Here is a 213022-nt window from a genome sequence, read left to right as displayed (position 1 = left end):
GACGTTTTGCTGAAAAACAGAGTGGTGGCGCCAAAAGAAAAGGATACTCCGCAAAATCTCTGCCTTGATGCAGCATATGTGGGCAAGGAGGATACTGTACTCTCCAATGGCTTCATCCCCCACATCCGCCCACGAGGCGAAGAGAAAAAATTGATCGAAAGGGATCCTTCGTTCAAGGCACGGCGCTGGGTCGTTGAGTTAGCACATTCATGGTTCAACCGGTTTCGCAAATTGATACCACGATACGAGAAGACAGATCTCTCGTACATTGCACTCAACACATTGGCAGCCGCCATGATTGTCCTGAACAAGGTCATGATTATTTATAGATAATCACTAAGCTTGGGGACGTCGAAGCGGGGAATGGGGCTGGGGTCCAGCACGTAATGGCCGTTGATCCGCGTCGGATAGCGGCGCGAGATGGTGATTTCGTCGAAACGGACGATGTCTTCGTAGAGCTTGGTCAGCAGCAGCGAATAATCCCCCTCGCCGTGCATGATTTTGCGCCGGGCCTCCGAAGGCTCGACGACCACCAGCGGATCGGGATACGGGACTTGCAAGACCAGAACCTGGTCGTTGCTCAGGGGGTGTTCGGGGATGCGGTGGCGCGACTGGATGAGGGTCGCGTCCTGGGTACGTTCCGTGATGTCCACGCCGGGCCTCCGTCAACTCGATGAAATGGCGCAGATTGACCGCGTTCACCGAATCGTCGGCACCCTGATCGATGACTTTCAGGTTGTCGCCGCGGCCGACCAGGCTCAGGGTCAGTTGCAGGCCACCGGTGCCGAAGCCGCGTCCCATCGGCATTTCGCGGGAGGCGCGATGGCGGTCGCCGGATCGGCCGGAATCGAGCCGCTTCCCGGACTGCATCGAAATAAATGCTTGCGGCACAAAATTGCTGGGCAGGCAAACCTGTTGCGGCTTCCTGCTCTCGAATCGAACCGGATGGAGGGAGAAACAGGACCAGCGCTTGCCGATCGGCCGCTGGACCGATCAGCGAGCCCGGCAGGAGGCTTTCGGCGTCAGCCGAGGATGGGAAAGAGCTGCTTGAGGCCGTGGGCGATGAATTCGACGCCCATGGCGGCCATGATGAGCCCCATGAGACGGGTGACGATGTTGATGCCCGTCCTGCCGAGCAGCCGGGTGATGGCCGGAGCCAACCGGAACAGCAGGGCGGTCAGGCAGGCCAGGGCGACGATTCCCGTCGCCAGATACGCCGCATGCAGGGCGGACGGCGAGTGCTGCGAGTACAGGATGACGGTGCTGATCGCCCCTGGACCGGCCAGAAGCGGCGTGCCGAGCGGCACCACCGCCACGCTCTCGCGTTCGGAGGAATCGAGTTCCTCCTCCTTCGTCTGCTTCACATTGCTCATCTTGGCATTCAGCATGGAGATGGCCATGAGGAGGATCAAGATGCCGCCGCCGACCTGGAACGAGTCGACGGATATCCCGAAAAAACGAAGAATCGCCTCGCCCGAAAACAGGACGACCAGCAGGATGACGCCCATGGAAACGGCGGCGATGGAACCGTTTTTGTTGCGGCCCGCCCGCTCCTGATTCGCTGTCATGTTGATGAAAATCGGCAGCATGCCCACGGGGTTGACGATGGCGAGCAGGGCGACAAAAAATTTCAGGTATTCGCTCATAGTTCCTGCTTCCATGTGTACACCTGTTGGTTGTATTCCGGATGCTCCGCCGTGGTGCCGGCCTCAGCCGAACACGGACATCCTTGCTTCGGGATACGGCCCCAAGGGAAAGCGCGCATCCTCGTTCGTCAACAGGCCCAAGGCGGGAAACGACCGCGCGCCTGCCATCGACCATGTATCGACAAGGTCGGTATATCCGCCGCGGCTCTCTTTCGTCAAGGAAGAGAATACCGGCATGGTTTCCACACCCCATGCCTGGCGCCGGCAGCGCCCGGACCGGACCGGTGCCCGCACGACTTTCCCCCTCCATACCTCTGAGATCGAACGCAATGCCGCCCTTCCTCGGTGTTTTATCGGCACATTCAATGAGAATGGTTATCGTTAAGATACGGGAACAGGCCGGCGCGAAATCAGCCGTGAACCGGTCATCGCCGAAGGATGCTGGACGATGGGAAGGTGCACAATGTCAACACTTGAAATACAAGGAAAAAAGATACGGGTCGAGGCGAACGGCTATCTCGTCGATCAAAACGATTGGAACGAAGAGGTGGCCATGGCCCTGGCCGAGCAGGAAGGCATGGGTGTGCTGTCGGTCGAGCAGATGGACATCCTCCGTTTCATGAGGGTATATTTCGTGAAATACCGGGTGTTTCCCCTGCTGAACAATGTCTGCCGCATTACGCATCAACCGAAACAATGTGTCACCAGGCAATTTATCAACCCGGAAAAGGCATGGAAAATAGCCGGACTCCCCAAACAGGACGGCGTCCGCTTCGTCAGCATGGATGGCGAGCATTTCTTCATGGAACCCTACTGTTGAGGCGAAACACCACCAGAACCGCGGCGAGGAGGTATGGTCATGTATACGGAAAAGGAATTGTGCGGGAAGATCACTTCGATCTATCCGGATATCGGCACCTGCGGTATCGATATCAAGGTGGATTTCAACGCAACCGAAAAGACATGGATGGTCCATTTGAAGAAGGGGTCGCACTCCTTGGACCACTTTCTCGAAGTGATGGATGCCGACAGCTGCATGGAGGGCAGGCAATGCGTGGCCCTCGGGCTTGAAATCGCTCAAATGAGGAAAAATATCGAGGGCGATCAGTTTTAACGCGCTGTCGCCACAGGGGACGGAGACCGGGGCGCCGCGCGTGCGCCCTGCCCGCCGTCCACGGCCGCCGGACTGCTTACTGCTTGTGCATCCCGGCGGTTTTGCTGTAGTCTGGAAAAATCGGATGCCATGCCGTCGGCCGATACGGCGGTGGATGTCGTCGCGGAATGCGTGCCGACGACATCCACGAATGCCCGGAGAGGAAACGGTGCGGCCGGAGCGTGATGGCGGGCCGGACCGCAGGGGCGGGCGCCGATTGGACGGCTGCCCCAAAATGGCCCCAAACCGTGTGCCGAAGCGCCCACCGACCGGCTGGGGGCGGGTCCACAAAAAACGCGACAGGGCGTGTCGTGCACAGGTGATGATGCAACATATCCAACCAACGGACAGGAACTGCACGAACGCATTGATGACACCCGGAACGCATCCGCCCGTCCCGGCTCCGGGCTGCCGGCGCGGCCACGGAACGAGCAATAGTCTCCCCGGCGCATGAGCGGCATCCCCTTGTTTCTTGCGGGGCTCGTGCTCCTCGGCATCGGCGCGGAAATGGTGGTGCGCGGAGCGTCGCGCCTGGCCGCGTCGCTGGGCGTTTCCCCGCTGGTGCTCGGCCTGACCGTGGTCGCCATCGGCACCAGCATGCCCGAGCTGGTGGTGGGCATCACCGCGAGCTGGCAGGGCAGCGGCGTGCTGGCCGTGGGCAACATCGCCGGCACCAACCTGTTCAACATCCTGTTCATTCTCGGCCTGAGCGCGCTGCTGCAACCCCTGCCGCTCCATCTGCGGGTGCTCAAGCTCGATCTCCCGATCATGATCGTGGCCGCCACCCTGATGACCGTCATGGCCTGGGACGGCGTCCTCACCCGCCTCGAAGGGGGGCTGCTGCTCAGCATCGCCATTCCCTATACCGTGGCGGTCATCCTCATGAGCCGCGCCGAGATGCAGAGCGTGCAGGCCGAATTCAGCGACCTCTACGGTGCCACCCCCGAGCTGAGGCGGGCAGTCGTGCAGACCAGGGTCAAATACGCGGGCATCCTCGCAGCCGGCATGGGGCTCACCGTTCTCGGGGCCGACTGGCTGGTGGACGGCGCGATCGACATCGCCCGGTCACTCGGCATCTCGGAGGCCCTGATCGGGCTGACGATCGTGGCCATCGGCACCTCGGCCCCGGAGCTGGCCACCACCGTGGTCGCCACCCTCAAGGGCGACCGGGACGTCGCCGTCGGCAACCTTCTGGGCAGCAGCATCTATAACATTCTCGTGATCCTGGGCCTCACCTGCCTGGTCTCGCCGGACGGCCTGCCGGTGGAGCGGCAATTGCTGCTGGTCGACATCCCGCTGATGGCCGGCGTCGCCTTTCTCTGCCTGCCCGTGTTCGCCACCGGCAAGCGCGTCTCCCGCGGAGAAGGCGGCGCCTTTGTCGCCGTCTACGCGGCCTACATGTCCTGGCTCCTCTTCTTCCGCCTCTGAACAAAAACCGCGGCTCTTCGCCTCTTCGCCCGGCCGGACCGGCCTCCTTCCCTGCTGAAAATGGATGACGCCGCAGGGGGATGGCGGGTATGATCGGTGGGCGATCCGGCACACTTCCGAGGAAAGGCAATGCACGATCAGGCAATCAAAATACTGGAAAAACAACGGCAGGATCTGGTTGTCCGCGTCCTGAAGAAGCACGAGGAGATGGAGGCCAGCCGGTCGTTCACCGAGCGCATCCTGGCCGGCATCTCCGAACTGTTTCTCCTCATGGACCAGGACTTCAAGGTGATCCAGACCAACCGCGAGTTTCTCCAGCGCACCGGTTTCTCCCTGGATGCCGACCGCCGCCTGACCCTGGACGACCTGGTCTTGCCGGACAAGGCCGAGGCCATCCGGCAGGCCTTTGCCAGGGGTGAATTCACCGAGTTCGAGGCCCAGCTCGCCACCGCCAGGGGGCCGGGCCTGCCCGTGAAGATGCGCGGCTCCACCCACGTCAACCCCAACGGCCTGGTGCTGCACATGCTGATCTGCTCCGATTGCAGCGAGTTCTACGACCTGATGGCGCAGATGCAGGAGGGGCAGAAACAGCTGATCCACTCCAGCCGGCTGGCCAGTCTGGGCGAGATGGCCGCCGGCGTGGGCCATGAACTGACCCAGCCGCTCAACGCCATCCTGCTCTTTGCCCGCAACGGCCTCAAGGCGCTGGAGACGCCCGGCGACCATACCGACATGCTGCGGGAAAACCTGCACATCATCATCGACCGGGTGAACAAGGCTTCGTCGATCATCGCCACCATGCGGAGTTTCGGCCGCAAGGTCGAGGGAGAGCAGGCCGCGGTGGAACTGAATGCGATCATCCGCAAGATTCTGAGCTTTCTCGAATCGCAGTTGCGTTTAAGCGAGATCGCGCTCGATCTGCGCCTCGCCGACCAGCCCTGCGAGGTCCTGGGCGTGGAGGTCCGGCTGGAGCAGGTCTTTCTCAACCTGGTGCAGAACGCCATCCAGGCCATGGGCCGGGTGGACACGCCCAGGCTGACCGTCACCAGCCGTATTCGCCACTGCCTCAACCTGACGACCATGGCCAAGGAGCCCTACGTGCTGGTCACCGTGGCGGACAACGGCGAGGGCATCCCCGAAGAACTGCAGAAGAAAATCTTCGATCCCTTCTTCACCACCCGGGAGGTGGGCACCGGCATGGGCCTGGGCCTGTCGATCGTCGACCGGATCGTCCGCGGTTTCTCCGGCTATATCGAGGTGGAGAGCGCGCCCGGCCACGGTTCCTGCTTTTCGGTCTACATTCCCCAGTACCAAAGGGAGGTTTCGCCGGCCCTGCAACGCAAGGGGGCGGCATGAAACATCGGAGAACCGGCGCGCCCGCCCCGGACATCCTGGTTGTCGACGATGACCTCTACCTGCTGGCGGCGATCAAGCAGACCCTGACGCTCAACGGCTATGCGGTGCACACCTTCGGCAACCCGCTCGACGCCCTGGCCCGCATCGAGAGCCGCGCCTTTGCCGCGGTCCTGGCCGACATCCGCATGCCGGAGATGGACGGCATGGTCCTTTTGGAGCGGATGCTGGCCAAGGACCCCGATCTGCCGGTAATCCTCATCACCGGCCACGGCGACATCAGCCTGGCGGTGGAGGCGGTCAAGAAAGGGGCTTACCATTTTCTGCAGAAACCGGTGGACGAGGACATCATCCTCGCCACCCTGGCGCGGGCCATCGAGCGGCGGCGGCTGGTGCTGGAAAACCGCCGCCTGGAGCAGCAACTCACCGCCACCCGCGAAGGGCGCTCCCGCTTTTACGGCCTGATCGGCAGCCATCCGAGCATGCTCGGCCTCTATACCCTCATCGAGACCATTGCCCACGAAACCGACCCGGTGCTGATCGTCGGCGAGACCGGCACCGGCAAGGAGCTGGCGGCCCGGGCCCTGCACGCCATCGGCCGGCCGGAAACCGCGCCCTACGTGGCGGTCAACATGGGCGCCCTGCCGGCGGAGATGATCGAATCCGAACTCTTCGGCCATGAAAAGGGGGCCTTCACCGGGGCGGTCCAGCGCAAGCTGGGCAAGTTCGAATACGCCGGCGAGGGCACCCTGTTTCTCGACGAGATCTGCTCGATGCCGACGCCGTTGCAGGCCAGGCTGCTGCGGGTCCTGGAAGACCGCTCCTTCACCCGGCTGGGCGGCAATGCGGCCATCCCCCTCAAGGCGCGGATCATCGCCGCAACCAACCGCGACCTGCGGGCCGAGATCGAGCGGGGAACCTTCCGCCAGGACCTGTACTTCCGGCTCAACGTCCTGCCGGTGCACCTGCCGCCGCTGCGGGAGCGCAGGGAGGACATTCCGCTCCTGGTCAATGCCTTCCGGACCGAATACTGCGACGGCCAGCACGGCGAGGTCCGGCCCTGTTCCCCGGAATTGATCCGGGAGCTGATGCAGCAGGACTGGCCGGGCAACGTCCGCGAACTGCGCAACTTCGTCCGCCGCTACTGTGTGCTCGGCGGCCGCGAGCCGGAGGCGGCCGGTCCCGTGGCGGCAACGGCCGGGTCGGCGGATATGCCGGAGCTGCCCTGGAAGGAATACATGGAGCAGCAGGAGCAACTCTACCTGGAGCAGGTGCTGAGGCGGGTCGGCGGTCAGGTGAGCGCGGCGCACCGGATGATGGGCATCTCCCGCAAGAGCCTGTACGACAAGATCAACAAATACGGCATCGTCCTCCACCGGTTCCGGGCGGAAGAATCCGGAAATTGAGCGCGCGGCCATCCGGCCGCGTCTTGCCGCGCCGGCGGCCCGTGCATACAGTCCCTTACAGGTCTGGACCGCGCTCTGTTACGACCATCGGGGAGGAACCCATGAAACGCATCGAACTGGCCACGACCAGGGAATTCAATCCTCTGGGCATGAAGGCGATCGTCCTGCACGACTCCGAGCACTTCAAGATCCTCAACTTCAACCTCAAGGCCGGGGCCCTGTTTCCCATCCATTCCCATGATCTCGACGGCCAGCTGTCCATTCTGGTCATCGAGGGCGAGGGGCTCTTTCTCGCCGACAACGAGGCCACCATGCCGGCCAGAACCGGCGACATGCTCATCGCCGACATCCGTGAACCGCACGGGGTCAGGGCGACCACCGACATGCGCATCGTGGTGACTATCGCCCCGCCGATCTGAGCGATCTCAACCGGTTACGGCTGCGGCTGCCGATCGGTCGGCTCCAGCAGTTCCAGCAGGGCGGCACACCGCCCGGCAACAGGCTGCTCCCTGCCGAGTTCGGCGACGATGCGTTCGATCCGCTGCCGGTCCCGACCGGATAGCGCCGCCGGCTCCCGCAGCAGTTGACGGCCCTGGGCGGCGAGGGCGGCGAACAGGTCGGCGCCCGGCTCGCCCTGGCACCCCCGGCGGATATTATCGTACCAGGCCGCCGCATCGGCGGGCGCCTGTTTCCCTATTGGTGGCGGCGCGGACGCACCCTCCCGCGCTGGCGCCGGCGGAGCCGCGGACGACGCGGCCGCATCCTGCTGTCCCCCTCTTTTCTCCGTCGTGTCCTGTACTTCGCTGGCCGCCCGCCTCGTTTTCTCCATCTCGGCCTGCGCAGCACGTCCCGCCCTTCCCTCCACCTGCCGTTCCCTGGCGGCCATGGAGGCCGGCGATGCCGGTTCCCTTTCCTCCCGCGCCCCGGCTGCGATCCGGCCGGGTTCGGTCATGGTTTTCCGCTTTCCGGCACCGTTCGCTGGCCCGGCCGAGCGGCTGGGCTGTGCCGCCGAGCCGGTCAGGCGATCCTGCCCCGACGGTGGGGCCGCTTTTTCCTGCTGTCCGGCAAGGGGTGGCATGGCTTCTTCGACCGGGGCCGGAGCAGCCTGTTCCAATATCACGTTTCCCCCCGGATGGGGCAGCCGGGCGCGGTCGATCCGGGTGGTCAGGGTGAGCAGGACCGCGATGCTGGCCGCAGCCGCCAGCAGCGAGCCGACGGTGGTCAGCACCTTCGGCCGCCCGACCAGGCGCAACAGGCCGGTCTTTTGTTTCGCTTCCCGGCGCTCGTGCCGCCATTCCTCATCCAGCCGCAGCCAGAGGGCATAACAGGCCTCGCAAGCCGCGATGTGCGCCAGGCAGGCGTCGGCCTCCTCTGTTGCCAGCCGGCCCTCGACCAGGGCGGCCAGTTCTTCCGCCTCCGGACAGAGACCGGGGGACTCGGGTTGCCCGCCGGCCAGGGCCAGCAAAGCCAACCGTCTGTCCGCCTCTTTTTTATCCGCATGCTCGGTCATATTCATGGTGCCTGATGGATTGGACGGTTCGCAAAGCCCATTGTGTCGCCGGTCATGACAGCAAGAGCCGCAGTTCTTCCTCCAGCCCGGCCGCGGCGAACTCCTGGCGCAGGCGTGTCAGCAGCAGCCGCAGCCGGCCGTGCACCTGGTGCCGATTCCAGCCGAGCAGCCGCCCGGCTTCCGCCACCGCCACCCCGTCCCGGTAGCAGAGTTTGAGCAGGAGCCGTTCCCTGGGCTCCAGCTGCACCGTGATTGCCGCCATCCGTTCGAGGAAGTGGGGCTCGATTTCGCCGACGTCATCGCCGTCAAAGAGCAGCCGGCCCAGCACGGTGAACAGGCGATCCCGCTCCCCCTGTTCCAGACGGGATTCCTGGGCCGAACAATCGCCCTCCGCCTCGGCCGGGGCGGTGGTCTCGTCGAATTCGACCGATTCGTCCGCATGGGCGCCGCAATCGGGGATTTCCCCGAGGATGCGGTAAGCGGCGTTTTCCGCAGCCCGCGCCTGGCCGGGCAGGCCAGTATCGACCACGGCCACGGCCTCGCCGGGAGAGAGGCGTTCCAAACAGAGCAGGCGGAACAGGGTCAGCCAGATGCCGCCCAGGCGGCGAATCCAGGCCGGCGGCCTGGTGCGGCCGAAGCGGCTGCGGGCGAAATCCTCCAGCAGGCGCAGGCTGAGGGCGACAATGTAGGTGGTCAGTTGGGCGCGGCCGCCGAAGGCGCGGAGCCGGCGCCAGTCGTCGCGGGCCAGGCCGTTCATGACGAACAGCGCCGCCTCTTCCGCCAGGGTCCCGTGCGGAAAGCGGCGCGCGGCCAGCCGGTTGATGAGCTGCCAGTGCGCCAGGGCCCGTTGCTGCCAGGGATTCATCGCGGCCATCGTGTTCTGCGGGGCGGTGGCAAAACGCCCCGGATATTTTTTTCAGGAGGCCGCGACACATCTCCGGCGCGGTGCCGTCCAACCGGATAACAGCGGCGGCCATGCCCGGCCGACCGTAATCTCATAACCTGCACTGTACAAAGGAGCCCGTGATGCAACCACGCATACTGATTACCCTGTTGTCTTTCCTGTTCCTGGCCGGCTGTTCCACGCCTGCCTCGGAGCCGAACAAAGCAAAAATCGACGACCGCGGCACCGAACCGGCCATCTTGGCCGAGGCCGCGCCATCGGTCGAGGCAGAGCGCAACCGGAAGCCCCGGCAACCGGCCACTGCCACCGGAAAAGTGGCAACCGCCGCCGTTCCCCTGAAAGCGACCGCAGAATTCAGCCGGCAGTTCGTGCCGGCCGGCCCGCCGCAGCCGGCCTGGAACCGCGAATCCTACAACGCGGTCCGGGAAAACGGCTTTGTCAACGCCGGTCTTGATCCGCTCTCCACCTTCAGCATCGATGTCGATACCGCCAGTTACGCCAATGTCCGCCGTTTCGTCAACAGCGGCGTCCTGCCGCCCGTGGGCGCGGTCCGGATCGAGGAGATGGTCAACGCCTTTGCCTACGACGATCCCGAACCCGAGGGCCGCGATCCCCTCTCCCTCAGCGCCGAGGTCGGCTCCAGTCCCTTCCACCGCGACTACCAACTGGTGCGCATCGGGCTCAAGGCCAGGAATATAGCCAGGGAGCAGTTGCCGCCCTCGAACCTGGTCCTGCTGATCGATGTCTCCGGCTCGATGCAGGACGCGAACAAGCTGCCCCTGCTCAAGCAGGCTCTGCCGCTGCTGGTCCGGCAGCTGGGCGCGCGCGACCGGGTGGCCGTGGTCGTCTATGCCGGCGCCGACCGCGTGGTGCTGCCGCCCACCCCCGGCGACCGGCAGCAAGAAATCCTGGCCGCCATCGAGGGACTGCACGCCGGCGGCTCCACCCATGCCTCCGGCGGCATCCGCGCCGCCTATCAACTGGCCCGGCAATCCTTCCTGCGCGACGGCAACAACCGCGTCGTCCTGGCCTCGGACGGCGATTTCAACGTCGGCGTCACCAGCCGCGACGAATTGCAGCGGCTGATCGAGACCGAACGCAAGTCGGGTATCCACCTCACCGTGCTCGGCTTCGGCATGGGCAACTATCGCGATGATACCATGGAAATCCTCGCCGACAAGGGCAACGGCAACTATGCCTACATCGACAGCCTGCTCGAGGCCGAGAAGGTGCTGGTCAGGGAGCTGAGCGGCACCCTGTTCACCCTGGCGGGCGACGTCAAGATCCAGGTGGAGTTCAATCCGGCGAAGGTGGGGGCCTACCGGCTGATCGGCTACGAAAACCGGGCCCTGGCGGACGAGGATTTCCGTGACGACCGTGCGGATGCCGGCGAGATCGGCGTCGGCCACCGGGTGACCGCCCTCTACGAGCTGATTCCGGCCGGGCACGCTGCCGTTCCCCAACTCGATCCCCTCAAGTACCGGCCCGCGCCACCGGTGCCGGCGAACGAAGGCCGGGAGTTGCTGACCGTCAAGCTGCGCTACAAACCGCGGGACAGCGAGGCGGCCCGGCAGATGAGCCTGCCGGTGCGCGAAACCGCCGGCCCCCATACCAGCGCCGACTTCCGCTTTGCCGCCGCCGTGGCGGGCTACGGCATGCTGCTCACCCGTTCCGAACACCTCGGCACCTTCACCTGGGAACAGTGTCTGGATCTGGCCCGCTCGGGCCGGGGATTCGACGCCGAGGGGCAGCGGGCCGAACTGTACCGGCTGGTGGCGGCCAGCCGCCTGTTGGCGCGGCAGCAGGACGAGCCAAATGGACCGGGGATCGAATCCAGGCCCGAGCCGGTGCTCAGGTGAGCAGGCGGGCCCAGTCGAGGCGCGGAAAGGTGCGGTGGAGCATGTGGTCGTCGTCCTCGATCCGCACCTCCAGGTTGGCGAAGGCGGCCCGCGCCAGCGGTACGACCAGGTCCGGCGGACAGACCGTATCGCCCGTGCCGACGACCACCAGGGCCGGCACCGTCAAGGGCGCGGGCGGCGGGCGGTAGCCGCCGAAATTGAGAGCCGGGGCCAGCAGCACCAGCCGCCGGCAGCGGTCGGGATGGCGGGCGGCGAAGCAGGCGGCCATCAGCCCGCCGAAGCTCGAGCCCACCAGGATCAGCGTCCCGGTTCCGGCCGTCTGCTCCTCCAGTTGCGCAAGCCGCCGGTCGAGATCGCCGTCGTAGTTTCGCATGCCGACCTGGGGAAAATGGGCGCGGAACCACCGGGCCTTGGTGCCCTGGATGGAGGAATCGAGACCGTGGAGAAAGAGGGGCATAACTGACTGCGGCGAGGGGGTGGCTGACATGCGGATTCCTGGCGGCGTGATCGGGGGAAAGCCTCCGGCCGGCGCGAACGGGGCGGGGCGGGAGGCCGGACTGTCTGCCGGTTATACCGCATCCCCGGCCGGTGGCAACCTGTTTCTGCCGCGAGGAGCGGGAGCCATAGACGGGAAAAATCACTCTCTGATGGCGAGATGCGGAAAAGACTTGCCCTTCCGCTGCGGAACCGTTTTCCTGTGCCAGGGGATGCAGGCGGGAGTCAAATGCGAGCGAAGGAGGGCGCGAGGATGGAGTACCGCATCGAACACGACACCATGGGCGAGATCGAAGTCCCGGCCGACCGGCTCTGGGGGGCGCAGACCGAGCGCAGCCGCCGCAACTTCCATATCGGCGAGGAGCGGATGCCGCTCGCCCTGATCCACGGGCTGGTGCGGTTGAAACGGGCCTGCGCCGTGGTCAACCACCGGCTGGGCAAGCTGCCCGAACCGATTCGCGACCTGATCGTCCGGGCCTGCGACGAGATCCTGGACGGCCGCCACGACGGCGAGTTTCCCTTGTCCGTCTGGCAGACCGGCAGCGGCACCCAGACCAACATGAACGTCAACGAGGTGATCGCCAACCGGGCGGCCGTCCTGGCGCACGGCGGCCTGGACCGGGGGCGGCCGGTGCATCCCAACGACCACGTCAACATGTCCCAGAGTTCCAACGACATCTTCCCCTCGGCCATGCACGTGGCCGCAGTATTCGCCCTGGAAGAGCGGCTCTTGCCGACGCTGTCGGCCCTGCAGCGCACCCTCGCCGCCAAGGCCGATGCCTTCGCCGGCATCGTCAAGATCGGCCGCACCCACCTCCAGGACGCCACGCCCCTGACGCTCGGCCAGGAGATCAGCGGCTGGGCCGCCATGCTGGCGAGCAACCTGTGCCAGCTCGGCGAGGCCCTGGAGCACCTGCGCTTTCTCGCCGTCGGCGGCACGGCCGTGGGCACCGGCCTCAACGCCCCGGCCGGCTTCGGCGAGGCGGTGGCCGCAGAGCTCGGCAAAGCCACCGGCAAGCGTTTCGCCGCGATGGCCAACAAATTCCACGGCCTGACCGGCCACGATCAACTGGTCTTTGCCCACGGCGCCCTCAAGGGGCTCGCCGCCAACCTGATGAAGATCGCCAACGATGTCCGCTGGCTGGCCAGCGGGCCGCGCTGCGGCCTGGGCGAGATCACCATCCCGGCCAACGAGCCGGGCAGTTCGATCATGCCGGGCAAGGTCAATCCGACCCAGGCGGAGGCGGTGACCATGGCCGCCTGCCAGGTGTTCGGCAACGACGCCGCCATCGGCTTTGCCGCCAGCCAGGGCAATTTCGAGCTCAACGTGTTCAAGCCGGTGCTCATCCACGCCTTTCTCCAGTCGGTGACCCTGCTGACCGACGTCATCCGCTCCTTCGACCGCCATTGCGCCGCCGGCATCGAACCGGTGCCGGAGCGGATCGACCATCATCTCCGCCGCTCCCTGATGCTGGTCACCGCCCTCAATCCGCACATCGGCTACGAAAAGGCGGCGGCCATCGCCAAGAAGGCCCACGCCGAGAACCTGTCGCTGCGCGAGGCGGCCATCGCGCTCGGGGCGCTCACCGGCGAGGAATTCGACCGGATGGTCCGGCCGGAGGCCATGCTCGGCCCAGCCGCCTTCCTTGCAAAAGAGTGAAACCCCGAACGCCCATCCGCACAAAAAAGTGAACCGCATGGTTTCACGTATGGACAGAACCCCTCTGTCTTGAGTACAATCGTCCGGATTTGTTGTCATTCACGGTTTTTCCCCCTTCCCGGACGGGCTACGCGGTCATGAAGGAACGCACGAGCGAACAGTACAGCGCCATCATTCGCCTGTTGTTGCAGGTGGACAAGCTCACGGTGGAGCAGATCAAGCATGCCGCCAGAATTCAGGGCAAGCTGACCACCTTCAGCCCGCTGCTGAAGATTCTCAAGGACCTCAAGTTCGTCTCCGACCAGGACGTGCGGGACTGCCTGCGCGCCACCTCGTCGCCGGTGCGCATCGGCGGTTTGCTGGTCGAACTGGGCTACATTTCCCCCGAGGACCTGGAGGCGGCCGTCCGCATCCAGGGGGAGAGCGGCGCCCGGGAAAAGCTGGGCCGCATCCTGGTCAAGCACAACTTCATCGACGAGCAGGTCTTCATCGAGATCCTCTCCATCCAGATGGGCTACCCCTTCATCGAGCCCGGCCTGAGCAACGTCGACCGGACCCTGGCCGGCAAGATCCCCAAGACGGTGATGCTGACCCACAGCTTCATTCCGATCAAAAGCGACGACGGGACGCTGCGGGTCGCGTTCGCCGACCCCCTCGATCACGAGACGGTTGCGTTCGCCAAGCGGTTTCTCGGCAGCGACATCGTCCCGGTCATCGCCCAGAGCCGCTCGATCAGAAAGACTGTGGAACTGCTGGCCGACAAGAAAGGGACCGGGGCCCTGGCAGTGGACACCTCCACCGTGGTCGGCATCGTCAACGCCCTCATTCTCGGGGCGATCAGGCAGCGCGCCAGCGACATCCACGTCGAGCCCATGGAGGACCGGCTGCAGGTGCGTTTCCGCGAGGATGGCGTCCTCAACCAGTACAAGGACTTCCCCAGGGAGATCGTCCCGGCGCTCACCAGCCGCCTCAAGATCATGTGCCAGGCCGACATCACCGAAAGGCGGCGGCATCAGGAGGGGCGCATCCTGTTCGATTACGACGAGGGCCAACTGGACCTGCGCGCCTCCTTTTTCGTCACCATCCACGGCGAAAAAATCGTGCTCAGGCTGCTCAACCGCAGGCAGGACGTCTACGACCTGCACTCCATCGGCCTGTCGCCCCGCATGCTCGCCCGGTTCCTGGAAGACGCGGTCCATCAATCCAGCGGGGTCGTGCTGGTCACCGGGCCGACCGGCTCGGGCAAGACCTCGACCATCTACAGTTGCATCCACGCCCTCAAGAGCCCGCAGGTGAGCATCATCACCGCCGAGGAGCCGGTGGAATACGTGATCGAGGGAGTCGCCCAATGCTCGATCGACCCCCGGATCGACCTGACCTTCGAGGAAACCCTGCGCCATATCGTGCGCCAGGACCCGGACGTGATCGTCATCGGCGAGATCCGCGACCCCTATTCGGCCGAGGTGGCGGTGCAGGCGGCCCTGACCGGACACAAGGTGCTGTCGAGTTTCCACACCGAGGACAGCATCGGCGGCCTGATCCGCCTGCTGAACATGGATATCGCCCCCTTTCTGGTCTCCTCCACCGTGGTCAGCGTGCTGGCGCAGCGGCTGGTGCGCCGCGTCTGCCCGTACTGCGCCGTCGACGCCAAACCGACCCCGGTGCAGCTCCAGCGGCTGCGGTGCTCGTTGGCCGATCTCCAGGGGGCCCGCTTCAGGAAAGGCCGGGGTTGCACGAAGTGCAGGCAAACCGGCTACCACGGCCGCATCGGGGTGTTCGAGCTGCTGGTGCTCGACGAATCCGTCCGGACCGCCATTCTCGACCGGAAGACCAGCTATGAAATCCGCGCCATCAGCATCGGTCAGTCCGGCCTGATCACCCTGCTGGAGGACGGCCTGGTCAAGGCGGCCGCCGGGATCACCACGGTCGACGAACTCCTCCGCTGCCTGCCCATTTTCAGTCCGCCCCGGCCCCTTGCCGAACTGCGCCGGCTCGCAGGTGAATAAATGAACGCCCCCGTTTCCCTCATCGACGTCATCAACCGCTTCATCGAATCCGACGCGGTCAGGCTGCCGGTGTTCAATACCGCCGCAGCCCGCATCCAGCGGGAACTGGCGAAAAAAGAACCGAATATCCGGATGGTGGAGAAGATCATCACCGCGGATCAGGCGCTGGCCAGCCAGGTGCTCAAAATCGCCAATTCGCCGTTTTACCGGGGCCTGGCCGAGGTCGGCACGGTACGGGCGGCGGTCATGCGGCTGGGCATGCAGGAGATCGAGAAAATCGTGCTGCTCGCCACCTCGCGGCCGCATTTCAGCAGCACGGACGCGTCGATCAACCTGCTGATGAAACAACTGTGGCAGCATGCCGTGGGCTGCGCCTACGCGACGGCGTGGCTTTCCCGGCGCTACACCTACGGCGTCGAGCAGAGCCAGGCCTTTTTCGGCGGCCTGTTCCACGATGTCGGCAAGCTGCTCATCCTGGTGATCATCCAGCAGATCAAGCGGAACAACAAAAAACTGAAGATCACCGAGGCCCTGCTGCTCGAGGCCATGGCCAGGCTGCACTCCCGGGAAGGCGCCAAGCTGCTCGGCCAGTGGAACATGCCCGACTGTTTTTGCGAGGTGGCCCGCGACCACCACCGCCAGGAGGTCGACGGGAAGAATGTCCTGCTCCTGCTGGTGCGCATGGCCAATCTGGCCTGCCGCAAGCTCGGCATCGGCCTGGAACAAGACCCCGGCCTCGTTCTTCCCGCCACCCCGGAGGCCAGCCTGCTCGCTCTGACCGAGATTGATCTGGCCGAGCTGGAAATCCTCCTCGAAGACACCGCCGTCCTGCGCAACTAACCCTCGCTGTCCGCCTCCGTGGCCAGCCGCGTTTTGTCGATCGGCTGCTTCCGGCCCTCGGCGTCGATGGCCACGTAGGTGAAGGCCGCCTCCGTCACCTTGAAGGTGGTGAACTGGTCCTTGCCCGCGTGGAGAATCGGCCGCACCCAGACCTCGAGCATGATGGTGATCGAGGTGGTGCCCACCCGCTTGACCCGGCCGTAGCAGCAGACCACGTCGCCCACCCGGACCGGCTTGATGAACTGCATGCTCTCCACGGCCACGGTGGCGGTGCGGGTACGGGTCACCTCCTTGGCCATCATGCTGCCGGCCAGATCCATCTGCGACATGATCCAGCCGCCGAAGATATCGCCGTTGAAGCTGGTGTCGGCGGGCATGGGCATGGTGCGCAAGAGCAGTTCGCCCTGCGGTCCGGAAACAGCCGTCGGCGTGGTCATGGTGGTCCTCCGGGCACGAGTGGATGGATGCGTCTTGTGTCTATAGTGGATTTCGCTCGTTTGGGGAATGGGCAATCGCACCGAAAATACAGTGGTGGCGCGCCCCATCCGCGACTATAATAGGCGGCCGTCGCCAAGAGTGGCAAACGGTTCGGGAAAAATCGGGGAGGAAGCGATGGAGATCGATTGGGCCTATCTGAGAAAGGGCTGAGCCTCGTGCAACAAGGCACAGGATGTGCTGCACGAGAACGCGATGACGCCGGCGCGGGTCGCCGACGCCAGGAAGGAGCCGCTGGCCGGCGAGGCGGCCTGGCAGGTGCTGGCCGGTGCCGGGGAGATCCTGGTGGCCAAGGGGAAAAACTATCAGGTGTTCGATCCGCGCACCGACGACAAGGAAACCATCCTGGCCGCGGCCCTGGGCCGGACCGGCAACCTGCGGGCGCCGGTGCTGCGGATGGGCGACCGGATTCTGGTGGGCTTCAGCGAAAGCCTCTACGCCCGGATCGCAGGAGAGGGTGCATGACCGATTTCAAACGACAGCTCGCCGAACAGCTCGCCGAGATCGACCGGCAGGGCCAGCGGCGCGAGTTGGTGCCGGTGACCCATCTCGACCGCGGCCGGATCGAGATCGACGGCCGCCGGTATCTCAATCTGGCCGGCAACGACTACCTGGGGCTGGCCGCCAACCGCGAGCTGCTCGCGCATTTTTACGGGCAACAGAACGAGGACAACCTGCTGGCCGGCTACGGCCTGGGCAGCACCGCCTCGCGGCTGATGACCGGCAACACCCGGCCCTATGCCGAGCTGGAACAAGAGTTGAGCGCCCTGTACGACACCGAGGCAGCCCTGGTGTTCAACTCGGGCTACCACCTCAACGTCGGCATCCTGCCGGCCCTGGCCGGCAAGCAGGACCTGATCCTCGCCGACAAGCTCTGCCACGCCAGCCTGATCGACGGCATGCGCCTGTCGCTGGCCAAGGTGGTGCGCCATCCCCATCTCGACTACCAGGCCATCGAGCGCATCCTGAGCAAGGACCGGGACCGCTTCCGCCAGGTGTTCCTCGTCACCGAATCGATTTTCAGCATGGACGGCGATGCCGCCGATCTGGCCGAACTGGTGCGGCTCAAGGACCGGTTTTCGGCCGTGCTCTACGTCGACGAGGCGCACGGGGTCGGCATCCGGGGCGACAGCGGTTGCGGGCTCGCCGAGGAGCAGGGCGTGCGGCCGGCCATCGAGATCCTGACCGGCACCTTCGGCAAGGCCTACGGCGGCCAGGGCGCCTTCGTGGTCGGCTCGCGGCTGTTGATCGGCACCCTGCTCAACACCGCTCGGCCGCAGATTTTCTCCACCGGTCTACCGCCGGTGTCGGTCCATTGGCTGACGGCGGTCCTGCGCCGGATTCCGCAGATGGGCCCGGAGCGGGCCAAGGTGGCCGAGCTGGCCCGGCGGTTGCGCCAGGGACTGCGCGAGGTCGGCCTTGAGACCCTGGGCAGCTCCAATATCGTGCCGGTGATGATCGGCGACGCCGCCAGGGCGGTGGCCGCGGCCGAGCGCGTCTGCGCGGCGGGCTACTGGGTCAAGGCGGTGCGGCCGCCCACGGTGCCGGCCGGGACCTCGCGGCTGCGCCTGTCCCTGAACGCGGCCATGGACTGGGAGCAACTGGCGCCCCTGCCGGCCCTCATCCGGGCCGCGCTGGACTGAGCCCATGCAGACCGCGTGGCTGCACCGCCATCAGCATCGGGAATGCCTCCTCTTTTTCAGCGGCTGGGGCATGGACCCCACGCCGTTTCGCGATCTGGCCGCCGCGGATCTCGATTGCTGCATGGTCTTCGATTACCGCGAGCTCCAGCCGGTCGATTTCGATGTTCTTGCCGGCTATGAGCGGCTGCACCTCGTTGCCTGGTCCATGGGGGTGTGGATGGCCGGCCATCTCCTGGCAGACCAGGCTGGCGCCTTCGCCTCGGCCACCGCCCTCGGCGGCACCCTGCTGCCGGTGGACAGGCAGCGCGGCATTCCGCCGGACAGCTATGCCGCCATGCTCGACCGCTTCGGCCCGGCGGTGCTCGCTGCCTTCCACCGCGACATGTTCGACGATCAGGACCACCTAACCCGGTTCCTGGCCCAGCGGCCGCAACGAACCCTCGCCGATCTCCGCGACGAGATGGCGGCCAACCGCGACGCCTTTCTCCGCTCCGGACCGGGCCGCGACATCTATTCCCGCGTGCTCATCACCAGCCGCGACCGCATCTTCTCCGGCCGCAACCAAGGACGGGCCTGGGGTAAGGGCCGCGGCACCCTCACCACCTGGCCCCACTTCCCCTTTTACCACCTCGCCGACTGGCGGGAGTTGCTGACCATGCCCTGATCCACCCGGCTGTCGCCGGATGGCAACGATGCCCGCCGAACCGGACCCCTCGGTCAACCTCGCATTCTTTTGACACAAATGCAAGGCAACTGCACAATTTCTTACAATTTGGACGAGGTTGATATAGCGGACCGTGACCGGATATGGTACAAAGTTGTCAGATTGTAGGAAGGGAGGCAGGGTCTGCAAAGGCTGGTTCCGGAAGAGCGGACGCCCGACCCGGAAAACAACAAAAGGCTGGTTGGCGCCCCAACCAGCCTTTTGATATATGGCGGAGAGAGAGGGATTCGAACCCTCGGTGGAGTATAACCCCCACACTCGCTTAGCAGGCGAGCACCATCGGCCTACTCGGTCATCTCTCCAATGTCGGTTTCCGGTTTGCTGGCGGAGGGAGTAGGATTCGAACCCACGGTGCTTGCGCACAACGGTTTTCAAGACCGCCGCCTTAAACCCCTCGGCCATCCCTCCATAGCGGCAAGTACATACCATTTCGAAGGAACACTGTCAATATACTCTCCTCTGGCCTCTGCATGAAAGCAATGAACAACCCGCCCGGCTCCAAGCAGGATCAGGAATTCATCGATCTGACCTGTCTCTACGAAATAACCCGGCACCTCGCCTCGGCCACCAGCCTGCAGGAATGCCTGGAAAAGATCGTCACCAGCCTGGCCGAACGCAAGGACATGGACAACGGCACGGTCACCATCGTCAATCCGGCCACCGGCGAACTGGAGATCGAGGTGGCCCACGGCATCACCGCCGAGGCCAAGCGACGCGGGCGCTACAAACTGGGCGAGGGCATCACCGGCAAGGTGGTGGCCACCGGCGAACCGATCATCGTGCCGCAGATCGGGGACGAACCGCTGTTCCTCAACCGCACCCGTACCCGGGGCGACGAGCGTAAAAAGAAAAGCTCGTTTCTGTGCGTGCCGATCCTGGCATCGCAACAGACCATCGGCGCCCTGTCCATCGACCGGATGTACAAGGAGGGCTTCGGTGTCCAGTCCGAAAACGATCTCCGCTTCCTCACCGTGGTCAGCGGCCTGATCTCCGAGGCCGTGCAGCGCATTCGGCGGGTCAACCAGGAAAAGGAGGCCCTGCGCCTGGAGAACTCCAAGCTGCGGCGGGAATTGTCCGCCAAGAACCGGATCGAGGAGATCATCGGCAACTCATCGCGGATGCAGGAGGTGTTCGACATGGTGCACCGGGTGGCCGACTCCAACGCCACCGTGCTGCTGCGCGGCGAATCGGGCACGGGCAAGACCCTGGTGGCCAAGGCCCTGCACCACAATTCCGGCCGCGCGGGCGGCCCCTTCGTGGTGGTCAACTGTTCGGCCCTGCCGGAAACCCTGTTGGAAAGCGAACTGTTCGGCCACGAGAAGGGCGCCTTCACCGGCGCCACCGAAACCAAGCGCGGCCGCTTCGAGCTGGCCGAGGGCGGCACCCTGTTCCTCGACGAAATCGGCGAAATCAGCCCGGCGGTCCAGGTGAAGCTGCTCAACGTCATCCAGGAGCGCACCTTCCAGCGGCTGGGTTCGACCAAGCCGATCAAGGCGGACATCCGCCTGGTGGCCGCCACCAACCGCGACCTGGAAAGCGCGGTCAAGGAGATGCACTTCCGCGAGGATCTGTACTACCGGCTCAACGTCTTTCCCGTCTACCTGCCGCCCCTGCGGGAACGGCGGACCGACATCCTGCTTCTGGCCGAACATTTCCTGGAAAAGTACGCCAAGGAGAACAACAAGGAGATCAGCCGGATCTCGACGCCGGCGATCGACCTGCTGGTGCAGTACCACTGGCCGGGCAACGTGCGCGAGCTGCAGAACTGCATGGAGCGGGCGGTGCTGATCTGCGACGGCCCGGCGATCAAATCGATCCATCTGCCGCCCTCCCTCCAGAGCACGGACAGCGTGCACGCCGACAAGCCCCTGTCGCTGGCGGCGGCGGTCGAACATTTCGAGCGCGAACTGATCATCGAGGCGCTGAAGAAGAACAACGGCAACCAGACCAAGGCGGCCAAAAGCCTGGACACCAGCCTGCGGATCATCAACTACAAAATCCACTGCTACGGCATCGAGCCCAAGCATTTCAAGGTCAAGTGATGCGCATCCTGCTCCATGTCTGCTGCGGCCCCTGCGCCGTGTACCCCGTGCGCAGGCTCCGGGAACAGGGGCATGAGGTCACCGGTTTTTTCTTCAACCCCAACATCCATCCCTACCGGGAATTCCGCCGCCGCCTCGACGCGGTCCGTCAGTTCGCCGAGGCGACCGGCTGCCCGATGAAGATCGACGACCGCTACGGCCTCACCGAATATCTGCGCCAGGTGGTCTTTCATGAGGAAGAACGCTGCCGGCGGTGTTATGATCTGCGCCTGACGGCGGCTGCGGAACAGGCTGCGGCCGGCGGCTTCGACGCCTTTGCCAGCACCCTGCTCTATTCGAAATACCAGAACCACCGGCTGCTCGACGTCCGGGGCGGGCAGCTGGCGGCCGCGCACGGCATCGGCTGGTATTACGAGGACTTCCGGGTCGGCTGGCAGGAGGGGATCGACGAATCCATCCGTCTGGGCCTGTACCGGCAGCCCTACTGCGGCTGCATCTACAGCGAACAGGAACGGTACGACAAGCGGTTGCGCCAGAAAAAAGGATGACGCACCCGGCTCCGGTCGCCCGGCCCGCGCCGGCGTGCCGCATTTCATTTCGGGGAAAGCGCCCATGCCGCACAAACATGGCGCGCAGGGAGGAACATCATGGACAACATCATCGTGCTGGCCACCAGCAATGTCAACAAGCTGAAGGAAATCAAGGAACTGCTCAAGGATTTTCCGGTGACGGTCAAATCGCTCGGCGATTTCGGCCCCATGCCCGAGGCGGTGGAGGATGGCGCCACCTTTGACGACAACGCCTATAAAAAAGCCCTGCACTATGCCAAGGTGCTGGGAGTGCCCTGCCTGGCCGACGATTCCGGCCTGGCGGTCGATGCCCTCGACGGCCGGCCCGGCGTCTATTCGGCCCGCTACGCCGGCCCCAAGGCGACCGACCGGGACAACCGCGAGAAATTGCTCCGGGAAATGACGGGCAAGACCAACCGGGCCGCCCATTTCGTCTGCGTCCTGTCGCTGGCTACCCCGGCCGGCCCGGCCCTGACCTGGGAAGGCCGCTGCGACGGGGAAATCACTGCCGAACCGCGGGGCGAATCGGGCTTCGGCTACGATCCGGTCTTTTTCTTTCCCGAATTCGGCAAGACCTTTGCAGAGGTGACCATGGCCGAGAAAAGCCGGGTAAGCCACCGCGGCAAGGCCCTGGCCGAGTTCGCCGCCGAATTTGCCAAGGTGCAGGTCTGGCTGCGCCAGCGCATGGCCGAGAGCAAGCCGTCCAAGCCCGACCACAGCCAGTTCGAGCACAACGACTGGTCCCGGGAACGGATGTGCTGACCAAGGGGGGACGGCTGGACCGATCCACTGGACATACCGGCGAAAAACACACCTGCTTGAGTGCGACGGTCCGTCTTGTTTTTGCAGACGATGTGCACTATAGTAGCGGCCATGTCAGCCGGCCGGCACCCGCGCGCAACGCGGCGGAACACACTGTCCGGCCGTCACTCCCTGCCTGATGCCTTCCCTTCTCAAGGAGAGATGATCATGAAGAAAAGGCTCCTTCTCGGCTTTGTTCTGCTCGCCGCCACGTTGACGGGCTGCGGCGCCCCCACCATCAATCCCAACTACAGCTCCGCCAATCCGGAACTGATGTTCATCGGCAGCGAGGCTCCCGCCGACAAGCCCACGGAAACGCTCAATCTCGGTTCCTACTGCCTCAGCGTGTCCGAGAAGTGGAAAAAGGACGGCAAGACGCCGGATGGCCAGACCATCTGGACCAAGGACAGTTTCCGCAGGGTCGTTCCGTGCCGGTGAAACCGGCACGGATGGCATCCCCACCGCACGGGTCGGCAACAATGAAGACATTCCATCTCATCATCGGCAGCCTGCTGGTCGCCCTGCTGGCCGGCCACGGCGTAGCGCTGGCGCAGCAGAAACGGAAGATTGTCCTGAGCGAGAACCAATTCAGGGAATCGTTTCTCGAAAAAGTCACGGTTTCGGGGGGCATTCGTGCCGGATTCATGTACGGGAGCCCTCTGGAACGGGTCGACGTGCACCAGCTCTACATCTACCTTCACCGCGACCTCGACGATCCGCAGGCCATGCTCTGCGTGAACATGGTCAGCCGCGACGGCCGCTATACGGCTTCCTGGCAGTATGCTCTCGGCAGCCAGCCGGCGGGGATCATCAATGTCGACCTACCCTCGAAATATCGGGAGCAGGTTTCGAGCTACACCCCCGACGCCCTGGCGGTCCTCGCCGCGATCGCCACGCAGGACTGCACCGCGCCGGACCTGAAGTATATTCCGGCCAGTTGGGGCGAGGCCCATCAGGCCGACTCCATCCTCTACGTCAACTCGGGCAACACCGACACGGTCATCGGCATCCCCGGACACACCGGACGGATCCCCTGCGCGAAAATCACCGCCGACAGCACCATTGCCTACGACACCCAGTGCGTCATCGGCAAGGAGGTGCTCGACGAACCCAAAAGCATCTTTCTCGTCCGTACCAGTTTCGGGAACAAACTGCCGAATGTGGAATTTCCCGTGAGATAGGGCGTGGGCCTCCGCAACCCCTGCACAGCGGCCTTCTCGATCGTCCGCAACATTGTCCTCGCCGCTGTCCTCTACGAGCCGGAAAACAGAAAATTTTCCGTTATCGCCGAGCGCTATCCGAAGACGTTCAACTGCATCGCCGTCGTCTTCTGCCTCTATCTGGCCTTCCTGGTCTTTCTGATCGCGAAAATCGTCATCAATACCACGACCACCGGGTCGTTCATCCTGACCGCCCGCACGGAACGGATCGAATATCAGCCCGAAAGCATCGCCCCGCCACGCATCCCCCTGTACAATGCCACCGTTCACTGGGAGGAGGCGAGCACGGAGCAATTCGACCCCCTGGCCTCGGAGGCGACCGCATCGAAATCCCTGGCCGTTCCGGGCAGCGGTTCCGTCCAGATTCAGGGCGCGTCCACGCTCGTCTTTTCCCGGATAGGCGGCGGCGACCTGCATATCCAGATCAAGAGCGCCAATCCCGTGGTGGTGTACAACGACAGGGACGAAGCCGCGGCCACCCTGCCCCCGGCCGTCGAATTGGTGCTGAAGGACCCGGCCGCTCTGTTGGGCCGGGACATCTCGTGGAAATACAATCTCGACGGCCCGCTCATCGTGGGGCGGGTGCCGACCTATGGCGTCCAACAGTTGAGCGGCCTGCTGATCGACGGGGAGATCCAGATGATCGCCCGGCAACTGCTCTCCGAGAATCATTACAAGGTCGACCCCTACAAGCTGCAACTGGGCGACGAGATTCAGTTTCAGCCCGAAAACCCCAAGACGAGCGGACTGGTCACCTTCGATACCGCCCGCGGCTTGCAGGTGGTGGCCATCGTCGAGGCACAATCGGCAACGGTGAAAAAATTCAGAGCGACACATATTCAGATCCGCAACAATCTGTGGTCGAAACTGGGCAAGGATGAAGAACTGGTGATCACCTGGGCGGTGCTGCTCACCGTTCCCGGCATGCTGGTCTTTCTTTCGCGCCTCCTTGCCTTTCATGCCCTGATGCATGTAAAAAAATGAACACGTTTCTCTCTCCCCTGTTCGTCTTCCTCATCGCGTTTCTCCCCTGTGCCGGCACCTTGCTCGCCGCGCATCCCGGCCTGGCCTCCGATGTCTACATCAGGACGGACGACAACCAGACCGGCCAGGGCGTCTTCCGGCAGCGCGGCGGCGAATGCCTGGTCATCACCCCGCTGCACGTGGTCGACAACGCCTTGCAGATCGATGTCACTTTAGCCGACAAACGACGCTATCCGGCGGAGCTGATCGAATCGTTCCCCGGCGACATCGCCGTACTCCGGATCATGGCCGCCGATCCGATCCCGTGCAAAGCCGGCGCCTACTTCGCCAAGATCCCCATCGACACCCTCCTGGAGGCAGAGAAGAGCGGCGAGATGCGCACCATGCTCGCCGACGGCAGCATTCGCATCATTGCCGTCAATATCGTCGGCTACGACCAATTCCGCACCATCCACGTGGTGCCGCAGGAGGCCGGGACCGCCTTCGTCAAGGGTGAAAGCGGCAGCCCGCTCTACATCGCCGGCCGTTTTGCCGGCATGCTCCTTTCCGTCACCGACAATGTCGGCAACGTCGTCCGCAGCGACGCCCTGGCCCAGACGGTCGCGCTCTTCTTCGAGGACAGAACCCGTGCCGCCGTCGCGGTGCCGGCCGTTGCCCTGAAAAAAACCGACATGCCCGCCGCGGAGCAAGCGGTGCGCAAGGAGATGGCCGGCAAGGAGCAGGAGTTCGGCGGCGTCATCGCCAAGAGCGCGGTGGCCGAGCACAGCATCAAGCTGGAGGGCAACAGCCCGGTCCGGTTGAGTTTTCTCCCCACAGGCGACGGCGCGCAGTTCAACATCGAGATCCTGGACTCGGCGAGACGCATTGTTTTCCAGAACGGCACCCATCCGCTCTGCGGAACGGAGGCCGCGACCATTCCGTTCACCCCGCCCACGAGCGACACCTATTCCATCTTCATCGTCGGCACCAAGGGGGAGGGGAAATACGCCTTCACGGTGACGCCTATCACTACCAACGCCCGCCTCAGGGGCGAGGCCAATGCCGTCCATATCGGCGGCGACGCGGTCCATGGCCTCATCGCCCGGGGGGCGGTGGCCGAGTATTTCGTCTCCCTGGAAGCCAACAGCCCGGTCCGCCTGTCCCTGCCCGCGACCGAAGCCCGCCTGCGCTACCGCCTGGACATCGTCGATGCCGCCGGCAGGTCCGTGTACCGGGATGCGGGCAGACTGTACAGCGCGGGCGATACCGTCGCCATCGCGTTCACCCCGCCCACAACGGGGCGATACACGATCCGCATCAAAGGCATTGAAGGGGAAGGGGCCTATGCGCTGCACGTTCTGCCGATCGCCAGCAACGCCCAATTGCGGGGCGAGGCCAATGTGCTCGCCGTCGGCGGCGCCCAGGCGGAAGGCAGCATCGCCCAGGGGGCGCTGGCGGAGTACCGCCTGCAGCTCGAGGCGCTCAGGCCGGTCCGTTTTCAATTCGCCGGCACCGGCGATGCGGGGACCTACACGGTGGAGATTGTCGACTCGACCGGCATCCCCGTCTACCTGAATCCCACCAGGCGCTATGACGGCACGGAAAGCTTCGCCATCCCGTTCACGGCGCCGAAAACGGACATCTATACGCTGCGCCTGGTGGGAACGGCCGGCGAATGCAGGTATGCCATCAGCGTTCGCCAGGGAGTCCGCACGGATTGAGCCCGCCTCGACCGTTGAGGCGCCCGAACAGACGAGACCACGGCGCGCAGGCGCCCGCCTCCGGATGCCGGTGCGGCGCGGTGCGCGTCTTGCCCACGATCGGACCTGCCTTTCAGGAGCACCCAATGGCCCCCCTTCTCCATGACGTCCTCCATGCGGCCCACCTCCTCTCCCTGCCCGATATCTATATCCGGTTGCGCCGGGTCCTCGACAATCCGGGGTACACTGTGGCCGAAGTCGCCACGGTGATCGACAAGGACCCGGCCTTGACCCTGCGGCTGTTGCGCATCGTCAACAGCTCCCTCTATTCCTTCGCGGCCAGGGTCGACACCGTCAGCCGTGCCGTCGCCCTGCTCGGCACGCAACAGATTCACGACCTGGTGCTGGCCACCTCCATCGCCCTGACCTTCAAGGGCATGGCCGTCCATCTCATGGACATGCAACGATTCTGGCGGCGGAGCGTCTACTGTGCCGCCGCCTGCCGGCTCCTGGCGGGCAGGGCCAAGACGGGAGAACCGGAACGTCTTTTCGTCGCCGGCCTGCTGCACGACATCGGCCATCTGCTCATGTACCAGGCCATTCCCGATCTCGCCCAGCAGGCTCTTGTGCGGGCACGGGCCGAAAGCCTGCCGGTGCACGTGGTCGAACGTGCCCTGCTGGGGTTTGATTACGCGACCGTCGGCGGCGAACTCATGCGCCTGTGGGAGGTGCCGGAGAGCCTGGTGGAGTCGGTCCGGTGCCATCTCGAACCGGAACACGCGCGACACTTTCCGGTGGAAACCGCTCTGGTGCATCTCGGGGCGCTGCTGGCACGGGCGGAGCACGAAGAAGGTCCGCCCGATCAGGAACCGCTGCCGGTCGCGTCCCGGGTCTGGCTGGCGACCGGACTCGCTCCGGAAGACTGCACCGCCCTGCACGAGGCGATCGGCCGCGATTTCGAGGCGATCATGGATTTCTTTTCCTGACGCCCTCCGAATCGGTGGCGGCCTCAGCCCGCCCGGCGGGGTTCCAACGACATCCGCCAGGAAATCCTCGCAGGGAAGAAACATTCCCCTTGACGGCAGAACCCCGCTTCAGGTATCAAGAAGACAATCGTTCGCTCACGAACGCACTCTTGCATGAACAGCAACCGTATATGAAGACTCTTTCCCGTCCCGCCGCCCCTGCCGCCTTCTTTGCCCTGCTCGTCGTAGGCGTAGTGGTCGTCGTACGCGTACCCATCGGGGCGCCGTAGCGGGAAGGAACTGCTGATTGAGATGACTCCCCCTGCCGGCGCCAGCCGGCAGGGGTTTTTTTTTGCCCGATCGACATCACCACAGGAGGACCACGACATGCCCAGACTCAGCGGCGCCCAGATCATCATCCACCAACTGGAACGGCATGGCATCCGGACCGTCACCGGCATTCCCGGCGGGGCCAACCTGCCCCTCTACGACGCCCTGGCCGACACCACCGCCATCCGCCACGTTCTCGCCCGCCACGAGCAGGGCGCGGGCTTCATCGCCCAGGGCATGGCCCGATCCACCGGCCGGCCGGCGGTCTGTTTCGCCACCTCCGGCCCCGGCGCCACCAACGTCCTCACCGCCCTGGCCGACGCCTATCTCGACTCGATTCCGCTGGTCTGCATCACTGGCCAAGTCCCACGGTCGCTGCTCGGCACCGACGCCTTCCAGGAGGTCGACACCTACGGCATGTCCATGCCGATCACCAAGCACAACTACCTGGCGCGCTCGGCCGCCGAACTGCTGACCATGGTGCCAAAAGCCCTGCGCCTGGCCGGTTCCGGCCGGCCCGGCCCGGTGCTGATCGACGTGCCCAAGGATGTGCAGACCGAGGTGGTGGAGTTCGCCGCCTGGCCCGAACCCTGCCCGACCGCCGATCACCGGCCCGGAGACGAGCAGGCGATCGCCCAGGCGGCGGCGATGATCAACGGGGCGACCCGGCCGATCCTCTATCTGGGCGGCGGCGTCATCCATGCCGGGGCCGCGGCCGCAGCCAGGCAACTGGCGGAACAGGCCGCCATCCCCGCGGTCATGACCCTGATGGGACTCGGCATCCTGCCCTCGGACCATCCGCTGTCGCTGGGCATGCTCGGCATGCACGCCTGCCGCGCCACCAACCTGGCGATGGAGGAGTGCGATGTCCTCATCGCTGCCGGGGTCCGGTTCGACGACCGCGCCACCGGCCGGATCAGCGCCTTCTGCCCCAACGCCAAGGTCATCCATGTCGATATCGATGCCAGCGAAATCGGCAAGCTGCGACCGGCCGACGCCGGCATCACCAGTGACGCCGGCCGGGCCTTCGCCGGTCTGCTGCCGTTGATCCGGCCGAGGCGGCGGGGCCAATGGAACGAGCGCATCCGCCAGTTGCGGCGGGACTTCCCCTGTTTTCCGGCGCAGAATTTCGCGCCGGGTAAGCCTTTTCAGCTCATCCGGCGCATCGCCGAGCTGGCCGGTCCCGAGGCCCTGATCAGCACCGATGTCGGCAAGCACCAGATGTGGGTGGCGCAAGCCTACCCCTTCACCGCGCCGCGCCAATTGCTCACCTCCGGCGGCCTGGGCACCATGGGCTTCGGTCTGCCGGCGGCCATCGGCGCCTCACTCGCCTTTCCCGGCCGGCCGGTGGTCTGCTTCAGCGGCGACGGCAGCCTGCAGATGAACATACAGGAGTTGGCCACCGCCGTCGAACAGCAGACCCCGGTCAGGATCGTGGTGCTCAACAACAGGAGCCTGGGCCTGGTGCGTCAGCAGCAGCGCCTCTTCTACGATCAGCGCTATTTCGCCTCCTCCTACGGTATCGCCGTCGACTTCGCCACCATCGCCCGCGGCTTCGGCATGCGGGCCTTCGATCTGGACGGCGCCGCCGAACCGGACCGACTCCTGCGCCAGGCCATGGCCGAACCCGGCCCCTGCCTGATCAACGTACCGATCGACATCGAGGAGGAGGTCACCCCCATGGTGCCGCCGGGCGCCGCCAACACCACCATGATAGGAGACGATTATGCCCGCAACTGATACCGACCGCGCGGCGGCAACACCGTCCGGGTCCACCACCATCCTCCGCCTGACCGTCAACAACCATCCAGGGGTCATGCTCCAGATCTGCGGCCTTTTCGCCCGCCGGGCCTTCAACCTCGAGGGAATCTTCTGCACCGCCATCGGCCGGGGCGACACCAGCCGCATCTGGCTCACCGTCGACGCCGCCGACAGGCTCGACCAGGTGGTGAAGCAACTGGCCAAGCTGGAAGACGTGCTCGCGGTCGAGGACCGGGCCGATGCCCGCGACCGGGTGGAAGCCATGGCGGCGATGATGGGCCGTATCGGTTAAAGGAACGTGTGCTCCCGACCCGACAATCATTGACAAAATGGTCGATCCGGGCTAGAAACAGTCAGAGAAAAGACTGCAACCGCAACGCGTATTCAGCAGGATAGCCCCATGAGACAACGACAGGGCGCGGCAGCGGCGGCGATGAACCCGGTTCATTGGCGACCGCCTGCTGCGTAATTCACAGCAGACTCAAAACCGCTCGCCATGGACCACGACTCCGGTCCATGGCGTTTTTTGTGCAGCCTGGACCGGACGGTTCGGGCTTTTTGCTTTTCGGGACGGCAGTATTCCTCAACCCGAGTCCCTGGCGCCGGGCTACTTTTACAGGAGATGAACATGAGCAACGACGTGACCATCCGCTTTGCCGAACGCATGCAGCAACTGCCGCCCTACCTGTTCGGCATGATCAACAAAATCAAGATGGAAAAACGGTGGGAAGGCATCGATGTCATCGATCTCGGCATGGGCAACCCCATGGACCCGACGCCGAGCCGGGTGACCGAGAAACTCTGCGAGGTGGCGGTCGATCCCAAGACCCACCGCTATCCGGTCGCCGGCGGCATGAAAAACCTCAAACGGGAGATCGCCCTCTACTACAAACGCAAGTACGGGGTGGAGCTCACCGGCGAGGACGACGTCATCTGCACCATCGGTTCCAAGGAGGGCATCTCCCACCTCTGCCTGGCCCTGCTCGGGCCGGGCGACACCGTCCTGGTGCCCTCGCCGTTCTTCCCGATCCACGTCTACGCCGCGGTCATCGCCGGGGCCAGCGTCCTCCGCTTTCCCCTGGGCTCGGAAGAGGCCTTTCTCCGCCAGATGAGCACCATGTGCCAGTCGCTCTATCCCCACCCCAAGCTGGTAATGCTCAACTATCCCCACAATCCCACCGGCACCCTGGCCTCCAGGGAATTCTTCGCCGAGATGGTCAAGCTGGCCAGGCGGCACAACTTCATGGTGATCAACGACTTCGCCTACGGCCAGATCATCTACGACGGCCAGACCGCGCCCTCGCTGCTCGAAATTCCGGGGGCGCTGGAGGTGGGGGTCGAGTTCGGCTCCTTCTCCAAGTCGTACAACATGGCCGGCTGGCGGCTGGGCTACTGCGTGGGCAACAGGGAGATGGTCGGCGGTCTGGCCAAGATCAAGGGCTACTACGACTACGGCATCTTCTCGGCCATCCAGGTGGCGGGCATCGTGGCCATGCGCGACTGCGACGACACCATCGTCGAGCAGGTGGCGATCTACCAAAAGCGGCGGGACGTGCTCTGCGAGGGGCTGGTCCGGATGGGCTGGGAGGTGGAGAAGCCCAGGGCCGGCATGTTCGTCTGGGTGCGCATCCCCGAGCCCTTCGCCCAAATGGGCTCGGTCCGTTTTTCCATCGAAATGATGAACCGGGCCAACGTGGCCGTGGCCCCCGGCGCCGGTTTCGGCGAGGAGGGCGACGGCTATCTGCGCCTGGCCCTGGTGGAAAACGAAAACCGCATCCGCCAGGCCCTCAAGCAGATGAAGCGCGCCCTGGTGGAAATCGAGCAGGAGGTCAAAGCCGGCACCTTCCTCCTCGCCCCGGAAGGGGCAGCGGCCTGAACATCCGGTTGCACAAGGGCCGCGTTTTTTTCGGCAGACGCGGCCTTCCCACCTTTTTCTAGGCCATCTCCCCGAGGAGCGCCCGCCAGCGGCGGATATGCTCCTCGTTCACTGCCCGTTCCTCCTTGCTGTCGAGCACCCGTCCCGCGGGTTGCATGCCGGCGCTGTCGCCAATGGTGCCGAACACCATGTTGGCGCCGGTGTGCATCCAGGCCTCGCGGAAGGGAAAAATGCGGAAGGCCGAGAGCAACCCCACGGCATCCTGCTGCGGCAATGACCGGTCGAGGATGAAAAAATGCCCTCCTCGGATGACGTCCAGGGCGACGAAGCCGCCGGCCGGGTGCACCTCCCTGATCCAGAAGAGCGAAAACCGGGCCTGCACCATGCCCGCCAGCAGGGTGTGCTCGTCGCTGCCCGGCGGATATGGCCTGCGGTTGCACAGTTGCCGGACCGGGGAGATCCCATGGGGGCGGTGCATGTAGATCAGGTAATCCTGAAAGATTTCCGCCTCCAGTTCATGCGCGAAAACGATCCCCGACCGGCCGCCCTGACGGCTGAGCATGCCCAGCCGCCGGGCGCAGGACCTGATCGCCTCCTTGCCGGCCAGCCTGGCGATGCGCGCATGCAAAACGGGCATCAGCGGCCACAGCCGCGCATATTCGGCGGCCAACTCTTCGATACGGGCGGGCACCACAGCGGCATCTTCCACGAAACGACCTCCGATAACAAAGACAAGGTGCGGGAATGGCGCGGACTACAATCCGGTCCGCGGCGGCGGCCACCATACCATATCCGCCGGCTTTGTGCAGGCCCGGTTCGACGCGCCGCTGCCCACCAGGACCGTGGCCATGCAAGGAATGCGATGGACAAGCCGGAGGAAGCGCGCTAAAATTGCGGACATCGGACAGTCACACATTCCTTGTTTTGCAACACATTCTGCGGTTCATGGCGCACGCATCCTCTTCTTCCCGGTACAGTAAGGGCGAGGAAATCGCCAACAGCCTCACCCATGGCCTGGGCGTGCTCCTGGCGATCGGCGGTCTGGTGGTGCTCATCTGTTTCGCCGCCCTGTACGGCAATGCCTGGCATGTGGTCAGTTGCTCGATTTTCGGCGCCGCCCTGATCCTGCTCTACCTGGCCTCGACCCTGTATCACGCCATTCCCCATCCGGGCGCCAAGGCCATTCTGCGCATCCTCGACCACTCGGCCATCCTGGTGCTGATCGCCGGCACCTACACCCCCTTCACCCTGGTCAGCCTGCGCGGCCCCTGGGGCTGGAGCCTGTTCGGCACGATCTGGGGATTGGCGGTGGCGGGCATTCTGATCGAGACCACCCGCCTCAGACGGTTTCGGGGCTGGCTGATCGCCCTCTACGTGATCATGGGGTGGGCCGTGGTGACCGCCATCCAGCCGATGCTCGCCCGTGTGGCCAGCGGCGGTCTCTGGCTGCTGCTCGCCGGCGGTCTCGCCTATACCGGCGGCATCGTCTTCTACCTGTGGCGCCGCCTGCCGTACAACCATGCCATCTGGCATCTTTTTGTCCTGGCGGGCAGTATCCTGCATTATTTCGCGGTGCTGCTCTATGTCATCCCGGCAGCGGACGGCGCGTGATGACAGCGCCGCGTCGAAGACAGGTGGAGAAAACATCACGGCAAGGGGACGCGTCCGCTGCCCGTGAACCGACGCCCGAGCGTACATCGCGGCGCCATCCGGACAAGGAAGCACCCATGACCGACGACAGCAAGTTCCTGCAGGTTCTCAAACGGCACATCGAGTCGGCACGGTTTTCCCTGCCGATCTTCGACCCCGTCTCCCTGCGCCTGCAGCAGGAGCTGCTGAAAAAAGAGCCCAGCCTGCACACCATCGAAAAGCTGGTCAGCGCCGACCAATCGCTCTCCAGCCAGATGCTCAAGGTCGCCAACTCGTCCATCTACCGGGGCCTGGTCGCCACCACCACCGTCAGGGCCGCCCTGATCAGGCTGGGCATGTCGGAAGTCTTCCGGATCGTCCTGACCAGCGTCAGCCAGAAATCGTTCAGCGCCCATGATCGCGAGATTGACGCCATCATGAAAAGGCTGTGGCAGCACGCCATGGGCTGCGCCTTTGCCGCCGGCATGCTCTCCAACAGCCTCGACTTCGGCGTCCTCCAGCACGAGGCCTTTTCCGCGGGCCTGCTCCACGACATCGGCAAGCTGCTCATCCTCAAGGTGATCGCCGACAAGAAACGGACCAACAAGGCGCTGGTCGTCTCCGAATCCCTGCTGCTCGGCGCCATGGACCTGCTGCATGCCGAGCAGGGGCACCTGCTGCTGCGGCAGATCCAGATGCCGGAGACCTTCGCCATCGTCGCCCGCGATCACCATCTCGAAGAGTTCGACTCCAGCAACTACATCCTCCTGCTGGTACGCATCGCCAACCAGATCTGCCACCGGATGGGCATCGGTTTGAAACATGACCGGACCGTCGATCTGCTGATGATGCCGGAGGCGATCCAACTCGGTCTCTCGTCCGCCGAACTGGACAAGGTGCAGGATTTTCTGATCACGACATCCGGCCTCTTTTCCTGAAGCCGACCCCCCGCCACCCGGCTCCGCCGTGCCCTGCCCCGCCCCATCAGGGGCAGACGTTCACGTCACATCCTCGTGGAACGAGTTTTCATCCTCGATGGGCTCGAGGTGGGTCATCACAAAGGCCCCACCCAGCGCCGCGCCCAGCGCCTGCTCGAAATCCTCGGCCATGTGATGGGCATCGTGCACGGTCCAGTCGCCGGGCACGAGCATGTGCACGGAAATGAAGCGCTGGGCCGCGGCCTGGCGGGTCCGCAGGGCATGAAATGCCACCTGCTTCTCCCGAAAAACCGCCATCACCCGCTCGATGGCCTCCTGATCCCTCTTCGGCAGCACCACATCCATCAGCCCGTCCACCGAGCGCCGAACCAGGGACACGCCCGTCCACACGATATTGGCGCTGACCAGCAAGGCGACGACCGGATCGAGCACGGTCCAGCCGGTCACCGCCACCAGCCCGACGCCGACGATGACACCGGCCGAGGTCAGCACATCGGTGAACAGATGGCGGCCGTCGGCTTCGAGGGTGATCGAGTTGTGCCGCCGGCCCGCGGCGAGCAGAATGCGCGCCACCACGAAATTCGCCACCGACGCGGCCGCGGAAACCGCCAGGCCGGGGCCGACCTGCTCCAACGGGCGGGGATGGAGGATGCGTTCGATGGCGGTGGCGGCAATGCCCAGGGCCGCCAGGATGATGAGCGCCCCCTCCATGCCGCTGGAAAAGTATTCCGCCTTGCCGTGGCCGTAGGGGTGTTTGGCATCGGCGGCCTGCGCGGCCCATGACAGCATCCACAAGGCCATCACCGCGCCGAAGAGGTTGACCACCGATTCAACGGCATCGGAGAGCAGGCCCATCGACCCGGTCAGCAGATAGGCCACCAGCTTCAGCAGGATGGTGGCGACGGCCGCCGCGATGGAAAGCCAGGCGTAACGGGTCAGTGCTGTTCGATGGGATGTCATTGCCCTCCTCCTCGGAAGCGGCGGGATCGCACACAGCCGCAAACGCGCCGGCTCACCCGGCCAAGCGTCGTCTCGGCGACCGCCATCAGCCTACCACACGGACTGGGTCGCCGTCAAAAGAAGGGATGCAGGAAATGCCCGCATACGGGCGAAAATGGGAGAGGGTGGCGCTGCCGCGAGGCAAAGGGACACCGGTGCGGAGGGGGTGAATGGATTGGTCGTGGAGGCGGAGGAACGGCCATGCGGGGACCGGCCAGTCCGGAAGGGTTGCAGGCGTTCCGGGGGGGCTGGCGCGGCCGGAGGCAAGGCTCCGCCCTCCCTCCGCCCGGCCGTCGCTTCCACCTCCGCGGCCGGGTTCAGCCGCGCAGTACCTGCGCCACCTCGCGGGCGATGGCCAGCTCCTCGTTGGTGGGGATGACGAACACCCGCACGGTGCTGTCCGGGGCGCTGATGCAGCGCGCTTTCTTCGACCGCAGCCCGTTCCGTTCCGGATCGAGCCGCACCCCGAACGCCTCCAGGCCCTCGAGGGATTCGGCCCGGACAATGGGATCGTTCTCGCCGATGCCGGCGGTGAAGACGATGCCATCCACCCGGCCGAGCACCGCCATGTAGGCGCCGATGTACTTGCGGTTGCGGTAGGTCTGCACCTCCACCGCCTGTTGGGCCCGGACATCCCCCTCGGCCGCGGCCTCATGGATGTCGCGCATGTCGTTCATGCCGCACAGCCCCTTGAGGCCCGACTCCTTGTTGAGCAGGGCGTCGATGGCCTCCAGTTCCATCCCCTTGTTCTGCTTGAGAAAGAGATGGAGCGCCGGATCGACGTCGCCGGAGCGGGTACCCATCACCAGCCCTTCCAGGGGCGTCATGCCCAGCGAGGTGTCGATGCTGCACCCGTTTTCGATGGCGGTCATGGAGCAGCCGTTGCCGAGATGGATGGTGATCAGGTTGCACTCGGCCAGCGGCTTGCCCAGCAGGCGGGCGCATTCCCCGGCCACGAACCGGTGCGAGGTGCCGTGGAAGCCGTAGCGCCGCACCCGGTCCTGTTCGTAGAGTTCGTAGGGAATGGCGTAGAGATAGGCGCGGGGCGGCATGGTCTGGTGGAAGGCGGTATCGAAGACCGCCACCTGGGGCACCTGGGGAAAAATCTCCATGGCCACCCGGATGCCGTCCAGGTTGGCCGGATTGTGCAGGGGCGCCAGGGGAATGTTGCGTTGCAGGGCCTCGATCACCGTGGGGGTGATGCGCATCGATCCTCGGAAATCCTCGCCGCCGTGCACCACCCGGTGGCCGATGGCGCAGATTTCCGAGGCATTGCAGATCACGCCGTTGTCCTTGTCGGTCAGGGTGGCGATCACCAGCTGCATGCCGCCGCGGTGGTCCGGGATCGGCTGTTCGATCACCGACTCCTGTTCGTCCCTGGTCCCCGGGAAGGCGGTGTTCTTCAGGCGGCCGTACACCTCGCCGATCCGCTCGACCAGGCCGGCGGCCAGCACGGTTTCGGTGGTCATGTCGATCACCTGGTATTTAATCGATGAGCTGCCGGAATTGATGATAAAAAATTTCATGAGGCCGTTCCTTGCGCGAATCGTTCAGTGGTGTTTGGCCACCTGGGCCTGGATGGCGGTCAGGGCGACGGTATCGACGATGTCCTGGACCGTGCAGCCCCGCGACAGATCGTTGACCGGTTTGTTCAGGCCCTGGAGAACCGGACCCATGGCCACGGCGTTGGCGGCCCGCTGCACCGCCTTGTAGGTGTTGTTGCCGGTGTTGAGGTCCGGAAAGATGAAGACCGTGGCCCGGCCGGCCACCTGGGAATCGGGCCATTTCAGCGCCGCCACCTCGGCATCGAAGGCGGCGTCGTACTGCAGGGGGCCTTCCAGCGGGTAGTCGAGGCCGCGTTCGGCCATCAGTTCCTTGGCGATGGCGGTGGCCGCCACCACCTTGTCCACGTCCTCGCCCGACCCGGACATGCCGGTGGAATAGCTGAGCAGGGCCACCCGCGGCTCGATGCCGTAAATCCTGGCGGTCTCAGCCGAACTGAGCGCGATTTCCGCCAACTGGCGGGCATCGGGGTTGGGCACCACGGCGCAGTCGCCGAAGGCCAGGATCTTGCTTTGCAGGCACATGATGAAGATCGACGACACCACCGAGACGCCGGGTTTGGTCTTGATGAACTCGAAGGCCGGCCGAATGGTCTGGGCAGTGGTGGTGACCGAACCGCTGACCATGCCGTCGGCCAGTTCCTTGTACACCATCATGGTGCCGAAATAGGTGGGATCGGACATGCGGTCGCGGGCCACGTCCATGACGATGCCGCGGTGCTTGCGGATGTCGAAATAGGTCTGGACGAAATCCTCGTAGTGCTCCGAGCCGGTCGGGTCGATGATCGCCGCGCCCTCGATGTTGAGATTGAGCGTGGAGGCCTTGGCGCGGATCTCGTCCTCCTTGCCCAGCAGGGTGATCTCGGCGATCCCCCGGCGCAGGATGATGTCGGTGGCGTTGAGGATGCGCTCGCCGGTGCCCTCGGGCAGGACGATATGCTGCTTGTCGCGCGAGGCCTTCTCCACCAGGGAGTATTCGAACATGCGCGGCGTGATCTTGGTGGAGCGCCGCGCCACGACCCGCTTGGTCAGTTCGGGGACATTGACATACTTGGCGAACCAGCCGAGCGCGGTGGCGATCCGCTTGGTGTCGGTATGCTCGATCCGGCCGTAGAGTTCGTTGACGCTCTGCACCGTGTCGTAGGTATGCGATTCGACGAACAGAACCGGAACGGGGATGCCGGTCCAGCCCTGGATCAGCCGCTGCACGCTGGGACTGAGTTCGATGCCGCCGGTGATGAGGATGCCGGAGATATTGGGATAGGCCGAGGAGATCCGGCTGGCGAGACTGGCGATGACGATGTCGGACCGGTCGCCGGGGGTGATGATCAGGCTGCCCTCCTTGAGGTATTCGAGGAAGTTGCTGATCTGCATCGCCGCCACCAGGTAATTGTTCACCAGGTTGAGCATGCTCGGTTTGCCGTACAGCACCTCGGCGCCGAGCCAGCGCTTGACGTCGTCGATGGTCGGGTTGCCCAGGGCACGGTTTTCCGGAATCACATAGACGGGGTACGGCCGGCCGAACTGCTCGCGACACTTGGCGCTGCTGGCGGTGTCGCGGAGAAAGGTGTCCGGGGCGCGGTTGATGATGCACGCGGCGATATCCACGCCCTTTTCCTCCAGGGAATCGATGGTGATCGCCGTATGGGTGCAGATCTCCTCGGTGGATTTGTCGCGGCCCGAGGCGATGAGCAGCACCGAGGCGCCGAGGTTGGCGGCGATGTTGGCGTTGAGGTCGAGCTCGAAGCCCGGGTCCTTGCCCTGGAAATCGGTGCCTTCGCAGACGACGAAATCGTATTTCGCTTCGAGCTGCTTGTATTTCTTGAGGATGTTCTCGTAGAGCAGCTCCTCCTGGCCCGAGGTGATCAACTGCCGCGCCTGGCTCAGGGTATAGGCGTGGGTGTCGGTGTATTCGATGTCGAGCTTGAAGTATTTGAGCACCAGGTTGAGATCGTGGTCGACCCGGCCGAACACGTGATCGTTGATGATCGGACGAAATATGGCGATCTTGCTGATTTCCTTCAGAATCATCTGCATGACGCCGAGAATGATCGCCGATTTGCCGCTCCGTTCCTCGGCCGCGGTCACATAGAGATTGTCTGCCATGGCAATGCGCCTCGCTTTCCCGCCGTCCGGCGGGGATGGGTGGTGAGTCGGAAAAAAAGAATCGGCCCCGGCAACAGCGGAATTGCGCTGCCGCCGGGGGCCGGTCGGAACGATCTGGTATCAGTGTAGAACGATTTCACCTTTCTCTCAAATCAAATTGCGGTTTGCTTGCCGCCATTTGAACCGGGATCAGTGCTGCCGGGAGGATGCCTCCACCTGTTCGGCCAGGATTTCCACCGTATGCCGCACCCGGACCGGGGCGCCGTCCTGGTCCATGCCGCCCCGGATCTGCATGACGCAGCCGGGACAGTCCATGGCCACCAGCGGGGCGCCGGTCGCCTTGATGTTGTGCAGCTTGCGTTGCAGGATCGGCGCCGAGATCTCCGGCAACTTGAGCGAATAGGACCCACCCATGCCGCAGCAGATGTCGCACTCGAACATCTCGGCGAGTTCATAGCCCGCCCGTTGCAGCAGCTGCCGCGGCGGCTGGTCCGCCTTCAGGGTCCGCTTGAGGTGGCAGGAATCGTGGTAGGTGATGGCGCCGAGCTGCTGCCCTTCCTTGAAGGTCAGACGCCCCTCGTCCACCAGTTTTTTCACCAGGGTGGAGAAATCGATGGTCTTGGCCGCCAGTTCGCGGGCCTGCGGCAGCCAGCGGGACTGGCCCAGGCTTTCGAAGGTGGCTATGAACTCGTGGTCCAGGGCCACGGTGCAGGTCGGACAGGCCGAGACCACGTAGTCGGCCGGTTCCGCCAGAAGGGCCTGGATGTTGTCGGCCGCGTTCTTGGCCGCCACCTCGTAAGCGCCGTTGTACCGGGCCGGCGCCCCGCAGCAGGTCTGGCCGTCGGGGAACACGACCTCGATGCCGGCGCGGTTGAGGATCGTGACCAGGGCTTCGCCCATCTCGGGATAGGCGAAGTCGATCAGACAGCCGGCGTAGAACACCGCCTTTTCCTTGAGGCCCTTGGGCTGGTCGATGGCGGTGACCACGTCGCGGAAGGGTTTGGCGGCAATGGCCGGCAGGCTGCGGCCGTCGGTGAGATCGGCCAGGAACATCGGCAGGTGGCGGATGAACTTGGTCCCCCTGGCAAAGGGCTTGGCCGCCACCGAGGCGGCCCGGAGCATGGCGTGGAACATCCTCCGATTGTTGACCACCGAGAAGATCGACTTCTGCGCCAGGCCCATGCCCTGTTCCTTGACCAGCCGCCGCCGGATCTCCATGATCAGGCCGGGGATGTCGATCCGGCCGGGACAGACGTCCTTGCAGGCCCCGCACTGGATGCACAGCCCCTGGATCTCCTCGGAACTCTTCAGTTCGTCGTACCAGGCGGTGAGAATGGTGCCGATACCGCCGGTGTAGACCTTGCCGAAGACGTGGCCCCCCACCAGGCGGAAGATCGGGCAGACGTTGAGGCAGGAGGCGCAGCGGATGCACTGCATGGCCTCCTTGAACATCGGGTCGGCCGCCATCTCGCTGCGGCGGTTGTCCATGAGGATGATGTGCAGTTCCTTCATCGAGCCGTCGCTGTTGGGGGTCGGCCCGGAGATGATCGACACGTAGCTGGTGAGCAGCTGGGCGGTGGCGCTGCGGGGCAGGGCCTTGAGGATCGGGGCGATGTCACTGAAGCTGGCCACCAGCTTCTCGATGCCGACCACGGCGATATGGATTTTGGGCAGCGATGTGACCAGGCGGGCGTTGCCCTCGTTGGTCACCAGGGTGATTGAGCCGGTCTCGGCCACGGCGATGTTGGCGCCGGAGATGCCCAGGTCGGCCCGGAGAAACTTGGGCCGCATCTCGCCCCGCGCCACCTTGACCAGACGGGGGATGTCCGAGGAAAGGCGCTCGTCGACCTCCTTGGAAAAGAGGTCGGCCACCTCCTCCTTGGTCATGTGGATGGCGGGCATGACCATGTGCGACGGGGTCTGCCCGGCCAACTGGATGATCCACTCGCCGAGATCGGTCTCGTTGACCTCAATGCCGGCCTTTTCCAGAAAGGCGTTCAAGTGGATCTCCTCGGTGGCCATGGACTTGGATTTGACGATTGACTTGACGCCATTGTCCCGCGCCACCTTGAGGATGTAGTCCCGCACCTCGGCCGGATTGCTGGTACGGAACACCTTGGTTCCCCTGGCCTCGGCATTTTTCCGGAACAGTTCGGCCAACTCGTCGAGGCGGGAGGCGGCCGAACTCTTCAGCTCGGCGATCCGGCCCCGCAACGCCTCGAAGTCGATCCCCTCGTAGGCCTTGGCCCGGTTGATCTTGTAGGCTTCGGAAAACTTGCCCAGCGCACCGGTGAGATTGGCGTCGTGCAGGGCGCGGTCGATGGATGCCTTGAATTCCCGCTGCATCAGTTCTCTCCTTCCATCCGGTCGATGAACACGATGACCAGCCGTTCCGGCCCGTGGACGCCGATGGTCAGCACCCGTTCGATATCGGCGGTCCGGCTCGGCCCGGTGATCATGGCGATGTAGTTGGTTTGTTCCGGCCGGACATCGGCCAGCCAGGACGGCATATCCGGCCGCAGGGCGCCGGTTTCGATCAGGGCGACATGGATGGCCGGCAGGGTGGAAACCAGCCGCTTGTCGATGGCGGTGGCATCCTGCACCAAAGTGCCGGTATCGGCCAGGGCCCAATCGACCTGACTGATACCCACCTTCGCCGCCGCAGCCCGCTCCCGCGTCACCTCGAAGGCAAGTCCCGGGATGGCCGCCAGCCGCGACCGGTCCACGTGCTCCAGAAAAGGACAGGCGGCGAACACGCCGGACCGCCCGGCTTGGTCGGCCACGCCTTCGTTTTCAAGAAAGCCGACGAGAAAGGCCAGCGCCTCGGCCGCAGTGGCGAAACGGTGCACCTCGGCGCTCACGCCCTCGGCCCTTGCTTTGAACTGTTCGTACATGTTCCCTCCCTCCGGGAATGCGTCACAGGCAAGCGCTGTCCGGGCCGGTCACGACCCACCTGGACAGCGCTTGCCGTTCAAATTTGTAAAACCAAATTTTTCTTTACCATATTTCATCACATAACCCTTTGTCAACACGCTTTTTGCGAGCAAATCAAAAAAAATATTGACAAGTTTTTGTTTAAAAGATAACTGGTATTACCAATTGAAAAAGCAAGGATGCGCGCCCTTGTCCTGCAACCCGTCACCGCCCCGCCCCCGGGGTTATCCTGTTCACACCTGCTGAAGGAGTATCTGCCATGCCCTGGATACAAAATTACACCCCCGTGGGGGAAAGCATCGGGATGTCGGCACTGGTCGCCGCAATCCCCCTGGTCGTCATCTTCGTTTGCCTTGCCGTGCTCAAGATGAAGGCCCACAAGGCAGCCCTGCTGGCGGTGGCGTCCGCGTTCGCCATCGCCGTCGCCGTCTGGGACATGCCCGCCAAGCTCGCAGGACTGGCCTTCGGCCAGGGCGCGGCTTTCGGTCTTTTTCCCGTGTTCTACATCGTGCTCACCACCCTGTTCCTCTACAACATCACCGTGAAGGGCGGTCAGTTCGAGATCATCCGCGCCTCCCTGGCCGGACTCACCGCCGACCGCCGCATCCAGGCGCTCCTGATCGCCTTCTGCTTCGGGGCCTTCATCGAGGGCGCCGCCGGATTCGGCACGCCGGTGGCCATTGCCGGCGCCACCCTGGTGGGACTCGGGTTTCGGCCGCTGTACGCCGCCGGCGTCTGCCTGGTGGCCAACACGGCGCCCGTGGCCTTCGGCGCCATCGGCATCCCGGTGGTCGCCCTGTCGGCGGTCATGGGCTATGACGATGCCGGCATGATGAAGCTCTCCGCCATGGTCGGCCACCAGCTCCCCTTCCTTTCCGTCATGATCCCCTTCTATGTCATCGTCATGATGGCGGGCTTCAAGAGGGCCATGGAAGTCTTTCCGGCGATCGCGGTGTGCGGCGTCACCTTTGCCCTGGCCCAATACGTCACCGCCAGCTTCATCGGCCCCTATCTGCCGGACATCACCGCCTCGCTGGCCGCCATGGCCGCCCTGGTGCTGCTGCTCCGCGTCTGGCAGCCCAAGGAAAACTTCGTCTTCGCCCATGAACAGCAGGCGACCAAGGAGGAGCACGACTACACCGGCGGCCAGATCTTCCGCGCCTGGACGCCGTATCTGTTCCTCACCCTGATGGTGCTTTTGTGGGGCATTCCCTCGATAAAAACCTTCCTCGACCAGAGCAAGGTCGTCATCCCGGTCGCCGGCCTGGACAACATGATCGTCAAGAAGGTCACCACCCCGGATGAGGGGTTGAAGAACATCGCCGTGGTCACCGCCGAGATCGACCGGCTGACCGCGACCCTGCCGACCACCGACGAGAAGGGCGCGCAGGCCGTTGCCGCACTGGCCGAGCTCAAGACGCTGGAGGCCAACATGGCCGCGGTGGAGCAGCGACTGGTCGGCAAGGGCGCCATGCTGCCCGAGGAACGGGCCACCGCCTTCGAGCCGATTTTCAAGAAGGCTGCCGAGCTGAAGAAACTGGGCGAGGGACTGGCGCAGAACAAACTGGTGGAAAAGGACCAGTTCAAGGCGATCAACAAGGCGCTCACCGACCAATTGCCCACCAAGATCGCCGCCAAGTACACCTTTAATTTCATGTCCGCCGCCGGCACGGCCATCCTGATCGCGGCCCTGCTCTCCGCCCTGATCTGTGGTGTGGGCTTCGGCGACGTGGTCAGGATCGCCGGCAAGACCGTCTACGACATGCGCTATCCGGCCCTGACCGTGGCCTCGGTCCTCGGCCTGGCCTACATCATGAATAGCTCCGGCATGACCAACTGCCTCGGCCTGGCCTTCACCAAAACCGGCCACTGGTTCCCGCTCATCGCCCCGTTGCTCGGCTGGCTGGGCGTGTTCCTCACCGGCTCCGACACCTCGAGCAACGTGCTGTTCGGCGGTCTGCAGAAGGCCACGGCGGAACAACTGGGGATCAGCCCGATCCTGACCGGCGCGGCCAACACCAGCGGCGGCGTCATGGGCAAGATGATTTCGCCCCAGTCCCTGGCCGTCGCCACCGCCGCCTGCGGCATGGTGGGCGAGGAGGGCAGTCTGTTCCGGTTCACCCTGAAACATTCGCTCTTCCTGACCTTTCTCGTCTGCGTGATCGTCTATCTTCAGGCCTATCACCTGCAGTGGATGATCCCGTGATCACGCCATTTGTCTCTCTTCTCCAGGAGTCATCCCATTCGCCGTTCCCCCTGGCCGGGTGACGCGCCCCCCTGGAGAAGGGGACGAATACCTCCTTGCGTGGCCTGGCAACGGGCCACCGGGGAACCTCCTTGTCGTCGGGGGGACGCGCATGCGTCCCCCCTTTTTGCTGTCGGCGCACCCATTGCGGCACGTCGCCGGACCGCACCCAGCCCCCTCTCGGGTCTCCAACCGGCGAGACGACCTGTTGCAATGCCGGGCATTCTAAGGTAGAACAGGTACGCTTTGCGCTTCACTTCTTTTCCGATGTCGAGAACGCCATGAGATTTACGCCGATCAAACCGAAAAAGGTCTCCAGTCAGATTGCCGATCAGATCCGCGACTCCATTCTTGCCGGCGACTTCACCCCAGGCGAAAAACTGCCGCCCGAGCGCGAATTGGCGGAGATGTTCGGCGTTTCCCGGCCGTCGGTCCGCGAGGCGTTGAACATGCTGGCCTCCTCGGGCCTGGTCATGTCCTACCAGGGCGGCGGCACGGTGGTCCTTTCCCTGGTGGACGCCGGCCAGGGCAACACCTTAAGCGATCTGATCCGCAGCCAGCAGGACCGCGCCCTCGAAGTGATCGAGGTCCGCAAGTGCATGGAATCGTGGACCGCCTATTACGCGGCCCAACGGGCCCTGCCGGAGGACCTGCGCCGCATGGAGGAGATCCTGGCGGGCATGGAAAAAAACCTGGTCGGTCATCTGCCCTCGGAGGATCTCGACGCCAACCTCCATATCGTCATCGCCCGCGCCACCCACAACATCGTCTGGCTGCACCTGATGCAGTCCATCTTCGACGCCATGAAGGAGTTCCAGCGCGGGGTCTGGCGGGCGGTCTACCTCACCAACGAGGATCACAATCTCCTGTTCAAGCATCACGCGGCCATTGTCGGCGCCATCCGCTCCCGAGCCGCCGATGCCGCCCGCGAGGCCATGATGCACCATCTCACCTTCGCCGAAAAACGAAGCATCGCCTACGTGGCCCGCGGGACCAACTGATCCTTCCCCGCAATCCCGCACCATCTCCGTCCGATCTCCGCCCGCTTTTTTCCCGCCGGGCGCCGTTTTGCCCATCTCCCTGCCCTGCCCTGCGAAGCCGGAAAACTATTTGACAGATCAATTTGTATATGCTAATTGGTATGACAACAATACAACTGTCGTATCCGAGGCCAATTTCAAGGAGTTGCGACAGAAAGGTCACCCCGGTTCGGGCAATCGCAGCAGAAGAGGAGAGCCGACATGCTTGAGGCAACCGTCATTGAACAACTCGAAAACCTGGCAGGAAAGGAAAACGTACTCACCGGCAAGGTCGATCTGGTGGCCTACAGCTACGACGCCACCGCCGACATGCCCAGACAGACTCCGGACGTGGTCGTCCTGCCGACCAGCGCCGAGATGGTCCAGGAAATCGTGCACCTGGCCCGGCGCAACAAGATCGCCATCTATCCCCGCGGCGCCGGCACCAACCTGAGCGGCGGCGCCATCCCGCTGAAAAAGGGCATCGTCCTCTCCTTCCAGAAGATGAACCGGATTGTCGACATCGACCCGGCCAACCTCACCGCCGTGGTCCAGCCCGGCGTGGTCATCGCCGCCCTCAATGCCGCCGTCGCCCCCTACGGCCTGATCTATCCGCCCGATCCCGGCACCGTGGCCACCGCCACCATGGGCGGTTCCGCCGCCGAGAACTCCGGTGGCCTGCGCGGCCTCAAATACGGGGTCACCAAGAACTACATCATGGGCATGGAGGTGGTCCTGGCCAGCGGCGAGAAGGTGCGTTTCGGCGGCAAGACGGTGAAGAATGTCACGGCCTACGACTTTTCGAACCTGTTCGTCGGCTCCGAGGGCACGCTGGGCATCATCACCGAACTGACCGCCAAGCTCATTCCGGCGCCGAAATACCGGCGCACCATGATGGGCGTGTTCAAGACGCTCGCCGACGCCGGCAATGCCGTGGCCGGCATCATCGCCGCCCAGGTCATTCCCGCCACCCTGGAGATCATGGACCGGATGACCATCCGCACCGTGGAGGATTTCGCCCACATCGGCCTGCCGGTGGATGCCGAGGCCCTGTTGCTGATCGAGGTCGACGGCATGGCCGAGGAGGTGGTGCGGGCCGAGGCCGAGGCGGTGATGCAGGTGGTGCGCGACATGGGCGGCGACCTCAAGACGGCCGAGACCGACCAGGAGCGCGATCAGCTCTGGACCGCCCGCCGCAACGCCCTGCCGGCCCTGGCCTCGCTCAACAATACCGTGGTCCTGGAGGACGCCACCGTGCCCCGCTCGCGGATCACCGACATGCTCATCGCCTGCGAAAATATCGCCCAAAAATACAACCTGGTGCTGGGCACCTTCGGCCACGCCGGCGACGGCAACCTGCATCCCACCATCCTCTGCGACAAGCGCGACCAGGACGAGATCAGCCGGGTGCACAAGGCGGTGGACGAGATCTTCGAAACCGCCCTGCGGTTCGGCGGCACCCTGTCGGGCGAGCACGGCATCGGCATGGCCAAGATGAAATACCTGGGCGACGAACTCGGCCGCCCCGGCCTCGACCTGATGCGGACCATCAAGCAAGCGCTCGACCCCGACTCTATCCTCAATCCGGGCAAGATGGTGCCCCTGCGGGAGAACTGACCATGACCGCGCAAGCAAAAAGCCCGAAGCGGCAGACCGGCACGACCTACCACGACGAGCTGGCCGCCATCCGCGAGGAACTCGACAAGTGCATGAAGTGCGGCAACTGCATGGCCGTCTGCCCGGTCTACGGGGCCGAGAAGGTCGAGCCGGCGGTGACCCGCTCGAAGATCGCCGTGGCCGAGGCGGTGCTCGCCGGCGAGCTTGAGTTGGACGACCCGCAGGTCTACGAGATGATGTTCAACTGCCTGGTGTGCAAGTCCTGCATGACCAACTGCCCGACCAAGGTCAATTTCGACCGGATCATGCTGGCCCTGCGCGCCGCCCTGGTCCGCAAGAACGGCCTGCCCTGGCTGAAGAAGATGATCTTCTCCACCCTGAAGCACCCGACCCTGTTCGACACCGGCATGCGCCTCGGCGCAGCCCTGCAGGGGCTGGCCTTCAAGAGCGAGGCCGACGGTCGGGCGATCTCGCCGCGAGCGCCCTTTGCCAGGGTGGGCGGGGCCATCGGTTTCGATGGCGAGCGGCAGATGCCGGCCCTGAACGCCACGCCGCTGCGCGACCGGGTGGACGAGGTGGTCCGGGTGGAGGGGGCGGTGATGAAGGTGGCCTTCTTCACCGGCGATTCGCTCAACTATTTCTATCCGGAAACCGGCCGGGACCTGATCGAGGTGCTCACCGCCAACAAGATCGAGGTCCACATTCCCAAGGCGCAGAGCTGCTGCGGGGTGCCGGTTTTGGTGCATGGCGACGTCGACACGGCCCGCGCCCTGGCGCGGAAAAACATCGACACCATCGAGGCCACCGGCTGCGCCTATCTGATCACCGGCTGCGGTTCCTGCGGCGGCGCCTGGCAGCACGACTATCCCGAGTTGCTGGCCGCCGATCCGGTCTACGGCCCCAAGGCGGCAAACTGGGCCAGGCGTACCTGCGACGTCTCCACCTTCCTCACCCGGATCATCGCTTTACGCCCCCCCACGGGGCGCATCGAGCGCACCGTGACCTACCACGATTCCTGCCATCTGAAAAAATCGATGAAGGTGGCGGCCGAGCCGCGCGAGATCCTGCAATCGATTCCGGGGCTCACCTTCAGGGAAATGGCCGCGCCGGACGCCTGCTGCGGCAGCGGCGGCTCCTACGTGCTGACCCACTTCGAGACCGCCAGCACCATCGGCCGGAAAAAGGCCGAGGACATCGAGCGCACCCAGGCCGACACCGTGTCCACCGGCTGCCCGGCCTGCATGATGCAGCTGCTCGACAACGTCCACCGCGTCGGCGGCCGCCAGCAAGTCACCCACTTCATCTCGCTTTTGGCGGAATCGTATCGCCGCGAAAAAAAGGACCCGGACTCCGGCCGCTGAACCGATCCGCTGCTCTTCTCACCAACAAAAAACGGGGCGGGAGACGATTGTCTCCCGCCCCGTTTTTTGTTGGTTTTCCGCCCCTTCCCCGGAGGTGGCGATCAGTCGCGCAACTGTTCGCGGAGGTGGTGGAACTGCGCCTCGACTGCCTCGAACGCGGTCACCAGCATGGGATCGAGATGGCTGCCCGCCGAGTTGACGATGACCGTCCTGGCTTCCTCGCGGGTGAAGGCGCGTTTGTAGACGCGTTCACTGGTGAGGGCGTCGTACACATCGGCCAGCGCCATGATCCGGGCCGCGATGGGAATGTCCGTGCCGACCAGGCCGATCGGATAGCCGGAACCGTCCCAGCGTTCGTGGTGGTACATGGTGAGTTCAAAGGCCAGCCGCAGACTTCGGGAAGCGGTTTTCCGCAGGATGGTGCTGATCAGTTCGCCGCCGATACGGGCGTGATCCTTCATGAGGGCGAATTCCTCGGGGGTCAGCTTTCCCCGCTTGTTGAGGATGTGATCGGGAATGGCCACCTTGCCGATATCGTGCAGCGGGCTGAACCGCGCGATATCGGCGGCAATGCTCTCCGTCATCCCCGATTCCGGGGCACTCCTGATCAACTGACGGCCGAGCAGACGGGTGAATCTCTGCACCCGATCCAGGTGTCTTCCGGTCTCAGGGCTGCGGTGATCGGCCAATTGCGCCATTGAAAAGATGAGCTCATCCTGGCTGGCCAATCTGATGAAATGCGACCCGTTGCGGAGGCGCAGCAGCAGTTCACGGAGCCGGATCGGCTTGGTCATGAAATCGTTGGCACCCAGGCTCAGCGATTTGATCGGGGCCTCGGTGTCGGTCAGGGCCGAAATGACAATGAGGTAGATCGAGAGATGCGTCCTGTCGCGAATGGCATCGATGAGATCGTAGCCGCTCATGCCCGGCATGCTGATGTCGGTGATCACCAGATGCAGGTCCGGCGTTTTTTCGATGAGGGTCAGGGCCGCCGAGCCGCCGGCCGCCTCGAGCACGGCAAACCCTTCCATTTCCAGATACTTCTTGATCATCTCCCGCTGGAACGACGAATCGTCGACTACCAGGACCTTTTCCTTGTGGGTGAGAATGCGCAGCCGCGCCTCGAAATCCTCCTGGGTTTCCCTGGGCCGGTAGCCGAGTTCGCTGAAGAACAGGATGTCCATCTTCAGGATGTGGTTCCGCAGCCATTTGATCAGATCGCGCAAAAGCCGGGAGGCGGCCTCTTCCTTGTTACCGGCCAGATGGAGGGAAATATCGCGGACATGCCCTGCAAACTGCCGGTGGACGGCGCAGTGGGCGGCGTAGCGGGGATGGATGGAGAAAAGCTCCTCCTCGGTCTTGAAATGGACATGCGTATACGCCAGCACCGACTGGAGGATTCCGTCGAGAACCTTGCCCTCCTGGTGGTCGTTGACCGCCTGGATCAGTTCGTTCACCAGCAGGAACAACTGCTGATGCTGATCGTCGATGATGCGGATGCCGACGCTGAACGAGTCGTGCCAATGAAGTAGTTCCACGTTCTCCTCCTCTTCGCCCGAGTCCCCTCCGAACCGATGCAACCCGCCCGGTTCACACCGGGCTTTTGCGCTGATCGCCCTCGAACCGGCGACACTCTTCCATGTACTCGCCGATGATCGCTCCCACCGCCTCCGGGCTGTCGACCAGATGAAAAAGTTCCAGGTCCTCCGGGGCGATCGACTTGTGGGGCAGCATTTCCGCCCGGATCCAGTCGATCAGCCCCTGCCAGTAGCCGGTGTCGAAGAGGACGATGGGAAAGCGCCGGATTTTTTTGGTCTGGACCAGGGTGAGCGATTCGAAAAATTCGTCCATGGTACCGAAACCGCCGGGAAAAATGACATAGGCCATGGCAAAACGGACAAACATCAGCTTGCGGATGAAAAAGTAGCGAAAGGTGATGCTCCGGTTCTGGTAGTGGTTGGGGTGCTGCTCTCTGGGGAGGACGATGTTCAGCCCCACCGAGGTGCCGCCGGCCTCGAAGCAGCCCCGGCTGGCCGCCTCCATGATGCCGGGGCCGCCGCCGGTGATGATGGCCAGGTTCATCCTGGTGAGCAGTCCGGCCGTGGCGCGCGCGGCGGCATAGGAGGGTGTGCCCTCGCCGAAACGGGCACCGCCGAAGATCGACACCGCCGGGCCCAGGTCGTTTAAGGTTTCGATGCCGTCGATCAGTTCGGCCTGGATGCGGAAGACGCGCCAGGCTTCCGAGGTTCTGAGATCGTCCATAACAGGGTCACAAGAGCAAAACAGGCGGAGAGGCATTCGCCTCCCCGCCTGGCCGGTTGGTCGTCAGCCCTCGGCCGCGCGGGCGGCGCAGGGGCGGGGTTTTACATGAGGTTCTTGAAGAAGTCGTTGCCCTTGTCGTCCACCAGGATGAAGGCCGGGAAGTCGACCACCTCGATCTTCCAGACAGCTTCCATGCCCAGTTCCGGATAGTCGATGCACTCGACCTTCTTGATATTCTCCTCGGCCAGCAGCGCGGCCGGGCCGCCGATGGAACCGAGGTAGAAGCCGCCGTGCTTCTTGCAGGCGTCGGTGACCTGCTGCGAACGGTTGCCCTTGGCGATCATCACCATGGAGCCGCCGTTGGCCTGGAACAGGTCGACATAGCTGTCCATGCGGCCGGCCGTGGTCGGACCGAAGGAGCCGGAGGGCTTGCCGGGCGGGGTCTTGGCCGGGCCGGCGTAGTAGACCGGATGATTCTTCAGGTAGTCGGGCAGCGGCTTGCCGGCGTCGAGCAGCTCTTTCCACTTGGCGTGGGCGATGTCGCGGCCGACGATGATGGTGCCGGTGAGCGACAGCACGGTGGAAACCGGATGCTTGGTCAGCTCGGACAGCACGTTCTTGATCGGCTGGTTGAGATCGATCTTCACCTGATGGCCGCCTTTGCGGTCGCGGTACTCGGCCGGGATCAAACGGCCGGGGTTGTCGTCCATCTGCTCGATCCACAGGCCGTCCTTGTTGATCTTGGCCTTGATGTTGCGGTCGGCCGAACAGGAAACGCCCATGCCCACCGGGCAGGAGGCGCCGTGGCGGGACATGCGGATGACGCGGATGTCGTGGGCGAAATACTTGCCGCCGAACTGGGCGCCGAGGCCGAGTTTCTGGGCTTCGACGAGCAGTTCCTGCTCCAGTTCCACATCGCGGAAGGAGCGGCCCAACTCGTTGCCGCTGGTGGGCAGGTTGTCCAGATACTTGGCCGAGGCCAGCTTGACGGTCTTGAGACAGGTCTCGGCCGAGGTGCCGCCGATGACGAAGGCAATGTGGTAGGGTGGGCAGGCGGCCGTGCCCAGGGTCTTCATCTTCTCCACCAGGAATTTCTTCAGGGTGCCGGGATTGAGCAGGGCCTTGGTCTCCTGATAGAGGTAGGTCTTGTTGGCGCTGCCGCCGCCCTTGGCCAGGAAGAGGAACTTGTACTCGCCGCCCTGGGTGGCGTAGATGTCGATCTGCGCCGGCAGGTTGGTCTTGGTGTTGACCTCCTCGTACATGGTCAGCGGCGCGTTCTGGGAGTAGCGCAGGTTTTCCTCGGTGTAGGTGGTGTAGACGCCGGCGGAGAGCATCTCGGCGTCGTCGCAGCCGGTCCAGACGTTCTGGCCCTTCTTGCCCACGATGCAGGCCGTGCCGGTATCCTGGCAGACCGGCAGCACATAGCTGGCCGCCACCTCGGCGTTGCGCAGCATGGCATAGGCCACTTCCTTGTCGTTGCGCGAGGATTCGGGATCGGCGAAGATTTTCGCGACCTGCTCGTTGTGGGCCGGGCGCAGGCGGAAGGAGACCTCACGCATGGCCTGATTGGCCAGGACCTTCAGTCCTTCGGGATCGACCTTGAGGACTTCCTGTCCGTTGAAGGTCTCGGTGGCGACATACTTCTGGGAGCCTTCCAGCAGTCGGAACTTGGTTGCATCTTTACCGAGCGGGAAGGGATCCTGATACACAAAACCTGCCATAATCATGCTCCTTGTTTGAAGAAAAGACGACGATGCGGGACCGGCCGAACCGGACCGCCAGACAGACAAACGACCTATCGGCTGCGCAGCCCCGGTGCGGCAGCGGCCGGTGGCCGGGCACATGCTCAACCGTATCTTTTACCCTGCGCGGGCGACAAAGGCAAGACCGGAACGGCGGGTAATTGCCGCATTTAGTGATTGTTTTGCGCTGAAGGGCGATTCAGTGCTTTGGAGTGGGGGGCCACGGAGACGAGACCGGAATTAGACCAACTCGGCCATCACCCGGTTGGCCAGGGGCAAGCCCGTGTTGCTGAGGAACAGCCGGCCGTCGCGCAGCATGAGCAGGTGCTGATCGAGGAGACGAGCGAGCGTTGGCCTGTAATAGGCCAGAAGATCGATGCCGAACCGCTGCCGGAGGTCGTCGATCGACACCCCGGCCGTCATCCGCAGCCCCATGACCACCGTTTCGCGGAAAGCCGCCTCTTGGTCGAGCCGTTCGCTCTCGTGCCACACCGGCTGGCCCGCCGCCACCAGCCGGCAGAAGGCGTCCAGATCGGCCACCGCGCTCCGCCGCTCGCCGCCCAGGGCCGAGACTGCGCCGGGCCCCAGGCCCAGATAGAAGCCGTTGCGCCAGTAGTTGCAATTGTGGCGGCATTCGCGGCCGGCCACGGCGTAGTTGGAAATCTCGTAGCGCATCAGATGGGTCCGGCCGATGGCCGCTTCGCTGGCTGCCATCATCGCCAGGATCTCGTCTTCGCCGGGCAGACGCCACTCGCCCCGGCCGGCAGCCCGGGCAAAGGGAGTACCGTCCTCGACGGTCAGCTCGTACAGCGACAGGTGGACCGGGGCGAGCGCCAGGGCCCGGTCCAGGGTGGCCTGCCAGGAGCCGGGCGTCTGGTTGGGCAGGCCGTACATCAAATCGAAACTGACTGTGTCGAACCCGGCTTCGCGGGCCGCGGCAATGACCGCCCTGGCCTCGGCGCCGCTGTGGATGCGGCCGAGCAGGCGCAGTTCCGCATCGTCCAGGGATTGCACGCCGATGGAGAGCCGGTTGCAGCCGGCCCGACGCAACTGCGCCAGGCCGGCCGCGTCGATGGTGCCGGGGTTGACCTCGACGGTGATCTCCGGTTCTCCGCCGGCAAAGGAAAACAGACGGCGCGCCTCGGTCAGCAATCCGGCCAGTTCCTCTGCCGGCAGCAGCGACGGCGTGCCGCCGCCGAAAAAGACAGTGGCAAAAGAGAGTGCCTGTACCTCGGGCAGAACGGCCGCCTGGCGCATCTGGCTGTGGACGGCCGCAAGAAACCGGGTCAGGTCGCCAGGTTGCGGCGGAGCGGAGCAAAAACTGCAATACGGGCACTTGCGCCGACAGAAGGGCACATGCACATAGAGCCCGGCCTGGGCGGCGAGATCCATCAGCCGGTCCGCTCCAGGATGGGGCGGCAGTCGTCGCGAATTTTGGCCATGATGCCCTGGTCGGCGAAGCTGTAGACCTGATCGCCGCTGCCGATGATCAGGTGATCGAGCAGCCGGATGTGCATGAACGAGCAGACCAGGTGGAGGGTGCGGGTGAGTTCTTCGTCCTGGCGGGAGGGGCTCAGGGCGCCGGAGGGATGGTTGTGGGCGAGGATCAGGGCGCTGGCGTTGCGGGCCAGGGCCGCCTTGACCAGTTCGCGGGGATAGACGGTGTTGGTCGTCACCGTGCCCTCGGCCACCACCGCCGAATCGATGATCGCATGGGCGGCGTCGAGGAAAAGTACAGTGAGCACCTCGTGCTGCAGCCCGCGCATGGCATGGATCAGATAGTCGGCCACCTCGCGGGAGGAGCGGACATAGTGCTTGCCGACGATGCGCTGGCGGAGGTAGCGCCGGGCCACGCCCTGGATGAAGCGCAGGGCGAAGATGTTCTTGGAGCCGATGCCCTTGATCTGCTGCAACTCGGCCGGCGCGGCGTCGAGCACCGCGGGCAGGGTTTTGAATTGGGCGAGCGCCGCGCGGGCAGCCTCCTTGCAGTCGGAGCGCGGCGTGCCGAAGGTAAGCAGCAGCTCGACGATCTCGGCGTCGGTGAAGGCCTCGATCCCCTGGGCGAGGAATTTGTCGCGCAGCCGCTGCCGATGCCCCTCGCCCTTTTCCTGCCAGTCGCTCCTGTCCACGGCCCTTTTTATCCGTTCAACTCCTGGGCAAACAGCTTGTTGGCCAATTGCGGGTTGGCCTGGCCCTTGGTCTTCTGCATCAGTTGGCCGACGAAAAAGCCCATCACCTTGGTCTTGCCCTCGCGGAACTGCTGCACCTGGTCCGGGTTGGCGGCGAGGATCTCCCGCACCAGGGCCACCAACTGGCCCTCGTCGCTCATCTGCACCAGGCCCTTCTCCTTGACGATGGCTTCCGGATCCTTGCCGTCGGCGAGCATCTCGGCGAAGACCGTCTTGGCGATCTTGCCGGAGATGGCGCCTTCTTCGATCATCCTGAGCAACCGGGCCAACTGGGACGGCGTGACCGGGCATGCGTTGATCCGCTCCGGGCCGTAGTCGCGCAGCAGCTCGGTGCCGATGAAGTTGGCCAGCTTCTTGGCGTTGCCGAATTCACGGAAGGCGGCCTCGAAAAAGTCGGCCAGTTCGCGGGAACCGGTGAGGATGGCGGCGTCGTAGTCGGTCAGCTCGAACTGGCTGACAAAACGCTGCCGCCGTTTGTCCGGCAGCTCGGGCAGTTCGGCCCGCACCCGCTCGATCCAGCCATCGTCCACCACCACCGGGATCAGGTCGGGGTCCGGGAAGTAGCGGTAGTCGTGGGCCTCCTCCTTGCCACGCATCGGTTCGGTCCGGCCGCGGTCCGCGTCCCACAGCAGGGTCTGCTGCACCACCTGGCCGCCTTCGAGGAGGAGGTCGCGCTGCCGCCGCTCCTCGTATTCCAGGGCCAGTTGCACGTTGCGGAAGGAGTTCATGTTCTTCAGCTCGGTGCGGGTGCCGAATTCCTGCTGTCCCCTGGGCCGCAGCGAGATGTTGGCGTCGCAGCGGAAACTGCCCTCCTGCATGTTGCCGTCGCAGATGTCGAGGTAGCGGACGATGGCGTGCAGTTTTTTGAGATAGGCGGCCGCCTCCTCGGGCGAGCGCAGGTCCGGCTCGGAGACGATCTCCAACAGCGGCGTGCCGGTGCGGTTGAGGTCGACATAGCTGAGCGGCTCGCGGTCGTCGTGCACCAGCTTGCCGGCATCCTCTTCCATGTGGATGCGGGTGATGCCGATGGTTCTGGTTGGCTGGCCTTCCACCTCGATCTCCAGGCGACCGTGCTCGCAGATGGGCAGTTCGAACTGGGAAATCTGGTAGCCCTTGGGCAGGTCGGGATAGAAGTAGTTCTTGCGGGCGAACCGGTTTTCCCGGTTGAGGGCCGAGTCGGTGGCCAAGCCCAGCTTGATGGCCGATTCCACCACCTTGCGGTTGAGCACCGGCAGCGAGCCGGGCATGCCCAGGCAGACCGGGCAGGTCTGGGTGTTGGGCGGCGCGCCGAACTCGGTGGAGCAGCCGCAGAAAATCTTGCTTCTGGTCTTCATCTGGGCATGGATTTCCAGCCCGATCACGGTTTCAAATTCCATGGAACTGCTGCTCGTTGCAAAGGTTATGCTGATTGGACGCCGGCGCTGATCCAGGCGCGGATCTTCACCAACTCGTCGTTCCAACGCTGCGAGGCCCTGATGTTGATGAACATGCGGAACAGGTCGTCGACCAGCCGGGTCAACTGCTCGAACAGGGCGATCCGCTCCAGGATGCGGCCTTCCAGGCTTTCGGCCCGGCCGTCGTCCTCGTCGGCGCCCGCGGTCTTGGGCAGGCGGATGTTGCGGAATTCGAACACCGCTGCCGTCAGGGTGACACTGAATTCATATTCGGCCCAGGCCAGGCGGATGCGGGCCTGTTCCGGCTTCTTGGCCAGTCCGAGCCCGGCTCGCGCCTCCTTCAGTTCGGTCTGGAGACCGCGGCAGATCACCTTTTCGCTGGCCTCGCCCTCGCCGTATTCAAGCAGCATGTGCTTTTCGAACACCACCTGGACATCGCCCCGGCCGGGCACCTCGACACTGCCGCCGCGCTCCTCCGACTTATACCACAGCCAAGCGAGGAACTCCTGGCCTAAAAACCTTTTTTCTTGAATAAGATCGACAAGATCCATATAAAATTCCGTTCGTTCCGATAGGTTGTACGATTACAGTTCCAGGGTCAAGGCTTCCTTGCCGCCCTTCTGTTCCGAGGCCTCGACGCTCCGTTGGAAAATGGCCGCGGCCCGGTCCTGGTACTGCCGGGCCACCTCGGGCTTGCGCAGGTTGGTATTCAGCTTGGCCAGTTCCTGGAGCACGGCGGCCACGCCGGGGTGATCCGGCCCGTGCATCGCCTCGTTGATCGCCAGGATTTTCAGGTAGCAGGCTTCGGCCTCGCCGTATCGTCCCCGCAGGCGGTAGGATTCGGCGAGGCTGTTGAGGCTGATGGCCAGTTGCGGATGGTTGGGCCGCAAGGCCTTTTCCCGGATGCGCACCAGCCGCTCGTACAGGGGCACCGCCTCGGCCTCCATTTCCAGCTCCATGCACAGGGCCGCCAGTTTGGCCAGGATGGCGGCCAGGGCGGGATGTTCCGGCCCTTTCTTTCTTTCCAGGATATCCAGCGCCTTCTTATAAAGGGAAACCGCCTTGTCGTACTCGCCCAGCGTCTCCTGCAACTCGCCGATCTGGAACCAGCAGGTAGCCATCTCCGCATGATCCGGCCCCAGCTTCCTGGCCATGGCTGTCATCGACTCCTTGTACAGAGGGCCCGCCTTCTGGTACTGGCCGGCCAGGACGTGGGTGTAGGCCAGCTCGCGTTGAGCCAGGGCCAGAGCCAGGGGATCGCGGTCGCCCTGCTGCCGGCTCAGGTGCACGAACGATTCCAGCCAGGGCACGGCCTCCTTATACTTATAGAGCGTGCGCGCCGTCCGGCCGGCGGCATGGAGAAAGCGCGGCTCGTCCGGCGCCAGGGTCACCGCCTGCCGGTACTGGGCCAGGGCCTGCTGCAGATCGACCCGGCATTCGGCCAGTTGGCCTCGGGCGAAGGCCATCCTACCGGCCAGGGGATGGGGATGATCGCTCAATTCGGCAAGGCAGGCTTCCGCCGGACCGGCGTCGCCGTCGCGCAGGCAATCGATGGCCGTGGCAAGGTCCGGCAGCTCGCCCAGCTCTTCGCGCACCAGGACGAGGGTTTCCAGGACCTGCTGCAAACAGGCGACTTCCTCGACATAACTGTCGGCAATCAGCGCCAGCTTGTCGTTCATGATCACCAACTCGCGCTGCAACCGGTCGCGCAAACCATCGTCCTGGTCGGCGATGGCCCGGGCCAGCAGGGCGCGCTGCCGGTCCTCCAGATTGTTCATCCGGGCCGAGTAGGCCTCCAGGGTGAGACGGACCACCGGCGCGGCGGATGCCGCGGAGATCGGATCGGCCTGGGAATCATCGACGCCGCTCGCCTCAACGGCCGGCTCCGCTGCAACCGGCTCGGGCGGTTCACGTTCGACCGGCTCTTGTTCCGCTGTCTCGACTATCGCCGGTTCCGCTTCGGCAGCCTTATCCGTTGCCGGGGTGGCGATCTCCAGAGCCTCGTCCCGTTCGGCCAGGACCGGTGCCGAAGCAAGATCTATTGATTCCGGCTCGTCGACTCCGGTCGCCTGAGGCTGGGCAAGAGCTTCGGCATCCGGCTCGACTGCATCAGCGGCAACCTGAACCGGTTCTTCTTCCAGGACCGCCGCAGGCTCGACCGTCTCCTCCCCGGCTTCGGCAACAGGGACGGCATCGGCCTCGGGTCGGGTTTCGGATTGCTTGGGCGCAGCCCACTTCTTCCACAGGAGGTACGCCACAATCAAGGCAGCCGCAACAAGCGCCCCAAGCACAGAGCCGTTCATTTCTCCTCCGTTTATCGTACGGGATGCCGCCTTGTTCAGAGCAAGATGGCGGGCCGCATGGTCTCGTAATGCTCCAGGGCTTCTCCTTCGGCCATGCGCTGGCCGGTCAGCCATGGAATTTGCAGAATCAGCGACAGATTGAAGGTTTCCTTGAACAAATCCTCAAGCAAGGCCATCGCTTTCTTGCTGGTGGAAAAAAAGAGCAGGGTGTTGTCGGCGAGGTTCCAGCACAGGTCATACGTTGCCGGGACAGGCGGCGAGTTGCGGATCAGCTCGGCGCGGATGCGCTCCTTGATCTCCACTCTGGCCGCCCGGCCGAGGCGCGGGATCTGCTTTTCCCGCTTGATCCGCTCCTCTTCCTTCATGACAAATTTTTTCAGCACCGCCGGCGCCACCTTGCGCTCGTCCACCCGCATGGTCAGGGCGATGTAATCGCCGGCGGCGTAGGAACTGTAGGCAAAACCGGCATCGAACATGTCGGCCACCGACACCCAGCCAATGGAATATTCGTCCATGGTGTCGTCGATATCCCGAAAACTCATGGCCGCGATCCGCTGGCTGGCAAAATCCCAGAAAGAGGCGGGCAACTCGCCCACCACCGAAAACCGCGTCAACGACGCCGATCCTGTCAACAACCCCATATCCCTTCACACTCCAATATGTTCACGGGCGGCCACGCCCTGCTCGCTCCAAACAGCTGTGCCGGGATTGTACTCGCAAACCAGCCAGGAAACCAGAAGGAAATGTGGCGAAAAAACCTGCCACCACCCCACTGGCAAGGCATGGCGGAAGCGGCAAATTATGGGTGGACGCCGCCATTTTTCATTGACACCCGAAAAAGAAGTTAGTAGAGAGAGGCTCTCGAAGCGAAGGGGTCGTTAACTCAGTCGGTAGAGTATCTGCCTTTTAAGCAGAGAGTCGCGCGTTCGAGTCGCGCACGACCCACCACCAATTGCGATCACATCTTGTCCCCATCGTCTAGCCAGGTCCAGGACACCGGCCTTTCACGTCGGCAACACCGGTTCAAATCCGGTTGGGGACGCCAAATAAAAATACAGGGGGTTAGCTCAGCAGAGCTAACCCCCTGTTTCTGTCTTGGGGGATTTTTGTTCTGAACGTTTTCCCCGCAGCAGACGATACCCACCACAGATTCAAGGATTCAACGGTTCGGGAAAAAGCAAAGAATGGAAGACAACTCTGCATCAGTTTTGCATCATGTTCGAAAAACGGATGCTGAACTGCAAAAAAGCCACTGATGCAATTGCCTTTCCGGGCCCACGCAATCCATTCGTTTCAAATAAGGGAGGACCTCGCGTGATGAATAGCGATCTACTTATCGTTCTCGGCCTTCTCTGTGCCACCATCGTCATGTTTACAGTCAACCGGCCGCCTATGGATGCAGTGGCGCTGTTGATGATGATTCTCCTGCCCATGACCGGCATCATCACCGTGCCTGAAGCACTGGCAGGGCTGGCCGATGCCAACATCGTGCTCATCGCCGCCCTCTTTGTCATCGGCGAGGGACTGGTGCGCACAGGAGTGGCGCAGCAGCTCGGCAATGTGCTGGTTCGCCGAGCGGGCAAAAGCGAAACTCGCCTCATCCTTCTGCTCATGGGCATTGTGGCCGGCGTCGGCGCCTTCATGAGTTCCACCGGCGTGGTTGCCATTTTCATTCCGGTCGTTGTGCGCATTGCCTTCAATCTGAGTATTGCGCCCGGCCGTCTCATGATGCCGCTCAGCATTGCGGCCCTGATCAGCGGGATGATGACCCTGGTGGCCACTGCCCCCAATCTGGTGGTCAACGCCGAACTGACGCGCCACGGATTCGAAGGTTTCGGTTTTTTCGCCTTCACACCTTTTGGCGTGCCCATTCTTCTAATCGCCATTCTCTATATGTTTGTTGCCCGGCATTGGCTCTGCTCCAAAGAAACACTGGCGAACCCAGCCGCCTCCAGGCCCCGTTTTTCCACCTGGATCAAGGAATATCAGCTCAAACAGCGAGGTTTCCGCTTGGCTCTCCAAAGTGGCTCGCCTTGGATCGGACGGACCATCGCGGAACTCAACCTGCGCTCCCGTTGCAGCCTGCACATCGTTTCCATCGAGCGGCGACGACATTTCAGCACCAGCATACTCAGTCCTCAAGCCGATACCGTGCTGGAAGCCCAGGATGTCCTCTTTGTCAGCACCAACAATCCGAAGATTGACATCAATGCCCTCTGCCGGGAAAACCATCTCCTGGAGTTACCGTTTCCCGATGCCTATCTCTCGGATATTTCCCACTCGATAGGGATGGCGGAGCTCATCATCCCGCCGAACTCCAAGCTTATCGGCAAAACCGTACTCGAATCGGGCTTCAGGACCGAATACGATCTGGCGGTCATCGGCCTCAAGCGCAATCAGCAGGCATGGGCGGACCTCATCCGGGAAGCGAAATTTGCAGTGGGGGATGTCGTGCTGGTGGGCGGCTCCTGGCATGCCATCCGCAAGGTCCACCAAAGCGATCATCGGGATCTGATCGTCATGAACATGCCGCTGGAGTTGGAAAACGCGGTGCCGGTCCATGCGAAGGCACCATTTGCCTTAGGCATTCTGGCGCTCGTGGTGGGCCTCATGGTTTGGGGTGTCATTCCCAATGTGCAGGCCGCGCTGATTGGCTGCCTGATGCTCGGTCTCTGCAAGTGCATAGACATGAGCAGCGCCTATCGTTCCATCCACTGGCAGAGCTTGATCCTCATCGTCGGTATGCTCCCCTTTTCGCTCGCCCTGGAGCGTACTGGCGGCATCGAGCTGGCAGCGGGTATTTTGGGCAGGCTGGGCGGCCTGGATCCGCGCATCATGCTCGCCGCGCTCTTTTCCGTTACCGCCCTCCTCGGTCTGTTCATCTCCAATACGGCGACAGCCGTTCTGATGACCCCACTCGCCCTGGCCGTGGCCGGAGAGATGAACGTCTCGCCCTATCCTTTCTGCATGACCGTGGCCCTGGCAGCCTCAGCGGCCTTCATGACTCCGGTTTCCTCGCCGGTGAACACCTTGGTCGTCGGGCCAGGCCGGTATTCCTTTTTCGACTTCGTCCGTATCGGTGTGCCCCTGGCCCTGCTGGTCATGCTCGTGACCGTGGCGTTGGTTCCCCTGATGCTCCCTTTCACACCAGTGAACATGGAATGATTCCGGGAAAACAGCACCATGTTCTTCGGTGCAGGTATTGGCGGAAGAAGAAGGTGTTCATTTTCTGCGCCGCATTTTTCTCATTTCTCCCCTGAGGGCTCGGTTCCCTTTACCCCGCCGGGAAATCGGTTCCAGCCGGTCTCAAGCTGAAAATCGACTTCTGCAGGGATGATTCCCTCCCTTCCTCAACGGAACCGGGACCGGTTCGCTCACCACCGTTTTCCATGAACGGTACGGCAGTTCTGCAAAAAAACGATCAACCGCTATTTTTTACATTCAATGCTTGCTTCACTTATTCGGTTGACCTAATATAGAAACGGGGTTGTTACAGCCCCTCTCCCGTTCTCCTTTGCCGTGTTTCCCCCCTTTTTTCTTTTCTCCTTCACGGCAAAGGAGATTTCTTTTTCTCGCTTTTCTTGCCAGCCACTCTTTGTTGCCTCTGTGTCGCAGGCTAAACGCCCGCCTTTCGAGGAAAGGATTTTCGGACCTCCTCTTCGACGCGTCAAGGCCGTCCTCTTTGATAAAAAAAAATGATTATAAAAATAAAAAATATTTATTTTCATCTTGCCTTTTAAAAAAAGTGCTTTTATTATGAAAGCATCTCCCCACATCAGGTGGCTGTCTCCTGGCCCCTTTGCCGTGCTTTCCCCTCTTTTCCGCGGCAAAGGGGTTTTGTTTTTGTGCCGTCCTTCTGCCTTCCATGGGTGCAATCCAATAAAAAACTCGCCGGTCGTCCGGACGATGCGCCTGGATAGGGATCCTACAGTCCGGGCGGGCACCGCCAGGACAGAAGAGCCCTCATTGCCTGGATCAAGGTTTTGGAGTATTGTTGGGCAATGAAAATATCCTGCCGATACGACAGCACCATACAATACAAAAAACAGCCAAGAGCACTCCGAGTGCGTGATCGGCATCAAAGGGAAAGCCGCTTCCCGCAACAGACATCATGAACGGTGCGGGCCAGGAAGGCGACGGAAAGGCTTCCGTCGCGAGCCTGTCCTGGCGACCGGGACAGCGCATCCATATCGGCAAGATCTCAAAATCTCCTCGATAGCAGCATGTTGATCCATGTGGCATGGGGCGCGGTCTACGGTTTTGCCGCCGCACTCCAACCCGGTCCTTTTCAAACCTATCTGATCACCCGAACCTTGCGCAATGGATGGCGGCACACCCTGCCCGCCGTCTTCGCGCCATTGTTGAGCGATGGTCCGATCATTGCCTTGGTGGTGTCGACATTGCATCAAATGCCGGCGTGGTGGCTCCAGATCCTGCGTTTTGTCGGAGGCCTCTTCGTCTTGTATCTGGCCTTCGGCGTGCTGCACGCATATCGGCATGCCGATGACGGATCATGGGCGCCGGAACCGCCGGCACGACAGGGCGTCTTGCGCGCCGCGCTGGTCAATGTGTTGAATCCGGGACCGTACGTGTATTGGAGCCTGGTCATGGGGCCGCTCTTGCTCGCGGGCTGGCGGGACGCACCGGTAAAGGGAGTGGGGCTCCTGGCCGGTTTTTATGTGACCATGGTCATCAGCTTGGCGGGTATACTTTTGCTCTGTGCCGGCGTGGAACAATTCGGGACGAAAGTGACGCGGCGTCTGTTCGGACTCTCCGGGATCGCGCTGGCCCTTCTTGGCGGATACCAAATCTGGTCCGGGGTGATGGCATGGTGGCACGGCATGTAACTGAACGCCTTGCCGCCGGCACCCGACGTGGCGGAACAACAGGGAACTTCTTTCTGCCGATGGGTTGCCCCGCCCGTTCCTCTTGAACCGGAATGCGGAACCCCGGCAGCGGGGAAGAGCCGGCAAAGGACGATTTAACGCTGGCAATCCCTCTCAAAAAGCAGCACAGTACACAAAATGATGCTTCCGAACCGTTGCAGTAAGGCCACCTGACGTCACCATCACAATACACAAGGAGGAAGTTATGAAAAAGTATGCCGCGGAATTCTTTGGCACGTTTTGGCTGGTACTTGGTGGATGCGGCAGCGCGGTGTTATCCGCGGCTTTTCCGAATGTCGGCATCGGGTTGTTGGGCGTCTCGCTGGCATTCGGCCTGACCGTGCTGACCATGGCCTTCGCCATCGGCCACATCTCCGGCTGCCATCTCAATCCGGCCGTTTCGATTGGCCTCTGGGCCGGAGGCCGGTTTCCGGCAAAAGAAATAATCCCCTATAGTATCGCTCAGGTCGTGGGAGGCATCGCGGCCGGCGGCATTCTGTACCTCATTGCCAGTGGCAAGCCGGGTTTTGACGTGGCAGCCGGTTTTGCTTCAAACGGTTATGGCGCTCATTCGCCGGGTGGGTATGGCCTGGTGGCCGCATTGACATCCGAAGTGGTCATGACCGCGATGTTTTTGCTTGTCATTCTCGGTGCCACCGACACACGGGCGCCGCAAGGTTTGGCCCCGATCGCCATCGGACTGTGCCTGACGCTCATCCACCTGATCAGCATCCCGGTCACGAACACTTCCGTGAATCCCGCGCGCAGCACCGGCGTGGCGGTGTTCGTGGGCGATTGGGCGATTGGGCAACTCTGGCTTTTCTGGATAGCGCCGATCGTCGGCGCCCTGCTTGGTGCGGCAATATATCGTTTTATTGGCAACGAGCAAAAATGATGTCGACGGCCCGGGCAGACCATTCGCGCCGACCGAAGAGTGTCTTTACAAATAAATTTATTTCGACACGCATACAATCGCACAAACACCCGTAGGACTTTTTCCCGTCCCCCGGCAACGGCGATCAATGCTTCACCGAAGACATTGATTGCCGTTTTTGTGTGCATCCCGGCTTGATCCGTCCCGGTTGCCCATCGCGACGTTTCGGCATTCCGGTGCCGCTGTCTCGCCAACAATAGCGCGGGGCACCGGCATCCGCACAAAACCGCCACCCGGTCGCCTTGGCGGCCGGGCCGCTTGCTGAACAGGATCGGCATGGAAACAGCTCCAAACAAATCGCCCGTTCGGAATACAGGGAACGGACCGGATGGATCGGCCCCGGCTTGGTGGAAGAACTGGAAGGTCATGCTGCCGATCTGGGGCATCATCGCCGCCTTCATCTGGCTTGGCATCCGTTTCAACATCGACAACCACGTCATAGCCGGCGGCGTCTTCCTGATCGGCCTGCTGTCCAACGCCTTTGCCTGGCTGCTCGGCATTATCGCCGTGGTGCCCTTCGTCGGGCCACTCATCGTCAAGATCCTTTCCTTCGGCTTTATCTGGCTGCTGAACGCGGTCGGGTATCTGGTCGCCTATGTCGCCATTCGGCGGGGTTATTCAAAAGACGTGCTCACCTATCGGGGCGTGACCATCGCGCTCATCATCGGCATCGTCATCGGCTATATCGTTGGAAAACTGATATGATTCGGAATAGATCCAGCGAAAGCTGGCTACCGTGGCCTGTACGGTCCGCGCAAACCTGTCCTGTCCTCGTGTTCCGCCAACCGGCCCGACCGACGCCCCCCTAATTCCGGTTTTTCTTGCGGGATTTCTTCTCGGCTTTGTGGTTGGCTTTGCTTGTTTTTTTCTTCGCCTTGTCCGTAGGGGTCTGTATCGGCGCCTCCAACTCTTCCTGGTGGAATTCGGCGAACCAGGAGATGTAGGCATGGACATCGACGGGCATCCGTGAAACAACCCAGGAGCGCAGGCGTTCCATGGCTGCCTCTGGACTTTTGGCGTTGGCCGTCTCGATATCGTCCATGGAAATGAAGCCCTTGTGGATGAGGCCCGCCTCGTTGGCCCGGCGCAGAATGGCCATCGACTCGCCGGGATGCAGGTCGCAGAGGGTCGCCGCCAGATTGCCCCAGTAATAGGATTCGCGGTCCGCCTCCTCGCCGGTGAAAAGCCCCTGGAAAAAGCCGACCACCTCGTCCCGGCGGGAAGGGTCGAAGGCGACCACATAGGACAGGGCCTCCATGGCGGCGCAGCGCACGTACTGGTCGACGGCGCGGTTGGTGACCAGCTCCCTCATCGCCGTCATCGAGCCGCCGCAGGTGCGGTACAGGATGGTGGGCAGGGTCTCGGTGGTCATGTCGCCCCAGAGGTCGATCAACTGCTCTTCCGGGACGGAAAAGGCGCGGATGAGCGGCCGATGGGCGGCCGGTTCCTCGAAGTGCGCGAGCAGGGCGGCAGCGTACACATGGGCGTTCCGTTGCTCCAGGGAACAGAGCAGCGGATTGTCGGCCACGGTCTCGACGATCTTGATCAGGTGCGGCACCAGCTCCTGCCGATGGTTCAGGGCCTCCTCGACCTCGCCGCGCAGGTAGGTGTCGCTCAATTGGTCGAAGGCAAACAGCATTCCTCTGATGTCGAAATCACTCATGACGGCGGGCCTCGGCGGATGAAAGGGGAAAGGGAAGAGTGCGGCACTCTAAATGCTTTTGTTCAGGGCGTCAATGAAAGATGCCCGTCGGCCGCGCGGCGGATTACCGGGCGGCGAGCGAGAGGCGGATGCCCGCAGGGCTGGCGCCGACCCGGATGCCCAGGCCGGGGAGAAGCTGAAACAGCGGCCGGCCGAAGGCGAACAGTTCCCGGCCCAGGGAGAGTCCAAAGCGGGAGGCGGCCTGCTCCCGGAAGAGGAGATCGCCAGCCACGGCGGCTTCCAGTTCGGCCAGCAGGGCCCGGACCGTGTCGGGCTGCTGCAGGTCGCGGCGAACCGTTGCCAGATCGGGGCAGGGGCAGGCCTGCTCGTGCTCCCGCATGAGCGGCAGCAGGGGATCGTCCGGTTCCAGGCAGTCGAACCGGGTCAGCAGGTCCTGGCCGGCGATGGCCAAGAGCGGCCCGGTATCCGTGCAGTCGAGCAGCCCGCAGGCCATGGGTCGATGGTCGTAGCGGCGGCATCCCCTGATGGTCTCGTCGTAAAACAGGCAGCACCAGGTGCCGCCCTGTCCCGCCAGTTTGAGGAATTCACGGGCAACCGGTTCCGGCCCCTCGGCCAGGGGCTGAACGGCCAACTCGCCCCGCCGGACCGTGACCAGATCGTCCGGACGCAGCCAGCCGGAACGGATCAGGTGCAGATCCGGACCGTGCAGGGCCGGGCCGCCCTGGCGGCAGCAGGTGCCGCAGCGCCGACAGCCGGCGGCAGCGCTCACGGCATGACGTCCAGGCTGTCGCCCCGGCGGAGGGTGCCGGGCACGATCACCTTGGTGAAGATGCCCTCGCGCGGCATGATGCAGTCGCCCACCTGCTTGAAGATGGCACAGCCCTGATGGCATTTCTTGCCGATCTGGGTCACCTCCAGCACCACCTGGCCGTTGCTCAACCGGGTGCCGATCGGCAGGCTGACCAGATCGAGTCCCTCGGTGGTGATGTTCTCGGCAAAGGCGCCGGGATCGAGTTCCAGCCCCTTGTTGCGCATGAAGTCGATCGACTCCTCGGCCAGCAGGCTGATCTGACGGTGCCAGTTGCCGGCGTGGGCATCGCCGACCATGCCGTGGTCGACCCTGACTTCGATGGAGTCCACCGGCTCCTTGTTGACGCCCTTTGCCCGGCTGATATTCAGCGAAATAATTGTTCCCATATTTTTAACCCGTTACATTGTTGGTTCATTTGTCTGCTGGTTGTTTGGAGCCCTGTCCCTGGTTCGACAAGGAATCTGCCGCCCTCTTCCCCGCCGATCTAGGGCTCCATCAGCTCCGTGCTCAGATAGCGCTCGCCGGTGTCGGGCAAAATGACCACGATCCGCTTGCCCTGGAATTCCGTTCGCACCGCCAGCCGCAGAGCGCAGGCCAGGGCTGCGCCGCCGGAGATGCCGCAGAGGATGCCCTCGGTCCGCGCCAGGTTGCGCGCCTGCAGGATGGCCTCCTCGTTGTCCACGGTCATGATTTCGTCGAGCAGCGCGCGGTCGAGGTTGTCCGGGACGAAACCGGCGCCGATGCCCTGGATCTTGTGCGGGCCGGGCGCGCCGCCGGAAAGGACCGGCGAGGCCGATGGTTCCACGGCCACCACGTGCAGGGCCGGATTGCGCTCCTTGAGGAAACCGCCCGCGCCGCTGACGGTGCCGCCGGTGCCGACCCCGGCGACGAACGCATCGACCCGGCCGTCGCACTGCCCCCAGATCTCCGGCCCGGTGGTGCGCCGGTGCATGGCCGGGTTGGCCGGATTGGCGAACTGATCCGGCATCCAGGAGCCGGACGTCTGCCCGCAAATCTCCCTGGCCCTGGCCACCGCGCCCTTCATTCCCTCGGCCGCCGGGGTCAGCACCAGCTCGGCGCCCAGATGGGCGAGCAGCTTGCGCCGCTCGATGCTCATGCTCTCCGGCATGGTGAGGATCAGCTTGTACCCCCGGCTGGCGCTGACAAAGGCCAGGCCAATGCCGGTGTTGCCGCTGGTCGGCTCGACGATGGTTCCGCCCGGCGCAAGCACGCCGCGCTCTTCGGCATCGTCCACCATGGCCACGGCCACCCGGTCCTTGACGCTGCCCAGCGGGTTCATGGATTCGATCTTGGCCAGCAACTCGACACTGCTGGCCATCCGTTGCAGATGAACCAGCGGCGTGTTGCCGATGGCCCTGGAAAAATCGTCACAGATGGCAGACATCACTTTCCTCCCTCATCCCGGCCGAAATAGACCAGCCGGGGCTGTTCCAGCATGACTCGCGTATCCGGGCCGATCGACTCGGTCAGCCAGACGTTGCCGCCAATGATCGACCGCGCCCCGACCACGGTCTCGCCGCCGAGAATGGTGGCGTTGGCGTAGATGATGACGTCGTCCTCGATGGTGGGATGGCGCTTGACGTTGCGCAGGCGGACGCCGGCATCCCGCGGCAGGCTGAGCGCCCCCAGGGTGACGCCCTGGTAGAGCCGCACCCGGTCGCCGATGGTGGTGGTGGCGCCGACCACCACGCCCGAGCCGTGATCGATGAAGAAGTGCGAGCCGATGGTGGCCTCGGGATTGATGTCGATGGCGGTGCGATGGTAGGCGTGCTCGCTCATGATGCGGGGGATGAGCGGCACCTCCAGTTCGTGCAGCCGGTGGGCCAGGCGGTAGACCATGGTGGCGAACAGGCCGGGATAGCTGAAGATGACCTCGTCCGAATTGGCCGCGGCCGGATCGCCGGTCAGGGTGGCCTCGATGTCGGTCTCGAGCAGGTTGCGGATCGCGGGCAGGCCCTCGATCAGGGCGGCGGCCATCTCGTAGCTCCGTTCATTGCACAGGGTGCAGGCCTGGTTGTGGCGGAAGCAGTCGTGGCGGATGGCCGAGCTGATCTGGTTGGCCAGATGCTCGTAGAACAGGCTGAGCTGCTGCCCCAGATGGTATTCCAGGTTTTCCGGCCGAAGGATGTCCGGCGAGAAAAAACCGGGGAAGAGGATGCGCTGCGCCTGCTCGACCAGGCCGATCACCTCTTCCTTGGAGGGGATCGGCACCGGCTCGATGTGGCTGGCCCAGCGGCCGCCCTTGAAACCGGCGGCCAGGGCGGTCACCGCCTCGGGGATCGGATTGCGCACCCGCTCGGCGGTGACGGTTTCGGTCTTGCAACTGCCGGACAGCACGTCTTGTTTACCCATGATGAACTCCTGAACCCACCGGGTCATGTCACCCGCTCCAGCATCATGATGCCGTAGGTGGCCCGCAGGTTTTTCAATGTTCGCACGATATTGCCCTTGTAGTCGTGGTGGTGGGTGTTGATCGCCACCTCGCGCACGGTGCGCACCCCGAACAGCCGCAAGAACCGTTTGAAATCCTTGATGGAAATGACCCGGATATTCGGCGTGCTGTACCACTCGTAGGGCAGTTGGTCGGTGATCGGCGCCATGCCGGTGAGCAGAAGATGCAGCCGGGCCGACCAGTGGGCGAAATTGGGAAAGCTGACGATCACCCGCTTGCCGACCCACAACAGATCGATGAGCAGTTCCTTGGGGTCGTGGATCTGCTGGAGGGTCTGGCTGAGCACCACCACGTCGAAACGTCCCTCGGGATAATCGCGCACCTCCTGGCGGAAATCGCCCTGGAGCACGGTGAGGCCGCGCTCGATGCAGCGCGCCGCCTTTTCCTCGGCAAGCTCGATGCCGGTGCCGGCCACCTGTTTGTGGCGCTTGAGGTAGTCGAGCAGATCGCCGTTGCCGCAGCCCAGGTCGAGCACCCGCGAGCCCGATTCGATCCAGGAGGCGATCACCTGGAGGTCGAAGCGCATGGAGCCCAGTTCCGGATTAAAGACAGCGCTCATGGTACACCCGGTCGAGAAAACCGCTGATCAGGCCGTCCAGCCGCCTGTTCGGCAGGAGAAAGGCGTCGTGGCCCCACTGGGCCTCGATCTCGCAGAAGCTGACATCGCTGCCGTTTTTCTTGAGCGCCGAGACGATGTCCCGCGACTGGTAGGTGGGGTAGAGCCAGTCGGATGTGAAGGAGACCACCAGGAAGGGCACGTTGGCCAGGGTCTCGTTGACCAGCAGGTTGACGCCGCCGCGTTCCAGGTCGAAATAGTCGGCCGCCTTGGTGATGTAGAGAAGCGAGTTGGCGTCGAAACGGTTGACGAACTTCTTGCCCTGGTGATGCAGGTAGCTTTCCACCTGGAAATCGCCGGTGAAATCGAAGGACAGCGCGCTGCGGTGCAGGCGGCGGCCGAATTTCTCCCGCATGGCCGAATCGGAAAGATAGGTGACATGGCCGATCATCCGCGCCACGGCCAGGCCGTGCGCGGGGCCGGGGCCGTCGTAATAGTCGCCGTTGTTCCACTCCGGGTCGGCCATGATCGCCTGGCGGGCCACCTCGTTGAAGGCGATGGCCTGGGCCGAATGGCGGGTGGTGGTGGCGAGCGGAATGGCGGAGCCCACCATCTCCGGGTAGTCGGCGCACCAGCGCAGCACCTGCATGCCCCCCACCGAGCCGCCGACGAGCGACATCAGCTTGGCAATGCCGAGATGGTCGATCAGGTGCTTCTGGGCGCGCACCATGTCCTTGATGGTGACCATGGGAAAGGCCAGGCCATAGGGTTTGCCGGTGGCGGGATTGATCGACGAGGGCCCGGTGGAGCCGGCACAGCCGCCGAGGATGTTCGAGCAGATGACGAAATAGCGGTTGGTGTCCACCGGCTTGCCCGGCCCGACCATGTTGTCCCACCAGCCGGGCCGCCCGTCGCCCTCGCTGAGATGGCCCGCCACATGGGAATCCCCGGAAAAGGCGTGCAGGATGAGGATGGCGTTGGTGCGCTCGGCGTTCAGTTCGCCGAGCGTCTCGTAGGCGAGCGTGATCGGCCCCAGCCGGACGCCGCAGTCCAGCGTCATTTCGTCCGGCGGACCGGCGAAGGTGTAGAACCTGCGCTCAACCAGCAAAGGCGTGGCCGGCCGGCTCTCCGTGCTGTTCATGGTCGCTGCATCCCTTCAGGGTCGAACCGACCCGCCATTTCCCCACATTGTAGGATTTTCTTCTGTTCGTTATCCGCAGGAATCATGGCTGGATATATAAGCACATCCGAGGAGTTCCGCCACGAGAAAGTACGATGGCCGGCACGCCGGTCCATCCTGCCCGCGCCTTGCCGCGGACGGATCAGTCCCTGGTCAGCTGGCGGTAGCGGATGCGGTGCGGCTGGTCGGCGTCGGCGCCTTTGCGCTTCCTGTAATCCTGTTCGTAGTCGGAGTAGTTGCCCTCGAACCACACCACTTCGCTGTTGCCCTCGAAGGCCATGATGTGGGTGGCGATGCGGTCGAGAAACCAGCGGTCGTGGCTGATCACCACGGCGCAGCCGGCGAAGTTCTCCAGGGCCTCCTCCAGGGCGCGCATGGTGTTGACGTCGAGGTCGTTGGTGGGCTCGTCGAGCAAAAGCACGTTGCCGCCCTCCTTGAGCATCCGCGCCAGATGGACCCGGTTGCGCTGGCCGCCGGAGATCTCGCCCACCTTCTGCTGCTGGTCGCTGCCGGTGAAGTTGAACCTGGCCACGTAGGCGCGGGCGTTGACCTCGCGGGTGCCGAGCCAGATGGTCTCCTGTCCCTCGGCGATGGCCTGGAAGATGGTGTGCTGCGGATTGAGGCTGTCGCGCGACTGGTCGACATAGGCCAGTTTGACCGTCTCGCCGATGCGGATGGTGCCCGCATCGGGCTGCTCCTGACCGGTGATCATCCGAAACAGCGTGGTCTTGCCGGCGCCGTTGGGGCCGATGATGCCGACGATGCCGCCGGGAGGCAGGGAGAAGCTGAAATTGTCCAGCAGCAGCTTGTCCTCGTAGGCCTTGCGCAGCCCCTCGGCCTCGATCACCAGCTTGCCCAGGCGCGGTCCCGGCGGGATGTAGAGTTCCATGTCGCCCGCCGCCTTTTCGCCCTGCTGGCTGAGCAGGTTTTCGTAGGCGGTGATGCGCGCCTTGGACTTGCTCCGCCGGCCCTTGGGGCTCATGCGGATCCACTCCAGCTCGCGGGCCAGGGTGCGCTGGCGCTCGGTTTCCTTTTTCTCCTCCACGGCCATCCGCTTCTGTTTCTGCTCCAGCCAGGAGGAATAGTTACCCTTCCAGGGGATGCCCTGGCCGCGGTCCAGTTCCAGAATCCAGCCGGCCACGTTGTCGAGGAAGTAGCGGTCGTGGGTCACGGCGATGACCGTGCCCGGATACTGCTGCAAGTGCTGCTCCAGCCAGGAGATCGATTCGGCGTCCAGGTGGTTGGTCGGCTCGTCCAGGAGGAGAATATCGGGATTTTTCAGCAGGATGCGGCACAGGGCCACCCGCCGCTTCTCGCCACCGGAGAGCACGCCGCAGCGCATGTCCGCCGGCGGGCAGCGCAGGGCGTCCATGGCCATCTCCAGGCGCGAATCCAGGTTCCAGGCGTCGATGGCGTCGAGCTTGTCCTGGACCTGGGCCTGGCGGTCGATCAGGGCCTGCATGGCGTCGTCGTCCATGGGCTCGGCGAATTTTTCGTTGATGGCGTTGAACTCGTTCAGCAGGTCCACCGTGGCCTGGGCGCCCTCCTCGACGATCTCGCGCACCGTCTTGTCCGCATCGAGCATTGGTTCCTGGGGCAGATAGTCGACGGTGTAGCCCTCGGAGAGGATGGTCTTGCCCTCGTGTTCCCTGTCGATGCCGGCCAGGATGCGGAGCAGGGTGCTCTTGCCCGAGCCGTTGAGGCCCAGCACGCCGATCTTGGCGCCGTAGAAATAGGAAAGGGAGATGTCTTTCAGGATCTGCTTCTGGTTGTACTTCTTGCTCACTTTGAGCATCGAGTAGATGATCTTGTTCGGTTCGTTGGCCATTGGTACTCTCTGTTTTTTTCAGTCAACCGGGCCCCATGATTCGGGCCGATACCGGTTGTCGCGATTGTTCTTTCCCATGAAACGAGGCGGCCATCCCCTTGGACGACGCCCGGCGCCATCTTACCCGCATCCCGCCGATCCGGCAATTCTTCTCGCGAAAAGGCAGTGGTGAGGCGCCCTTACCCCGGAGACACGCCTGGGCGGAATCGTCTTTTTGACGGGAAAAAGCCGTCCTCCCCGCCGGCGACCCGTCACCGGGGCGGCGGCGCTTTTCTGCTTGCTTTCTTCCCGCAGTCCTGCTTTTTTTGGGAACAGCGATCCATAACGAGCCGGAAAAAGGCGGTCGTCCGCCTTGTCCGGACAACAAGCGAAATCTATGCGGAGTGAATGTATGTCGAGAACAGTTCGTTGCCTTCTGATCGCGGCCACCCTGGTCGCCCTCGCCGGTTGCGGCGTCAAGGACAGTGTCACGGAGTTGGTCGGCCTGGGCGGGCCCGACCAGACCGCCTACAGCGGGCCGGTCTATCCGGCCACCGCCACCACCGCCGTCGCCTTTCAACCGGCCCAGGTCGACAGAAACTGCCGGGTGTTCGCCGAGGCGCTGGTGCAGTTTCCGGCCAAATCCTCGGGCCAGGCCGTGGAGGCCGCCGTGCTGACCGAGGCCAGGACACGGGGGGCCGACCGGGTGCTGATCGGCCAGACCCGCCAGGGCGAGGACGACGACGGCCCGCGGTTTCTCTATTACGGTCCGGCCCACGAGTACCTCTGCGCCGAGCAGTGCGGCGGCTGGAAGTTCGGCTACGAAGTCTGGGAGCGGCAAGGCGAGTGGGTGACCCTCGGCTACAGGGAATGGGGCAAGGCCGGCGCGGTCTTTGACACGCCCCTCATCATGCAGGTGGCCCTGCTCCGCTGCCAGTAAGCCGTTTTTCCCCTCTCGCCCGGGTGGGGCGCCCCGTTCGAAATGCGCCAGGCCCTTGCCCGCAGGAATCCTTGCGCGGCAAGGGCCTGACCGTTCCGGCCCGCGCCGGCGGGCAAGACCCGCCGAAAAACCGGTGGATTTTTTGGCCACATCCGGTAACCCTGCTGAAAAACATCCTTTTTTGCGGCTTACTTTTACCTTCGAGGAGGCTCTCGCATGGAATGGAATACACCCGGCGCCCATCGCTGGCGATTTTGTCGCCTGGGCGGCTTCGATCAGGTCCGCCTGGAAACCGGCGAGGATATCCGCCACCTGGCCGAACTGGATCAGAAACTGTGGGCAGCGCTGAGCTGCCCGGTCACCGGCCTGGAGTTCGATACCCAGACCCTGGCTTTGCTCGACAGCGACGGCGACGGCAGGGTCCGCGTCCAGGAGGTGCTGGCGGCGGCGGACTGGACCTGTGCGGTGCTTGCCGATCCGGACAGCTTACTGGTCGGTTCGGCCGAACTGCCCCTTGCGGCCATCGACGCCGGCCATCCGGAAGGGCGGCGACTCCTGGCCTCGGCCCGGCAACTGCTGGCCTATCGCGGCAAACCCGAGGCCGACAGCGTCTCCATGGCGGACGTGACCGATACCGCCTCGCTGCTGCACGAATCGGTCCTCAACGGCGACGGCATCGTGCCGCTGCATGCCGCCGGAGAAGAGAACACCGCGCGCCTGATCGAGGAGATCCTGGCCTGCATGGGCAGCGACGAGGATCGCAGCGGCAAGCCCGGCGTGTCCCGGGAACGGATCGAGGCCTTCTTCGAGGCGGCCCGGCTCTATGTCCAATGGTGGGACCGGGCGACCGGCGACGGCGCCATCCTCCCCTTCGGCGACGCCACCCATGCCGCCGTGCGAAGCTACGCCGCCCTGCAGGGCAAAATCGACGACTATTTCATCCGTTGCGGCCTGGCCGCCTACGATCCCCAGGCGGAGACACCGCTCAACCCGTCCCCCGCCACCTACGAAACCCTGGCCGCCCAGGATCTGCACGGCGCCTCCGCCGAGCTGGCCCGGATCCCCCTGGCGCGCATCCGGGCCGGCCGCGCCCTGCCGCTGACCAACGGCGTCAACCCCGCCTGGGCCGCCGCCATCGGGGAATTCGCCCGGCTGATCGTCACGCCCCTGTTCGGCCAGGCCGAGCATCTGGACGAGGACCAATGGCAGCGGATCAAGGCCACCTTCGCGCCCTACGAAGCCTGGCAGGCCGAAAAGGCCGGCGCCGAGGTCGAGGCTTTGGGACTGGCACGGATCCGGGAAATCCTCCGGGGACCGGACCGCGAACAACTGGAACAGCTCTTGGAGCGCGACCTTCGCCTGGCCGAACAGGTGGCGGGCATCGACAAGGTGGTCCGGCTGGTGCATTTGCACCGCGACCTCTACCGCCTGCTCAACAATTTCGTCTCGTTCCGCGATTTCTACGCCCAGGGTTCCACGGCCATCTTCCAGGCCGGGACCCTGTACCTCGACGGCCGGGCTTGCGAACTGTGCGTCCGGGTGGAAAACATCGAAACGCACAGCCAACTGGCCCTCCTCAGCCGAACCTATCTGGCCTACTGCGACTGCCGGCGCCGCGGCAGCAGCGAACAGATGCTGATCGCCGCCGCCTTCACCGGCGGTGACGCCGACAACCTGATGGTCGGCCGCAACGGCGTCTTTTACGACCGCAAGGGCTGCGACTGGGATGCGACCATCGTCAAGATCATCGACCATCCCATCTCCGTGTCCCAGGCGTTCTGGGCGCCCTACAAACGAATCGCCCGCATGATCGGCGAGCAGATCGAGAAATTCGCCGCCGCCAAGGTCAAGGAGATGGACAGCAGCGCCAGTACCGGCATCGCCAATGCCGGCGCCAAGGCCACCACGGTCGCGGCCGTGCCACCAGCCGCGCCGGCACCCTTCGACGTCGGTAAGTTCGCCGGCATCTTCGCCGCCATCGGCCTGGCTCTGGGCGCCATCGGCACGGCCGTCGCCACGGTCATCGGCGGTTTCCTGGCCCTGCCCCTCTGGGAAATGCCGCTGGCCGTGGCCGGGATCGTTCTGGCCATTTCCGGACCGTCGATGCTGATCGCCTATCTCAAGCTGCGCCAGCGCAACCTGGGGCCGATTCTCGACGCCAACGGCTGGGCGGTCAACGCCAGGGCCGCGATCAACATCCCCTTCGGTTCGACCCTGACCAAGATGGCCGAACTGCCCAAGGGGGCCGAACGGACCCTGAGCGATCCCTTTGCCGAAAAGAAAACGCCCTGGAAGCGGTGGCTGATCCTGCTGGCCCTGCTCACCGCCCTGGGACTGGCCTGGCAGCACGGCTTCATCCAGCAGATCGGCCGGCAACTCAAGCCGTTGTTCACCACCCAGATGGACAAGGCCGAGGGACAGGCAGTGCCGCCGCAGACGTCCGCACCGGCATCGGACAAGCCCGCGCCTCCGCCCGCCAAGTAAGGGCCGCCGCGGAGGTGGAATTTGCGGTTGTCTTCGGTATGTCTCTGTAGCATAGTGGAAAAATCGATCACGAAGCATGGGGAATCAGAACCGTCTGAGAACGCACTGGTTTTTCAATTGTTTCAACACGGCTGCCACCACGGGGATAGCCCCGGATGGAGGAGGAAGAGATGCATGTGATTCTGGATTTGTGCCTGGTGCCGCTGGGGGTGGGCGTTTCCGTTTCGAAGTATGTGGCCGAATGCCACCGGGTCTTGCAGGAGGCCGGCCTCAAGTCGCAGTTGCACGCCTACGGCACCAACATCGAAGGCGAGTGGGATGCGGTGATGGCGGCGGTCAAGCGCTGCCACGAGCGGGTGCACGAGATGGGCGCGCCGCGCATCACCACCACCATCAAGCTCGGCACCCGCACCGACCGCGACCAGACCATGGCCGATAAGGTGCAGAGCGTGGAGCGGAAGCTGGGGTGAGTATCGGATTCCGAAAAGGAAGGAAATGGCCGACGAACGCTTTTTCGCCGACCCGCGGCTTTCCTTTGCCGAGGGCCGCTTTTCCCGGCAGAGCACCCGCACCTTCAAGCCGCACATGCACCGGTGTTTCAGCATCGGCGCGGTCGAGGAGGGCGAGATCCTCTATCGCGCCGACGGCCAGTGCCACCGCCTGCGGCCAGGCGGCTTCGCCCTGATCAATCCCGAGACCCTGCACGCCTGCAACCATGAAACAGCTGCCCCGCGCAGCTATTTCATGCTCTACCTCCAGACCGATTGGTGCCTGCGGGTGCAGCAATCGCTCTGGCGGGTGGAACGGTTCGTGCCGGTCCGGCGGCCGCTGCTGGAGGATACCCGCCTGTACGAACACTTCCGCGCGGCCATGGCCTGCCTGATGGTGCCGGGGCCGTTGCTGGCCAAGGAACAGCAACTCCTTGAGCTAATGGAAGCCGTCTTTGTCCGCGCCTGCAATCCGGGCGAACCTGCCCGGCCGGCCAGCCAGCGGGTCGAGCAGCTCAGGGACCGGCTGGCCGCCGATCTGGCTGCCGACCTCACTCTGGAGTGCCTGGCAACCGAGATGGGCGCCAACGCCTGCACCCTGATCCGCCAGTTCAAGGAGGCCACCGGCATCACCCCCCACGCCTACCGCACCAACTGCCGGATCGACCATGCCCGCCATCTGCTCCGCCAGGGCCGGGACATCGCCGAGACCGCGCTCGAGTGCGGCTTCTTCGACCAAAGCCACTTCCACCGCCACTTCAAGGCCATGACCACGGTCACCCCGCGGGAATACCAGGTCAATTTCGTCCAATAACCGCCCGGAAAAATCCTCTATACTCCCCGGCAAAAACGGAGGAGTTCATGGAGTTCCTGCTCATCGCCTCGGCCCATTTCCTGGCCCTGCTCAGTCCGGGGCCGGATTTTTTCCTGATTCTCCAGACCGCGCTACGCCTGCCCCTGCGCCATGCCTTTGCCGTCTGCGCCGGGATCGCCGGGGCCAACGCCCTCTACCTGCTGCTGGCGGTGCTCGGCCTGGAGACGGTGCGGCAGTGGACCGGCCTGATGCTGATCCTCCGTTTTTTCGGCGCCGCCTACCTGATCTACCTTGGCATTCTGCTGCTGCGCGCGCCCATGCGGCCCCTGGACGAGGGCCACGGCTCCCCCTCTTTTCTCCATGCGGCGAGCCTGCGGCAACAGTTTACCGTGGGCTTTCTCTCGGGTATGCTCAACCCCAAGAACGCCATTTTCTATCTCAGCCTGTTCACCGCCATGGTGTCGCCGCAGACCAGCCTGGGCCTGCGCGGCCTGTACGGCCTGTGGATGGCCGGACTGGTGCTGTTCTGGGACATGGGCGTGGCCATGGCCGTGGGCAACAGGTGGATCAAGGCCCGGCTGGGTCTGTGGATTTTCCGGATCGAGAAAGGCGCCGGGGCCGCGCTCGCCCTGTTCGGCGTGTTCCTGGCCCTTGACTGACACAACTGCACGGCGGGGAGAGCCGCATCATGATGCCGGATGAGTATTACTTCGAGGAAGGTTGTTTCATCATCGAACTGCACAACACCCCGGCGGACCCGGCGGTGTCGGTGGCCCGCGCCCGGGTCGAGCCGGGCCGCACCACCCGCTGGCACAGCCTTGCGGGAATCGAAGAGCGCTACCTGATCGTCGAGGGAAGCGGCCGGGTGGAGGTGGGCGACCTAGCGCCCAGGGATGTGCGGCCGGGAGATGCGGTCCGCATCCCGCCCGGCTGCCGCCAGCGGATCGCCAACACCGGCACGGTCGACCTCATCTTCCTCGCCGTCTGCACTCCGCGTTTCGTTGCCGTCGCCTACCGCGACCTGGACCGGGCCGCGCCCGCGCCGTAAATCGTCCCCATCAGTACAACTGGAGCAGCTTATCCATTTCCTCGGCCTTCATGCTGAAGCTGTGGGCCTCGTCCGGGAAGGCGCGGCTCTCCACCTCGGTCTTGTACTGGGCCAGGGCCGCGGCCACCTGTTCGTTGATCCTGGCGTACTGCTTGACGAATTTGGGGGTGAACCGGTCGTAGAGGCCGACCAGGTCGTGGATCACCAGCACCTGGCCGTCGCAGCCCGGCCCGGCGCCGATGCCGATGGTGGGAATGGAGATCGCCTTGGTGATGTGCTCGGCCAGGGGCGCGGGAATGGCTTCGAGCACGATGGAAAAGCAGCCGGCCTCCTCCAGGGCACGGGCGTCATCGAGCAGCTGCTGGGCCGCGTGGGCGCTCTTGCCCTGGACCTTGAAACCGCCGAGGCTGGTGGCGGTCTGCGGCGTCAGGCCGATATGCCCCTGCACCGGGATGCCGGCGCGGACGATGGCCGCCACGGTCTCGGCCATGGCCACGCCGCCCTCGACCTTGACCGCGTCGGCCCGCCCCTCCTTGAGCAGGCGGGTGGCGTTGTTGATGGCCGCCGGCATCGAGCTGTTGTAGGAGCCGAAGGGCATGTCGGTGACCACCAGGGCATGCTCGACCCCCCGCACCACCGCCTTGGAGTGATGGATCATTTCCTCCATGGTCACCGAAACCGTGTCCGGATAGCCCAGCACCACCATGCCCAGGCTGTCGCCCACCAGGGCGATGTCGATCCCGGCGGCATCCACCAGCCTGCCCCAGGGATAGTCGTAGGCGGTCAGCACCGAGATGGGGGTCCCGTTTTTGCGATGGCGGATGTCCGGAATGGTCAGCTTTTTCTGGTGCATGGGGTCTCCTGGGATGAAGTGACAGTGGAAAACGGTTCGATCCGATGGGAAACGGTGGCCTCCAGGGCCTTGATCAGGCGGGTGAGCAGCAGGTTGACCGGGGTGGGGACACCCACCTCCCGTCCCTTGGCGACGATGGCGCCGTTGATCGCGTCGATCTCGGTGGGTACGCCCCGGAGGATGTCCTGGAGCATGGAGGCCCGGTTGGCGGCGGTCAGGGCGCACACCTGCCGGACCCGTTCCTCCTGCCCGTCGTAGGGTAGATCGATGCGGAGCGCCCTGGCCACGGCCACGGCCTCGGCCACGGCCTCGGCCATCAGCGCCTCGCATGCAGGCACCTGGGCGAGCACGCCGTTGGGCACCCGCACGAGGGCGGTGAGGGCGTTGATGCCGGCGTTGACGATCAGCTTGGACCAGAGCAGGGCCTCGACATCGTCGGCCAGGCGGGTGTCGATGCCCGCCCGGTTGAAGAGGTCGGCGACCGCCCCCAGCCGCTCGGCCTGGCCGAGGCCGATGCCGAGCACGGTGGGTCCGCAACCGGCATGGCGGATGTGTCCGGGAGCCAGCAACGTGGCCGCCTGGGCGGTGACGCCCGCCGCCGCCCGGTCCGCACCTACGGCGGCGGCCAGCCGCTCCAGGTTGCCGAGGCCGTTCTGCAGGGTGAGCGCCAGACCGTCCCCGGACAGAAGATGCCCGGCCGTCGCAGCGGCCGCCCCGGTGGACCGGGCTTTGGTGCAGACCAGCACCAGGTCGGCCCGCCGGTCGTACGCATCCGGTGCGGTCAATGCCGACATGGCGGTCCGCCGGACCGCGCCGTCCATGCCGGTGAGGGTCAGGCCCCTGTCGTTGATGGCGCGGGCATGGTCCGCGTTGGTGGTGAGGAGGCAGACGCGCGCATGGGGAGCGAGCAGGGTGGCGAACAGACCGCCCATGGCGCCGGCGCCGATGATCAGTATCTCCATGCTGCCCTCCTCCCCGCCGGGACCGCGGCCGGTCGTCGCCGCCACGCCAGCGGCGTCTTCGCTGGCGACAGTTATAAACCATCGACCGAAAAGGTCAACCCGAACCCGGTCTTCGGCCGTGCAGTCAGGGTTTGCAGCGGCCGCCGCATCGGGGTACAGTGAAAAAACCGTGGCAACCGTCCATCCGTCCCTGCTTTCCGGAGGCCCCATGCACCTTTTTGTCTGGCGTCACAGCACGCATTTTTCCAGTTGGTCCATGCTCGACGAGCCGCACATCCACAAGGACAACTACCTCCAGGCCGACGTCACCGTGCTGGCGCCGTCCAGGGAGGAAGCCCTGGCACTCCTGGCCCGCACCGGCGACTGGAACGTCGAGGAACTGCAGCGGCTCGTTCCCGAAATCATCCCCCTGGATGCACCCCGCATCGTCATCAGCCACGTCGACGGCCGCTGAACCGCGCCTCGAAACATGCCGCACAGGGCGGCGCGCCGCTTTTCCCCTGTGCATTCGGGAACAAACGCGGTAGTATGACGAAACGATCCGTTCCGTCCCGGAGGGACAGCCGGCAGACAGTCCCTCGCAGTCCGGTGGCCCCGCCTCTCCCGGACGCTACGGCCGATTCTCCTGACCATCGCTATGCCGAGGATTTTCTTCCCATGGAACAGTCCGGAACAAACCTGATCGCCAAGAAGGTCTGCTGGTACGAATCCTGCGCCATTCTGTTTGTCATCGCCCTCTCCTGGTTCGACGAGATCCTCGACATTCCCCATGTCGTGCTCGGCGGCGTCGCCACCCCGATCAACTGGCGGGAGTCCATTTTCGAAAGCATCATCATCGCCATCGTCGGCGGCCTGATCATCCGCCACACCTACAAGCTGCTCACCCGGATCGGCTATCTGGAAAGCATTCTACCGGTCTGCGCCTCATGCCACCAGATCCGGATGGACCCCGAATTCTGGCGGGACATCAAGCAGTTCGTCCAGGAACGGTCCGCCAGCGAATTCACCCACGGCGTCTGCCCCGACTGCATCGACAAATACTATCCGGAGCTGAAGCAGAAGACCACCGCCGCCAACGGCACCGAATAGTGCCCTCCTGCCCCGCCGCTTCCGCCCGGTAACCACGCGCCCACCATGGATAAGATCCGCGCCCTGTGCCTGGCCGAACGTTTCCAGTTCGACGCTCTCTACGAATTCCTCTCCCACCAGACGCACGCCGCCCGGATGCGCAACGTCATCCATCTCAACCCCGACGACGGCGTCCACGCCTTTCTCTTCGATTACGGCGTCTGCGTCCTGTTCCGGTACGATTACGAATCGGAAAAGCGGCTCATCGACCTGCTGCGCAAGTACGCGGTCAATCCGCTGGAAACGGTGGTCGAGGAGGAACTGGAATACCGGCACGGCAGCGAAACGGGCATCCGCATCCGCAACGACCTGATCGAGGTCGACGATGTGGACGAACTCACCTGCCTGTCGCTGGGCCACGCCCTGGCCCAGTCGACCAAGCTGGCCTTCTTCGAGTCGTCGATCGAAGAGATGATCAACCAGACCAAATACATCCCCGAGGCCCTGGCGAAAAAAGGGTCGATCGCCATGTCGCGCACCCGACTGGCCAGGGAGCGCGGCCGGGTCTATCTGGAAAAATCCCGCATCATCCTCCAGTTCAACCTCCTGGACACGCCTGAGTTCATCTGGGAATATCCGGAACTGGAACACTATTACCTGGCCCTGTCGCGCTACCTCGAAATCACCCCCAGGGCTACGGTGCTGAAGGACCGGCTGGAGGTGATCCAGGAGCTGCTGGAGATGATGGCCGACGAGCAGAAGCACAGCCATTCGAGCATGCTGGAGTGGATCATCATCATCCTGATCGCCATCGAGATCGTGCTCTTTTTCGTCAAATAACCGCTGAACACCGCCCGGCCCTTTCCCTTTGCCCTCCGCGGCCCGGATGTTTATGGTGTCAACCAAGACAGCCACGGTCAACAATCCCGCACGGAGGTCCCCATGAACATCCTCATCACCGGCGGCACCGGCTTTGTCGGGTCGGCCGTCAGCCAGCGGCTTCTGGAGCAGGGTCACGAAGTCACGGTCATCGGCAGCAGCGGCCGGAGCCGGCTCGTCGTCCCGCAGGCGCACCTCACCCACGTCATTGCCGACACCACCCGGCCCGGCGACTGGCAGCGCCTGGTCCCGGAACAGGACGCCCTGATCAACCTGGCCGGCCGCTCGGTGTTCCACCTCTGGACAGAACGCTACAAGAAGGCGATCTACGACAGCCGCATCCTCACCACCCGCAACCTGGTGGCCGCCCTGCCGGCGACCACCGGGGCCGTGCTGCTCAGCGCCTCGGCAGCCGGCTACTACGGCAACGGCGGCGAGATCGAGAAGACCGAGAGCAGCGGTCCGGGCAGCGATTTCCTGGCCCGGGTCTGCCGGGACTGGGAGGCCGAGGCCGGCAAGGCCGCCGACAGGGGGGCGCGGGTGGTGCTGATGCGGTTTGGCGTAGTCCTGGGCCGGGGCGGCGGCGCCATGGCCACCATGCGCACCCCCTTCCAGTTCGGCCTGGGCGGCCCGATCGGCAACGGCCGCCAGTGGTTTCCCTGGATCCATCTCGACGACCTGGTCAACGCCCTGCTCTTTCTCCTCGGCGCCGAGGAATGCCGCGGCCCCTTCAATTTCACCGCGCCGCAACCGGTGCGGCAGCAGGAGTTCGCCCGCCAGTTGGGGGCCGCTCTCCACCGGCCCGCCATCATGCCGGCGCCGGCCTTCGTCATGCGCCTTCTCGGCGAATTCGGCCGCTCCCTGCTCCAGGGGCAGAAGACGCTGCCGCAGGGTTTGATCAGCAGCGGCTATCTGTTCACCTATCCGGAGCTGCCGGCAGCCCTGCGGGAGATCGTCGGTGGCTGAGCACCGTTTCACCGCCGCCTCCCTTTTTCCCTGCTCCGCCGAGGAACTCTACCGGTGGCACAGCCGGCCAGGTGCGCTGGAACGGCTCGTCCCTCCCTGGGAAGCCACCCAGGTCGCAGACCGCGAGGGCGGCATCGAGCCGGGCGGCCGGGTGGTGCTGGCCATGCGGGCCGGTCCCTTCCCCTATCGCTGGCATGCCCGCCACGTGGAGGACATCCCCGGCATCCTGTTCCGCGACATCCAGGAACGCGGCCCCTTTGCCCGTTGGAGCCACACCCACCGCTTCACCGACACTCCAAACGGCGCCCTGCTGGAAGACCAGATCGACTATGCCCTGCCCGGCCAGGCCCTGTTGCCCGGTTGCGCAACGGCGTTCATGGACCGGACCCTGCAACGGATCTTCCGCTACCGCCACGCCACCCTGCGCGACGACCTGCTCCTGCACCGGCGATGCAGCCGGACGCCGCTGCGGGTGCTGATCAGCGGCGCCAGCGGCGTGCTCGGCAGCGCCCTCATTCCCCTGCTGACCACCGGCGGCCACGAGGTCTGGACCCTGGTCCGGCGGCAGCCCGACCGGAGCAAGCGGGAAATCTACTGGAACCCGGAGCAGGGTGCGCTCAACCTCGCCGGCCTGCCCCCCTTTGACGGCGTGATCCACCTGGCCGGCGACAACATCGGCGAGGGCCGCTGGACCACGGCCAAGAAAAAGCGGGTGATCGACAGCCGGGTGCTGGGGACCGGCCTGATCGCCCGGACCATAGCCAGTCTGCCCGTCCGGCCCAGGGTGCTGCTCAGCGCCTCGGCGGTGGGTTTCTACGGCAACTGCCTCGACTGCTGCATGCGCGAGGAGGACAGCGCCGGCGCCGATTTCATCTCCGATGTCTGCGCCCTGTGGGAACAGGCGGCCCGGCCCGCCGAGGCGGCCGGCATCCGCACCGTCTTCCTCCGCATCGGCGTGGTGCTGACCCCTCGGGGCGGCGCCCTCCGGCGGCTGCTCGCCACCTCGGCCCTCGGCTTCCCCCGCCGGTTCGGCAGCGGCGATCAGTATCTCAGCTGGATCGCCATCAACGACATGGTCGGCGCCGTCCTGCACGCCCTCACCTGCGACACCCTGGCCGGGCCGGTCAACATCGCCGCGCCGCAGCCGGTCACCAACAGCCAGTTGATGCGGACCCTGGCCATGGTGACGCGCCGTCCCCTGCTGCCGCCTGTCCCCGCCGCCATCCTGAAAACCCTTTACGGTCAGATGGCCTCCGAGGTATTACTGGGCGGCTGCCGGGTCGCCACCGACAAATTGCAGCAATCCGGCTACACCTTCCGCCATGCCGATCTCGACCTCGCCCTGGGCCACCTGCTCGGTACATGTGAACGCACCGCACCGGAGTTCTGAGTGAACTGGCAATTCAAAACCATCCTGGTGGTCATGATGGCCACGGCGCTGGCCTGCGGTTTCGGCCACCATCTCGTGCCCCCGGCGGTGCTCAATTTCGAGCGGCTGCACATCTTTCTGTTCAACCTGTGCAGCGGCGGCACCCTGCTGATGTACTACACCGAGGACAGGCCCTTCCTGACGCGCCGGACCCTGCTCTTCCTGGCCCTGGCCCTGGCCTTTGCCCTCTGCGCCTTCCTGCAGTGGTACATTCCGGCGATGTTCATCCCCCTGGCACTGGCCTGGCTGGTGGAAGCGGCCCGCATCGACCATTTCGGCAGCCGCTTTCCCCGCGCCCTCTTCTCCGGCCACGAGCCGGTTGCGCGCAAGTTCCATCAGGCGGCCCTGCTCTGCCTCTCCTGCGGCCTGGCCTTCTCCAGCCCGGTGATCTGCAACTCGGTCTATCTGCACTGGTTCGTCAACGACAAGCTCCGGCTCGACACCTTCTTCCTCGGCTTTTCCTTTCCGGTTTCGCTGATCTCCATGTCGGTGATCTTCAGCCTGATGAAGCAGGAGGCCATCCGTTTTACCGAACTGCTCAAGGAGGCGTCCTTCTGGATCATCAATCTCGGCGTGATCGTCTTCTTCGGCTTCATCCTGGCCGGCCTGTTCACCTCCCAGGTAGCCATCGCCAGCCTGCTGTTCGTGACCGTGGCCTACATCTTCTCCCTGTACTGGCACGAGGGCATCCCCTTGCAGCAGAAGGCCTACCTGACCTCGGGCATCCTCTTTCTGCTGGTGACCTCGCTCACCGGCATCGCCTACATTTTTCTCTCCTTCTCGAGCTGGTACACCCCGGAAATCAGCCATCCCCTCCTGCGCCTCCACGCCTTTACCGCCCTCTACGGCTGGAACCTCAGCGGCCTGGCCGTGATCGGCCGCCACAACGATTTTCCGCTCCAGCTCCATTCGCGCCAGGTCATCCTGCTCCACTGGCTGACGGTGCTCGTGCTCTGTCCGCTCGGCTACTTCCTGCCGGTTTTCGCCGTGCTGGCCGTGCTGGCCTATACCTGGCTGCTGCTCCGCCTCTTTTTCATCCAGGGCGTGGTCGACCTCCAGCTCACCGCCATACAGGACGAAAGCCTGCATTCCGCTGCCACCCTGTCGGGGCCGAAAAAGTAAAAAAACCACCGCATCCCTCCCGGCCGAATTCCGGCTGATGACGGCGAAACCCTTGTGCCGCAAGCAATCCCGGTGCACGATCTCCTCTTGACAGCTGTCTTTGCAATTCATTACAGAAAGAACAATGTGTGTGACATGGCTGCGCATTCGCGTCGCCAGGCCGGCCCGGTCGTCGGATTTTCCACCGTTTTTGGGAGGCAACCGATGCTGTTTCGTTCTTTCCCCTTGCGCGCGGTTTTGCCCGTCTGCCTGTCCGTCGGCCTTGCCGCGCCGGCATGGGCCAGGGATTCGATCACTTGGATGGAAGCCGTCATGCCCCCTTATCTGATCCAGGACGGCGTCAACAAGGGGCAGGGATACGGCGATGTCATCACCCGCATCATCCAGGAAGAGCTGGCCGAATACGAGCACGAGGAGATGGTCACCAATGTCACCCGCCATTTCTATAAATTCAAGCAGGGGGAAAAGGTGTGCAGCGTCGGTCTGTTCCGGAGTCCGGAACGGGAAGAGTTCATGTATTTTTCCCTCCCCAGCTTCCTGACCCTGCCGGCGGTGATCATCATCAAAAAAAAGTCGCTGCCCCAATTCGGCGGCCACACCACCGTGCGGCTGGCCGATGTGCTCAACAACAAGAACATGACCATCGGGTTGAGCAAGGACCGCTCCTTCGGTGCCTGCACGGACGAAATCCTGGACAACCACCGGGGAGAAAACAACCTGCTCGAAATCACCGGCCAGGAGTTGTCGCTCAACCTGTTCAAGATGCTGATGAAAGGACGGTTGGACGGCATCATCGGCCTGCCCGAGGAGGTGCTGTACCAGGCGGAGCAACTGGGCATCAGGGACCAGGTGATGACCCTGACCATCGAGGAGAACCAGACCGGCTACGATTCGTGGCTGAGTGCGGTGGGCTGTGCGAAAACCCCCTGGGGCAAGGCCGTCATCGACAAGGTCAATGCCGTCCTCATCAAAGAGCGGCCCACCGAACGCTACCGCGCCGCCTACGAACGGTGGCTCGATCCCAACGCCATCGAACAATACCGCCGGGTCTACCGGGACGTTTTTCTGAAACAGACGCCCTAGCCGCGCCGTCCTCCCTCCCGGCTTCCGGCCGAACCGCCCGGTCCGGCGGCGGCCACGGCAAACATTGCCGCGACAAAAAGCGACAGAAAGAGCATAGTGGATCCATTGGCTCCTGTTTCGTCACCAGCGGTGACATCGTCCTTTGTGTATGAACATGGTCATGATACCCGTCCCCCAGCGGCCCACGGTCGGCCAACTCCGCTAACGACGTCCCATGCAGACGATCACCCGCACAAGCGATGACGCGGCCTACGCCGATGCCGCTGCCCTGCTCAGGGCCGCCAAAAAGGCGGTGGCCCTGACCGGTGCCGGCATCTCGGTGGGGAGCGGCATTCCCGATTTCCGCAGTCCCGGCGGGTTATGGACCCGCTTTTCTCCGGAGGAATACGCCACCATCGAGGTGTTCCGCCGCAATCCCGCCAAGGCCTGGGAGTTGTTCCGTGCCCTGGGCGCGGTCCTGGTTGGCAAAGAGGCCAACGCCGCCCACCACGCCCTGGCCGAGTTCGAGCAGCGGGGCTGGCTGCACGCCATCATTACCCAGAACATCGACAACCTCCACCAGCAGGCTGGCAGCCGGCAGGTTTTCGAGATTCACGGCGACCACCAGCACCTCCACTGCCTGCAATGCGGCGCCATCGTGCCGACGGTTCCCGATCATTTTGAGGAGACCGCCATCCCGCACTGCGCCGCCTGCGGCTTTCCGCTGAAGCCGAACGTGGTGCTCTTCGGCGAAGCGGTCCGCGACCTCGAGGCGATCCATGCCTGCATCGCCGGCTGCGACCTGCTGCTGGTGATCGGCACCTCGGCCCAGGTCTATCCGGCCGCTGCACTCCCCTCGCAGGTGCGGCGGCACGGCGGCCGGATCATGGAGTTCAACCGGGAGGCGGCCCTCCGCGCCGTCACCGGTCCCGGCGACTTCCTCTTCCAGGGGGATGTGCTCCAGACCCTGCCGGCACTCGCCGCCGCCTGCCGCCGCGTTTGAATCAGCGCCACCGCCCGTTTCCGTCCCTGGCCGGCACTTGCCTTTCTTTTTGAAGAGCAATACTGTAGGGCGCATCTTCTCCGGATTGACGCGATCGGGAGGACTGGACGAGTCCGGAGGCCAACCGGATCGTCCCGTCCCATACGGTACGCCATGGGGTCGAAGGGCGGACGGCTCGGCACGAGCAGTCCGCATGCCGGCACGTCTTCCGTGCGCACCGTGGCCGACGGGTGTTTTCCCGTCCTGCTGCCTTCTTTTCACCACAACAGCCTGTTCATCATGGGAAAAATCATCGTTATCGACGACGATGCCGTCTGCAGGAGGCTCCTTACGGAGCAGTGCACGCGGCTTGGGCATGCAACGGAAGCCGTGGGCAGCATCGAGGCCGGCACAGCGCTGCTGGCGCACTGGCCGGCCGATCTGGTCTTTCTCGATGTCAGCCTGCCCGACGGCAACGGTCTGGAAGCCCTGCCCGTGCTCCAGGGCCTGCCTTCCATGCCGGAGGTCATCATCATCACCGGCACGGGCGACGCCAACGGCGCCGAGCTGGCCATCAAAAATGGTGCCTGGGATTACTTACAAAAACCGCTCTCCAACCAGGAAATCCATCTCCATGTCCGCCGGGCGCTCGAATACCATGACAAGAAGATGCTGCATTCCGACCAGATCAGCCTCAAACGCGACGGCATTGTCGGCGGCAGCAAGGCCATCTCCTTCTGTCTCGACCAGGTGGCCCGATGCGCGGCAACCGACTCCGGCGTGCTGATCACCGGTGCAACCGGGACCGGCAAGGAGGTTTTCGCCCGGACCATTCACGCCAACAGCCGGCGGGCCCAAGGCCCCTTCGTCGTGGTCGACTGCGCCAGCCTGCCGGAACAACTGGTGGAAAGCATTCTGTTCGGCCATGTCAAGGGGGCCTTCACCGGGGCGCACGCGGACCGCATCGGCCTGGTTGAACTGGCCAACAACGGCACCCTTTTCCTCGACGAGGCGGGCGAACTGCCTCTGGACATGCAGAAAACCTTTCTTCGCGTCCTGCAGGAGCGCGTTTTCCGGCCGGTCGGCAAGGACCGCGAGCACACCAGCGACTTCCGCCTGATCGCCGCCACCAACCGCGATCTGACGGACATGGTGGCCAAGGGGCTCTTCCGCAGCGATCTCTACTACCGCATCAACACCTTCAACATCCACTTGCCCTCGCTCCGGGAACGGGAGCAGGACATCGAAAAACTCGTCATGAGTTTCGTCTTTTCCATCTGCCGCCGCAACCGCCTGCCGATCAAGGGCGTCGTGCCCGAAACCCTGGAAACCCTGGCCGCCTACCATTGGCCCGGCAACGTCCGCGAGCTGGAAAACGTCATCGAGAAGGCGCTCATCGCCGCCGCCCCCGAGCCCGTCCTGTATCCCATCCACCTGCCGCCGGAAATCCGGCTCAGCCGCATCCGGACCAAGGTCTCGGAAAAGCGGGGTCAGGCACCGACCGCGGCCGACCCTGACGCCCCCTTCGCGCCCGAGCGCCTGACTACGCCCGCAACCCGTCTGCCCTTCAAGGAATATCGCCGGCTGCTCACCAATGATATCGAACGGCATTACCTGCGACAGCTGCTGCACGAAACCGAAGGCGATATCGCCAAGGCCTGTGCCGCTTCCGGTCTCAGCCGTTCCCGCCTCTACGACCTGCTGAAGGTCCACTCGCTGACCGGTTCCGCTGATCCGAGTCCGGCCTGACCGGACCATTTCTCCCTTGAACAGTCCGATTTTTATGGATTGAGACCAGTCCACCGCTGGCCGCATTCTGCGTCTCAATTTGCAATCTTTTAATTTTAATAACCATTCTTAAAAAATTGCCGTTCTGGCATGCTTCTCGCTTTTCACGGACAAACAGCCGTGCTCCGAGGCATGGCCATTATTTTCCTTCAGCATGCAACGAGGTTTCCATGAAGATTCGCACCCACTCCATCCAGTTCAAATTGCTGGCCACCGGACTGTTGTCCGTCCTGCTGCCCCTGTTGATCGTCGGCTACTTTTCCGTAACCAAGTCATCCGAGGCGCTGACACGCCTGGCCGAGGAAAAGGCGCACACCATGGCAGCAGACCTGGCACGGCTGGTGAGCAATCTGATGCAGGCCGAAAAGGATGCCGCCACCGTTCTGGCCGACTCGCAGATCGTCACCGCCAGCCTGGAAAAACTGTCCGGACCGGACGATACAACCGGCAAGGAGGCACAACGCGCCCTGTTCACCTTTCTCGGGCACCGGTTCAAGGTCATGAACCAGGCGGGGCAATATCAGGGGATCTTCGTTGCCGATGCCAGCGGCCGGATCGTCACGGGCGTGCTGGCCGGCGGCGAGGAGTACGCTCCGATCTCCATTGCCGACGACGAGGAATTCAGGCAGGCGAAACAGACCGGCGCCACCGCTGTCGGCGAGATGATTCTGTCCAAGGCCACGTCCAGGCCGGTCGTTCCCATCGCCGCCCCCATCCGCTCCGCTGCCGGTCACATGCTCGGCGTTGTCGGCCTGGTGCTCAAGGCGGACTATTTCACCCATCTCGTCTCGGACCGCAAGGTCGGCACGACCGGTTATGCCTTCATGGCGAACAGGGAAGGCGTCCTGATTGCCCATCCGAAGGAGGAGTACCTGCTCAAACTCAATCTCACCACCAGCAACGGCATGGAAGAGATCGTGGCCATGATGCGTGCCGGCAAGAGCGGGGTCGAGCCCTATGTCTTCAACAATATCGATAAAATCGCCGGATTCGCCCCCACGGGGATCAACGGCTGGTCGGTGGCGGTGACCCAGGACAGCGACGAATTCCTCGGCGCGGCCTACAATATCCGCACCGTCACCCTGGTCGTGACCGCAGTCGCCCTTACCCTGGTGGGCGCGATCCTCCTGTTCTCCGTCCGCAACATTGTCCGCCCCATCAATGCCGCCGTGGCCGGACTGAAGGATATCGCCCAGGGCGAGGGCGATCTGACCATGCGTCTTGAGGTCCGCTCAAAGGACGAAGTGGGCGAGTTGGCCACCTGGTTCAATCTCTTCATCGAGAAGTTGCAGCGCATTATCCGCGATGTCGCCGCCGGAGTGCACACGCTGTCGGCATCCTCGACCGAGTTGTCGCAGATCGCCGAGCTGATGAACCAGGGCTCCCAGCAGGCCTCCGGCAAATCCAATACCGTGGCCACCGCCGCCGAGGAGATGAGCGCCAACATGACCAACGTGGCCGCCGCCATGGAGCAATCGACCACCAACACCAACATCGTCGCCACCGCCTCGGAGGAGATGTCCGCCACCATCGCCGAGATCGCCCAGCATGCGGAAAAGGCGCGGCTCATCTCGGACAATGCCGCCAAGAAGGCGAACGCGGCCTCCGAAAATATCCACGAACTGGGGGAATCGGCCACCTCCATCGGCAAGGTGATCGAAACCATCACCGAGATCTCGGAACAGGTCAATCTGCTGGCCCTCAACGCCACCATCGAGGCGGCGCGGGCGGGAGAGGCGGGCCGGGGGTTCGCGGTCGTCGCCAATGAGATCAAGGAGTTGGCCAAGCAGACCGCCGCCGCCACCTACGACATCAAGGACAAGGTCGGCTCCATCCAGACCAACACCGGCAAGACCGTGCAGCAGATCTCCGAAATCAACGCGGTCATCACCGATGTCAACGATGTGGTGGGCAGCATCGCCACCGCCGTGGAGGAGCAGAGCGCGGCAACGCAGGAAATCGCCGCCAACGTCACCCAGATGTCCCAGGGGATCAAGGAGGTCAACGAAAACGTCAACCAGAGTTCGACGGTGGCGAACGAAATTGCCAAGGACATCGGCGATGTCAGCGTCATTGCCGGCGAGATGTTCACCAGCAGCTCGCAGGTGAGCGTCAGCGCCCATGAACTCTCGGCCCTGGCGGAACAGCTCAGCCAGATGGTCGACCAGTTCAAGACCGAAGACCAGCCGGCGACGGCCGACCGGCACCCGCAAGCCGTCCCTCGCGTTGCCCCTGTGCGCGCGGCCGGGCCGGCGGCCGGCCAGGCGGCCGCGGCGTAACCGCACCGCCTCCGGTGCACGCGATGGAACCGGTGGCCGTCCCGCAGGGGGCGGTCACCGGTTGCCGATGTCCCACGGACGGGCACCGCGCGCATCGCCGTGTCCGGCAAGGAACCGGGCGCACCACGGTCGCGGATCAGGTGACGATTGCTTGCGTTTTCCGGCCAGTTGCTGTATATGCCGTGGTATCGGACCTGCGCATTGATCCATTCTGGTGCGACCATGCACCATACGGTTGCCTGACCCATTCGGTCAGGCGTTTTTTGTTGTAGACGGCCGCGATGTCTCCGGCTTCCGCCCAGCGGAGCCGCAACGGCCGGGTTTGACAGTCGGGCTCTTCTCTTCCTGGATGGGGTCATCTGTTAACGGACAACAGGGACAACTGCCGCAAGGCGCTGCCCAACCCCAGGATTTTCAAGACAACATTGCTCACGAGGAGGAGCCTCATGCCCGCAACCTTCGCCGATTTTGGCCTGCATCCCGACCTGGTGCAGACCGTCACCGAACTCGGGTTCACCGAACCCACCCCCATCCAGCACACCGCCATTCCCCTGCTGCTCAGCGGCCGGGATCTGATCGGCCAGGCCCAGACCGGCACCGGCAAGACCGCCGCCTTCGGCCTGCCCCTGCTGCACGGAATCAATCCGGCCCGCCGGGGGATTCAGGCCCTGGTGCTGGCCCCGACCCGCGAACTGGCCATCCAGGTGGCCGAGGCCCTGGACCGCTACGGCCGGCAACGGGGGATCACCGTGCTCGCCGTGTACGGCGGCCAATCCTATCAGCAGCAATGCCGCAGCCTCCGCCAGGGGGTCGCGGTGGTGGTCGGCACCCCCGGCCGCCTGCTCGATCTGGCCGACCAGGGTTCGCTCGACCTCTCCACGGTCCGGACCGTGGTCCTCGACGAGGCCGACGAGATGCTCAGCATGGGCTTCATCGAGGATATCGAACGCATTTTCGACCGCATTCCGGCCGAGCGCCAGACCATGCTCTTTTCCGCCACCATCTCCAAACGGGTCCAGGAACTTTCCGCCCGCTACCTGCGCGAGCCGGAATCGGTGTCCATCACGCCCAGGCAGCTGACCGGCACCACCATTACCCAGCGCTACTACCTGGTCAACCAGCAGGACAAGGTGGCGGCCCTGACCCGGCTGTTCGAGATGGAAACTATCGACAGCGCCCTGATCTTCGTCCGTACCCGGATCGGCACCGGCGAGTTGGCCAACCAGCTGACCGCCCGCGGCTTTCCCGCGGAAGCCCTCAACGGCGACCTCAGCCAGGAGGCCCGCATCCAGGTGCTGACCCGCTACCGCAACGGCCAGGTCAAGGTCCTGGTGGCCACCGATGTCGCCGCCCGCGGCCTGGACATCGACGACATTTCCCATGTGTTCAACTTCGACCTGCCCGACGATCCGGAGGTGTATGTGCACCGCGTGGGGCGGACCGGCCGGGCCGGCCGGGAGGGCACCGCCGTTTCCCTGCTCACGCCCAGGGATCGCTGGCAACTGCGGCGGATCGAGGAGTTCACCCGCTTCAGACTAGAACGGGCCGAGCTGCCGAGCATCCAGCAGATCGAGAATCACCGCCAGGCCCTGCTGATGGAACAGATGGAGGTCTGGATCCGGCGCGGCCGCTGCCAGCGGGAACGGGAAGTGGTGGAGATGCTGATGCAGACCGGCCACCGGCCGGAAGACATTGCCGCCGCGGCCCTGAAGTTGGCACGAAAGGAAGAGAAAAAACGGCCCATCGAAGCCATCACGCCGATCAAGGAGGAACAGCTCCGGTCACGGGAGCGGAAACACGAGCGGTCCTTCCGCCGCGACGCCCAGGACGGCTCACCATCCGGGGGGCGCCGGCGATCGGACCGGGATCGGGACATGGTGCCGCTCAAACTCGATATCGGCCGGGCGGACGGCATCGGCGTCAACCACGTGGTGGCCTCGCTGACCCATTACTCCGGCGTCCATTCCGGCCAGTTGGGCAAGATCCGGCTGGAGGCCCACCACACCCTGGTCGACGTGCCCGAGTCCCTGGTGGGCCGTCTGCTCTCGAAAAACGGCGCCTACCGGATCGGCCGGCGCACCATCAACCTGGAACGGGCCTGAAGCCAGGGAGCGTACGCCGGAGGCCAGGCCGACGATATGGACGGAAGAATTCTCATCATCGAAGACGATCAGGAACTGGCGCAGATGCTGTGCATGCGGCTGTCACTGCTGGGATTCACCATCTCCCTGCACACGTACGGCCACCAGGGACTCGCCGCCGCCACCAGCGAACCGGTCGACGTCATCCTGACCGCCATCAACCTGCCCGATCTCAACGGCCTGGCGCTGTGCCGGGAAATCTCCGCCCGCTGGCCGGAGATTCCGGTGGTGATCATGACCGCCTTCGGCAGCATGGAGGCGGCCATCGACGCCATCCGGGCCGGGGCCTACGATTTCATCACCAAACCCTTCGACATCAATCTCCTGGAACTGGTCCTGACCCGGGCCGTCACCCACCGGCGGCTCCAGGAAAGCGTCAAGCAACTCAGCAAGGCCCTGGAGCAGACCCGGTCCCTCGACGAACTGGTCGGCGAAAGCCAGGTCATGCAGGCACTGTTTTCCAAGCTGCTCAGGATCGCCGATTCCGAGGCGGCGGTCCTGCTCACCGGCGAAAGCGGATCGGGCAAGGAACTCGCCGCCCGGGTCATCCACAAATACAGCCGGCGCGCCAAGCAACCCCTGGTGGCCATCAACTGCTCGGCCATGCCCGAGTCCCTGCTGGAAAGCGAGCTGTTCGGCCATGTCAAGGGCGCCTTCACCAGCGCCCATTCCGATCACAAGGGCTTGTTTCTGGCCGCGAACGGCGGCACGCTGCTCCTCGACGAAATCGGTGAACTGCCGCTTTCCCTGCAACCCAAACTGCTGCGCGTGCTCGAAGACCGTTGCGTCCGGCCCTTGGGGAGCACGGTCGAAAAACCCTTTGACGTACGGGTGATCGCCATCACCAACCGGAACCTGGAGGCGGCCGTGGCCGAGGGGACTTTCCGCGAAGACCTGCTCTACCGGTTGAACGTGATCACCGTGCAGGTGCCGCCCCTGCGCACCAGGGGGATGGACATCCTGCTGCTCGCCGAGAAATACATCGAGCTCTATGCCTCCCAACAGAACAAGAACATCACCGGCATGACCAACGCCACCGCCCACAAACTGCTGGCCTACCGCTGGCCCGGCAATGTCAGGGAACTGCGCAATGCCATGGAACATGCCGTCACCCTGACCAATCACCGGAAAATCATCCCCGACGACCTTCCCGAACGAATTCTCTCCTTCCGCCATGAACCGCCGCCGCACCAGCAAGGACTGCCGGGGCCGGGCGAATTGGTGCCCATGGCGGAGATGATGCACCGGTACATGCACCATGTCCTTGCCATGGTCGGCGGCAACCGGACCCTGGCCGCCCAGATTCTCCAGATCGACCGCAAGACCCTGTACCGCAAGCTCCACAACCAGGGCGATCCCGACGGCCCGATCCCCGCCCTGTTTTCCGGTCCTTTTGGCGCGTAGCCGAGGCATATTGCCCCGTCGGGGGCACATTGCCCCAGCCCTGCACGATCAGGCCTAGACCGCCCGTTGTCCGCCGCCCGCTGCGCGCCACAAAATATTTCAATATATTCGCAGCATTATTTCTCGAACCGTTGTTCCACCGCCGGAACAATTTCGGCCACAGCCCACGACCAGCCCGGCGCTTCCACCGCCTCGCTTGCCGGCATACCTCGTTCAACCACCATTGTTTCCATCGATATCCCGTCCCCCGGCATTCTTTTCCCGGTCGGGCACGGCTCGCTCCCGTGACAAAATCCGTTTACTGGCACGGCCCATGCAGAACGTTTTGGTTGATAACGAAAACCCCACGCGTTCAATCAACGACAAAGGTGTGCCATGACCGTGATGATCGGCATCCACCAGCAGCAGGACAAGGTGGACAAGCTGTGTGAAAACCTAGGGCTACGCGCTATCCCGCTGGCAGCGGTCGGCCCGTTTCCCACCAAGAACGAGGCCCTGGCCTGGCAGCAGGCCATACGGCGAAAAATAGGCGACTGCCAGGTCATCGAAATGGCCGGCACCGAGGATAGGACGACGCCCTGGTACGGCTTCACCTTTGAGCAATGAACGGCCCTTGAAAACGGGGGACTCCGGTGATGGCGCCCTCCCCTGCCCCTGATCTTGAGCCCCCACAGTTTCATAGCGCATCCGATCCACCTTTTCCCCGCGCCCAGGTAGATTTTCGCGGCAGAGCCCTGTTCGCCGCCGTTTCGATCCATGGCCGCCACGTGGTTGTCCCGTGCACGCCTTCCCTCCACCGCCCCGCCCCATGGTTCGCCCCTGTGACCCGCTTGCGCACCCGCCCGGCCAGGGTATCCGGTCGCGGCATGACGGTCCGCCGGCCGTGCGCATGAGTCGAGATACGGCGCGGAGTGGGACTTTGCCGAAAATTCGATCCCTTGCCGGCGCGGCCGGTACCTTGCCATGGAACTCGTATTGACCGCCCTGGGGCTCATTCTGGCCGGCGGCCTGGTGCCCCTGCCCATGCAGCGATGGAGCACAGGCGCCCGAGCCACGCATATCGCGCTCCTCGCGGCCGGTTGCCTGACCGGAATGATCGGCCTCTTCCTGACCTGGAACCAGGAGGCCATCTCCGCATTCTCCTGCACTTGGCTCCAGGTCCTGCCCCTGGCCCTGGCCCTGGATTCATTGACCGCCGTCTTCCTGCTGCCGGTCTTCCTGCTCGCCCCGATCGTCGCCCTCTACGGCTATCAGTACCTCGACCGCGACGTTTCCCCCTGGCAGACCGGCGCGCACCAGTTGTGCTTCAGCCTGCTGATCGCGGCCATGGTCCTGGTCACCCTGGCCGACAATCTGTTCGCCTTTGCCCTGGCCTGGGAACTGATGTCCCTCGCCTCCTATCTCCTGGTGCTCTACGACCACGAGCACGAGGAAAGCCGGCGGGCGGCCACGCTCTACCTGCTCTTCACCCAGGCCGGCGCCCTGATGATTTTTGCCGCCTTCGGCCTGCTCTTCCAGGCCACCGGCAGCTTTACCTTCGCGCAATGGGGACAGGCGCCGCATGCCGTCAAGCTCACCGCTTTTTTCCTGGCCCTGGTCGGCTTCGGTTCCAAGGCCGGTGTCATGCCGCTGCACATCTGGCTGCCCCATGCCCACCCGGCCGCCCCCAGCCATGTCTCGGCCCTGATGTCCGGAGTGATGATCAAAATGGGCGTCTACGGCCTCCTCCGCCTCTATTTTCTTCTCGACGAGCCGGCCCCGGTTCTGGCCCGGACCGTGCTCGGCCTGGGCATGATCTCGGGCGTGCTCGGCGTGGCGTACGCCCTCGGCAAACACGACATCAAGCGGCTTCTGGCCTACCACAGCATCGAGAATATCGGCATCATCCTCATCGGCTGCGGTCTGGGCATGCTGGGGATCGCCTCGCACAACCCGGCCATGACGGCCTTCGGTTTTGCCGGCGGCCTGCTGCACGTGCTCAACCACGCCCTGTTCAAATCGCTGCTGTTCATGGGTGCCGGCGCCATCATCCAGAAAACCGGCTGCCGGCATCTCGATCAACTGGGCGGCCTGATGCGGCGCATGCCCGTCACCGGCCGGACCTTTCTCACCGGCTCGGTGGCCATTGCCGGCCTGCCGCCCCTAAACGGCTTTGTCAGCGAATTGCTCATCTATTGCGCCGCCTTTCAGGGAGTCCGCCTCCAGGGGCCGGACGCGCTCCTCGCCATGGCCGCCATCCTGGCCCTGGCGCTTATCGGCGGCCTTGCCTCGGCCTGCTTCACCAAGGTGGTGGGCATCGTCTTCCTCGGCGAACCGCGCCGTCCCCTGTCGTCGCCAATCGCCGAATCGGGCCTGTCCATGCGCGCGGCCATGATCGTCCTGGCCCTGGCCTGCGTGCTGATCGGCCTCTGGCCGGAACCGTTCATCCGCATGGCGCTCCACGGCCTGCGCGACCTAGTCGCGCCGGCTGCCGGCTCGCCCGACCCGCTCGGTTCCCTGCCGGAGAACCTGGCCCTGGCAACCCGGATGTTCCTCGCCGTGTTCCTGCTCCTGGCCGCCTGCCGCCACCTCGTCTACCGGAATAAACCCGTGACCCAGGGGGCGACTTGGGGCTGCGGCTTCACCCGGCCGACCGCCCGGATCCAGTACACCGGCACTTCCTATGCCAGGGAGGTGGTCGAGTTTCACCAGCCCTTCGTCAAAATCCGCACGGTCCACAAGCCGATCACCAAAATCTTTCCCGGCCTGACCCATTATGCCAGCACGGTAGAAGACCGGGCCGAGATCGGGCTCCATCGCCTGCTCGTGGCGCCGATCCTGCGGGTCGCGGATAAACTGCGCTGGATTCAGCACGGCCACATTCAACTCTATATCGGCTACATCGTCCTGACCATCGCCGTCCTGCTGCTGGTGGTCTAGCCCGGATCAAGGTTTGCCATGGAATCCGTTCTCTCATTCGGCCTGGCCCTGGTGCTGGCCCCGCTCTTCCCCGGCATCATTTTAAAGGTGAAGGCCCTCTTTGCCGGCAAACAGGGGCCGCCGCTTCTGATCAAATACTGGACCCTGGCCAAGCTGCTGCGCAAGGGCTCGGTCTACAGCACCAGCACCAGTTTCGTCTTCCGTCTGGGTCCTCTGGTCGCCTGCGCCACCGCCATTGCCGCCCTGCTCTTTTTTCCCTTTGCCGGCAAGGCGCCGCTGGTGTCCTTCCATGGCGATGTCATCGTCCTGTTCTACCTCCTGGGCCTCGGTCGCTTCTTCACCATCGCCGCCGCCCTGGACACCGGCTCGCCCTTCGAGGGCATGGGCGCGGCCCGCGAAGCCTTTTTCGGCACCCTCGCCGAAGCGGCCATCTTCGCCGTATTGATCCTCTTCTTCCGCTTAAACGGCTCGCTCATCCTGGCCGGATACTTCACCGGCAACCAGCCGATCGCCATCGCCGGTCCCCAGGGCGCCCTGCTGATCCTGGCGGTGGTCGCCCTGTTCATGCTCCTGCTCGCGGAAAACTCGCGGGTGCCGGTGGACGATCCGGCCACCCACCTGGAGCTGACCATGATCCACGAAGTGATGATCCTCGATCACAGCGGCCCGGACCTGGCCCTGATCGAACTGGGCGCCTTCTACAAGCTCTTCCTGTACGCGGCCCTGATCGCCAGCCTGCTCAAGCCCGCCGGCCTCGCTGGCCCTTTTGCCGGCACCCTGGCGTTTTACGCCCTGATGGCCGTGGTCTACGTGGCCATCGGTATCACCGAGTCGCTCACCGCCCGGCTGAAAATGAACATGGTGCCCAAATACATCCTCACCTCGTTCGCCTTGGTCTTTTTCGCCATCATCCTCACCGTGGAGATTGCCTGATGAACACCGGCATCGACGTCGTCCTGGTTGTCATTCTGCTGTCGGTCCTGCTGTCGCTGGCCTCCAGCCGGATGATGGCTCTGGTCAAGATCATGGCCCTGCAGGGTGCCATGGTTTCCATCGCTCCACTGCTCCTCGACGAGCACAGCCCACTCAGCAACGAGGGCATTCTTTTCTTCCAGCTCATGTTCCTGATCAAGGCGGCGCTCATCCCCGGCCTGCTCTACCTGGCGGTGACCAAAGTGGCGATCAAGCGCGAGGTCGAGCCCATCGTCGGCTACCACGCCTCCCTGGTGGTCGGACTCGGCCTGATCCTCCTGTCGGCCTACATCACCCATCACCTGGGTATCTCCCTGACCGGTGACGCCGCCCTGCTGCTGATCGCGGCCATCACCACCCTGGGCGGCGGCCTGTTTCTGATGATGAGCCGCACCAAAGCCATCACTCAGGTCATCGGCTACCTGATGCTGGAAAACGGGATCTACCTGGTGGGCACCGCCCTCACCGGCCAGTCGCACAGCATCTATCTGGTCGAATTCGGCGTGCTGCTCGACCTCCTGGTCGGGGTGATGATCATGGGGATCATTCTCCACAACATCAACCGCACCTTCGACGACGTCGACACCGCCTACCTCGGGCAACTCAAGGATTGACCATGCTGGAAGCCATTTTTTTCCTGCCGCTGCTCACCGGGCTGCTGACCCTGTGCCTGCCGGTCAGATCGGGCCGGGTCGTGCTGATGGCGGTGGCCCTGCTCCACCTGGGCCTGACCGGCTTCTGCTGGCTGCACGCCCCGGCCCCGCATCTGCCCACCTATTTCGGCAACGGGCCGGCCGGGGTCCTGGTCCTGCTGGTCATCTCGTTCATCTTCGTCTGCATCGCCCCCTACAGCATCTTCTACATGCGCGAGCAGGAGATGCGGAGCGAGCCGATCTTCCTCGGCTGCATGCAACTCTTTCTCGGCACCATGAGCATGGCCGCCCTGGCCGACCATCCCATCGTGCTGTGGATCGCCATCGAGGCCACCACCTTGGCCAGCGCACCGCTCATCTTCATCAACCGCTCGAAAAAAGCCCTGGAAGCCACCTGGAAATACGTGCTGATCTGCTCGGTGGGGATCGCCCTGGCCCTGCTCGGCTTCTTTTTCATCACCCTGGCCCTGGACCGGGCTGGCATCGACGTACCATTGACCTTCTCCGCCCTGAACGAGGCCGCCCGCCAGCTCGATCCGCTCTGGCTGCGGACCGGCTTCATCTTCGTGCTCATCGGCTTCGGCACCAAGATGGGACTGGCGCCGATGCACACCTGGCTGCCGGATGCCCACAGCGAGGCGCCCAGCCCGGCCTCGGCCCTGCTGTCCGGGGCACTGCTCAACTGTGCTTTTCTAGGTATCTACAAGGTGCACTGTCTGATGGTCCTGGCCGGCCTCGGCGAGTTTTCCGGCTCCCTGCTCATCGGCTTCGGCCTCCTCTCCATCGCGGTGGCCGGGATCTTCATCCTCAACCAGCCGGATTACAAGCGGATGCTCGCCTATTCGAGCATCGAGAACATGGGGGTGATCGCCCTCGGCATCGGGGTCGGCGGCCTGGGCCTGTACGGCGCCATGCTCCATCTCATCCACCATTCGCTGCTCAAATCCTCCCTCTTCCTCTCGGCCGGCAACCTGGTGCTCGGTTTCGGCACCAAGCTGGTCGCGCAGTGCGGCGGCATGGCGCGGCTACTGCCCCGCACCTGTCTCGGTTTCTTCGCCGGCTTCCTCGGCATCTCCGGCCTGCCGCCGTTCGGCATCTTCGTCAGCGAGCTGATGATCCTGACCGGCGCCATCCAGACCGGGCACCCAATAGCCGCAGGCCTGTTTATCGCCGCGCTGGTGCTGGTGGTGGCCGGCTTTGCCCGGATCGCCACCGACATGGCCTTCGGTCCCGTTCGGGAAGAGGTGCTGGTGCCGGAGCAGACGGTGCGGATCGTGCCGCCGCTGGCCCTGCTCGCGACCTCGGTGCTGCTCTGCGTCTGGATGCCCGAACCGCTCTACGAAACCATCACCAGCACCATCGCCATGATCGGAGGGACCCTCCATGGCTAGTCTGCTCCGGATCGGCAACGGCGAGGTGGTGCCCCGCCAGCACATTCCCCGGATCGATTTTCCCCGTTTCCTCCGGGTGCTGACCGACTTCGTCCGCTGCAACGGCTACATCGTCCAGTTCTTCGCCTACCCCGAAGGGGAGCGGATGCGACTGTTGGCCGTGCTCCGCAACAGCGAACTCCACGTGGTCGAAACCGAGGTGGAGCGGGACTATCCCTCGCTGACTCTGTTGGCCGGGGCCAAGTTCAACCTGTTCGAACGGGAGATCGCCGAGCAGTACGGCCTGCGGCCCAACGGCCATCCCTGGCTGAAGATGGTGCGCTACCATGCCAATGCGAGCGGCCGGCCCGATGTCTTCGGCAACGACTACCGCACCGACATTCCCGGCAACTATCCCTATTACCGGGTCGAGGGCGAGGCCATCCACGAGGTGGGGGTCGGGCCGGTGCACGCCGGCATCATCGAGCCCGGCCATTTCCGCTTCCAATGCGCCGGCGAGGAAGTGCTCCATCTGGAGATCCAGTTGGGCTACCAGCACCGGGGAGTCGAACGCCTGCTGACCACGGTGCCGCAACGGCGCTGGCCCATCCTCTGCGAGGCCATCGCCGGCGATACCGCCATCGGCCACAACCTCTGCTGCTGCCAGGCCATCGAAGCCCTGGCCGGGCTGGATGTCGAACCGGGCGCCCGCACGGTGCGGACCATTGCCCTGGAACTGGAACGGCTGGCCAACCACATCGGCGATCTCGGCGCCCTGAGCGGCGACGTGGCCTTCAATCCGCCCGCCGCCTATTTCGGCCGCATCCGGGGCGAGTTCCTCAACCTGCTGCTGGAGCTGTGCGGCAACCGCTTCGGCAAGAGTCTCGTGCGGCCGGGTGGCGTCACCCAGGCCATGGGAGGCGAGCAGCGGCGGATCATTTGCGCCAAGATCAAGGAATTGCGGGAGGAAATCGTCCAGGTCTGCGACCTGCTCTTCTCCGCCCACACCGTCCTGGCCCGTTTCGAGTACACCGGCACAGTCAATCGGGCCCTGGCCGATCAACTGGGCCTGGTGGGGCCCTGCGGCCGGGCCTCGGGCCTGGAATACGACGTGCGCGAATTCTTTCCCACCGAACGATATGCGGACCTGCCCGCCATCACCAACCGGGCGACCAACGGCGACGTCTACAGCCGGGCCATGGTCCGGCGCGAGGAAATCGTCCATGCGCTCGACCTGATTGAACAGCTCCTGGCCGCGCCGGAGGAGGCGCACCAGCCGGTGCGGTCGGCCGAACGTCGACTGGCCCCGGCCAGTTTCGTGGTCACCCTCAACGAGGGCTGGCGGGGCGAGGTGTCCCACTGCCTGCTCACCGACGACGACGGGGCGCTGCTCCGCTACAAGATCAAGGACCCGTCCTTCCACAACTGGACAGGACTGGCCATGGCCCTGCGCAACCAGGCCATCTCCGACTTTCCTCTCTGCAACAAGAGTTTCAACCTCAGTTACTGCGGTTTCGATCTGTAGGGGGACAGGGATGGACAGACAGGACAGGGCGGTGGCCAACCGCCTCGACAGGGGAACAACATGTTCAAGGTAATCGGCACCAGACTGAACCAGGGATACCGGACCAGCCCTTATCCAAACCAACCGGTGCGGCTCTCTTCCCGTTTTCGCGGTTTGCCCGAGATCAACGCCGCCTGCGACCCTGCCATCGTCCGCCGGTGCGCGGGCCTCTGCCCGCAGGAAGCGATCGCCGCCGAAAAACGGACCATCGATCTGGGCCGCTGCACCTTCTGCGGCGCCTGCGCCCAGGTGGAAGACGGCGCCTTCGTCCGCTTCAGCGGCATCTTCGAGATGGGGGCGGCCCGCCGCGAGGATCTGATCGTCAGCGGCGCCCTGCCCGACCTGGCCAGCCACGCCAAGGCCCATTTCAAAAAACTGTTCGGCCGTTCGCTCCAGCTCCGCCAGGTCTCGGCCGGTGGCTGCAATGCCTGCGAGGCCGACACCAATGTTCTGAATACGCCGTTTTTCGACCTTTCCCGGTTTGGCATCGATTTCGTCGCCTCGCCCCGGCATGCCGACGGCATCCACGTCACCGGACCGATCACCCGCAACATGCGCACCGCCCTGCTCGACACCTACGCCGCCGTGCCCGCGCCCAAGGTAGTGATCGCCAGCGGCTGCTGCGCCATCTCGGGCGGCCCCTTTTACGGCTCGGAAGACATCATCGGCGACCTGAACAGCCTCATTCCCGTCGACCTCTATATCCCCGGCTGTCCGCCGCATCCCCTGACCACGCTGCACGCCCTGCTGGCCTTCTTCAAATAATGGCTCAGAAGCGGTGCCGGCGCGCTCGACGGCCAGCCGGCGCACCCGGCCCGTCCGCTTCGCTCCGGCCGCAGCGGGCCCGCGCTCACTCCGCCATGCCCGGTGCAAGCAAAGAATTTGCGCGTGTTGGGCGAAAAACCTTCCGCCTTTGATGCCGTTTCGATATTGTTAAAGACATCGGTTCCCGGAACATCGCGTCATGGCCTCCCGGGAGGGGCGCCTCTTGCTGTTCCAACCGTTTTTCAACGCAGGACAAGGGGCAGACGATGGATGTGTATATCGCGCGGCAACCCATCTTTGATCGGCAGAGGCGCCTGTTCGCCTACGAGGTGCTCTACCGGTCGAGCATGGACAATGCCTTCCCCGAGCACATGAACAGCGACGAGGCCACCCATACCGTCCTGGCCCATGTCCTGTTCAACATCGGCCTGGACGCGATAACCGGTCGCCATCGGGCCCTGATCAACTTCACCGAAAACCACCTCCTCCAGAAGACACCGATCCAGCTGCCCCGGAAGCGCTGCATCGTCGAGATCCTGGAGTCGATCCTCCCCTCCCCGAGCGTGTTTGCGGCCTGCAAGGAGTTGAAGGAGCAGGGATACACCCTGGCCCTCGACGATTTCGACTTCAATGAACAATCTGCCCAATTGATTCCTTCGGTCCACATCGTCAAGGTCGATCTGCAAGCGGCCGACCGGGAACGCCTGACGGACAACATGGCCCGGATGCGGTGCTATCCGGGCGTTGCCTGGCTCGCCGAAAAAATTGAGAGCTATCAGGAGTTCCAATTGGCGCTGTCGTTGGGCTTCAGCTATTTCCAGGGCTATTTCCTCGACAAGCCGGAGGTGCTCAAGAACAGGACCATCGATACCTCGAAAATCGTGCTGCTCAACCTGCTGGCTGAAGTCTGCCGGCCCGAGGTCGATCTGCGCAGAATCGAACGGCTGGTGAGTCCGGATGTCTCGCTTTCCTACAAACTCTTCCGCTACATCAACTCCGCCTACTATTCACTGGTCCGCAAGGTCTCTTCGGTCCGTTATGCCCTGGCCTATCTGGGGGAGAGCGGCGTGCGGCAGTTCATTTCGCTGGCCGCCGCCTCGGAAATCTCCGTGGGCAAGCCCTCAGAACTGATGCGCCTGTCGATGATCAGGGCGCAACTCTGCCAGCTCCTGGCCGAGCTCGGCAACAAACCGGCGGACGGATCCCAGCTCTTTCTCCTCGGCCTCTTCTCCCTGCTCGATGCCATGCTCGACATGCCCATGGCCGAACTCACCGCCAAGCTGCCGCTCACCGATGGGCTGAAAAACGCTCTCGACAAGCGCACAGGTCCGCTGGCCCCCTATCTCCAGGCGGTTGCAGCCTACGAACGGGGCGAGTTTCACGCCTGCGCCGACTTTCTCCGGCAGCTCGGTATCGCCCCGGAGGCCATGATCGACGCCTATCTCAAGGCGCTGGCCTGGGCGGACCAGTTCGACGCCAGTATCGGCTGAAACCCGCCCGACCCTGCCGGCCACCGTTCCTTCCCGTTTCCCAGGCCAATTCCGGCCGGCCATGGTCGCGGGGCAATCCCCGGTCCGCATGGACCAGGACAGGAAACAACAGCCCGCCCCTCGCGGGCACGTTCTTCAGAGGCTGTCGACAAACCGCTGGGTGCTGTACTCCCTGACCGGCAACGGCCGCAGCACCTTGTGCTCACCGGGCAGTTTTTCGAGGTATTTGAGAAAGGCCTCGGCATAATCGAGCCCCACCTCGACCCGCCGCTCACCGGTGATGTTTTTCAGGCTGGCGAAGGAATCGCCGCCGTCGGCAAGGAAGGAAATGGTGACCACCTTGTAGGTCGCGTTGAGGTCAAAGGGCCGGTAGCTGCCGTCAGCCGCCCGGATTTCCAGGTGGGAGAGACGCGCACCCTTGGGCTTGGTCAGATCGAGCCGCCAGCGGAGTCCGCCGGTGTAGGGATAGCAGCCGGTATTGCCCGCCGGTCCGGCCACGCCTTCCACCGCATCCTCGAGGGCAGCCTTGACCTCGGCGCCGGTGGCGTTGAGCTGCACCAGGGTGTTCTTGAACGGCAGGACCGTGTACACGTCCTTGATCGTGACAGGCCCCTTGGGAAGATCGATCCGGACACCGCCGCCGTTCTGAATGGAGAGATCGGCACCGAAGAACGCCTTGCCCTGTTGCAGGAAGGCCTCGGCGACAATCTGCTGGATATCGCCGCCATGGGCGTTGACCCGTTCGTTGGCGTTGCAGGCATCGCCGAGGGAAGAGCGGGAGGTGTCGCGCTGGTTGCCCGGCACCCGCCGCAGACAGAGGTTGTCCGTGGCGGTGGCCACCACGGTGGCGCCCATCGCCTCTTTCTGCTTCGCATAGGGAGCGAGGATGGCTTCGGCCTGCGGGTCCGGGGCGGTTATCCGCAGGACTTTGCCGGCATCGATGTCGGCGCGCACGGCGGCGGTCTCCGCCGCATTGAGCGGCTGGTCACCGCGGCTGAACCGGTCGCCGAGCAGTACCCAGGGAGTTCCGGTGCAATCGCTGACCTCACCGGCCGCATCGAAGCGCACCCGCATCTCGCCGACCACGTAGCCGTACTGCCAGGCCTGACCAATGCACACCGGCTTGCCGTCCCGGTCCGTGCTCCGGGTTGGATACGGTCCTTCCGGGGTCATGCCGTATTCCTTCAGATTGTCGGGCCCGAGCAGGGAATGGGAATCTCCTCCGATCACCACGTCGACGCCGCTCAGTTCCCTGACCAGCGCCTGATCGGCCCGGTAACCGATGTGGGTCGAGAGAATGATCTTGTCGATGCCCTGGCTTCGGAGGCGGTCGATCTCCGCCTGGGCCATGGTCGCCTCGTCGAGCAGAACGGTATCGGGATCGGGTTGGGAGGAGTTCTTGGATTTGCCGGCCACGGTCAGCCCGATGATCCCGATCTTCTGGCCGCCGCGCTCAAGCACCACGGAGGGGAGAACCGTCTCCGGGGGCACGGTGCCGTGCATCGGCGAGGAGGCGCCGAAACGGACATTGGCGCTCAGCACCGGGGTTTTGCACTTATCTTCGTGGAGAAATCCTATCAGTCTTTTGATGCCGGCGTCGGTATTGTCGAATTCATGATTGCCCAGGGTGAACGCATCGAAGCAGACCGCGTTCATGAGTTCGGCATCCGCCCTGCCCTCGGTGAGGGTATAATAGAGGTCGCCGGTGCTGGCATCGCCGCTGTGGATTTTGACCACATGGGAGGATTCTTTTTCCAAGTCCCTGATTGCCCCGACCACCCTGGCGAAGCCGCCCCGCTCCACGGTCACCGGTTCGCGCCTGCCGTCGCCGGTGGCCAGTTGCAGGGTGGCCGGCTCCGGATCGAGATGGGAATGGTGGTCGTTGATGTGCAGTACGGTCAGCTCGAACGGCTGCGGGCCGCCGGGTCGATGACCTGCGGCTTCCCGGCTCGGGGTTCCGCAACCGGCGAGGGCGAGAATCAGGACGAAAACAACGGCGAGGGCAGGCTGGCGCATGGATGCTCCTGGATAAAAGGAAACGGGGCGATCTGGTCAACCATTGCACTTACCTTTGTCGACCCGACAACGCAATCGGCAAAAGCCCTTTCCGCTGAAAAAAACTGTCGATTGTCTCGCCTGACGGGTTGTCGCAAATCCGGTCGACCGCGCAAATTGGTCGCACCAGAATCGCTTGAGTTGTTTGACTAAAGATTGTCGTGACAGTGTCGCGACAATCTTGGCCTTCCGAGGCGAGGCCCGGATGCCAGGCCGGTACAGCGCAGTTTTTGTTGCTGCAGTGGAAATGGAATGACGTCGCGGACGAAGTGACCTCCCCGCTCAGCCCATGCACCACCGATAGGCGTTCTGGAACATCCGCAGCCAGGGGCTGACCGGCATCGCCTGCATCGCTTCGGGCAGCCAGTGGCACTGCCAGGGCAGGAAGGCCCGCTCGGGATGGGGCATCATCGCCAGGTGGCGGCCGTCGGGCGAACAGATGCCGGTGAGGCCGCCGGGCGAGCCGTTGGGGTTAAAGGGATAGGCCTCGGTGGGCTGGCCCTCGTCGTCGACAAAGACCACCGCGGCCATCTGCTCGTTCCAGACCCGGTCCCGGATGGCTGCATCCGGAAAGTGCAGAAAGCCCTCGCCGTGATCGACATGGATGCCGAAGACCAGGTCTTCCATGCCCTGAAGCATGATCGCCTTGCTCGGCAGAACCTTGACCGTGACCCAGCGGGATTCGAAGCGGCCGCTTGCATTGTGGATGAAGCGGGGCTGCCGCTCTGCCTCGATGCCCTGCCAGGGCACCCAGCCGAGCAGGCCGAACAGCTGGCAGCCATTGCAGATGCCCAGGGTGAAGGTGTCCGGCCGGTTGTAGAACTCGTGGAACTGGGCCTGAAGCCGCTCGTTGAAGCGGATGGTCGCGGCCCAGCCCTTGGCGCTCTCCGGCACGTCGGCGTAGGAAAAACCGCCCACCGCCGCGATGCCCCGGAATCGGGCCAGGTCGATCCGGCCGGCCAGCAGGTCGGTCATGGTCACGTCCCAGGGCTCGAATCCGGCGGAGTAGAAGGCGGAACTCATCTCCCGGTCGGAGTTGGAACCCTCGTCGCGAAGGATGATCACTTTGGGCTTGTCCTTTTTCTGCAGGATGGCCGGCGCCGTGGCCTCGGGTGTGAAGCCGAGAGTGTATTCCGGCCCCTTGCGGTCGAAGATGTTGAATTTTTCCGCATCGGCGCAGTCGGGATCGACCTGGAGCCGCTCCAGCTGGTAGCTGGTTTCCTCCCACCACTGGCGCAGGAGAATCATCGAGTCGTCCAGCACCAGATGGCCGTTGTACTGGATGATGACCGCCTTTCTGGCCACGCTGGAGCCCAGCACCAGGCAGGGAATTCTGGCCTGGTCGAACCGCTGCTTGACCTCGGCCAGATGGCTCCAGCGGCATTCGACCACCAGGCCCAGTTCCTCGGCGAACAGGCTTTCCAGCGGCGAAGTCGTGCCGCTGAGCGCCAGGTTGAGGCCGCAGTTGCCGGCAAAGGCCATCTCCAGCACCGTGGTGATCAGGCCGCCGTCGCTGCGGTCGTGGCCGGCGAGAATCATCCCTTTCTCGATCAGATACTGCACGGCGCCAAAGGCCCGCTTGACCAGGACCGGGTCGTCCATGTCCGGGACCTCGTCGCCGATCCGGCCGCAGGTCTGGGCCAGGGCGCTGCCGCCCAGGCGGTTCTTGCCGCCGGAAAGATCGACCAGCAGCAGGGCGGAACCGGGCTCCTTGATGTCCGGGGTGACCTTCCTGCGGATGTCGTCCATGGCCGCGTACACGGAAACCACCAATTCGCGCGGCGACTTGACCACCTCGTCACCCACCTTGGCAGCCATGGACAGGCTGTCCTTGCCGCCGTCCACCGCGATGCCCACGGCGATCATCGCCGTTGCCATGGCCTCGACGGCGTCGCGCAGGGCGGCGCCCTCGCCGGGCAGCTTCGGCGCCCACATCCAGTTGGCCGAGCACTTGACCTGCTCCAGATCCCTGATCCGCGCCCAGACCAGGTTGGTCAGGGCCTCGCCCACCGCCATCCGCGCCCCGGCCGCGGGATCGACCAGCATCTTGATCGGCTGTTCGCCGATGGCCGTGGCAATGCCGGTGTGGCCGAAATGGCTCTGCGCCACCACGGCCACGTCGCCGACGGTCAGTTGCAGCGGGCCGCAGCACTGCTGCTGGGCGATCAGGCCGGTGACCGCCCGGTCGACCTTGTTGGTGAGGAATCGTTTGGAGCCCACCGACACCAGCCGCAGCACCCGGTTCAGGGCCTCGCGCACGCCCATGCCCTTGGGCGGGACAAAGGGGGACAGGGCGGGACAGGTGCGACTGTCGGTGAAGGTTTTCTGCGGAATCTTACCGAGCAGCTCCGGGATCTCGATGTCCACCGGCGTGGTGTTGTCCTGGTTGTCGTGGACAACGAAGCGCAGGTCGCCGGTGACCTCGCCCAAAATCTCGCAGGCCACCTTCTCCCGTTCGCAGATCTCTTGGAAGCGCCCGATATTCTCGGGGCTGATCAAAAGGCCCACCCGTTCCTGGTATTCGGCCACGTAGATCTCCAGGACCGACATGGTCGGATCGCCCACCCGGATGTTGCGGATCTCCACCCGGCCGCCGGCATGCTCGACCAGTTCCTTGAGCACGTTGGCCGGCCCGCCGGCGCCCTGGTCGTGGATGACGTCGATCAGGCTTAAGCTCCCCATCTCGTTGCAGGCGCGGATCACCCGGTTCATCTTCTGCTCCATCTCGGCGTCGCCGCGCTGGACCGCGTCGAAATCGAGTTTGGATTCGTTCTCGCCCTGCATCATCGACGAGGCCGCGCCGCCGCCGAAGCCGACCCGGTAGGCCGGGCCGCCCACCTGGACGATGAGCATGCCCTTGACCGCCTTCTTCTTCTCGGTGTGCCGGTCGTCGATCTGGCCGATGCCGCCGGTGAACATGATCGGCTTGAGGAAGCCCCAGCGCTCGCCGTTTTCCAGGCGCAGGTCGAAGCTACGGGTGAAGCCCTGGATCAGCGGCTCGCCGAATTTGTTGCCGTAGTCCGAGGCGCCGTTGCTGGCCTCGATCTCGATGGTGAGCGCCGGCGCCAGGCTGTCCGGACAGGCGTAGCTGTTCTCCCAGTCCAGCGGATAGTCGGGGATGTGCAGATTGGCCACGCAGTAGCCGGCGGTGCCGGCCATGACCAGGCCGCCGCGGCCGGTGCCCTGGACGTCGCGGATGCGGCCGCCGGTACCGGTTTCGGCGCCGGGAAAGGGGGCGACGCCGGTGGGGAAATTGTGGGTCTCGGCGGTGAGCAGCGGATGGTAGCAGACCGTGGCCTCGCGCAGAGCGGAAGGCTGGCCGGGCTGTTCGGGCAGCAACGTGGTCAGGGGGGCGCCCTCGATGACGCTGGAGTTGTCCTTGAAGGCCACCTTGCTGCCCTTGGGGTTGGCGGCCAGGGTGTCGGTGACCACCTTGAACAGGGGCGTGTCGCAGGGTTGGCCGTCGATCACCTGCTTGCCGCGGAAGAAGCCGTGGCGCGAGTGTTCGGAGTTGGCGTTGTTGAGATCCATGATCTCGACGATGGTCGGGTTGCGGCCGCAGCGCCTGACGAAGTAGTCGTGGTACAGCTCCCGGTCCCACTGGTCCATGGAGATGCCGGGGATGTCGAGCAGGCCGTCCGGCCCCTTGCTCTTGAGGTCGACCTCGTAGACCGGCTCGGGCACGATGCCGGTCTCGAAGGTGGTCAGCGGTGCCGGGTAGACGCATTCGGTCATGCGGTCGTGGCGCTTGGCGATAAAGGCCCCGATGTCTTCCCCTTCGGGCACGAGATAGCGGCGGGACCGTTCCACCCGGCTGACCGCGTCCAGACCGACCGCCCGGCAGATGGACACCAGGTTCGACGACCAGGCGGTGGCGAAGTTGAGCCGGGGGCCGACCTCGACCACCCGCTCGCCGGCGAGGGCGGGTTCGAAGGTGACGGTGTCGATGAGAAAGCCGTCGGCCAGGATCAGCCGCAGCCGCTCGGTTTCCGCAGGCGTGAGTGCGCGGCTGGATTCGATGTTGAAACAGTAGGCGAAGTCGGGCTTGACCTGGCGGTGGAGTTGCGTGACGAGAGCCATGGGATTTTTCCTTTCAAGAGAGCAACGCCCGCTACGGCAGGCATTTGGTGGAACGGGGCGGCGAGCCGGCGACGGCTTGCTATCGCCGTCAACCTAGCATTAAAGAGGATTTTTTTCCGCTCCAAAGTGGGTGGGACGCCTTTCTTTTCCTGCTGTCCGCTCGGGCGGATCGAGGTGGAGGCCACCGAAAAACGGGGCATGGTTGGAGGTGAAAAAAGGCGGATCGCGGCGGAGGATGGCGGCGATCTGCGGCTGGCGCCTGAATTCGCGGTCGAGGAAGGTGCGCACCGCCCGCCGGTCCCAGCCGCGGGGGTGGACGAAATCCAGGTAGAGCGACAGATCGCCCTGGGAGAACCCGTGGCCCGGCAATTGCCCGGCTTCTTTGCCGGCGATCGGCATGTTGAAGATGGCCAGGTTGAGGAAGGTGATGGCCTGATGATGGCGCAGGACGAAATCCATGGTCTGGCGCGCCTCGATGGGCGACTCCGAGGGTGTGCCGAAGAGCAGGTAGACGTAGGTGGCGATGCCGGCCCGGCGCAGGGCGTCGAGCACGCGCCTCGCCAGTTCCAGGCGGACGCCCTTGTCCATGGTGTCGAGCACCGCCTGGCTGCCCGACTCCAGGCCGAGTTTGAGCAGTACGCAGCCGGAGGCGCGCAAGCACCGGCAGAAGTCGCTGTCGGCCAACTGTTCGTGGAAACGGACAAAACCGTACCAGGGCACACCGGGCGGCTGGTCGCAGAGGGCGCGCATGAGCACTGGGCTGACCGCATTGTCGAGCAGGTGGAGCAGCACCGGCCGGATGCGGGGGCGCAACTCGCTGAGATGGTCGAGGACCGTGGCCGGGGCCACCGGGCGGTAGCGGCTCTGCTCCGCTGTTTCCGGGCAGAAGCCGCACCGGTTCCAGTAGCAGCCGCGCGAGGCCGCATAGGGCAGGACCGGGCCGGGGGAGAGGTAGTCGGCCAGCGGCAGGCCGTCATAGTCGGGGGCCGCATCCGGGGCGGGTTGGTCATCGCCCAGCAGGCGCAGCAGCGGTTCTTCCCCCGGCCCGGCGATGCAGTGGTCGACCAGACCGGCAAAGGGATCGCGCCACCCCGGATGGCTCATCCAGGAGGTGAGCAGCCCGCCGCCGAGGATGAGCCTGAGTCCGGGCCAGCGGCTCTTGAGAAAACCGAGCAGGGCAAAGGTGCAGACCGCCTGGCTGAGATAACAGAGCGAAATCCCCACCCATTGGGGGCGCCGCTCCGCCAGCAGGGCCGAAAGGCGCGTCTCCATCCAGGCAAAGAACGGGTTGCGCTCGGGCTGTGCCGCTGCCCGCAGCAGGTCGTCGCTGGCCAGCGGGTTGGTGTCGTCCTGGTAGTTGCTCAGGCTGAGGGCGAGGTTCGGTTGGTCGCGCGCCGCCACTTCCAGGGCGCGGTTGAGGTCGCGCACTGCCCGCTGGTAGCGGTCCGGGTTCCGGTAAAGTGCGGACGAACGCAGCGCGGTCAGATTGGCCTGCCGATGGCGCAGAGCCCGTTTCGACCAGGCATCGCTTGGCGTAGCGGCATCCCGGTCGAGAAGAAACAGCAGGCCCTCCAGATTGGCGTCGAGCGGGTCGCAGTCAATGCCGCGGGCGCGCAGGCTGCCGGCCAGGGAGGCGATGCCGGCCGGCGGCTCGCCCGGCTTGGCCACCGGCGGATGGATCAGCAGGATCATGCCACCGTGCGTGCGTCCCACGGGCGGTGCGGTGGCATGGCAGGCGCCAGTTCTTGGACGGGGATGAACCATTTGGGGTGCATGCGGCCAAAATCGCGGCGGCAATGGCGTTTCAGGTCCGCTTTCGAATCCAACACCCGCGTGCCTTGGCGATCACGAACGAACACCACCCAATGCCAATGCGGTTTTCCCGCGAGCAATCGCCATTTGATGGCGAGCAGGGCGTAATCCGGCAGCTCCTGCCACGAGGAAAACGGGATTTCCCTTGGCCAGGCCGCCAGGCCGTAGGCGGCGAGCAACCTGCGGACAGAGGCTGGGTCGGACCAGAGCGATGCGTCGCTTGCATGGATGCCGAGGGAGGCGGCCAGCGCGGCCGCTTCGCCGTACGAAACACCGGCGATGGCCGCCACGCTGGCGATGCCGCAGCCCGTCCGTTCTTCCTGCACAACCGCCTGCATGACGCTCACACCGATTCCCGCGTTTTGTGGAACACCACCTCGGGAAACAGGTCCTGGGTATGGGCAAGCCGCCAACTGCCCTCGGCCAGGTAGGTCAGGTGGCCTTCGGCGTCGAAGGCCAGGTTGAACTGGTTTTTCTTTTCGAATTCGCGCATCTGCTGCTTGTTGTCGCAGCTCACCCAGCGGGCCAGGGTGTAGCTGAGCGGTTCGTAGGTGGCGTCCACGCCGTATTCGTCCTTGAGCCGGGTCATGGTCACCTCGAACTGGAGTACGCCCACCGCGCCGAGGATGTAGTCGTTGCCCATCAGCGGCCGGAAGACCTGCACCGCGCCTTCTTCCGCCATCTGCAGGAGGCCCTTTTGCAACTGCTTCATCTTGAGCGGGTTTTTCAGGACCACCCGGCGGAAATGCTCGGGCGCGAAGTTGGGGATGCCGGTGAACTTGAGCTCTTCCCTGTCGGTGAAGGTGTCGCCGATCTTGATGGTGCCGTGGTTGTGGATGCCGATGATGTCGCCGGGATAGGCCTCGTCCACGTGCGAGCGCTCCTGGGCCATGAACACGGTGGCGTTGCTCAGGTTCACCTCCTTGCCCAGCCGGTGGTGCATCACCTTCATGCCCCTGGTGAACTTGCCCGAGCAGATGCGGAAGAAGGCGATGCGGTCGCGGTGGGCCGGGTCCATGTTCGCCTGGATTTTGAAGGTGAAGCCGCTGAAGGCATCCTCCTCGGGATGGACCATGCGGGTGGTGGTGGCGCGCGGGCCGGGCGGCGGGGAGAGTTCGACAAAGGCGTCGAGCAGCTCGCGCACGCCGAAGTTGTTGATGGCGCTGCCGAAGAACACCGGCGTCTGGCCGGCCTTGAGGTAATGTTCGTATTCGAAGGGATTGGCCGCGCCATGGAGGAGGTCGATGTCCTCACGCAGCTTGTCGGCGGCATAGCCGCCCAAAAGCTGGTCGAGCATCGGGTCGTTCAGGTCCCTGACCACGAGGCTGTCCTCGGGGCGGGTGTCCTGGCTGGGCGTGAACAAGGTGATCTGCTGCCGGTGCAGGTCGTAGACGCCCTTGAAGCCCTTGCCCATGCCGATGGGCCAGGACAGCGGCGCGCACTCGATCTGCAGTTTGTCCTCGATGTCGGAGAGGATGTCGAGCGGCTCCAGGCCGTCGCGGTCGAGCTTGTTGATGAAGGTGATGATCGGGGTGTTGCGCATCCGGCAGACCTCCATCAGCTTGGTGGTCTGGGCCTCGACGCCCTTGGCGCTGTCGATCACCATCAGGGCCGAGTCCACGGCGGTCAGCACCCGGTAGGTGTCCTCGGAGAAATCCTGGTGGCCGGGGGTGTCGAGCAGGTTGATCTCATAGTCGCGATAGTTGAACTTCATCACCGAGGTGGTCACCGAGATGCCGCGCTCGCGCTCGATGGCCATCCAGTCGCTGGTGGCGTGCATGGCCGTCTTGCGGGACTTGACCGCGCCGGCCATCTGGATGGCTCCGCCGAAGAGCAGCAGCTTTTCGGTGAGCGTGGTCTTGCCGGCGTCGGGATGGCTGATGATGCCGAAGGTGCGTCGTTTCTGTATTTCCTTGAGATGCTGACTGCTCATGGCGGGGCTGCTGGTAACGGGGGAACGTTCAGAAGATGCCCGCAGGGTTGCTGGGACCGCCGCGCGGGGCATCCAAAAAAAACGGGCCGGAAACCGGCCCATGGTCACGGACTGGGCGGCCACCATAGCGTATGCGGCACAATTTGTCCATTCTTCATTCTTTCTGACAGGTGGCCCTGGTCGGATCGGGAGGGCTGCCACCTGGAACAACAAAAGCCCGTGAGTCGTGGACTCACGGGCTTCATTTGCCAACAGGGTTGGATGTATTTGGCTCCCCGGGAGGGACTCGAACCCCCGACAAGGCGGTTAACAGCCGCCTGCTCTACCAACTGAGCTACCGAGGAATGGTGCTCACGGAAAAATGGCCGGATCGCTGCATCCAGGGCCATTTCGAGATTGGCTAATTAGCACAGAGTCTGTGGGCCGTCAAGAAAAACTTGTGCGCGGCCCGGCACCGTCCGCAGGGCGGTCAGCAGGATGCGCGCCGTGTGCCGCTGCCGCATCTCTGGCTGGCAGCTCGATTTCGACCTCCAGGCCCTCTCGTTCGAGAGTGTTGGCAAATCGGAGCAAACCGCCGTGCTGGTGCACCACCTGTTGGGCAATGGCCAGCCCCAGCCCGACGCCGCCGCTGGTGCGGTCACGGGCTTCGGCCACCCGGAAAAAGGGCTCGGTGAGGTGGGGCAGTTTGTCCTCCGGCACGCCGGGACCGTAATCCCGGACACGGATGACGGCCATGCGCGCGCCGGATTCGTCGCGCCGGGAGGACAGGCGAACCTCCACCGGGCTGCCGCTACGGGTGTAGTAGGCACCGTTGCGGACGATGTTTTCGATGGCCTGCCGGAGCAGTTCCCGCGATCCGGTCACGGTCACGGCCTCGCAGTCGAGCAGCCGGACACCCTTGCCTTGGCCGCGGGTTTCAAAGTCGACGTCGGCGCCGATTTCCTGAAGCAATGCAACCAGGTCGACCGCCGGCGCATCGGCGTCGATGGCCGCGGTTTCGCTGCGGGCCAGGGTGAGCAGTTGGCCGATCAGTTCGTTCAACCGCACCGATTCGCGGCCGATCCGGGCCAGGTTGCCGTCATCGTCGGCGCACCGCTTTTTGGTCAGTTCGAGGGTCAGGTTGAGCCGGGCCAAGGGCGAGCGCAGTTCGTGCGAAATGTCGAGCAGCAGCCGCTTCTGGCCGTTGACCAGCCCCTCCATCCGCTCGGCCATGAGATCGAAATCCCGGCCCAGGTCGCCGATCTCGTTGCCGGGCTTGCCCAAACTGGTGCCGACCCTGGCCGAGAGGTCGCCGGCGGCGATCTGGCGACTTGTCCGGCGCAGGCGGTCGAGCGGCGCGCTGAACGACCGGGCCAGGAGCAGGCAGATGAGTCCGGCCACGGGCAGAAAGACGAGGAAACGCAGGCCCAGCGTGCGGCCGAACAGGGCGAGCAGCCCCTCTTGTTCGGGGGGAGGAAACGGCGGCGGACCGGGGCCGAATTTTCCCGGAAACGGGGGAGGGCCGGTCATGCCGGGGGGTGGCCCCAACTGGTGCAGCCCGATCACCGTGAAGGTGAGCCCCTCCGGGGTGGCCAGCCGCTGCGCCACGATCAACTGGCCCTCGTCTTCTTCGAGAATGGGCGCGGTTGCCGCGCCGGTGCGGGCTGCCAGACCGAGGATCTGCGGGTCCGAGGTCGCCGGCAGGACCGTGTTGTCCAGGACGAGATAGAGCCGGGTCCGCATCGAGGATTCGATGTCGGCGACGTAGTCGGCAAAGGCCCGGTCCCCCCTGAGTTGGCGCATCATCTGCGCGGCCTGCCCCATCAGCACGACGGAGCGGGCGAGATTGGCGTGCAGGGCCTTGCGAAAATCGTTGCGGAACGACTCCACCGACAGCCGAGAAAAAGAGAACACGACCAGGCCGCTGAGCAGGCCGGCCAGCAGGAAGGTCAGGGAAAAGCTGAGCAGGAGCCGGGGAAAGATGCCGCGCATGGGTGATGGAGCCTCGCGGTTCAGATGCGGCTGTACATGTAGCCGACGCTACGCACGGTTTTGATCCGTTCGATGCCGTTGACGTTATGGCCCAGCTTCCGGCGCAGGCTGCTGATGTGGACATCGATGCTGCGGTCGAACATTTCCAGTTTCCGGCCGAGCACCTCCTGGGCCAGTTCCTCCCGGTTGACCACCTGGCCGATGCGCTTGACCAGGGCGTGCAGCAGAGAGAATTCGACCGCGGTCAGCGGGACCATATCGCTGTTCCGGAACACGGTCCGGGTGCCGAGGTCGATGAGCAGGTCGTCGGCGGTCAGCTTGCCGGGAACGGCCTGCCGGGTGCCGAATCCGTTTTCGCCGCGCCGCTGGATGGCGCGGATCCGGGCCACCAGTTCACGGGGATCGAAGGGTTTGGGCAAGTAATCGTCGGCCCCCATTTCCAGGCCGACAATCCGGTCGACGGCATCGCCGCGGGCGGTCAGCATCAGGACCGGAACCGTCGACAGGCGGCGGAGCTGCCGCAGCAGATCGATGCCGTTGCAGCCGGGCAGCATGACATCCAGAATGACAAAATCGTGGTGTCCGGCAAGGGCTGCGGTGAGGCCTTGCCGGCCGTCGTGGCAGGTCGAAACCGTGCACCCCTCCTGGGTCAGATATTCGGTCAGCAGGTCGCAGAGTTCGGTGTCGTCGTCAATGAGCAGAATTCGCATGGCACGGCAATGGTTGCAGGGGAAGTGGCGCGGAAACTGTCCCCCACCTTAAATCCTCGGAGGCGCTCCATAGAGGCAATTTACAAAAATTAACAATTTTTTTCGCAAAATTAACGGCCAAAACTCTCTGATGTACCGATACTTTCATCGGGTCGTCAGACTATCGCCGCGTCGGGTGCGGAACCAGCGATAGGGACCAATGCGGATCGTCCCGGCAAGCGACCCCCGGCCCACACGGGCAATCCATGGGGCAATCGGCGACGGAACCGGCAGCAGGGAAACGTTGTGTGACCAGCCGTTACCTCCAGGTGACCCAATCGCCATAAAGCGCCCCTCTTTTCAGGACGATAGGAGGAGTACCCCTGTACCGCAACGGGCAGGGGGCAATGCCCCTTCCCCTCCACGGCATGAGGCCATTTGGGAGCAGGGATGCCGGCTCAACAGTGTGAAGGAGGATCAGTATGTCGATCAGCGGTATCAGTTCCAGCAGTTACTCCATGGGGTCGCTGTCCACCATGCGTATGCGGGATGGATCGGACAGGACGGAGCAGACCTCGGCCAAGGAAAAACCCGATTTGGGGGCGCTTTTCACCAAGGCGGATGCGGACGGCAGCGGCGGTCTCGATTCGACCGAGGTGCAGACTCTCACCGAAAAGATCAGCGAGGCCACCGGCGTGTCCGTCGATCTTTCCGAGTTTCTGGCAACCTACGATGGAGACGGCGACGGCACCCTGAGCGAGGAAGAGACGGTTGCCGCCCTGGAAGCCAACCGTCCGCAGGGGGCGCCACCTCCCCCTCCGGGCGGCATGGGCGGCATGCAAGGGTCGGCTGAGTCCGACATGGTCGACTCAGCCGACACCAACGGCGACGGGATCATCAGCGCCGACGAGGCCGCCGGATTGGTCGACATCGTCAACAACGCCACCGGTTCCTCGCTCACGGCAGATGAGTTCATGAGCACCTACGATGCCGACGGCGACGGCTCGTTCAGCACCGACGAGGCGGTGGCCGCCATGGAGGCCAACCGTCCGCAGGGATCGGCTTCCGGAGCGGAAGGGAGCGATGCGGCGATGGCTGCCGCTGCCGAGCAGTATCTCGCCATGGCCCTGATGGGCATGGAAGAAGAGCGCGGTGGCGAGGCGGTTTTTACCCAGAACGGCGGTTCCGGCACGTTCAGCAACAGAGCCTGAATCGTTTGATCGGGCTGTCATCCCGTTTTTTTTAAGAGTGCGCCATCATTCCGCGGAAGCGGAGGTGGCGCACTCGCGTCTGCGGCCGCTCCGACGGGGATGCGGCCTCAATCCCGCAGCAGCAGCAATGCCGCCCATTCCTCCTGATGCAGCCGGTCGAGCGGCTGCACGCCGAAATTGCGGTAGATGCGGACGATGCTCTTTTCCTGATCGCCGCTGAGGATACCGGCCAGCACCAGCGATCCCCCCGGCATGGTCAGGCCCGCCAGAGTGCCGGCCATGGCTACCAGCACGTCGTGGACGATATTGGCGCAGACCAGGGGAAAAGGGCCCCGAATCTGTGCCACCGGCGTGGCGCTGACTTCTATCGTGCCGGCCAGCCCGTTCTTGGCGACATTTTCCCGCGCCACCGCCACCGCGTCCGGATCATTGTCGATGGCCACCACCCGTTCGGCGCCGAACAGGGCGGCGGCCATGGCCAGGATGCCGGTGCCGGTGCCGACATCCAGCACCTCCCGGCAGGAGCCGGCGACCATGCACCTTCTGATCAATTCCAGGGCCATCCGGGTCGAGGCGTGCTGGCCGGTGCCGAAGGCCATGCCCGGATCCATCTCGATGACCGCCTGGCCCGCCTCCGGCCGATATTGCTCCCAAGACGGTCTGATCACCAGGCCGGGGACGATCTCGACGGGCTTGAAGTACTGCTGCCAGCAGGTGGCCCAGTCCTGGTCGGCGAGCAAGGTGACGGTCGCTTTTTCCGGAACGCGGCCGTACAGGGCGAACAGCTCGGCCATCTCACTCTCGACCCGGGCCAGAAGGGTATCCGTTTCTTCTGCGGGGGCGTGGATGCCGCTTGTCGTTCCCAGTTGGAAAAAACCGCTGATCAGGGCGCCGGCTTCAGTCTCCGGGCTCTGCTCCACGCCGGCACCGCTGAGCACGGCCATGAGGTCGGTGGCCGGTTCCAGCAGAGGAAGCGGGCAGAACAGGGTGATCTTCAGCCAATGGTGTCCGGTTGCAGGTGTCATGGAATCGCACGTCGGAAAAAGGAAAGAGGAAAGAGGCAATGCCCGGGCCGCCGGGGCGCGGTCCGTCCGGAAGAAGATACCCCGGTTTCAGGGCCGGGGCCACTCTTTCCTGCCATTCGGGGCCGGAGGGATGGCATCGTACCGGATTTTGGCAAATTGAGGATTGACAAAACGGTTGAGCCACGATTAGTTACCCCTTTGCCGAGGTGTATGCTACGGCGGAAAGAGAGGAGCAGGACGCCGAAACAGCCTTGGCCGGAACCCCGCACCCCGTTGTTTCCCTCCGTTGTTTGCCTCTTGTGTTTTTGATTCAGGACTGCCTCCATGATCGATACCTCGGGCCATCACATCGTCTACGGCGAACTCCGGGATTATCTGACCGGCGAGGTGCTGCCCGACACCGACGACGAACGGATCCGTCAGGATCTGGCCCGGCTTTTGGTGGAGCGGCTCGGCTACGGCAGGGACGAACTGGAGCCCCGCCTGACCATCGACACCTGTTACAACGGCAACCGGACGCAGACCCTGATCGAACTCACCGTCCGGGTCAACGGCCGGCGGCTGTTCATCGTCCGCTATGGCCCCGGATCCCTGGTGACCAGGGAAACGGCGGCCATTGCCGCCGCCCGGCTGCTGGATCCCGGGTACCGCATCCCCCTGGCCGTGGTCACCAACGGCCGGGACGCGGAGTTGCTGGAAACGGCGCGGGGCAAGGTGCTCGCCACTGGCATGGCCTGCATTCCCGACCGGAGCCGCGCGGAAACGCTGGCCGATGAATGCGTGTTCGAGCCCTTCGCCGATCCCGGCAAGCGGGACCAGGCCCTGCGCATCCTCAATGTCTTCGATCAGGAGGTCTGCTGTTTCGGCAACAGTTGCCTCAAGGATGCCCCCTGAAAAAACAGGCTGCCGGCGCGGCCGGTACACGATCAACCCTCACCCTTTACACGACGACCATGGAGAAAACGCGCAACTGGAGCAAGACAAGCTGGCAGAATCATTCCGCCCTGCAACAACCCAACTGGCCGGACAAGGAGCGGTACGACGAGATCATCGCGACCCTCTCCCTGTTGCCGCCGCTGGTGTTTGCCGGTGAGATCAGGGACTTGAAGGCCATGCTCGCCAGGGCGGTCAGAGGCGAGGCCTTCCTGCTCCAGGGCGGTGACTGTTCCGAGGAGTTCTCCCGCTGCACCGCGCCCAACATCCGCGAAACCCTCAAGGTGCTGCTGCAGATGGCGGTCATCCTCACCTATGCCGGCAACAAGCCGGTGGTCAAGGTCGGCCGCATCGCCGGCCAGTACGCCAAGCCGCGTTCCAGCGACACCGAAAAGATCAACGGCATCGAAATCCCCAGTTACCGGGGCGACATGGCCAATTCCGCCGAACCGATAGCAGAGGCGCGCATTCCCGATCCGGAGCGGATGCTCAAGGGCTATCATCTGTCGGCGGCGACCATGAACCTGCTGCGCGCCTTCACCCGCGGCGGTTTCAGTTCGCTGCACCGGGTCCATGCCTGGAACCAGGAGTTCGTCAAGCAGTCGCCCATGGGCCGGTCGTACGAGCGCATGGCCCGGCAGATTAGCAACGCCCTCAAGTTCATGGAAACCATCGGCATTGCCACCGACATTCCCCAGATGAAGGAAGCCCAGTTCTTCACCTCGCACGAGGCCCTGTTCCTCGGCTACGAAGAGGCCCTGACCAGGGAAGATTCGGTGGCCGGCGGCTGGTACGACTGTTCCGCGCACATGCTGTGGATCGGCGACCGCACCCGCCAGCTCGACGGCGCCCACGTCGAGTTTCTCCGGGGCGTGCGCAACCCGCTCGGCATGAAGGTCGGCCCCGATTACGATGTCGACAACATCCTGGCGATCGTCGAGCGGCTGAATCCGGAAAACGAACCCGGCCGCATCACCCTGATCACCCGGTTCGGCTACAAGGCCATCGACAAGCACCTGCCCCCCCTGCTGCGGGCGGTGAAGAAATCGGGGTACCATGTGCTCTGGACCTGCGACCCGATGCACGCCAACACCTTCAAGGCCGAATCGGGACTGAAAACCCGTGACTTCGACAATATTCTCTCGGAATTGCGATGCTTTTTCGAGCTGAACTGGGTGGAGGGCACGGTGCCGGGCGGGGTTCATTTCGAACTGACCGGCGACGACGTCACCGAATGCATCGGCGGCGCGCGCCAGCTTTCCGACGCCCAGTTGGGACTGCGGTATCTCACCACCTGCGACCCGCGGCTCAATGCCGAGCAGGCCCTGGAGATGGCCTTTCAGATCGCGGAGATGATCCGCAGCAGCTGAGCCGGAACACACGGCCCTGTTCAGTGTTGCAACGGGGTGAGCCGTAAAGATGGAAGTGGACATATCGATAGGTTCGAGCCCGGGCGACAGAAGGCAATCGCAAGCCATCCGGCGCAGCGTCTTTGTCCGCGAACAAAAGATCCCGCAGGAGCTGGATCTGGATGGTCAGGATGCCGGTTCACTGCACTTGCTTGCCAAAGTCGACGGAGTCGCCGTCGGCACGGCCCGCTTGTCCATTTCGGGTCCGGAAGCGGTGCTGGCCAGGGTGGCGGTTCTCCCCGGATACAGAGAGAAAGGAATAGCGACGGCATTGATCCGTGCCGCGCTTTGCCGCTGTCGGGAGGCGCAGGTTCGTTCCCTTTGGATTCATGCGCACCGGCATTTACGCGCCTACTATGCGTCGTTCGGCTTCGAGTTCGTCCGCGATGTCGAAGTGGTGGGCGAGCACCAGCTTATTGCAATGCAGCTCGCAATGTAAACGCAGGGCGTTTGCAGGGCTGGAACGCGCCCTTGGCCCGGTCGGGTGCGGGCTTGAGCGAGAAGGGCCCGGTCAGGCGGCAAAGATGGCGGCGATTTCGTCGCGGGAGGTGCTGTCGAGCAACCGCTGCCGATTGCCGGGCTGTTTGAGGATCCTGCTGACCATGGCCAGGGTTTGCAGATATTCCCCCGCCTTGGCGGCCGGAGACAGGAGCAGGACGAAAAGATGCGCGGGCCGGTTGTCGATGGCGTTGAAATCGATGCCGGCCCTGCTGCGGCCGAAGCAGAGCAGGATTTCGTCGAGTCCTTCGACCTTGCCGTGGGGAATGGCCACGCCGTGGCCGAGCCCGGTCGAACCCACGGCCTCGCGTTCCAGGAGCACGTTGAACAACGCTGCTTCGGTGAAGCGGCCACAGACCGTGGCGGCCACGCCCGCCAATTCGCGCAGAGCGGCCTCCTTGGTGGCTGCCTTCATATCGAGCAGCATCGCGTCGGGTCGCAGCCGGGGCATGGGATCAGCGGGTCTGCCGCCGGTGCTTGACCGGAAGGATTTTCAACTGTTCCCTGTATTTGGCGACGGTGCGCCGGGCAACGGAGATATTCTCCTTGGCGAGCAGTTCGGAAATTTTGTTGTCGCTTAAAGGCTTGACCGGGTTTTCGCCGTTCACCAATTGCCGGATGCGGGTCTTGATCGCCTCGGCCGCCACCGAATCGCCGTCCGGGGTCGCCACCGCGGTACTGAAAAAGTACTTCAGTTCGTAGATGCCCTGGGGGCAGTGCACGTATTTGTTGGACGTCACCCGGCTGACGGTCGACTCGTGCATGCCGATGTCCTCAGCCACGTCCCTGAGGATCAGCGGTCTCATTGCCGCCGGTCCATGCTCGAAAAAATCCCGCTGGAACTTGAGCAGACTTTCCATCACCCGGTAGATGGTCCGCTGCCGCTGCTCGATCGACTTGATGAACCATTCGGCATTGCGCTTGCTCTCGCGCAGATAGCCCCGCGATTCCGACGTCAGCCCGTTTTTCTGTTTGAGCAGCTGCTGGTACTCGCTGGAGAGCTGCAACTGCGGCAGGCCTTCGTCGTTGAGTTGGATGACGAATTCGCCGTCGATCTTGTAGACAAACACATCCGGCACCACATAGTTGGTCTGCTCGTTGCTGAATTCGTTGCCGGGATAGGGGGTGAGTTCCTGAACGATGGCCACCGCCTCGTGCACCTTTTTGAGCGGCGCCCCGGTTTCCCTGGAGATCTGCGTGTAATTGCGGGATTCGAGCAGATTCATGTGCTGTTCGACGATCCGGTAGGCCAGGGAATTGTCGAAATCGAGGCGGTCGAGCTGCAACAGGAGGGATTCACGGATATCGCGGGCGGCGATCCCGGCCGGATCGAGGCTTTGCACCAAGCGCAGCGCCCCCTCGGCCTCGTCGGTACTACAGTGGCCGAAGGCGCAGATATCCTCAATGGTGGCTTCCAGGAAGCCGTGCTCGTCCAGATTGCAAATGATGAAGGTGGTCAGTTCGGCATCCTGCTCGGTCAGATCGAGATGGGTCAGCTGCCATTGCAGGTAGGAGGCCAGGCCCGGGGTGGCGGAGATGAAGTCGAACTGGGACGGGGCGTCGGCCGGCGGGGTCTCGTGGGAAAAGGAGAGGTCCGAATCGAAGGCGTTGGTATAATCCTCCCAGTTGACCTCGGCCACGGTGGCCGGATCGTCCCCCTTGACCCGGTCGGTGACGCCCGCTTCGGCCTGATAGGGATTTTCCTCCGCGTTGAGCGACTCGGGATTGGCCGCCGGTTCGAGGACGCTGGGCGCCTCCTCCAGCATGGGATTCTGCTCGATCTCCGCCTGCAGGGCCTCGGTGAGTTCCAGACGGCCCAACTGCAACAGTTTGATGGCCTGGCGCAACTGCGGCGTCATCACCAGTTTCTGTGCCAGCTTGAGGTTTTGTCTGAGTTCGAGGGCCATGGAGATCGAGTCCGGGTTTTTCGCGATGAGGCGACTGGTTACATGGTGAAATGGTCGCCCAGATACATTTTTCTCGCCACCGCGCTCTGGATGATGTCCTCGGCACCGCCGCTGGTGAGAATCTGACCGTTGTTCATGATATAGGCGGAATCGCAGACCTGCAAGGTTTCCCGAACGTTGTGGTCGGAGATCAGAATCCCCAACCCTTTTTGTTTCAGGTCGCGGATAATATCCTGAAGATCGGCCACTGACAAGGGGTCGACGCCGGCGAACGGTTCGTCGAGCAGAATGAAGCGCGGCCTGGTGGCCAGCGCCCGCATGATCTCCACCCGCCGCCGTTCGCCGCCGGACAGGGCGTGGCCCCTGTTGCCGGCCAGGTACTCCAACTTCAGTTCCGCCATCAACTCCGCGATGCGGTTGTTGATCTCGTTGCGCGGCAGGCCCAGGGGCTCGAGGACGATGCGGACGTTCTCCTCGACGGTCAGCTTTTTGAAGACCGACGGTTCCTGCGCCAGATAGGTGATGCCGCGCGAGGCCCGCTTGTGGATGGGCAGGGCGGTGATGTCTTCCCCGTCCAGGAGAACCGAGCCGCCGGTCGGACGGATGAAGCCGACGATCGAATAGAAGGTGGTGGTTTTGCCGGCGCCGTTCGGGCCGAGCAGGCCGACCACCGAGGAACTGCGCACCTGCACGTTGACCCGGTCGACCACCCGCCGGTCGCGATACTCCTTGACCAGTCCCCGGGTTTCGAGCACAGAGGCGCCGGTCATGGTTTTTTCTTGGAATCCGGGTGGATAACCGCCCGAACCCGGTTGTTGGTGGTCGCATCCGGTTCGACCACCGACCGTTTCTCGTCGAGGTAATAGACGATGGTCTTGCCGGAAACCATGTTCTGCCCCTGCCAGGCCTTGGCGTTGCCGCTGAGAACCGCCTTGCGCTCCCTGGCGAAATAGTCCATGCGGTCGCCGGAGCCCAGCCAGTCGCCCTGGCTGATCTTGACATTGCTGGTGCAGATCAGTTTTTCCACCTGATTGGTGGGTTTGCTCTCCTGGCCCGGTGTGGCGTCGCCCTTGTTTTCGGTGTAGAACACGGTCATCTCGTCGGCCCGGATGGTGAGGGTGCCCTGGCGGGCGTCCACCTTGCCGATGAACACCACCGAATTCTTGTTTTCCTGGGAGACCATGCGGTTGGCTTCGATACTGATCGGCTGATCCGCTTCTTCGGCCGCCCGGCACGTGGCCGTGCCGGCCAGGAGAAGGGCGGCCAGGAACAGGGTGGTATGGACGACGACATGAAAACGTCCCATGGTTGGCCCCTTGGCAAACATGAAAAAAGGTGACGGTCGTATTTCGGGTTTGTTTTTTGCAAGAACGCGCCCATACTACTGGGTTCTCCGGTAAATGTAAAGGGTGAGGATGGATGCGAGGTTGTTTTCTTTGGCGAGGAAATAGAATGGTTTACAGGGGAGGGAAGCGGCGGTACAATGGCCGCCCGGCATTCCGACCACCAAGACGGTTCCCGGACCGCAAGCGAACAGGAAAAACAAGATGATACGTGAGGAAATCGCCAAGGCCAAAGTGCTGGTGGAGTCGCTTCCCTATATTCGCGAATTCAGGGAAAAGACCGTGGTGATCAAGTACGGCGGCCATGCCATGGTCGACGAAGCGCTCAAGCGCAGCTTCGCGCTCGACGTCATTTTGATGCAATACATCGGCATCAACCCGGTGATCGTCCATGGTGGCGGGCCGCAGATCAACCGTTTTTTGGAAAAGATGCAGGTCACCCCCAGCTACGTTCAGGGCATGCGGGTCACCGACGGCGAAACCATGGACGTGGTCGAGATGGTGCTGGTGGGCAAGGTCAACAAGGAAATCGTCGGCCTGATCAACCATTGCGGCGGCAAAGCGGTCGGCCTGTCCGGCCGGGACGGCGATCTGGTGCAGGCCCGCAAGCTGGCCATCCGGGGCAAGCCCGTTGCCGAGGACCAGCCGCCGGAGTTGATCGACATCGGCCGGGTCGGCGAGGTGACCCGGGTCAACCCCGAGATTCTCACCGCCCTCGACCGCCGGGACTTCATTCCGGTCATCGCTCCGGTCGGTGTCGGCGAGGACGGCCGGGCCTTCAACATCAACGCCGATCTGGTGGCCGGGGCCATCGCCGCCGAACTGAACGCCGCCAAGCTGATGCTGCTCACCGATGTCGAAGGCGTGAAGAACCAGAACGGCGAGCTGATCTCCACCATCTACCGCGACCAGATCGACGATTTGATCGCGGACGAAGTGATCAAGGGCGGCATGATTCCCAAGGTCAACTGCTGCAAGGCGGCCCTGGACGGCGGCGTGGCCAAGGCCCACATCATCGACGGCCGCCAGGAACACGCTATTTTATTGGAAATTTTCACCCGGAAAGGTATTGGTACGGAGTTGGTGGCATGACAAACGCAGAATGGGCGACGAGGGGCAACAAGGTGTTTATCGGAACCTACAGCCGGTTTCCGGCGGCCATGGTCAGGGGCAGCGGCTGCCGTCTCTGGGATGCCGACGGCAAGGAGTATCTCGATTTCCTGGCCGGGATCGCGGTCTGTTCGCTGGGGCACTGCCATCCGGCGGTCACCGAGGCCATCCGCCGCCAGGCCGGTGATCTGGTGCACGTTTCCAATCTCTTTCATACGCCGCCGCAGATCGAGCTGGCCGAGTTGCTCGTCAACAACAGCTTCGCCGACCGGGTGTTCATGTGCAATTCCGGCGCCGAGGCCAACGAGGCGGCGATCAAGCTGGCCCGCATCCACAGCGGCGAAGGCCGCTACGAGATCATTTCGCTGGCCGGCTCGTTCCACGGCCGGACACTCGCCACCGTGGCCGCCACCGGCCAGCCCCGGTTCCACCAGGGCTTCGAGCCCCTGCCCCAGGGCTTCGTCCACGCCGAGTTCGGCGATCCGGGCACCATCGAGGCCCTGATCACGCCCCAAACCTGCGCCGTTCTCTGCGAGCCCCTTCAGGGCGAAAGCGGGGTCCGGCCGCTGGATCCCGGCTATATCCGCGCGATCCGCGATCTCTGCGACCGGCACGGACTCTTGCTCATCTTCGACGAGGTTCAGACCGGCCTGGGCCGGACCGGCACCCTGTTCGCCCATGAGCAACTGGGGGTGACGCCGGACATCATGACCCTGGCCAAGGCCCTGGGCAACGGCCTGCCCATCGGCGCCATGCTGACCACGGAGCGCATCGCCGCCTCGCTGACCGTGGGCACCCATGCCTCCACCTTCGGCGGCAACCCGGTGGCCGCCGCCGCCGCGGTCGAGGTGCTGAGCATCATGCTGGCGGACGGGTTCATGGCCTCGGTCCGGGAAAAGAGCGCCTATTTCGTCGGCAAGCTCGAAGCCGTGGCGCGGCGGTACCCTCACCTGGCCACCGGCGTGCGCGGCCGGGGCCTGTTGCTCGGTCTGGTGTTGACCGACAAGGGGATCGAACATGGGCCGGACATCGTCCAGCAAATGTTTACGGAAGGGGCCCTGATCAACTTCGCCGGCAACCGGGTGCTGCGCTTCGTGCCGCCCCTGATCGTCGATACCGCCGAAATCGATCAACTGATCGACATCCTCTGCCGGGTGCTCGACCGGTTGGCCTGAAGCGGGCCGCACGGCCTTCGCAGCCATGGATACCGTTTCCCTCATCGCCGTGGCCGTGGCCCTGGCCATGGATGCCTTTGCCGTGTCCCTGGCCGCCGGTGCCATCCTCCATCCCCTCACGTTCCGGCCCTGTTTCCGCCTGGCCTTTCACTTCGGTCTCTTTCAGGCGATCATGCCGGTGCTCGGCTGGCTGGCCGGACTCACGGTGCAGGCCTTTGTCGCCGCCTGGAGCCATTGGATCGCCTTCGCCCTTTTACTTTACATAGGCGGACGCATGGTGCGCGAGGCCCTGGATGACGGGGATGGAATGGAACGGGCCATCGACCCGAGCCGAGGCCTGACCATGGTAGCGCTGGCGGTGGCCACCAGTATCGATGCCCTGGCCGTCGGCCTGACCCTGGCCATGCTCGATGTGGTCATCTGGATTCCCTCGCTGGTGATCGGTCTGGTCGCATCGGGCTTTACCTTGCTGGGGCTTTTCCTCGGCACCCGGGCCGGCCGGCGCTGGGGCAGGCGGGTCGAGGTGGTGGGCGGCGCCATCCTGATCGGCATCGGCCTCAAGATTCTCCTCTCCGCCCTCTTTTTCGAAAAAGCGGTCGCCGAAATGGGATGACCCCTTCCCGCCGTCCCCTCAGCCTCGCGGAATGAGGGGTTCTCCCCTGAAATTCCTTTGCAAACGCCCCGTTTTCTTGTATCAATTATTTTTTTCGCCGGAGAGGCGCAAGGCACCTTGAAGCCCCGCTGCACGGGCGCCGTGTGATCGTGCCGTGCCCGCTCCCGTTACCTTGGGAAGAGCGTTATGAACAACCATCTGTTGGCGCTGGGCGACTTTTCGCAGGAGACCTTGCGCTCCCTGATCGATCGGGCCATCGCGCTGAAAGCCGAACGCAAGCGGGGCGTCCGCCACCAGGTCCTGGCCGGCCGCACCATCTGTCTGTTGTTTGAAAAACCGTCAACCCGCACGCGGGTCTCCTTCGAGGCCGCCATGTACGGCCTGGGCGGGCAGGTGATCTTCATGTCCGCCAAGGAATCGCAACTGGGCCGCGGCGAGCCGCTCAAAGACACGGCCCGAGTCCTCTCCCGCTACGTCGACGCCATCGTGGTCCGCACCTTCGGCCAGCACGTGGTGGAAGAGCTGGCCCGCTACGCCACGGTGCCGGTGATCAACGCCCTGACCGATCTCTATCATCCCTGTCAGGTGCTCAGCGACCTGATGACCGTACTCGAGATGAAAAAAACGCTGGACGGCGTCAAGTGCGTCTGGATCGGCGACGGCAACAACATGGCCAATGCCTGGATCGAGGCGGCCTCGATCTTCGGTTTCCCGCTGACCCTGGCCTGTCCGGCCGGTTTCGGCCCTGACGAGACCATCCTGGCCAAGGCCCGGGCCCGCAGTCCGCTGCCGATCGTCGTCCTTCGCGATCCGGCCGAGGCCATCCGGGGCGCCGAGGCGGTCAGCGTCGATGTCTGGGCCTCCATGGGGCAGGAGGCGGAGCAGGAACAGCGGCTCGGCCTGTTTCGGGATTATCAGCTGGACGCGGCCCTGCTGGCCAAGGCGGGCCGGGAGGCCATCGTCCTGCACTGCCTGCCCGCCCATCGCGGCGAGGAGGTCACCGACGAGGTCCTGGAAGGGCCGCAGAGCGTGATCTTCGAGCAGGCGGAAAACAAGATGCACATCCATGCGGCCATTCTGGAGCATTTCATCCTCAAGGGAAAGGCGGCATAATCGTCAATCAGGATCAGGCCCGCGCGGCCTGGCAGAGCAGGGTTTATGAGTGTGAACAAGATCGTCCTCGCCTATTCCGGCGGATTGGATACCTCGGTCATCCTGAAATGGCTGGCCAATGAATACGGCTGCCCGGTCATCGCCTACTCCGCCGACATCGGCCAGAAGGAGGACTGGGATGCGGTGCGGGCCAAGGGGCTGGCCACCGGCGCGGAAAAGGTGGTCGTCTCCGACCTGCGCGAGGAGTTCGTCTGCGACTATATTTTCCCGGCGTTCCGCGCCAACGCCATCTATGAAGGCTCGTATCTGTTGGGCACCTCGCTGGCCCGGCCGCTGATCGCCAAGGAGCAGGTGCGGATCGCCGCCCAGGAAGGGGCCGACGCGGTCAGCCACGGCGCCACCGGCAAGGGCAACGACCAGGTCCGCTTCGAACTGAGCTACATGGCGCTCAATCCGAAGCTGACCGTCATCGCCCCCTGGCGGATCTGGGACCTCAACTCCCGGCAGAAACTGGTGGCCTTTGCCAAGGAACACGACATCCCGGTGCCGGTGACCAAGAAGAATCCCTACAGCTCGGACGAGAACCTGCTCCACATCAGCTTCGAGGGCGGCATCCTCGAGGACCCCTGGAACGAACCGGACGAGGACATGTTCAAGCTGACCGTCTCCCCGGAGAAGGCCCCGGACAAGCCCACCTACATCGAGATCGATTTCGAGCGGGGCACGCCGGTGGCCATCGACGGCGAGCGGCTCGCACCGGTGGCGCTGATGACCAGACTCAACAGCCTGGGCGGGGCCAACGGCATCGGCCGGCTCGACATGGTCGAAAACCGCTTTGTCGGCATGAAGTCGCGCGGCGTCTACGAGACCCCCGGCGGCACCATCCTCCGGGCTGCGCACCGGGACCTGGAAACCATCACCCTGGACCGGGAAGTGCTCAACATCCGCGATTCCCTGGTGCCGCGCTATTCGCAGCTCATCTACAACGGCTTCTGGTTCTCTCCGGAGATGCAGTTGCTCCAGCGCACCATGGACGACGCCCAGGCCACGGTCAACGGCACCGTCCGGCTCAAGCTCTACAAGGGCAACTGCATTGCCGTGGGGCGGAAATCGGCCAATTCGCTCTATTCCGAGTCGTTTGCCACCTTCGAGGAGGACGAGGTCTACAACCAGGCCGACGCCACCGGCTTCATCCGGCTCAACGCCCTGCGCCTGCGCATCCAGGCCCATCAGCGGATGAAGTGATGGCCGAGCCGATCCAACCCTCCGGCAAGCTGTGGGGCGGTCGTTTCGCCGAGGCCACCGCCGCCTCGGTGGAGGCCTTTTCCGCCTCGATCCAATACGATGTCCGGCTCTACCGCCACGACATCATGGGCTCCAGGGCCCATGCCCGCATGCTGGCCCGGCAGGGGCTGATCACCGGGGCGGAGCGGGATGCCATCCTTCAGGGTCTGGCCGAGATCGAGGCCGAGATCGACCGGGGCGAGTTCGTCTTCAAGCCCGAGCTGGAAGACATCCACATGAACATCGAAAAAGCCCTGACCGACCGGATCGGCCCGGCCGGGGCCAAGCTGCACACCGCTCGCAGCCGCAACGACCAGGTCAATCTCGATTTCCGCCTCTATCTCCGCGACGAGGCCGATGCCCTGGATGCGCTGCTCGCCGACACGCAACGGGCCTTCGCCCGGCAGGCCCGGAAATACCTGGGCGCGGTCATGCCCGGCTACACTCATCTCCAGCGGGCGCAGCCGGTTCTGCTGTCGCACCATCTGCTCGCCTATGTGGAGATGCTGCAGCGCGACCGCGACCGGCTGGCCGGCTGCCGGCAGCGGATCAACATCATGCCCCTGGGCGCGGCGGCCATGGCCGGCACCGGCCTGCCTATCGACCGGCAGTCGGTGGCCGATGAGTTGGGGTTCGCCGCCATCACCGCCAACTCGATGGACACCACCGGCGACCGCGACTTCGCCCTGGAGATGCTCTTCTGCCTCAACCTGATCCAGGTGCATCTCAGCCGGCTTGCCGAGGAGTTGGTGCTCTGGTCGGCCAAGGAGTTCGATTTCGTGCGCATCGGCGACCGCTACTGCACCGGCTCGTCGATTATGCCGCAGAAGAAGAATCCCGATATTCCCGAACTGATCCGCGGCAAGACCGGCCGGGTCACCGGCGCCCTGATGGCCCTGCTCATGACCGTCAAGGGCCTGCCCCTGACCTACAACCGCGACCTGCAGGAAGACAAGGAGCAGGTCTTCGACGCCCTGGACACGGTCAAGGCCAGCCTGGCGATCACCGCCGAACTCCTCGACCACACCGAATTCAACGTGGCGCGGCTGCGGGCGGCCACCAGCGGCGGCTTCATGACCGCCACTGACTTGGCCGACTACCTGGTGCGGCGCAACATGCCCTTTCGCCAGGCTCATGGCGTGGTGGGCCGGATCGTTGCCCGCTGCCAGGAACGGGACTGCGAGCTGATCGGTCTGACCCTGGCGGAATTGCAGGAGTTTTCCGAATTGATCGAGGCCGATGTCTTCGAGGTCCTGACCGTGGACGGCTCGGTGAACAGCCGGCTGTCCGTCGGCGGCACCGCCCGGCTCCGGGTCGAGGAGGCCCTGGCCGGGGTGGAACGCTTTCTGGGGATGGCATCATGAACGGATGCGGCCACCGGTGGCCGGCCTTGCTGGTTCTGGCCCTGCTGCCCCTGATAAGTCTCGGCGGCTGCGGGTACAAGGATGCGCCCGTGCCGCCCCAGCACGTCGTGCCGCAGGCGATCCGCGATCTCCGGGCGGAATTGGATGAAAAAGGGGCGACGCTCACCTGGACCTTCCCCAAGGAAACGGTGACCGGCACGCCTGTCGAGGAGATCGACGAGTTTCTGCTCTACCGGGCCGAGGTGCCGGCGGATTCGTACTGTTCGACCTGTCCCGCCCCCTATGCCGAGAGGATTGACGTTCCCGGCGGCATCATGGCGCCAGGGGCCGACCGGACGGCCACCTACGAGGTGCGGGGATTGCGGCCGGGCCATCTCTACTTTTTCAAGGTGCGCAGCAAGGCCGGCTGGTGGATTGAATCCCAGGATTCCAACGAGGTTTCCTTTTTCTGGCAGACGCCGCCCGCAACCCCGGCGGGAGTCAGCGCCGTCGGCGGTGACGGCAGCAATGCGGTGCAATGGCAGCCAGTCGGCGGTGCCGCAACCCCCGAGGGCGGCACGCTGCGTTATCAGCTATACCGCGGTGTCGACGGTGGTGCCATGGCCAGGATCGGCGAGCCGGTGGCGACGCCCCCGTACATTGACGCGGATGTCGAGAACGGCAGGGTCTACGCCTACCAGGTCCAGGCCGTCAGCACCTTTGCGCAAGGAGCGGTCAAGAGCGGCCTGAGCGAAAGCGCCGAGGCCCGGCCGGTCGACCGGACCGCGCCGTCGGTTCCCGGCCGGGTCGAGGGACTCAGGACCGAGGTCGGCGTGAAGATTTTCTGGGATCATGTCCAGGGCGAGGATGTGGCGGGCTACCGGGTGTACCGCCGGACAGCGGGCGAAAACACGGCCAAGCTGGTCGGCGAGGTCAATCTGCCCTACAACATGTTCGTCGATGCCGATGCGCCCAGCATGCCGCTTTTGTATTCGGTTTCCAGTATCGATACCCGCAGCCCGGCCAACGAAAGCGCCCGCTCGGCGGAAATCCGGATCGACAACTGAGCCTGTCCACGGGAGATGTCTGCGCGATGAACAATATCCCTTTGCCGATTGCTTTCTGGAAGATGAGCGGGGCCGGTAACGATTTCATCATCATCGACCATCGCAAGCCCCTGATTCCCCAGGAGCGGATGGCCGAGTTCGCCCGCCTGGTCTGCCGGCGGAAGTTTTCGGTGGGCGCGGACGGATTGTTTCTGATCGAGCGCTCGGAGCGGGTGGATTTCAAGTGGCGTTTTTTCAACGCCGACGGTTCCGAGGCCGAGATGTGCGGCAACGGGGCGCGGTGCGTGGCCCGCTTTGCCTACATGCAGGGGATCGCGGCGGCGAGGATGCGGTTTGAGACCCTGGCCGGCCTGGTCGACGCCACCGTGGCCGACACCCAGGCGACCATCCGCATGACGCCGCCCCATTCGTTCCGCTTCGACCGGCAGTTGGAGGTGGCGGGGCAGATGTGCATGGTGCACAGCGTGGACACCGGCGTGCCCCATGCGGTCATTTTTGTCGACGACATCGACACGGTCGACGTGGTCGGCCTGGGCCGGCAGGTCAGGCACCATCCCGCCTTTGCGCCGGCGGGCACCAACGTCAATTTCGTCGGCCGCGCCGCGGACGGCTTCCGCATCCGGACCTACGAGCGCGGCGTCGAGGACGAAACCATGGCCTGCGGCACCGGCGTGGTCGCGGGGGCCCTGATTGCCGCCGCCAAGGGCCGTGCCGATTCGCCGGTGGCGATGATCACCTCGGGAGGCGTCGCCCTGACGGTCCATTTCCCCGGAAAGCAGGGGGAAGGCATGGATCAGGTGCTGCTCAGAGGGCCGGCCCATCTCATCTACAAGGGCGAACTCACCGCCGAGGCGCTTGCGTGAGCGACGGCCAGGGCCGGGTGACTGCAAGGGGCGTCTCCGGGCACCGCGCGGCCTGTCCGGATGCGCGCCGGGACCCAGTTACGAAAGGAGGACACGATGAAACGATTTGAGGGCGCCATCACCGCATTGGTCACACCCATGCGCGACGGGGCGATCGACGAACAGGGCCTGATCGATCTGATCGAATTCCAGATCGCCGCTGGCATTCACGGGATCGTGCCCTGCGGCACCACCGGCGAGTCCGCCACCCTGAGCTTTGCCGAGCACAAGCGGGTGATCGAGTTGACCGTCAAAACCGTCAACGGCCGGGTACCGGTCATTGCCGGCACGGGCGCCAACAGCACCCTGGAAGCCATCGAGCTGACCGAGTCGGCCAAGGCCAGCGGCGCCGACGCGGTGCTGTCGGTCGTTCCCTACTACAACAAGCCGAGCCAGGAGGGCCTGTTCCAGCATTTCAAGACCATCCTGGCGGCCGTCAACATCCCGACGATCCTCTACAACGTGCCGGGCCGCACGGTCACCAACATGCTACCCGCCACCGTGGCCCGGCTGGCCGTCCTGCCCAATGTGATCGGCATCAAGGAGGCCAGCGGCAACCTCAGCCAGATCAGCGAAATCATACAGCTGTGTCCGAAGGAATTCATCGTCCTGTCCGGCGACGATTTCACCGCCATGCCGACGGCGATGATCGGCGGCCGGGGCGTGATCTCGGTGGTGTCCAACCTGGAGCCGGGCAAGACCGCCGCCATGATCGAAGCGGCCCTCGCAAACGATGTGGCCAGGGCCAAGGCGCTCCACTACGAACTGTTCTCCCTGATGGGAGCCATGTTCTGCTACCCGAGCCCGGCTCCGGCCAAGAAGGGCCTGGCCCTCATGGGGCGGATCGGATCGGATGAGGTCCGTCTGCCCATGACCCGGATGGATGCGGCCAGTCTGGAGCGGTTGCGGAAGGACATGGCGGCCCTGGGCTTGCTGTAAGCGGTATCGTGGAGGAAGCATGACCAGAGTGATCGTTGCCGGCGCATCCGGCCGCATGGGACAGCGGATCATCCACATGGTGCAGGCCCATCCGGGATTGCAATTGAGCGGCGCCTTCGAGCGGCCGGGCAGCCCGGCCATCGGCAAGGATGCGGGCGCGATCAGCGGATTGGGTGAAACCGGGGTGGTGGTCACCGAAGGCCTGGCCTCGGTGATCGACCGGGCCGATGTGCTCATCGACTTCACCTTCCACGAGGCGACCATCGACTTCGCCAGGCAGGCGGCCGCCCATGGCACAGCCATGGTCGTCGGTACCACGGGGCTGAACGCCGAAGAACTGGCGACTTTGCAGGCACTGGCCGAGGCGCATTTCCCCTGCGTCCAGTCGCCGAACATGGCCGTGGGGGTCAATGTCCTCTTCAAGCTGGTGGAAAAGGCGGCGGCTGTTCTGGGCGACGCCTATGACGTCGAGATCGTCGAAGCGCATCACCGCATGAAGAAAGACGCCCCCTCGGGCACGGCCCTCAAGCTCGGGCAGCTGGCCGCCGCCGCCCTCGGCCGCGATCTGGCGGAGGTCGGCGTCATGGAGCGCAACGGCATCATCGGCGAGCGGACCGACCGGGAAATCGGCATCCAGACCATCCGGGGCGGCGATATCGTCGGCGAGCATACCGTCTACTTCGCCGGGGCGGGCGAGCGGCTGGAGATCACCCACCGGGCGACCAACCGGGACAATTTCGCCCGGGGCGCGGCCCTGGCCGCCGCCTGGGTGACCGGCAAGCCGAACGGGCTCCACACCATGTTCGATGTGCTGGACCTGAACGCCTTCTAGGATGACGCCCGTCCCCCATACCGCCGGATGACGTGAACCCCAGCGCCGCCAAGGCCGCCGGAGCCGGTCATGAGGTCGCCATTGGCCTGGGGTCCAACCTGGGGCCGTCGCTTGCCCTCCTGGCAACGGTCTGGCGGGAGTTGCGAGAGTGCCCTGCGCTGACGCCCTTGGCGCTGTCCGCTCCCTATCGCAGCCAGCCGCTCGACATGGCAAGCGACAACTGGTTCGTCAATGCGGCGGCGCTGGTGCGAACGCCGTTGGCGCCGGACGCCCTCCTGCGCCTCCTGCAGACGCTGGAAACCCGCCATGGCCGGGATCGCGGCGCCGGCACCGGCGGCTACCGGGACCGCACCCTCGATCTCGATCTACTGCTGTACGACGATCTGGTGCTCACGACCGAAGACCTGATCATTCCCCACCCGCGCTTGGCCCGGCGGCTGTTTGTGCTCGCCCCGCTGGCGGAAATAGCCGCTGACCGCCGCCATCCCGGTCTCGGCAGGACGATCGGCGCCCTGCTGGCCGAGTTGCAACAAACCGATCACGGTCAATCGGTCGAACGGATTTCCTGGCCGGAACGACTGGCAGCGTGCGCTCCGGCAGGCCGCGGCAAAAAGAAAACCGCCGGGACAAATCAGTTAGACTTTTGATCTGCCCTGGCTATAATGACCTCATGCTGAACAGGGAAAACAACTCGCGCGCCCTCAAGCCGCGCCGGTCCGCATGATCCCGTTGCGCCTGCTGATTCTGGCCCTGCTGCTCTATGTCGCTTGGCGTGTGCTTCGCGGACGGTGGTGGCGGAAAAAACGGCCCGAGCCCGAAGCTGTCCCGGACGACGATGCCATGCCGCAGGATGTGCTGGTCGAGGATCCGGTCTGCCATGTCCTGATTCCGAAACATCAGGCCCTGCGTCTGCGCAGGGGGGAAAAGACCTATTATTTTTGCAGCGAGCAGTGCTGCGATCAATTTGCCGGCAAGCCGGAACACGAAGGAGAAGCATGAAATTTTTTATCGATACCGCCAATATAGAAGAAATCAAAAAAGGGCTGGCGCTCGGCATGGTCGACGGCGTGACCACCAACCCCTCGCTGGTCGCCAAGGAGCCCCGTCCCTTTGTCGAGATCCTGAAGGAGATCTGTTCCCTGGTCGAGGGACCGGTCAGCGCCGAGGTGGTCAGCCTCGATGCGGACGGCATGGTGGCCGAAGCCCGGGAGCTGGTCAAAATCGCCGATAACATCGTCATCAAGATTCCGATGATCGAAGAGGGGCTGAAGGCGGTGAAGCGGTTGACCGCCGAAGGCATCAAAACCAATGTGACCCTGATCTTCTCCGCTGCCCAGGTTCTGTTGGCGGCCAAGGCCGGCGCAACTTATGTCAGCCCCTTTGTCGGCCGCCTCGACGACATTTCGGTAAACGGACTCGACCTGATTGCCGATATAATGACAATACTGCGGAATTACGGCTTTGCCACCGAGGTGATCGTGGCCTCGGTCCGTCATCCGATGCATGTGGTCGAGGCGGCGCTGCTCGGCGCCGACATCGCCACCATCCCGTACAAGGTGATCGCCCAGCTCGCCAAGCATCCGCTGACCGACACCGGCATGCGGCAATTCCTTGCCGACTGGGAAAAACGTCAAAAATAGCGACAGGATCTCTATGATTGCCCGCCTCCTGCCAGGACTTCTTCTTGTGATGCTGTCGCTGCCCGGTGCGGCCGGCGCGGCCATGTACGCCTATGTCGATGCCCGGGGAATCTGCCATTACACCAATGTTCCCGGTGACGGACGCTACAAGTTGAGCGATCGGGCGCCCCGCCGGCTTGATTCTCCGGAAGACCGCCTCATCAGGACCATTGCCCGGCGCTCGAGCAGCGGCCTGTCCCGCATGGGCATGGAGGGAGTCGGCGGTTATAACAGGTACTACAGGTTCCGGACCGCACCCCAGACCCTGGACCGCTACATCAAGCTGGCGGCCGCCAACCATCAGGTCGACCCGTTGCTGATCAAGGCGGTCATCAAGGCCGAATCCAATTTCGATCCCAGTGCGATTTCCCCCAAAGGCGCCCAGGGTCTGATGCAGCTGATGCCGGGAACGGCCAGGGACCTAGCGGTCAACAATCCGTTCGATCCTCTCCAGAATATCAACGGCGGCACCAGGTATCTCCGCTATCTTCTTGATAATTTCAACGGAGACGTGGAATTGAGCCTGGCGGCGTACAATGCCGGACCCGGCAACGTCGCCCCTTACGGAGTTGTTCCCAATATCCCGGAAACGCAGAATTATGTGACCAAGGTCATGGAGACCTATCGTTCCTATCGCAGCAGCAGGCCAGCGCTCTCCTCGAATATCAAAGTCAGGCAACTGGTAACCGTCAATTGAACCGCCGTGTAAAAATTCTCAATCTGCCCAACCTCATCACAGGCAGCCGGTTCATCCTTTCCGGCTGCCTGATGTTGCTTTTGCTCCAGGAACAAACCGAGCGGATCGCCCTGATTGCCTGGCTCGTTTTTTCCATTGCCGCCGGCTCCGACTGGGTCGATGGTTACTTTGCGCGTAAATACAAGGAAATAACCGTATTGGGCAAGCTGATGGATCCCCTGGCCGACAAGGTGCTGGTGGCCACGGCCCTGATCATGCTGATTCCCATCGACAGGATGCCCGCCTGGGTGGCCCTCATCATTCTCTGCCGGGAACTCGTGGTGACCGGGTTGCGGGGGGTCGCCTCTTCCTCGGGCATCGTCGTCGACGCCAGCAACATGGGGAAATGGAAGTCCACCATCCAGTACATCGGCCTGGGTACCCTGATTTTCCCCACCGGCGTCTTGCCGATCCCCTTCCTGCACCAGATCGGCCTGGCCATCGTCTATGTGGCCCTGGTGCTCACAGTCTGGTCGGGCATCGACTATTTCTACAAGCTCCGCAGGATTTTTCTCGAAGACGAGCGTTCCTGAACATGTGCGGGACAGGCGACGCGGTACCTTCACCCCGCTGTGCCTCGCCCATCGGCGGACCCGACGCGATCCTTCTCGCCAGACAGCAGCGGAAAACACCCCCTGCCCGTAGCGCAAACCCGGCCGTTGCGGTCTGTTCCCGGCAAAAGCTGCTTGAATTTTGCCGTGCCATCGGGTAGCCTTGGCTCAATTTTTTTAACCTTGCCCTCTACTTACAGGCACGTCCGTGACAGATACTCCCCAGCAGCCCCACAAGTCCGCCATTCGGGAAAACATTGAGGCGATCCTGATCGCCGTTCTCCTGGCGCTGTTCATCCGCACCTTCATCATCCAGGCATTCAAGATCCCCTCCGGTTCGATGCTGCCCACCCTGCAGATCGGCGACCATCTCCTGGTGAACAAGTTCATCTACGGCATCAAGGTGCCCTTCACCGGCGCCACCCTGGTGCCGATCGCTCAACCGAAACCCAACGATATCGTGGTGTTCGAGTTCCCGAAGAACCCGGAACTCGACTACATCAAACGGGTGATCGCGGTGGCCGGCGACATCGTCGAGATCCGGGACAAACAGGTTTTCATCAACGGCAAGCCCTTCGACGATCGTCACGGGGTCTTCAGCGATCCGACCATCCATCCGGCTGCGCTCGATCCGCGCGACAATTTCGGTCCGGTGACCGTGCCGGCGGACAAGATCTTCACCATGGGCGACAACCGCGATAATTCCTTTGACGGCCGTTTCTGGGGTTTTGTCGACCTCAAGGCGATTCGGGGCAAGGCCTGGGTCATTTACTGGTCCTGGGACGTGCAGGCCCCCCTGTTCTCATTGGAGCGGCTTCGGTCGATCCGTTGGAGCCGGATTGGCGATACCGTTCACTGACCTTTGGAGGCAGTATGGCAACGGGCACCACCTTTGCGCACCGCCACATCCTGGGCATGGAACAGCTGTCCCGCGAGGATATCGTTCACATCCTCGCCACCGCCGACTCGTTCAAGGAGATTTCGACCCGGTCGATCAAGAAGGTGCCGACCCTGCGGGGCCACACCATCATCAACCTCTTCTTTGAACCGTCCACCCGCACCCGTCTCTCCTTCGAGGTGGCGGCCAAGCGGATGAGCGCCGATACCTTCAACATCAGCCCCTCCACCAGCAGCACCACCAAGGGCGAGACCCTGGCCGACACCGCCCGCAACATTTCGGCCATGCACCCGGACATCATCATCATCCGCCACTCCTGCTCCGGAGCGCCCCTGTTCCTGACCCGCTACGTCCAGGCGGCGGTGATCAACGCCGGCGACGGCGCCCACGAACACCCGTCCCAGGGGCTGCTGGACCTGATGACGGTCAAGGAGCATCGGGCGACACTGAGCGGACTCAAAATCGCCATCGTCGGCGACATCGCCCATAGCCGGGTGGCCCGCTCCGACATCATCGGCTTCACCCGCATGGGCTCGGAGGTCTATATCTACGGCCCGGCCACCTTGATTCCCAAGGGCATTAACCAGTTGGGCGCCACGTTGTGCGCCTCCCTGGAGGACGCAGTGCGCGACGCCGACGTGGTCATGACCCTGCGCATCCAGCGCGAGCGGCAGAACGACCCGCTGCTGCCCTCCCTGCGCGAGTATTCCCGCCAGTTCGGCATCTCCCGGCACATTTTGTCTCTGGCCCGGCCCGATGCCCTGGTCATGCATCCCGGTCCGGTCAACCGGGGCGTGGAGTTGCCCCCCGAGGTGGCCGACGGCCCGCAATCGGTCATTCTCGACCAGGTGACCAACGGGGTGGCGGTGCGCATGGCCCTGCTCTATCTGGTGATGGGGAACTCCTGATGGCTGCCGCATCGCCCCTGCCCCCCCTTTGCCGAGGCCTGTCGCCCATGAACGTTTCCTGGCATATCAGAGGCGGCCGGATCATCGACCCGGCCAACGGTATCGACCGGACCGCCGACCTGCTGGTGCTTGACGGCCGCATCGCCGGACCGGCGCAGCCCGTGCCGCCGGGCGTGGCGGAGATCGACGCCCAGGGGCTGTGGGTGGTGCCGGGGCTGACCGACATGCATGTGCATCTGCGCGAGCCGGGCGAGGAGTACAAGGAGGACATCCTTTCGGGGACGAGGGCGGCGGCGGCCGGCGGATTCACCGGCGTGGCCTGCATGCCCAACACCAGACCGGTCAACGACAGCGCCACGGTGACGGCCATGATCGTGGCCCGCGCGGCCGCGGCATCGGCCCGGGTTTATCCGGTGGGGGCGATCAGCCTGGGCAGCGAGGGCACGCACCTGGCCGAATTCGGCGAGATGCGGGACGCCGGCATCGTGGCGGTGAGCGATGACGGCCGACCGGTGCGCGACAGCCAGTTGATGCGCCGCGCCCTGGAATATGCCTCGGATTTCGGCCTGCCGATCATTTCCCACAGCGAAGAGGCCGCCCTCAGCACCGGGGTGATGCACGAGGGCCCGGTGGCGACCCGTCTCGGCCTTAAAGGCATCCCCGCCGCGGCCGAAGCGATCATGGTCTACCGGGAAATCGCCCTGGCCGAACTCACCGGCGCCCGCGTGCACATCGCCCATGTCAGCACCGCCATGGCCGTCGATCTCATCCGCACGGCCAAGAGCCGGGGCGTGCCGGTGACCGCCGAGAGCGCGCCCCACTATTTCACCCTCATTGACGAGGCGGTGAGCGGCTACGACACCGCCACCAAGATGAACCCGCCGCTGCGCTCCGCCGCCGACCGGGAGGCGATCCGGCAGGCCCTGGCCGACGGCACGCTTGACGCCGTCGCCACCGACCATGCCCCCCATTCCATCCTGGAAAAGGAGGTGGAGTTCGATCTGGCCGCCAACGGCATCATCGGCCTGGAAACAGCCCTGCCGCTCACCCTGGCCCTGGTGCGCGATCATGTCATCGACGAACGGCGGCTGGTGGAACTGCTGGCAGTCAATCCGGCGGCCATCCTCGGGCTTGCCGCCGGCACCCTGAGTCCCGGCGCGGCGGCGGACATCACCCTGATCGACCCGGAACGCCGGTTTGTCTATACCGCCGACCAGATCGTCTCCAAGAGCCGCAATACTCCCTTTCTCGACTGGACCCTGCAGGGCAGGGCCGTTCTCACCATGGTCGGCGGCGCCATCCGCCACACCCTGCTCGCCGCCTGACGGTCACCCCTCCCCGTTTGCTACCGGATGACGTAGGGGGCCGGGTCGGTCAGTCCGGCCTCGCGGAATCCCTGCAACCGCAGCCGGCAGGCATCGCACCGGCCGCAGGCCCGGTCGCCCTCCGGATCGTAGCAACTGTGGGTCAGGCCGTAGTCCACCCCCAACTCCGTCCCCTTGAGGATGATCTCCTTCTTGCTCAGGTGGATGAGCGGCGCGTGCAGGCGGAACGGCATGCCGGTGGTGCCGGCCCTGGTGCCCAGATTGGCCATCCGGGCGAAAGCGTCGAGGAATTCGGGACGGCAGTCCGGGTAGCCGCTGTAGTCGATGGCGTTGATGCCCAGGAAGATGTCGGCCGCTCCCAGGACCTCGGCCCAGGAAAGGGCATGGGCCAGGAAGATGATGTTGCGGCCCGGAACATAGGTGACCGGGATGGTTTGTTCCATTTCGGCGAAGGGCCGGTCCTTGGGCACCTCGATGGCGTCGGTCAGGGCCGAACCGCCGATGGCGTCGAGGTCGACCCGCAGCACCAAGTGCCGGACCGCGCCGAAGTGTTGGGCAATGGTTTGGGCCCGGTCCAACTCGATGGCCTGGCGCTGGCCGTACCGGAAGCTGAGGCAGTTGCAGGCGAATCCCTGGGAACGGGCAATGGCCAGGACCGTGGTCGAATCGAGGCCGCCGCTGAGCAGGACCACCGCTTGCTGTTCGTTCATACGCAATCCCTCGAATATTCTGACAGGCAAAAGGGTATTTTTTCGCGCACCGTGATGGCCTGCGGGCAGACCTCCGCCCGGTAGGCGAGAAAGCGGACGCCCCGGCCGGCCGCCCAGGCTACGGTTTCGGCGCACACCGGATCGATGCGGGCCGCCGGTGCGAACCGGTCGGCATCGTGCCGCTGGACGCAAAAGATCACCGCCGCGCCGTATCCGGCCGCTGCCAGCCGCACCAGTTCGTGCAGGTGCTTGGTGCCGCGGGCAGTGACCGCATCGGGAAACAGGGCCACCCCGTTTTCGGCCAGGGAACAGTTCTTCACTTCCAGATAGACCGTGCCGCCGCTCTCGGTTTCGAGGCGGAAATCCAGCCGGCTACCGGCGGAGACCGTTACTTCCGGGACGATCGAGCTCAGCGGGCCGAAATCGCCGATCACGCCGTTTTCCAGGGCCTCCCGGATGAGATAATTGGTCCGGCCGGTGTGGACGCCGATCCATACCCCCTGTTCCCGGACCATCTCCAGGGTCCACGGGTACTTGCGGCGAAGATTGTCCGATTTGCTGATCAGCACCGGGCTGCCCGGCGTCGAGCAGCCGCGCATGGAGCCCGAGTTGGGGCAGTGCACGGTCAGGGATTGCCCATCGGCCAAGCGGACGTCGGCGAGAAACCGTTTGTACCGGCGCAGCAGGATGCCGGTCTGGCAGTCGGTCGGCAGGAGCATGGCGATTTCAGTCCCGGAAAAACACGGCCGACCGGGGCGCGAGGCTGGTATTTCTTGCGCAAATCATGTATTTTTTCAGACGAAAATGTGTTATCGAGAAACAATCGGCAGGGGTGCGGTGGACGTGGGCGAAAGCCGCCGGGCAGCGCCTCGGCCTTTTCTTTTTTCGATGCATGGGGAAAGCGGCACGCTTGCCAACCTGACGGATCGGAGCCGCAAGGTCGTATCTTTCCGGCATATAACAAGTTCTCACCCATAATCCAACTGCAAAGGAGCATCCCTTATGAAACTCGGGCTCAATGGTCTTGGACGAATCGGCAAGCTGACCTTGTGGAACCAGGTCTCCCGGCAGTATTTCTCGGAAATCGTCGTCAACCTCGGCCGGAATGTCGGCGGAGGACTTGAGGACATCGCCGCGGCCATCGAAAAGGACTCCACCTATGGGCGACTCAGCATGTATCTCCATGGCTTCAAGGGCGGCCGGGTGATCGAAAACCTCGACGAGGAAAAGGGCTCGATGACCATCAACGGCGTGCCGGTGACCTTCCTGCGCAAGGCGCGCAATCCCAAGGACATCGAATGGAAGGCCAATCAGGTGCGGCTGGTGGTCGATTCCACCGGCGCCTTCAAGGACCCCACCGCCGATCCCAACGAGGGCAGGGGCTCGGCGCGCGGCCACCTCCTGGCCGGCGCGGAAAAGGTCATGGTTTCGGCTCCGTTCAAGATCCAGGCCAAGGGACTGGAGATGCCCGAGGACGCGATAACCACGGTCATGGGCATCAACGATGACGATTACGATCCGGCCCGGCACAACATCATCTCCGCCGCCTCCTGCACCACCACCTGCCTGTCCTACATGATCAAGCCGCTGCTTGACCACTTCGGTGCCAGCCGGATGCTGTCCGCCTCCATGGTCACGGTGCACGCGGCCACCGGCTCCCAGGAGGTGCTGGATCGCCTGCCCGCCGCCGGTGCCTCGGATCTGCGCAAGAACCGGTCGATCCTCAACAATATCATCCTGACCACCACTGGCGCGGCCAAGGCCCTGGGCCTGGTCATCCCGGAGATGAAGTCCATCGGCTTCATCGCCGAATCGGTGCGCATCCCGACCTCGACCGGCTCGCTCATCGTCCTGGTCCTCAACCTCCAGGATGAGCTCGACAACCCGATCAAGCGCGGCCTGCTCAACTCGATCTACGAGGAGTACGCCAAGACCAGCCCCTATCTGGTCTTTTCCAAGGAGCAGAACGTGTCGTCCGACATCATCGGCATGCCCAGGGCGGCGGTGGTGATCGAGTCCACCGAAATCCACACCCGCACGGCCACCATCCGGGTCAATCTGCAGAACCTGAAGAACTTCAAAGGCGAAACGGGCGACACCCCGCCTATCCTCGAGGTGCCGCTAACCCAGGCCGTGATTTACGGCTGGTACGACAACGAACTGGGCAGCTACACCAACATGCTCGCCGAGCTGACCGTTTCGGTGGCCGAACGGATGGTGTGATCGTCCGGCCGCTGCTCCCTGCGGATCTGCCCCAGGTCGAAGAGATCGAACGGCGGGCCATGCCCGCGCCCTGGAGTGCGGCGCAGGTGCGGGCGGAGATCGAGGCGGCCAATGGCTTCGCCCTGGTGGCGATATGCGGCGGCACGCTGGGCGGATACGCCTTTTTCCGGACCTGCCTGCCGGAGTGCGAACTCCTGCACCTGGTTGTCGCCCCTGAATGGCGGCGCCGGCGGGTGGCGACAGCCCTGCTGGATCAGGCCCTGGCCGGATTGGCCGCACAGGGGTGCACCACCTGTTTTCTTGAGGTCCGGGCGTCGAACGAGGCGGCCCGGCAGTTGTATACCCGGGCCGGTTTCGTGCAAACGGGCAGGCGCAAACACTATTACAGTCAGCCGGTCGAAGACGCCCTGCTCCTGACCAGGGACATGCAGCCGGCGCGGGAGGAACACGAATGAAGACATTGCGGGATATGGACCTGGCGGGCAAGAGAGTGCTGGTGCGGGTCGATTTTAATGTGCCCATGAACGAGGCCGGCGAGATCACCGACGATCTGCGCATCCGCACCGTCCTGCCGACGCTGCGGTATCTGCTGGAGCACAAGGCGCGGGTGATCGTCTGCACCCACATGGGCCGGCCGAAGGGCCAGCGGGTGGAGAAATACTCGCTGGCGCCGGTGGCGGCGCACCTGTCCCGCCTCCTGGGGCAGGCGGTGCCGCTGGCAGCCGACTGCATCGGTCCGGCGGCGGTGGAAGCGGCCGGGGCGCTCAACGACGGCGAGATCCTCATGCTGGAGAACCTGCGCTTCCATCCCCAGGAGGAGAAGAACGATCCCGAATTCTCCCGCCAGTTGGCCGCGCTGGCCGATGTCTACGTCAACGACGCTTTTGCCGCCTCCCACCGCGCCCACGCCTCGGTGGTCGGGGTCACCGAGCACGTCAAGGAAAAGGCGGCCGGTTTTCTCCTTCAGCAGGAGATGGAGTACTTTCACCGTTCCATCGACAATCCGCAGCGGCCGCTGGTGGCCATTGTCGGCGGCGCCAAGGTCTCGGGCAAGCTCGAAGCCCTGCGCAACATGCTGGAACGGGTCGACAAGATGATCATCGGCGGCGCCATGGCCAACACCTTCCTCAAGAGCCAGGGCTATGGCGTGGGCACCTCCAAGGTCGAGGACGACCTGCTCGACACCGCGGCCGAACTGCTCAACCGCGCCAGAGAGCGCGGCATAAAAATCTATCTGCCGGTGGATGTGATCGCCGCCGACCGCTTTGCCCCGGATGCGGTCTGCAAGCAGGTGACCATCCAGGATATCCCGGACAACTGGATGGCGTTGGACATCGGCCCGGCCTCGGTCATCTGCTTCAACGAGGTTCTGGCCGACGCCAGGACCATCGTCTGGAACGGCCCCATGGGCGCCTTCGAGATGGCCCCCTTTGCCCGCGGCACCATGGCCCTGGCCCATACCGTGGCCGCCTCGCACGCCTTGAGCGTCACCGGCGGCGGCGACTCCAACGCCGCCATCACCCTGTCCGGCGAGGCCGCCAATATTTCCTACATGTCCACGGGCGGCGGCGCCTTCCTCGAACTGATGGAAGGCAAGGTGCTGCCAGGTATCAAGGCCCTGGAATAAGGCCGAATACCCCGAGGCCCGCCCGGATGTCCCCCGCGATTACCTTTTGAACAGGAGGTTGCCATGAACAGACGCCCTCTGATCGCCGGCAATTGGAAGATGCACCTGACCCTCGCCGAGGCCGTGCGGCTTGCGCGCGCCGTGGCCGAAACCTGCGGCGCCTGCCCGGACCGCGACGTCATGGTGGCCCCGGCCTTCACCGCCTTGGCCCCAGTCTGCGAAGCGGTCAGGGGCACGCCCCTGCTGGTCGCCGCGCAAAATGTCGCCTGGGAAAAGGAAGGCGCCTTTACCGGTGAGATTTCCCCGGCCATGCTGACGGATATCGGCGTCGGTCTGACCATCGTCGGCCATTCCGAGCGGCGGCAGATTTTCGGCGAGAGCGACGCCATGATCAACCGCCGGCTGCTTGGCGCCCTGGCCGGCGACATCGATCCCGTGCTGTGCGTGGGCGAAACCCTGGAAGAACGGGAGGCCGGCCGTACTTTTGCCGTGCTGGAAGAGCAGTTGCGGCAGGGATTGCACGGGGTGTCCAGCGAGCAGATGCAACGGGTCGTGCTTGCCTACGAACCGGTCTGGGCCATCGGCACCGGCAAGACCGCAACCAAGGAGCAGGCCCAGGAGGTTCATGGTGTCGTGCGGCGGTTCCTTGCGGGGAAATACGAGAAAAACGTTGCCGAGGCCACACGAATACTGTATGGTGGCTCGGTTAAGCCTGAGAATATTGACAGCCTGATGGCGCAACCGGATATTGACGGGGCGCTTGTCGGCGGCGCGGCTTTGCAAGCCGAATCATTTGACCGGATCGTCCGTTTTCGATGACAACCTTACTGATCGTTATCCATACCATTGTCTGCCTGTTTCTGATCTGCATCGTCCTGTTGCAGCACGGCAAGGGAGCGGACATTGGCGCGACCTTCGGCGGATCGAGCCAGTCGCTGTTCGGGACCGAGGGTCCCATGCCGCTGCTGAATAAAATCACCACTCTTGCCGCGATCGTCTTCATGGGGACGTCGGTCACCCTGGCCTATCTTTCCGCCCACAAAAGCTCGGGTTCGGTCATGAAGGATCTGAAGGTGCAGGAAGAGCAGGTGCCGGCACAGCAGGCGCCGCTCACCGTGCCACTGCCAGCCGGCCCGCCGGCGACGAGTGAAGCGCCGGCAGAAGCAGGGAGGCAGCCGGCAAAGAAATAACGAACATATCGCCGAAGTGGTGGAATTGGTAGACACACTATCTTGAGGGGGTAGCGGCCCACGGTCGTGCGAGTTCGAGTCTCGCCTTCGGCACCAAATTAAAGTCCAGCACAGTCCGCTGGCATCCATTGACCCCGTGAATTCCTAGAGTTCGCGGGGTTTCTTGTTTTTGTTTGTCCAGCGTTGTCCTTTTTGATCCATTAACAGCCGGGTATAAAACCGGGTACGGACAAGCGGCAATCGAACACCCGGTTGAGAAGTACCCGATTTTTGAGATAACGCCCCATGTTGACGGCATTAGAAGTCGAAACGCCGATGCCGGGATAAAACCCTACAAACTCGCCGACGGCAAGGGGGCTCTTTCTGCATGTAGCCACCAGCGGCAGAAAAACCAGGCGGTACTGTTATGAATCGCCACCGGATACGGGTCCATTGTGCTGGGAGAATACCCGGTCATGACTCTGGAAGCGGCCAGGAGCGAGCAGGCCTCCATGCGCGAGTTGGTAAGGGCTGGAATCAGTGGGCAACCCCGTCGCGGCGGCAGACCCGCACCAGGGTCAGCCAGAGGATGGCGAGGTCGAACCGGAAAGATCGCCGGTGCAGGTATTCCACGTCCAGCTTGACCTTTTCCGGGATGGGGAGTTCGTCGCGGCCGTTGATCTGGGCCCAGCCGGTCACGCCGGGGATGAGCGCATGCACCCCGCGCGCGGTGCGCAGGGCGATGAGATCGTCCTGGTTGAACAGTGCCGGCCGCGGCCCGACGAAACTCATGTCGCCCGCCAGCACGCTCCAGAGCTGCGGCAGTTCGTCCAGGCTGGTGGTGCGGAGAAAGGGGCCGATCGGCGTCAGGTAGCGCACCGGCTCATCGAGGAGATGGGTAGCGACCGCCGGGGTATCCACGCGCATACTGCGAAACTTGGGCATGCTGAACAGGACGTTGTTTCGCCCCACCCGGTCCGACCAGTAGAGGACCGGGCCGGGGGAGGTCAGCCGCACCAGCAGGGCGATCACCAGCATGGGGACAGCCAGGACAACGAGGGCGATCACTGCCAGAATCAAATCAAAACAGCGCTTCAGCACCCGAACATCTCCCGCAGGCCCTCGTGCAGGGCAACCTTCGCCTGCCAGCCCAATTCCCGCGCGATCCGCGCCGAAGAATACCAGGACGAACCAAGCAGCCGGGCCATTGCCTCGCTGTCGAGCGGCACACGCCGCCGGCACAGCATTTCGAGGCCGTCGCCGCAGCGGGCCGCGCCGCGCAAGACGGCTTCGGGGACGCTCCAGCGGCAGGGCGGCAGTCCCAGGGCATCGCGCAGGGCATCGTACAACTGCCGACCGGACGGCGCCTCCGGCCCCGTCACGATATAGGTCCGGCCATTGGCCCGGTCGTCTTCAGCCACCTGAAGCATGGCGGCGATCACGTCGCCGACATGGACCAGCGAACGGCGATTGCCGGTCTCGGGCAAAGGCGGGAACCAGCCCCGGCGCACCAGCCGCCCCATGCGTTCGAGATTGCCGCGGCCGCCTGGACCGTAGACCATGGCCAAGCGCAGGTTGACCACATGCATGCCGTAGCGTTTGCCGGCCTCCAGCACCGCCTCCTCCGCCGCCCGCTTGGATTGTCCATAGGCGGTTTCCGGTTCTCCCGGGAAACCTTCGTCAACGCACACATCCCCTGGTTCGGCCATGGCCTTGACGCTGGATAAAAAAACAAACCGCCGTACTCCGGCCTGTCCGGCCGCTTCGGCCAGGTTGCGCGTGCCCTCGAAATTGACCCGCCAATGCCGCTCGGCATCGCTGTGCGACAAAGCGGCAAAGGCATGGGCATGGCCAGCGCAGTGGAAAACCGTTGCCACGCCCTGGCAGGCCGCACGCAACGCGGCCCGATCATCCAGCGGCGCGGCGCTGGTCTTTCTTCCCGGAATCGGCCGCCTGCTCAAGGCCACGCACGACACGGCACGTTGCTCCAGTTCCCGCAGCAGCCGGCCGCCGATGAATCCGCTCGCTCCGGAAATCAATTGCACCCAGCCACCTCGCGGAAGAGATCGGCATAGGCCCGCCCCAGGGCCGGCCCGGAAAACAGCTGTTCGTAGCGTGCCCGCGCGCCGCGGCCCAGGGATTCGGCAAGGGCGGCATCGCGCAGCAGCGCATTCATCGCCTCGGCCAGCGCGGCCGGGTGTTCCGGCGGAACAACGTAGCCGGATTCCTCGTGCGCATTCACGAACGAAGTCCCTGTGCCGATCTCGCACGAAATCAGCGGCCGGCCGAAAATGGCAGCCTCGACCAGCACCATGCCGTAGGCTTCTGACCGCAGGTGCGACGGCAACACCATCGCCTGGCAGCGCTTAATCAAGGCGACCTTCTCCGCATCCGTGACCTGCCCGGCAAAAAGCACATTGTCTGCGGCCTTGTCTCTGGCGAAAGAGCGCAGCTTTTCCCCTTCCGGTCCCGATCCGGCAATGACGACGAGCGCCCTGACCTGCCGAGCGGCCTCGATCAGGGTATGCAATCCCTTGTAATAACGAAGAACGCCGATAAAAAGAAAGAACGGCTCATCCGCTGCCAGGCCCAGACGGGAAAAGATAGTTGCATCCCCTTCCGCCGGGTAGGATTCCTCCACGATCCCGAGCGGAACGATCCGCACCTTGTCCCGGATGGCAGGATCGGAAAGCACGGGACTGGTCTGCGCATAGGCCGGGCAGTTGGCGACGATGACGCGCATGGCACGCAGCGTTTGCCACATCAACGGTGCATAGACCCGCCCCAGCCAGCGCTGCCGAACCACATCGGAGACATAGGTCAGCACCGCCGGCGTCTTGCGGCCGGCCAGGAGGCGCAGGACATCGGCAAACGGCCAGGGATGGAAAAAATGGAGGAGGTCGGCTTGGGCAGCCAAGTGGCGGAAAGTGGTCAGGGCATCGGGGCCACCCAAGTCGCATGATGCCGGGGCTGCCCAGGACCGGGAACGCACGATTCGCCCTTCCGGGCGCTCGATCACCGGTGGGTTCGGATACGGGGAAAGCGTGTAGATCGTATTCGCGATCCCTTGCGCCTTCGTCGCCAGGCAGACCTGCCGGATGGCCTCCTGCATGCCGCCCGGCGGGTCCGGAAAATAGGTTCGGTAGACGTGCAACGCGGAGGGATTCATACCGCACTGCCACTCCGCCGCATCAGGGAGATATTCTTCCAGGCCTGAAACAGCGCCGCGGCCAAGCCGATACTCACCACCACCTCCGTGATCACGGACATCCATACCGCTGCCCAGACGCCGTAGAGAGGCATCAACAACAGGTTGCCGCCAACATTGAACACAGCCGCTGCGGTGGCTGTCCATACATACCGACGGTCAAGCCCCAAGGCAAAGACCCCCTGCCCCAGTACTCCGTTGGCCAAGGCAAACACCAGCATGAAACAGAGCACCTTGAACAAGGTGCCGGAAAACGCAAAGCGTTCACCGAAAAACAGCGGGAAAAATGCATCCGCCGTGGGCAGGGCCACCGCGAAAATCAGCAGGCCGATCCCCCCGGCCAGCAGGGTGAGGCGAGCGATGCCCATCACGGTTGCCCGAACCGGAGCTTCCGTATCCAGCCGAAAACGGCGGAACAACATGAGCCCCACCGGTGAAGCCAGCAGCAAGAAGGCCTCAACCAGACGAAATGCCACGCCATAGGCGCCGACATCGGCATTCGGCACCTCCATCAACTCGCATAGGAGCATATCTGACCGAAAATAGACCACCGTGGCCAGATCGAGCCAGATCAAGGGCACTGCAACCGCATAAACGCTTTTCGGAATCCGGAAGTCGGGCCTGCCCCATCCCTTGTGCATGATCAGCACTAAAAACAGGAAAGCGCCCAGGAATTGGGCGGCCAGCACTTCCCATGGAGCATCGGCCCCAGCCCACAGGGCAAGCGCCATGGTTGCGGCTGTTATCGCGCGACTGCTCACCTGCCAGGCGGCATCGCGCACCAGACGGCCTTGACCACGCAGAATGGCGAGCGAAAACTGTCCGAGCACAATCACCCCAAAAGCACCCACCGTGGCCAGCAAGGTCGGACGGTGCAAGGAGAGCGGATTGACCATCGCCAGAAACGCCAGCAGCACGATGGCCATGCAGGCATGGCCGTACGCAAATCCGTGCAGTTCTTCGCTGTATTGCTCCAGTTTCGAAGATGCGCGGGCGGTCTCGCGGAGCAGAAGTTTGCCGAAACCGCCGTCGACAAGAATCATCAACAGGCTGCCGAGAGAAATCGCCTGGGCATAGACGCCAAAGGTTTCCGGGCCGAAACGCCGGGCAATGAACACGCTGAGGACAAACGACACCCCGCCGACAAAGCCGATTGCCAGCCACTGCGCGCCAAGAAGGCGCCTGAGCATACCATGTTCTTCCATTCAATCGCCCGATGGTCACGTGGCAAGAACACGCCGGTAGACGCCGACCGTCTCGGCGGCCGTCCTTTCCCAGGAAAATCCGGCAGCCCGCTGTATACCCCTGCCCGAAAGTTCCGCAGCAACGACACGGTCCTCGAGAATCCGGTGCAACGATGCCGACATGGCCTCGACATCGAGAGGATCGACAAGTATGCCGGCATCGCCGACCACTTCCGGCAGGGAACTCGTCGAGGAAGAAATGACCGGTACGCCGCAGGCCATCGCTTCCAACACCGGCAAACCGAATCCTTCATACAGCGAAGGAAAAACAAAGGCTGCCGCCCCGCTGTAAATCAACGGCATGGCGACATCATGCACATACCCCAGGGGTTTGACCACTCCGCGTTCCACCAGCGGTTTCATGCGCGCCTCCAAGCCACTGGTCAGCCAGCCGCGCATCCCGACCAGCACGAGCGGGAAATGGCGTTGGAGTTCCGGTGGCAGCAGCGAATAGGCATCGATGAGCCTCGAAATATTTTTTCTCGGCTCCAGGGTGCTCACCGACAGAACATAGTTGCCGAAAGTCAGTTCCTGTTCTGCAAAAAAGTCTCGGCACTCCTTGGGCTGCCGAGGATAAAAGTCGGGAGAAACTCCCAGCAGCACGGGGAAGATTTTCTCCGGCGGCACACCGAACAACTCGATGATTTCGTTTTTGACGAATTCAGAATCAGTCAGAATCGCCGAAGCCCCATCGAGGGATCGTTGCAGATACCGGCTGATGGCAGCGAGACGCTCAGAGGGATGGGTTTCCGGATGACGAACCCAGGAAGCATCGTGGACGGTCACCACCGAAGGTCCTGGGAACTTGAAGGCGAAGTAATTCGGCTCGTGGTAGAGTTCGACCGGATGATGCCGCAGACCGGCTGTAAATCGCATCTGCATGAGGAATCGAAAGACGACATACGGTTGCGGCACAAACCGCATGATATAGTCCTTGATCGCCGAGAAATGGGGCACAGCCTCGCTGCGGAGCGTCCTGCGCCAGTAGTTTGCGTAAAAGAAATGGGGCTCAACTTCGTCGCTCTCCAGGAGTTGCCGCCCAAGATGATATATATACTGGCCGATGCCCGTGCGCGGTGACAGCAAGGCCGTCGCATTGATGCCGATTCGAAGTGGCGCGTCAGACATGCGCATACATCCAGCGCAGGGTTTCCCGGAGCGGAATCGCCGGGAACTCGCCGATCGTCCGCCGCAGCTTGCCGTCGTTTCCCAGCAGGCGTTTCACCTCGTTGGCGCGAACAAAAGCCGGATTCACCCGGACCTCTATCTCATAACCGGCGATTTCCGCCATGGTCGCCAACAATTGCTTCAGCGAATACACCTGCCCGGAGCAGACATTGAACACTTCGCCGGCCGGTGCCTGCCGTAGCAAGGCGGTATACACGTCGGCCACGGTGCGGACATCCGAAAAATCGCGTTCGACATCGATGTTGCCGAGTTCGATCACCCTGGCCTGCCGCTGAAAGTGGGAGACGATCTTCGGTAGGAGAAAGTGCGACGCCTGGCCGACACCAGTGTAATTGAAAGGCCGGACAATCACGATGGGCAGCCGGTCCATCCACAGGCGCGCCATGTACTCCATGGCCAGTTTGCTCACCGCGTAGTCGTTGGCGGGCGCGGGCCACACCGACTCGTCGATCAATTCAACTGAGGTATTGCCGTAGATATTGGCGCTGCTGGCCAACAGGACGCCGGCAGGCGGTTTCGGCAAGCCGGCAAGGGCCTCCAGCAGGTTGCGCGTTCCGACGATATTGACCCGGTATATGGCCTCGGCGTCGCCGTGGGCCACAAAAGAGATCGCCGCCAGATGCGCCACCACATCCGGTTGCACGGACTCGACTGCCGCACGCATCTGTTCGCGGTCGCATAAATCCGCCTTGAGCATCGTCCTCTCCGCCGGAGGCGGATCGCAAGCAATGCCGTAGACTTCGTAGCCGGCGCTTTCGAGAGCAAGGGCCAGATACTGGCCGGTAAAGCCCTGGATGCCGGTAATCAGTGCGCGTGGCATATCAGAATAAAAACCCGCGCTCATTGCGCCGTAAATCCGCCTCGACCATCATGGCGCAGAGTTCTTCCAGGGTCGTTTTGGGGACCCAGCCCAGCCGTTCCCTGGCTTTTGTCGGATCGCCGATCAGCAGGTCAACTTCCGCGGGCCGATAGAACTTCGGATTCACCCGAACCACCGTCCGGTCCGTCGCAGTATCGATGCCGACTTCTTCCTCGCCCTGCCCCTTGAAGGCCACCTCGATACCCACCGCCCTGAAGGCCATGGTCACGAAATCCCGGACCGTTTCCGTCCGGCCTGTGGCGAGCACATAGGTGTCCGGTTCGGATGCCTGGAGCATCCGCCACATCCCTTCGACGTATTCCTTGGCAAAGCCCCAGTCGCGCTTGGCATTCATGTTGCCAAGCTCCAGGACATCCAGTTTGCCGAGTTTGATCTTGGCCACGGCATCGGTGATTTTGCGGGTGACGAACTCCAAGCCCCGCAACGGTGATTCGTGGTTGAACAGGATACCGCTGCTGGCAAAAATATTGTAACTTTCCCTATAGTTGACCGTGATCCAATGCGCATAGAGCTTGGCCACACCATACGGACTGCGTGGATGAAAGGGGGTTGTCTCTTTTTGGGGAATCGCCGCCACCTTGCCGAACATCTCCGAAGTGCTGGCCTGATAAAAACGGATTTTGGGATTGACAATGCGAATGGCCTCCAGCAGGCGGAGGGCACCGATACCGGTGATATCTCCCGTGGTGATGGGCTGGTCGAACGACACGCTGACAAAACTCTGCGCCGCCAGATTATAGACCTCGCCCGCCCCAGTTTTCTGCAACATGCGGATGCAGGACGAAAGATCGGTCAAGTCGAATTCGATCAAGTGAAAATCAGGATGACAGTGCACGTCAAGTTCTTCGACACGCCAGAAATTGGTCGAACTAGTCCGGCGAAATGTGCCGTAAACTTCATAATTTTTATCCAGCAACAATTCGGCAAGATACGCGCCATCCTGTCCGGTAATACCCGTAATAACAGCCTTCTTCATACATCACCCCTTTCGATTCAGCAAAACTGCATTTCACATATATAGCCCGCTATCGCGGTTACCTTCCAGATATAGCATCAGGCTGGCCACGCTCAAGGATTTCTCGGTTCAAAACATTCTACTGTTTGTGTCCATCAGAGCCCCTCCTTCTAATTGAAGTTGGGGTAAACTGTTATTGCAGTACGAGCAAATAAGCTGCGACGGCTTATTTCAAACCACTGTTATTTATCCATTATAACAGCAGTTATTTTGAATAAAACAATCATCCGTAGCATGGTTATCCTTACGATTAACACAATAACTATTTCGACTCACTCCGTACCATGGAAAGTTTATGCACTGACAGGTCTCCCTTGCCCGAAAAATATGTACGAAATTCCAAATCATTCATCTTCTCGGACAGATCAACCTTAATACCGATCTCGGTTATTCGACCGTTCGTATTGTGCAAATTGCCTCGCATAACTATTGTTATCGTCTCATTCTTTTTAGAAACGATATCCCACCAATTTAATTCTGCATTAGTTGAATAACTTAAGTTTATCGTATATCTTCCTGGAGAAACTTCAACATATGGACCGAACGTCAGAAAACCTTCATTTGCCTCACCATCGCGGGCAAAGCGATAACCATCCTTGACAATTCCGACTTGGCTCGGCAATTTATCGCCATTTCGATAAAAAACATTTATTTTTGCATCTTTGGGTACATCGGCAAATTGAACGTAATATTCACCCTGCCTATCTTTGAAGACAGCCTCTCCGGTTTTTTCGATTTCCCCGATGCACTCCTCGAATTGATCCAAATCTTTGGAACCTAGACGGGTTCTGCTAAGAATGACAATGAGATCGCCAGGTTGAACTGAACGACCATACATTTGCACGCAGTCTGGGAAACTCCAGCCAACTTGCCACCAGGTACGCTCCGTAAACGAAGCGACAATACTGGCAAAATCAACGTCGATGGGCGCATCTGCTGCTTGAACTGGCCAGAAAAATTTTGGCAAGCGTCCTTGCGCTTTATGCTCAATAATGTCATGAGCCGCGAAGACACTACTGTTTCCGTCAAATTTCCATGGAATCGCGACCGTTGTAAATCCCACAAGACAGGCAGCTATAGCCGAAGTCCTTTGTCTCTTAGCGCTGAGCATAAAACTACTGAAGCCGATCAACCCAACGAAAGCAGCTAACACAACCATCGGAATCGAAATCCAAGTCTGAATTCCAGCACCGTTGTCCATGTGAAGCCGAATTGCTACTGAACAAAGAAACAATACCACAAGAATAGTGGCCACTCTCATGCCCAGGTGGCCGTTTCTAAATATCAAGACACCTAATGTCATGTAGGTTACCGGGAAAAAGAAAGTTGCGTAAAGCCCATCTCTGGACGCCAAAAACCAAAGTCCTTCAAGCTTAATCGTCGCAAGCAACGCATAAAATGCAGGATAAGTGCAAATCCAGAACAGAGTATAACGATCCAAAGAGGGTTTTTTGATACAAAGCCACACAAACGATAATACGGCTGCGATTAATGTCGCCATGTGAATGACAAGCCAGTAACCTTGATGAAATAACTTACCAACAGGAAGAACATACGACGAAGTTCTTTCTGAGAAGAAAATTTTTATTTGCGGGAGAAAAAACAAAAAAGATCCACCACTTTCATATACAAACAGGAGCCCCCATGCTACAAGACAAACAGCAGCACCAAGCAAGCCGTATATCAATATATATAAACAAGTAAACAAATTTCTATTTTTTTTTCTTTCAATAGAAAAAAACAAATAATAAGCAAAAAATACCGGCAAAAAAACCACGGATAATAAATGAACAAAAACCATACAGGTCGCAAAGAATCCTGAAATCATAATAAATATATTAGGATTTTCTGAAAAAATAGCTTTAGTCAACAGAACAAATGTTATAAATTGGTATATTAATACGCCATTATCAACATAATCTGACCCGACCGTTCTTATAAAAAATAGATCTGTTGCCAACATAGCCGAAATTACAAAGGCCACACCACGCGAAGTATGCACCCTAACTACATAGAAAAGAGAAAAGACCGCGATAGGATAAAATACGAAAAGATTTAGCACGTAACGTGCTGCTTGTGCATCGAATAGCGAATACACCAGATGACCTAGCGCTGTGTAAGGGATACGCGTGCCATAGTATGTCTGTCCTTCAGAAGGAGAAAATGTATTCCAGTAATCTAGAAAATGATGAAAATATCCGTAGTAAAACCAAACATCGATGTCGTTTTTATTTATAAGCCAACAAGAATTTATAGTTGCAAGGATAAACGGCAAAAGCAGAAGCGCAACTTTCTCCCAGTGCGCCTCAATACTCCTGGCTACACCCTTGCGCCAAATCATCTCTTCACCTCAATTGTCATGATCAAGTATTTTGCCCGACCGTTCTTGGGATGAGACCGCACAATGGATGAAGAAACGACATCTAATCCGGAGCTCCGAACCAACCCCTCGTACTCATCTTGCTTCCTGCAAAAACGCCCCCTGTCAAGATGAGCAAAAAAGTTTGACACCAGTTCACCAGGCAGATAAACAATATCCTGAGTCACAATTTTGTGCAAACCAGACGCTATCTTCAGCATCGAAAAGAGGCTTGTCACCTCCCCATCAGTTAGGTGATGCAGGAGACCAGCGAGAACGACACGAGTAGGCTTAATCTCCTCAATATCATTCCGATCTATCAATTTCGTTCTAAACACCACATTACCCATAGCTCCAAACCGGTTTTTAGCGTACGAAACCGCAATATTATCGATATCAAACCCCCAATATTGCCTAAACTTACTCAGATAATTGAGCGCGTCCCCAGTGCCACATCCCACATCTAGAACGACATCCTGCTCCGCCGCATCCAGCGTTCTATAAAGACTTGATTGATCGATCCCGCCAATAACGAGAGGTCGTATCTTGTTATAAATAAACGGGCTTCCTAAAATAAGATTGTATATATTCACAATAAAAATTCAGATCAATAAAGTTCTATACGATCAACAAATGTCCACTTTCTATTCGCAAGAAAGTTCCATATCATCACACATAAAATCGAAAATATTTGCGCAACTATATAATACATAGACAGCATGCTAATCCATATTTTCATCAGAAAAGCATTTGCAACAAGACCAATCAATGCAATTATAAAAAATCTGACAATTGCCTTATGATGACTTGCCTTAGAATGAAAAGTATAATGATAGTTAAGAAGATAATTAACAATTGCACTTACAGCAAAACCAAGCGATGATGAATATATTGGCCCTAAATGGGCATATTCTACAAGTAGAAAAAGAATAATAAAATGAACAATAGCCACAATAATTCCAACGAAAACGAACCTAACAAACTGCATCACAAACATATCTGAATGCATATCATTCATTATATTAAGCTAATAAATTAATAGTTAATATTATCGACAGGACTTCTTGTAAAAAACGAAGAATTTTTATCAAATCCAGTGTATTCACTCACGACATATAACGGCCTTTTCTTTATCTCACCATATATTCTTCCTATGTATTCTCCCAATATTCCAATAGATATTAGCTGCACACCTCCGGTAAACAGCACAGCAAGCATCAGAGCTGCCCATCCTTCAACCCAATTATTGCTAAATAGTCGCACAGTAAAAACATATATTATACCAAGCAGAGCTAAAGCTGCCGAAAAGATACCAAGGCCTATCGAAAGTCGCAGAGGTTTTATCGAGAATGACACGATTCCGTCGGCAGCGAACCTCAGCATTTTCCTTAATGGATACTTGCTCTTCCCCGCAAACCGTTCCGCCCTTTTGTATGCCAAGGCGGCCTGCCTGAACCCAACCCAACTTACCATTCCGCGAATAAACCTGTCCCGCTCCGGCATAGCCCTGAGCGCATCGACTACCCTACGGCTCATCAATCGAAAATCACCTGTATCCAGCGGGATAGGAACATCAGACAATCTATTCAGAAAACGATAAAAACTTTTCGCCGTAGCCAGCTTAAAGACTGATTCACCTTGTCTTTCTACGCGAACTCCATAGATTACATCATAACCCTCTCGCCATTTGGCTATCATTTGAGAAATAACCTCTGGAGGATCTTGCAAATCAGCATCAATAAGCACAACAGCATCACCATTTGCAGCATCAATACCAGCTGTAGCAGCAATCTGGTGACCAAAATTCCTTGAAAGACTTATAATTTTTATATTATTATATTTAAAAAAGGATTTTTTCAATATATTATAAGTATTATCCTGACTACCATCATCAACAAAAATTAATTCTGTCTCCAAGTCATGCAAAGCAGAACAAAACATATCAAGACGGTTTATGGTTTCACCGATGACATCTTCTTCATTATAACAAGGTATAACTATAGACAATAAATCTGTTTTAGCACAGGATTCAGTTGTTAGTTTCATTGCTACTCCATAAAAAGACCACTAAACAACTACCGAATTTCAATCAGTGGTTGTTTAGTAATTTAGCCAACATCTCCTCCTCAATATGGCTATGCCACTTTTACCTTATTAATCAATACATAAGTCACCGAACATTTCGGCGTGTTTGATGATAGGATGTCGGAATGATCACTTCCGCCTCATTTTTTTGCCACGTTCTGTTTCAGACTTAGCCCAGTTTTGAGTATCATCAGCAAGAAAAGTGCTTGTGGTAGCCGAGTGATCACTGGACAATTTGTTCATTTTTTTGAGAACATGTCTAAGAACCGCATTAGCATCGAATGGCAACTCTATATTTGACATCGAATTTTCTACCTTATAGGCGCCAAAATGAAACCACTCTATATTGAAACACCGCTGGTGCAAAGAGACATCGTTTCTCACCCATTCCTCAGCCAGTTCCCCAGCGACAGTTTTAGTGATGCATACTGCGCCATCGCATTCAGCTACAACTTCAAGCCAACGACTAAAATTTTCCCTGCCTGATGACATTCGAATGTATAGCAAATCATACACCGTAAAGAGCACAAACACTCCTTTCCGGCGTAATTCTTGATAAAATGATCTTTTTGACAAGAGAACTTGAGGTTGCAAATCCAAACAGAAAAAGACATCACCAGCCTGATATTCTATTGGTTCATCCTCAAAAAAAACTGATGGACAATCTATAAAATTCAACGTGAATTTTCGTGCGTATTTATAATTTTGCCCTTCAGAAGTATACACTGGTTCAACTCGATAACCATCAGGTGGGTTATCCAACCATTCCTTTAGGATGTTCCGTACAATACACTGGACGCCTGTCTTTTTATCACACTGGATCAGTCCTGAAATATCCACCAGCAGTTGCTTTTGAGTACACGCAGATGGAAACGTATCTGCGAGAGCATTCGCAAGTGAAATGAGCTCGGCATCGTTGGGTGGAATCCCTGGAAGCTTGGCAATAGCGGAAGGCAGGCTTGATTCAATCGCACGTCCCGCTTTGTAGAACCGTTCAATCGCCTCATAATACTGTGCGGCACAACGTTGCGGGTTATGAACATCAAGAATAACGTTTCTGGCCAAGTTCCCCACACTTCGGCGGCGGTCTCCGTCTTGCCAGAGGGTTTCCAACGCAGCGATCAGTTGTTCTTCCGAAAATGTATCCGGGAGCATCCAGACCGCATTATTGTCAAGTTCCGCCATGCTGCCATTGGCATTAACGATAGTGGCGATTCCATAATTCATACAATCCAACACTGCAGCCGAAGTTTCTCCGCGAGACAGGGTCCGCAATTGAACCGCAATATCGGCAGCGGCGAGGTATTGACGAAACAGATCCACATCGACCCAGCCGGTGATGAGAATATTTTGCCCTCGGCTTCTCCGGATCGCTGCAAGCAGATGCGCACCGTAGTCGCCTAAATCGTTCTCTCCAACAAAAACAAGATGACACTTTTTATCTTTTCCTAATCGGGAGTGAAACCAAGCTTCCAGCAGACGATGATTGCATTTTGTTGGTCCAAGGGTTCCGAAAGAACAGACAACGAAATCCTCTGGGCCAAACCCCAGTGTCATGCGGGCATGTTCTTTGTCCACAAGGATCTTTGAATCGCGCACAAGAGGAATCACTGTCCACTCCGCCAATTCATCGGTATACCAATGCCGGGCTAGGTGAAGGCTGTTCGATGAATGAACAATGACACCGAGACTGTTACGAATCACGCTTAGGCTACACGGATACTTCCAAAGCACATCCATCTCATCTTCCGCGTGAAATCGATCATAAAGGGCTATATAACCGTGCGAGTAATAGAGTTCCTGGGTCCAGCAGCATCCTGGTGCATAACCAAATATTTCCATATGTCGCATGATTCCTGAGAGATAAAAATCATGCAGTGTCACAACTCCTGGGATTGATTTCAGCAAATTAAACATATGCTGATGGAATGCAGAGTTCCCAAAGTGATACAATACTCTTTTGTAACTATAGGCGTGCTCCGCAAACCATTGCACAGACCGAATCGAACAATGCGACTCAATCCATGGATCCGAAAGAGCGTCTTGGTCAACAATGACATCAATGTCATAGTGCCGTGCTAGTTCAGGAAGCAATTCGGCGCTGTATTCAGCGATGCCGGATCGTTCGGGCGGAAGAGGGGAAACATAGGCCAACTTGGGGCGCCGCGTTCTATCTACGGTGGTGAACGTTTTTTCTTGTCGCCCTGCGACCAGACGCTCCATCGCGGCAATAGCACGCCTTGCACTCACGTCCCAGGAGAACTTCGTTGCCTGTGTCCCGCCATGCTCTGCAAGTCGGGATCGGAAGAGATCATCTGACAAAACGCGTTCCATTGCCTGCGTTATGGCCTCATCGGAATGCGGATCGAACATCGCTTCATCCAATCCGATCACCTCGGGCAAACTTGAGGTATTGGCCCCAATTACGGGCGCTCCACAACGCATGGCTTCCAGCACGGGAAGCCCGAAACCTTCGTGCCATGAAGGAAAGACAAACAGAGTACAAGTATTATAGAGAGCAACCAAGTCTTCTTCAGGAACGAATCCGGTGAGAATCAGTTCGTCTTTGTCCAATCCTTGCTGCACAGCCAGTTGCTCCAACATGTATCTGCTTTCCGACTGCACGGAACAGACAATGGCCAATTGGTGAGCATTTCGCAGTGATTTAGGCAACTTTGAAAAAGCACGTATCAACCTTTCGATGTTTTTACGGTAATCGATGCCACCGGTATACATCACAAAAGGCCGGATTAACCCATATTTTTCCCACAGTTTTCTCTTTGCTTCGATTGAAAGCGCAAGTTTCTGAAAACATGCATTTGCATCGGTGGAAATGTTGACCGTTCGCTCATCAGATATCCCTAGCTGAAATATACCCTCTTGCCGGGATGATTCCGAGATAGCCAGCCAAAGATCAGCTTGACGTAGGTACTCAATTTTCTCCAAATACCATTTTGCGACAGTCTCATTATCAAGATAGGGTTTACGGTGAATAAACGGTATTAAGTCGTACAGCATGACCGCTGTGAAAAAATCCCGGGATAACCATCCGATGCTGGCAACGGCATTATCCACCAATCCTTCAAACAGACTGCTCACATGGACAACATCAGGTAATAGACTCGCTAAAAAGGCCTCCCGCACCAATTCGGCTGATTGTCTGCGCCAGTTATTATCGGGATTAATACTGGCTACCGGCGGCACAACATGCCATATCCTGATGTTTTTTTGTGACAACAGACCGTCGAAAGCAACCCGGATAGGTTCAACGCTGTCCGGAAACAGACCATTCAGGGCGAGAATAATTTCATGCTCTCCACGATTGCGAGCCATAGCCAGAGCAAGAGAAAGGGAATAACGGCCTATTCCGCGGTTGCGACTGCCTTCAGACTGCGCACCCTGCATGTCGATAACGATACGCATCAGCAGTTTCTCTTCTGATATTGCTCAATAGCTGCCTTGAGATGGGCGTAAATCTGGCGGGCTCGAAGAGACATGGTCGGGATTTGCATTTCCTCCACAGGTTGCCGGGTGGCTTGAATGTTCATGGCAACGTGAAGCAATCGTTTGTGCAACCATGGAATCGATTTTAAGAGAGGGCTTAAAACTGAGCGAAGCATTGATCGACTGAGGACGAAACGGACACTAGCGGCTACAGCATGACGAAGCCAACGCTTGATGGTGAGTGCACCCGCAGCAACAATGCGTGAAAAAATTAAGAAATCGCCCCCGAGTATCCGCTTGAACGCACGCAAGGGTTTGGTAATCTTCCAGGAAGTACTCGCATGCAGTGCAAGAACGCGCTCGTGCCACTGGTGGGCTTGTTGCTGCCAGTGCAGTGAAGCACTCTCAGCCTGCTGGGCTTTGGCCTCGGCTTGCTGGGCTTTGGCCTCGGCTTGCTGGGCTTTGGTTTCCACTAGCCTGTAATAGGAATGAGTCGCTTGGCCACTCAAAACAAAACCGTCAAATACATTTGGTGGAGACAAAAATGCCAATACCAGTTCGGCATGCTCGGTCGAGACATAGAAACGATTTAATCCATCAAAATAGACGAATTGATATTGCTTTTGAAGGAGCAACGCCTCCCAATCCTCATAAGTTTGTTCCTGGGTCATCGGCTTCGTGCTCTCAACAACCAATATCCAAGGGCGTGATCTGGAGGCTACCCAGCTTTCAAGAACAGATTTTTCCAATCCCTCGACGTCCAATTTCAGCCAATGAATCTCTCGATTACCGATTTGCTCAAAAAGTGTATCCATCGAAATCAGGGGAACCACTGTTTGAACATGGGCAAAACCGGTATCGATGTGCGATTGCGCAATCGCTGAATCAGCTGTCGAAAGTCCCGTGTCGGCAAGCTCATAAAACGTTACTTCGCCTTGCCCACTGCCCACGGCCATTTGAAGCACCACTTCATCCGGGCGCGCGGCCCGCAACTTGTTTGCGTACTGCTGCGTCGGCTCGACGTGGACACCCCGCCAGCCGTGCTCATAAAAAGCCAAACTGACCGAGTCTACGATCGGATCCTGCGCACCGATGTCGACATAAAACCCCTTCTCGACATGCTTGAGCGCACGCCAGAGCATGACGTCTTCAAAATTCTGTGCGTAGGTAACAATACCCATCAGGATGGCTTCCGAATAATGATCAGCATAGAGGTACTAACGTACTCACCAAGCTGCAATTTAAGATGCTGTCGGCCGTGGGTGTAGAAAGGGGGATAATCGAACGCTATGTCATGTTGTTCCGATCCCGGATTAAAATCCAGCGCTTCGATGGCGTAGCCTAGCCTTCGCAGGCGCAAATCAAAAGCCTCAATGTCTTTCTTCCGGTAAATTACGCTGTCACCCACTTCAATTGTATCTTCGTTGGAAGATACGTTGAACTCCGTGGTATGGACAGCAATCCCACCGGGTTTGAGGCAATCTAGAGAATTGGTCAAAAATTGAAAGCCGGCTTCCAGACTGCCCAAATGTTCGAACGAGCAGGAACTCCAACTAAAGTCATACGTTTCCAAGGGGACATGACTCAGATCACGCATGTCGATGTTTTGATAGCTGACTTTTGCGATGAAGTCTTTTCTGGGCAAGATGCCGGACCAATGGATTTGAGAGAGAGAATCTCCATGCTGTCCGGTGGCAGCCCAGTTCGCATTGGCTGTTTCGTCATGAAAGTCGGACGCGACCAATTCAACGCCACGCGCGGCAAAAAGAGAGGCCAGAGGCTCCTGCCCCACAGCAAAGCCTATGCCACGGCGTCCTGGCATGAGCATGCCGCGCTCTTCCAAGGCTTGTGCAATCGCGCACCATTCCCAAAGTTTACGGTGCATCGTTTTTTCGTTTCTCATACCATCCCAAACGACACTCCAAACCGTTCGTTTCTCGGCCTCCAACTCCGGCGCACCATCGGCAATACGCTGGCGCCATGCATGATACCAAGTTGTAGAAAAATCCCGCTGGCGACAGAGCATGGAATGTATGGCCGGGACACGGCTGAACTCGGACATGTCAATCAAGTTGCAGCCATGCCAGTAAACTGCTTCCACCGTTGATCGCATAGTTCAGGAAGATTCCCTTTAGGCTTTACCTCATACTGCAACGTACGGAAAATATTCCGATACTGCTCATAAATCTTAACAATGAAGCTGTCCGGGATAACCTGCTCCCACAAACCGGGACGTCCTTGCCAAAAATGCTCATTGGTTACAGTAGATTTAAGTGCTGCCAAGGTATGACACGCAACAACATCTCGGATAATTTTCACCGGTTGCCCTAATTTCTGCGTGATTTCAAAAAGTGTGCTCTCAGGAAGTGCTACCAAATCCTCATACCTGATCATCCAATCCGAACAACCCCACCAGTCACATGAGACAGAAAGCAAATTTCTAAATCTACGGCTCAACGCGTAGTTTAAGAATTGCTGGCTGGTTGGGAGCTTGTTAATAATGCTTTCCTCTGTTCCGCCAAGCCCTCCTAACCAAAAAGCCGTTTGTGGTGCATGTGCCGAAAAATGAAGAATAGACAGCAAAACATCCAACGGATGACGTGCAATCGTTACTACCCTGAATCCATATCGCTCTAACCGTTTGATGAAATCATGGGTTCTTAGCCAATGCAGTTGCAGAATGCAGCGATTCGGCAAGTTATTCCACTCCAGATCATCGGGAGTATGAACAGCGAAATGTTCCAACTCATAGAGATCTCCAAGTAGTATACGTAGCCATGTATTTCCAGATCGAGGGGTACTCACCACTGCTAAACGAAAACAATGTTCGGCGCTCAAGCCATTATTCATCTTATGCAACTCCAACCTGATCTTTCTTAACAGAAACCGTGTGCTTGGCTTCGAGATTTACCAAACCGTTTGTTTCTCCCATGTGCTCAGCTTCAATTACCCGTAAAATTATGCAATCCACTCGTCTGTGTAAAAAAATCCTCCCTTTAAGCTCCTGGTGGCTGGCTCCACATGAGATGAAGTAGTTCCCAGGCATCAAATTGTTTTTGAGATTAAATGTAACTTTAACCACATCTCCTTTCCTGAAATCCGTCCCACCATTAAAATTTGTATTCGTACCATAAAGATTGATCCCTTCCACGGTTCGTAGCGTCATCCCAAAGCAAACCTTCGACACATCCTTTTTGAATTGAACTTCATATATTAACGAAAAAGATTCGTCGTTCTTTATGACGTTTACGGTATATCCATTGGTAGTTTTGACCGATACGTCTTTTATTAATGCTCCACCATCACCGTATACCTCTTCTGCAACATTACTACACAGGGAATCATCCCAAAATCCTTTCGGTGATTCTACATAATCTGAACCCACATTACCGACTTCCTCTCGGATTGTTCCGAATAAATATTTTTCGTATTGATCGCAAACCTGCTTCGAATCACCTTGTGACCAAAGCAATCCCTCCTTCAAGAACAATCCTCTCGTACATATTTTTTTTATTGTTGACGTATCATGACTCACAAACAATAGCGTTGTGCCAGCTTCACGAAAATTTTCTATACGATGAAAACATTTTCGCTGAAAGGCAGCATCCCCCACTGACAGCGCCTCGTCGACAATCAGTACATCCGGGCGTTGTGCGGTGGCAACGCTAAAGGCCAACCGCATCTGCATGCCGCTGGAGTACACCCGCACAGGCTCGTCGATATAATCGCCGATTTCGGCGAAGGCTTCGATCTCGGGCATCAGGCGGGCAATTTCCTCGATACTGTAGCCAAGCAATTGCCCAGCCATGACCACGTTCTGACGACCGGTGAAATCGGGATGAAAGCCCATGCCGAGTTCCAGCAGGGCGGACACCCGGCCGGTGATGTGAACGCTGCCGGTGGTGGGCTGGGTAGTTCCGGTGATCATCTTGAGCAGGGTGCTCTTGCCGGCACCGTTGATGCCGATGATGCCGACTGCCTCGCCGGGGTTGACGGTGAAATTGATGTCCTGCAAGACCCACTTGAGTTGATGCCGCGGCTTACTCCACGGTACAATCCATTCAGCCAGCCTCGCCCAGCGGGTGGGATACTGCTTGTACGCCTTGCCCAGATCGGTGACAACGATGCTGCTCATCAGAGTTCATCCACCATTTCGCCGGCATGGCGTCGGAAAAGCGTCAATCCCGCCCAGCACAGTCCCACAGCCAGCAAGGTAATCGGCCATAGGCTCGTCCAGTCGGGCCAGCGGTGCGTAACCAGAATATCCTGAAAAGCCCGCATCAGCGCGGCCATAGGATTCCATGCCAGGGCATCGCGGATTCGTTCGGACAGTGCGCTGGATGGGTAAACGATGGGAGTGAGCCAGAACCAGAAGGTGAGGATGATGCCAAAAAACTGCCCGACATCGCGAAAGAATACGTTCAATACCCCCAGAGTCACGCCGAGCCCTATCGCAAAGAGCACGAGCAGGACAAGGGCCGGAAACAGGCCGAGGAAGACCAGGCCCGGGAAATTGCCCGATACCAAAAGAAACCCGGTAAAAAGGCCAAAGATGATGGCGAAATTAAGCAGCGCACCCAACACGACGGCCACGGGCAGACACATACGGGGGAAATTCAATTTTTTCAGAAGATTGGCGCTCTCGATGAAAACGTTCTGGGCCCTGCCGACGATCTCGGCGAACAGTCCCCAGGTAAGGACACCCGCACAGAGGTAGATGCTGTAACCGAAGCTGCTGTCGACACCCGGCAGTTTGGCGCGCATGACTTCGGCGAAGATCACCGTATAGACGACGATCATGGTGAGCGGGTTAATGATGTTCCAGGCGGCTCCGAGCAGGGAGTTGCGGTACTTCGCCTGGAATTCCCGCTTAACGCTGCCGAGGATGAATCCTCGGTAAAGCCACAGGGCGCGGAGCATGGCCGGCATCAGCGCCCCTCCCCGACAATCCGCTCGATCTCGGCAACGCGGGCGGTCACCAGCGCGGCGTCGCCCCTGGCCTCGACATTGAGGCGCAGCAGGGGCTCGGTGTTGGAGGAACGCAGGTTGAACCGCCAGTCGGCGAACTCGAGGCTGATGCCATCGGTGCGGTCAATGACCGGCTTCCGGTCGGCAAAATGTTTCTCGACCCGGCGCATGGCATCAGAGGCATCGGTCACGCGGTAGTTGATCTCGCCACTGCACGGAAAAGCAGCCTCGCGGTCGCCGACCAGGCTGGACAGCGGTTTACCGGTGACGCTCATCAGTTCGGCCACCAGCAGCCACGGGATCATGCCGCTGTCGCAGTAGGCGAACTCGCGGAAATAGTGATGCGCGCTCATCTCGCCACCATAGATGGCGTTTTCCGCGCGCATCCGCTCCTTGATGAAGGCGTGGCCGGTCTTGCTCTGAATGGGGATGCCGCCGGCGCGCCGCACGATGTCGATAGTGTTCCAGGTCAGGCGGGGGTCATGGATGATTTTCTCGCCGGGATGGCGAGAGAGAAAGGCTGCCGCCAGCAAGCCGACGATATAGTAGCCTTCGATGAACCTGCCGGTTTCGTCGAAAAGAAAGCAGCGGTCGAAATCGCCATCCCAGGCGATGCCCATGTCCGCCCGGTGCGTCCGCACTGCGGTGGCGGTGGCGGCCCTGTTTTCCGGGAGCAGCGGATTGGGGATGCCGTTGGGGAAGGCGGGGTCCGGCTCGTGGTGCACCTTGATGAATTCGACTGGAACAGCCAGGTCCCGGAACCGGGCCTCAAGCGCGTCGACCACATGGCCGGCCACGCCGTTGCCGGCATTGGCGACCAGCCGCAGGGGGCGGAGCCGCGCCGGTTCGATGTAGCCCAGCAGATGGCCGATGTACGGGGCGAGGATGGAACACTGCCGCAGCGTGCCCCGCTTCGCCGCCGGGGCGAAGGCGTTGTCGCTCGCCAGCCGCTCGATTTCCCGCAAGCCGGTATCGCCGCTGATCGGCCGCGCGCCGCCGCGAACCAGCTTCATCCCGTTGTAATCCATGGGATTGTGGCTGGCGGTCACTTCGATGCCGCCGTCGACATCCAGGTGAAAGGCCGCGAAATAGACCTCTTCGGTTCCGGTCTGGCCGATATCGACGACGTCCGCGCCGGCGGCCATCAACCCTTCGGCCACGGCCTGCTTGAGTGCCGGGCTGGAAAGACGACCGTCGCACCCCACAACCACGCTCCGCGGGCTGAGGTATTCGCCATACGCCCTGCCGATGCGGCGGGCGATTTCCTCGTCGAGGTCGACACCCAGCCGACCGCGAATGTCATACGCCTTGCAGCAGGAAAGCATTATTGGCACCGGCCGTATTTGTCGAGAAAGCGGACGATGTCGTCCTCACCCAGGTATTCGCCGCTCTGCACCTCGATCATGACCAGGTTGAGCATGCCGGGATTCTCCAGCCGATGGGTACGGCCAGCGGGGATGTAAGTGGATTCGTTGGCGCCGACCAGCATCTCCTTGTCGCCGTTGACCACCTTGGCCATGCCGTTGACCACGATCCAGTGCTCGCTGCGGTGATGGTGCATCTGCATGCTGAGACTGGCCCCCGGCTTGACCTCGATCCGCTTGATCTTGAAACGGGGCCCCTCCTCCAGAACGGTGTAAGCCCCCCAGGGTCGGAAAACCGTGCGGTGCAGCTTGTAGGCATCGTGATTCTGCTGCTTGAGCCGGGTCACCACCTTTTTCACGTCCTGGACCTTGTCCGGATGCACGATGAGCAGGGCATCGGCCGTGTCGATGACGATCAGATTGTCGATACCGACCGTGGCGACCAGGCGGTCTTCATTGTGAACATAGACGTTCCGGCTGTCGCAGAAGATCGCCTCACCCGTGCTCCGGTTGTCATCGGCATCGCTCTCGATCAATTGGCTGACCGCGCCCCAGGAGCCGATATCGCTCCAGCCCATGTCCGCCGGCACCACAGCGATATCGTCCGAGCGTTCCATCAAGGCGTAGTCTATCGAAATATCGGGAAAATTGTCAAATTCTTCCGGCGGAATCTCGCACATTGCCGCCTGCGTCTGTACGGACGGGCGCATGGTGTGCCAGCACGCCTGCGCCGCCTCGAAAACATCCGGGGCATGCCTGGCCATCTGATCCAAAACCGTTCCGGCGGCAAAGCAGAACATCCCTGCATTCCAATAATAATTCCCCGCCGCCAGGTATTGCCTGGCTGTGTCGGCGTCAGGCTTCTCCACAAAACGGTTGACCGTTTTCCCGACAGTCAGATCGCCGCCGGCCTCGATATAGCCAAAGCCCGTTTCAGGTGCATTCGGCACGATGCCGAAGGTCACCAGGAGTCCTTGCCCGGCAAGCACCCGCGCCTCGGCGACGGCGCAGGCAAAGGCGGCAGGATCCCGCACCAGGTGATCGGCGGGCAGGATCAGCAGACAGGCTTCGGCGCCGAACTTTTCCTTGACGTGCAAGGAAGCCATGGCCACCGCAGCCGCCGTGTTGCGGCCAAAAGGTTCGAGCAGGAAAAGGGTCTGCATCTTGTCGCCGATTCCTGCCTTGGTCAGTTCGTCTTTACTGGTGAAATAGTAGTCCCGATTGGTGACAGTGAGGATCTGCCCGCCGTCAGCAACCGAAGCGGCCCTCAGGTAGGTTTTTAAAAGCAGGCTTTGGCCATCGGCCATTTTCATGAAAGGCTTGGGGTGCCCTGCACGGGAAACAGGCCACAAACGAGTCCCCGCACCTCCTGAAAGAATGACTGGGATGAGCATGAGCAATCCTTAATGAATGAAAAGGTATCCTTTAACTTCTTCCGGACGCTGCTGATGATCGCAACGCAACTTATTGAAACACTTCAACTTGCGCAAGGGTTGTTCCTGCCGCATCTTTCGCGGCCAGTCTCGGTTTGCCGTGGATGGGCCAGGCAATGGCCAGATCCGGATCGGACCAGAGCAAAATGCGCTCGCAGTCCGGAGCGTAATACCCGGTGGTTTTGTAGAGGAATTCGGCGGACTCGCTGAGAGTCAGAAAACCGTGGGCAAAGCCCGCGGGAATCCAGAGTTGCCTCTTGTTCTCGGCGCTGAGATATTCCCCCACCCACTGGCCGAAGGTCGGCGAGCTTTTACGAATGTCAACGGCCACGTCGAACACCTCGCCCGCCACGCAGCGCACCAGTTTGCCCTGGGCGGCTGGCGGCAGTTGATAATGGAGGCCGCGGAGCACGCCTCTGACCGATCGGGAATGATTGTCCTGGACGAATCGGACATTGAGCCCCGTTGCTTTCCGAAAGCGATTTTCATTGAAGCTTTCGTAAAAAAAGCCGCGCTCGTCCGCGTATACCTTCGGCTCGATGAGGAGCACATCCGGAATTCCCGTGGGTCGTACCTGCATCAGAACACCTTTTCCTTCAAGATTGCCGACAGATACAGACCGTAGCCGTTTTTGGACAGCGCCCGGGCGAACGTCGCCAGTTGCCCGGCGTCGATCCAGCCCTGGCGATAGGCGATTTCTTCCGGGCACGCCACCTTCAATCCCTGCCGTTTTTCAATGGTTTGAATGAATTGACTGGCTTCCAGCATGGATTCGTGGGTGCCGGTATCGAGCCAGGCATAACCCCGCCCCATGATTTCGACCCGCAGCCTATTTTGTTCAAGATAGACCCGATTGACGTCGGTGATCTCCAGTTCGCCCCGCGCCGACGGCTTGATGTTTCTCGCGATATCGACGACGTCGTTGTCGTAGAAATACAATCCGGTGACCGCATAATTACTCTTGGGCACGACAGGCTTCTCCTCGATGCTGGTCGCCTGGCCGTGTTCATCGAAGGCCACCACGCCGTATCGTTCCGGATCGTTCACCCGATAGGCGAAAATCGTCGCGTCTTTCGTTTGTCCGTTGGCGCTGTCCAGCAGCTTGTACAGATCGTGGCCGTAAAAAATGTTGTCGCCAAGCACGAGGGCAACCGCATCCCTGCCGATGAATTGCTCGCCGATGAGAAAGGCCTGCGCCAACCCGTCGGGGCTGGGCTGGACAGCGTAGCGGAGGTTGAGCCCCCACCGGCTGCCGTCGCCGAGCAACTGCTCGAAGCGCGGGGTATCCTGCGGCGTGGAGATAATCAGAATATCCCGGATGTTCGCCAGCATGAGCGTGGACAGGGGATAGTAGATCATCGGTTTGTCGAAGATGGGCAGCAGTTGCTTGGAAACAGCCAAGGTGGCCGGATACAGCCGGGTGCCGGAGCCTCCGGCCAGGATGATGCCCTTGCGCATGATCAACGCCTCCCCTGAAGCTGTTGCAAGACATGCCCGAGCCCGTCCTGCCAGGGCGGCAGATGCAGGTCGAAGGTGTGCCGGAACAGGTCGGTCGCCAGGCGGGAGTTTGCCGGCCTGGGTGCGGGCACGGGATATTCGGCCGTGGTGATCGGGTGGATGTTTTCCGGGCGCAGTTGCAGGACCTGGCCATCGCGGAGGGCGGCGACGACAACGGTTTTGGCGTAGTCGCACCACGTCGTTTCCCCGGCGGCGGCAAGGTTGTACAGACCGTAGGGGAATTCGTCCCGGCTCGGGCAGCGCCGATACTGGCCGAGAACCTGCGCCGTCGCATCCGCCAGCAGGGCTGCCGAGGTGGGCGCGCCGAACTGATCGGCGACCACCTTCAGTTCGTCGCGTTCCGAGGCCAGTCGCAGAATGGTTTTGGCGAAATTGTTGCCGTGCGCGCCGAACACCCAGCTCGTCCTGAACACCAGGTGCTTTTTCGTCTGCCGGCGCAGAGCCTCGGTCCCCGCCGCCTTGCTTTTACCATACACACCCAGGGGATGGGGTGCGTCTTCCTCGGTGTAAACCCCGGACTTGCAGCCGTCAAACACATAGTCGGTGCAATAGTGCACGACCAGGGCGCCGAGTTTGGCGGCCTCCTCGCCGAAGACTTCGGGTGCGCGGCCATTGACGGCAAAGGCCGCCTCCGGCTCCGATTCGGCGCGGTCGACCGCGGTATAGGCCGCAGGATTGACGATGATCTCCGGCCTGTATTCTCGAATCAGACGACGGATGGCCTGCTCGTCGGCCAGATTGCATTCGGCATGGCCAACCGCTCGGATTTTTCCCAGGGGCGCCAGCGCCCGCTGCAACTCAAAGCCCACCTGGCCGTTCTTGCCTGTCAGAAGTATCCGCATGGTTCAGGCCCCGTACTGTTGTTTCAACCAATTGCGATAGGCACCGCTGGTCACGTTGCGCAGCCACTGCTGATGGTCGAGATACCAGCGCACGGTCTTGCGGAGACCGGTTGCGAAGGTTTCCGCCGGGTGCCAGCCCAATGCCCGCTCGATTTTGCCGGCATTGATGGCATATCTCCGGTCGTGGCCGGGCCGATCCTGGACAAAGACGATCTGTTCCGCATAGGAGCGGCCGTCGGCCCTGGGACTGAGTTCGTCCAGAATGGCGCAGAGCGTCGCCACCACTTCGCGGTTGGTCTGTTCGTTCCAGCCCCCGATATTGTAGACCTCGCCGATGCTGCCGGCCTCCAGAACCCGCCGGATGGCGCTGCAGTGATCCCCGACATAGAGCCAGTCGCGGATCTGCCGGCCGTCGCCGTACAGCGGCAGGGGCTTGCCGGCCTGGGCATTGTGCATGCACAACGGAATCAGCTTTTCCGGAAATTGGTACGGACCGTAATTGTTGGAACAGTTGGTGGTCAGCACTGGCAGGCCGTAGGTATGGTGATAGGCCCTCACCAGATGGTCGCTCGCCGCCTTGCTGGCGGAATACGGGCTGTTGGGTTCATACCGGTTGGTCTCGGTGAAGGCTGGGGCATCGGGCGCGAGGGAACCGTAAACCTCGTCGGTCGACACGTGCAGGAAGCGAAAACCCGCCCTGTCATCCGCCGCCAACCCGTTCCAATAGGCCCTCGCCGCTTCGAGCAGGCGAAAGGTGCCCACCACATTGGTCCGGATGAAATCCTCGGGCCCGTGGATGCTGCGGTCGACATGCGATTCCGCGGCAAAATTGACGATGGCCCGGGGTCGGTGCCGGGCCAGCAGGTCGGCGACCAGATCAAAGTCGCCGATATCGCCCCGGACAAACACATGCCGGCTGTCACCCGCAAGCGAGGAGAGATTCTCCAGGTTGCCGGCATAGGTCAGGGCATCGAGATTGACAATCGGTTCGTCGGCTTGCGCCAGCCAGTCGAGGACAAAATTGCTGCCGATGAAGCCGGCGCCGCCGGTAACGAGTATGGCCATGGCTCAGATGAGGTTTTCGAGGGTAAGGATGTTCTTTTCCATTAAAAAACGAATCAGGATATCGACACACTCCTGAACGCTGTGCTGGTCGGTTTCAAGGATCAGGTCGGGATTCACCGGTTCTTCGTAGGGCGCCGTTATGCCGGTCATGTTGCCGATACGACCTGCCCTGGCTTTTTTATACAGCCCTTTCGGGTCCCTGGCTTCGCAGGTGGACAGGGCGCATTTCACATAGCATTCGTAATAGGGCCAGTCCGTCATCAGAGAGCGGATGAAGGCTCGGCTTTCCCGGTACGGGGTGATGAACGCGGCAAAGGTGAGTATGCCGGCGTCGACCATCAGTTTTGCCACCTCGGCGATGCGGCGGATATTTTCCTTGCGGTCCTCGGGCGACAGCCCCAGGTCCTTGTTCAGGCCGTGACGGATATTGTCGCCGTCGAGCACGTAACTGCGGACGTCATGCGCGAAAAGACGTTCTTCCAGGGCATGGGCCACGGTCGACTTGCCGCTTGCGGAGAGACCGGTGAACCAGACCAGGGCGCTTCGATGCCCGTTGAGCCGATGGCGGTCGGTGCAAAGAATAGTAGGGTTAAAGGGCACGAAGACATCTTCGGCTTCAACTGATCGTTTTTTCTTGGTTTGCATGCGACGACCTGACGATGCGTCTTCCCCTGAACCGGTCATACCGTAAAATCGGGCCTGTATTCAGGAACAATGCGCTGCAGGGTCTCTTTGATCCCTTTACTGTCCAAGGCCTGGGCCTGCTGCGCCAACTGCTCGAGCTGGTTGCCGAGCATCGCGCAGGAAAGGTTCTTTTCCCCGCGCAGCACCATGATCTTTTCATGATGGGTATCGACGATACCCTCGCCTTCGGTGATCAACTCTTCGTAGAGTTTCTCACCCGCGCGCAGCCCGACGAAGCGGATCTCGATCTCACTGTCCGGCTCCCGCCCGGTCAGACGAATCAATTCCCGTGCCATGTCGACAATCTTGACCGGTTCGCCCATCCTGAGGATGAAAATCTCGCCCCCCTCCCCCATGGAACCGGACTGGAGGATGAGTTGGGCGGCCTCCTCGGCCGACATGAAATAGCGGGTCACCTCCGGGTGGGTGACCGTCACCGGGCCGCCTTTTTCGATCTGCCGTTTGAACAGCGGGATGACCGAACCCGATGAGCCCAAAACATTGCCGAACCGGACCCCCATGAACCGGGTGGCATGGTGGCGATGGGGATCGGGGGGCGGCGGAGGCGACGGTTCCTCTCCCTGCGCCCTTTTCCAGGCCGGACAGAGCGAGCCGTCCCAGCAGGAGCCGCTGTAGGCCAGCATCAGCAGTTCGGTCACCCGTTTCGATGCCCCCATGACATTGGTCGGCCGGACCGCCTTGTCGGTGGAAACCAGCACGAACCGCTCCACACCGTGGACGATCGCGGCTTCCATCAGCAACTGCGTGCCGAAGATATTGTTGTAGACCGCCTGCCAGGGGTTGCGCTCCACCAGCGGCACATGCTTGTAGGCCGCGGTATGGAAGACCACGGCGGGTCGGTGCCGCCGGAACACGTCGTTCAGCAGGCGGAGGTCCTGGACCTTGCCGAGAATGGCGATGGTTCCGACCCCATCGTGCTCATGGCGCAGTTCCATCTGCACATTGTAGAGGTTTTCCTCGCTGGCATCAAAGAGGATGATCAAGCCGGGCGAAAACCGGAGCAACTGCCGGCACAGCTCGGAGCCGATCGAGCCGCCCGCCCCGGTGATGAGCACCGTCTTGCCGGTCAGATACAGGCCGATTTTCTCCTGTTCCAGCCGGACCTCCTCACGGCCCAGCAAATCCTTGAAGGAAATGTCGCGGATGGTCCGGATCGACACCCGGTCGTTGATCAACTCGCCCATGGTGGGCAAGACCTTGAAGGGCAACTGGGTCCGCTGGCACAACCCGACGATCCGTCTCATTTTCGCCTTGTCGATGACCACCGTGGCGATGAGAATTTCCTGGGCCCTGGCGCGGCGCACATGCTCGCCGATGTCCTCGATCACACCCAGAACCGGGACGTTGAACAGCTTCATGCCGGTTTTGCCAGGGTCGTCATCGACAAGGCCAACGGCCTTGTACGGCAGTTGACTGTTTTCGTGCAATTCCCGCAGCACCCGGGCGGAGGCGTCGCCGGCGCCGACCAGCAGCAACCGTTTCTGTTCCACGGGTTCGGCAGCGTACAAGCCCCCTGACCCGTTGCCCAGGTGCAGGTAGCCAAAGCGGATGAACATCCTGTGGCAGGAAATGAAGCCAAAGGTGAAGACGCCGTCAAGGATGAAAACGGACCGCGAAAACCCGATGAAATGGGAACCGAACAGCACCAGCAGGACGATCAGGGCGGAAGAAAAGGCGGTGGCCAGGGCGATATTGACGATATCGTTCAGGCTGGTGTAGCGCCACATCCCCCGGTAAAGGCCGAACAGGTAGAACGTGGGGATCTTGACCCCCAAAATGACGGGCAGCAAACCGGTGCATTGCCGGAAGACCGGTTCTCCGTGCAGCACGGAATCGAAGCGAATCGCGTAGGCCAGGTAATGCGCCAGCACGACCAGGACGGCATCTCCGCAGAGGATCAGCCAGAACTTCGGATTCTTCACCAAATTCCGGAGCAAGTGCCAGTGCGAGGAAATACTGCTCAACACGGTTGCGGTCGTGCTCCTGCGTCAGGAATACAGCAAACAGTTCGAGTACTCTTCATCCCCATACAGGTACGATGTGCAGATGAATGTTCACGCTGCATGTTTCCGAAAAATGCAAAATTTGCACTGCTATATCCCAATAACGAAAACAAATTTCAACCTATAAAAAAAGAAACGACCGGACAACGCCCGGCGACGGGCACCGGCATTTCCATCCTCCGACAGGTGCCGGTGCGCCCGAAGCGCTTGCGGTCACTCGCTTCTTGCCCGACATCCCTTTGCCGATTCAGGGCATGCTGGCAAAAAAATACGGGCGAAAAAGATGGGCGATCACCCGTGGCCGACGCTCTTGCCGCCGTCAATCCACCGGAACGGCACGGGCGCCCATCGTCGCGGGCATCATGCGCCGTCGCCGGCCAAAGGCACCGAACCCGCACGCAGATCGGCGTATTCCGCGTTCCGCTCCATGAAGGCGGCCACATAGGAACATTGCGGCACCACTTTTTTGCCTTGGCGGCGGGCATCCTCCAGGGCAAACCTGGTCAGGATCGCGGCCACGTTTTTTCCCCGCAATTCCGGCGGCACAAAGGTATGGGTGAACGCCAGCACGGAGTCGCCCTGCTCCACATAGTCCAGCACGGCGACCTTGCCTTCGAGGCTCAGCTCGAAGCGCTTCATCAACTCATTCTTTCTCGGCTCGTTTTCCATGGTGTCTTCTCCAGATGGTGCTGAATCTCCGTCGACCGCCACGGACCGACCTGTCCGGGCATACCCTGTCGGCCGCTCCCGGTTTCTCTCCCGGACGATCCGTGGTACACTGGTACAATCGACACAACCGCCTGACAACCGGATCAAACCCTGCCCGCACGCTGACGGACGAATGCGATCTCACCGCCGGACCACACGAAAACGTTTTCACCTTCCCGGGTTGCTGTCCCGCATCAAGGGCATCCCCGACGTGGTCCGTTTCCACCATAACAGAGTTGTCCTTCTTCCGCACGGAGGAGATTTTTTCCCGGCACTCTTCCGGGCGATGGCCGCAGCCACCGCCGCCATCTGCGCCGAATTCTACATCATCAAGGCCGACGGCACCGGCCGGGCCTTTGCCCAGGCCCTGCGGGAAGCGGTGGCGCGGGGGGTGGAGGTGTCGCTTATTTACGACGCCATCGGCTGCTTCGACACCCCTTCCTCCTATTTCCAGCAGTTGCAGGCCGCCGGGGTGCGCTGCCTGCCGTTCAACAAACCGGCCTTTTCCAGACTGCACTGGCTCGACATCCGCGATCACCGCAAGATGGTCATTGTCGACGGCACCACCGCCTTCCTCGGCGGGCTCAACATCGGCGACGAATACGCCGGCTACGGCGACAGCTACGAGCGCTGGCGCGATGTCGGCATCCGCCTCGACGGGCCGGCGGCCGGAGAATTGCAGCGCCTGTTCCGCCGCACCTGGGGCCAGACGGGAGGTGTCGGCATTCCGGGACAGCATGTTCCGCCAGCCCTGCCCGCCGGTGACGCCGATGTGATCATCATCAACGGCTCCCCCCATCACAACCGGCCCCTCATCCGCAATTCCTTCCGGTTGGCCGTGGCCGGAGCCGTTGACCGCATCCGGATCATCACCCCCTATTTCCTTCCCGGCCCGCGGGTGGTCCGTACCCTGCTGCGGGCCGTCAGGCGTGGCGCCCAGGTCCGGATGATCCTGCCCTCGATCAGTGACGTACCTTTCATGCAAATGATGAGCCGTGCCTATCTCAAACCGCTGATGGCGGCCGGCGTGGAAGTCTACGCCCGCCAGGGCACCATCCTCCACGCCAAGGTCATGCTCATCGACGGCCGCTGGGTGACGCTGGGCTCGGCCAATCTCGATTTCCGCAGCTTTCACCGCAATTTCGAGATCAACGTCATCATCGACAACCAGGCCTTCGGCGCCCAGATGGAAGCCCTCTTCGAGGAAGAACTGCCCCTGTCGAAACGGCTGTCCCTGGTCGACCACATGCGCGCCACCTGGTTCGAACGGTTTCTGGCATGGCTGCTCGCTCCCTTGAGCCGCTTCCTCTGACTCCTTCCATTGCCGCTGCAACAGCCGGCCGTTGGGCTTTCTTCGTCAGCCCAACATTCAGCCGGGGCCGGGGCTGTGACTTCATCGAAGCGAGCCCCCTGAAATGACTCATCCGCCTCCGCCACGTTTCGCCGTGCGCATCACATCGTATCTGACCTGGAAACGGAATCAACCTCACGAAAAAGCTGGCCTTTCGGAAAATCAGGCGCATGCAGGGCTTGATTTTAGGGCTGGCCGGTGGTATCCATCAACCCTTCGCCTCCCTTGGCTTGCCAAGGGAGGCTTGCCCTGGCCCCATCCCGATACCCGATATTTCCCTGTCGCACAATTCCGACAGCGCACCCACGACACTCCCATCATGACGACCTACTGCATTGGCATCGACACCGGCGGCACCTACACCGACGCCGTCCTTCTGGACACCTCCACCGGCCGGGTGGTCGACTGGCGCAAGGAACGGACCACGCCTCACGACCTCAGCTTGGGCGTCGGCCGGGTCCTGCAGGGCCTGCTCCGGCAATCGGTGCATGCCCGCGAGGTTGCCGGCCTGGCCGTGTCCACCACCCTGGCCACCAACGCGGTGGTCGAGGGCCGGGGCGCCCGCGTCGGCCTGTTCGTGCTCGGCCATGTCCGCCATTTCAAACTGCCGGTGATGGCCACCATCTTCTTTAAGGGCGGCCACACCATCACCGGCGAGGAGGACGAGCCCCTGGACATCGAAGGGTTGGTGGACACCCTGCCGCAACTGGCCGGCGAGGTGGACAGCTATGCCGTATGCGGGGCCATGTCGATCAAAAATCCCGCCCACGAGTTGGTGGCCCGCGAAGCCATCCGGCTGATCGACCCCAAACCGGTCTTCTGTTCCCATCTGGTTTCCAGCCATCCGGGCATGCTCGAACGCTCGGCCACCGCCTGCCTCCACGCCAGGCTGATGCCGCTGATGACCGATTTCCTCGCCTCGATCCAGCGGTCCATGCTGACGGTGGGGCTCGACTGCCCGGTGACGATCATCTGCGGCAACGGGCGCGGCGCGGCCCTGGACCGGATCGCCGACCAGGCGGCCGTCACCATGGCCAGCGGCCCGGCGGCCACCGCCCGCTTCGGCGCCACCTGCGGCTTCGACTCGGCCCTGGTGGTCGATGTCGGCGGCACCACCACCGACGTCTGCCTGATCAAGGATGGCACGCCCCTGCTCAACCGCGAGGGCTGCACCATCGGCGAATGGCGGACCCATGTCGAGGCGGTGGACATGTACACCGCCGGCGCCGGCGGCGACAGCCACGTCGTCTGCCACCAGGACGGCCGTATCGCCCTGGGCGGCATCCGGGTCCAGCCCCTGGCCATGACCCCGGATCTCCCCGACCCGCACCGCTGGCTGAACCGCGACACCGATACCTACCTGGTCCTGCCGGTGGCCGGCCTCGACCCGGAGGTGGTGGGCGACGACGCCATCCTCCACTCCCTGGCGCAGCACGGACCGATGCCGCCCAGCGTCCTCGCCGCCCGAACGGGAACCGGCGGCATCCTCCTGGAAAAACGGCTGGAACGGCTGTTGTTTCTCCAGCGGGTCGTGCTGGCGGGCTTCACCCCCACCGATGCCCTGCACGGGCTGGGGCAGCTCCATATCGGCCACGGGGAATCGAGCCTGCGCGGTGCCGAGGTGCTGGCCGGCCAGATGGGCATGACCGCCGACGCCTTCTGCCGGCAGGTCGTTGCCGAGACCGAGGCGGCCATCGAAACCATCCTCCTCTCCTACCTGGCCCGGTCGGTCTGGCAGGACAGCCCGAGCGCGCCCCTGCTCAACCGGCGCGACAACGATCTGTTTTCGGTGCGGTTCACCCTGAAATTGCCGATCATCGGTATCGGCGCCGCCGCCCGGTGCTTTCTTCCCGGCGTGGCCGAACGGCTGGGCACCACCGTCGCCTTCCCCGAGCACTGTGAAGTGGGCAATGCCATCGGCGCGGCCCTGATCGCCATGCACGGTTGAATGCAGCGGCGCGACGGCAACCGGACCGGAGCTTTCTTCTTTACTTCTGCCGCAGCCTGGTTATTTTTGAGAAGGAATATCAACTAGCCCGGAAGAAACGGTCATGGATGTCCTGCTCAGCCAATTCGATACCTATTTGCACTCCTCGCTGCTCACCTCGCTGATCATGGCCTTCATCGGCGGCGTGCTCGCCAGCCTGACGCCCTGCGTCTACCCGATGATTCCCATCACCGCCGGCGTCATCGGCCATGCCAACGTCGGCGGCTCCAGGTGGCGGGGATTTTTCCTGTCCCTGATCTACGTGACCGGCATGGCCCTGACCTATGCCGCCCTCGGGGTCTTCGCCGCCGCCACCGGCCGCTTTTTCGGAACGATCAACAGCAGCCCCTGGACCTTTCTGGTGGTCGGCAACGTCCTGCTCCTCTTCGGCCTAGCCATGCTCGACGCGGTGCCGCTGCCCACCTTTGCCGGCCGCTTCGCCTCGACCCGCCTGGGTCTGGGCGGGATTTTCCTGGCCGGCATCGCCTCGGCCCTGGTGGCCGGTCCCTGCACCACGCCGGTCCTAGGCAGCCTGCTGGCCTACACCGCCACCTCCCAGAGCCTGATCGCGGGCGGCCTTTTGCTGTTCGTCTTTTCCCTAGGCATGGGCGCCCTGCTCCTGGGGGTGGGCACCTTTTCCAGCTTCCTGGCCGCCCTGCCCCGCTCCGGACCATGGATGGTCCTGATCAAAAAGGCCATGGGCATCCTCATGCTGCTCGTCGCCCAGTATTTCTTCGTGAAGGCCGGCTCGCTCTTCCTCTGAAAACGCCTCGCCCGACCCTTCTGCTCCATTGGCCCGAAACCCGAAACCCCGGATAGACCCTATGCGCCCCTCCCTGATACCCAGCGTCCTGTTCCTGGCCCTGCTGCTCCTGCTCCCCAATGCCATGGCAGCGGCACAACTCGGCCAGCCCCTGATTCCGTTCAAGGGGACCGACCTGAACGGCCAACCCTACGACTTGCAGGCAAGCATCGGCAGCAAACCGGTGATGATCATCTTCTGGGCCTCCTGGTGCCCGACCTGCCGGACCGAGGTGCCCAAGGTGAACCAACTGGCCGAGAAGTACCGGGCCAAAGGCATGGAATTCGTGGCGGTCAATATCGGCGTCAACGATTCGGTCGAGCGCGCCCAGGCCTTCGCCCGCAAGACCGGCATGACCTATCCGGCCTATTTCGACGGTTCGGGCACCATTGCCGAAAAATACCGGCTGCAGGGGGTGCCGACGATCATTGTTGCCGACAAGCACGGCATCATCCGCTTCCGCAATTTCACCGTCCCGAATATTTCCGAGGCCAATTTCACCGCGCTGATGGCGGATTGAGGGGAAAGGAAAAGGATCAGGGCTCGTTGGCCGGGGCGATGATCGCGTAGGCTTCCCGGACCTCCGGGGGGATGGTCATCGGTTTGCCGGTGTGCAGGTCGCAGAAGATGAACAGGGTCTCGGCGGTGGCCAGCACGACCTGGTCGGCAGGGCGGATGAACTTGTACTTGCGCAGGGAACGGAATTTGCGAAGATCCGCGACCCAGGTCAGGATGGCGATGGTCTCGCCGGCATAGGCCGAATGGAGGTATTCGATGGCGTGCGAGCGGATGATCCAAGTCCTGCCCATGGCCGCGTACCGCTCCTGGGGCCAGCCCAGTTCGTCTGAATGCGCCATGGCCGCCGCCTGCATCCACTGCACGTACTGGACGTTGTTGACGTGGCCGTTGGCGTCGATGGCCGTGGCCGGCACCACCAGTTCTGTTTTGCCGATAGGAGCCATTACCTGCCCCTGGCCGAAAGATCGAAGCCGGTCAGGTTCCGGCCCGTGGCCGACAGCAGCCGCTGCCGGCCGAGATGGTACGAAACCAGGGCCTGGGCCAGGCGGCTGTGGGCGGCGACCAGATCCCGCTGGGCCTCGTTGAGCCGTACCAGCGAGGCCTCGCCGGCCTCATACTCGTTCTTGGCCAGATCGCGGTTTTCCTCCACCAGTTTGACGGTTTCCCGCTGCAGGCGCACCTGTTCCTGGGCGGCGGCCAGAAAGGCGAGGTCCTGCCGGATCTCGGCGGCCACGCTGTTGCGCAGCCCGGCCAGGGTGTACACCGTTTCCCGCCTGGCCTGCTCGGCCTCGATCAGTCTCGCCTTGTCGGCGCCACCGGCGTACAGGTTCCAGCTCATGTTCACCCCCACGGTGTTGCCGAAGTCGTCACCGGTCAGCCGCGCGTCTCCTTCCCGCACCCCTTCGACCGCTCCGGCCAACTGGAGTTTGGGGTAAAAGGGCGCCTTGGCCATGCCGGTGCCGGCCTCGGCCTGTTTGACCGCCAGCTCCAGTTGGCGGATGTCGGGCCGAATCGCCAGGGCCTCCCCGATCAGGGCCTCCGCGCTTTCCTTCTGCTCGACGAGGACCGTCTCCTTGTCCAGGGGCGCCAGCCGCAGATGGGGCGGAAAGGCGGCATCGACCAGGCCCAGCAGGGCCGCCAGGCCGTATCCCGCCGCCTCGAATTCCCGTTGCGACTGGATCAGGCTGGTCCGGGCCGAATTGACCTGGACCCTGATGTTGAGGACATCGCCCCAGGGGCCGGCGCCGACATTGAACCGGTTCTGGGCGTCCTCCAGTTGCCGGTTGTAAAAGGTCTCGTCGGCCCGGTTGATGTCGATGTACGTCTGCGACAATTGGGCGTTGAGAAAGGCCTCGGCCACCGCGGTCACCAAAAGCCGCCGGCTGTCGGCCAGGCCCGCGTCCGCCGCCTGCTCGCCGTAGATGGCCTGTTTTTCCTTGAAGTCACGGTAAAAGCCGTCGAACAGCAGCCAGGTGGCCTGGATGTCGGAACGGTAGACGCCGGTGGTCCGGTCCGCGGTTCCGCCCATCAGCGCGGCCAGGCCGCGGTTGTACTGGTAATTGTTCTCGGAGAGCTGCTGCCGGGCCCCGGACCCGCCGATATCCAGGCTCGGCCACCAGGTGGCCGCCGCCTGCCGCACCCTGGCCCGCGCCTGTTCGATGCGCGCCTGGGCGGCCGCCATGTCGGGATTGCCGGCCAGGGCGATCGATTGCGCAGTGCCGAGATCGAGCACCTTGATCCCGGCCAGATCGGGCGCCGCCGGCTGTTCCGCCCCGTAGGCGGTGCCTCCCAGGCACGAAACCGCCATCAGTATTGCCACCAGTGTCCGTCGCATCGCTTCCTCCAACCGGAAAAGGGCGCACAGCCCCGTCGCTTGCTCATCATATCGCGGCGTCTTCGCCCGCCCTGCCATTCCATACCGCCCCGATCCGGGCTGCGGGCCGTTCCGGCACTATAAACCACTTTCCCCGGCGGAGGACAGAAGAAAAACGAGCGGGCCCGGAGCGGCCGGGCAACAGGAGGTCAGGCCATGCCCAGATAGGCGGTCCGGACCAGCGGGTCGCGGCGCAGATTGGCCGCGGTATCGTTGAGCACCAGTTCGCCGTTCTGCAGGACATAGCCGCGGTGGGCGACGGACAGGGCCATCAGGGCGTTCTGCTCCACCAGGAGGATGGTCACGCCCTTGTCGTTGAGCATGGTGACGATGTCGAAGATCAGCTCCACCAGCACCGGCGCCAGCCCCATGGAGGGTTCGTCGAGCATGAGCAGGCGGGGCTGCATCATCAGGCCGCGGGCAATGGCCAGCATCTGCTGCTCGCCGCCGGACAGAGTGCCGCCGTGCTGGTCGATCCGCTCTTTCAGCCGGGGAAAGAGCTCGAAGCCGTACGCCATGCGCTCGCGGACCGCCTCGGGGTCGCGCACGGTGAAGGCCCCCATCTCCAGGTTCTCGCGCACCGTCAGCGTGGGGAAGATGCCGCGCCCCTCGGGGACGTGCCCCAGGCCCGCGGCAACAATGGCGTGCGGCTCCATTCGCGAGATGTCGCGACCGTCGAACTCGACCCGCCCGCTGCCCGGATGCATCAGCCCCGAGACGGTGCGCAGGGTCGTGCTCTTGCCGGCGCCGTTGGAACCGATCAGGGTGACGATCTCCCCCTCCTCGACCGTGAGCGAGATCCCCTTGAGGGCGTGAATATGCCCGTAGAAGCTGTGGACGTCGGTCAGGCTCAACAGGCTCATCGCCAGCGCTCCTCGTGTTGCCCGGCCACGGCGCCGCGGCCGAGGTAGGCCTCGATCACCCTGGCGTCGGCCCGGATTTCCGCCGGGGTGCCCTCGGCGATCTTCTCGCCGTAGTCCATGACGCAGATCCGCTCGGAGATGTTCATCACCACCCGCATGTCGTGCTCGATGAGCAGGATGGTCACCCCGCGTTCGTCGCGGATGGTCCGGAAGAGCCGGGTCATTTCCTCGGTTTCCTGGGGATTCATGCCGGCGGCCGGCTCGTCGAGCAGAAGCAGCAGCGGCTCGGCGGCCAGGGCCCGGGCGATCTCCAGCCGCCGCTGGGCGCCGTAGGGCAGGTTGGCGGCCAGTTCGTTGCCCACGCCGACGAGGCCGACGGTGCGCATCAGCGCCATGGCCCGCTGTTCGGCCTCACGCTCCTCCCGCCGGAAGCCGGGCAGACGCAGCAGGGCCTCGAGCGGCGACTGGCTTAAGTGGACATGCATGCCGATGAGGATATTCTCGATCACGGTCATGCCGCCGAACAGGCGGATGTTCTGAAAGGTGCGGGCGATGCCCCGGGCCGCGATCCGGTCGGGCCGCAGCCCCGCCAGCGAGCGGCCGTTGAAGCGGATATCCCCCTGATCGGGCCGATAGATGCCGGTGAGGGTGTTGAACAAGGTGGTCTTGCCGGCGCCGTTGGGGCCGATGATGCTGACGATCCGGCCGGGCTCCACCTGGAAATTGACCTTGTTGACGGCGGTGAGGCCACCGAAGGATTTCACCAGGTCGATCGTCTCCAGCAGGGTCATGCCCGCCGCCCTCACTCGGCCTCGGGCGGCTCTGCCGCCAGGGTGCGCATCCGCCGTCTGGCCGGAATCAGGCCGGCCGGCCGGAAGATCATCATCAAAATCAGGATCAGGCCGAACAGCAGCCGCTGGTACTTGGCCGGGTCCAACTGGTTGGACAGATCCTTCCAGGCGAAATTGATCAGCGGGATGACCGCGTCGCTCTGGCGCAGCTCGCTCAAATACAGGGATACGCCCTGCAGGACCTGGAGATTGAGCAGGGTGACCACCGCCGCCCCGAGGATCACGCCGGCAATGGAGCCGGAGCCGCCGAGGATGACCATGGCCAGCACCCCGATGGACTGCATGAAGGAGAAGGATTCGGGGCTGATGAAGGTCCGGCTGGCGGCCAGCAGCACGCCCATGACCCCGGCGAAGGAGGCGCCGACGGCAAAGGCGGCCAGCTTCATCCGCACCAGCGGAATCCCCATGGCGATGGCCGCGGTCTCGTCCTCGCGGATGGCGGTCCAGGCGCGGCCGATCTTCGAGTCGTCCAAATGCCGGGTGACCAGGATGATGATCAGGATCACCGCCAGGGCCAGCACATAGAAGAGGACGTTGTACATGTCCGCCGTCTCGACCCGGTGGCCGATCGCCGGGCCGAACAGGGTGTTGAAGCCGTCCACCGCCCAATCCGGCATGGTGGGCCGCTGGATCGGGGTGATGCCTTGGGGGCCGTTGGTGATGTTGAGCGGCTTGTCCAGGTTGTTGGCCAGCACCCGGATGACCTCGCCGAATCCCAGGGTGACGATGGCCAGATAGTCGCCGCGCAGCCGCAGCACCGGCGAGCCGAGCAGGATGCCGGTGATGGCGGCGACGATGATCGCCAGGAACAAAAACAGGTAGAAGGCGTCGCCCGGCAGGAGAAAGGGCAGATCCGAAGGCTGGGTGCCGGGGGCGAAGGGCAGGACGAAATACTGCTGCGAGCCGAAAAAGGCCCAGAGGTAGGCCCCGACCGCGTAAAAGGCGACATAGCCCAGATCGAGCAGGCCGGCGAAACCGACCACGATGTTCAGGCCCAGGGCCAGGGCCGCGAAGACGCTGATCTGGAAAATCACCTCGAGGTAGAAGATATTGCGCACCCCGATCACCGGGATGATCAGCAGGGCGAGCACGGCGCCGGCGATGAGTTTGAAGCGCCGGTCCGCCTCAAGGATATAAAGCGAAAACAGCGAACTGATCAGCACCAGGAAGGCGAGGTTGGAGCGGGGCGCTGAATAGACCAGGGCGCTGCCCAGGCCGATGTGGGCGAGGATGAGCAGGTAGGGCAGGATGCCGGTGTTGATTCGCGCCCACAGCAGGTTGCCGAAACGGTTGCGCATGGGACCTCGCTAGGCCTTCTGGCCGACATGCCGGCCCATCAGCCCCTGGGGCCGGAAGACGAGCACCAGGATCAGGATGGAAAAGGCAAAGATGTCCTTGTATTCCGAACCAGCGGCTCCCATGGTGAACACGCCCAGAAAGGAACCGGCAAAGGTCTCCAGCATGCCCAGGACGATTCCGCCCAGCAGCGCGCCGGTCAGGTTGCCGATGCCGCCGAGCACCGCCGCGGTGAAGGCCTTGAGGCCGGGAAAGAAACCGACAAAGGGATCGATGCGGGTGAATTTCAGGGCATAGAGCACGCCGGCGGCGCCGCCGAGCAGGCCGCCGATCAGGAAGGTGAGGGAGATGATACGGTTGACGTTGATCCCCATCAGGCTGGCGGTGGCGCGGTCCTGGGCCACGGCGCGGATGGCCTTGCCCATCCGGGTGGCGTTGACCAGGTAGTTGAGCCCGGCCAGCATGAGGACCGCGGCGGTGATGACGATGATCGATTTCACCGAGATGCCGAGCGGCACGGTGGTGTCGCCGAGGGCGAGACGGCCCAGCATGATGCGGCGGTCGAAATTGCCGAAGGTGGGCATGATCCGGTTGAACTGGCCGGTGGTCAGGCCCTCCACCAGGCGGATCACATCCTGGAGCAGGAAGGAAACGCCGATGGCCGAAATCAGCGGAACCAAGCGGGCCGCACCCCGTAGGGGCCGATAGGCGACCCGCTCCACGGTCACCGCCAGGGCGCCGGCCGCGGCCATGCCCATGAGGAGGGCCAGGGTGAGATAGGCATAGGCCATGCCGAGCGAAGCGGAGCGCAGCAGGCCGGTGTGATCGAGCGCGATCAGGAGTTCGACGCCGACAAAGGCGCCCACCGCGAAGATCTCGCTGTGGGCGAAATTGATGAATTCGAGCACGCCGTAGACCATGGTGTAGCCCAAGGCGATGGCGGCATAGACAAAGCCGATGGTCAGGCCGTCGATGACCACCTGGGGGAGGTTGACCAGGGTATAGGTGGCAAGCGAGACGTTGTAACGGTCGTGCAGATGGAGGCCGACCGCGGTCTGGTCGAGGATCAGGGCCAGGACAAGGACAAGGGCGGACAGGACACCCGCGCTGCCCAGGGAAAACAGCAATAACTGGCCGATGGGGCGGATCAGCTCACGGATGTTGACGGCGGCAAAGGGTGGCATCGGCACTTCCCGGCTCGTGAAACGCTTCCGGCCCTTCGCACGAAGAGCCGGAAGCTCGGGCTTGAGGAAGCCTTATTTGGGCGGGGCGAGGTTGAGGGTCTCGACCACACTGTTCTCGTTCCAGTGGGCGGGGTCCGCCGACTTGACATTGAGCACGAAATACTGGGCCATGGTGGGATCGCCGATCTCGTTGAAGCTGAACGTGCCGGTGATGCCGGCAAAATCCTTGATGGCCCGGATGGCCTGGGTCACCTCGGCCCGGGTCGGCACCTCGCCCTTTTTCGCCTTGGCGGCCTGCTCGATCGCCTTCAGGCAAATGGCCATGGCATCGTAGCCCTGGGCGGCGAAGGGCTGCGGGTCGGCATTGTACTTGGCCTTGAAATCCTGGATGAATTTGGCCGCGCCCGCATAGACCGAGGCCGGGCCGGACACCGTGGAGTAATAAGTGCCGGCGCCGTCCAGCAGGGCCTGGCCGGCGATCTTGGCGGCATCGGAGGAATCGAAGCCGTCGTCGCTCATGAACATGCCCTGGTAGCCGCGCTCCCGTGCCTGCCGGAACAGGACCGCGCCCTGGGGATAAATGCCGCCGAAATAGACCAGGCCGGGATTGCCGGCGATCACCGGCGACAGCAGGGCGTCGAAGTTGGCCTTCTCCTCGGTGCCCTCGAAACCGAGCACCTTCATGCCCTTCTCTTCGGCCCGTTTCTTGAAAAATTCCGCGATTCCCTGACCGTAGGCGGTCTTGTCATGGATGATGAAGACGCTCTTCACGCCCCGGCTGGCGGCGAAATCGGCACCGACCACGCCCTGGACATCGTCGCGGCCGACAACGCGGTTGACCTCGGCATAGCCCCTGGTGGTCACCTTGGGGTTGGTGGTTCCCGGACTGACATTGGCCAGCCCGGAGGAATGGTACACCTCGGAGGAGGGGATGTGGACGCCGGAATTGAAGTGGGCCACCACCGCCAGGATGGCGGGGTCGGAGACGATGCGCTTGGCGTTGGCCACGCCGGTGTCCGGGTTGGCCTGATCGTCGAAGGGTGCCAGTTCGACCTTGAATCCCATGTCGGCCAGCGGCTTGCCCACCTGTTCCAGGGCCAGCTCGGCGCCGCGCTTGATGTCCACGCCCACCGCCGACTGGTCGCCGGACAGCGGCGACTGGCTGGCGATCTTGATCGACTTGACCGGTTCGGCCGCAGCCGCGTGCAGACTCAGGATCAAGGTCATGCCGGCGGCGGCCAGCAGGGAGCAAAGGGACAGGGTCGTTTTCGGCATGCTGCATCCTCCTGGACAATGGGACAAGGATATGGGGCGTGCCCCCGTTCGGGCCGGCACGGACACCGGACCGTCTCTCGTTCATGGCATATTTGCATACAAGGCGCCATGATTTTGTGCACGAAAAAAAAATCGCTCTTGCCGGTTTTTTTCCCACATTCCAGAAAGATTAGAGGCAGCGCTCCCCCACGCTGTCGTCTTGGCCGCGCGTCGCGGGAACGGTCCGGCCGGCGCGCTCAGTACAGATCCAGCTTCCGCAGCAGCCGGATGGCAATCACATACGCCGCCGCCAGCACGGCGACCCAGGCAATCGAGAGAAAAATGCTCATCATCTGTGGTGTTCCTCTGAAAAAAAGTGAGCCGGAAGAGGCGGGGCGCCTCTTCCGGGGAAAACGACTGCGGCCTCAGTACGCGGCCTTGTCGCCGGTGTCCTCGATACCGATCTTGTTGCGGTTCATCTGTCGCCAGGTATAGGCGATGTACGCCAGGACAAAGGGGATGGTCAGGGCGACATAGGTCATCACCTTCAGGGTGTAGGGGCTCGACGAGGCGTTATAAATGGTCAGGCTCGACTGGAGGTCGACCTTGGAGGGATAAAAGGCGGTGTTGTTGTAGGCCGGCAGCAGCAGAACGGTCAGGCCGATCAGCACCGTGCCGATGCCGCCGTACCAGATGCCGCGGGTTGCCGTGGTCTTGGCGGTTTTCCACGCGCCGAAGATCACCAGGCCGAGCCCCGCGACCAGGAGGACGAGCAGCCAGGGGTTGGCCAGCAGGTTGCGCAGGTACTTGAAGCTGACGATCTCGATGGTGCCCTTGGCGTCGACAATGCCGTACCCGCGCATGAACAGGAGCGAGGCCACGATCAGCAGGCAGAAGGGCAGGGACAGCAGCAGGTTCTGCCAGCAGGCGGCCCGCAGGCGGGTTGCCATTTCCGGCACCTCGCCCAGTTCCAGGTTGTTGACCAGGTACATGGCGCCTAAGGTGCGGGCGTTGAACACCAGGAACAGCCCCACGGCGATGTTGAACAGCGACGACACCGAGGGGCTCAGGGCCGCTTCCAGACCGCGGAAGGGATGGGTCCAGGTGACGAAGTTGTTGGCGTCCAACTGGAAGTTGGAGCCGGTGTAAAAGGTGCCGACCGCGGCGCCGATCAGCAGGATGCCGACCACGCCGTTCAGGAACAGAAAGCCCTCGTAGACCAGGCTGCCGAAGATGTTCCACGGCTTTCTGCGGAACTCGTAGCTGACCGCCTGGACGATGAAGGTGAACAGGATCAGGATCCACACCCAGTAGGCGCCGCCGAAGGAGGTGGAGTAGAACTTGGGGAACGAGGCGAACAGGGCGCCGCCGAACAGCACCAGGGTGGTGAAGGTCAGCTCCCATTTGCGGCCGAGCGAATTGATGATCAGATCTTTTTCGGTCCGGGTCTTGGCCATCTGCCACAGCAGGCTCTGGCCGCCCTGGACAAAGGTCATGGCCAGGAACAGGGCGCCGACGACCGAACAGAGCAGCCACCAGAAATGCTGCAGGGTTGCGTAATCGAGACGTTCTATCATGTCAGTTTTCCTCCGGTCCGATGTTGATCTGTTTGACCATGATGCTGATCTCGGCGATCAGCAGCAGGGTGAAGAGGACAAGGAATAGAAAGAAGGTGGTCTGCACCGTGCCCGATGTCAGGTTGGTCCGGGCGATGGTCACCGGCAGCAAACCCTGGATGGACCAGGGCTGCCGCCCCACTTCGGCCACGATCCAGCCCGCCTGGGAGGCGATCATGCCCAGGATATAGGTGATGGTGCCCAGCCCCAGCAGCCACTTCTTCCGCTCCAGCGTCCCCTTGTAGGAGAAGTAGAGGTAGCCGATGAAAATCAGGGGGAACAGAGTGCCGAGGAAGACCATGACATGGAAGGCGTTGAAGGACAGGGCCACCGGCGGCACCGCCTCTTCCGGCTTGTTCAGATAGCCGTAGCCGAGAAATTCCTTGTGCTCGTCGAACGCGGCGAGCTGCACTTCGGCGGCGGCCGCGTCGCCGGCCTTTTTCGCCTGCCGGTAGGCATCGAGGCTCGCCACCGCTTTCCTGCCGAGCTCCATCTTCTGGACCGCCCCCAAGACGTCGTGTTCGGCGTTGCCGTAGACCAGATCCTTCATGCCGGGCACGAAGGAGTTGAAGGAGCGGTTGGCCATCAGCGACAGCAGGCCGGGGATGTGGATATTGAAGCCGTGGAAGGCCGGCTGGGTATCGTAGACCTTCTTGTCCCGGTTGATGACGCCGAAGGCCACCAGGCCGGCGTTGGTCTGCCCCTCGTAGAGCCCCTCGAAGGCCGCCAGTTTCATCGGCTGCACCTGGGCGATCTCATAGGCCGACTCGTCGCCGTTGAAGATGGTGAAGATCGAGGCCACCAGCCCCAGGCAAGCGGCGACCACGATCGAACGCTTGGCCATGAGCACATGGCGGCCGCGCAGCAGGTACCAAGAGGAAATCGAGATGACGAAAAACGCCCCCAGCATCATGGACGAGCTGGTGGCGTGGGTGAATTTGTTGACCGCGTAGGGCGAGAAGGCGACCTCGAAGAAGTTCTGCATCTCGAAACGGGCGGTATCCGGGTTGAAGGCCTGGCCCACCGGATACTGCATCCAGGCGTTGGCCACCAGGATCCACACCGCCGACAGGTTGGAGCCCGCCGCCACCATCCAGGTGGCGAACAGGTGGAACCCCTTGGACACCCGGTTCCAGCCGAAGAACATCACCGCGAAGAAGGTGGCTTCGAGGAAAAAGGCGACGATGCCCTCTATTGCCAGGGGCGCGCCGAAAATGTCGCCGACCATCCAGGAGTAATTCGACCAGTTGGTGCCGAACTCGAACTCCATGATGATGCCCGTGGCCACGCCGATCGCGAAATTGATGCCGAACAGCTTCATCCAGAACTTGGTCAGCCGCTTCCACTCCTCGCTGCCGGTACGCACGTAAATGGTGTGAAAAAAGGCGATGATCCAGCTGATGCCCAGGGTGAGCGGCACGAACAGCCAGTGGTACATGGCGGTCAGGGCGAATTGCGCCCTGGCCCAGTTGACCATGCCAAGGTCCAAATTTTCAATCATGGGTCTTCTCCTTTGACGGTTGAACAGAGCCTGGGGCGGACTGCGTCAGCTGCTCGATCACATAATCGGCCCGTTGTGCATCGGTGGTAAACTGAGTAGCCAGGAAATCAGGAAAGAAAAAAAATTTCAAGACCGCAAACATGATAAACAGTTTGATGAAAATAATTTTCCACAGGGTGCGGCCCACGGTCATCTGGCGGAAGCCGTCGCGGTAGAAGCGGTAGATCCGGGTCACCAGCCAGGGGCGGGGGGGATTTTGCTCGGTCATTGCACTTCGTTGCGGATGGGGCCGGTCACATCGAGGCCTTCCGGCTCGAGCAGGACCTCGAGTGGGGCGGACAGGCAGGAGGTTTCGGCGATCAACTGCTCGAAGCTGACCTGGCGCAGAGTGGCGCGCAACTGCTCGCGGGCGCTCAGCCAGACGCGGTGCACGGCGCAGTGGTAGCTGGCCTTGCACCCGCTCGGCCGGGCGATGCAGTCGTTGAGCTGGATTTCGCCGATCATGGTTTCCACCACCTCCAGCAGACTGATGGCGGCCGGATGCTTGCTGAGGACGAAGCCGCCCCGCGCACCCTGGCGGATCTCGATCAGCCCCGCCTTGGCGAGATCCTGGGCGATCTTGGCCAGGAAATGGGCCGGGATGTCCGCTTGCCGGGCGATTTCCTGCCGACTGGTCAGGATGCCCTTACCCTGCTGCGACAGATAGAGCACGCAACGGATGGCATATTCGGCGGCACGGGTCAAACGCATGGATCGGACCCCCAAAGAAGACAAATAAGAGTAATTTTATCCTGAATATCTGATTCCGGTGGGGGTGTCAACAACGAATGCCGGCTTGCGCCGGGAAAGAAAGGAGGCAGCCACAGCCGGCCGCCTGGTTGGCGGCGGCCTCCTTTGACTGGTCGTGCGCGGGGGTTGACTTCCCCGGCCGGCTCGAATAAAGGAGAGGCATGCCCATCGACTGCCCAAGCACAACGGCACTGCGCGTGGCCATCCGCCGCGCCGCCCATCAGGTGCTCGACCATCCCAGGATTTTTGACGATCCGCTGGCCCTGCGCGTTCTCTGCTTGGATGCCGCCGCCCCCGACCGGAGCTGGCTGGACGACACGCCGCTTGTCCGCGTGCTGCGGGCCTCGCTGGCCGCGCGCAGCCGCCACGCCGAAGACATGCTCCAACAGGCCCGGCAGCAGGGCCTAGGCCAGTATGTCGTACTCGGCGCCGGCCTCGACACCTTTGCCTGCCGCCATGCTGCGGACGATGGCGGCGATCTGCGCGTGTTCGAGGTCGACCATCCGGCCACCCAGGAATGGAAACGGCAGCGCCTGTTTGAAGCGGGCATCGCCGTTCCGGACCACTGCACCTTCGTGCCAATGGATTTCGAAACCCAAACCCTGGAAGAAACGCTGCGGCAGGCCGGATTCGACAGCGACAGGCCGGCCTTCTTTTCCTGGCTGGGCGTGACCATGTATCTGACAGCCGAGGCCATCGACGCCACCCTGCGCGCCGTTGCCGCGCTGCCCACCGGCAGCGGCATCGTCTTCGACTACATGATCGCGCCGGAATTGCTCAGCCCCAGGGCCCGTGCCGCCTTCGCCGGAATGGCCGACCGGGTCGCCGCCGCCGGCGAGCCCTTCCGGACCTTTTTCGCACCCGCCCTTCTCGCCGACCATCTGCGGGAACTGGGCTTCGGACGCATCGAGGACATGTCGCCGGAGGCATTGGACGACCGCTACTTCCGGAACCGGGTCGACGGCCTGCGCGCCGGCAGACTCGCCCACCTGATGACGGCCTGGGTCTGAACCGCCGTTTACCCCGCAGAAGAGGAGGAACCCGAAATGCTCGTCAACCGCGACGCCCTGCAACCGGTCGCCAATCTGGAAGGACAGACCTGCTTCGGCTGCGGCATCAACAACCCCGTGGGGCTGCACATGGCCTTCCACACCGACGGGGAGCGGCTCTATTCCTTTGTCACCGTGCCCCCTGTCATGGCCGGCTGGGACCGGACGGTGCACGGCGGCATTCTGTCGACGATGCTCGACGAAATCATGGGCTGGTCGATCATCTATCTGCTGGGCAAAATCGCGGTGACCAAAACCATGACCGTGGAATTCAAAAAACCGGTCCAGGTGGAACAGCCGCTGACCGTGGTCGGCACCATCGGCGAGGCGGCCGACCGGCAGGTCGTGATGACCGGCGAGATTTATGGCGCGGAGGATCTCCTCTGCACCAGGGCCAGCGGCACCTTTGCCACCATGCCGACGCAGACCGCCGTCCGGCTGGGAGTGATGCGGGCCGACTACATGGAACGGTTCCTGCCGATCCTGCAGCAGCGCGCCGGCGCCTGAGGCCGCCTCACTCCGCTTCGCGGCGAACCGTACCGGGAGGCGACTCCTCCCGCGCCCGGCAGATCCGCCCCCGCAGGGGCCGTTCGAGCAGGGCCTCGATGGCGTCGACCGCCCGGCACAATCCGGCCAGATCCAGGCCGGTGTCCACCCCCATTCCCTTGAAGAGATGGACCGCGTCCTCGGTGGCGACATTGCCCGGCGCACCCTCGATGAACGGGCAGTCGCCAAGGCCGCCCGCCGCCACGTCGAATGCCCGCACCCCGGCGGCATAGCCGGCATACAGGTTGACCAGCCCCAGGCCGCGGGTGTCATGCAGATGCAGCGATAGCCCGATTTCCGGATAGGCGGCGCGCACCGCGGCAGCCAGGCGTTTCACCTGCTCGGGATGGGCCATGCCGGCGGTGTCGGCCAGGCTGATCTCCCCGGCGCCGGCGGCCGCCAACTGCCCGACCGCATCCAGGACGGCGGCCTCGGCGATCTCGCCTTCGTAGACGCAGCCAAAGGCGCAGCGGAGCCCGGCGCGGATGCGGACACCCCCGGCCGTGGCCGTGGCGATCAGCCGGGTGGCCGCGGTCATCACCTCGGCCGCGGACCGGCCGTCGTGTTTGCGGCTGTCACTTTCCGAAACCGGCACGATCACGCTGAGATGTTCGAGGCCGCTGCGGACCGCCCGCTCCACGCCCCGTTCGTTGTGCACCTGGGCCGTGCAGAGGATGTCCGGGTACTGTTGCCGCACCAGCGAGACCAGGACGTCGGTGTTGGCCACCTGCGGCACGGAGCGGGGGTTGACGAAACTGCCCAGCTGGAGCCGGCGCACTCCGGCCAGGGCCAGCAGCCGGACGATCTCCAGCTTCTCCGCCAGCCCGAACAGCCGGCTTTCCCCCTGCAATCCATCCCCCAAAGCCTCTTCCTGCAACACAACCCGCATCATGCATCCTCAATGAAAAACTCGTCTCGACGCGCCCCTCGGCAGCCAGACTGCGATCATAGCATGTCGCGGCGCCAGAAGCGAAAAGATTAGCGCCGGCCCGCGGCCGCCCGGCAGGCGTCCCGCCATCCGGCCGGCGATCAACCGGCCGATATTTCCCTGGCAAAATGCCGGCCTTGTTCGTACAATGCCCGCCACCATTTGGCCCGTTTTCGCCCAAACCTTCGTCATCAAAGGGTTATGAACATCGTCAGCATCCACGGCAGCCCGAGAAAAAACGGCACCAGCGCCCGCATCGCCCGTGCCTTCACCGAAACCGCCGCCACCTACGGCGCCGCGGTCACCGACTATTCCCTCAACGCCATGCAGTACCGTGGATGCCAGGGTTGCGAGGGCTGCCATACCCGGTCCGACCGCTGTGTGCTCCTAGACGATGTCACCCCTGTCCTTGACCGTCTCCATGCCGCCGATATCGTCGTCTTTGCCGCGCCGATCTATTTCGGCGACACCTGCGGCCAGTTCAAGTCGTTCTTCGACCGGCTGTGGTCGCTGATCCGCACCGACGCCCCCGACGACGGGGAAAACTCCCGGCTGCCGCCGGGCAAGGTGGCGGTGCTCGTTCTCACCCACGTCGATGCGGCCGGGGCACACACCGATGTGGCCGAACGCTACGTCCGCAACCTGGAGTTCTGCGGCTTCGAGGTCAGGCCCCTGGTCGCCGGCGGTCTGCGCCTGCAACCGAACGGCGATATCGACGGCCACCTCCGGGCCGCGGCGGCGCTGGCCCGGGAGCTGGTGCGGGCCGGATAACGGCTGTTCAGGAACCGGCTGTTTCTTCGAGGAGTTCCCGGTACACCGCGTCGCCCACGGCCAGCACCTGGGCGCCGTACCGGGCAAAGCCGCGCAGCCGCTCCCGCTGCCGGGGAAAGTCCTCCAGGGGCAGATGTCCCTGGGCACAGAGGGCGAGCGCGAGCATCAGGGTGTTGTACGAGTCGAGCCCAAGCCGGCGGGCCTGCCGCAGCACCTGTTTGTCCTCGGACAGTACCGGCCGACCGAGGGCCTGCGCCGCCCGGCAGAGCAGGTCGTCGGTGGGGCCGGCGCCGGGTGCGGGCACCACCGAGGGCCTGCGCCGCCCGGCAGAGCAGGTCGTCGGTGGGGCCGGCGCCGGGTGCGGGCACCAGGACCGCCCCCTCCGGGTGCCTCCCGTATTCGGCGATCACCGGCGGGATGAGCAGCAGGTCGAAAACGTGGAGCGCCAGCGGCAGCAGGGCCAGCCGTTCGAGATAGATCAGGGTCGAGGTATCGATCACCCCGCCCCGGAGTGTGTGCAGTTGCCGTATGATCACTGTCTGTTGTCCATCCGCTGTGGCCACACGGCGGCCCGGAAGCTCCCGGCGCGGCCAAGCCGGCGCCCCTGCCGGACGGCAGGACAGAGAGGGCGGCCTGCCATCGGCTCTCCTGTCGAAACCTCCTTCCGGGCGACGGTGTCCCGTTTCGCCCCTTTCCCTACCGTGAGGAAAACGCCATGGACCTGCATTTCACCGTCAACCAGGAGCTGTGCATCCAGTGCGGGGCCTGCGTCGACGACTGCCCCTTTCATATCATCGAAATGGCGGCGGAGTATCCGGCGCTCAACCCCAAGCGGGTGCACCACTGCATCCGCTGCCAGCACTGTCTGGCGGTCTGCCCGACCGGCGCCCTGTCGATCCTGGGCCGCAACCCGGACGACTCCCTGCCCCTGCCGCAGAGCCTGCCCGGCAGCGCCCAGGTAACCGCGCTCATCAAGGGGCGGCGGTCGGTGCGCCGGTTCCTGCCGGAGCCGCTGACGGCCGAAGTGATCGACACCATGATCGCCACCGTGGCCAATGCCCCCACCGGCAAGAACAACCGGCAGTGCCTGTTCACGGTCATCGACGACCCGGCCACCATGGAGGTGTTCCGCCGCGAAACCATGGACGGACTGCGTCGGGCGGTGGCGGCAAAGCGTCTCAGCGAAAATCTGAGTTATTTCCGCCATGTGGTCACGGCCTGGGACCAGGGCCGCGACATCATCTTCCGCAATGCCCCCCACCTGCTCATGGTCTCGGTGCCGCCGGCCGTCACCACGCCCGACGCCGACATCATCATCGCCATGAGCTACTTCGAACTGCTGGCCGCCTCCATGGGCATCGGCACCCTGTGGAACGCCATGATCCGCTGGGCCCTGTCCACCATCGATGTCGACCTGTACCGGCGGCTGGGCATCCCCGACGACCACGTCAGGGGCTATACCCTTCTCTTCGGCCGGCCGACGGTGCAGTACCACCGCACCGTTCAGCGCGACGAGGCCATGATCAACCGGGTGCGGCTGGCGTGAGCGCCGGCCGATTTGCTGCCATGATGCCGCCGAACTGTGTGCCGACCAGGCCACCCCTTATCGTCCACACCGAATCGAGCCGGGCCTGGGGCGGCCAGGAGATTCGCACCCTGACCGAACTCAGGGAAATGCGGCGCCACGGTTTCCGCACCGGCCTGATCGCGCCGGCCGATGCCGAACTGGCCCGGCGGGCTGCCGCCGAGGACCTGCCGGTCCACGAGGCCTCGTTCGCCAAGCTCGATCCCCGCTCCTGGCTGCGCCTGTTCCGCTGCATCAGGACGCTCAAGCCCGCGGTGGTCAACACCCATTCCTCCGAGGATTCCTGGGTGGCCGGCGCCCTGGCCCGGCTCTGCCGCGTGCCGCTGGTCATCCGCACCCGCCATGTGCTGGCGCCGGTCTCCTCGACCCTGAGCTATCGGTTTCCGCAGGTCATCTTCACCTGCAGCGGCGCCATTGCCGACCAACTGGCGGCCCAGGGCATCGGGCCGGAGAAGATGGTGGTCCTCTCCACCGGCAACGACGAGGCCCGTTTCCGGTTTTCGCCGGAACACCGGCGGGCCGTCCGCCAGCACTACGGCATCGGCGAGCAGGAGATCCTGGTGGGCAACGTCGGTTTTCTCCGGCAGTACAAGGGCCACCGCTTCATCGTCAGGACGGCGGCGGTGATGCCTGCGCCCTACCGGTTCATGATCGTGGGCGGCGGCGGGGAGGAACTGCCCGCGCTGCAGGAGATGGTCCGCGATCTGGGCGTGGCGGACCGGGTGATCTTCACCGGGCACCAGGAGCAGCCGGAACGGTTTTTCAGCGCCTTCGATCTCTGCTTCTTTTCCTCGTATGAGGCCGAAGGCATCTCCCAGTCCCTGATCCAGAGCCTGCTCAACGGCCTGCCCGTGCTGGCCTGCCGGATTCCGTCGACCATGGAGCCGCTGCGCCTGGTCGAGGACTGCCGGCTGGTCGACTACGACGACGTCCCGGCCGCCCGCCAGGGATTGGCCGAACTGGCCGGCCTGCCGCGGCGCGATCCGGAGCGGATGGCCCGGCAGCATCAGCGCATTGCCGACCGCTACGGTATCGGCGCCATGGTGCGGATCCTGCTGGCCACCTACGGCCGCTACGGCATCCATCCTCCGTCTCCGCACTAAACCGCCCCTCCCCTGCCCAACCGTTCGCACATTGCCCGCGGCCGTTGCGGCCCCCCGCTTTTTCACCGGTCGGCACGCCTCCGGACAACGATCAGGCGGTGGCGAGCAGGCCGTACTTCTTCTGATACCGTTCCCGGAACCTGCCCATGGCCACCATGTCAAGCAGGTAGGCATCGGAGCGGTCGAGGTAAAAGGCAAGCGCCTTGGCGAAATTCCGCCCCACCATGCCGTCGACGAACACCTGGCTGATTTCCCGCTGCCGCTTGAGAACCAGTTGGGAACGGTAGAAGATGAGCCATTCCTCGGCGGACATCGTCGCCACGATCTGTTGCAGGGCCTTGCGCGCCCTGGGCTGGTACATCCAGATGTACATCAGGTCCAGGGCATTGGCGATGAACACCTTCTCCAGATCGTGGGCCTCTTCGTGAATGGCCGCAATCAGGGCCTTGGGCGACTGGAGCAGGTCGAGGACATCCTCTTCCGGAAAGAGCAGATCCAGACGGGCATAGGCCGAAAACATCTGGCTGAGCTTCTCCCGGTAATCGGCCAGCCGGATGCGGACATTGCTCTGCCGGTCGGCCAAGCCTTCGATCACCGCGGCCACGCAGTCCGAGGCGAGCTTGGAGATCACCGCGGCCCATTTCTGCAAGCCCTCCTCGACCTCCGGCACCATGCCCCAATGCAGCGCCACGGCCAGGCTGTCGTTGAAGAGAATGGCCAGAGGAATGGAGAAAATCGAGCGGAAAAAATTGCCGATGATCGCGCTGGGAGGCAAACCGCGCAGGGTGTTGTGGGTGGAGATGTAGACGCCGTTGGCCAGGGCCATCACCGAATAGAGCGCCAAGGGGCTGGTGGAGGTGGTGATGCCCAGTTGCTGCTGCAACAACAGGGTCTTGACCAGGTAATCGAGCAGCGGCACCGAAAAGCCGGTGTAGAAGAGGGAATCGGCGATCCGGCTCCAGCTCACCAGGGAATTCCACGGCAGCAGAGGCGAGCGCTTGAGCCCCCCGCCGCCCAGGATCGACTGAATGATATTGCGGACACCGGTGATGCCGAACCAGATAAAGGCCCCGAGATAGGCCAGCACCCACCAATCCTTGGTCAGGGCGAAGGTGAGGAAGGCCGGCACGAACCCGGCCGCGATCTTGAGGGTATTGCGCAGGTGCGTATTGAGGTACCGCGGGGACGGCCTGCCGGTCCTGCCCTTGTTCAGGCCCGGATGCACATCGATCGAGGGCGCGCGGCGGACGCCGCCCAAGGTGGCGATGTTGCCGTCGGCCCCGGGATGCACCTCGAACCGGTCCAGGCTCCAATCGCTCCATTTCAACGGACCGTCGCCGCGACTCCTGCCTTGCATGTTCCGCACAATCCGTTGCGACCAGGGCAGGGAGGGCGGCGCTTCCCCTCGGCGATGGTGGTGATGGATCATCCGGGCGCTGACCGGGATGAGCTTGCGCTGATCCCCCCAATGTTCCAGCATGACCTGGCGCACGGCCCGTTGCGGCAGGGTGTCCACCACCACCAGCCCCATGCCGTGCTGGAGCTGCGACTGCCCGGTCGAGCCCGAGCCGATGCGGGAACCGAGGTAGCGTTTGTTGTAATGGCTGTGGAACGACTCGATATTGATGAGGATGTCGAGCAGGTCGTCCCGGCGCCGGTTCATCGCCGCCAGTTCGGCGTGCAGGGCGGCCAGGTTGTCCGGCGGCTGCGGCTGCGCCTTCCCTTCCTCGCACCGTTTCTCCATGACCAGGCGAGTCTGCTCGAAATCCCAGATAATGGCCCGGATCGCCCGTTTCAGGGCGATGACGTTGTCCTCGTTCAGGGCCTTCTGCAGCACGTTGATCAGCCTGTAGTTCCGTGCCGGACTGCTGATGTCCACCGCCTCGCCGGCGAAACCGCTGCCCTTGACCGAGGCCAGCGCGGTCATGCCGTGGCCCGAGTCCTTGAGGTTGAAGGCCTCGATATGGGTGATCCGCCCCTGGCAGATGTAGAGCAGTTCCAGGGTGTCGTGAATCGAGAGATTGCTCAGGTTCAAGGTGAAGCGCGAACCCGAATGCATGGAGGCGAGCCGGCCCAGCAGTTCGGGCGGGGCCAGATGCATCAGCGGGGGCTGGCCTTCGTCGTGGGGCACCGTGGGATCGTGCAGGCCGGGATTGCGCGGGGGCTGGAGATACCGGTTGATGAGGCCCTCGAGGTCGAGTTTGGCCATCTTGCGGGAACAGGCCCACAACAGCTCTTCCCGTCTGTCGCTGTCCAGGAGGGAATCCCGGTGGATCCGGCGCACCTCGGCTTCGAGCAGGGCGCGGTAGTGGTTCTGGATGAATTTGGCGAGATGGAGAAGCGAAGGCTGGCCGGTGCCGACGAAGCGGAGGAACTGGTCCGGGTCCAGCGGCTGGCTCTCCACCTCCAGCTCCCGGTCCAGGACCGGTCGATGGACGGTGTTGAAGGAGGCGATCACCTCGAGCACATAGCGCTGCTGGTAGAGGGAAACCTGCCGGCCCTGGTCGAGCATCTCCCGCACCGCTTCCTCCCGCAGGAACTGCAGCAGGCTGTGCCGGTCGAAAAAGCCCTCCAGTTCCCAGATGAAGCGGACGAACTTGTTGCGGAAACGCGACGAGAACTCGATGCCGATACGGACATGGATGTCGAGAATCTCCCCGGCCTCGAGCAGTTCCTCCACCACCTCCTGTTCGACATGGTTGTAGTACACCACGGTCAGCTTGCGGATGCCCTTGATCCAGGCATCCATCAGCAGGTGGGTGGGCGATTTCCTCCCCTTGGTGTTGGCGTCGTGGACGTGGTCGTCAAAGGCGAACTGGTTCCACTCCTCCGGCATCTCCAGAAGGTGGTACTTGGCCAGCTCCTTGCGCACCAGGCGCGGCTTGCCGGTGTAGACCATGCGGAAATCGTGCGCCAGTTCCAACTGCCGCACCTCGTTGCCCTCGTGGCGCACCAGTTCCTTGATGATCTGCATCAGCACCCGGGCGGTGTTCTTGTGATAGAACGAGGTGGCGGAACTGAAGACCTCGTCGCGCAGACTGCGCAGGGCGACGATCCGGTCGTGGGCCTTGCCCGCCTCGAGCGAGCCGAGCAGCCTGACGATGGCGTAGGCGACCCGCAGGCCGGTGGAGGCGGCCATCTCCTTGATGCCGTGGGGATGCATGTAGGGGGTCATCAGCGAACTCACCGACTGCTGCGGCCGGGAGCGCTGCTTGAGCACATCGTTGACGATGCCCAGCAGTTTGTAGTCGTTGGTGTCGAAAAAAAGCCGGGAAGGCCGATGCTTCATGGGGTCAGGTCGTCAGCAGGGGGAACGACGGGCTGCCGGGCCGGCAATCCGCTCAACATTGTTGACAGGATAGTACCATACTTCGGCGGATGGCGATAGGGCGGCGGAGAGTCGGAACGGTTCCGGGCCGGCAGGCGCAGTCGCTTTTCCGGCGACGGGCCGCCGGTGCGGCGCTCAGAGCGGCTGTTCCCGGCGGTGGGCCACCGCCAGCATGCTGAGCGCGAACCAGCCGCAGGCCACCAGGATGACCGTGGCGCCGGTGGCGGTCCGGGCCCAGTCCTGGGCGGAGAGCACCAGTCCGGCCACGGCCGAGCTCAGGCTGATCAGCAGGGTCCACCAGAACATGGCGCCGGCCGAGCGGGCGAAATTGCGCGCCGAGGCCGCCGGCACGATCAGCAGGGCGGTGACCAGCAGCACGCCCACCGCCTGCACCGCGAACATGACGATCAGGGCGAGCAGGCCGGCGAAGAGGTATTGCAGCGCCGCCACCCGAACCCGGTGCGCCCGGGCCAGGGTCGGATTGAGGCCGATGTAGAGCAGGCGGTTGTAGCTGAGCGCCTGGAAGGTCATCAGGGTCAGAAAAAGTCCCATAAGCGCGATGATCTGGCCGTCGCTGATGGTGAGGATGTCGCCGTAGAGAAACCGCTGCAGATCGCGGGCGAGCGACCGGTCCCGGCTGACGATGGCCAGGCCGAAGGCGACCATGGCTGAGAAAAAGACCCCGATCACCGTGTCGGAGGAGAGGTTGGACGAGCGCTGCATGAGCATGATCCCCAGCCCCACCAGCAGGCCGAAGGCCGGCATGGTCCAATCGGGGTCCAGGGCGAGGAGCAGGCCCAGGGCCACGCCGGCAAAGGCGGAATGGCTGATAGCGTCGGCAAAAAACGACATGCGGAAGTTGACCACCAGGATGCCCATGGCGGCGGTCATCGGCGCCAGCAGGAGCAGGCCGGCCAGGGCCTGCTGCATGAAGCGGGCCTGGAGGCAGTCGAAGGGCAGCAACTGGGCGAGCAGATTGTAGAGCGGCGACAGATCAGGCATCGGGCCGCTCCTGGCAGCAGGGGGCCGAGCAGACCGCCCGGTCGCCGGGCATGGAGCGGGAGTTGACCAAGCCCATGTGCATGCCGAAAATGGCGGTGAGATTGTCGTCGGTCAGGGTCTGCCGGGGCGGGCCCTCGGCCGCCACCTTGCGGTTGAGGCAGATCACGTGGGTGGCGTGGTGGGTGACCGTGGCCAGGTCGTGGCTGACCATCAGCTGGGTGAAGCCCCGCTGCCGGCGCAGGTCGTCGAGCAGTTCGCAGAAGATCAACTCTCCCTGGAAATCGACCCCGGCCGAGGGTTCGTCCAGGACCAGCAGGTCGGGCTCCTGCCGCAGGGCCAGGGCCAGCAGCACCCGTTGCAGCTCGCCGCCGGACAGGGCACCGACGATGCGGCCGGCCAGATGGTCCGCCTTGACCAGGGTCAGCGCCTCCATGGCCCGGCGGCGCAGAGCGGTGTCGATGCCGAACCACAGCGGTTTTTTCTGAAAGCCCATGGCCAGGAACTCGGCCACGGTCAGCGGCATGCCCCGGTCGAAGGCGAGCCGCTGGGGCACATAGCCGATGCGGGGCGGCCGGCCGTCGGCGCCGAAGACGATGCGGCCCCGGTAGTCGATTTCGCCCAGCAGGGCCAGCAGCAGCGTGGTTTTTCCCGCGCCGTTGGGACCGATGATCGCGGTGCAGCTCCCCCTGGGCGCAATGGCGCTCACCCGGTCGAGGATGGAAATGCCGCCGCGCTCGACCGTGACCTCGTCAAAACGGACGGCGAACTCCGCAGGCCGGTACCGGGGCAAGGGATCAGCGGCTGCCAAGGGTCTGTTCCAGGATGGTCATGTTGCGCCGCATCACCTGCTCGTAATAGTCAAGCGGCGCCTGCTCCGGGCCGTTGGCCACCGGGTCGAGCCGGGCGGCGACAATGCCGGCCTCCCTGGCGATGGCGGCGCCGACCGCTTCCGGATACTGCGGTTCGGTGAACAGCGCCCCGGCCCTTTTCGCCCTGATGGCGGCCACCAGGGCGAGCATCTCGGCGGCGGCGGGGTTCTGGCCGGCATGGTCCTGGACCACGGCCACCACCTCAAGCCCCATGTCCCGCGCCAGGTAGTCGAACACCCCGTGCTGGGTCACGATCCGCTTGTTGGCCAGGCGCCCGCCCAAGGCGGCCATGTCGTCGGCCAGCCGGTTCAGTCGCTGGCCGTAGGCCTGGGCGTTGGCGGCATAACGGGCGGCGCCGGCGGGGTGCGCCTCGGCCAGCCCCCTGGCGATGGCGGCGGCCTGAAGCGCCGCCATGCGCGGGCTGGCGAACAGATGCGGATTGGGGCCATGGTCGTGGCCGTCTCCGGCCGATTTGTGCCCGTGGCCGTCTTCGTCGTGCTCGCCGGCGGCATAGGCGAGAATCCGGGCGATCCCCTGGGAGCTGTCGACGATCTTCAGGCGCGGATTGGCTTTCTGCACCGGTGCGCCGAGAAACTCCTCCAGGCCGAGACCGTTGACGACGAGCACGTCGGCAGCCGCCAGCTTGCGCATATCCTGCGGCGTCAGGGCGTAGTCGTGCGGGCAGCCCATCGCCGCCGGGATCATCAGGTCGATGTCGATGCCCTCGACCCCCTGGCCGATGTTACGGGCGATCTGATAGACGGGAAAGGTGGTGGCCAGAATCCGCACCGTCTGCTCCGCTGCCCAGGCGGACGGCCGGTGCAGCGTGAGGAGGAGGCAACAGACGGCCATGAGGAGAAAGAATTTGCGGTTTGTTGGTGGCATGGTCGGGTCTCCTTGCGCGCTTCCGCATGATCGGATTCATGTTCGCTACTATAGCGGGCCGGCATCCGCCGTCAATCGGTATTGCGCCGGGTGCCGGCACAAGGGGCTCAGCGGCCGGATTTGCTTTTCTCCAGCCGGTATCCTTTGGCAAACATGCACTGCTCGAACATCCTTTCCTCGGCCACCGAGCGCTCCAGGTCCTGGTCCTGGCCGGCAGCGGCGGCAAAAGGGTCCCGATAGGCCGCCCTGGCCGCTTCCCGCCGGCAGCCGGCGGCATCACGATCAAACTCGGCCTGGCTGAGCCCCCCTTTGGTCCATTGCCGCGGCTGGGCACAGCCGCCGAGGAGCACGGCAGCCAGCAACGCCAGGCAGGCCAGGAGAGCGAGAGGGGCGCGCGCCCCGCTGCGGATGGTGTTGGTCGCGGTTCGCATGTTTCGTCATCCTCCTGTTTTTCGTGGCATGAAGGTGCCCGCTAGCCGGCGTACCCCAGCAGGCGGCGGGCGTTGCCGCTGACGATCCGCTCGAAGAGGGCATCGGGCAGACCGAGTTCGGCCAGCATTTTCAAGGTGGCGGCCTGGTCGGTCCAGGGGGAATCGGTTCCGAACAGCAGATATTCGGCCGGATGAGCGAGCAGGATCTCCCGGATGCGCTCCCGGTCGAGGGAATCGAAGGCAAAGGAGATTTCCATGTAGATCGGCTTGCCGGCGAGCAGATGGCGGACATCGTCCCATTCGTCCCAGCCGCCCAGATGGGTGGCGATCAGCCGGAGATCGGGAAATTGCCGGCAGACCTCGACAATCCGCCGGGGATCGGCCTTGCGGATGCGGGGAAAGGCGATGTCGTAGCCGGCATGGATCACCAGGATGGTGCCCAGTTCGCTCATCCGTTCATACAAGGGGAACAGGCGCTCGTCGTCGAAAAAATAATCCTGGTAATAGGAGTGCATCTTGACTCCCTTGAAGCCCTCGGCATGGATGGTCTCGAGGTGGGGCAGCAAGTCGGGATCGTCAGGATGCAGCGAGGGGAAGGGCTCGATCCGCTCGGAGCGGATGGCCTTGGACCAGTCGAGGATGGGGGAAAACTGTTCCGGCCGGGTGGCGATGGAGCAGAGCACCGACCGTTCGACGCCGCTTCTGGCCATGGAATCGAGCAGGGCCGCGATGGTGCCGTCGAGATAGGCCTTGATGCCGCCTTCCCGCTCCAGGGCCGGGATGGCCTTGCTGGCGACCTGGTCGGGAAAGGCATGGGTGTGGATATCAATGGCAAGCGCCATGGAGTTTCTCCTGAATAGTAGAAGTACGATTTTTATAATACATTCTTTCACATGCCATACATCTGCGTCAACCCGGTGATCGTCATATTGGTGGCAATGCCATCGTGCGGAATCAGCACGTAACGCCATGGTTTTCCTCCGTGGCTTTTGGCATATTCCGTGGCATTGACGCACCATTTGACGGCAACCTCTTTCTTGGCAAGTACGATGGGGTCCTGCATCTGGTTACTCGCCTTGGGCTCCAGCATGTAGATTGTGCTCTCGGTTTCAGCGACAAAATCGGGTTGATATTCCAGGTGATCCGCACCGTGACGATAAAAGATCTGGAACTGCCCCTTGGCGGGTTTGAACCATTTCACGGCATCCCTCTCCATAATAACGGCCAGCTTGCGTTCCGCATCCGAGTCAAATTTCTGCACCGGGTACAGGCACCGTGTAAACCCGCTAAAGAGATAACGGGACATATTGCTTTTATCCGCCGGCGAGACCTTATAATCGGCTGGCGGCTCATTGGTCTTGCAGGTGTAAGCGCTTGGTTTCAACTCGGTGAATCCTTTGCTCACCTTCACCTCATACTCTGCGACTTCCTCCCAGTAATGTTTCTGCATCTGGGCATAGATGAAGCGGGCAATTTCATGCTGATGGCAACGCACTACATCAATGACCTCGTCCACCTGTAAATAACTCTCAAAATGACGCACAGCCTGCCCCGCCAAATCGTAAAGCAGGTCTGCGTGGTCATCGTAGGAAATATCGTTGAAGTCCATCAGGCAGCGGACGATGTAGTTCTCCGTGCGCGGCTCTTCGCTACAGCCACGAGCCGGAGTCACGGCCATTCCTTCTCCGGTGCGGAGATACTGTACCCATAAATCCTCGGATACCGGCGGATAATTCAGGATGCCGAGATCAAGGGTGAACGGCTTGAACCCGGACTTCACCACGCCCTTGGGCACCACCAGGATGCGAGGGATATCGATGGTTTGCTCGGTCACCAATTCCACTGTTTTGGCCACGACAGCCGCGATATCCGGCTTGACCGTGAAACCTTCCAAGGCCAGCTGCGCCGGTTGTTGTGCCTCCACGGCCTTGACTATAGCGGCTTGGATCTCCGGATCTTTCAGATGGTTGACCGATGGCAGCAACTGCGGCTTGTTCTCATATCCCTTGATCACTTCCCAGGCGGTCTTCGCCACCTGTTGTTCCTGCGCTCCGGTGAAGACCGGTTGCACCTCCTGTCCTGCCATGGCGGTACTCGCAGTCACCAGGGCCGGGCGTAAGCCCAGCTTGGTCGCCAGTTGCGACTGCGACACCACGGTTGCGGTTTTCTTCTCCAGCTCCGAACCATCAATCACTACTGCCTGCATGCGGATGACGGAATCAGGCCGATTGGCTTCGTCGATAATTTCCTGAAACTTGTCATGGGCAACGATGTTGAGCCGATCCACCGGTGTCACCCCGGTGCGTTTACCGTAGGGCAGCCGCAGCCCCCGGCCGATGGATTGCTCAATGAGGATGCGGGCATTGGCAGCCCGAAGCGGCACAATGGTATAGAGGTTGGTCACGTCCCAACCCTCTTTGAGCATGTTGACGTGGATGACAATCTCGGTTGGCTCCTCGGTCTGTTCCACCCGCAGCAGCCGCTCAATCATTTCTTCCTCATCCTTACCGGTCTTGCTCGAATCCACCTGGATGACCTTGTCGGTATAGCGCCCTTTAAAAAAGGCTTCGGACTGGATCATCCGCAACAGTTGTCCGGCATGGGTGGTGTCGCGGGCAATGACGAGCAGGAAGGGCTTGACGATGGCTTGCAGAGTCTCGCGGGCATAGGTTTCCAACTCCACCTTGACGCTCTCATGGAGCCGGATACCGTCTTCCAGTTTCAACCGCTCGATCTCCTCCACCGACATCCCGGCCGGATTGAAGTCCTTACGGGTCACCACCGCCGGTTCCTTGACAAAGCCGTCGCTCATGGCCCGTCCCAGGGGATAGTCGTAGATGACGTTCTTGAACGCCACTCCGCCCTTATTGGTTTCCACAAAGGGGGTGGCGGTCAATTCCAGGCCGAGGATTGGCTTCAACTCGTTGATGGCCCGCACGCCGGCGCTGGCCCGGTAGCGGTGCGATTCATCCATGAGCAGAACCAGGTCCGGCAGGCCGGCCAGATAATCGAAATAACTCTCGCCGATATACTCGGAGAGCCGCTTAATACGCGGCGACTTGCCGCCCCGGACCTCGGAGTTGATCTTGGAGATATTGAAGATGTTGATGTGAACACCGGTTTCCTGAAAAAAGCCTGGTAGACGGTTATCACGCCGCGCCGCCTCTCGCACCCCCACTCCGCTCTCGTAGGTATCGCCGGTGATGACCGTCGGCGGGTCAGTGGCGAACTCGGCGATTCCTTTGAATACATACTTGGGCGTGTTCGGGGTGAAATCGGCAATCAGCTTGTTGTAGATGGTGAGATTCGGCGCCAGCACAAAGAAATTGCAGATGCCGTGAGCAAGATGCAGGTAGCTGACAAAGGCCCCCATGAGGCGGGTCTTGCCCACCCCGGTGGCCAGGGCAAAGCAGAGCGAGGGGAATTCCCGCTCAAAATCGGTGACCGACGGATATTCGCTGCGGATCACCTCCAGTACGGCGGCGGTGTCCGCCTCCTTGCCCGGCGGCGCGATTTCAGTGATGCGGTGCAAAATCTCAAGGGATTCCCGCTGCGGTTGCCGCAGGGACAGCCGACCGGAGATGGCGTTGACGTGACGGTTCATGGCCCCACCTCTCTTCGGTGTTCCAGTTGCAAATCGATGTGTTCTTTCGCCTGAGCAATAGCCTTGTGGAGTTCCTGTTCAAGAATCTCGCGAGGCGGCAATTCGGTGAGGTATTTCGCCACCCGGATACCGCTTTGCTCAAGAGCGAGCAGTTTAACGGTTTCTTGTTTTTTCCCGGAACAGAGGATCAGGCCGATGGGCGTTTTTTCATCGGGCTGTCGTTCATATTTATCCAGCCAGCGCAGATACAATTCCATTTGTCCCTTATCGGCCGGTTTGAACTCGCCCAGTTTCAATTCGATAGCCACCAACCGTTTTAAGCGTCGATGAAAGAAGAGCAGATCAAGGTAATAATCGTCGTTATCCACCTGGATGCGCTTTTGACGGGCGACAAAGGTAAATCCGACACCGAGTTCCATGAGAAATTTTTCCAGTTCCCGAAGGATGGCGCCTTCCAGATCCTTTTCCAGGTAGCGGTCCGTGAGCCCAAGAAAATCGAGGAAGTAGGGATCACGGAAGACCAGATCCGGTGTGAGCCGGTCTTCGTCGCGCAGGCCATCCAGTTCCAGGCGGATCAGTTCGTCGGGTTTCTTGGACAGGGCGGTGCGCTCGAAGAGCATTGAGTCGATCTTCTTTTGCAGGGTGCGGGTATTCCAACTTTCAATCCGGCACATTTCAGCATAGAAATCGCGCTTGAGTGGATCATCAAGGTAGATGATGGCCTTGAAATGACTCCAACTTAATTTTGCAGACAGCGCCTGCAAAATATCGCTATCGGGAAAGGTCTCCGCCAACCGAACCATATAGGCAAGATTACGTTCGCTCCAACCGCGTCCAAAGTCACGAAGCAATTTTGCAGACAGTGTCGGCAAAATCTCCGCGCCATAGGCTGCCCGCTCCCCTTGCAGGAGTTCTTTGCTGATCCGTTTGCCGACCCGCCAGTACAGCATGGTCAAAGCGGTGTTGACCGTTACCGCAACGGAAGAGCGGGTTTCTTCGATCAAGCTGCGGAATTCATGAAAAAGCGTGTCGGCAAGTTGAACTGGTGTTTGTTTTTTGGTCATGACGCTTCCTCGCCGAACAGCGATGCCTGTCGTGGCCGTCTTTTTCCAGATTTTTCTGCTTCTTCCAGAGGCAGTGATGGCGGTGGCGGAGGCGCTGCCGGCAGGTTCTCCACCTTGAGGCTGTAGTCGTCATGGCCCCATTCGCAGCGGCTCAGCACCTGGCGGGGAATTTTTTTGACCGTGAGATTGGCGTAGTCGCCCCGGCCCCGAAAGGCGGTACAGAGCACCAGCAGGGATCGCCCCTCGCCCACCTCGTCGGACAGCTCCTGCAACTGCTCATGGGTGAGACTGGCGGTGGTCACATAGATGAAATCCTGCTCGGTGGAATGGCCGTGCTGCCAGTAGACGGAATCGGAGGGCGCATAGCGAAAGCCCTCCAGCTTGCACAGGGCCTCGGCCAGCATGGCGGCGTTGTAGCTTTGATTGATCACCCAATTGCCCCAACGGTCCGTTTCCAAAAGCGACGGCGCCAGGCGGTAGTAGCGGAAGCCGCCGCCGCCTTGCCAATTGACCGCCTTGCTGATCCCACCCTGGTCCTCGCCGTCGATGACTTTTTTTAATCGCGGGATGATGTGGGTGTGGCAGTGTTCGCCCAGTTCCACCATGATCCATCGGCGGCCCATCTTGTGGGCGACAGCACCGGTGGTGCCGGAACCGGCAAAGGAGTCGAGAACGAGGTCGCCGGGGTTGGTGGCAATTGACAGGATCAAGTGAAGTAACTTTTCGGGTTTCGGTGTAGAAAATGCCTCGTCGTCAGGAAATAGAGCTAGTATTTCTTTTTTTGCAGCCTGATTATCACCAGCTTCGGCGGCCAAGAAAATAGAGTTTGGAACAAGTCCTTTTTCTTCTCCTGCATAGGTTTTTATTCTCGGTCTACCATTGCCATTATTGGGAAAATACACCCTTCCTTCTGATAAATACCTATTGAAGACCTCTTCTGTTGCTCCCCAGCACCTCTCTTTCGGAGGATCGAGCAATAGGCCAGTTGGTGTTTTAATTTTATACATCTGGTTTGGACGCCATCCTTGAGCACTAAAAGGGATAGACCGCCAAGGCCCTGCGGGATCGTCATCAGGGTTAGAAAAGCCAGATTCGTTTGAAGGAAGAAGGTTGCGATAATTTTTCCAGTCTAAAGAACCGACCTTTGAATAAAGCAGTAAATGGTCATGTGAAGATCCAATTGCCGCCCTGTTTTCTCTAGAAGTTCTCTTTTGCCAAATAATGTTGGAGATGAAAGATTTTCTCCCGAACACCTCATCACACAACACCTTCAAATAATGGCACTCGTTGTCGTCAATAGTAATCCACAGTGAACCATCCTCAGCCAGCAGCCGCCGGATGATCTCCAACCGGTCCCGCATCAGTGACAGCCAGATGGAGTGCTCCACTCCGTCGTCATAATGAGTAAAGGCGCTGCCGGTGTTGTACGGCGGATCAATGAACACGCACTTTACCTTACCGGTAAACTCCTGCTCCAGGGCCTTCAAGGCCAACAGGTTGTCGCCGAAGATCAACCGGTTGTCGAACAGATCCGCCTCCGTCACCCGATGCCCGGCATGATATGACAACTCCTGATCCTCCAGCAGGATGCGCGGCTCCAACCTTGGCCGCTCCTCCTTGCCGATCCAGGTCAATTCAAGTTTTTGTTTTTTTCCAGTCATTATTTCAATTCGGTTTTTTATAAGGGTGCAAACGGCGGGTCTCACCGGTTGTAGCCCAATAGCTTCCCGACTTCCCATTTCTCGGCCATCCGGCTTGTTCATCGGTGAGAACCGACACCAGATCGAGAACCTGCTGAGCAAACCCCAAGGCATCTGCATCAAGCAGTTCAAAAGAAAGTTGGTTGAAATGACAGCCAAAGACATTTCTGGCTTGGGCGACCCTACTCAACTCGTCTAGAAAAGGGGCCAACGCAACCATTTCATAAACAGGAAGGCCATCCGCAGCGGTTTCTTTGAGCACTTCGACTTTCAGTGCTTGGCGAAGTTTTTTGTCAACAGCAGGCAATAAATCCCCGATTGTGTAGAGCCCACTTGCCCTAAGGGGGACCGAACATTCATAATGTTGAGCCAGAAAATTAAGTGCAAATTCAAGAATAAATCCAGCTTTGGCGCATACCAGTTGAGGGTCTGGCGGACTCTCAGCCAATAGTAATCGGAGTCGCTCAATATCTGGGGTGCTCTTAATTAAGTGCTTATCCACAAATAATTTGCTCGCAATTTTCCTGCCACCAGCTAATATCCGTTGAAACCAAGCAACGGGGGGAGAAATGGCACGCATCAAAACCTGGGAAATTTCGGATGCATTCTGGGCGATCGTTGAACCGTTGATCCCCACAGATCTGCGAGAAGCCGGAAAAGAATATACTCGTAAGCCGGGCGGCGGCCGAAAGCCGAAGTATTCGAACCGACTCTTTTTCTCCGCAATAGTGTACGTCCTGAGGACAGGAATCATCTGGAACGCCTTGCCGC

General features: G+C 62.6%; 191 protein-coding genes, 6 tRNA genes and 2 pseudogenes. 101 read left to right on the top strand and 98 right to left on the bottom strand.

Translation table 11 applies throughout. From position 1 onward, the window contains the following. A partial coding sequence (locus Q362_RS18545) for a transposase (RefSeq protein ID WP_028317152.1) occupies positions 1-333 on the top strand: 333 nt, incomplete at its 5' end. 5 nt (positions 334-338) lie between these two features. Here the strand turns inward: Q362_RS18545 and Q362_RS18540 are convergent. Further along, positions 339-819: pseudogene (locus tag Q362_RS18540) on the bottom strand (alpha-D-ribose 1-methylphosphonate 5-phosphate C-P-lyase PhnJ); the annotation flags it as partial. 203 nt (positions 820-1022) lie between these two features. Beyond that, positions 1023-1661 (bottom strand): YchE family NAAT transporter, encoded by a 639-nt coding sequence (locus Q362_RS0101010; protein ID WP_028317150.1) that lies wholly within the window; start codon positions 1659-1661, stop codon positions 1023-1025. Between the two features lie 448 nt (positions 1662-2109). Between Q362_RS0101010 and Q362_RS0101000 the strand changes: the two genes are divergently transcribed. The 6 genes from Q362_RS0101000 (at position 2110) to Q362_RS0100970 (ending at position 7405) form a co-directional block, all read left to right on the top strand. After that, positions 2110-2466, top strand: coding sequence for a TusE/DsrC/DsvC family sulfur relay protein (locus Q362_RS0101000; protein WP_028317148.1), 357 nt, complete (start codon positions 2110-2112; stop codon positions 2464-2466). 39 nt (positions 2467-2505) lie between these two features. Then, positions 2506-2760: a hypothetical protein gene (locus tag Q362_RS0100995; protein ID WP_028317147.1), complete on the top strand. Its 255-nt coding sequence runs from the start codon at positions 2506-2508 to the stop codon at positions 2758-2760. 489 nt (positions 2761-3249) lie between these two features. Next, on the top strand, positions 3250-4227 hold the full coding sequence (locus Q362_RS0100990) for a calcium/sodium antiporter (RefSeq protein WP_028317146.1): 978 nt from the start codon (positions 3250-3252) through the stop codon (positions 4225-4227). A gap of 129 nt (positions 4228-4356) precedes the next feature. Beyond that, a complete protein-coding gene (locus tag Q362_RS21820) occupies positions 4357-5583 on the top strand; it encodes a sensor histidine kinase (protein ID WP_028317145.1) in 1227 nt (408 codons plus the stop codon). Next, positions 5580-6986: a sigma-54-dependent transcriptional regulator gene (locus tag Q362_RS0100975; RefSeq protein WP_035215132.1), complete on the top strand. Its 1407-nt coding sequence runs from the start codon at positions 5580-5582 to the stop codon at positions 6984-6986. The genes Q362_RS21820 and Q362_RS0100975 overlap by 4 nt, the downstream gene beginning before the upstream one ends. A 101-nt stretch (positions 6987-7087) precedes the next feature. After that, the gene (locus Q362_RS0100970) at positions 7088-7405 is read left to right on the top strand and encodes a cupin domain-containing protein (RefSeq protein WP_028317143.1); all 318 of its coding nucleotides are present in this window, start codon (positions 7088-7090) and stop codon (positions 7403-7405) included. A gap of 14 nt (positions 7406-7419) precedes the next feature. Here Q362_RS0100970 and Q362_RS0100965 read toward each other — a convergent pair whose 3' ends face one another. Together Q362_RS0100965 and Q362_RS0100960 are read right to left on the bottom strand one after the other, a co-directional pair. Further along, positions 7420-8502: a hypothetical protein gene (locus Q362_RS0100965; protein WP_157469777.1), complete on the bottom strand. Its 1083-nt coding sequence runs from the start codon at positions 8500-8502 to the stop codon at positions 7420-7422. Positions 8503-8548: 46 nt separating this feature from the next. Continuing rightward, on the bottom strand, positions 8549-9370 hold the full coding sequence (locus tag Q362_RS0100960) for a hypothetical protein (protein ID WP_028317141.1): 822 nt from the start codon (positions 9368-9370) through the stop codon (positions 8549-8551). 152 nt (positions 9371-9522) lie between these two features. Here Q362_RS0100960 and Q362_RS18530 point away from each other — a divergent pair, with 152 nt between their 5' ends. Next, the gene (locus Q362_RS18530; RefSeq protein ID WP_051553423.1) at positions 9523-11259 is read left to right on the top strand and encodes a vWA domain-containing protein; all 1737 of its coding nucleotides are present in this window, start codon (positions 9523-9525) and stop codon (positions 11257-11259) included. Here Q362_RS18530 and Q362_RS0100950 read toward each other — a convergent pair. Beyond that, positions 11252-11746: an alpha/beta hydrolase gene (locus Q362_RS0100950; protein ID WP_245590123.1), complete on the bottom strand. Its 495-nt coding sequence runs from the start codon at positions 11744-11746 to the stop codon at positions 11252-11254. The genes Q362_RS18530 and Q362_RS0100950 overlap by 8 nt on opposite strands. Before the next feature lie 261 nt (positions 11747-12007). On the opposite strand from Q362_RS0100950, the gene fumC reads away from it, so the two are divergent. From fumC to Q362_RS0100935, 3 genes are all read left to right on the top strand, one after another. After that, positions 12008-13414: a class II fumarate hydratase gene (gene fumC / locus Q362_RS0100945; RefSeq protein ID WP_028317139.1), complete on the top strand. Its 1407-nt coding sequence runs from the start codon at positions 12008-12010 to the stop codon at positions 13412-13414. 137 nt (positions 13415-13551) lie between these two features. Next, positions 13552-15420 (top strand): GspE/PulE family protein, encoded by a 1869-nt coding sequence (locus Q362_RS0100940; RefSeq protein ID WP_028317138.1) that lies wholly within the window; start codon positions 13552-13554, stop codon positions 15418-15420. Next, positions 15421-16260, top strand: coding sequence for an HDOD domain-containing protein (locus Q362_RS0100935; protein WP_028317137.1), 840 nt, complete (start codon positions 15421-15423; stop codon positions 16258-16260). Here Q362_RS0100935 and yciA read toward each other — a convergent pair. Then, positions 16257-16697, bottom strand: a complete 441-nt coding sequence (yciA, locus tag Q362_RS0100930; protein WP_028317136.1) for an acyl-CoA thioester hydrolase YciA — start codon at positions 16695-16697, stop codon at positions 16257-16259. The two genes, Q362_RS0100935 and yciA, sit on opposite strands and share 4 nt — an antisense overlap. A 226-nt stretch (positions 16698-16923) precedes the next feature. Here yciA and Q362_RS18525 point away from each other — a divergent pair. The 3 genes and pseudogenes from Q362_RS18525 to Q362_RS0100915 form a co-directional block, all read left to right on the top strand. Then, positions 16924-17220 (top strand): annotated as a pseudogene (locus Q362_RS18525) (hypothetical protein); the annotation flags it as partial. Continuing rightward, entirely contained in the window at positions 17217-18398 is a 1182-nt protein-coding gene (locus Q362_RS0100920; protein WP_028317134.1) for an aminotransferase class I/II-fold pyridoxal phosphate-dependent enzyme, read from the top strand. The pseudogene Q362_RS18525 and the gene Q362_RS0100920, both read left to right, overlap by 4 nt. A 4-nt stretch (positions 18399-18402) precedes the next feature. Continuing rightward, positions 18403-19062, top strand: coding sequence for a DUF452 family protein (locus tag Q362_RS0100915; RefSeq protein ID WP_028317133.1), 660 nt, complete (start codon positions 18403-18405; stop codon positions 19060-19062). A 269-nt stretch (positions 19063-19331) separates the two neighbouring features. Here Q362_RS0100915 and Q362_RS0100910 read toward each other — a convergent pair. After that, positions 19332-19424: transfer RNA gene (locus Q362_RS0100910), tRNA-Ser, on the bottom strand. Positions 19425-19444: 20 nt separating this feature from the next. Then, positions 19445-19530 (bottom strand) — tRNA-Ser (locus Q362_RS0100905). 71 nt (positions 19531-19601) lie between these two features. Here Q362_RS0100905 and Q362_RS0100900 point away from each other — a divergent pair. The 11 genes from Q362_RS0100900 (at position 19602) to Q362_RS0100845 (ending at position 31349) form a co-directional block, all read left to right on the top strand. Then, complete coding sequence (locus Q362_RS0100900; protein ID WP_028317132.1) at positions 19602-21164, top strand: sigma-54 interaction domain-containing protein; 1563 nt, start codon at positions 19602-19604, stop codon at positions 21162-21164. After that, positions 21164-21712, top strand: a complete 549-nt coding sequence (locus tag Q362_RS0100895; protein ID WP_028317131.1) for an epoxyqueuosine reductase QueH — start codon at positions 21164-21166, stop codon at positions 21710-21712. The genes Q362_RS0100900 and Q362_RS0100895 overlap by 1 nt, the downstream gene beginning before the upstream one ends. Positions 21713-21811: 99 nt before the next feature. Next, positions 21812-22495 (top strand): XTP/dITP diphosphatase, encoded by a 684-nt coding sequence (locus Q362_RS0100890; protein ID WP_028317130.1) that lies wholly within the window; start codon positions 21812-21814, stop codon positions 22493-22495. Between the two features lie 207 nt (positions 22496-22702). Further along, complete coding sequence (locus Q362_RS0100885) at positions 22703-22972, top strand: hypothetical protein (protein ID WP_028317129.1); 270 nt, start codon at positions 22703-22705, stop codon at positions 22970-22972. A 41-nt stretch (positions 22973-23013) separates the two neighbouring features. Then, complete coding sequence (locus tag Q362_RS0100880) at positions 23014-23715, top strand: hypothetical protein (RefSeq protein ID WP_028317128.1); 702 nt, start codon at positions 23014-23016, stop codon at positions 23713-23715. Between the two features lie 3 nt (positions 23716-23718). Further along, positions 23719-24738 (top strand): hypothetical protein, encoded by a 1020-nt coding sequence (locus Q362_RS0100875; RefSeq protein ID WP_028317127.1) that lies wholly within the window; start codon positions 23719-23721, stop codon positions 24736-24738. After that, a complete protein-coding gene (locus tag Q362_RS0100870; RefSeq protein WP_028317126.1) occupies positions 24735-26438 on the top strand; it encodes a Do family serine endopeptidase in 1704 nt (567 codons plus the stop codon). Before Q362_RS0100875 ends, Q362_RS0100870 begins: the two co-directional genes overlap by 4 nt. Before the next feature lie 125 nt (positions 26439-26563). Continuing rightward, positions 26564-27403 (top strand): HDOD domain-containing protein, encoded by an 840-nt coding sequence (locus Q362_RS0100865; protein WP_028317125.1) that lies wholly within the window; start codon positions 26564-26566, stop codon positions 27401-27403. Positions 27404-27769: 366 nt separating this feature from the next. Further along, on the top strand, positions 27770-29452 hold the full coding sequence (gene ilvB, locus Q362_RS0100855; RefSeq protein ID WP_028317123.1) for an acetolactate synthase large subunit: 1683 nt from the start codon (positions 27770-27772) through the stop codon (positions 29450-29452). Then, positions 29439-29765, top strand: a complete 327-nt coding sequence (locus Q362_RS18520; RefSeq protein ID WP_051553419.1) for an ACT domain-containing protein — start codon at positions 29439-29441, stop codon at positions 29763-29765. The genes ilvB and Q362_RS18520 overlap by 14 nt, the downstream gene beginning before the upstream one ends. A gap of 336 nt (positions 29766-30101) precedes the next feature. After that, positions 30102-31349 (top strand): aminotransferase class I/II-fold pyridoxal phosphate-dependent enzyme, encoded by a 1248-nt coding sequence (locus Q362_RS0100845; protein ID WP_028317121.1) that lies wholly within the window; start codon positions 30102-30104, stop codon positions 31347-31349. Positions 31350-31407: 58 nt separating this feature from the next. Here Q362_RS0100845 and Q362_RS0100840 read toward each other — a convergent pair whose 3' ends face one another. Then, positions 31408-32058, bottom strand: a complete 651-nt coding sequence (locus tag Q362_RS0100840) for a DUF7986 domain-containing protein (protein ID WP_084312115.1) — start codon at positions 32056-32058, stop codon at positions 31408-31410. Between the two features lie 236 nt (positions 32059-32294). On the opposite strand from Q362_RS0100840, the gene trhA reads away from it, so the two are divergent. Beyond that, positions 32295-32960 carry a PAQR family membrane homeostasis protein TrhA gene (trhA, locus tag Q362_RS0100835; RefSeq protein ID WP_028317119.1) on the top strand — a complete coding sequence of 222 codons (666 nt, stop codon included), beginning with the start codon at positions 32295-32297 and terminating at the stop codon, positions 32958-32960. 116 nt (positions 32961-33076) lie between these two features. Beyond that, on the top strand, positions 33077-33916 hold the full coding sequence (locus Q362_RS0100830; protein WP_028317118.1) for an HDOD domain-containing protein: 840 nt from the start codon (positions 33077-33079) through the stop codon (positions 33914-33916). A 60-nt stretch (positions 33917-33976) separates the two neighbouring features. Here Q362_RS0100830 and Q362_RS0100825 read toward each other — a convergent pair whose 3' ends face one another. The 5 genes from Q362_RS0100825 to Q362_RS0100805 all read right to left on the bottom strand — a co-directional run bounded on the left by Q362_RS0100825 (position 33977) and on the right by Q362_RS0100805 (position 41477). Continuing rightward, a complete protein-coding gene (locus Q362_RS0100825; RefSeq protein WP_028317117.1) occupies positions 33977-34876 on the bottom strand; it encodes a cation diffusion facilitator family transporter in 900 nt (299 codons plus the stop codon). Positions 34877-35232: 356 nt separating this feature from the next. Beyond that, positions 35233-36441 (bottom strand): acetate/propionate family kinase, encoded by a 1209-nt coding sequence (locus Q362_RS0100820; protein ID WP_028317116.1) that lies wholly within the window; start codon positions 36439-36441, stop codon positions 35233-35235. A gap of 24 nt (positions 36442-36465) precedes the next feature. Next, positions 36466-38583, bottom strand: a complete 2118-nt coding sequence (gene pta / locus Q362_RS0100815; RefSeq protein ID WP_028317115.1) for a phosphate acetyltransferase — start codon at positions 38581-38583, stop codon at positions 36466-36468. 189 nt (positions 38584-38772) lie between these two features. Next, entirely contained in the window at positions 38773-40929 is a 2157-nt protein-coding gene (gene ldhH, locus Q362_RS0100810; RefSeq protein ID WP_028317114.1) for an L-lactate dehydrogenase (quinone) large subunit LdhH, read from the bottom strand. Further along, positions 40929-41477 carry a LutC/YkgG family protein gene (locus tag Q362_RS0100805; protein WP_028317113.1) on the bottom strand — a complete coding sequence of 183 codons (549 nt, stop codon included), beginning with the start codon at positions 41475-41477 and terminating at the stop codon, positions 40929-40931. Before Q362_RS0100805 ends, ldhH begins: the two co-directional genes overlap by 1 nt. Positions 41478-41776: 299 nt before the next feature. On the opposite strand from Q362_RS0100805, the gene Q362_RS21815 reads away from it, so the two are divergent. From Q362_RS21815 to Q362_RS0100785, 4 genes are all read left to right on the top strand, one after another. Then, the gene (locus Q362_RS21815) at positions 41777-43723 is read left to right on the top strand and encodes an L-lactate permease (protein WP_051553418.1); all 1947 of its coding nucleotides are present in this window, start codon (positions 41777-41779) and stop codon (positions 43721-43723) included. 320 nt (positions 43724-44043) lie between these two features. Further along, positions 44044-44763, top strand: a complete 720-nt coding sequence (locus Q362_RS0100795) for a FadR/GntR family transcriptional regulator (protein WP_028317112.1) — start codon at positions 44044-44046, stop codon at positions 44761-44763. Between the two features lie 240 nt (positions 44764-45003). After that, a complete protein-coding gene (locus Q362_RS0100790; RefSeq protein WP_028317111.1) occupies positions 45004-46398 on the top strand; it encodes an FAD-binding oxidoreductase in 1395 nt (464 codons plus the stop codon). A gap of 2 nt (positions 46399-46400) precedes the next feature. Next, positions 46401-47759: a (Fe-S)-binding protein gene (locus Q362_RS0100785; protein ID WP_051553416.1), complete on the top strand. Its 1359-nt coding sequence runs from the start codon at positions 46401-46403 to the stop codon at positions 47757-47759. A 101-nt stretch (positions 47760-47860) separates the two neighbouring features. Here the strand turns inward: Q362_RS0100785 and Q362_RS22600 are convergent, their stop codons facing one another. The 9 genes from Q362_RS22600 to rdgC form a co-directional block, all read right to left on the bottom strand. Further along, complete coding sequence (locus tag Q362_RS22600) at positions 47861-49297, bottom strand: bacteriohemerythrin (protein ID WP_157469773.1); 1437 nt, start codon at positions 49295-49297, stop codon at positions 47861-47863. 52 nt (positions 49298-49349) lie between these two features. Further along, a complete protein-coding gene (locus tag Q362_RS18505; RefSeq protein ID WP_157469771.1) occupies positions 49350-50021 on the bottom strand; it encodes an LOG family protein in 672 nt (223 codons plus the stop codon). Positions 50022-50122: 101 nt separating this feature from the next. Continuing rightward, entirely contained in the window at positions 50123-51742 is a 1620-nt protein-coding gene (locus tag Q362_RS0100770; RefSeq protein ID WP_157469769.1) for a fumarate hydratase, read from the bottom strand. A gap of 261 nt (positions 51743-52003) precedes the next feature. Beyond that, the gene (gene hemW, locus Q362_RS0100765) at positions 52004-53155 is read right to left on the bottom strand and encodes a radical SAM family heme chaperone HemW (RefSeq protein ID WP_028317107.1); all 1152 of its coding nucleotides are present in this window, start codon (positions 53153-53155) and stop codon (positions 52004-52006) included. Continuing rightward, positions 53155-53892 carry a RadC family protein gene (gene radC, locus Q362_RS0100760; RefSeq protein ID WP_028317106.1) on the bottom strand — a complete coding sequence of 246 codons (738 nt, stop codon included), beginning with the start codon at positions 53890-53892 and terminating at the stop codon, positions 53155-53157. Before radC ends, hemW begins: the two co-directional genes overlap by 1 nt. 8 nt (positions 53893-53900) lie before the next feature. Then, positions 53901-55328, bottom strand: a complete 1428-nt coding sequence (gene gatB, locus Q362_RS0100755; protein ID WP_028317105.1) for an Asp-tRNA(Asn)/Glu-tRNA(Gln) amidotransferase subunit GatB — start codon at positions 55326-55328, stop codon at positions 53901-53903. Positions 55329-55351: 23 nt separating this feature from the next. Then, positions 55352-55897, bottom strand: coding sequence for a hypothetical protein (locus tag Q362_RS0100750; RefSeq protein WP_028317104.1), 546 nt, complete (start codon positions 55895-55897; stop codon positions 55352-55354). Positions 55898-55930: 33 nt separating this feature from the next. Continuing rightward, on the bottom strand, positions 55931-57649 hold the full coding sequence (locus tag Q362_RS0100745; protein WP_028317103.1) for a tetratricopeptide repeat protein: 1719 nt from the start codon (positions 57647-57649) through the stop codon (positions 55931-55933). 35 nt (positions 57650-57684) lie between these two features. Beyond that, positions 57685-58263: a recombination-associated protein RdgC gene (rdgC, locus tag Q362_RS0100740; RefSeq protein ID WP_245590122.1), complete on the bottom strand. Its 579-nt coding sequence runs from the start codon at positions 58261-58263 to the stop codon at positions 57685-57687. Positions 58264-58521: 258 nt separating this feature from the next. Between rdgC and Q362_RS0100735 the strand changes: the two genes are divergently transcribed. From Q362_RS0100735 to Q362_RS0100725, 3 genes are all read left to right on the top strand, one after another. Continuing rightward, positions 58522-58597, top strand: a tRNA-Lys gene (locus Q362_RS0100735). Between the two features lie 19 nt (positions 58598-58616). After that, positions 58617-58694: transfer RNA gene (locus tag Q362_RS0100730), tRNA-Glu, on the top strand. A 272-nt stretch (positions 58695-58966) separates the two neighbouring features. Further along, entirely contained in the window at positions 58967-60814 is a 1848-nt protein-coding gene (locus tag Q362_RS0100725; protein ID WP_028317101.1) for an SLC13 family permease, read from the top strand. Between the two features lie 305 nt (positions 60815-61119). On the opposite strand, the gene Q362_RS23320 is transcribed toward Q362_RS0100725, so the two are convergent. Continuing rightward, the gene (locus tag Q362_RS23320) at positions 61120-61728 is read right to left on the bottom strand and encodes a hypothetical protein (protein ID WP_157469767.1); all 609 of its coding nucleotides are present in this window, start codon (positions 61726-61728) and stop codon (positions 61120-61122) included. Positions 61729-61872: 144 nt separating this feature from the next. On the opposite strand from Q362_RS23320, the gene Q362_RS0100720 reads away from it, so the two are divergent. The 3 genes from Q362_RS0100720 (at position 61873) to Q362_RS0100710 (ending at position 64174) form a co-directional block, all read left to right on the top strand. Beyond that, a complete protein-coding gene (locus tag Q362_RS0100720; protein WP_028317100.1) occupies positions 61873-62496 on the top strand; it encodes a LysE family translocator in 624 nt (207 codons plus the stop codon). A 226-nt stretch (positions 62497-62722) separates the two neighbouring features. After that, positions 62723-63430: an aquaporin Z gene (aqpZ, locus tag Q362_RS0100715; RefSeq protein ID WP_342670219.1), complete on the top strand. Its 708-nt coding sequence runs from the start codon at positions 62723-62725 to the stop codon at positions 63428-63430. 405 nt (positions 63431-63835) lie between these two features. After that, on the top strand, positions 63836-64174 hold the full coding sequence (locus Q362_RS0100710) for a hypothetical protein (RefSeq protein ID WP_211248421.1): 339 nt from the start codon (positions 63836-63838) through the stop codon (positions 64172-64174). 100 nt (positions 64175-64274) lie between these two features. Here Q362_RS0100710 and Q362_RS0100705 read toward each other — a convergent pair whose 3' ends face one another. From Q362_RS0100705 to ettA, 8 genes are all read right to left on the bottom strand, one after another. Further along, positions 64275-65132 carry a DUF1186 domain-containing protein gene (locus Q362_RS0100705; RefSeq protein ID WP_084312107.1) on the bottom strand — a complete coding sequence of 286 codons (858 nt, stop codon included), beginning with the start codon at positions 65130-65132 and terminating at the stop codon, positions 64275-64277. Positions 65133-65235: 103 nt separating this feature from the next. Then, on the bottom strand, positions 65236-65901 hold the full coding sequence (locus tag Q362_RS21810; RefSeq protein WP_051553412.1) for a YkgJ family cysteine cluster protein: 666 nt from the start codon (positions 65899-65901) through the stop codon (positions 65236-65238). Beyond that, a complete protein-coding gene (locus Q362_RS0100695) occupies positions 65898-66329 on the bottom strand; it encodes an MOSC domain-containing protein (protein WP_028317096.1) in 432 nt (143 codons plus the stop codon). The genes Q362_RS21810 and Q362_RS0100695 overlap by 4 nt, the downstream gene beginning before the upstream one ends. 98 nt (positions 66330-66427) lie before the next feature. Next, positions 66428-67348: a cysteine synthase A gene (cysK, locus tag Q362_RS0100690; protein ID WP_028317095.1), complete on the bottom strand. Its 921-nt coding sequence runs from the start codon at positions 67346-67348 to the stop codon at positions 66428-66430. Then, entirely contained in the window at positions 67348-68316 is a 969-nt protein-coding gene (locus Q362_RS0100685) for a serine O-acetyltransferase (RefSeq protein WP_035215173.1), read from the bottom strand. Before Q362_RS0100685 ends, cysK begins: the two co-directional genes overlap by 1 nt. Before the next feature lie 23 nt (positions 68317-68339). After that, a complete protein-coding gene (gene metW, locus Q362_RS0100680; RefSeq protein WP_028317093.1) occupies positions 68340-68975 on the bottom strand; it encodes a methionine biosynthesis protein MetW in 636 nt (211 codons plus the stop codon). Continuing rightward, positions 68959-70113: a homoserine O-acetyltransferase MetX gene (gene metX, locus Q362_RS0100675; RefSeq protein ID WP_028317092.1), complete on the bottom strand. Its 1155-nt coding sequence runs from the start codon at positions 70111-70113 to the stop codon at positions 68959-68961. The genes metW and metX overlap by 17 nt, the downstream gene beginning before the upstream one ends. 181 nt (positions 70114-70294) lie before the next feature. Further along, entirely contained in the window at positions 70295-71980 is a 1686-nt protein-coding gene (ettA, locus tag Q362_RS0100670; RefSeq protein ID WP_028317091.1) for an energy-dependent translational throttle protein EttA, read from the bottom strand. Positions 71981-72371: 391 nt separating this feature from the next. Between ettA and Q362_RS0100665 the strand changes: the two genes are divergently transcribed. The 6 genes from Q362_RS0100665 to Q362_RS0100640 all read left to right on the top strand — a co-directional run bounded on the left by Q362_RS0100665 (position 72372) and on the right by Q362_RS0100640 (position 77733). Further along, positions 72372-72899, top strand: coding sequence for an LptM family lipoprotein (locus tag Q362_RS0100665; protein ID WP_028317090.1), 528 nt, complete (start codon positions 72372-72374; stop codon positions 72897-72899). Between the two features lie 216 nt (positions 72900-73115). Then, positions 73116-75383, top strand: a complete 2268-nt coding sequence (locus Q362_RS0100660) for a phage holin family protein (RefSeq protein ID WP_028317089.1) — start codon at positions 73116-73118, stop codon at positions 75381-75383. A gap of 170 nt (positions 75384-75553) precedes the next feature. After that, on the top strand, positions 75554-75853 hold the full coding sequence (locus Q362_RS0100655; RefSeq protein ID WP_028317088.1) for an MTH1187 family thiamine-binding protein: 300 nt from the start codon (positions 75554-75556) through the stop codon (positions 75851-75853). Positions 75854-75878: 25 nt separating this feature from the next. Next, positions 75879-76685, top strand: coding sequence for an AraC family transcriptional regulator (locus Q362_RS0100650; protein ID WP_028317087.1), 807 nt, complete (start codon positions 75879-75881; stop codon positions 76683-76685). Positions 76686-76732: 47 nt separating this feature from the next. Then, entirely contained in the window at positions 76733-77344 is a 612-nt protein-coding gene (locus Q362_RS0100645) for a LysE family translocator (protein WP_028317086.1), read from the top strand. A 29-nt stretch (positions 77345-77373) separates the two neighbouring features. Continuing rightward, positions 77374-77733, top strand: coding sequence for a cupin domain-containing protein (locus Q362_RS0100640; protein ID WP_028317085.1), 360 nt, complete (start codon positions 77374-77376; stop codon positions 77731-77733). A gap of 10 nt (positions 77734-77743) precedes the next feature. Here Q362_RS0100640 and panB read toward each other — a convergent pair whose 3' ends face one another. After that, complete coding sequence (gene panB, locus Q362_RS0100635; RefSeq protein WP_028317084.1) at positions 77744-78586, bottom strand: 3-methyl-2-oxobutanoate hydroxymethyltransferase; 843 nt, start codon at positions 78584-78586, stop codon at positions 77744-77746. Then, entirely contained in the window at positions 78568-79548 is a 981-nt protein-coding gene (locus tag Q362_RS0100630; protein ID WP_028317083.1) for a ketopantoate reductase family protein, read from the bottom strand. The genes panB and Q362_RS0100630 overlap by 19 nt, the downstream gene beginning before the upstream one ends. A 208-nt stretch (positions 79549-79756) precedes the next feature. On the opposite strand from Q362_RS0100630, the gene Q362_RS0100625 reads away from it, so the two are divergent. The 20 genes from Q362_RS0100625 (at position 79757) to Q362_RS0100520 (ending at position 104401) form a co-directional block, all read left to right on the top strand. After that, the gene (locus tag Q362_RS0100625; RefSeq protein ID WP_028317082.1) at positions 79757-80002 is read left to right on the top strand and encodes a hypothetical protein; all 246 of its coding nucleotides are present in this window, start codon (positions 79757-79759) and stop codon (positions 80000-80002) included. Between the two features lie 203 nt (positions 80003-80205). Beyond that, entirely contained in the window at positions 80206-80637 is a 432-nt protein-coding gene (locus tag Q362_RS0100620) for a hypothetical protein (protein ID WP_028317081.1), read from the top strand. 45 nt (positions 80638-80682) lie between these two features. Further along, positions 80683-81456, top strand: a complete 774-nt coding sequence (locus tag Q362_RS0100615; protein WP_028317080.1) for an RMD1 family protein — start codon at positions 80683-80685, stop codon at positions 81454-81456. Between the two features lie 102 nt (positions 81457-81558). Next, positions 81559-82461, top strand: a complete 903-nt coding sequence (locus tag Q362_RS0100610) for a TIGR01777 family oxidoreductase (protein ID WP_028317079.1) — start codon at positions 81559-81561, stop codon at positions 82459-82461. After that, positions 82454-83851, top strand: a complete 1398-nt coding sequence (locus tag Q362_RS0100605) for a TIGR01777 family oxidoreductase (protein WP_028317078.1) — start codon at positions 82454-82456, stop codon at positions 83849-83851. The genes Q362_RS0100610 and Q362_RS0100605 overlap by 8 nt, the downstream gene beginning before the upstream one ends. Continuing rightward, positions 83852-85012: a hypothetical protein gene (locus Q362_RS0100600; RefSeq protein WP_028317077.1), complete on the top strand. Its 1161-nt coding sequence runs from the start codon at positions 83852-83854 to the stop codon at positions 85010-85012. It abuts the gene before it with no gap. Between the two features lie 204 nt (positions 85013-85216). After that, the gene (locus Q362_RS0100595; RefSeq protein ID WP_084312120.1) at positions 85217-86095 is read left to right on the top strand and encodes a TIGR02285 family protein; all 879 of its coding nucleotides are present in this window, start codon (positions 85217-85219) and stop codon (positions 86093-86095) included. A 214-nt stretch (positions 86096-86309) separates the two neighbouring features. Beyond that, a complete protein-coding gene (locus tag Q362_RS18495) occupies positions 86310-87077 on the top strand; it encodes an SIR2 family NAD-dependent protein deacylase (protein ID WP_051553410.1) in 768 nt (255 codons plus the stop codon). Between the two features lie 279 nt (positions 87078-87356). Continuing rightward, on the top strand, positions 87357-88805 hold the full coding sequence (locus Q362_RS0100580; protein ID WP_028317075.1) for a sigma-54-dependent transcriptional regulator: 1449 nt from the start codon (positions 87357-87359) through the stop codon (positions 88803-88805). Positions 88806-89014: 209 nt separating this feature from the next. Continuing rightward, positions 89015-91123 (top strand): methyl-accepting chemotaxis protein, encoded by a 2109-nt coding sequence (locus Q362_RS18490; RefSeq protein WP_084312103.1) that lies wholly within the window; start codon positions 89015-89017, stop codon positions 91121-91123. 446 nt (positions 91124-91569) lie between these two features. Continuing rightward, on the top strand, positions 91570-93225 hold the full coding sequence (locus Q362_RS0100570; protein ID WP_035215120.1) for a DEAD/DEAH box helicase: 1656 nt from the start codon (positions 91570-91572) through the stop codon (positions 93223-93225). A 36-nt stretch (positions 93226-93261) separates the two neighbouring features. Further along, positions 93262-94668, top strand: a complete 1407-nt coding sequence (locus Q362_RS18485) for a sigma-54-dependent transcriptional regulator (RefSeq protein ID WP_051553408.1) — start codon at positions 93262-93264, stop codon at positions 94666-94668. Positions 94669-95043: 375 nt separating this feature from the next. Next, positions 95044-95274 (top strand): SPOR domain-containing protein, encoded by a 231-nt coding sequence (locus tag Q362_RS0100555; RefSeq protein WP_028317073.1) that lies wholly within the window; start codon positions 95044-95046, stop codon positions 95272-95274. 357 nt (positions 95275-95631) lie between these two features. Next, on the top strand, positions 95632-97587 hold the full coding sequence (locus Q362_RS0100550; RefSeq protein ID WP_028317072.1) for a proton-conducting transporter transmembrane domain-containing protein: 1956 nt from the start codon (positions 95632-95634) through the stop codon (positions 97585-97587). Between the two features lie 18 nt (positions 97588-97605). After that, positions 97606-98520: a respiratory chain complex I subunit 1 family protein gene (locus tag Q362_RS0100545; protein ID WP_028317071.1), complete on the top strand. Its 915-nt coding sequence runs from the start codon at positions 97606-97608 to the stop codon at positions 98518-98520. Continuing rightward, positions 98520-99173: a hypothetical protein gene (locus Q362_RS0100540; RefSeq protein ID WP_028317070.1), complete on the top strand. Its 654-nt coding sequence runs from the start codon at positions 98520-98522 to the stop codon at positions 99171-99173. Before Q362_RS0100545 ends, Q362_RS0100540 begins: the two co-directional genes overlap by 1 nt. Before the next feature lie 2 nt (positions 99174-99175). After that, positions 99176-100603, top strand: coding sequence for a proton-conducting transporter transmembrane domain-containing protein (locus tag Q362_RS0100535; protein WP_028317069.1), 1428 nt, complete (start codon positions 99176-99178; stop codon positions 100601-100603). Beyond that, positions 100596-102107 (top strand): hydrogenase large subunit, encoded by a 1512-nt coding sequence (locus tag Q362_RS0100530; RefSeq protein ID WP_028317068.1) that lies wholly within the window; start codon positions 100596-100598, stop codon positions 102105-102107. Before Q362_RS0100535 ends, Q362_RS0100530 begins: the two co-directional genes overlap by 8 nt. Before the next feature lie 60 nt (positions 102108-102167). Then, positions 102168-102911 (top strand): NADH-quinone oxidoreductase subunit B family protein, encoded by a 744-nt coding sequence (locus Q362_RS0100525; protein ID WP_028317067.1) that lies wholly within the window; start codon positions 102168-102170, stop codon positions 102909-102911. Positions 102912-103177: 266 nt separating this feature from the next. Beyond that, positions 103178-104401, top strand: coding sequence for an EAL and HDOD domain-containing protein (locus Q362_RS0100520; RefSeq protein WP_028317066.1), 1224 nt, complete (start codon positions 103178-103180; stop codon positions 104399-104401). A 135-nt stretch (positions 104402-104536) separates the two neighbouring features. Here Q362_RS0100520 and Q362_RS0100515 read toward each other — a convergent pair whose 3' ends face one another. The 8 genes from Q362_RS0100515 to Q362_RS0100480 form a co-directional block, all read right to left on the bottom strand. Next, positions 104537-106417, bottom strand: a complete 1881-nt coding sequence (locus Q362_RS0100515; protein WP_028317065.1) for a bifunctional metallophosphatase/5'-nucleotidase — start codon at positions 106415-106417, stop codon at positions 104537-104539. 321 nt (positions 106418-106738) lie between these two features. Beyond that, positions 106739-110536, bottom strand: coding sequence for a phosphoribosylformylglycinamidine synthase (purL, locus tag Q362_RS0100510; RefSeq protein ID WP_028317064.1), 3798 nt, complete (start codon positions 110534-110536; stop codon positions 106739-106741). 99 nt (positions 110537-110635) lie between these two features. After that, entirely contained in the window at positions 110636-112228 is a 1593-nt protein-coding gene (locus Q362_RS18480; RefSeq protein WP_211248420.1) for a B12-binding domain-containing radical SAM protein, read from the bottom strand. Beyond that, the gene (locus tag Q362_RS18475; protein ID WP_051553425.1) at positions 112225-112686 is read right to left on the bottom strand and encodes a hypothetical protein; all 462 of its coding nucleotides are present in this window, start codon (positions 112684-112686) and stop codon (positions 112225-112227) included. Before Q362_RS18475 ends, Q362_RS18480 begins: the two co-directional genes overlap by 4 nt. A gap of 5 nt (positions 112687-112691) precedes the next feature. Further along, positions 112692-114281: a peptide chain release factor 3 gene (locus Q362_RS0100495; protein WP_028317063.1), complete on the bottom strand. Its 1590-nt coding sequence runs from the start codon at positions 114279-114281 to the stop codon at positions 112692-112694. Positions 114282-114549: 268 nt separating this feature from the next. Next, positions 114550-114625, bottom strand: a tRNA-Asn gene (locus Q362_RS0100490). An 82-nt stretch (positions 114626-114707) separates the two neighbouring features. After that, entirely contained in the window at positions 114708-116252 is a 1545-nt protein-coding gene (locus Q362_RS21805; protein WP_051553405.1) for a sensor histidine kinase, read from the bottom strand. Between the two features lie 20 nt (positions 116253-116272). Next, complete coding sequence (locus Q362_RS0100480; RefSeq protein WP_028317062.1) at positions 116273-116962, bottom strand: response regulator transcription factor; 690 nt, start codon at positions 116960-116962, stop codon at positions 116273-116275. Between the two features lie 461 nt (positions 116963-117423). Here Q362_RS0100480 and Q362_RS0100475 point away from each other — a divergent pair, with 461 nt between their 5' ends. After that, positions 117424-118152 (top strand): EF-hand domain-containing protein, encoded by a 729-nt coding sequence (locus tag Q362_RS0100475; RefSeq protein ID WP_028317061.1) that lies wholly within the window; start codon positions 117424-117426, stop codon positions 118150-118152. Positions 118153-118259: 107 nt separating this feature from the next. Here the strand turns inward: Q362_RS0100475 and Q362_RS0100470 are convergent, their stop codons facing one another. Further along, a complete protein-coding gene (locus Q362_RS0100470) occupies positions 118260-119177 on the bottom strand; it encodes a 50S ribosomal protein L11 methyltransferase (RefSeq protein ID WP_028317060.1) in 918 nt (305 codons plus the stop codon). 324 nt (positions 119178-119501) lie between these two features. Here Q362_RS0100470 and Q362_RS0100465 point away from each other — a divergent pair, with 324 nt between their 5' ends. Genes Q362_RS0100465 through Q362_RS0100455 form a run of 3 tightly spaced genes read left to right on the top strand, consistent with a single transcriptional unit; the run spans position 119502 to position 121958 of the window. Then, the gene (locus Q362_RS0100465; protein WP_028317059.1) at positions 119502-120071 is read left to right on the top strand and encodes a type I restriction enzyme HsdR N-terminal domain-containing protein; all 570 of its coding nucleotides are present in this window, start codon (positions 119502-119504) and stop codon (positions 120069-120071) included. Between the two features lie 59 nt (positions 120072-120130). After that, on the top strand, positions 120131-121480 hold the full coding sequence (locus Q362_RS0100460) for a class II 3-deoxy-7-phosphoheptulonate synthase (protein ID WP_028317058.1): 1350 nt from the start codon (positions 120131-120133) through the stop codon (positions 121478-121480). A gap of 49 nt (positions 121481-121529) precedes the next feature. Further along, on the top strand, positions 121530-121958 hold the full coding sequence (locus tag Q362_RS0100455; protein WP_211248418.1) for a GNAT family N-acetyltransferase: 429 nt from the start codon (positions 121530-121532) through the stop codon (positions 121956-121958). A gap of 72 nt (positions 121959-122030) precedes the next feature. On the opposite strand, the gene Q362_RS0100450 is transcribed toward Q362_RS0100455, so the two are convergent. From Q362_RS0100450 to lptA, 4 genes are read right to left on the bottom strand one after another with little or no spacing between them, the layout of a single operon-like run. Beyond that, the gene (locus Q362_RS0100450; protein WP_028317056.1) at positions 122031-122468 is read right to left on the bottom strand and encodes a PTS sugar transporter subunit IIA; all 438 of its coding nucleotides are present in this window, start codon (positions 122466-122468) and stop codon (positions 122031-122033) included. 4 nt (positions 122469-122472) lie between these two features. Next, a complete protein-coding gene (gene rpoN, locus Q362_RS0100445) occupies positions 122473-123924 on the bottom strand; it encodes an RNA polymerase factor sigma-54 (RefSeq protein WP_028317055.1) in 1452 nt (483 codons plus the stop codon). Positions 123925-123962: 38 nt separating this feature from the next. After that, a complete protein-coding gene (gene lptB, locus Q362_RS0100440; RefSeq protein ID WP_028317054.1) occupies positions 123963-124694 on the bottom strand; it encodes an LPS export ABC transporter ATP-binding protein in 732 nt (243 codons plus the stop codon). Further along, positions 124691-125230 (bottom strand): lipopolysaccharide transport periplasmic protein LptA, encoded by a 540-nt coding sequence (gene lptA, locus Q362_RS0100435; RefSeq protein ID WP_028317053.1) that lies wholly within the window; start codon positions 125228-125230, stop codon positions 124691-124693. The genes lptB and lptA overlap by 4 nt, the downstream gene beginning before the upstream one ends. Before the next feature lie 241 nt (positions 125231-125471). Here lptA and argB point away from each other — a divergent pair, with 241 nt between their 5' ends. The 18 genes from argB (at position 125472) to Q362_RS0100345 (ending at position 141742) form a co-directional block, all read left to right on the top strand. Further along, positions 125472-126359 (top strand): acetylglutamate kinase, encoded by an 888-nt coding sequence (argB, locus tag Q362_RS0100430; RefSeq protein ID WP_035215115.1) that lies wholly within the window; start codon positions 125472-125474, stop codon positions 126357-126359. Then, positions 126356-127552 (top strand): acetylornithine transaminase, encoded by a 1197-nt coding sequence (locus Q362_RS0100425; protein WP_028317051.1) that lies wholly within the window; start codon positions 126356-126358, stop codon positions 127550-127552. Before argB ends, Q362_RS0100425 begins: the two co-directional genes overlap by 4 nt. A 25-nt stretch (positions 127553-127577) precedes the next feature. After that, positions 127578-128165 carry a manganese efflux pump MntP gene (locus tag Q362_RS18465; protein WP_035215110.1) on the top strand — a complete coding sequence of 196 codons (588 nt, stop codon included), beginning with the start codon at positions 127578-127580 and terminating at the stop codon, positions 128163-128165. 186 nt (positions 128166-128351) lie between these two features. Beyond that, entirely contained in the window at positions 128352-129278 is a 927-nt protein-coding gene (argF, locus tag Q362_RS0100415; protein WP_028317050.1) for an ornithine carbamoyltransferase, read from the top strand. Positions 129279-129323: 45 nt separating this feature from the next. Next, on the top strand, positions 129324-130523 hold the full coding sequence (locus Q362_RS0100410; RefSeq protein WP_028317049.1) for an argininosuccinate synthase: 1200 nt from the start codon (positions 129324-129326) through the stop codon (positions 130521-130523). Beyond that, positions 130523-131926, top strand: coding sequence for an argininosuccinate lyase (gene argH / locus Q362_RS0100405; RefSeq protein WP_028317048.1), 1404 nt, complete (start codon positions 130523-130525; stop codon positions 131924-131926). Before Q362_RS0100410 ends, argH begins: the two co-directional genes overlap by 1 nt. Next, positions 131923-132972: a fibronectin type III domain-containing protein gene (locus tag Q362_RS0100400; RefSeq protein WP_028317047.1), complete on the top strand. Its 1050-nt coding sequence runs from the start codon at positions 131923-131925 to the stop codon at positions 132970-132972. The genes argH and Q362_RS0100400 overlap by 4 nt, the downstream gene beginning before the upstream one ends. A gap of 26 nt (positions 132973-132998) precedes the next feature. Further along, complete coding sequence (dapF, locus tag Q362_RS0100395) at positions 132999-133835, top strand: diaminopimelate epimerase (RefSeq protein ID WP_028317046.1); 837 nt, start codon at positions 132999-133001, stop codon at positions 133833-133835. 96 nt (positions 133836-133931) lie between these two features. Next, the gene (dapA, locus tag Q362_RS0100390; protein WP_028317045.1) at positions 133932-134813 is read left to right on the top strand and encodes a 4-hydroxy-tetrahydrodipicolinate synthase; all 882 of its coding nucleotides are present in this window, start codon (positions 133932-133934) and stop codon (positions 134811-134813) included. 19 nt (positions 134814-134832) lie between these two features. Next, entirely contained in the window at positions 134833-135645 is an 813-nt protein-coding gene (gene dapB, locus Q362_RS0100385) for a 4-hydroxy-tetrahydrodipicolinate reductase (RefSeq protein WP_028317044.1), read from the top strand. 32 nt (positions 135646-135677) lie between these two features. Next, positions 135678-136292, top strand: a complete 615-nt coding sequence (gene folK / locus Q362_RS18460; protein ID WP_084312101.1) for a 2-amino-4-hydroxy-6-hydroxymethyldihydropteridine diphosphokinase — start codon at positions 135678-135680, stop codon at positions 136290-136292. A gap of 73 nt (positions 136293-136365) precedes the next feature. Next, entirely contained in the window at positions 136366-136644 is a 279-nt protein-coding gene (locus Q362_RS0100375) for a YHS domain-containing protein (RefSeq protein WP_028317043.1), read from the top strand. Continuing rightward, a complete protein-coding gene (gene fsa / locus Q362_RS0100370) occupies positions 136641-137285 on the top strand; it encodes a fructose-6-phosphate aldolase (protein ID WP_028317042.1) in 645 nt (214 codons plus the stop codon). The genes Q362_RS0100375 and fsa overlap by 4 nt, the downstream gene beginning before the upstream one ends. A gap of 49 nt (positions 137286-137334) precedes the next feature. After that, positions 137335-138021, top strand: coding sequence for a lytic transglycosylase domain-containing protein (locus Q362_RS18455; RefSeq protein WP_245590120.1), 687 nt, complete (start codon positions 137335-137337; stop codon positions 138019-138021). Next, entirely contained in the window at positions 138018-138593 is a 576-nt protein-coding gene (pgsA, locus tag Q362_RS0100360) for a CDP-diacylglycerol--glycerol-3-phosphate 3-phosphatidyltransferase (RefSeq protein WP_028317041.1), read from the top strand. The genes Q362_RS18455 and pgsA overlap by 4 nt, the downstream gene beginning before the upstream one ends. Positions 138594-138819: 226 nt before the next feature. Further along, positions 138820-139470 carry a signal peptidase I gene (gene lepB, locus Q362_RS0100355; protein ID WP_028317040.1) on the top strand — a complete coding sequence of 217 codons (651 nt, stop codon included), beginning with the start codon at positions 138820-138822 and terminating at the stop codon, positions 139468-139470. A 14-nt stretch (positions 139471-139484) separates the two neighbouring features. Next, positions 139485-140417 carry an aspartate carbamoyltransferase catalytic subunit gene (locus tag Q362_RS0100350; RefSeq protein WP_028317039.1) on the top strand — a complete coding sequence of 311 codons (933 nt, stop codon included), beginning with the start codon at positions 139485-139487 and terminating at the stop codon, positions 140415-140417. Between the two features lie 47 nt (positions 140418-140464). Next, positions 140465-141742 (top strand): dihydroorotase, encoded by a 1278-nt coding sequence (locus tag Q362_RS0100345; protein ID WP_028317038.1) that lies wholly within the window; start codon positions 140465-140467, stop codon positions 141740-141742. A gap of 20 nt (positions 141743-141762) precedes the next feature. On the opposite strand, the gene queC is transcribed toward Q362_RS0100345, so the two are convergent. Together queC and sfsA are read right to left on the bottom strand one after the other, a co-directional pair. Further along, entirely contained in the window at positions 141763-142452 is a 690-nt protein-coding gene (queC, locus tag Q362_RS0100340) for a 7-cyano-7-deazaguanine synthase QueC (RefSeq protein ID WP_028317037.1), read from the bottom strand. Next, positions 142449-143171, bottom strand: coding sequence for a DNA/RNA nuclease SfsA (gene sfsA, locus Q362_RS18450; protein WP_035215105.1), 723 nt, complete (start codon positions 143169-143171; stop codon positions 142449-142451). Before sfsA ends, queC begins: the two co-directional genes overlap by 4 nt. A 283-nt stretch (positions 143172-143454) precedes the next feature. Here sfsA and Q362_RS0100330 point away from each other — a divergent pair, with 283 nt between their 5' ends. The 6 genes from Q362_RS0100330 to Q362_RS0100305 all read left to right on the top strand — a co-directional run bounded on the left by Q362_RS0100330 (position 143455) and on the right by Q362_RS0100305 (position 147588). Then, positions 143455-144675 (top strand): type I glyceraldehyde-3-phosphate dehydrogenase, encoded by a 1221-nt coding sequence (locus tag Q362_RS0100330; RefSeq protein ID WP_028317036.1) that lies wholly within the window; start codon positions 143455-143457, stop codon positions 144673-144675. Beyond that, on the top strand, positions 144672-145130 hold the full coding sequence (gene rimI, locus Q362_RS0100325) for a ribosomal protein S18-alanine N-acetyltransferase (RefSeq protein ID WP_028317035.1): 459 nt from the start codon (positions 144672-144674) through the stop codon (positions 145128-145130). Before Q362_RS0100330 ends, rimI begins: the two co-directional genes overlap by 4 nt. Continuing rightward, positions 145127-146302: a phosphoglycerate kinase gene (locus tag Q362_RS0100320; RefSeq protein WP_028317034.1), complete on the top strand. Its 1176-nt coding sequence runs from the start codon at positions 145127-145129 to the stop codon at positions 146300-146302. Before rimI ends, Q362_RS0100320 begins: the two co-directional genes overlap by 4 nt. A gap of 63 nt (positions 146303-146365) precedes the next feature. Continuing rightward, complete coding sequence (gene tpiA, locus Q362_RS0100315) at positions 146366-147121, top strand: triose-phosphate isomerase (RefSeq protein WP_028317033.1); 756 nt, start codon at positions 146366-146368, stop codon at positions 147119-147121. After that, the gene (secG, locus tag Q362_RS0100310) at positions 147118-147492 is read left to right on the top strand and encodes a preprotein translocase subunit SecG (RefSeq protein WP_028317032.1); all 375 of its coding nucleotides are present in this window, start codon (positions 147118-147120) and stop codon (positions 147490-147492) included. Before tpiA ends, secG begins: the two co-directional genes overlap by 4 nt. 10 nt (positions 147493-147502) lie before the next feature. Then, positions 147503-147588 (top strand) — tRNA-Leu (locus Q362_RS0100305). A 420-nt stretch (positions 147589-148008) separates the two neighbouring features. On the opposite strand, the gene Q362_RS0100300 is transcribed toward Q362_RS0100305, so the two are convergent. From Q362_RS0100300 to Q362_RS18425, 26 genes are all read right to left on the bottom strand, one after another. Continuing rightward, on the bottom strand, positions 148009-148569 hold the full coding sequence (locus tag Q362_RS0100300; protein WP_028317031.1) for a sugar transferase: 561 nt from the start codon (positions 148567-148569) through the stop codon (positions 148009-148011). Next, entirely contained in the window at positions 148566-149516 is a 951-nt protein-coding gene (locus Q362_RS0100295; RefSeq protein ID WP_028317030.1) for an NAD-dependent epimerase/dehydratase family protein, read from the bottom strand. Before Q362_RS0100295 ends, Q362_RS0100300 begins: the two co-directional genes overlap by 4 nt. Next, entirely contained in the window at positions 149507-150640 is a 1134-nt protein-coding gene (locus Q362_RS0100290) for a glycosyltransferase (protein ID WP_028317029.1), read from the bottom strand. Before Q362_RS0100290 ends, Q362_RS0100295 begins: the two co-directional genes overlap by 10 nt. Beyond that, positions 150637-151884 (bottom strand): oligosaccharide flippase family protein, encoded by a 1248-nt coding sequence (locus tag Q362_RS0100285; RefSeq protein ID WP_084312097.1) that lies wholly within the window; start codon positions 151882-151884, stop codon positions 150637-150639. Before Q362_RS0100285 ends, Q362_RS0100290 begins: the two co-directional genes overlap by 4 nt. Positions 151885-151899: 15 nt before the next feature. Then, on the bottom strand, positions 151900-153051 hold the full coding sequence (locus Q362_RS0100280; RefSeq protein ID WP_035215154.1) for a glycosyltransferase family 4 protein: 1152 nt from the start codon (positions 153049-153051) through the stop codon (positions 151900-151902). Beyond that, complete coding sequence (locus Q362_RS0100275) at positions 153044-153955, bottom strand: GDP-mannose 4,6-dehydratase (RefSeq protein ID WP_028317026.1); 912 nt, start codon at positions 153953-153955, stop codon at positions 153044-153046. The genes Q362_RS0100280 and Q362_RS0100275 overlap by 8 nt, the downstream gene beginning before the upstream one ends. Further along, complete coding sequence (gene gmd / locus Q362_RS0100270; protein ID WP_028317025.1) at positions 153933-154967, bottom strand: GDP-mannose 4,6-dehydratase; 1035 nt, start codon at positions 154965-154967, stop codon at positions 153933-153935. Before gmd ends, Q362_RS0100275 begins: the two co-directional genes overlap by 23 nt. Before the next feature lie 301 nt (positions 154968-155268). Next, on the bottom strand, positions 155269-157347 hold the full coding sequence (locus tag Q362_RS23315) for a hypothetical protein (RefSeq protein WP_157469765.1): 2079 nt from the start codon (positions 157345-157347) through the stop codon (positions 155269-155271). Continuing rightward, positions 157344-157958 (bottom strand): class I SAM-dependent methyltransferase, encoded by a 615-nt coding sequence (locus tag Q362_RS18445; RefSeq protein WP_028317023.1) that lies wholly within the window; start codon positions 157956-157958, stop codon positions 157344-157346. Before Q362_RS18445 ends, Q362_RS23315 begins: the two co-directional genes overlap by 4 nt. Positions 157959-157972: 14 nt before the next feature. Beyond that, complete coding sequence (locus Q362_RS24950; RefSeq protein ID WP_425389232.1) at positions 157973-158353, bottom strand: GtrA family protein; 381 nt, start codon at positions 158351-158353, stop codon at positions 157973-157975. Positions 158354-158400: 47 nt separating this feature from the next. Next, positions 158401-159411, bottom strand: a complete 1011-nt coding sequence (locus tag Q362_RS22590) for a glycosyltransferase family 2 protein (protein WP_084312090.1) — start codon at positions 159409-159411, stop codon at positions 158401-158403. A 168-nt stretch (positions 159412-159579) separates the two neighbouring features. Further along, the gene (locus Q362_RS18440; protein WP_051553402.1) at positions 159580-162873 is read right to left on the bottom strand and encodes a glycosyltransferase; all 3294 of its coding nucleotides are present in this window, start codon (positions 162871-162873) and stop codon (positions 159580-159582) included. After that, complete coding sequence (locus Q362_RS21800; RefSeq protein ID WP_051553400.1) at positions 162873-164075, bottom strand: FkbM family methyltransferase; 1203 nt, start codon at positions 164073-164075, stop codon at positions 162873-162875. Before Q362_RS21800 ends, Q362_RS18440 begins: the two co-directional genes overlap by 1 nt. Further along, a complete protein-coding gene (locus Q362_RS0100240) occupies positions 164075-164956 on the bottom strand; it encodes a class I SAM-dependent methyltransferase (RefSeq protein WP_035215097.1) in 882 nt (293 codons plus the stop codon). The genes Q362_RS21800 and Q362_RS0100240 overlap by 1 nt, the downstream gene beginning before the upstream one ends. 5 nt (positions 164957-164961) lie before the next feature. After that, positions 164962-165744 carry a sulfotransferase domain-containing protein gene (locus tag Q362_RS23310; protein WP_157469763.1) on the bottom strand — a complete coding sequence of 261 codons (783 nt, stop codon included), beginning with the start codon at positions 165742-165744 and terminating at the stop codon, positions 164962-164964. A gap of 1 nt (position 165745) precedes the next feature. Continuing rightward, complete coding sequence (locus Q362_RS18430) at positions 165746-167029, bottom strand: ABC transporter ATP-binding protein (RefSeq protein ID WP_035215144.1); 1284 nt, start codon at positions 167027-167029, stop codon at positions 165746-165748. Beyond that, the gene (locus Q362_RS0100220) at positions 167029-167823 is read right to left on the bottom strand and encodes an ABC transporter permease (protein WP_028317021.1); all 795 of its coding nucleotides are present in this window, start codon (positions 167821-167823) and stop codon (positions 167029-167031) included. The genes Q362_RS18430 and Q362_RS0100220 overlap by 1 nt, the downstream gene beginning before the upstream one ends. Beyond that, complete coding sequence (locus tag Q362_RS0100215) at positions 167823-169187, bottom strand: phosphohexomutase domain-containing protein (protein WP_035215093.1); 1365 nt, start codon at positions 169185-169187, stop codon at positions 167823-167825. The genes Q362_RS0100220 and Q362_RS0100215 overlap by 1 nt, the downstream gene beginning before the upstream one ends. Further along, complete coding sequence (locus Q362_RS0100210) at positions 169187-170620, bottom strand: mannose-1-phosphate guanylyltransferase/mannose-6-phosphate isomerase (protein ID WP_028317019.1); 1434 nt, start codon at positions 170618-170620, stop codon at positions 169187-169189. Before Q362_RS0100210 ends, Q362_RS0100215 begins: the two co-directional genes overlap by 1 nt. Positions 170621-170690: 70 nt before the next feature. Further along, positions 170691-171239 carry a dTDP-4-dehydrorhamnose 3,5-epimerase gene (rfbC, locus tag Q362_RS0100205; RefSeq protein ID WP_028317018.1) on the bottom strand — a complete coding sequence of 183 codons (549 nt, stop codon included), beginning with the start codon at positions 171237-171239 and terminating at the stop codon, positions 170691-170693. Then, on the bottom strand, positions 171239-172117 hold the full coding sequence (gene rfbA / locus Q362_RS0100200) for a glucose-1-phosphate thymidylyltransferase RfbA (protein ID WP_035215090.1): 879 nt from the start codon (positions 172115-172117) through the stop codon (positions 171239-171241). Before rfbA ends, rfbC begins: the two co-directional genes overlap by 1 nt. 2 nt (positions 172118-172119) lie before the next feature. Then, positions 172120-173019 carry a dTDP-4-dehydrorhamnose reductase gene (gene rfbD, locus Q362_RS0100195; RefSeq protein ID WP_028317016.1) on the bottom strand — a complete coding sequence of 300 codons (900 nt, stop codon included), beginning with the start codon at positions 173017-173019 and terminating at the stop codon, positions 172120-172122. A 3-nt stretch (positions 173020-173022) separates the two neighbouring features. Further along, positions 173023-174084 carry a dTDP-glucose 4,6-dehydratase gene (gene rfbB, locus Q362_RS0100190; protein WP_028317015.1) on the bottom strand — a complete coding sequence of 354 codons (1062 nt, stop codon included), beginning with the start codon at positions 174082-174084 and terminating at the stop codon, positions 173023-173025. 3 nt (positions 174085-174087) lie between these two features. Further along, positions 174088-174729, bottom strand: a complete 642-nt coding sequence (cysC, locus tag Q362_RS0100185; RefSeq protein ID WP_051553397.1) for an adenylyl-sulfate kinase — start codon at positions 174727-174729, stop codon at positions 174088-174090. Positions 174730-174764: 35 nt separating this feature from the next. Next, positions 174765-176711, bottom strand: coding sequence for a polysaccharide biosynthesis protein (locus tag Q362_RS0100180; RefSeq protein ID WP_035215088.1), 1947 nt, complete (start codon positions 176709-176711; stop codon positions 174765-174767). Positions 176712-177152: 441 nt separating this feature from the next. Then, positions 177153-177461: a GNAT family N-acetyltransferase gene (locus Q362_RS18425; protein ID WP_035215085.1), complete on the bottom strand. Its 309-nt coding sequence runs from the start codon at positions 177459-177461 to the stop codon at positions 177153-177155. 325 nt (positions 177462-177786) lie between these two features. Here Q362_RS18425 and Q362_RS0100165 point away from each other — a divergent pair, with 325 nt between their 5' ends. The 4 genes from Q362_RS0100165 to Q362_RS0100150 all read left to right on the top strand — a co-directional run bounded on the left by Q362_RS0100165 (position 177787) and on the right by Q362_RS0100150 (position 182160). Beyond that, positions 177787-178812: a phospholipase D-like domain-containing protein gene (locus Q362_RS0100165; RefSeq protein ID WP_245590117.1), complete on the top strand. Its 1026-nt coding sequence runs from the start codon at positions 177787-177789 to the stop codon at positions 178810-178812. Between the two features lie 358 nt (positions 178813-179170). Further along, positions 179171-180799 (top strand): hydantoinase/oxoprolinase N-terminal domain-containing protein, encoded by a 1629-nt coding sequence (locus tag Q362_RS0100160; protein ID WP_028317011.1) that lies wholly within the window; start codon positions 179171-179173, stop codon positions 180797-180799. A gap of 103 nt (positions 180800-180902) precedes the next feature. Continuing rightward, complete coding sequence (locus Q362_RS0100155; protein ID WP_051553395.1) at positions 180903-181601, top strand: cytochrome c biogenesis protein CcdA; 699 nt, start codon at positions 180903-180905, stop codon at positions 181599-181601. Positions 181602-181662: 61 nt separating this feature from the next. Continuing rightward, positions 181663-182160, top strand: a complete 498-nt coding sequence (locus tag Q362_RS0100150) for a TlpA family protein disulfide reductase (protein ID WP_035215082.1) — start codon at positions 181663-181665, stop codon at positions 182158-182160. Positions 182161-182176: 16 nt separating this feature from the next. Here the strand turns inward: Q362_RS0100150 and Q362_RS0100145 are convergent, their stop codons facing one another. From Q362_RS0100145 to Q362_RS0100090, 11 genes are all read right to left on the bottom strand, one after another. Continuing rightward, entirely contained in the window at positions 182177-182602 is a 426-nt protein-coding gene (locus Q362_RS0100145) for an acyl-CoA thioesterase (RefSeq protein WP_028317008.1), read from the bottom strand. After that, on the bottom strand, positions 182602-183993 hold the full coding sequence (locus tag Q362_RS18420; RefSeq protein ID WP_169737338.1) for a TolC family protein: 1392 nt from the start codon (positions 183991-183993) through the stop codon (positions 182602-182604). The genes Q362_RS0100145 and Q362_RS18420 overlap by 1 nt, the downstream gene beginning before the upstream one ends. Positions 183994-184181: 188 nt before the next feature. After that, on the bottom strand, positions 184182-184895 hold the full coding sequence (locus Q362_RS0100135) for an ABC transporter ATP-binding protein (protein ID WP_028317007.1): 714 nt from the start codon (positions 184893-184895) through the stop codon (positions 184182-184184). Continuing rightward, on the bottom strand, positions 184892-185686 hold the full coding sequence (locus Q362_RS0100130) for an ABC transporter ATP-binding protein (protein WP_028317006.1): 795 nt from the start codon (positions 185684-185686) through the stop codon (positions 184892-184894). The genes Q362_RS0100135 and Q362_RS0100130 overlap by 4 nt, the downstream gene beginning before the upstream one ends. Positions 185687-185697: 11 nt before the next feature. Continuing rightward, entirely contained in the window at positions 185698-187044 is a 1347-nt protein-coding gene (locus Q362_RS18415; protein WP_051553392.1) for an ABC transporter permease subunit, read from the bottom strand. Positions 187045-187053: 9 nt separating this feature from the next. Then, a complete protein-coding gene (locus tag Q362_RS0100120; RefSeq protein WP_084312086.1) occupies positions 187054-188226 on the bottom strand; it encodes a branched-chain amino acid ABC transporter permease in 1173 nt (390 codons plus the stop codon). 72 nt (positions 188227-188298) lie between these two features. After that, positions 188299-189501, bottom strand: coding sequence for a branched-chain amino acid ABC transporter substrate-binding protein (locus Q362_RS0100115; RefSeq protein WP_028317004.1), 1203 nt, complete (start codon positions 189499-189501; stop codon positions 188299-188301). Between the two features lie 404 nt (positions 189502-189905). After that, positions 189906-191057 carry a cytochrome d ubiquinol oxidase subunit II gene (locus Q362_RS0100105; RefSeq protein ID WP_028317003.1) on the bottom strand — a complete coding sequence of 384 codons (1152 nt, stop codon included), beginning with the start codon at positions 191055-191057 and terminating at the stop codon, positions 189906-189908. A gap of 1 nt (position 191058) precedes the next feature. Then, positions 191059-192597 (bottom strand): cytochrome ubiquinol oxidase subunit I, encoded by a 1539-nt coding sequence (locus Q362_RS0100100; protein WP_028317002.1) that lies wholly within the window; start codon positions 192595-192597, stop codon positions 191059-191061. Further along, a complete protein-coding gene (locus tag Q362_RS0100095; RefSeq protein WP_051553390.1) occupies positions 192590-192865 on the bottom strand; it encodes a DUF4492 domain-containing protein in 276 nt (91 codons plus the stop codon). The genes Q362_RS0100100 and Q362_RS0100095 overlap by 8 nt, the downstream gene beginning before the upstream one ends. After that, positions 192862-193347, bottom strand: coding sequence for an RrF2 family transcriptional regulator (locus Q362_RS0100090; RefSeq protein WP_028317000.1), 486 nt, complete (start codon positions 193345-193347; stop codon positions 192862-192864). Before Q362_RS0100090 ends, Q362_RS0100095 begins: the two co-directional genes overlap by 4 nt. Before the next feature lie 200 nt (positions 193348-193547). On the opposite strand from Q362_RS0100090, the gene Q362_RS0100085 reads away from it, so the two are divergent. Both Q362_RS0100085 and Q362_RS21795 read left to right on the top strand, forming a co-directional pair. Further along, a complete protein-coding gene (locus tag Q362_RS0100085; RefSeq protein WP_028316999.1) occupies positions 193548-194396 on the top strand; it encodes a class I SAM-dependent methyltransferase in 849 nt (282 codons plus the stop codon). A 36-nt stretch (positions 194397-194432) separates the two neighbouring features. Further along, positions 194433-194942, top strand: coding sequence for a PaaI family thioesterase (locus tag Q362_RS21795; RefSeq protein ID WP_051553388.1), 510 nt, complete (start codon positions 194433-194435; stop codon positions 194940-194942). Positions 194943-194949: 7 nt separating this feature from the next. On the opposite strand, the gene Q362_RS18405 is transcribed toward Q362_RS21795, so the two are convergent. Further along, a complete protein-coding gene (locus tag Q362_RS18405; protein WP_084312084.1) occupies positions 194950-195873 on the bottom strand; it encodes a hydroxymethylglutaryl-CoA lyase in 924 nt (307 codons plus the stop codon). Between the two features lie 237 nt (positions 195874-196110). On the opposite strand from Q362_RS18405, the gene Q362_RS0100070 reads away from it, so the two are divergent. After that, the gene (locus Q362_RS0100070) at positions 196111-196680 is read left to right on the top strand and encodes a flavodoxin family protein (protein ID WP_028316998.1); all 570 of its coding nucleotides are present in this window, start codon (positions 196111-196113) and stop codon (positions 196678-196680) included. A gap of 7 nt (positions 196681-196687) precedes the next feature. Here the strand turns inward: Q362_RS0100070 and Q362_RS0100065 are convergent, their stop codons facing one another. Further along, positions 196688-196987 carry a hypothetical protein gene (locus tag Q362_RS0100065; protein ID WP_028316997.1) on the bottom strand — a complete coding sequence of 100 codons (300 nt, stop codon included), beginning with the start codon at positions 196985-196987 and terminating at the stop codon, positions 196688-196690. A 408-nt stretch (positions 196988-197395) separates the two neighbouring features. Between Q362_RS0100065 and Q362_RS0100060 the strand changes: the two genes are divergently transcribed. Together Q362_RS0100060 and Q362_RS0100055 are read left to right on the top strand one after the other, a co-directional pair. Beyond that, on the top strand, positions 197396-198226 hold the full coding sequence (locus tag Q362_RS0100060) for a nitroreductase family protein (RefSeq protein WP_028316996.1): 831 nt from the start codon (positions 197396-197398) through the stop codon (positions 198224-198226). 20 nt (positions 198227-198246) lie between these two features. Continuing rightward, a complete protein-coding gene (locus tag Q362_RS0100055) occupies positions 198247-199368 on the top strand; it encodes a glycosyltransferase (protein ID WP_157469761.1) in 1122 nt (373 codons plus the stop codon). A gap of 91 nt (positions 199369-199459) precedes the next feature. On the opposite strand, the gene Q362_RS0100050 is transcribed toward Q362_RS0100055, so the two are convergent. The 10 genes from Q362_RS0100050 to Q362_RS23305 form a co-directional block, all read right to left on the bottom strand. Continuing rightward, complete coding sequence (locus tag Q362_RS0100050) at positions 199460-202657, bottom strand: hypothetical protein (protein ID WP_028316994.1); 3198 nt, start codon at positions 202655-202657, stop codon at positions 199460-199462. Between the two features lie 174 nt (positions 202658-202831). After that, the gene (locus Q362_RS0100045; protein WP_028316993.1) at positions 202832-203698 is read right to left on the bottom strand and encodes a metal ABC transporter permease; all 867 of its coding nucleotides are present in this window, start codon (positions 203696-203698) and stop codon (positions 202832-202834) included. Next, positions 203691-204506 (bottom strand): metal ABC transporter ATP-binding protein, encoded by an 816-nt coding sequence (locus Q362_RS0100040; RefSeq protein WP_051553384.1) that lies wholly within the window; start codon positions 204504-204506, stop codon positions 203691-203693. Before Q362_RS0100040 ends, Q362_RS0100045 begins: the two co-directional genes overlap by 8 nt. Beyond that, entirely contained in the window at positions 204493-205452 is a 960-nt protein-coding gene (locus Q362_RS0100035; protein ID WP_028316991.1) for a metal ABC transporter substrate-binding protein, read from the bottom strand. The genes Q362_RS0100040 and Q362_RS0100035 overlap by 14 nt, the downstream gene beginning before the upstream one ends. Positions 205453-205559: 107 nt before the next feature. Beyond that, complete coding sequence (locus tag Q362_RS0100030) at positions 205560-205883, bottom strand: hypothetical protein (protein ID WP_028316990.1); 324 nt, start codon at positions 205881-205883, stop codon at positions 205560-205562. A 41-nt stretch (positions 205884-205924) separates the two neighbouring features. Continuing rightward, positions 205925-206725 (bottom strand): amidohydrolase family protein, encoded by an 801-nt coding sequence (locus Q362_RS0100025; protein WP_028316989.1) that lies wholly within the window; start codon positions 206723-206725, stop codon positions 205925-205927. 47 nt (positions 206726-206772) lie between these two features. Then, positions 206773-209487, bottom strand: a complete 2715-nt coding sequence (locus Q362_RS0100020) for a DEAD/DEAH box helicase (protein ID WP_028316988.1) — start codon at positions 209485-209487, stop codon at positions 206773-206775. Continuing rightward, positions 209484-210551, bottom strand: a complete 1068-nt coding sequence (locus tag Q362_RS18400) for a PDDEXK nuclease domain-containing protein (RefSeq protein WP_035215074.1) — start codon at positions 210549-210551, stop codon at positions 209484-209486. The genes Q362_RS0100020 and Q362_RS18400 overlap by 4 nt, the downstream gene beginning before the upstream one ends. After that, positions 210548-212212 (bottom strand): site-specific DNA-methyltransferase, encoded by a 1665-nt coding sequence (locus tag Q362_RS0100010; protein ID WP_028316987.1) that lies wholly within the window; start codon positions 212210-212212, stop codon positions 210548-210550. The genes Q362_RS18400 and Q362_RS0100010 overlap by 4 nt, the downstream gene beginning before the upstream one ends. Positions 212213-212216: 4 nt before the next feature. Next, positions 212217-212831 (bottom strand): hypothetical protein, encoded by a 615-nt coding sequence (locus Q362_RS23305; protein WP_157469759.1) that lies wholly within the window; start codon positions 212829-212831, stop codon positions 212217-212219. Between Q362_RS23305 and Q362_RS22585 the strand changes: the two genes are divergently transcribed. Continuing rightward, the coding region (locus tag Q362_RS22585) for a transposase (RefSeq protein WP_157469757.1) at positions 212821-213022 on the top strand (202 nt) is incomplete at its 3' end. The genes Q362_RS23305 and Q362_RS22585 overlap by 11 nt on opposite strands.

The sequence above is a fragment of the Desulfobulbus elongatus DSM 2908 genome, from assembly GCF_000621145.1.
Lineage (GTDB): Bacteria > Desulfobacterota > Desulfobulbia > Desulfobulbales > Desulfobulbaceae > Desulfobulbus > Desulfobulbus elongatus.
This window is presented reverse-complemented; position numbering and strand designations above follow the sequence as displayed.

Excerpts from the sequence above, each read along its gene's own strand:
- Q362_RS0101010 (WP_028317150.1), bottom strand. The coding sequence starts at position 1,661 with ATGGAAGCAGGAACTATGAGCGAATACCTGAAATTTTTTGTCGCCCTG.
- Q362_RS0101000 (WP_028317148.1), top strand. The coding sequence starts at position 2,110 with ATGTCAACACTTGAAATACAAGGAAAAAAGATACGGGTCGAGGCGAAC.
- Q362_RS0100995 (WP_028317147.1), top strand. The coding sequence starts at position 2,506 with ATGTATACGGAAAAGGAATTGTGCGGGAAGATCACTTCGATCTATCCG.
- Q362_RS0100990 (WP_028317146.1), top strand. The coding sequence starts at position 3,250 with ATGAGCGGCATCCCCTTGTTTCTTGCGGGGCTCGTGCTCCTCGGCATC.
- Q362_RS21820 (WP_028317145.1), top strand. The coding sequence starts at position 4,357 with ATGCACGATCAGGCAATCAAAATACTGGAAAAACAACGGCAGGATCTG.
- Q362_RS0100975 (WP_035215132.1), top strand. The coding sequence starts at position 5,580 with ATGAAACATCGGAGAACCGGCGCGCCCGCCCCGGACATCCTGGTTGTC.
- Q362_RS0100970 (WP_028317143.1), top strand. The coding sequence starts at position 7,088 with ATGAAACGCATCGAACTGGCCACGACCAGGGAATTCAATCCTCTGGGC.
- Q362_RS0100965 (WP_157469777.1), bottom strand. The coding sequence starts at position 8,502 with ATGAATATGACCGAGCATGCGGATAAAAAAGAGGCGGACAGACGGTTG.
- Q362_RS0100960 (WP_028317141.1), bottom strand. The coding sequence starts at position 9,370 with ATGGCCGCGATGAATCCCTGGCAGCAACGGGCCCTGGCGCACTGGCAG.
- Q362_RS18530 (WP_051553423.1), top strand. The coding sequence starts at position 9,523 with ATGCAACCACGCATACTGATTACCCTGTTGTCTTTCCTGTTCCTGGCC.
- Q362_RS0100950 (WP_245590123.1), bottom strand. The coding sequence starts at position 11,746 with ATGTCAGCCACCCCCTCGCCGCAGTCAGTTATGCCCCTCTTTCTCCAC.
- fumC (WP_028317139.1), top strand. The coding sequence starts at position 12,008 with ATGGAGTACCGCATCGAACACGACACCATGGGCGAGATCGAAGTCCCG.
- Q362_RS0100940 (WP_028317138.1), top strand. The coding sequence starts at position 13,552 with ATGAAGGAACGCACGAGCGAACAGTACAGCGCCATCATTCGCCTGTTG.
- Q362_RS0100935 (WP_028317137.1), top strand. The coding sequence starts at position 15,421 with ATGAACGCCCCCGTTTCCCTCATCGACGTCATCAACCGCTTCATCGAA.
- yciA (WP_028317136.1), bottom strand. The coding sequence starts at position 16,697 with ATGACCACGCCGACGGCTGTTTCCGGACCGCAGGGCGAACTGCTCTTG.
- Q362_RS0100920 (WP_028317134.1), top strand. The coding sequence starts at position 17,217 with ATGACCGATTTCAAACGACAGCTCGCCGAACAGCTCGCCGAGATCGAC.
- Q362_RS0100915 (WP_028317133.1), top strand. The coding sequence starts at position 18,403 with ATGCAGACCGCGTGGCTGCACCGCCATCAGCATCGGGAATGCCTCCTC.
- Q362_RS0100900 (WP_028317132.1), top strand. The coding sequence starts at position 19,602 with ATGAACAACCCGCCCGGCTCCAAGCAGGATCAGGAATTCATCGATCTG.
- Q362_RS0100895 (WP_028317131.1), top strand. The coding sequence starts at position 21,164 with ATGCGCATCCTGCTCCATGTCTGCTGCGGCCCCTGCGCCGTGTACCCC.
- Q362_RS0100890 (WP_028317130.1), top strand. The coding sequence starts at position 21,812 with ATGGACAACATCATCGTGCTGGCCACCAGCAATGTCAACAAGCTGAAG.
- Q362_RS0100885 (WP_028317129.1), top strand. The coding sequence starts at position 22,703 with ATGAAGAAAAGGCTCCTTCTCGGCTTTGTTCTGCTCGCCGCCACGTTG.
- Q362_RS0100880 (WP_028317128.1), top strand. The coding sequence starts at position 23,014 with ATGAAGACATTCCATCTCATCATCGGCAGCCTGCTGGTCGCCCTGCTG.
- Q362_RS0100870 (WP_028317126.1), top strand. The coding sequence starts at position 24,735 with ATGAACACGTTTCTCTCTCCCCTGTTCGTCTTCCTCATCGCGTTTCTC.
- Q362_RS0100865 (WP_028317125.1), top strand. The coding sequence starts at position 26,564 with ATGGCCCCCCTTCTCCATGACGTCCTCCATGCGGCCCACCTCCTCTCC.
- ilvB (WP_028317123.1), top strand. The coding sequence starts at position 27,770 with ATGCCCAGACTCAGCGGCGCCCAGATCATCATCCACCAACTGGAACGG.
- Q362_RS18520 (WP_051553419.1), top strand. The coding sequence starts at position 29,439 with ATGCCCGCAACTGATACCGACCGCGCGGCGGCAACACCGTCCGGGTCC.
- Q362_RS0100845 (WP_028317121.1), top strand. The coding sequence starts at position 30,102 with ATGAGCAACGACGTGACCATCCGCTTTGCCGAACGCATGCAGCAACTG.
- trhA (WP_028317119.1), top strand. The coding sequence starts at position 32,295 with ATGGCGCACGCATCCTCTTCTTCCCGGTACAGTAAGGGCGAGGAAATC.
- Q362_RS0100830 (WP_028317118.1), top strand. The coding sequence starts at position 33,077 with ATGACCGACGACAGCAAGTTCCTGCAGGTTCTCAAACGGCACATCGAG.
- Q362_RS0100825 (WP_028317117.1), bottom strand. The coding sequence starts at position 34,876 with ATGACATCCCATCGAACAGCACTGACCCGTTACGCCTGGCTTTCCATC.
- Q362_RS0100820 (WP_028317116.1), bottom strand. The coding sequence starts at position 36,441 with ATGAAATTTTTTATCATCAATTCCGGCAGCTCATCGATTAAATACCAG.
- pta (WP_028317115.1), bottom strand. The coding sequence starts at position 38,583 with ATGGCAGACAATCTCTATGTGACCGCGGCCGAGGAACGGAGCGGCAAA.
- ldhH (WP_028317114.1), bottom strand. The coding sequence starts at position 40,929 with ATGCAGCGGGAATTCAAGGCATCCATCGACCGCGCCCTGCACGACGCC.
- Q362_RS0100805 (WP_028317113.1), bottom strand. The coding sequence starts at position 41,477 with ATGTACGAACAGTTCAAAGCAAGGGCCGAGGGCGTGAGCGCCGAGGTG.
- Q362_RS21815 (WP_051553418.1), top strand. The coding sequence starts at position 41,777 with ATGCCCTGGATACAAAATTACACCCCCGTGGGGGAAAGCATCGGGATG.
- Q362_RS0100795 (WP_028317112.1), top strand. The coding sequence starts at position 44,044 with ATGAGATTTACGCCGATCAAACCGAAAAAGGTCTCCAGTCAGATTGCC.
- Q362_RS0100790 (WP_028317111.1), top strand. The coding sequence starts at position 45,004 with ATGCTTGAGGCAACCGTCATTGAACAACTCGAAAACCTGGCAGGAAAG.
- Q362_RS0100785 (WP_051553416.1), top strand. The coding sequence starts at position 46,401 with ATGACCGCGCAAGCAAAAAGCCCGAAGCGGCAGACCGGCACGACCTAC.
- Q362_RS18505 (WP_157469771.1), bottom strand. The coding sequence starts at position 50,021 with ATGGACGATCTCAGAACCTCGGAAGCCTGGCGCGTCTTCCGCATCCAG.
- Q362_RS0100770 (WP_157469769.1), bottom strand. The coding sequence starts at position 51,742 with ATGGCAGGTTTTGTGTATCAGGATCCCTTCCCGCTCGGTAAAGATGCA.
- hemW (WP_028317107.1), bottom strand. The coding sequence starts at position 53,155 with ATGGATCTCGCCGCCCAGGCCGGGCTCTATGTGCATGTGCCCTTCTGT.
- gatB (WP_028317105.1), bottom strand. The coding sequence starts at position 55,328 with ATGGAATTTGAAACCGTGATCGGGCTGGAAATCCATGCCCAGATGAAG.
- Q362_RS0100750 (WP_028317104.1), bottom strand. The coding sequence starts at position 55,897 with ATGGATCTTGTCGATCTTATTCAAGAAAAAAGGTTTTTAGGCCAGGAG.
- Q362_RS0100745 (WP_028317103.1), bottom strand. The coding sequence starts at position 57,649 with ATGAACGGCTCTGTGCTTGGGGCGCTTGTTGCGGCTGCCTTGATTGTG.
- Q362_RS0100725 (WP_028317101.1), top strand. The coding sequence starts at position 58,967 with ATGAATAGCGATCTACTTATCGTTCTCGGCCTTCTCTGTGCCACCATC.
- Q362_RS23320 (WP_157469767.1), bottom strand. The coding sequence starts at position 61,728 with ATGCCGATCACGCACTCGGAGTGCTCTTGGCTGTTTTTTGTATTGTAT.
- Q362_RS0100720 (WP_028317100.1), top strand. The coding sequence starts at position 61,873 with ATGTTGATCCATGTGGCATGGGGCGCGGTCTACGGTTTTGCCGCCGCA.
- Q362_RS0100710 (WP_211248421.1), top strand. The coding sequence starts at position 63,836 with ATGCTGCCGATCTGGGGCATCATCGCCGCCTTCATCTGGCTTGGCATC.
- Q362_RS0100705 (WP_084312107.1), bottom strand. The coding sequence starts at position 65,132 with ATGAGTGATTTCGACATCAGAGGAATGCTGTTTGCCTTCGACCAATTG.
- Q362_RS0100695 (WP_028317096.1), bottom strand. The coding sequence starts at position 66,329 with ATGGGAACAATTATTTCGCTGAATATCAGCCGGGCAAAGGGCGTCAAC.
- cysK (WP_028317095.1), bottom strand. The coding sequence starts at position 67,348 with ATGTCTGCCATCTGTGACGATTTTTCCAGGGCCATCGGCAACACGCCG.
- Q362_RS0100685 (WP_035215173.1), bottom strand. The coding sequence starts at position 68,316 with ATGGGTAAACAAGACGTGCTGTCCGGCAGTTGCAAGACCGAAACCGTC.
- metW (WP_028317093.1), bottom strand. The coding sequence starts at position 68,975 with ATGAGCGCTGTCTTTAATCCGGAACTGGGCTCCATGCGCTTCGACCTC.
- metX (WP_028317092.1), bottom strand. The coding sequence starts at position 70,113 with ATGAACAGCACGGAGAGCCGGCCGGCCACGCCTTTGCTGGTTGAGCGC.
- ettA (WP_028317091.1), bottom strand. The coding sequence starts at position 71,980 with ATGGCCAACGAACCGAACAAGATCATCTACTCGATGCTCAAAGTGAGC.
- Q362_RS0100665 (WP_028317090.1), top strand. The coding sequence starts at position 72,372 with ATGTCGAGAACAGTTCGTTGCCTTCTGATCGCGGCCACCCTGGTCGCC.
- Q362_RS0100660 (WP_028317089.1), top strand. The coding sequence starts at position 73,116 with ATGGAATGGAATACACCCGGCGCCCATCGCTGGCGATTTTGTCGCCTG.
- Q362_RS0100655 (WP_028317088.1), top strand. The coding sequence starts at position 75,554 with ATGCATGTGATTCTGGATTTGTGCCTGGTGCCGCTGGGGGTGGGCGTT.
- Q362_RS0100650 (WP_028317087.1), top strand. The coding sequence starts at position 75,879 with ATGGCCGACGAACGCTTTTTCGCCGACCCGCGGCTTTCCTTTGCCGAG.
- Q362_RS0100645 (WP_028317086.1), top strand. The coding sequence starts at position 76,733 with ATGGAGTTCCTGCTCATCGCCTCGGCCCATTTCCTGGCCCTGCTCAGT.
- Q362_RS0100640 (WP_028317085.1), top strand. The coding sequence starts at position 77,374 with ATGATGCCGGATGAGTATTACTTCGAGGAAGGTTGTTTCATCATCGAA.
- panB (WP_028317084.1), bottom strand. The coding sequence starts at position 78,586 with ATGCACCAGAAAAAGCTGACCATTCCGGACATCCGCCATCGCAAAAAC.
- Q362_RS0100630 (WP_028317083.1), bottom strand. The coding sequence starts at position 79,548 with ATGGAGATACTGATCATCGGCGCCGGCGCCATGGGCGGTCTGTTCGCC.
- Q362_RS0100625 (WP_028317082.1), top strand. The coding sequence starts at position 79,757 with ATGCACCTTTTTGTCTGGCGTCACAGCACGCATTTTTCCAGTTGGTCC.
- Q362_RS0100620 (WP_028317081.1), top strand. The coding sequence starts at position 80,206 with ATGGAACAGTCCGGAACAAACCTGATCGCCAAGAAGGTCTGCTGGTAC.
- Q362_RS0100615 (WP_028317080.1), top strand. The coding sequence starts at position 80,683 with ATGGATAAGATCCGCGCCCTGTGCCTGGCCGAACGTTTCCAGTTCGAC.
- Q362_RS0100610 (WP_028317079.1), top strand. The coding sequence starts at position 81,559 with ATGAACATCCTCATCACCGGCGGCACCGGCTTTGTCGGGTCGGCCGTC.
- Q362_RS0100595 (WP_084312120.1), top strand. The coding sequence starts at position 85,217 with ATGCTGTTTCGTTCTTTCCCCTTGCGCGCGGTTTTGCCCGTCTGCCTG.
- Q362_RS18495 (WP_051553410.1), top strand. The coding sequence starts at position 86,310 with ATGCAGACGATCACCCGCACAAGCGATGACGCGGCCTACGCCGATGCC.
- Q362_RS0100580 (WP_028317075.1), top strand. The coding sequence starts at position 87,357 with ATGGGAAAAATCATCGTTATCGACGACGATGCCGTCTGCAGGAGGCTC.
- Q362_RS18490 (WP_084312103.1), top strand. The coding sequence starts at position 89,015 with ATGAAGATTCGCACCCACTCCATCCAGTTCAAATTGCTGGCCACCGGA.
- Q362_RS0100570 (WP_035215120.1), top strand. The coding sequence starts at position 91,570 with ATGCCCGCAACCTTCGCCGATTTTGGCCTGCATCCCGACCTGGTGCAG.
- Q362_RS18485 (WP_051553408.1), top strand. The coding sequence starts at position 93,262 with ATGGACGGAAGAATTCTCATCATCGAAGACGATCAGGAACTGGCGCAG.
- Q362_RS0100555 (WP_028317073.1), top strand. The coding sequence starts at position 95,044 with ATGACCGTGATGATCGGCATCCACCAGCAGCAGGACAAGGTGGACAAG.
- Q362_RS0100550 (WP_028317072.1), top strand. The coding sequence starts at position 95,632 with ATGGAACTCGTATTGACCGCCCTGGGGCTCATTCTGGCCGGCGGCCTG.
- Q362_RS0100545 (WP_028317071.1), top strand. The coding sequence starts at position 97,606 with ATGGAATCCGTTCTCTCATTCGGCCTGGCCCTGGTGCTGGCCCCGCTC.
- Q362_RS0100540 (WP_028317070.1), top strand. The coding sequence starts at position 98,520 with ATGAACACCGGCATCGACGTCGTCCTGGTTGTCATTCTGCTGTCGGTC.
- Q362_RS0100535 (WP_028317069.1), top strand. The coding sequence starts at position 99,176 with ATGCTGGAAGCCATTTTTTTCCTGCCGCTGCTCACCGGGCTGCTGACC.
- Q362_RS0100530 (WP_028317068.1), top strand. The coding sequence starts at position 100,596 with ATGGCTAGTCTGCTCCGGATCGGCAACGGCGAGGTGGTGCCCCGCCAG.
- Q362_RS0100525 (WP_028317067.1), top strand. The coding sequence starts at position 102,168 with ATGTTCAAGGTAATCGGCACCAGACTGAACCAGGGATACCGGACCAGC.
- Q362_RS0100520 (WP_028317066.1), top strand. The coding sequence starts at position 103,178 with ATGGATGTGTATATCGCGCGGCAACCCATCTTTGATCGGCAGAGGCGC.
- Q362_RS0100515 (WP_028317065.1), bottom strand. The coding sequence starts at position 106,417 with ATGCGCCAGCCTGCCCTCGCCGTTGTTTTCGTCCTGATTCTCGCCCTC.
- purL (WP_028317064.1), bottom strand. The coding sequence starts at position 110,536 with ATGGCTCTCGTCACGCAACTCCACCGCCAGGTCAAGCCCGACTTCGCC.
- Q362_RS18480 (WP_211248420.1), bottom strand. The coding sequence starts at position 112,228 with ATGATCCTGCTGATCCATCCGCCGGTGGCCAAGCCGGGCGAGCCGCCG.
- Q362_RS18475 (WP_051553425.1), bottom strand. The coding sequence starts at position 112,686 with ATGCAGGCGGTTGTGCAGGAAGAACGGACGGGCTGCGGCATCGCCAGC.
- Q362_RS0100495 (WP_028317063.1), bottom strand. The coding sequence starts at position 114,281 with ATGAGCAGTCAGCATCTCAAGGAAATACAGAAACGACGCACCTTCGGC.
- Q362_RS21805 (WP_051553405.1), bottom strand. The coding sequence starts at position 116,252 with ATGCGCGGCATCTTTCCCCGGCTCCTGCTCAGCTTTTCCCTGACCTTC.
- Q362_RS0100480 (WP_028317062.1), bottom strand. The coding sequence starts at position 116,962 with ATGCGAATTCTGCTCATTGACGACGACACCGAACTCTGCGACCTGCTG.
- Q362_RS0100475 (WP_028317061.1), top strand. The coding sequence starts at position 117,424 with ATGTCGATCAGCGGTATCAGTTCCAGCAGTTACTCCATGGGGTCGCTG.
- Q362_RS0100470 (WP_028317060.1), bottom strand. The coding sequence starts at position 119,177 with ATGACACCTGCAACCGGACACCATTGGCTGAAGATCACCCTGTTCTGC.
- Q362_RS0100465 (WP_028317059.1), top strand. The coding sequence starts at position 119,502 with ATGATCGATACCTCGGGCCATCACATCGTCTACGGCGAACTCCGGGAT.
- Q362_RS0100460 (WP_028317058.1), top strand. The coding sequence starts at position 120,131 with ATGGAGAAAACGCGCAACTGGAGCAAGACAAGCTGGCAGAATCATTCC.
- Q362_RS0100455 (WP_211248418.1), top strand. The coding sequence starts at position 121,530 with ATGGAAGTGGACATATCGATAGGTTCGAGCCCGGGCGACAGAAGGCAA.
- Q362_RS0100450 (WP_028317056.1), bottom strand. The coding sequence starts at position 122,468 with ATGCCCCGGCTGCGACCCGACGCGATGCTGCTCGATATGAAGGCAGCC.
- rpoN (WP_028317055.1), bottom strand. The coding sequence starts at position 123,924 with ATGGCCCTCGAACTCAGACAAAACCTCAAGCTGGCACAGAAACTGGTG.
- lptB (WP_028317054.1), bottom strand. The coding sequence starts at position 124,694 with ATGACCGGCGCCTCTGTGCTCGAAACCCGGGGACTGGTCAAGGAGTAT.
- lptA (WP_028317053.1), bottom strand. The coding sequence starts at position 125,230 with ATGGGACGTTTTCATGTCGTCGTCCATACCACCCTGTTCCTGGCCGCC.
- argB (WP_035215115.1), top strand. The coding sequence starts at position 125,472 with ATGATACGTGAGGAAATCGCCAAGGCCAAAGTGCTGGTGGAGTCGCTT.
- Q362_RS0100425 (WP_028317051.1), top strand. The coding sequence starts at position 126,356 with ATGACAAACGCAGAATGGGCGACGAGGGGCAACAAGGTGTTTATCGGA.
- Q362_RS18465 (WP_035215110.1), top strand. The coding sequence starts at position 127,578 with ATGGATACCGTTTCCCTCATCGCCGTGGCCGTGGCCCTGGCCATGGAT.
- argF (WP_028317050.1), top strand. The coding sequence starts at position 128,352 with ATGAACAACCATCTGTTGGCGCTGGGCGACTTTTCGCAGGAGACCTTG.
- Q362_RS0100410 (WP_028317049.1), top strand. The coding sequence starts at position 129,324 with ATGAGTGTGAACAAGATCGTCCTCGCCTATTCCGGCGGATTGGATACC.
- argH (WP_028317048.1), top strand. The coding sequence starts at position 130,523 with ATGGCCGAGCCGATCCAACCCTCCGGCAAGCTGTGGGGCGGTCGTTTC.
- Q362_RS0100400 (WP_028317047.1), top strand. The coding sequence starts at position 131,923 with ATGAACGGATGCGGCCACCGGTGGCCGGCCTTGCTGGTTCTGGCCCTG.
- dapF (WP_028317046.1), top strand. The coding sequence starts at position 132,999 with ATGAACAATATCCCTTTGCCGATTGCTTTCTGGAAGATGAGCGGGGCC.
- dapA (WP_028317045.1), top strand. The coding sequence starts at position 133,932 with ATGAAACGATTTGAGGGCGCCATCACCGCATTGGTCACACCCATGCGC.
- dapB (WP_028317044.1), top strand. The coding sequence starts at position 134,833 with ATGACCAGAGTGATCGTTGCCGGCGCATCCGGCCGCATGGGACAGCGG.
- Q362_RS0100375 (WP_028317043.1), top strand. The coding sequence starts at position 136,366 with ATGATCCCGTTGCGCCTGCTGATTCTGGCCCTGCTGCTCTATGTCGCT.
- fsa (WP_028317042.1), top strand. The coding sequence starts at position 136,641 with ATGAAATTTTTTATCGATACCGCCAATATAGAAGAAATCAAAAAAGGG.
- Q362_RS18455 (WP_245590120.1), top strand. The coding sequence starts at position 137,335 with ATGCTGTCGCTGCCCGGTGCGGCCGGCGCGGCCATGTACGCCTATGTC.
- Q362_RS0100350 (WP_028317039.1), top strand. The coding sequence starts at position 139,485 with ATGGCAACGGGCACCACCTTTGCGCACCGCCACATCCTGGGCATGGAA.
- Q362_RS0100345 (WP_028317038.1), top strand. The coding sequence starts at position 140,465 with ATGAACGTTTCCTGGCATATCAGAGGCGGCCGGATCATCGACCCGGCC.
- queC (WP_028317037.1), bottom strand. The coding sequence starts at position 142,452 with ATGAACGAACAGCAAGCGGTGGTCCTGCTCAGCGGCGGCCTCGATTCG.
- sfsA (WP_035215105.1), bottom strand. The coding sequence starts at position 143,171 with ATGCTCCTGCCGACCGACTGCCAGACCGGCATCCTGCTGCGCCGGTAC.
- Q362_RS0100330 (WP_028317036.1), top strand. The coding sequence starts at position 143,455 with ATGAAACTCGGGCTCAATGGTCTTGGACGAATCGGCAAGCTGACCTTG.
- Q362_RS0100320 (WP_028317034.1), top strand. The coding sequence starts at position 145,127 with ATGAAGACATTGCGGGATATGGACCTGGCGGGCAAGAGAGTGCTGGTG.
- tpiA (WP_028317033.1), top strand. The coding sequence starts at position 146,366 with ATGAACAGACGCCCTCTGATCGCCGGCAATTGGAAGATGCACCTGACC.
- secG (WP_028317032.1), top strand. The coding sequence starts at position 147,118 with ATGACAACCTTACTGATCGTTATCCATACCATTGTCTGCCTGTTTCTG.
- Q362_RS0100290 (WP_028317029.1), bottom strand. The coding sequence starts at position 150,640 with ATGAATCCCTCCGCGTTGCACGTCTACCGAACCTATTTTCCGGACCCG.
- Q362_RS0100285 (WP_084312097.1), bottom strand. The coding sequence starts at position 151,884 with ATGGAAGAACATGGTATGCTCAGGCGCCTTCTTGGCGCGCAGTGGCTG.
- Q362_RS0100280 (WP_035215154.1), bottom strand. The coding sequence starts at position 153,051 with ATGTCTGACGCGCCACTTCGAATCGGCATCAATGCGACGGCCTTGCTG.
- Q362_RS0100275 (WP_028317026.1), bottom strand. The coding sequence starts at position 153,955 with ATGAGCGCGGGTTTTTATTCTGATATGCCACGCGCACTGATTACCGGC.
- gmd (WP_028317025.1), bottom strand. The coding sequence starts at position 154,967 with ATGAAGAAGGCTGTTATTACGGGTATTACCGGACAGGATGGCGCGTAT.
- Q362_RS23315 (WP_157469765.1), bottom strand. The coding sequence starts at position 157,347 with ATGATTTGGCGCAAGGGTGTAGCCAGGAGTATTGAGGCGCACTGGGAG.
- Q362_RS24950 (WP_425389232.1), bottom strand. The coding sequence starts at position 158,353 with ATGCAGTTTGTTAGGTTCGTTTTCGTTGGAATTATTGTGGCTATTGTT.
- Q362_RS22590 (WP_084312090.1), bottom strand. The coding sequence starts at position 159,411 with ATGAAACTAACAACTGAATCCTGTGCTAAAACAGATTTATTGTCTATA.
- Q362_RS18440 (WP_051553402.1), bottom strand. The coding sequence starts at position 162,873 with ATGCGTATCGTTATCGACATGCAGGGTGCGCAGTCTGAAGGCAGTCGC.
- Q362_RS21800 (WP_051553400.1), bottom strand. The coding sequence starts at position 164,075 with ATGGGTATTGTTACCTACGCACAGAATTTTGAAGACGTCATGCTCTGG.
- Q362_RS0100240 (WP_035215097.1), bottom strand. The coding sequence starts at position 164,956 with ATGTCCGAGTTCAGCCGTGTCCCGGCCATACATTCCATGCTCTGTCGC.
- Q362_RS23310 (WP_157469763.1), bottom strand. The coding sequence starts at position 165,744 with ATGAATAATGGCTTGAGCGCCGAACATTGTTTTCGTTTAGCAGTGGTG.
- Q362_RS18430 (WP_035215144.1), bottom strand. The coding sequence starts at position 167,029 with ATGAGCAGCATCGTTGTCACCGATCTGGGCAAGGCGTACAAGCAGTAT.
- Q362_RS0100220 (WP_028317021.1), bottom strand. The coding sequence starts at position 167,823 with ATGCCGGCCATGCTCCGCGCCCTGTGGCTTTACCGAGGATTCATCCTC.
- Q362_RS0100215 (WP_035215093.1), bottom strand. The coding sequence starts at position 169,187 with ATGCTTTCCTGCTGCAAGGCGTATGACATTCGCGGTCGGCTGGGTGTC.
- Q362_RS0100210 (WP_028317019.1), bottom strand. The coding sequence starts at position 170,620 with ATGCTCATCCCAGTCATTCTTTCAGGAGGTGCGGGGACTCGTTTGTGG.
- rfbC (WP_028317018.1), bottom strand. The coding sequence starts at position 171,239 with ATGCAGGTACGACCCACGGGAATTCCGGATGTGCTCCTCATCGAGCCG.
- rfbA (WP_035215090.1), bottom strand. The coding sequence starts at position 172,117 with ATGCGCAAGGGCATCATCCTGGCCGGAGGCTCCGGCACCCGGCTGTAT.
- rfbD (WP_028317016.1), bottom strand. The coding sequence starts at position 173,019 with ATGCGGATACTTCTGACAGGCAAGAACGGCCAGGTGGGCTTTGAGTTG.
- rfbB (WP_028317015.1), bottom strand. The coding sequence starts at position 174,084 with ATGGCCATACTCGTTACCGGCGGCGCCGGCTTCATCGGCAGCAATTTT.
- cysC (WP_051553397.1), bottom strand. The coding sequence starts at position 174,729 with ATGCAAACCAAGAAAAAACGATCAGTTGAAGCCGAAGATGTCTTCGTG.
- Q362_RS18425 (WP_035215085.1), bottom strand. The coding sequence starts at position 177,461 with ATGGAAAACGAGCCGAGAAAGAATGAGTTGATGAAGCGCTTCGAGCTG.
- Q362_RS0100165 (WP_245590117.1), top strand. The coding sequence starts at position 177,787 with ATGGCCGCAGCCACCGCCGCCATCTGCGCCGAATTCTACATCATCAAG.
- Q362_RS0100160 (WP_028317011.1), top strand. The coding sequence starts at position 179,171 with ATGACGACCTACTGCATTGGCATCGACACCGGCGGCACCTACACCGAC.
- Q362_RS0100155 (WP_051553395.1), top strand. The coding sequence starts at position 180,903 with ATGGATGTCCTGCTCAGCCAATTCGATACCTATTTGCACTCCTCGCTG.
- Q362_RS0100150 (WP_035215082.1), top strand. The coding sequence starts at position 181,663 with ATGCGCCCCTCCCTGATACCCAGCGTCCTGTTCCTGGCCCTGCTGCTC.
- Q362_RS0100145 (WP_028317008.1), bottom strand. The coding sequence starts at position 182,602 with ATGGCTCCTATCGGCAAAACAGAACTGGTGGTGCCGGCCACGGCCATC.
- Q362_RS18420 (WP_169737338.1), bottom strand. The coding sequence starts at position 183,993 with ATGCGACGGACACTGGTGGCAATACTGATGGCGGTTTCGTGCCTGGGA.
- Q362_RS0100135 (WP_028317007.1), bottom strand. The coding sequence starts at position 184,895 with ATGAGCCTGTTGAGCCTGACCGACGTCCACAGCTTCTACGGGCATATT.
- Q362_RS0100130 (WP_028317006.1), bottom strand. The coding sequence starts at position 185,686 with ATGACCCTGCTGGAGACGATCGACCTGGTGAAATCCTTCGGTGGCCTC.
- Q362_RS18415 (WP_051553392.1), bottom strand. The coding sequence starts at position 187,044 with ATGCGCAACCGTTTCGGCAACCTGCTGTGGGCGCGAATCAACACCGGC.
- Q362_RS0100120 (WP_084312086.1), bottom strand. The coding sequence starts at position 188,226 with ATGCCACCCTTTGCCGCCGTCAACATCCGTGAGCTGATCCGCCCCATC.
- Q362_RS0100115 (WP_028317004.1), bottom strand. The coding sequence starts at position 189,501 with ATGCCGAAAACGACCCTGTCCCTTTGCTCCCTGCTGGCCGCCGCCGGC.
- Q362_RS0100105 (WP_028317003.1), bottom strand. The coding sequence starts at position 191,057 with ATGATAGAACGTCTCGATTACGCAACCCTGCAGCATTTCTGGTGGCTG.
- Q362_RS0100100 (WP_028317002.1), bottom strand. The coding sequence starts at position 192,597 with ATGATTGAAAATTTGGACCTTGGCATGGTCAACTGGGCCAGGGCGCAA.
- Q362_RS0100095 (WP_051553390.1), bottom strand. The coding sequence starts at position 192,865 with ATGACCGAGCAAAATCCCCCCCGCCCCTGGCTGGTGACCCGGATCTAC.
- Q362_RS0100090 (WP_028317000.1), bottom strand. The coding sequence starts at position 193,347 with ATGCGTTTGACCCGTGCCGCCGAATATGCCATCCGTTGCGTGCTCTAT.
- Q362_RS0100085 (WP_028316999.1), top strand. The coding sequence starts at position 193,548 with ATGCCCATCGACTGCCCAAGCACAACGGCACTGCGCGTGGCCATCCGC.
- Q362_RS21795 (WP_051553388.1), top strand. The coding sequence starts at position 194,433 with ATGCTCGTCAACCGCGACGCCCTGCAACCGGTCGCCAATCTGGAAGGA.
- Q362_RS18405 (WP_084312084.1), bottom strand. The coding sequence starts at position 195,873 with ATGATGCGGGTTGTGTTGCAGGAAGAGGCTTTGGGGGATGGATTGCAG.
- Q362_RS0100070 (WP_028316998.1), top strand. The coding sequence starts at position 196,111 with ATGAACATCGTCAGCATCCACGGCAGCCCGAGAAAAAACGGCACCAGC.
- Q362_RS0100060 (WP_028316996.1), top strand. The coding sequence starts at position 197,396 with ATGGACCTGCATTTCACCGTCAACCAGGAGCTGTGCATCCAGTGCGGG.
- Q362_RS0100055 (WP_157469761.1), top strand. The coding sequence starts at position 198,247 with ATGATGCCGCCGAACTGTGTGCCGACCAGGCCACCCCTTATCGTCCAC.
- Q362_RS0100050 (WP_028316994.1), bottom strand. The coding sequence starts at position 202,657 with ATGAAGCATCGGCCTTCCCGGCTTTTTTTCGACACCAACGACTACAAA.
- Q362_RS0100045 (WP_028316993.1), bottom strand. The coding sequence starts at position 203,698 with ATGCCTGATCTGTCGCCGCTCTACAATCTGCTCGCCCAGTTGCTGCCC.
- Q362_RS0100035 (WP_028316991.1), bottom strand. The coding sequence starts at position 205,452 with ATGCCACCAACAAACCGCAAATTCTTTCTCCTCATGGCCGTCTGTTGC.
- Q362_RS0100030 (WP_028316990.1), bottom strand. The coding sequence starts at position 205,883 with ATGCGAACCGCGACCAACACCATCCGCAGCGGGGCGCGCGCCCCTCTC.
- Q362_RS0100025 (WP_028316989.1), bottom strand. The coding sequence starts at position 206,725 with ATGGCGCTTGCCATTGATATCCACACCCATGCCTTTCCCGACCAGGTC.
- Q362_RS0100020 (WP_028316988.1), bottom strand. The coding sequence starts at position 209,487 with ATGAACCGTCACGTCAACGCCATCTCCGGTCGGCTGTCCCTGCGGCAA.
- Q362_RS18400 (WP_035215074.1), bottom strand. The coding sequence starts at position 210,551 with ATGACCAAAAAACAAACACCAGTTCAACTTGCCGACACGCTTTTTCAT.
- Q362_RS0100010 (WP_028316987.1), bottom strand. The coding sequence starts at position 212,212 with ATGACTGGAAAAAAACAAAAACTTGAATTGACCTGGATCGGCAAGGAG.
- Q362_RS23305 (WP_157469759.1), bottom strand. The coding sequence starts at position 212,831 with ATGCGTGCCATTTCTCCCCCCGTTGCTTGGTTTCAACGGATATTAGCT.